Annotated in this window: 228 protein-coding genes, 4 tRNA genes, 2 pseudogenes and 1 riboswitch (1 of these 235 only partly in view); of the genes and pseudogenes, 158 read left to right on the top strand and 76 right to left on the bottom strand. The window is 72.0% G+C overall.

Annotation, left to right across the window (positions count from 1 at the left end; genetic code table 11):
- A protein-coding gene (locus tag ACGFT1_RS15370; protein WP_373909453.1) for a molybdopterin oxidoreductase family protein crosses the window boundary here: on the bottom strand, nucleotides 1-1237 show its 5' end (the start). It extends 1286 nt beyond the left edge of the window; only the first 1237 of its 2523 coding nucleotides appear in the window; the start codon lies at nucleotides 1235-1237; its stop codon lies off the left edge, out of view.
- 119 nt (nucleotides 1238-1356) lie between these two features.
- On the bottom strand, nucleotides 1357-2037 hold the full coding sequence (locus ACGFT1_RS15365; protein WP_373909452.1) for a vancomycin high temperature exclusion protein: 681 nt from the start codon (nucleotides 2035-2037) through the stop codon (nucleotides 1357-1359).
- A gap of 151 nt (nucleotides 2038-2188) precedes the next feature.
- Between ACGFT1_RS15365 and ACGFT1_RS15360 the strand changes: the two genes are divergently transcribed.
- From ACGFT1_RS15360 to ACGFT1_RS15340, 5 genes are all read left to right on the top strand, one after another.
- Nucleotides 2189-3061, top strand: coding sequence for a sirohydrochlorin chelatase (locus ACGFT1_RS15360; RefSeq protein WP_373909451.1), 873 nt, complete (start codon nucleotides 2189-2191; stop codon nucleotides 3059-3061).
- Between the two features lie 54 nt (nucleotides 3062-3115).
- Nucleotides 3116-4450, top strand: coding sequence for a deoxyguanosinetriphosphate triphosphohydrolase (locus ACGFT1_RS15355; RefSeq protein ID WP_373909450.1), 1335 nt, complete (start codon nucleotides 3116-3118; stop codon nucleotides 4448-4450).
- A 103-nt stretch (nucleotides 4451-4553) separates the two neighbouring features.
- The gene (locus tag ACGFT1_RS15350) at nucleotides 4554-5819 is read left to right on the top strand and encodes an NAD(P)/FAD-dependent oxidoreductase (protein ID WP_373909449.1); all 1266 of its coding nucleotides are present in this window, start codon (nucleotides 4554-4556) and stop codon (nucleotides 5817-5819) included.
- Between the two features lie 47 nt (nucleotides 5820-5866).
- The gene (dnaG, locus tag ACGFT1_RS15345) at nucleotides 5867-7774 is read left to right on the top strand and encodes a DNA primase (RefSeq protein ID WP_373909448.1); all 1908 of its coding nucleotides are present in this window, start codon (nucleotides 5867-5869) and stop codon (nucleotides 7772-7774) included.
- A gap of 228 nt (nucleotides 7775-8002) precedes the next feature.
- Nucleotides 8003-9202: an RNA polymerase sigma factor gene (locus ACGFT1_RS15340; RefSeq protein ID WP_373909710.1), complete on the top strand. Its 1200-nt coding sequence runs from the start codon at nucleotides 8003-8005 to the stop codon at nucleotides 9200-9202.
- Between the two features lie 40 nt (nucleotides 9203-9242).
- Here ACGFT1_RS15340 and ACGFT1_RS15335 read toward each other — a convergent pair whose 3' ends face one another.
- From ACGFT1_RS15335 to ACGFT1_RS15320, 4 genes are all read right to left on the bottom strand, one after another.
- Nucleotides 9243-11171, bottom strand: a complete 1929-nt coding sequence (locus tag ACGFT1_RS15335) for an ABC transporter ATP-binding protein (protein ID WP_373909447.1) — start codon at nucleotides 11169-11171, stop codon at nucleotides 9243-9245.
- Nucleotides 11171-12904: an ABC transporter ATP-binding protein gene (locus ACGFT1_RS15330; protein WP_373909446.1), complete on the bottom strand. Its 1734-nt coding sequence runs from the start codon at nucleotides 12902-12904 to the stop codon at nucleotides 11171-11173. The genes ACGFT1_RS15335 and ACGFT1_RS15330 overlap by 1 nt, the downstream gene beginning before the upstream one ends.
- 117 nt (nucleotides 12905-13021) lie before the next feature.
- On the bottom strand, nucleotides 13022-14473 hold the full coding sequence (locus ACGFT1_RS15325; protein ID WP_373909445.1) for an FGGY-family carbohydrate kinase: 1452 nt from the start codon (nucleotides 14471-14473) through the stop codon (nucleotides 13022-13024).
- A 74-nt stretch (nucleotides 14474-14547) separates the two neighbouring features.
- Entirely contained in the window at nucleotides 14548-14853 is a 306-nt protein-coding gene (locus ACGFT1_RS15320) for a YtxH domain-containing protein (RefSeq protein WP_373909444.1), read from the bottom strand.
- A 159-nt stretch (nucleotides 14854-15012) separates the two neighbouring features.
- Here ACGFT1_RS15320 and ACGFT1_RS15315 point away from each other — a divergent pair.
- From ACGFT1_RS15315 to ACGFT1_RS15290, 6 genes are all read left to right on the top strand, one after another.
- Nucleotides 15013-15085 (top strand) — tRNA-Asn (locus ACGFT1_RS15315).
- Between the two features lie 6 nt (nucleotides 15086-15091).
- Nucleotides 15092-15164: transfer RNA gene (locus ACGFT1_RS15310), tRNA-Asn, on the top strand.
- 176 nt (nucleotides 15165-15340) lie between these two features.
- Nucleotides 15341-15414, top strand: a tRNA-Ile gene (locus ACGFT1_RS15305).
- A 1325-nt stretch (nucleotides 15415-16739) separates the two neighbouring features.
- Entirely contained in the window at nucleotides 16740-17468 is a 729-nt protein-coding gene (locus tag ACGFT1_RS15300; protein WP_373909443.1) for a TetR family transcriptional regulator, read from the top strand.
- Between the two features lie 975 nt (nucleotides 17469-18443).
- Nucleotides 18444-19052 (top strand): hypothetical protein, encoded by a 609-nt coding sequence (locus ACGFT1_RS15295; protein ID WP_373909442.1) that lies wholly within the window; start codon nucleotides 18444-18446, stop codon nucleotides 19050-19052.
- 301 nt (nucleotides 19053-19353) lie between these two features.
- Nucleotides 19354-21210, top strand: a complete 1857-nt coding sequence (locus ACGFT1_RS15290; protein ID WP_373909441.1) for an acyl-CoA dehydrogenase — start codon at nucleotides 19354-19356, stop codon at nucleotides 21208-21210.
- A 137-nt stretch (nucleotides 21211-21347) separates the two neighbouring features.
- On the opposite strand, the gene ACGFT1_RS15285 is transcribed toward ACGFT1_RS15290, so the two are convergent.
- On the bottom strand, nucleotides 21348-21554 hold the full coding sequence (locus ACGFT1_RS15285) for a hypothetical protein (protein WP_373909440.1): 207 nt from the start codon (nucleotides 21552-21554) through the stop codon (nucleotides 21348-21350).
- An 86-nt stretch (nucleotides 21555-21640) separates the two neighbouring features.
- Nucleotides 21641-22111 carry a helix-turn-helix domain-containing protein gene (locus ACGFT1_RS15280; protein WP_373909439.1) on the bottom strand — a complete coding sequence of 157 codons (471 nt, stop codon included), beginning with the start codon at nucleotides 22109-22111 and terminating at the stop codon, nucleotides 21641-21643.
- Between the two features lie 142 nt (nucleotides 22112-22253).
- Here ACGFT1_RS15280 and ACGFT1_RS15275 point away from each other — a divergent pair, with 142 nt between their 5' ends.
- The 18 genes from ACGFT1_RS15275 to ACGFT1_RS15190 all read left to right on the top strand — a co-directional run bounded on the left by ACGFT1_RS15275 (nucleotide 22254) and on the right by ACGFT1_RS15190 (nucleotide 31201).
- Nucleotides 22254-22592, top strand: a complete 339-nt coding sequence (locus ACGFT1_RS15275; protein WP_373909438.1) for a multiprotein-bridging factor 1 family protein — start codon at nucleotides 22254-22256, stop codon at nucleotides 22590-22592.
- Between the two features lie 182 nt (nucleotides 22593-22774).
- Complete coding sequence (locus ACGFT1_RS15270) at nucleotides 22775-23773, top strand: YqaJ viral recombinase family protein (protein WP_373909437.1); 999 nt, start codon at nucleotides 22775-22777, stop codon at nucleotides 23771-23773.
- Nucleotides 23773-24711 (top strand): recombinase RecT, encoded by a 939-nt coding sequence (locus ACGFT1_RS15265; RefSeq protein ID WP_373909436.1) that lies wholly within the window; start codon nucleotides 23773-23775, stop codon nucleotides 24709-24711. The genes ACGFT1_RS15270 and ACGFT1_RS15265 overlap by 1 nt, the downstream gene beginning before the upstream one ends.
- 223 nt (nucleotides 24712-24934) lie before the next feature.
- Entirely contained in the window at nucleotides 24935-25660 is a 726-nt protein-coding gene (locus tag ACGFT1_RS15260) for a hypothetical protein (RefSeq protein ID WP_373909435.1), read from the top strand.
- A 109-nt stretch (nucleotides 25661-25769) separates the two neighbouring features.
- Nucleotides 25770-26213, top strand: coding sequence for a hypothetical protein (locus tag ACGFT1_RS15255; protein WP_373909434.1), 444 nt, complete (start codon nucleotides 25770-25772; stop codon nucleotides 26211-26213).
- Nucleotides 26210-26416 carry a hypothetical protein gene (locus ACGFT1_RS15250; protein ID WP_373909433.1) on the top strand — a complete coding sequence of 69 codons (207 nt, stop codon included), beginning with the start codon at nucleotides 26210-26212 and terminating at the stop codon, nucleotides 26414-26416. The genes ACGFT1_RS15255 and ACGFT1_RS15250 overlap by 4 nt, the downstream gene beginning before the upstream one ends.
- The gene (locus tag ACGFT1_RS15245) at nucleotides 26413-26643 is read left to right on the top strand and encodes a hypothetical protein (protein WP_373909432.1); all 231 of its coding nucleotides are present in this window, start codon (nucleotides 26413-26415) and stop codon (nucleotides 26641-26643) included. Before ACGFT1_RS15250 ends, ACGFT1_RS15245 begins: the two co-directional genes overlap by 4 nt.
- Nucleotides 26643-26990 (top strand): WhiB family transcriptional regulator, encoded by a 348-nt coding sequence (locus ACGFT1_RS15240; protein ID WP_373909431.1) that lies wholly within the window; start codon nucleotides 26643-26645, stop codon nucleotides 26988-26990. The genes ACGFT1_RS15245 and ACGFT1_RS15240 overlap by 1 nt, the downstream gene beginning before the upstream one ends.
- 249 nt (nucleotides 26991-27239) lie before the next feature.
- On the top strand, nucleotides 27240-27536 hold the full coding sequence (locus ACGFT1_RS15235) for a hypothetical protein (protein ID WP_373909430.1): 297 nt from the start codon (nucleotides 27240-27242) through the stop codon (nucleotides 27534-27536).
- A 128-nt stretch (nucleotides 27537-27664) separates the two neighbouring features.
- The gene (locus ACGFT1_RS15230) at nucleotides 27665-27793 is read left to right on the top strand and encodes a hypothetical protein (protein WP_373909429.1); all 129 of its coding nucleotides are present in this window, start codon (nucleotides 27665-27667) and stop codon (nucleotides 27791-27793) included.
- A 76-nt stretch (nucleotides 27794-27869) separates the two neighbouring features.
- Entirely contained in the window at nucleotides 27870-28184 is a 315-nt protein-coding gene (locus tag ACGFT1_RS15225; protein ID WP_373909428.1) for a helix-turn-helix domain-containing protein, read from the top strand.
- Nucleotides 28185-28313: 129 nt separating this feature from the next.
- Nucleotides 28314-28853 carry a hypothetical protein gene (locus ACGFT1_RS15220; RefSeq protein ID WP_373909427.1) on the top strand — a complete coding sequence of 180 codons (540 nt, stop codon included), beginning with the start codon at nucleotides 28314-28316 and terminating at the stop codon, nucleotides 28851-28853.
- Nucleotides 28850-28972 (top strand): hypothetical protein, encoded by a 123-nt coding sequence (locus ACGFT1_RS15215; RefSeq protein WP_373909426.1) that lies wholly within the window; start codon nucleotides 28850-28852, stop codon nucleotides 28970-28972. The genes ACGFT1_RS15220 and ACGFT1_RS15215 overlap by 4 nt, the downstream gene beginning before the upstream one ends.
- A gap of 54 nt (nucleotides 28973-29026) precedes the next feature.
- A complete protein-coding gene (locus tag ACGFT1_RS15210) occupies nucleotides 29027-30052 on the top strand; it encodes a hypothetical protein (protein ID WP_373909425.1) in 1026 nt (341 codons plus the stop codon).
- 21 nt (nucleotides 30053-30073) lie between these two features.
- A complete protein-coding gene (locus tag ACGFT1_RS15205) occupies nucleotides 30074-30349 on the top strand; it encodes a hypothetical protein (protein WP_373909424.1) in 276 nt (91 codons plus the stop codon).
- A complete protein-coding gene (locus ACGFT1_RS15200; RefSeq protein WP_373909423.1) occupies nucleotides 30346-30570 on the top strand; it encodes a hypothetical protein in 225 nt (74 codons plus the stop codon). Before ACGFT1_RS15205 ends, ACGFT1_RS15200 begins: the two co-directional genes overlap by 4 nt.
- Nucleotides 30570-30803: a hypothetical protein gene (locus ACGFT1_RS15195; RefSeq protein WP_373909422.1), complete on the top strand. Its 234-nt coding sequence runs from the start codon at nucleotides 30570-30572 to the stop codon at nucleotides 30801-30803. Before ACGFT1_RS15200 ends, ACGFT1_RS15195 begins: the two co-directional genes overlap by 1 nt.
- Nucleotides 30800-31201: a hypothetical protein gene (locus ACGFT1_RS15190; protein WP_373909421.1), complete on the top strand. Its 402-nt coding sequence runs from the start codon at nucleotides 30800-30802 to the stop codon at nucleotides 31199-31201. Before ACGFT1_RS15195 ends, ACGFT1_RS15190 begins: the two co-directional genes overlap by 4 nt.
- A 13-nt stretch (nucleotides 31202-31214) precedes the next feature.
- Here the strand turns inward: ACGFT1_RS15190 and ACGFT1_RS15185 are convergent, their stop codons facing one another.
- The 3 genes from ACGFT1_RS15185 to ACGFT1_RS15175 form a co-directional block, all read right to left on the bottom strand.
- Nucleotides 31215-31697 (bottom strand): hypothetical protein, encoded by a 483-nt coding sequence (locus tag ACGFT1_RS15185; RefSeq protein WP_373909420.1) that lies wholly within the window; start codon nucleotides 31695-31697, stop codon nucleotides 31215-31217.
- A 134-nt stretch (nucleotides 31698-31831) separates the two neighbouring features.
- Entirely contained in the window at nucleotides 31832-31999 is a 168-nt protein-coding gene (locus ACGFT1_RS15180) for a hypothetical protein (RefSeq protein WP_373909419.1), read from the bottom strand.
- A gap of 122 nt (nucleotides 32000-32121) precedes the next feature.
- Nucleotides 32122-32508, bottom strand: a complete 387-nt coding sequence (locus ACGFT1_RS15175; protein ID WP_373909418.1) for a helix-turn-helix domain-containing protein — start codon at nucleotides 32506-32508, stop codon at nucleotides 32122-32124.
- A 444-nt stretch (nucleotides 32509-32952) separates the two neighbouring features.
- Here ACGFT1_RS15175 and ACGFT1_RS15170 point away from each other — a divergent pair, with 444 nt between their 5' ends.
- The 6 genes from ACGFT1_RS15170 (at nucleotide 32953) to ACGFT1_RS15145 (ending at nucleotide 36598) form a co-directional block, all read left to right on the top strand.
- Entirely contained in the window at nucleotides 32953-33183 is a 231-nt protein-coding gene (locus tag ACGFT1_RS15170) for a hypothetical protein (RefSeq protein WP_373909417.1), read from the top strand.
- A 100-nt stretch (nucleotides 33184-33283) separates the two neighbouring features.
- Entirely contained in the window at nucleotides 33284-33790 is a 507-nt protein-coding gene (locus ACGFT1_RS15165) for a hypothetical protein (protein ID WP_373909416.1), read from the top strand.
- Nucleotides 33787-34674 (top strand): hypothetical protein, encoded by an 888-nt coding sequence (locus ACGFT1_RS15160; RefSeq protein ID WP_373909415.1) that lies wholly within the window; start codon nucleotides 33787-33789, stop codon nucleotides 34672-34674. Before ACGFT1_RS15165 ends, ACGFT1_RS15160 begins: the two co-directional genes overlap by 4 nt.
- Before the next feature lie 34 nt (nucleotides 34675-34708).
- Complete coding sequence (locus ACGFT1_RS15155) at nucleotides 34709-35128, top strand: hypothetical protein (protein ID WP_373909414.1); 420 nt, start codon at nucleotides 34709-34711, stop codon at nucleotides 35126-35128.
- A gap of 56 nt (nucleotides 35129-35184) precedes the next feature.
- On the top strand, nucleotides 35185-36222 hold the full coding sequence (locus ACGFT1_RS15150) for a hypothetical protein (protein WP_373909413.1): 1038 nt from the start codon (nucleotides 35185-35187) through the stop codon (nucleotides 36220-36222).
- 55 nt (nucleotides 36223-36277) lie between these two features.
- Nucleotides 36278-36598: a hypothetical protein gene (locus ACGFT1_RS15145; RefSeq protein WP_373909412.1), complete on the top strand. Its 321-nt coding sequence runs from the start codon at nucleotides 36278-36280 to the stop codon at nucleotides 36596-36598.
- Nucleotides 36599-36664: 66 nt separating this feature from the next.
- On the opposite strand, the gene ACGFT1_RS15140 is transcribed toward ACGFT1_RS15145, so the two are convergent.
- Nucleotides 36665-36895, bottom strand: a complete 231-nt coding sequence (locus ACGFT1_RS15140) for a hypothetical protein (RefSeq protein ID WP_373909411.1) — start codon at nucleotides 36893-36895, stop codon at nucleotides 36665-36667.
- A 53-nt stretch (nucleotides 36896-36948) separates the two neighbouring features.
- The gene (locus ACGFT1_RS15135) at nucleotides 36949-37287 is read right to left on the bottom strand and encodes a hypothetical protein (protein WP_373909410.1); all 339 of its coding nucleotides are present in this window, start codon (nucleotides 37285-37287) and stop codon (nucleotides 36949-36951) included.
- Between the two features lie 170 nt (nucleotides 37288-37457).
- On the opposite strand from ACGFT1_RS15135, the gene ACGFT1_RS15130 reads away from it, so the two are divergent.
- The 38 genes from ACGFT1_RS15130 to ACGFT1_RS14945 all read left to right on the top strand — a co-directional run bounded on the left by ACGFT1_RS15130 (nucleotide 37458) and on the right by ACGFT1_RS14945 (nucleotide 70079).
- A complete protein-coding gene (locus ACGFT1_RS15130; RefSeq protein WP_373909409.1) occupies nucleotides 37458-37667 on the top strand; it encodes a hypothetical protein in 210 nt (69 codons plus the stop codon).
- A gap of 71 nt (nucleotides 37668-37738) precedes the next feature.
- Nucleotides 37739-38431 carry a hypothetical protein gene (locus ACGFT1_RS15125; protein ID WP_373909408.1) on the top strand — a complete coding sequence of 231 codons (693 nt, stop codon included), beginning with the start codon at nucleotides 37739-37741 and terminating at the stop codon, nucleotides 38429-38431.
- Between the two features lie 29 nt (nucleotides 38432-38460).
- Complete coding sequence (locus ACGFT1_RS15120; RefSeq protein ID WP_373909407.1) at nucleotides 38461-38802, top strand: hypothetical protein; 342 nt, start codon at nucleotides 38461-38463, stop codon at nucleotides 38800-38802.
- Between the two features lie 139 nt (nucleotides 38803-38941).
- Nucleotides 38942-39286: a hypothetical protein gene (locus ACGFT1_RS15115; RefSeq protein ID WP_373909406.1), complete on the top strand. Its 345-nt coding sequence runs from the start codon at nucleotides 38942-38944 to the stop codon at nucleotides 39284-39286.
- Nucleotides 39287-39305: 19 nt separating this feature from the next.
- Nucleotides 39306-39830: a hypothetical protein gene (locus ACGFT1_RS15110; protein WP_373909405.1), complete on the top strand. Its 525-nt coding sequence runs from the start codon at nucleotides 39306-39308 to the stop codon at nucleotides 39828-39830.
- 68 nt (nucleotides 39831-39898) lie between these two features.
- On the top strand, nucleotides 39899-40954 hold the full coding sequence (locus tag ACGFT1_RS15105) for an N-6 DNA methylase (protein ID WP_373909404.1): 1056 nt from the start codon (nucleotides 39899-39901) through the stop codon (nucleotides 40952-40954).
- A gap of 123 nt (nucleotides 40955-41077) precedes the next feature.
- Nucleotides 41078-42613: a hypothetical protein gene (locus ACGFT1_RS15100; protein ID WP_373909403.1), complete on the top strand. Its 1536-nt coding sequence runs from the start codon at nucleotides 41078-41080 to the stop codon at nucleotides 42611-42613.
- A 28-nt stretch (nucleotides 42614-42641) separates the two neighbouring features.
- Nucleotides 42642-42833 (top strand): hypothetical protein, encoded by a 192-nt coding sequence (locus ACGFT1_RS15095; protein ID WP_373909402.1) that lies wholly within the window; start codon nucleotides 42642-42644, stop codon nucleotides 42831-42833.
- Nucleotides 42834-42961: 128 nt separating this feature from the next.
- Complete coding sequence (locus ACGFT1_RS15090) at nucleotides 42962-43570, top strand: hypothetical protein (RefSeq protein WP_373909401.1); 609 nt, start codon at nucleotides 42962-42964, stop codon at nucleotides 43568-43570.
- 135 nt (nucleotides 43571-43705) lie between these two features.
- Entirely contained in the window at nucleotides 43706-44389 is a 684-nt protein-coding gene (locus tag ACGFT1_RS15085; RefSeq protein WP_373909400.1) for a hypothetical protein, read from the top strand.
- A gap of 269 nt (nucleotides 44390-44658) precedes the next feature.
- Nucleotides 44659-45870: a ParB/RepB/Spo0J family partition protein gene (locus tag ACGFT1_RS15080; RefSeq protein WP_373909399.1), complete on the top strand. Its 1212-nt coding sequence runs from the start codon at nucleotides 44659-44661 to the stop codon at nucleotides 45868-45870.
- Between the two features lie 70 nt (nucleotides 45871-45940).
- A complete protein-coding gene (locus ACGFT1_RS15075) occupies nucleotides 45941-46231 on the top strand; it encodes a hypothetical protein (protein ID WP_373909398.1) in 291 nt (96 codons plus the stop codon).
- A gap of 50 nt (nucleotides 46232-46281) precedes the next feature.
- On the top strand, nucleotides 46282-47109 hold the full coding sequence (locus ACGFT1_RS15070; RefSeq protein ID WP_373909397.1) for a class I SAM-dependent methyltransferase: 828 nt from the start codon (nucleotides 46282-46284) through the stop codon (nucleotides 47107-47109).
- 109 nt (nucleotides 47110-47218) lie between these two features.
- Nucleotides 47219-47638 (top strand): hypothetical protein, encoded by a 420-nt coding sequence (locus tag ACGFT1_RS15065; protein WP_373909396.1) that lies wholly within the window; start codon nucleotides 47219-47221, stop codon nucleotides 47636-47638.
- Nucleotides 47639-47710: 72 nt separating this feature from the next.
- Nucleotides 47711-48409 (top strand): hypothetical protein, encoded by a 699-nt coding sequence (locus ACGFT1_RS15060; RefSeq protein WP_373909395.1) that lies wholly within the window; start codon nucleotides 47711-47713, stop codon nucleotides 48407-48409.
- A gap of 29 nt (nucleotides 48410-48438) precedes the next feature.
- Nucleotides 48439-49317, top strand: coding sequence for a hypothetical protein (locus tag ACGFT1_RS15055; protein ID WP_373909394.1), 879 nt, complete (start codon nucleotides 48439-48441; stop codon nucleotides 49315-49317).
- A gap of 145 nt (nucleotides 49318-49462) precedes the next feature.
- The gene (locus ACGFT1_RS15050; RefSeq protein ID WP_373909393.1) at nucleotides 49463-51184 is read left to right on the top strand and encodes a DNA cytosine methyltransferase; all 1722 of its coding nucleotides are present in this window, start codon (nucleotides 49463-49465) and stop codon (nucleotides 51182-51184) included.
- Nucleotides 51185-51305: 121 nt separating this feature from the next.
- A complete protein-coding gene (locus tag ACGFT1_RS15045; RefSeq protein WP_373909392.1) occupies nucleotides 51306-52025 on the top strand; it encodes a hypothetical protein in 720 nt (239 codons plus the stop codon).
- A gap of 183 nt (nucleotides 52026-52208) precedes the next feature.
- The gene (locus tag ACGFT1_RS15040) at nucleotides 52209-53120 is read left to right on the top strand and encodes a magnesium chelatase domain-containing protein (RefSeq protein ID WP_373909391.1); all 912 of its coding nucleotides are present in this window, start codon (nucleotides 52209-52211) and stop codon (nucleotides 53118-53120) included.
- An 80-nt stretch (nucleotides 53121-53200) separates the two neighbouring features.
- Nucleotides 53201-54130 carry a hypothetical protein gene (locus ACGFT1_RS15035; protein ID WP_373909390.1) on the top strand — a complete coding sequence of 310 codons (930 nt, stop codon included), beginning with the start codon at nucleotides 53201-53203 and terminating at the stop codon, nucleotides 54128-54130.
- Nucleotides 54131-54195: 65 nt separating this feature from the next.
- Nucleotides 54196-54921 carry a hypothetical protein gene (locus ACGFT1_RS15030; RefSeq protein ID WP_373909389.1) on the top strand — a complete coding sequence of 242 codons (726 nt, stop codon included), beginning with the start codon at nucleotides 54196-54198 and terminating at the stop codon, nucleotides 54919-54921.
- Between the two features lie 152 nt (nucleotides 54922-55073).
- Nucleotides 55074-56015: a phosphoadenosine phosphosulfate reductase family protein gene (locus ACGFT1_RS15025; protein ID WP_373909388.1), complete on the top strand. Its 942-nt coding sequence runs from the start codon at nucleotides 55074-55076 to the stop codon at nucleotides 56013-56015.
- Between the two features lie 184 nt (nucleotides 56016-56199).
- Complete coding sequence (locus tag ACGFT1_RS15020) at nucleotides 56200-56505, top strand: hypothetical protein (protein ID WP_373909387.1); 306 nt, start codon at nucleotides 56200-56202, stop codon at nucleotides 56503-56505.
- Between the two features lie 262 nt (nucleotides 56506-56767).
- Nucleotides 56768-58111 carry a hypothetical protein gene (locus ACGFT1_RS15015; RefSeq protein ID WP_373909386.1) on the top strand — a complete coding sequence of 448 codons (1344 nt, stop codon included), beginning with the start codon at nucleotides 56768-56770 and terminating at the stop codon, nucleotides 58109-58111.
- Nucleotides 58108-59046, top strand: a complete 939-nt coding sequence (locus tag ACGFT1_RS15010; RefSeq protein WP_373909385.1) for a ParB N-terminal domain-containing protein — start codon at nucleotides 58108-58110, stop codon at nucleotides 59044-59046. The genes ACGFT1_RS15015 and ACGFT1_RS15010 overlap by 4 nt, the downstream gene beginning before the upstream one ends.
- A complete protein-coding gene (locus tag ACGFT1_RS15005) occupies nucleotides 59043-59639 on the top strand; it encodes a hypothetical protein (RefSeq protein WP_373909384.1) in 597 nt (198 codons plus the stop codon). The genes ACGFT1_RS15010 and ACGFT1_RS15005 overlap by 4 nt, the downstream gene beginning before the upstream one ends.
- Before the next feature lie 3 nt (nucleotides 59640-59642).
- Nucleotides 59643-61202 carry a terminase large subunit domain-containing protein gene (locus tag ACGFT1_RS15000; RefSeq protein WP_373909383.1) on the top strand — a complete coding sequence of 520 codons (1560 nt, stop codon included), beginning with the start codon at nucleotides 59643-59645 and terminating at the stop codon, nucleotides 61200-61202.
- A 20-nt stretch (nucleotides 61203-61222) separates the two neighbouring features.
- On the top strand, nucleotides 61223-61516 hold the full coding sequence (locus ACGFT1_RS14995; RefSeq protein WP_373909382.1) for a hypothetical protein: 294 nt from the start codon (nucleotides 61223-61225) through the stop codon (nucleotides 61514-61516).
- Nucleotides 61517-61562: 46 nt separating this feature from the next.
- On the top strand, nucleotides 61563-61907 hold the full coding sequence (locus ACGFT1_RS14990) for a hypothetical protein (protein ID WP_373909381.1): 345 nt from the start codon (nucleotides 61563-61565) through the stop codon (nucleotides 61905-61907).
- Between the two features lie 43 nt (nucleotides 61908-61950).
- Entirely contained in the window at nucleotides 61951-62211 is a 261-nt protein-coding gene (locus tag ACGFT1_RS14985) for a hypothetical protein (protein ID WP_373909380.1), read from the top strand.
- A 979-nt stretch (nucleotides 62212-63190) separates the two neighbouring features.
- A complete protein-coding gene (locus tag ACGFT1_RS14980; protein ID WP_373909379.1) occupies nucleotides 63191-63742 on the top strand; it encodes a hypothetical protein in 552 nt (183 codons plus the stop codon).
- A 99-nt stretch (nucleotides 63743-63841) separates the two neighbouring features.
- Nucleotides 63842-64174, top strand: a complete 333-nt coding sequence (locus tag ACGFT1_RS14975; protein WP_373909378.1) for a DUF1360 domain-containing protein — start codon at nucleotides 63842-63844, stop codon at nucleotides 64172-64174.
- A gap of 3 nt (nucleotides 64175-64177) precedes the next feature.
- Nucleotides 64178-65992 carry a hypothetical protein gene (locus tag ACGFT1_RS14970; RefSeq protein ID WP_373909377.1) on the top strand — a complete coding sequence of 605 codons (1815 nt, stop codon included), beginning with the start codon at nucleotides 64178-64180 and terminating at the stop codon, nucleotides 65990-65992.
- On the top strand, nucleotides 65989-66198 hold the full coding sequence (locus ACGFT1_RS14965) for a hypothetical protein (protein ID WP_373909376.1): 210 nt from the start codon (nucleotides 65989-65991) through the stop codon (nucleotides 66196-66198). Before ACGFT1_RS14970 ends, ACGFT1_RS14965 begins: the two co-directional genes overlap by 4 nt.
- The gene (locus tag ACGFT1_RS14960; RefSeq protein WP_373909375.1) at nucleotides 66191-67300 is read left to right on the top strand and encodes a phage minor head protein; all 1110 of its coding nucleotides are present in this window, start codon (nucleotides 66191-66193) and stop codon (nucleotides 67298-67300) included. The genes ACGFT1_RS14965 and ACGFT1_RS14960 overlap by 8 nt, the downstream gene beginning before the upstream one ends.
- Before the next feature lie 96 nt (nucleotides 67301-67396).
- Nucleotides 67397-69586: a hypothetical protein gene (locus ACGFT1_RS14955; RefSeq protein ID WP_373909374.1), complete on the top strand. Its 2190-nt coding sequence runs from the start codon at nucleotides 67397-67399 to the stop codon at nucleotides 69584-69586.
- A gap of 5 nt (nucleotides 69587-69591) precedes the next feature.
- On the top strand, nucleotides 69592-69759 hold the full coding sequence (locus ACGFT1_RS14950) for a hypothetical protein (RefSeq protein ID WP_373909373.1): 168 nt from the start codon (nucleotides 69592-69594) through the stop codon (nucleotides 69757-69759).
- A gap of 29 nt (nucleotides 69760-69788) precedes the next feature.
- Entirely contained in the window at nucleotides 69789-70079 is a 291-nt protein-coding gene (locus ACGFT1_RS14945) for a hypothetical protein (protein WP_373909372.1), read from the top strand.
- Nucleotides 70080-70149: 70 nt separating this feature from the next.
- Here the strand turns inward: ACGFT1_RS14945 and ACGFT1_RS14940 are convergent, their stop codons facing one another.
- Entirely contained in the window at nucleotides 70150-70572 is a 423-nt protein-coding gene (locus tag ACGFT1_RS14940) for a hypothetical protein (protein WP_373909371.1), read from the bottom strand.
- A gap of 316 nt (nucleotides 70573-70888) precedes the next feature.
- Between ACGFT1_RS14940 and ACGFT1_RS14935 the strand changes: the two genes are divergently transcribed.
- The 19 genes from ACGFT1_RS14935 (at nucleotide 70889) to ACGFT1_RS14845 (ending at nucleotide 89295) form a co-directional block, all read left to right on the top strand.
- Nucleotides 70889-72571 carry a major capsid protein gene (locus tag ACGFT1_RS14935; protein ID WP_373909370.1) on the top strand — a complete coding sequence of 561 codons (1683 nt, stop codon included), beginning with the start codon at nucleotides 70889-70891 and terminating at the stop codon, nucleotides 72569-72571.
- Nucleotides 72572-72641: 70 nt separating this feature from the next.
- On the top strand, nucleotides 72642-73475 hold the full coding sequence (locus ACGFT1_RS14930; RefSeq protein WP_373909369.1) for a cupin: 834 nt from the start codon (nucleotides 72642-72644) through the stop codon (nucleotides 73473-73475).
- The gene (locus tag ACGFT1_RS14925; RefSeq protein ID WP_373909368.1) at nucleotides 73466-73996 is read left to right on the top strand and encodes a hypothetical protein; all 531 of its coding nucleotides are present in this window, start codon (nucleotides 73466-73468) and stop codon (nucleotides 73994-73996) included. Before ACGFT1_RS14930 ends, ACGFT1_RS14925 begins: the two co-directional genes overlap by 10 nt.
- A 437-nt stretch (nucleotides 73997-74433) precedes the next feature.
- Complete coding sequence (locus ACGFT1_RS14920; protein WP_373909367.1) at nucleotides 74434-75108, top strand: hypothetical protein; 675 nt, start codon at nucleotides 74434-74436, stop codon at nucleotides 75106-75108.
- A gap of 90 nt (nucleotides 75109-75198) precedes the next feature.
- Nucleotides 75199-76008 (top strand): hypothetical protein, encoded by an 810-nt coding sequence (locus tag ACGFT1_RS14915; protein WP_373909366.1) that lies wholly within the window; start codon nucleotides 75199-75201, stop codon nucleotides 76006-76008.
- 7 nt (nucleotides 76009-76015) lie between these two features.
- Nucleotides 76016-76612, top strand: a complete 597-nt coding sequence (locus ACGFT1_RS14910; RefSeq protein ID WP_373909365.1) for a hypothetical protein — start codon at nucleotides 76016-76018, stop codon at nucleotides 76610-76612.
- Nucleotides 76612-76992, top strand: coding sequence for a hypothetical protein (locus ACGFT1_RS14905; RefSeq protein ID WP_373909364.1), 381 nt, complete (start codon nucleotides 76612-76614; stop codon nucleotides 76990-76992). The genes ACGFT1_RS14910 and ACGFT1_RS14905 overlap by 1 nt, the downstream gene beginning before the upstream one ends.
- An 887-nt stretch (nucleotides 76993-77879) precedes the next feature.
- Nucleotides 77880-78422, top strand: coding sequence for a hypothetical protein (locus tag ACGFT1_RS14900; protein WP_373909363.1), 543 nt, complete (start codon nucleotides 77880-77882; stop codon nucleotides 78420-78422).
- An 8-nt stretch (nucleotides 78423-78430) separates the two neighbouring features.
- Nucleotides 78431-78640, top strand: coding sequence for a hypothetical protein (locus ACGFT1_RS14895; RefSeq protein ID WP_373909362.1), 210 nt, complete (start codon nucleotides 78431-78433; stop codon nucleotides 78638-78640).
- 91 nt (nucleotides 78641-78731) lie between these two features.
- Entirely contained in the window at nucleotides 78732-82688 is a 3957-nt protein-coding gene (locus ACGFT1_RS14890) for a hypothetical protein (protein ID WP_373909361.1), read from the top strand.
- 13 nt (nucleotides 82689-82701) lie between these two features.
- Nucleotides 82702-84042, top strand: coding sequence for a hypothetical protein (locus ACGFT1_RS14885; protein WP_373909360.1), 1341 nt, complete (start codon nucleotides 82702-82704; stop codon nucleotides 84040-84042).
- Between the two features lie 131 nt (nucleotides 84043-84173).
- Complete coding sequence (locus ACGFT1_RS14880) at nucleotides 84174-85073, top strand: hypothetical protein (protein WP_373909359.1); 900 nt, start codon at nucleotides 84174-84176, stop codon at nucleotides 85071-85073.
- Between the two features lie 227 nt (nucleotides 85074-85300).
- Complete coding sequence (locus tag ACGFT1_RS14875) at nucleotides 85301-85561, top strand: hypothetical protein (RefSeq protein ID WP_373909358.1); 261 nt, start codon at nucleotides 85301-85303, stop codon at nucleotides 85559-85561.
- 72 nt (nucleotides 85562-85633) lie between these two features.
- Nucleotides 85634-86350, top strand: a complete 717-nt coding sequence (locus tag ACGFT1_RS14870) for a hypothetical protein (RefSeq protein ID WP_373909357.1) — start codon at nucleotides 85634-85636, stop codon at nucleotides 86348-86350.
- Between the two features lie 78 nt (nucleotides 86351-86428).
- The gene (locus ACGFT1_RS14865; RefSeq protein WP_373909356.1) at nucleotides 86429-87202 is read left to right on the top strand and encodes a hypothetical protein; all 774 of its coding nucleotides are present in this window, start codon (nucleotides 86429-86431) and stop codon (nucleotides 87200-87202) included.
- Nucleotides 87203-87215: 13 nt separating this feature from the next.
- Entirely contained in the window at nucleotides 87216-87503 is a 288-nt protein-coding gene (locus tag ACGFT1_RS14860) for a hypothetical protein (RefSeq protein ID WP_373909355.1), read from the top strand.
- A 288-nt stretch (nucleotides 87504-87791) separates the two neighbouring features.
- Nucleotides 87792-88682: an N-acetylmuramoyl-L-alanine amidase gene (locus tag ACGFT1_RS14855; protein ID WP_373909354.1), complete on the top strand. Its 891-nt coding sequence runs from the start codon at nucleotides 87792-87794 to the stop codon at nucleotides 88680-88682.
- On the top strand, nucleotides 88682-88975 hold the full coding sequence (locus ACGFT1_RS14850; protein ID WP_373909353.1) for a hypothetical protein: 294 nt from the start codon (nucleotides 88682-88684) through the stop codon (nucleotides 88973-88975). Before ACGFT1_RS14855 ends, ACGFT1_RS14850 begins: the two co-directional genes overlap by 1 nt.
- On the top strand, nucleotides 88972-89295 hold the full coding sequence (locus tag ACGFT1_RS14845; RefSeq protein ID WP_373909352.1) for a hypothetical protein: 324 nt from the start codon (nucleotides 88972-88974) through the stop codon (nucleotides 89293-89295). Before ACGFT1_RS14850 ends, ACGFT1_RS14845 begins: the two co-directional genes overlap by 4 nt.
- 96 nt (nucleotides 89296-89391) lie before the next feature.
- On the opposite strand, the gene ACGFT1_RS14840 is transcribed toward ACGFT1_RS14845, so the two are convergent.
- On the bottom strand, nucleotides 89392-89565 hold the full coding sequence (locus tag ACGFT1_RS14840) for a hypothetical protein (protein WP_373909351.1): 174 nt from the start codon (nucleotides 89563-89565) through the stop codon (nucleotides 89392-89394).
- A gap of 162 nt (nucleotides 89566-89727) precedes the next feature.
- On the opposite strand from ACGFT1_RS14840, the gene ACGFT1_RS14835 reads away from it, so the two are divergent.
- The 10 genes from ACGFT1_RS14835 to ACGFT1_RS14790 all read left to right on the top strand — a co-directional run bounded on the left by ACGFT1_RS14835 (nucleotide 89728) and on the right by ACGFT1_RS14790 (nucleotide 96138).
- Nucleotides 89728-90966, top strand: a complete 1239-nt coding sequence (locus ACGFT1_RS14835) for a helix-turn-helix domain-containing protein (protein WP_373909350.1) — start codon at nucleotides 89728-89730, stop codon at nucleotides 90964-90966.
- Nucleotides 90967-91109: 143 nt separating this feature from the next.
- Nucleotides 91110-91508, top strand: a complete 399-nt coding sequence (locus ACGFT1_RS14830) for a hypothetical protein (protein ID WP_373909349.1) — start codon at nucleotides 91110-91112, stop codon at nucleotides 91506-91508.
- On the top strand, nucleotides 91508-92041 hold the full coding sequence (locus ACGFT1_RS14825; RefSeq protein ID WP_373909348.1) for a hypothetical protein: 534 nt from the start codon (nucleotides 91508-91510) through the stop codon (nucleotides 92039-92041). The genes ACGFT1_RS14830 and ACGFT1_RS14825 overlap by 1 nt, the downstream gene beginning before the upstream one ends.
- Nucleotides 92038-92439, top strand: a complete 402-nt coding sequence (locus ACGFT1_RS14820; protein WP_373909347.1) for a DUF6415 family natural product biosynthesis protein — start codon at nucleotides 92038-92040, stop codon at nucleotides 92437-92439. The genes ACGFT1_RS14825 and ACGFT1_RS14820 overlap by 4 nt, the downstream gene beginning before the upstream one ends.
- The gene (locus tag ACGFT1_RS14815) at nucleotides 92436-93134 is read left to right on the top strand and encodes a hypothetical protein (protein ID WP_373909346.1); all 699 of its coding nucleotides are present in this window, start codon (nucleotides 92436-92438) and stop codon (nucleotides 93132-93134) included. The genes ACGFT1_RS14820 and ACGFT1_RS14815 overlap by 4 nt, the downstream gene beginning before the upstream one ends.
- Nucleotides 93124-93684 (top strand): hypothetical protein, encoded by a 561-nt coding sequence (locus tag ACGFT1_RS14810; protein WP_373909345.1) that lies wholly within the window; start codon nucleotides 93124-93126, stop codon nucleotides 93682-93684. The genes ACGFT1_RS14815 and ACGFT1_RS14810 overlap by 11 nt, the downstream gene beginning before the upstream one ends.
- A 370-nt stretch (nucleotides 93685-94054) precedes the next feature.
- Nucleotides 94055-94468: a DUF6302 family protein gene (locus ACGFT1_RS14805; protein ID WP_373909344.1), complete on the top strand. Its 414-nt coding sequence runs from the start codon at nucleotides 94055-94057 to the stop codon at nucleotides 94466-94468.
- Nucleotides 94458-94637, top strand: a complete 180-nt coding sequence (locus ACGFT1_RS14800; protein ID WP_373909343.1) for a hypothetical protein — start codon at nucleotides 94458-94460, stop codon at nucleotides 94635-94637. The genes ACGFT1_RS14805 and ACGFT1_RS14800 overlap by 11 nt, the downstream gene beginning before the upstream one ends.
- Nucleotides 94634-94858 carry a hypothetical protein gene (locus ACGFT1_RS14795; protein WP_373909342.1) on the top strand — a complete coding sequence of 75 codons (225 nt, stop codon included), beginning with the start codon at nucleotides 94634-94636 and terminating at the stop codon, nucleotides 94856-94858. The genes ACGFT1_RS14800 and ACGFT1_RS14795 overlap by 4 nt, the downstream gene beginning before the upstream one ends.
- A 176-nt stretch (nucleotides 94859-95034) precedes the next feature.
- Nucleotides 95035-96138: an NAD-dependent epimerase/dehydratase family protein gene (locus tag ACGFT1_RS14790; RefSeq protein ID WP_373909341.1), complete on the top strand. Its 1104-nt coding sequence runs from the start codon at nucleotides 95035-95037 to the stop codon at nucleotides 96136-96138.
- Here the strand turns inward: ACGFT1_RS14790 and ACGFT1_RS14785 are convergent, their stop codons facing one another.
- A complete protein-coding gene (locus ACGFT1_RS14785) occupies nucleotides 96139-97014 on the bottom strand; it encodes a glycosyltransferase family 2 protein (protein ID WP_373909340.1) in 876 nt (291 codons plus the stop codon).
- Nucleotides 97015-97099: 85 nt separating this feature from the next.
- Here ACGFT1_RS14785 and ACGFT1_RS14780 point away from each other — a divergent pair, with 85 nt between their 5' ends.
- From ACGFT1_RS14780 to tgmC, 4 genes are all read left to right on the top strand, one after another.
- Complete coding sequence (locus ACGFT1_RS14780) at nucleotides 97100-97834, top strand: transferase (protein WP_373909339.1); 735 nt, start codon at nucleotides 97100-97102, stop codon at nucleotides 97832-97834.
- Between the two features lie 193 nt (nucleotides 97835-98027).
- On the top strand, nucleotides 98028-98324 hold the full coding sequence (tgmA, locus tag ACGFT1_RS14775) for a putative ATP-grasp-modified RiPP (RefSeq protein WP_373909338.1): 297 nt from the start codon (nucleotides 98028-98030) through the stop codon (nucleotides 98322-98324).
- Nucleotides 98321-99268, top strand: a complete 948-nt coding sequence (tgmB, locus tag ACGFT1_RS14770; RefSeq protein WP_373909337.1) for an ATP-grasp ribosomal peptide maturase — start codon at nucleotides 98321-98323, stop codon at nucleotides 99266-99268. Before tgmA ends, tgmB begins: the two co-directional genes overlap by 4 nt.
- Nucleotides 99265-100383 (top strand): ATP-grasp peptide maturase system methyltransferase, encoded by a 1119-nt coding sequence (gene tgmC / locus ACGFT1_RS14765; protein ID WP_373909336.1) that lies wholly within the window; start codon nucleotides 99265-99267, stop codon nucleotides 100381-100383. Before tgmB ends, tgmC begins: the two co-directional genes overlap by 4 nt.
- A gap of 61 nt (nucleotides 100384-100444) precedes the next feature.
- Here the strand turns inward: tgmC and ACGFT1_RS14760 are convergent, their stop codons facing one another.
- Entirely contained in the window at nucleotides 100445-100702 is a 258-nt protein-coding gene (locus ACGFT1_RS14760) for a helix-turn-helix transcriptional regulator (RefSeq protein WP_373909335.1), read from the bottom strand.
- Here ACGFT1_RS14760 and xerC point away from each other — a divergent pair.
- On the top strand, nucleotides 100702-102531 hold the full coding sequence (xerC, locus tag ACGFT1_RS14755) for a tyrosine recombinase XerC (RefSeq protein ID WP_373909334.1): 1830 nt from the start codon (nucleotides 100702-100704) through the stop codon (nucleotides 102529-102531). The genes ACGFT1_RS14760 and xerC overlap by 1 nt on opposite strands.
- 1098 nt (nucleotides 102532-103629) lie before the next feature.
- On the opposite strand, the pseudogene ACGFT1_RS14750 reads toward xerC, so the two are convergent.
- Nucleotides 103630-103914 (bottom strand): annotated as a pseudogene (locus ACGFT1_RS14750) (PIN domain-containing protein); the annotation flags it as partial.
- Nucleotides 103915-104059: 145 nt separating this feature from the next.
- Between ACGFT1_RS14750 and ACGFT1_RS14745 the strand changes: the two are divergent.
- The 4 genes from ACGFT1_RS14745 (at nucleotide 104060) to ACGFT1_RS14730 (ending at nucleotide 108429) form a co-directional block, all read left to right on the top strand.
- Nucleotides 104060-105364 carry a M20 family metallopeptidase gene (locus tag ACGFT1_RS14745; RefSeq protein WP_373909333.1) on the top strand — a complete coding sequence of 435 codons (1305 nt, stop codon included), beginning with the start codon at nucleotides 104060-104062 and terminating at the stop codon, nucleotides 105362-105364.
- Between the two features lie 74 nt (nucleotides 105365-105438).
- Nucleotides 105439-106782 carry a serine/threonine-protein kinase gene (locus ACGFT1_RS14740; RefSeq protein ID WP_373909332.1) on the top strand — a complete coding sequence of 448 codons (1344 nt, stop codon included), beginning with the start codon at nucleotides 105439-105441 and terminating at the stop codon, nucleotides 106780-106782.
- Nucleotides 106783-107110: 328 nt separating this feature from the next.
- Nucleotides 107111-107470: an STAS domain-containing protein gene (locus tag ACGFT1_RS14735; protein ID WP_373909331.1), complete on the top strand. Its 360-nt coding sequence runs from the start codon at nucleotides 107111-107113 to the stop codon at nucleotides 107468-107470.
- Nucleotides 107467-108429, top strand: a complete 963-nt coding sequence (locus ACGFT1_RS14730) for an anti-sigma factor RsbA family regulatory protein (protein ID WP_373909330.1) — start codon at nucleotides 107467-107469, stop codon at nucleotides 108427-108429. The genes ACGFT1_RS14735 and ACGFT1_RS14730 overlap by 4 nt, the downstream gene beginning before the upstream one ends.
- Before the next feature lie 39 nt (nucleotides 108430-108468).
- Here ACGFT1_RS14730 and ACGFT1_RS14725 read toward each other — a convergent pair whose 3' ends face one another.
- From ACGFT1_RS14725 to ACGFT1_RS14690, 8 genes and pseudogenes are all read right to left on the bottom strand, one after another.
- Entirely contained in the window at nucleotides 108469-109506 is a 1038-nt protein-coding gene (locus ACGFT1_RS14725; RefSeq protein WP_373909329.1) for a rod shape-determining protein, read from the bottom strand.
- 168 nt (nucleotides 109507-109674) lie between these two features.
- On the bottom strand, nucleotides 109675-113574 hold the full coding sequence (locus ACGFT1_RS14720; RefSeq protein ID WP_373909328.1) for an SAV_2336 N-terminal domain-related protein: 3900 nt from the start codon (nucleotides 113572-113574) through the stop codon (nucleotides 109675-109677).
- A gap of 59 nt (nucleotides 113575-113633) precedes the next feature.
- Entirely contained in the window at nucleotides 113634-114722 is a 1089-nt protein-coding gene (locus ACGFT1_RS14715; protein WP_373909327.1) for an AAA family ATPase, read from the bottom strand.
- A 45-nt stretch (nucleotides 114723-114767) separates the two neighbouring features.
- A complete protein-coding gene (locus ACGFT1_RS14710; protein ID WP_373909709.1) occupies nucleotides 114768-116570 on the bottom strand; it encodes a trypsin-like peptidase domain-containing protein in 1803 nt (600 codons plus the stop codon).
- Nucleotides 116570-116974 carry a CU044_2847 family protein gene (locus tag ACGFT1_RS14705; RefSeq protein WP_373909708.1) on the bottom strand — a complete coding sequence of 135 codons (405 nt, stop codon included), beginning with the start codon at nucleotides 116972-116974 and terminating at the stop codon, nucleotides 116570-116572. Before ACGFT1_RS14705 ends, ACGFT1_RS14710 begins: the two co-directional genes overlap by 1 nt.
- Nucleotides 116975-117282: 308 nt before the next feature.
- Nucleotides 117283-118695, bottom strand: coding sequence for a carboxyl transferase domain-containing protein (locus ACGFT1_RS14700; RefSeq protein WP_373909326.1), 1413 nt, complete (start codon nucleotides 118693-118695; stop codon nucleotides 117283-117285).
- Nucleotides 118688-120133 (bottom strand): acyl-CoA synthetase, encoded by a 1446-nt coding sequence (locus ACGFT1_RS14695; protein ID WP_373909325.1) that lies wholly within the window; start codon nucleotides 120131-120133, stop codon nucleotides 118688-118690. The genes ACGFT1_RS14700 and ACGFT1_RS14695 overlap by 8 nt, the downstream gene beginning before the upstream one ends.
- Before the next feature lie 88 nt (nucleotides 120134-120221).
- Nucleotides 120222-121299, bottom strand: a pseudogene (locus ACGFT1_RS14690) (MerR family transcriptional regulator).
- Nucleotides 121300-121437: 138 nt separating this feature from the next.
- Between ACGFT1_RS14690 and ACGFT1_RS14685 the strand changes: the two are divergent.
- Complete coding sequence (locus ACGFT1_RS14685) at nucleotides 121438-122313, top strand: RimK family alpha-L-glutamate ligase (RefSeq protein WP_373909324.1); 876 nt, start codon at nucleotides 121438-121440, stop codon at nucleotides 122311-122313.
- A gap of 9 nt (nucleotides 122314-122322) precedes the next feature.
- On the opposite strand, the gene ACGFT1_RS14680 is transcribed toward ACGFT1_RS14685, so the two are convergent.
- Entirely contained in the window at nucleotides 122323-122880 is a 558-nt protein-coding gene (locus ACGFT1_RS14680) for a hypothetical protein (RefSeq protein ID WP_373909323.1), read from the bottom strand.
- Nucleotides 122881-123037: 157 nt separating this feature from the next.
- Here ACGFT1_RS14680 and ACGFT1_RS14675 point away from each other — a divergent pair, with 157 nt between their 5' ends.
- Nucleotides 123038-123811: an IclR family transcriptional regulator gene (locus ACGFT1_RS14675; RefSeq protein ID WP_373909322.1), complete on the top strand. Its 774-nt coding sequence runs from the start codon at nucleotides 123038-123040 to the stop codon at nucleotides 123809-123811.
- Nucleotides 123808-124653, top strand: coding sequence for an SMP-30/gluconolactonase/LRE family protein (locus tag ACGFT1_RS14670; protein WP_373909321.1), 846 nt, complete (start codon nucleotides 123808-123810; stop codon nucleotides 124651-124653). The genes ACGFT1_RS14675 and ACGFT1_RS14670 overlap by 4 nt, the downstream gene beginning before the upstream one ends.
- Before the next feature lie 22 nt (nucleotides 124654-124675).
- Here ACGFT1_RS14670 and ACGFT1_RS14665 read toward each other — a convergent pair whose 3' ends face one another.
- The 3 genes from ACGFT1_RS14665 to ACGFT1_RS14655 all read right to left on the bottom strand — a co-directional run bounded on the left by ACGFT1_RS14665 (nucleotide 124676) and on the right by ACGFT1_RS14655 (nucleotide 129633).
- Complete coding sequence (locus ACGFT1_RS14665) at nucleotides 124676-125905, bottom strand: MAB_1171c family putative transporter (RefSeq protein WP_373909320.1); 1230 nt, start codon at nucleotides 125903-125905, stop codon at nucleotides 124676-124678.
- Nucleotides 125902-126561: a toxin-antitoxin system, toxin component family protein gene (locus ACGFT1_RS14660; protein WP_373909319.1), complete on the bottom strand. Its 660-nt coding sequence runs from the start codon at nucleotides 126559-126561 to the stop codon at nucleotides 125902-125904. The genes ACGFT1_RS14665 and ACGFT1_RS14660 overlap by 4 nt, the downstream gene beginning before the upstream one ends.
- Before the next feature lie 117 nt (nucleotides 126562-126678).
- Nucleotides 126679-129633, bottom strand: a complete 2955-nt coding sequence (locus ACGFT1_RS14655) for a beta-galactosidase (protein WP_373909318.1) — start codon at nucleotides 129631-129633, stop codon at nucleotides 126679-126681.
- A gap of 75 nt (nucleotides 129634-129708) precedes the next feature.
- Between ACGFT1_RS14655 and ACGFT1_RS14650 the strand changes: the two genes are divergently transcribed.
- The 3 genes from ACGFT1_RS14650 (at nucleotide 129709) to ACGFT1_RS14640 (ending at nucleotide 131276) form a co-directional block, all read left to right on the top strand.
- On the top strand, nucleotides 129709-130167 hold the full coding sequence (locus ACGFT1_RS14650) for an Rrf2 family transcriptional regulator (RefSeq protein WP_373909317.1): 459 nt from the start codon (nucleotides 129709-129711) through the stop codon (nucleotides 130165-130167).
- Nucleotides 130168-130237: 70 nt separating this feature from the next.
- Complete coding sequence (locus ACGFT1_RS14645; protein ID WP_373909316.1) at nucleotides 130238-130441, top strand: hypothetical protein; 204 nt, start codon at nucleotides 130238-130240, stop codon at nucleotides 130439-130441.
- Between the two features lie 184 nt (nucleotides 130442-130625).
- Nucleotides 130626-131276 (top strand): DUF4360 domain-containing protein, encoded by a 651-nt coding sequence (locus ACGFT1_RS14640; RefSeq protein WP_373909315.1) that lies wholly within the window; start codon nucleotides 130626-130628, stop codon nucleotides 131274-131276.
- A 165-nt stretch (nucleotides 131277-131441) separates the two neighbouring features.
- On the opposite strand, the gene ACGFT1_RS14635 is transcribed toward ACGFT1_RS14640, so the two are convergent.
- From ACGFT1_RS14635 to ACGFT1_RS14600, 8 genes are all read right to left on the bottom strand, one after another.
- Nucleotides 131442-133208 carry an aminotransferase class I/II-fold pyridoxal phosphate-dependent enzyme gene (locus ACGFT1_RS14635; protein WP_373909314.1) on the bottom strand — a complete coding sequence of 589 codons (1767 nt, stop codon included), beginning with the start codon at nucleotides 133206-133208 and terminating at the stop codon, nucleotides 131442-131444.
- 102 nt (nucleotides 133209-133310) lie between these two features.
- The gene (locus ACGFT1_RS14630) at nucleotides 133311-134465 is read right to left on the bottom strand and encodes an aldose epimerase family protein (protein WP_373909313.1); all 1155 of its coding nucleotides are present in this window, start codon (nucleotides 134463-134465) and stop codon (nucleotides 133311-133313) included.
- A gap of 25 nt (nucleotides 134466-134490) precedes the next feature.
- A complete protein-coding gene (gene mmsB, locus ACGFT1_RS14625) occupies nucleotides 134491-135735 on the bottom strand; it encodes a multiple monosaccharide ABC transporter permease (RefSeq protein ID WP_373909312.1) in 1245 nt (414 codons plus the stop codon).
- Nucleotides 135732-137282: a multiple monosaccharide ABC transporter ATP-binding protein gene (gene mmsA, locus ACGFT1_RS14620; RefSeq protein WP_373909311.1), complete on the bottom strand. Its 1551-nt coding sequence runs from the start codon at nucleotides 137280-137282 to the stop codon at nucleotides 135732-135734. Before mmsA ends, mmsB begins: the two co-directional genes overlap by 4 nt.
- Nucleotides 137283-137326: 44 nt before the next feature.
- Nucleotides 137327-138436, bottom strand: coding sequence for a multiple monosaccharide ABC transporter substrate-binding protein (chvE, locus tag ACGFT1_RS14615; protein WP_373909310.1), 1110 nt, complete (start codon nucleotides 138434-138436; stop codon nucleotides 137327-137329).
- Between the two features lie 5 nt (nucleotides 138437-138441).
- Complete coding sequence (locus ACGFT1_RS14610; protein WP_373909309.1) at nucleotides 138442-139443, bottom strand: hypothetical protein; 1002 nt, start codon at nucleotides 139441-139443, stop codon at nucleotides 138442-138444.
- A 131-nt stretch (nucleotides 139444-139574) separates the two neighbouring features.
- Entirely contained in the window at nucleotides 139575-140579 is a 1005-nt protein-coding gene (locus tag ACGFT1_RS14605; protein WP_373909308.1) for a zinc-binding dehydrogenase, read from the bottom strand.
- The gene (locus ACGFT1_RS14600; protein WP_373909307.1) at nucleotides 140576-141733 is read right to left on the bottom strand and encodes a mandelate racemase/muconate lactonizing enzyme family protein; all 1158 of its coding nucleotides are present in this window, start codon (nucleotides 141731-141733) and stop codon (nucleotides 140576-140578) included. Before ACGFT1_RS14600 ends, ACGFT1_RS14605 begins: the two co-directional genes overlap by 4 nt.
- A gap of 200 nt (nucleotides 141734-141933) precedes the next feature.
- Here ACGFT1_RS14600 and ACGFT1_RS14595 point away from each other — a divergent pair, with 200 nt between their 5' ends.
- The gene (locus ACGFT1_RS14595; protein ID WP_373909306.1) at nucleotides 141934-142974 is read left to right on the top strand and encodes a hypothetical protein; all 1041 of its coding nucleotides are present in this window, start codon (nucleotides 141934-141936) and stop codon (nucleotides 142972-142974) included.
- A gap of 161 nt (nucleotides 142975-143135) precedes the next feature.
- Here ACGFT1_RS14595 and ACGFT1_RS14590 read toward each other — a convergent pair whose 3' ends face one another.
- Together ACGFT1_RS14590 and ACGFT1_RS14585 are read right to left on the bottom strand one after the other, a co-directional pair.
- The gene (locus tag ACGFT1_RS14590) at nucleotides 143136-143555 is read right to left on the bottom strand and encodes an organic hydroperoxide resistance protein (RefSeq protein ID WP_373909305.1); all 420 of its coding nucleotides are present in this window, start codon (nucleotides 143553-143555) and stop codon (nucleotides 143136-143138) included.
- 133 nt (nucleotides 143556-143688) lie between these two features.
- A complete protein-coding gene (locus ACGFT1_RS14585; protein ID WP_373909304.1) occupies nucleotides 143689-144723 on the bottom strand; it encodes an NADP-dependent oxidoreductase in 1035 nt (344 codons plus the stop codon).
- A gap of 88 nt (nucleotides 144724-144811) precedes the next feature.
- On the opposite strand from ACGFT1_RS14585, the gene ACGFT1_RS14580 reads away from it, so the two are divergent.
- Both ACGFT1_RS14580 and ACGFT1_RS14575 read left to right on the top strand, forming a co-directional pair.
- The gene (locus ACGFT1_RS14580; RefSeq protein WP_362222731.1) at nucleotides 144812-145249 is read left to right on the top strand and encodes a MarR family transcriptional regulator; all 438 of its coding nucleotides are present in this window, start codon (nucleotides 144812-144814) and stop codon (nucleotides 145247-145249) included.
- Between the two features lie 37 nt (nucleotides 145250-145286).
- The gene (locus ACGFT1_RS14575) at nucleotides 145287-146093 is read left to right on the top strand and encodes an EI24 domain-containing protein (protein ID WP_373909303.1); all 807 of its coding nucleotides are present in this window, start codon (nucleotides 145287-145289) and stop codon (nucleotides 146091-146093) included.
- A 10-nt stretch (nucleotides 146094-146103) separates the two neighbouring features.
- Here the strand turns inward: ACGFT1_RS14575 and ACGFT1_RS14570 are convergent, their stop codons facing one another.
- Nucleotides 146104-147369 carry a pyroglutamyl peptidase gene (locus ACGFT1_RS14570; RefSeq protein WP_373909302.1) on the bottom strand — a complete coding sequence of 422 codons (1266 nt, stop codon included), beginning with the start codon at nucleotides 147367-147369 and terminating at the stop codon, nucleotides 146104-146106.
- Between the two features lie 336 nt (nucleotides 147370-147705).
- Entirely contained in the window at nucleotides 147706-148287 is a 582-nt protein-coding gene (locus ACGFT1_RS14565) for a TetR/AcrR family transcriptional regulator (RefSeq protein ID WP_373909301.1), read from the bottom strand.
- Between the two features lie 100 nt (nucleotides 148288-148387).
- Here ACGFT1_RS14565 and ACGFT1_RS14560 point away from each other — a divergent pair, with 100 nt between their 5' ends.
- Complete coding sequence (locus ACGFT1_RS14560) at nucleotides 148388-150829, top strand: glycoside hydrolase family 3 C-terminal domain-containing protein (RefSeq protein ID WP_373909300.1); 2442 nt, start codon at nucleotides 148388-148390, stop codon at nucleotides 150827-150829.
- Nucleotides 150830-150910: 81 nt separating this feature from the next.
- Here the strand turns inward: ACGFT1_RS14560 and ACGFT1_RS14555 are convergent, their stop codons facing one another.
- Both ACGFT1_RS14555 and ACGFT1_RS14550 read right to left on the bottom strand, forming a co-directional pair.
- Entirely contained in the window at nucleotides 150911-151903 is a 993-nt protein-coding gene (locus ACGFT1_RS14555) for an aldose epimerase family protein (protein ID WP_373909299.1), read from the bottom strand.
- 14 nt (nucleotides 151904-151917) lie between these two features.
- The gene (locus ACGFT1_RS14550; protein ID WP_373909298.1) at nucleotides 151918-152799 is read right to left on the bottom strand and encodes an SGNH/GDSL hydrolase family protein; all 882 of its coding nucleotides are present in this window, start codon (nucleotides 152797-152799) and stop codon (nucleotides 151918-151920) included.
- Between the two features lie 252 nt (nucleotides 152800-153051).
- On the opposite strand from ACGFT1_RS14550, the gene ACGFT1_RS14545 reads away from it, so the two are divergent.
- On the top strand, nucleotides 153052-153546 hold the full coding sequence (locus ACGFT1_RS14545) for a DUF3145 domain-containing protein (RefSeq protein WP_373909297.1): 495 nt from the start codon (nucleotides 153052-153054) through the stop codon (nucleotides 153544-153546).
- Between the two features lie 67 nt (nucleotides 153547-153613).
- Here ACGFT1_RS14545 and fabF read toward each other — a convergent pair whose 3' ends face one another.
- The 5 genes from fabF to ACGFT1_RS14520 all read right to left on the bottom strand — a co-directional run bounded on the left by fabF (nucleotide 153614) and on the right by ACGFT1_RS14520 (nucleotide 158555).
- Complete coding sequence (fabF, locus tag ACGFT1_RS14540) at nucleotides 153614-154876, bottom strand: beta-ketoacyl-ACP synthase II (RefSeq protein WP_373909296.1); 1263 nt, start codon at nucleotides 154874-154876, stop codon at nucleotides 153614-153616.
- Between the two features lie 85 nt (nucleotides 154877-154961).
- Nucleotides 154962-155210: an acyl carrier protein gene (locus ACGFT1_RS14535; RefSeq protein ID WP_356816124.1), complete on the bottom strand. Its 249-nt coding sequence runs from the start codon at nucleotides 155208-155210 to the stop codon at nucleotides 154962-154964.
- Nucleotides 155211-155291: 81 nt separating this feature from the next.
- On the bottom strand, nucleotides 155292-156323 hold the full coding sequence (locus ACGFT1_RS14530) for a ketoacyl-ACP synthase III (protein WP_373909295.1): 1032 nt from the start codon (nucleotides 156321-156323) through the stop codon (nucleotides 155292-155294).
- A 10-nt stretch (nucleotides 156324-156333) separates the two neighbouring features.
- Nucleotides 156334-157260, bottom strand: coding sequence for an ACP S-malonyltransferase (locus ACGFT1_RS14525; RefSeq protein WP_373909294.1), 927 nt, complete (start codon nucleotides 157258-157260; stop codon nucleotides 156334-156336).
- An 89-nt stretch (nucleotides 157261-157349) separates the two neighbouring features.
- The gene (locus ACGFT1_RS14520; protein WP_373909293.1) at nucleotides 157350-158555 is read right to left on the bottom strand and encodes a PucR family transcriptional regulator; all 1206 of its coding nucleotides are present in this window, start codon (nucleotides 158553-158555) and stop codon (nucleotides 157350-157352) included.
- Between the two features lie 74 nt (nucleotides 158556-158629).
- On the opposite strand from ACGFT1_RS14520, the gene ACGFT1_RS14515 reads away from it, so the two are divergent.
- Nucleotides 158630-159283 carry a pirin family protein gene (locus ACGFT1_RS14515; protein ID WP_373909707.1) on the top strand — a complete coding sequence of 218 codons (654 nt, stop codon included), beginning with the start codon at nucleotides 158630-158632 and terminating at the stop codon, nucleotides 159281-159283.
- Nucleotides 159284-159292: 9 nt separating this feature from the next.
- Here the strand turns inward: ACGFT1_RS14515 and ACGFT1_RS14510 are convergent, their stop codons facing one another.
- Together ACGFT1_RS14510 and ACGFT1_RS14505 are read right to left on the bottom strand one after the other, a co-directional pair.
- A complete protein-coding gene (locus tag ACGFT1_RS14510) occupies nucleotides 159293-160123 on the bottom strand; it encodes a serine hydrolase domain-containing protein (RefSeq protein WP_373909292.1) in 831 nt (276 codons plus the stop codon).
- Nucleotides 160124-160142: 19 nt separating this feature from the next.
- Nucleotides 160143-160628 carry a GNAT family N-acetyltransferase gene (locus tag ACGFT1_RS14505; RefSeq protein ID WP_373909291.1) on the bottom strand — a complete coding sequence of 162 codons (486 nt, stop codon included), beginning with the start codon at nucleotides 160626-160628 and terminating at the stop codon, nucleotides 160143-160145.
- A 97-nt stretch (nucleotides 160629-160725) separates the two neighbouring features.
- Here ACGFT1_RS14505 and ACGFT1_RS14500 point away from each other — a divergent pair, with 97 nt between their 5' ends.
- Both ACGFT1_RS14500 and ACGFT1_RS14495 read left to right on the top strand, forming a co-directional pair.
- Nucleotides 160726-161190: a MerR family transcriptional regulator gene (locus tag ACGFT1_RS14500; RefSeq protein WP_373909290.1), complete on the top strand. Its 465-nt coding sequence runs from the start codon at nucleotides 160726-160728 to the stop codon at nucleotides 161188-161190.
- Nucleotides 161187-162203, top strand: coding sequence for an aldo/keto reductase (locus ACGFT1_RS14495; protein WP_373909289.1), 1017 nt, complete (start codon nucleotides 161187-161189; stop codon nucleotides 162201-162203). Before ACGFT1_RS14500 ends, ACGFT1_RS14495 begins: the two co-directional genes overlap by 4 nt.
- A 255-nt stretch (nucleotides 162204-162458) precedes the next feature.
- Here the strand turns inward: ACGFT1_RS14495 and ACGFT1_RS14490 are convergent, their stop codons facing one another.
- The 3 genes from ACGFT1_RS14490 to ACGFT1_RS14480 all read right to left on the bottom strand — a co-directional run bounded on the left by ACGFT1_RS14490 (nucleotide 162459) and on the right by ACGFT1_RS14480 (nucleotide 165353).
- A complete protein-coding gene (locus ACGFT1_RS14490) occupies nucleotides 162459-163307 on the bottom strand; it encodes a DUF4429 domain-containing protein (protein WP_373909288.1) in 849 nt (282 codons plus the stop codon).
- Nucleotides 163308-163373: 66 nt separating this feature from the next.
- The gene (locus ACGFT1_RS14485; protein ID WP_373909287.1) at nucleotides 163374-164591 is read right to left on the bottom strand and encodes an alpha/beta hydrolase; all 1218 of its coding nucleotides are present in this window, start codon (nucleotides 164589-164591) and stop codon (nucleotides 163374-163376) included.
- 135 nt (nucleotides 164592-164726) lie between these two features.
- Complete coding sequence (locus tag ACGFT1_RS14480) at nucleotides 164727-165353, bottom strand: TetR family transcriptional regulator (RefSeq protein ID WP_373909286.1); 627 nt, start codon at nucleotides 165351-165353, stop codon at nucleotides 164727-164729.
- A 242-nt stretch (nucleotides 165354-165595) separates the two neighbouring features.
- On the opposite strand from ACGFT1_RS14480, the gene ACGFT1_RS14475 reads away from it, so the two are divergent.
- Nucleotides 165596-167083, top strand: coding sequence for an MFS transporter (locus tag ACGFT1_RS14475; RefSeq protein ID WP_373909706.1), 1488 nt, complete (start codon nucleotides 165596-165598; stop codon nucleotides 167081-167083).
- 236 nt (nucleotides 167084-167319) lie between these two features.
- Nucleotides 167320-167628 (top strand): small hydrophobic protein, encoded by a 309-nt coding sequence (locus tag ACGFT1_RS14470; protein WP_373909285.1) that lies wholly within the window; start codon nucleotides 167320-167322, stop codon nucleotides 167626-167628.
- Nucleotides 167629-167786: 158 nt separating this feature from the next.
- Here the strand turns inward: ACGFT1_RS14470 and ACGFT1_RS14465 are convergent, their stop codons facing one another.
- Both ACGFT1_RS14465 and aceE read right to left on the bottom strand, forming a co-directional pair.
- A complete protein-coding gene (locus tag ACGFT1_RS14465) occupies nucleotides 167787-168527 on the bottom strand; it encodes a potassium channel family protein (RefSeq protein WP_373909284.1) in 741 nt (246 codons plus the stop codon).
- A 78-nt stretch (nucleotides 168528-168605) separates the two neighbouring features.
- Nucleotides 168606-171353 (bottom strand): pyruvate dehydrogenase (acetyl-transferring), homodimeric type, encoded by a 2748-nt coding sequence (gene aceE / locus ACGFT1_RS14460; protein ID WP_373909283.1) that lies wholly within the window; start codon nucleotides 171351-171353, stop codon nucleotides 168606-168608.
- Between the two features lie 381 nt (nucleotides 171354-171734).
- On the opposite strand from aceE, the gene ACGFT1_RS14455 reads away from it, so the two are divergent.
- From ACGFT1_RS14455 to ACGFT1_RS14430, 6 genes are all read left to right on the top strand, one after another.
- Nucleotides 171735-172172: a DUF3052 domain-containing protein gene (locus tag ACGFT1_RS14455; protein ID WP_205614247.1), complete on the top strand. Its 438-nt coding sequence runs from the start codon at nucleotides 171735-171737 to the stop codon at nucleotides 172170-172172.
- A 132-nt stretch (nucleotides 172173-172304) separates the two neighbouring features.
- Entirely contained in the window at nucleotides 172305-172763 is a 459-nt protein-coding gene (locus ACGFT1_RS14450) for a peroxiredoxin (protein ID WP_373909282.1), read from the top strand.
- Nucleotides 172764-172902: 139 nt separating this feature from the next.
- On the top strand, nucleotides 172903-173478 hold the full coding sequence (locus ACGFT1_RS14445; RefSeq protein WP_356816107.1) for a TerD family protein: 576 nt from the start codon (nucleotides 172903-172905) through the stop codon (nucleotides 173476-173478).
- A 97-nt stretch (nucleotides 173479-173575) separates the two neighbouring features.
- Nucleotides 173576-174154 (top strand): TerD family protein, encoded by a 579-nt coding sequence (locus ACGFT1_RS14440; protein WP_373909281.1) that lies wholly within the window; start codon nucleotides 173576-173578, stop codon nucleotides 174152-174154.
- 52 nt (nucleotides 174155-174206) lie between these two features.
- Complete coding sequence (locus tag ACGFT1_RS14435) at nucleotides 174207-175346, top strand: DUF475 domain-containing protein (RefSeq protein ID WP_373909280.1); 1140 nt, start codon at nucleotides 174207-174209, stop codon at nucleotides 175344-175346.
- A gap of 96 nt (nucleotides 175347-175442) precedes the next feature.
- Nucleotides 175443-176177: a Tellurium resistance gene (locus ACGFT1_RS14430; protein ID WP_373909279.1), complete on the top strand. Its 735-nt coding sequence runs from the start codon at nucleotides 175443-175445 to the stop codon at nucleotides 176175-176177.
- A gap of 32 nt (nucleotides 176178-176209) precedes the next feature.
- Here ACGFT1_RS14430 and ACGFT1_RS14425 read toward each other — a convergent pair whose 3' ends face one another.
- Entirely contained in the window at nucleotides 176210-176971 is a 762-nt protein-coding gene (locus tag ACGFT1_RS14425; protein WP_373909278.1) for a TerD family protein, read from the bottom strand.
- Nucleotides 176972-177148: 177 nt separating this feature from the next.
- Between ACGFT1_RS14425 and ACGFT1_RS14420 the strand changes: the two genes are divergently transcribed.
- The 3 genes from ACGFT1_RS14420 to ACGFT1_RS14410 are packed head-to-tail and all read left to right on the top strand — an operon-like array spanning nucleotide 177149 to nucleotide 181671.
- On the top strand, nucleotides 177149-178324 hold the full coding sequence (locus ACGFT1_RS14420; protein WP_373909277.1) for an HpcH/HpaI aldolase/citrate lyase family protein: 1176 nt from the start codon (nucleotides 177149-177151) through the stop codon (nucleotides 178322-178324).
- A gap of 27 nt (nucleotides 178325-178351) precedes the next feature.
- Complete coding sequence (locus ACGFT1_RS14415) at nucleotides 178352-180805, top strand: phosphoribosyltransferase (protein ID WP_373909276.1); 2454 nt, start codon at nucleotides 178352-178354, stop codon at nucleotides 180803-180805.
- Nucleotides 180805-181671: an HAD family hydrolase gene (locus tag ACGFT1_RS14410; RefSeq protein ID WP_373909275.1), complete on the top strand. Its 867-nt coding sequence runs from the start codon at nucleotides 180805-180807 to the stop codon at nucleotides 181669-181671. Before ACGFT1_RS14415 ends, ACGFT1_RS14410 begins: the two co-directional genes overlap by 1 nt.
- A gap of 126 nt (nucleotides 181672-181797) precedes the next feature.
- Here the strand turns inward: ACGFT1_RS14410 and ACGFT1_RS14405 are convergent, their stop codons facing one another.
- Nucleotides 181798-182028, bottom strand: coding sequence for a zinc ribbon domain-containing protein (locus tag ACGFT1_RS14405; RefSeq protein WP_373909274.1), 231 nt, complete (start codon nucleotides 182026-182028; stop codon nucleotides 181798-181800).
- A gap of 210 nt (nucleotides 182029-182238) precedes the next feature.
- Here ACGFT1_RS14405 and ACGFT1_RS14400 point away from each other — a divergent pair, with 210 nt between their 5' ends.
- The 3 genes from ACGFT1_RS14400 (at nucleotide 182239) to ACGFT1_RS14390 (ending at nucleotide 187141) form a co-directional block, all read left to right on the top strand.
- Nucleotides 182239-184515, top strand: a complete 2277-nt coding sequence (locus ACGFT1_RS14400; RefSeq protein WP_373909705.1) for a transglycosylase domain-containing protein — start codon at nucleotides 182239-182241, stop codon at nucleotides 184513-184515.
- A gap of 38 nt (nucleotides 184516-184553) precedes the next feature.
- Complete coding sequence (locus ACGFT1_RS14395) at nucleotides 184554-185849, top strand: hypothetical protein (protein ID WP_373909273.1); 1296 nt, start codon at nucleotides 184554-184556, stop codon at nucleotides 185847-185849.
- Nucleotides 185850-186037: 188 nt separating this feature from the next.
- Entirely contained in the window at nucleotides 186038-187141 is a 1104-nt protein-coding gene (locus tag ACGFT1_RS14390) for an amidase domain-containing protein (RefSeq protein ID WP_373909272.1), read from the top strand.
- On the opposite strand, the gene ACGFT1_RS14385 is transcribed toward ACGFT1_RS14390, so the two are convergent.
- The 3 genes from ACGFT1_RS14385 to ACGFT1_RS14375 all read right to left on the bottom strand — a co-directional run bounded on the left by ACGFT1_RS14385 (nucleotide 187129) and on the right by ACGFT1_RS14375 (nucleotide 189664).
- Nucleotides 187129-187701, bottom strand: a complete 573-nt coding sequence (locus ACGFT1_RS14385; protein ID WP_373909271.1) for a DUF4383 domain-containing protein — start codon at nucleotides 187699-187701, stop codon at nucleotides 187129-187131. The genes ACGFT1_RS14390 and ACGFT1_RS14385 overlap by 13 nt on opposite strands.
- 86 nt (nucleotides 187702-187787) lie before the next feature.
- Entirely contained in the window at nucleotides 187788-189194 is a 1407-nt protein-coding gene (locus tag ACGFT1_RS14380; RefSeq protein WP_373909270.1) for a hypothetical protein, read from the bottom strand.
- A 74-nt stretch (nucleotides 189195-189268) separates the two neighbouring features.
- The gene (locus ACGFT1_RS14375) at nucleotides 189269-189664 is read right to left on the bottom strand and encodes a DUF4097 family beta strand repeat-containing protein (RefSeq protein WP_373909704.1); all 396 of its coding nucleotides are present in this window, start codon (nucleotides 189662-189664) and stop codon (nucleotides 189269-189271) included.
- A 321-nt stretch (nucleotides 189665-189985) separates the two neighbouring features.
- Here ACGFT1_RS14375 and ACGFT1_RS14370 point away from each other — a divergent pair.
- Nucleotides 189986-190057: transfer RNA gene (locus tag ACGFT1_RS14370), tRNA-Val, on the top strand.
- A 60-nt stretch (nucleotides 190058-190117) separates the two neighbouring features.
- Here the strand turns inward: ACGFT1_RS14370 and ACGFT1_RS14365 are convergent.
- Both ACGFT1_RS14365 and ACGFT1_RS14360 read right to left on the bottom strand, forming a co-directional pair.
- Nucleotides 190118-190462 carry a hypothetical protein gene (locus ACGFT1_RS14365; RefSeq protein ID WP_373909269.1) on the bottom strand — a complete coding sequence of 115 codons (345 nt, stop codon included), beginning with the start codon at nucleotides 190460-190462 and terminating at the stop codon, nucleotides 190118-190120.
- Nucleotides 190463-190546: 84 nt separating this feature from the next.
- Nucleotides 190547-191446 carry a ketopantoate reductase family protein gene (locus ACGFT1_RS14360; RefSeq protein ID WP_373909268.1) on the bottom strand — a complete coding sequence of 300 codons (900 nt, stop codon included), beginning with the start codon at nucleotides 191444-191446 and terminating at the stop codon, nucleotides 190547-190549.
- A gap of 90 nt (nucleotides 191447-191536) precedes the next feature.
- Here ACGFT1_RS14360 and ACGFT1_RS14355 point away from each other — a divergent pair, with 90 nt between their 5' ends.
- The 3 genes from ACGFT1_RS14355 (at nucleotide 191537) to ACGFT1_RS14345 (ending at nucleotide 193217) form a co-directional block, all read left to right on the top strand.
- On the top strand, nucleotides 191537-191788 hold the full coding sequence (locus ACGFT1_RS14355) for a DUF2277 domain-containing protein (protein WP_373909267.1): 252 nt from the start codon (nucleotides 191537-191539) through the stop codon (nucleotides 191786-191788).
- Between the two features lie 273 nt (nucleotides 191789-192061).
- Nucleotides 192062-192514: a DoxX family protein gene (locus ACGFT1_RS14350; RefSeq protein ID WP_373909266.1), complete on the top strand. Its 453-nt coding sequence runs from the start codon at nucleotides 192062-192064 to the stop codon at nucleotides 192512-192514.
- Nucleotides 192515-192602: 88 nt separating this feature from the next.
- Nucleotides 192603-193217 (top strand): DedA family protein, encoded by a 615-nt coding sequence (locus ACGFT1_RS14345; protein ID WP_373909703.1) that lies wholly within the window; start codon nucleotides 192603-192605, stop codon nucleotides 193215-193217.
- An 81-nt stretch (nucleotides 193218-193298) separates the two neighbouring features.
- On the opposite strand, the gene ACGFT1_RS14340 is transcribed toward ACGFT1_RS14345, so the two are convergent.
- The gene (locus ACGFT1_RS14340) at nucleotides 193299-193943 is read right to left on the bottom strand and encodes an HNH endonuclease family protein (protein WP_373909265.1); all 645 of its coding nucleotides are present in this window, start codon (nucleotides 193941-193943) and stop codon (nucleotides 193299-193301) included.
- A gap of 386 nt (nucleotides 193944-194329) precedes the next feature.
- Here ACGFT1_RS14340 and ACGFT1_RS14335 point away from each other — a divergent pair, with 386 nt between their 5' ends.
- The gene (locus tag ACGFT1_RS14335) at nucleotides 194330-194911 is read left to right on the top strand and encodes a TMEM165/GDT1 family protein (protein WP_373909264.1); all 582 of its coding nucleotides are present in this window, start codon (nucleotides 194330-194332) and stop codon (nucleotides 194909-194911) included.
- Nucleotides 194912-195081: 170 nt separating this feature from the next.
- Complete coding sequence (locus ACGFT1_RS14330; protein ID WP_373909263.1) at nucleotides 195082-195747, top strand: HAD-IA family hydrolase; 666 nt, start codon at nucleotides 195082-195084, stop codon at nucleotides 195745-195747.
- Between the two features lie 147 nt (nucleotides 195748-195894).
- On the opposite strand, the gene ACGFT1_RS14325 is transcribed toward ACGFT1_RS14330, so the two are convergent.
- Nucleotides 195895-196968 carry a peptidoglycan-binding protein gene (locus ACGFT1_RS14325; protein ID WP_373909262.1) on the bottom strand — a complete coding sequence of 358 codons (1074 nt, stop codon included), beginning with the start codon at nucleotides 196966-196968 and terminating at the stop codon, nucleotides 195895-195897.
- Between the two features lie 128 nt (nucleotides 196969-197096).
- Here ACGFT1_RS14325 and ACGFT1_RS14320 point away from each other — a divergent pair, with 128 nt between their 5' ends.
- Nucleotides 197097-199142: a DHA2 family efflux MFS transporter permease subunit gene (locus tag ACGFT1_RS14320; protein ID WP_373909261.1), complete on the top strand. Its 2046-nt coding sequence runs from the start codon at nucleotides 197097-197099 to the stop codon at nucleotides 199140-199142.
- Here the strand turns inward: ACGFT1_RS14320 and ACGFT1_RS14315 are convergent.
- Nucleotides 199120-199644 (bottom strand): GNAT family N-acetyltransferase, encoded by a 525-nt coding sequence (locus ACGFT1_RS14315; protein WP_373909260.1) that lies wholly within the window; start codon nucleotides 199642-199644, stop codon nucleotides 199120-199122. The genes ACGFT1_RS14320 and ACGFT1_RS14315 overlap by 23 nt on opposite strands.
- 139 nt (nucleotides 199645-199783) lie before the next feature.
- Between ACGFT1_RS14315 and ACGFT1_RS14310 the strand changes: the two genes are divergently transcribed.
- The 3 genes from ACGFT1_RS14310 to ACGFT1_RS14300 all read left to right on the top strand — a co-directional run bounded on the left by ACGFT1_RS14310 (nucleotide 199784) and on the right by ACGFT1_RS14300 (nucleotide 201872).
- Nucleotides 199784-200452, top strand: a complete 669-nt coding sequence (locus ACGFT1_RS14310) for a hypothetical protein (RefSeq protein ID WP_373909259.1) — start codon at nucleotides 199784-199786, stop codon at nucleotides 200450-200452.
- Between the two features lie 5 nt (nucleotides 200453-200457).
- Nucleotides 200458-201216 carry a hypothetical protein gene (locus ACGFT1_RS14305; protein ID WP_373909258.1) on the top strand — a complete coding sequence of 253 codons (759 nt, stop codon included), beginning with the start codon at nucleotides 200458-200460 and terminating at the stop codon, nucleotides 201214-201216.
- 263 nt (nucleotides 201217-201479) lie between these two features.
- Complete coding sequence (locus ACGFT1_RS14300) at nucleotides 201480-201872, top strand: hypothetical protein (protein ID WP_373909702.1); 393 nt, start codon at nucleotides 201480-201482, stop codon at nucleotides 201870-201872.
- Nucleotides 201873-201902: 30 nt separating this feature from the next.
- On the opposite strand, the gene ACGFT1_RS14295 is transcribed toward ACGFT1_RS14300, so the two are convergent.
- Nucleotides 201903-202574, bottom strand: a complete 672-nt coding sequence (locus ACGFT1_RS14295; RefSeq protein WP_373909257.1) for an O-methyltransferase — start codon at nucleotides 202572-202574, stop codon at nucleotides 201903-201905.
- A gap of 231 nt (nucleotides 202575-202805) precedes the next feature.
- Nucleotides 202806-204188, bottom strand: coding sequence for a glycine betaine/L-proline transporter ProP (proP, locus tag ACGFT1_RS14290; protein ID WP_373909256.1), 1383 nt, complete (start codon nucleotides 204186-204188; stop codon nucleotides 202806-202808).
- A gap of 405 nt (nucleotides 204189-204593) precedes the next feature.
- Here proP and ACGFT1_RS14285 point away from each other — a divergent pair, with 405 nt between their 5' ends.
- The gene (locus ACGFT1_RS14285) at nucleotides 204594-206648 is read left to right on the top strand and encodes a bifunctional glycosyltransferase 87/phosphatase PAP2 family protein (RefSeq protein ID WP_373909255.1); all 2055 of its coding nucleotides are present in this window, start codon (nucleotides 204594-204596) and stop codon (nucleotides 206646-206648) included.
- Between the two features lie 97 nt (nucleotides 206649-206745).
- The gene (locus ACGFT1_RS14280; RefSeq protein WP_373909254.1) at nucleotides 206746-206874 is read left to right on the top strand and encodes a hypothetical protein; all 129 of its coding nucleotides are present in this window, start codon (nucleotides 206746-206748) and stop codon (nucleotides 206872-206874) included.
- Between the two features lie 7 nt (nucleotides 206875-206881).
- Here ACGFT1_RS14280 and ACGFT1_RS14275 read toward each other — a convergent pair whose 3' ends face one another.
- The 7 genes from ACGFT1_RS14275 to ACGFT1_RS14245 all read right to left on the bottom strand — a co-directional run bounded on the left by ACGFT1_RS14275 (nucleotide 206882) and on the right by ACGFT1_RS14245 (nucleotide 215088).
- Entirely contained in the window at nucleotides 206882-207295 is a 414-nt protein-coding gene (locus ACGFT1_RS14275) for a transglycosylase SLT domain-containing protein (protein WP_373909253.1), read from the bottom strand.
- A gap of 258 nt (nucleotides 207296-207553) precedes the next feature.
- A complete protein-coding gene (locus ACGFT1_RS14270; RefSeq protein ID WP_373909252.1) occupies nucleotides 207554-208486 on the bottom strand; it encodes an ECF transporter S component in 933 nt (310 codons plus the stop codon).
- On the bottom strand, nucleotides 208483-210342 hold the full coding sequence (locus tag ACGFT1_RS14265) for an ABC transporter ATP-binding protein (protein ID WP_373909251.1): 1860 nt from the start codon (nucleotides 210340-210342) through the stop codon (nucleotides 208483-208485). Before ACGFT1_RS14265 ends, ACGFT1_RS14270 begins: the two co-directional genes overlap by 4 nt.
- Complete coding sequence (locus ACGFT1_RS14260; protein WP_373909250.1) at nucleotides 210339-211568, bottom strand: CbiQ family ECF transporter T component; 1230 nt, start codon at nucleotides 211566-211568, stop codon at nucleotides 210339-210341. The genes ACGFT1_RS14265 and ACGFT1_RS14260 overlap by 4 nt, the downstream gene beginning before the upstream one ends.
- Nucleotides 211555-212235, bottom strand: coding sequence for an SCO2322 family protein (locus ACGFT1_RS14255; protein WP_373909249.1), 681 nt, complete (start codon nucleotides 212233-212235; stop codon nucleotides 211555-211557). The genes ACGFT1_RS14260 and ACGFT1_RS14255 overlap by 14 nt, the downstream gene beginning before the upstream one ends.
- On the bottom strand, nucleotides 212232-213449 hold the full coding sequence (locus tag ACGFT1_RS14250; RefSeq protein WP_373909248.1) for a prenyltransferase/squalene oxidase repeat-containing protein: 1218 nt from the start codon (nucleotides 213447-213449) through the stop codon (nucleotides 212232-212234). Before ACGFT1_RS14250 ends, ACGFT1_RS14255 begins: the two co-directional genes overlap by 4 nt.
- 592 nt (nucleotides 213450-214041) lie before the next feature.
- Nucleotides 214042-215088: a hypothetical protein gene (locus ACGFT1_RS14245; protein WP_373909247.1), complete on the bottom strand. Its 1047-nt coding sequence runs from the start codon at nucleotides 215086-215088 to the stop codon at nucleotides 214042-214044.
- A gap of 252 nt (nucleotides 215089-215340) precedes the next feature.
- Here ACGFT1_RS14245 and ACGFT1_RS14240 point away from each other — a divergent pair, with 252 nt between their 5' ends.
- From ACGFT1_RS14240 to ACGFT1_RS14225, 4 genes are all read left to right on the top strand, one after another.
- Nucleotides 215341-215934: an XRE family transcriptional regulator gene (locus ACGFT1_RS14240; protein ID WP_373909246.1), complete on the top strand. Its 594-nt coding sequence runs from the start codon at nucleotides 215341-215343 to the stop codon at nucleotides 215932-215934.
- Nucleotides 215927-216565, top strand: a complete 639-nt coding sequence (locus ACGFT1_RS14235) for a hypothetical protein (RefSeq protein WP_373909245.1) — start codon at nucleotides 215927-215929, stop codon at nucleotides 216563-216565. The genes ACGFT1_RS14240 and ACGFT1_RS14235 overlap by 8 nt, the downstream gene beginning before the upstream one ends.
- A complete protein-coding gene (locus tag ACGFT1_RS14230; protein ID WP_373909244.1) occupies nucleotides 216565-217806 on the top strand; it encodes an MAB_1171c family putative transporter in 1242 nt (413 codons plus the stop codon). The genes ACGFT1_RS14235 and ACGFT1_RS14230 overlap by 1 nt, the downstream gene beginning before the upstream one ends.
- 211 nt (nucleotides 217807-218017) lie before the next feature.
- Entirely contained in the window at nucleotides 218018-218881 is an 864-nt protein-coding gene (locus tag ACGFT1_RS14225) for a tol-pal system YbgF family protein (RefSeq protein WP_373909243.1), read from the top strand.
- Between the two features lie 36 nt (nucleotides 218882-218917).
- Nucleotides 218918-219026, bottom strand: a riboswitch (TPP riboswitch).
- Between the two features lie 149 nt (nucleotides 219027-219175).
- On the opposite strand, the gene ACGFT1_RS14220 is transcribed toward ACGFT1_RS14225, so the two are convergent.
- Complete coding sequence (locus ACGFT1_RS14220) at nucleotides 219176-219826, bottom strand: TetR family transcriptional regulator (RefSeq protein ID WP_373909242.1); 651 nt, start codon at nucleotides 219824-219826, stop codon at nucleotides 219176-219178.
- A gap of 217 nt (nucleotides 219827-220043) precedes the next feature.
- Here ACGFT1_RS14220 and ACGFT1_RS14215 point away from each other — a divergent pair, with 217 nt between their 5' ends.
- The 3 genes from ACGFT1_RS14215 to ACGFT1_RS14205 are packed head-to-tail and all read left to right on the top strand — an operon-like array spanning nucleotide 220044 to nucleotide 223287.
- The gene (locus ACGFT1_RS14215; protein WP_373909241.1) at nucleotides 220044-221462 is read left to right on the top strand and encodes a glycosyltransferase family 4 protein; all 1419 of its coding nucleotides are present in this window, start codon (nucleotides 220044-220046) and stop codon (nucleotides 221460-221462) included.
- Nucleotides 221456-222220, top strand: a complete 765-nt coding sequence (locus tag ACGFT1_RS14210; RefSeq protein WP_373909240.1) for a class I SAM-dependent methyltransferase — start codon at nucleotides 221456-221458, stop codon at nucleotides 222218-222220. The genes ACGFT1_RS14215 and ACGFT1_RS14210 overlap by 7 nt, the downstream gene beginning before the upstream one ends.
- A complete protein-coding gene (locus tag ACGFT1_RS14205) occupies nucleotides 222217-223287 on the top strand; it encodes a prenyltransferase/squalene oxidase repeat-containing protein (RefSeq protein ID WP_373909239.1) in 1071 nt (356 codons plus the stop codon). The genes ACGFT1_RS14210 and ACGFT1_RS14205 overlap by 4 nt, the downstream gene beginning before the upstream one ends.
- Nucleotides 223288-223419: the final 132 nt, after the last annotated feature.

Here is a 223419-nt window from a genome sequence, read left to right as displayed (position 1 = left end):
CGACGTGGGCCGCGCGGGGGGCGGACACCACCGGGTTGGAGCCCATCAGCAGCAGCGTCCGCACGTCCGTGCCGAGGGCGTCGAGGAGTTCGTACGCGCTGCGCCCCGGGCCGGGAAGCGTGTCCGGGTCCACGCCCCACACCCCGGCCACGTGCCGCCGGGCCTCCGGGTCGTCGAGCTTGCGGTAGCCGGGCAACTGGTCGGCTTTCTGGCCGTGTTCGCGTCCGCCCTGCCCGTTGCCCTGCCCGGTCAGACACCCGTACCCGGACAGCGGGCGCCCCGCCCGCCCGGTGGCCAGGCACAGGTTGATCCACGCGCCCACCGTGTCCGTGCCCTTGGACTGCTGCTCCGGCCCGCGCGCGGTGAGCACCATCGCCGCCTGCGGTGCGCAGAACATGCGGACCGCCTCGCGGAGCTGCGGCACGGGCACGCCGGTGATCCGCTCCACGTACTCCGGCCAGTGCGCCATCGCCGCCGCCCGGGCCTGAGCCCAGCCGGTGGTCCGCTCCCGGATGTACTCCTCGTCCGTCCGCCCCTCCGAGACCACCAGGTGCAGCAGGCCGAGCGCGAGGGCGAGATCGGTGCCGGGGCGCGGCGCGAGGTGCAGGTCGGCCTGTTCGGCGGTCTTCGTCCGGCGCGGGTCCACGACGATCAGCGTGCCGCCGTTCTCCCGGAGTTCCGTGAAGAAGCGCAGCGCCGGCGGCATGGTCTCGGCGAGATTGGATCCGACCAGGATCACACAGCCCGTCCGCGGGATGTCCTCCAGCGGGAAGGGCAGCCCCCGGTCGAGACCGAACGCCTTCGTGCCCGCCGCGGCGGCCGACGACATGCAGAACCGGCCGTTGTAGTCGATCTGCGAGGTGCCCAGCACCACCCGGGCGAACTTGCCGAGCGCGTACGCCTTCTCGTTGGTCAGCCCGCCCCCGCCGAACACCCCGAGCGCGTCCGCGCCGTACCGCTCCCGGGCCGCCCCGAGCCGTTCGGCGATCCGGTCCAGTGCCCGGGGCCAGCCGGCCTCCACCAGCCGGCCGCCCTCCCGGATCAGCGGTACGGTCAGCCGTACCGCCGGTGACAGCACCTGCGCCGCCGTGCGGCCCTTGCCGCACAGCGCGCCCCGGTTGACGGGGAAGTCCGGGCGCTCGGTGACCTCGACGCCCCCCTGGGGCAGGGGCGTGAGCGTCATCCCGCACTGAAGGGCGCAGTACGGGCAGTGGGTGGGCGCCGAGGTGTTCTCCATGCCGCCCAGCGTGCGTCCGGCGTGTTACGCCCCCGGGCCGGTTCCCGTTACGCGCCCGGCACGGCGACCTCCCCGCGCCGGTCCGGGGACCGTGAGGCCGTGAGGCCGTGAGGACACCGTCACCGGCCGGCGGCCAGCGCCCGCGCCACCCCCGGCTCCCTCGGCCCGAGGAATCGCGGGTCCGGCCGGAACACCGCGTCCAGTGCCGCCTTGCCCGCCGCGAACACCTCCCGCGTGCCGCCGTAGTACCAGGTCGCGTCGTGCTTCGCGTCGACCCCGACGCCGTACGACGCCACGCCCGCGGCCTCGCACAGCGCGACCGCCCGCCGGATGTGGAAGCCCTGGCTGATCAGCACCGCCCGGTCCACCCCGAAGATCTTCCTGGCCCGGACGCAGGAGTCCCAGGTGTCGAAGCCGGCGTAGTCGCTGACGATGCGCGCGTCCGGCACCCCGTGCCGGGTCAGATAGGTGCGCATGGCGTCCGGCTCGTCGTAGTCCTTCCGGCTGTTGTCCCCGGTGACGAGGACGACCTCGATCCGCCCCGCGCGGTACAGCCCGGCCGCCGCGTCCAGCCGGTGCGCGAGGTACGGCGACGGTTCCCCGTGCTTCCACAGGCCCGCCCCGAACACCATCGCCACCTCGGTGTGCGGCACGTCGGCCGTGGTGCGCAGCCGGTCCGCCGTGGACACGTGCAGCCAGGTCACCGGCAGCAGCGCCAGCACGCACCCGGCCATCACGGCCTGCACCAGCCGCCGCTGCCCCGTACGCGTGCGCGGCAGTCGCGGTCGACGGATCCTCATGCGCCCCCCAGAGATCGCTTCCGGTCGGGAGGACGCCACCGGTGCCCGTCCGGTTCACCTCACACCCCGCGTCCGTCCGCGGTGAAACGGCGGAAAACACTCGTGACGGGCCGGCAACGGCGACGCAACCTCCGAGCGACAGGATCCCTCCATGACGGCGTCAAACCCACGCAGCGGCGAGCCCCGCGCCCCCCTCGGCCCCACGGCGGACCCGGGGACCGGCGGCAGCACCGGCCGGCCCACCGGCCGGCTCCGGCTCGTCCCCCCGCTCCGGTACCGCCGCCCGGCCCCGCCCGCGCTGGTCCTGGTCGCCCACGGCAGCCGCGACCCCCGGGCGCTGACCACGGTACGGGCCCTGGCCGAGCGGGTCCGCGCCCTGCGCCCCGGCCTCGCGGTCCACCTGGGCCACCTCGAACTGAACGCGCCCCTGCTGCCCGAGACCCTCGCCGCCCTGGGCGACACCCCCGCGGGCCCCGTCGTCCTCGTACCGCTGCTCCTGGGCCGCGGTTACCACGTCCGGCAGGACATCCCCGCGATGGCCGCCGCCGCACCGGTACGCGCCCGGGTGGCGGCCCCGCTCGGCCCGCATCCGCTGCTCGCCCGGACCCTGCACGACCGGCTCACGGAGGCCGGCTGGCCGGCGGCCATGGACGGCGCCGCCCGCCGCACCAGCGCGGTGATCCTCGCGGCGGCCGGTTCCCGCGACCCCGACTCGGCCGCCGACACCCGCGGCACCGCCCGCCTGCTCGCGGACCGCCTCGGCGTGCCCGTGCTCCCCGCGTACGCCTCCGCGGCCGCACCGACCGTCCCGGCCGCCCTGCGCGCCCTGGCGGCGCGCGGCCGGCACCGGGTGGCGGTCGCGTCGTACTTCACGGCCCCGGGCCGCTTCGCCACCCAGTGCGCGGACCGGGCCCCGTGGCTCGCCTCGGCCCCCCTGGGCGCGCACGAGGCGATGGCCCGCCTGGTCCTGCACCGGTACGACCAGGCACACGCGAGCCGGGAGCCGGAACTGGCCTCCGCCTGAACGCACGGCAGGCGGCAGCCCGCTTTTGTCGGTGCCGGCCCGTACTGTCGAACCATGGAAGGCACCGCAGGCACCGCAGGCATCGCACGCACCGCAGGCTCGGACACGAATACAGGCACCGGTACCGCACTCGCGTCGGCATACGACCCGGCGTCCGCCGACCGCTGGGCCCCCGAGCCGGACAAGCGCCCCGGCCGCACCGCCTTCCAGCGCGACCGCGCCCGTGTCCTGCACTCCGCCGCCCTGCGCCGCCTGGCGGGCAAGACCCAGGTGGTCACCCCGGGGACGCGGAGCCTGGTCTGGGACGCCAGCCCCCGTACCCGTCTCACCCACTCCCTGGAGTGCGCCCAGGTCGGCCGCGAGCTGGGCGCGGCCCTCGGCTGCGACCCCGACCTGGTCGAGGCGGCCTGCCTCTCCCACGACCTGGGCCACCCGCCCTTCGGCCACAACGGCGAGTACGCGCTGAACGAGTTCGCCGACGACTGCGGCGGCTTCGAGGGCAACGCCCAGTCCCTGCGGCTGCTCACCCGCATCGAGCCCAAGCGTTTCACCCCGGAGGGCTCCGTCGGCCTCAACCTCACCCGCGCCACCCTCGACGCCGCCACCAAGTACCCCTGGCCGCGCGGCGCCCACCCCACCGACCCGGGGTCGGGGAAGTTCGGCGTGTACGAGGACGACCGCCCGGTGTTCGACTGGGTCAGAGCGCACGCCCCCGGCACCCGCACCTGCTTCGAGGCGCAGGTGATGGACTGGTCGGACGACGTGGCCTACTCGGTGCACGACGTGGAGGACGGCCTGCACGCCGGCCACATCGACCCCGGGTGCCTGCGCGCCGAACCGGAACGGCAGGCGGTGTTCGAGGTCGCCGTCGGCCGGTACGTCCCCGCGGACACCGACCCCGCGGAACTCGCCGCGGCCCTGGACCGCCTCCTGGAGCAGGAGTGGTGGCCGCACGGCTACGACGGCACGGCGGTGGCGCAGGCCCGCCTGAAGGACGCCACCAGCCAGCTCATCGGCCGGTTCTGCCTGGCCGCCGAGGGCGCCACCCGGGCCGCGTACGGCACCGGCCGGCTCACCCGCTACGGCGCCGAACTCGTCGTCCCCCGCGCCGCCCGCATGGAGTGCGCGGTGCTCAAGGCGGTCGCCGACCGGTACGTCATACAGCGGGCCGAGCAGGAACGGCTGCGCGCCGACCAGCGGGTGATCGTCGCGGAGCTGGCCGAGGCGCTCACCGCGCGCGCCCCGGAAGACCTGGACCCGCAGTTCCGGTCCCTGTTCGACGCGGCGGCCGACGACCACGCGCGCAAGCGGGTGATCGTCGACCAGGTCGCCTCCCTCACCGACGCCTCCGCCCTCTCGCTGCACGCGAGACTGACGGGACGGCTGTGAAGAAGAGTGACCCTCCGTGGCCTGAACGGGTCACACCCTCTTCCCGCATCACGCTGCGTGCGGGACGCTCGCAGATGGCGGCACCCATAAGAGGAGGCATCACGTGGTCGACGCGGATCAGACATTCGTCATCGTGGGAGGCGGTCTCGCCGGTGCGAAGGCGGCCGAGACGCTCCGGGCGGAGGGCTTCACCGGCCGGGTGATACTGATCTGCGACGAACGCGACCACCCCTACGAGCGCCCGCCGCTGTCCAAGGGCTACCTCCTCGGCAAGGAGGAACGCGACAGCGTCTTCGTGCACGAGCCCGCCTGGTACGCGCGCAACGACATCGAGCTGCACCTCGGGCAGACCGTCGACCGCGTCGACCGTACGGCGAAGACGGTCCGCTTCGGCGACGACGGCACCCTCGTCCGCTACGACAAGCTGCTCCTGGCCACCGGCGCCGAACCACGCCGCCTCGACATCCCGGGCACCGACCTCACGGGCGTCCACCACCTGCGCCGGCTGTCCCACGCCGAACGGCTCAAGCGCGTCCTGGCCGCGCTCGGCCGGGACAACGGGCACCTCGTGATCGCCGGCGCCGGCTGGATCGGCCTGGAGGTCGCGGCGGCGGCCCGCGAGTACGGCGCGGAGGTCACGGTGGTCGAACCCGCGCAGACCCCGCTGCACGGCGTCCTCGGCCCCGAGCTGGGCAACGTCTTCGCGGAGCTGCACCGCGAGCACGGCGTCCGCTTCCGCTTCGGCGTCCGGCTCACGGAGATCGTCGGACAGGACGGCATGGTCCTCGCCGCCCGCACGGACGACGGCGAGGAGCACCCCGCGCACGACGTCCTCGCCGCGATCGGTGCCGCCCCCCGCACCGCCCTCGCGGAGGCCGCGGGCCTGGAGACCGCCGACCCGGCGCGGGGCGGCGGCATCGTCGTCGACGAGCGGCTGCGCACCAGCGACCCCGACATCTACGCCGCCGGAGACGTGGCGTCCTTCCCGCTCGCCCTGTTCGGCACCCGGCTGCGGGTCGAGCACTGGGCGAACGCCCTGAACGGCGGTCCGGCCGCCGCCCGCTCGATGCTCGGCAGGGACGTCACCTACGACCGCGTGCCGTACTTCTTCAGCGACCAGTACGACCTGGGCATGGAGTACAGCGGGTGGGCGCCGCCGGGCTCGTACGACGAGGTGGTCATCCGCGGCGACGCCGGGAAACGGGAGTTCATCGCGTTCTGGGTGCGTCAGGGCCGCGTACTGGCCGGGATGAACGTGAACGTGTGGGATGTCACAGAGCACATCCAGCGGCTCGTCCGTTCCCGGGCCCCGGTGAACATCGAGGCACTCTCGGACCCGCACGTACCGCTCGAAGGCCTCGCCCCCTGACCGCCGCGCGCACCGGCGCCGCCGCGCCACCCCCGTAGAATTCACGCGTGGCAGGACGGATCAACGACGAGGACGTGAAGGCGGTTCGGGACGCGGTCCCGATCGACGCCGTGGTCTCCGAGTACCTCCAGCTGCGCAGCGCGGGCGGCGGCAACCTCAAGGGCCTGTGCCCGTTCCACGACGAGAAGTCGCCGTCCTTCCAGGTCAGCCCCAGCAAGGGACTCTTCCACTGCTTCGGCTGCCAGGAGGGCGGCGACACCATCACCTTCGTGATGAAGGTGGACCACCTCTCCTTCTCGGAGGCGGTCGAGCGCCTCGCCGCCCAGGCCGGCATCACCCTGCGGTACGAGGAGGGCGGCTACAACCCGGCCCACCAGCGCGGTGAGCGCATCCGGCTGGTGGAGGCGCACAAGATCGCCGCGCAGTGGTACGCGGAGCAGCTCGCCACCAGCCCCGAGGCCGAGACCGGCCGGGTCTTCCTCGCCGAACGCGGCTTCGACCAGGCCGCCGCCGTCCACTTCGGGGTCGGCTACAGCCCCCAGGGCTGGGACCACCTCACCCGCTACCTGCGCGGCAAGGGCTTCACCGACAAGGAACTGCTCCTGTCCGGCCTGTCCCAGGAGGGCCGCCGGGGCCCCATCGACCGGTTCCGGGGCCGGCTGATGTGGCCGATCCGGGACATCGGCGGCGAGGTCGTCGGCTTCGGCGCCCGCAAGCTGTACGAGGCGGACAACGGCCCGAAGTACCTCAACACCCCCGACACGGCGATCTACCGGAAGAGCCAGGTGCTGTACGGCATCGACCTGGCCAAGAAGGAGATCGCGAAGGCGAGCCGGGCGGTTGTGGTCGAGGGTTACACCGACGTCATGGCCTGCCACCTCGCCGGGGTGACGACGGCCATCGCGACCTGCGGCACGGCCTTCGGCAGCGACCACATCAAGATCCTGCGCCGGCTGCTGATGGACAACGGCAGTGCCCGCGTCATCTTCACCTTCGACGGCGACGCGGCCGGCCAGAAGGCCGCCCTGCGCGCCTTCGAGGACGACCAGAAGTTCGCCGCCGAGACGTACATCGCCATCGCGCCCGACGGCATGGACCCCTGTGATCTGCGCCTCGCCAAGGGCGACGAGGCCGTCGCCGACCTGGTCCAGCCCCGCACCCCGCTCTTCGAGTTCGCGCTCCGCCAGATCCTCAGCCGCTACGACCTCGACACCCCCGCCGGCCGCGCCGCCGCCCTGGACGAGGCCGCCCCGATCGTCGCCCGGATCAAGAACACCGGCGCCCAGCACGAGGTCGCCGTCGAACTGGCAGGCATGCTCGGCATCCTCGACACCCAGTTCGTGGTCCGCCGGGTCGGCCAGCTGGCCCGCTGGGCCCGTGACCGCGGCGGCAAGGGCGACCCGCGGCAGGGTCCGTCCCGCCAGGCCGGTCCCCAGTGGGCCGAGGCCCCCCGTCCCGCCGGCGGTCCGGCGCTGACCCTGCGCAACCCCGTGCACGCCGCCGAACGCGAGCTGCTCAAACTCGCTTTGCAGCGTCCGGAACTGGTCTCCCCGGCCTTCGACGCCTACGGCATGGACGAGTTCACCGCTCCGCCGTACGCCGCCGTACGCCGGGCGGTCGCGGAGGCGGGCGGCGCCGAGTACGGCGTGTCCGACCCGCAGGAGTACGTCGTCCGGGTGCGGGAGGCCGCCCCCGACGACACCGTCCGCGCCATGGTCACCGAGCTGGCCGTCGAGCCGATCCTGCGCCGCACGGTGGACGAGACGTACGCCGGCACGGTCCTGGTGCAGATCCGCCGCCGGGCCGTGGAGCGCCGTATCCGCGACATCCAGTCCCAGCTGACCCGCCTCGCCGCCGGCGGCGACCCGGCCCGGCTGGCCGCCGTCCAGAACGAGGTCTGGGTCCTCCAGCAGTACGACCAGGCCCTGCGCGAACGCGGCGCGGCAGCGCTCTAGGCACGCCGGTCCCCGGACTCCCCGATCCCGCCAGGTCAGCGCCGGGGTCGGGGCCGACGGTGCGGGCACGGTCAGCGGGCGGTCACGGACCGGATGCAAAAAGTCACCGCACGCCCCTCGTGGCGGCGTTGTGTCGTACTCCACACTGGGGGCCGGTGCCCGAGTCCTCGGAGCGCAGGCCGTCGACTCTCCGCTCCGAAGCACCGCTGCCGCTCACCTTCAGCAGCGATCATCCTGGAGGTCGCCCCCGTGCAGACCCGGACCCTCGCCCAGACCGACACCAGCACCAGCACCAGCACCAGCACCACCGCGGACGAACCGGACGCGGAGACCGACGTCCTCCGGGCCGTGCCCCCGCAGAGCCGCGCCGCCCGGCACCCGCGGGCCCCGGCCGCCGGGGCGCTCGAGGAGGACCCCGGGGAACCGGCCGGACCGGCCGAGCCGGCTCGGGCCGAGGAGGCCGAGGAGGCCGCCGAACCCGCCGAGGTCCCGGCCGCCGTCCGGGCCGAGTCCGGCGGACCCTCGGCCGACCTGTTCCGCCAGTACCTGCGTGAGATCGGCCGCATCCCCCTGCTCACCGCCGCCGAGGAGGTCGAGCTGGCCCGCCGGGTCGAGGCCGGCCTGTTCGCCGAGGAGAAGCTGAGCAGCACACCCGACCTGGACAGCCGGCTGGCGCACGACCTGGACCGGCTGGTGGTCATGGGCCGGATGGCCAAGCGCCGGCTCATCGAGGCCAACCTGCGTCTGGTGGTGTCCGTCGCCAAGCGGTACGTCGGCCGCGGCCTGACCATGCTCGACCTCGTCCAGGAGGGCAACCTCGGGCTGATCCGGGCCGTGGAGAAGTTCGACTACGCGCGCGGCTACAAGTTCTCCACCTACGCCACCTGGTGGATCCGCCAGGCCATGTCCCGGGCCCTGGCCGACCAGGCCCGCACCATCCGCGTCCCGGTACACGTCGTGGAGCTGATCAACCGGGTCGTCCGCGTCCAGCGGCGGCTGCTCCAGGAACGCGGCTGCGAGCCGACGGCGGACGAGGTCGCCGCCCAGCTGGACCTGCCGCCCGAGCGGATCGGCGAGGTGCTGCGGCTCGCCCAGGAGCCGGTGTCGCTGCACGCCCCGGTCGGTGAGGAGGACGACGTCGCCCTCGGTGACCTCATCGAGGACGGTGACGCGGCCAGCCCCGTGGAGTCGGCCGCGTTCCTGCTGCTGCGCCAGCACCTGGACGTCGTGCTGTCCACGCTGGGGGAGCGGGAGCGGAAGGTGGTCCAGCTCCGCTACGGCCTGGCCGACGGCCGCCCCCGCACCCTGGAGGAGATCGGCCGCATCTTCGGGGTGACCCGGGAGCGGATACGGCAGATCGAGTCCAAGACCCTGAACAAACTCCGCGACCACGCCTTCGCGGACCAGCTCAGGGGCTACCTGGACTGACGGGGGGCCGCCGGGCGGCGGCCCCCCGCCGCGACACGGCCTAGTCCACCTCGGCGACGGCCTGCGCGAACTGGGCCTGGTACAGGCGGGCGTAGGCGCCCCCGGCGGCCAGCAGCTCCGCGTGCGCGCCCTGTTCCACGATGGACCCGTTCTCCATGACGAGGATGACGTCGGCGTCCCGGATCGTCGACAGCCGGTGCGCGATCACGAACGACGTGCGCCCGGCCGCGAGTTTGGCCATCGCCTTCTGGATCAGCACCTCCGTGCGCGTGTCGACGGAACTGGTCGCCTCGTCCAGCACCAGGATCACCGGGTCGGACAGGAACGCCCGCGCGATCGTGATCAGCTGCTTCTCGCCGGCGCTGACGCCCGTGCCCTCGTCGTCGATGACGGTGTCGTACCCGTCGGGCAGCGTGCGGACGAACCGGTCGGCGTGCGCCGCCCGCGCCGCCTCCTCGATCTCCCCGCGCGTGACCTCCCGTGAGGCGCCGTACGCGATGTTCTCCGCGATGGTGCCGCCGAACAGCCAGGTGTCCTGGAGCACCATGCCGATCCCGGACCGGAGGTCGTCGCGTGACATCTTCCGGATGTCGACCCCGTCGAGCGTGATCCGACCGCCGGAGACGTCGTAGAACCGCATCAGCAGGTTGACCAGCGTGGTCTTGCCCGCGCCGGTCGGGCCGACGATCGCCACCGTGTGCCCGGGCTCCACCGTGAGGGTCAGGTCCTCGATCAGCGGCTTCTCCGGGTCGTACCGGAACGACACGTGCTCCAGCCGCACCCGGCCGCGCAGTTCCGCGGGCCGCTCGCCCGGCAGCGGGTCCGCCTCCTGCTCCTGCGCGTCCAGGAGTTCGAAGACCCGCTCCGCCGAGGCCACACCGGACTGCACCAGGTTCGCCATCGACGCGACCTGCGTCAGCGGCATCGAGAACTGCCGCGAGTACTGGATGAAGGCCTGCACGTCACCGATGGACAGGGCGCCGGACGCGACCCGCAGCCCGCCGACTACCGCCACCAGCACGTAGTTGAGGTTCGACACGAACATCATCAGCGGCTGCATGACACCGCTGTTGAACTGCGCCCTGAACGCGGCCTCGTACAGCGCCTCGTTCTGCTCGGCGAACTGCTGCGCCGACTCCTCCTGCCGTCCGAAGACCTTCACCAGGGCGTGCCCGGTGTACATCTCCTCGACGTGCGCGTTCAGCTTGCCGGTGGACCGCCACTGCTGCACGAAGTGCGGCTGCGACCGCTTGCCGACCCGGGTCGCGACCACGAACGACAGGGGTACGGTGACGAGCGCGACCAGCGCCAGGATCCAGGAGACCCAGAACATCATCGCGAGCACGCCGATGATGGTCAGCACCGAGTTGATCAGCTGGCCCATCGACTGCTGGAGCGTCTGCCCGATGTTGTCGATGTCGTTGGTCGCCCGGGACAGCACCTCACCGCGCTGGCGCTTGTCGAAGTACGACAGCGGCAGCCGCGACAGCTTCTTCTGCACGTCCTCCCGCAGCCGGTACATCGTGCGGTTCACGGCCCGGTTCACCAGCCGGGTCGCGACCGCCATCAGCAGGCCGGCGACCAGGAACGTGCCGAGCGCGATCAGCAGGACACGGCCGACGGCGTCGAAGTCGATGCCCTGGCCGGGCGTGAAGTCGGTGCCCTGGAGCATGTCCGCGATCCGGCCCTGGCCGTGCTCGCGCATCCGCGCCAGGACCTGCTCCTTCGTGGCGCCGGCCGGCATCTGCCGGCCGATGATGCCGGAGAACACCAGGTCGGTGGCGCGGCCGAGGATCTTCGGCCCGACCACGCTCAGGCCCACACTGACCACCACGCAGAGCAGCAGGACGTAGATGGTGGCGCGTTCCGGTCTGAACTGGGTGACGAGCCGTTTGCCCGACCCCTTGAAGTCCATCGAGCGCTGGTCGGGGCCGCCCCCGGCCATCATGCGTCCCATGGGCCCGGCCATCAGGCGGCCTCCGCTTCCGTCAGCTGGGAGAGCACGATCTCCCGGTAGGTCTCGTTGGACGCCATCAGTTCGGCGTGCCGGCCGGAGCCGACCACGCGGCCCTCGTCGAGCACGATGATCCGGTCGGCGTCCCGGATGGTCGCCACCCGCTGGGCGACGATGACGACGGTCGCCTCGGCTGTCTCCCGGGCGAGCGCGGCACGCAGGGCCGCGTCCGTCGCGTAGTCGAGAGCGGAGAAGGAGTCGTCGAACAGGTAGATCCCCGGACGCCGCACCAGGGTGCGGGCGATGGCCAGGCGCTGGCGCTGGCCGCCGGAGACGTTGGTGCCGCCCTGCGCGATCGGCGCGTCGAGGCCGCCCTCCAGCTTCCGAACGAAGTTCCCGGCCTGCGCCACCTCCAGCGCGTGCCACAGCTCCTCGTCGGTGGCGTCCGGGTTGCCGTAGCGCAGGTTGGTGGCGACCGTACCCGCGAACAGGTAGGGCTTCTGCGGGACGAACCCCACGGTCCGTGCGAGCAGCGCCGGATCGATGGTCCGGACGTCGACGCCGTTCACCAGCACCTCGCCCTCGGTGGCGTCGAACAGCCGGGGGACGAGGCCGAGCAGCGTCGACTTGCCGCTGCCGGTCGAGCCGATCACGGCGGTCGTCTCGCCGGGCCGGGCCACCAGGCTGACGGCCTTGAGCACCGGCTCCTCGGCCCCCGGATAGCGGAAACCCGCGTCCCGGAGTTCCAGGTGTCCGTGCCGGCGCAGCTCCCGGACCGGGGCGGCGGGCGGTACGACGCTGGAGTCGGTCCCGAGGACCTCCTCGATGCGCTCGGCGCACACCTCGGCGCGCGGCACCATCATGAACATGAAGGTCGCCATCATCACGGACATGACGATCTGCATCAGATAGGCGAGGAACGCGGTCAGGTCACCGATCGCCATCCCGCCGCTGTCGATCCGGTGGGCGCCGAACCAGACCACCGCGAGGGACGACAGGTTCACCACCGTCATGACGATCGGGAACATCAGGGCGAGCATCCGGCCGGTGGCCAGCTGCATCCCCGTCAGCTCGGTGTTCGCCGCACCGAACCGGTCCTGCTCGTACTCGTCGCGGACGAAGGCGCGGATCACCCGGTTGCCGGTGATCTGCTCGCGCAGCACCCGGTTCACCGTGTCCAGGCGGACCTGCATGGACCGGAACAGCGGACGCAGCCGGCGCACGATGAGCGTCACGCAGACGCCGAGCACGGGGACGACCGCGGCCAGTACCCCGGACAGCGGTACGTCCAGGCCGAGCGCCAGCACGATTCCGCCCACGCACATGATGGGCGCCGACACCATCAGGGTGAACGTCATCAGGGCCAGCATCTGGACCTGCTGCACGTCGTTCGTCGTACGGGTGATGAGCGAGGGTGCCCCGAAGTGACCGACCTCACGCGCGGAGAAGGACTGGACCCGGTCGAAGACGGCACCGCGCACGTCCCGGCCGAGGGCGGAGGCGGTCCGGGCGCCGTAGTACACGGCACCGATGTTGCACACCACTTGGGCCAGCGAGATGCCGATCATCAGGGCGCCGAAGGACAGGATGTACCCGGTGTCCCCCTTCACGACGCCGTTGTCGATGATGTCGGCGTTGAGGGTGGGCAGGTAGAGGGTGGCGCAGGTCTGGAGGAACTGGAGCAGCACCAGGAAGGCGATGGGTTTCTTGTAGGGCCTGAGATAGGTCCGCAGAAGTCGTATGAGCACGCTACGTCTCTCGGAGTCGGCGACAGGGGCTGGACGGTTGCCCCTGGCCCCTATCGTCGGGCACTCCGCCCGTGTTACCCCAACCGATTAACCCGACCGGTCCGGTGCGCGCGGGCGTCAGGGACCGAACGCCCCCGGATGGGTCTGCTCCCGCACCGCCGTGAACTGCTGCCGCACCGCCTGTCCCACGGCCAGTTCCTCGCCGGGTTCCAGCACCTGGGCCGCCGCGCCCTGCCAGGCCGGCGGGTTCCGCGGGTCGAGGGTTCCCCGCGACACCCCGAGCGCCCAGGCCGCCTGCCGGGCCGCGCCGATCGCCGCGTAGTCCGCGGGCTGCGGAACGACGACCTGCGCGCCGAACAGCGAGGGGGCCGAGGCCTGCACGGCGGGCAGCTCGGCGGCCGGGCCGAGCAGGAAGATCCGCCGCACCGCCACACCGCGCCCACGCAGCACGTCCAGCGCGTCGGCGAGCCCGCACAGCATGCCCTCGAACGCCGCCCGCGCCAGGTGCTCCGGCTTCATCGACTCCCGCCGCAGCCCCGAGAGGGTCCCCGCGGTGTGCGGCAGGTTCGGCGTCCGCTCGCCCTCCAGATAGGGCAGCAGCACCAAGCCGTGCGCCCCCGGCGTGGACTTCACCGCCAGGTCGGACAGGCTCTCCAGGTCCGCCAGCCCCAGCAGTTCGGCGGTGCCGCGCAGCGTGCGTACGGCGTTCAGGGTGGTGACGACCGGCAGGTGCATGCCGGTGGCGTCGGCGAGGGAGGTGATCATCCCGGACTGGTCGGCGAGCGCCTCCGGATGCACGGCCATCACGGACCCCGACGCCCCGAGCGACACGACGGCGTCCCCGAGCCCGATGCCGAGCCCGAACGCGGCGGCCATGGTCTCCCCGGTCCCGGCGGAGATCAGCAGCCCCTCCGGGGTCGTACCGGCCGCGTCCGAGGGGCCGATCACGTCCGGCAGCGCCGTCTGGTGACCGAGGGCCAATTCGACCAGCTCGGGCCGGTAGGCGCCGGTGGCCGCCGACCAGTACCCGGTGCCGGAGGCCCCGCCGCGGTCGGTGGTGCGGCGCACCGGCCGTCCGAGCAGCTGCCAGACGAGCCAGTCGTGGGCCTGGAGCAGGACAGCCGCGCGCCGCGCGTTCTCGGGTTCGTTCTTCGCCAGCCAGCGCAGCTTGGTGACCGGCTGGGCGGCATGCGGCACGCTTCCGACGGCCTGCGCCCAGGCCTCCCGGCCGCCGAGCGCGTCCACGAGGTCCGCCGCCGCGACCTGCGCCCGCTTGTCGCCGCCGACCAGCGCCGGGCGGACGGTGTTGCCCTGGGCGTCCAGCGGGATCAGCGCGTTCTGCTGCGAGGAGACGCCGATGGCCTGCACGCCCTCCAGCAGACCGCCGCCCGCGGCCTCGCCCAGGGAGAGCAGCCAGGCCTGCGGATCGACGTCAGCGGGCCGCCCCCCGTCCGGTGCCTCGACCGGATGGGGGGCGTACCCCTGCCTCAGCACGGCGCCCGTGTCCGTGTCGCAGACCACGATGCGCGTGAAATCGGGCGAGCTGTCCAAGCCGGCGACTATCCCCATGCCTACGAATTTTGCCGCATCGGCGGGGCTGGTCCGGCCGAGGGGCGGCGGCGCGCGGCGCCGCGCGACGAACCTCAGGTGGTGCTGGTGCCCCAGTCGTCCTCGCCCGTGCCGTTCACACCGCGCTCGCGCAGCGACCGCACCCGCTGGGCGACGGACTCCGGAACGCGGTCGCCGACCTTGTCGCTGACCGTGTGGAACGCCTTGCCGGCGTAGACGCGGCCCTGCTGGGCGGCCGTCTCGGCGGTGTTGCGCACGGCAGGGTTCTGCGTGATCTGCCGTGCGGACTTCTTCAACTGCTCGTAGCGCTCGCGTCCGGCCCTCGTGCCGAGTACGTAACCGAGGGACAGTCCGGCGAGGAACGTGAGCCGGTAGCGCATGGCTGCCACCCTTCCCGTGCGTAGTGTGCTGGTGCGGCGCCGACTCCTGGGGGAGCCGATGGACGGAGCACCCCCCTGCTTGCGCTAATGTATGTGTCGCAGCGAGCGTCCGCCCCCTGGCGAATACCCAAGGCGGCACGATCGATGCAATCGAGGCGATCCTCCGTAGCTCAATTGGCAGAGCAGCCGGCTGTTAACCGGCAGGTTACTGGTTCGAGTCCAGTCGGGGGAGCTTCGGTCCTCCGTAGCTCAATTGGCAGAGCAGCCGGCTGTTAACCGGCAGGTTACTGGTTCGAGTCCAGTCGGGGGAGCGCTGAACGAGGACCCCCGCAGGGGTCCTTTTTCATGTCCGCGGGAACCGCCGGGGCTGGCGTCGCCGTCCTCGGGATCATGAGCAGCGCGGAAGCCGACCATCCGAAGCAGGAGATCGTATGAGCGGCTATGCTGCGGCAGACGGCGCGCACACATGTACGCGACACGCCGCTATGGGGCGGTAGCTCAGCCGGTTAGAGCAGCGGACTCATAATCCGTCGGCCGTGGGTTCGAGTCCCACCCGCCCCACCTCAGCGCTTCGCCGCAGTAACGTTCTCACCTGCGGTGGAGCCGCAACGGTCGCCACGCAGGAACATCATCCAGTCGCGTGAAGATCATTCGCTCGCCCGCTGCTCGCCCGAAGTGCCAGGGGCAAGAGATGGACCCGCGCGATGCTTGCCCGACCGACGGACCGGGAGACACTCGCTGCGGGTCTGACGGCACTGCGCGACCAGCCCTACTAGGTAGGGCTGTTCGCTTAGCGCCCCTACTGCACGACGCTCAGGTGGCGCTGCGGCACGTTGGAGGTGTCTGCGGTCACCTCGGCCGGCTCGGGCGTGGCCTGCTCGGCGGTCGTCTCGACAGTCGGCGCTGTGGCGGCCGGAGGGGGCTCCGTGCGCGTTTCGGTGGCTTCCGGTCCCTCTGTGCTGTTCGACTGTACCGACGGGGCGAGCGGGCTCAGGCTGGCTGCTGGCGTGTTGCGGTCGGGCCTGGGGACCGCCTTCCGTTCATACGGCTGTTCCGGCGCCTGAATTCCCGCTTGTGCCCTGACTGTGCCGGACGGCATCGGAGTGCTCGCGCCCGCGGTCGGCTCGCTCCTACTGCCCTCGATCGTCTCCGAGGCTTGAGGTGGTGGCTCCCGAGTGGCGTACGGGGTTAAGTACACCGTGGCTCCGGGGCCGGCGGCGAAGGCATCGCGGTGAGCGCTCACGGCTCTGCGAACACTGGCGATGGTGAGGGCGAGCCCACAGCCCTTCACCGGTGATAGGTGTCCCCGCTGTCTACTGGACGGGCGGTTCGGGGTCGTATCGGCGGCCTGTGCCGGGCCGGCCGCCCAAGCAGTGATCTCGGCCTGAAGTTGCGCGATCAGTGCCCGATTTCTGCGGTGGCCCTGGAACAGCAGGATGACCGCGAGGAGCGCAGCCCCCAATACTCCTGCCAGGACACAATCGATCACGCGAGCCCCCTCAGTGCTGATGTGAACAAGTGTTCCCATCGGTAGTCAAGGCACCTCCCCCACAGCGGCCTTTCGGTCGGTTGCCCCACCCGCCCGCGGCGGGCGTCGGCGGACCGGAATGCGTTCACAGGAGCGCCATTGACACCCCTGATGCTGCACGCCTGACGGCCGTTCCGGCTGCACACCGAAGCAAAAACCTACCGGTTGCCTGGTCGGATTTGTGGGGCCATGATTCACTCATCGCACCGGGAATGCAACAAGGTTGAAGCAACACGTGGGATCGGGCGTTCGAGCGGCGCGGCCCATGACGTAGTCGGCCCTGGTCGGGTCTGTCGCGCTGGTTGCTAGATCAGTGCAGGCCCGCTGATGCGGCGCCACCACTTGGAGGAACTGGACAGTGCCAGAACCACAGCAAGATCGCTCCCGTACGACGCGAGAGGCGCTGGTGTACGGGGCGGCTCTCAAATTCGCAGAAATGGGATACTCTGCATCAATTAATGACATCACGGAAGAATCTGGCGTAAAAAAGGGTGCGATCTACCACCATTTCCGGACTAAAGATGACATTGGCTGGGAAGTTGTCAGGCTAGGGGCGGTCAGTGACGAGCCCGGCAGTGAGCCGCATCTCGTGCTGCCTACGCCCACCTTCAGCTGGGTTCAGGTGGTGGTGGACCAGGCGGCCCGTCTGGCGGCGATCACCCAGGATGTTCCTTATGTCAGGGCGGCTCATCGACTGGCTACCGAGCCGGGCACGCCCTTCTATCAGCACATCTGGCGTCACTTCCAGCCCGCGATCATTCAGGTCCTACAGCAGGCGTACGAGGAGGGAGAGCTGCTTCCGGGGATTGATGCCGAGGCGATGGGTAAGGACTGGATCGCGGCTTTCACCGGCTACGACCTGATGCGGCGACTCGATCCTGAGAATCTCCCGAAGGACATCTATGAGTTGAACCGGAACACGGTGGACCGGTGCGTGCGTCCTAAGGTCCTACGCGAGCTGGACCTCACCATCGAGCGAGGCAAGAAGCTCGCCGAGTTGCATCCTCTGTATATCAAGACGAAGGCTGATGAGAGGGGTGCGGCAGCCAGGGCTCGGGCCCGAAGCGCAGTGGCCGCCGGGGCGTAGCTTGCGGGTGTGCCAGACCCCGCGATGGACCGGACGACTCCCTTCCTGTGCCTACGCATCCCACGCCGCAGCCCTTGAACCGGGTGCCGCCGGGCTCCTGTCAGGCTGTGGCAACGGCGTGGTGGGCGGAAGGGCGAACGGGCCTCTCGAGCGCGGCACCCGCGCCCCTCAGGCCGGCGGCTTGGTGTGCGAGGCGCTCCGCTAGCACGGTCATCGGACAAAGCCTCTGGCTCCCCCGGAGCTACAAGTCGCTCAGCCACTGGCACGGCACTGTGTCGTGGCACGAACTCACTGTCCTCCACGCGGGGCCTTGGCTCGGGTTGGCCATCCGGCGAAGCGGGTCGCGGTGTCGAGCCGGACATCCAGGGACTGTCGGTGCAGCGGTCATGGTGCATGGCTGCGCGAGGTGAACGGGGGTCTTCAAAACCGACCAGGTGTATGGTTTCATTTTGCCCATGGCGCTACAACGGGGACTAACCACGATGTCGGAACGTGCGACCTTCGAGAGCCCGTGCAGGAGTCCTCTCGCGTTCACTGGCAGAGGTGAGTGGCGTGGCGACGGATGCTCAGGACCGGCCGCTCCGCACCCTTCTTCGTCTGCACCGTGGACGACGCGCCCTAGACGAGTTCCCCGGCCTACCGAAAAGGTCGGCCACGTTCGCTGACCCCCTCGGGATCAGCGAACAGCACGTACGCATCGCACATCTCGACGTCTTCGGCGTGCGGCCCCCTTGACGGCGGCGGCGCCATTCGGCCGCTGGCGGCAGCTCGGCGACAGTCATGCGGATGTGGCGCTTGTCGTAGCCCAGCACATTGTGGTGGCCGGCTCGGGAATCGATTGCCAGGCCCTGCCCTTCAGGCGCGGGCAACGGGGTGCAGTTCAGCCTCTGCCGTTCGTGCCAGACGCTCACCATGCAGCTCTCAACCCCTGCGGTGTGAGTTCAGCATGACGCCTACACAGTGCGGGAGATTTCCATGCGTGTAGTGGTACCTCAAGATCCCTTTTGGGCTGAACTGTTCGCAACCGTCGACAGATGCGTTCTGCATGAGCTGAGCTGGCCCAACGATCTTTCGCCCGCTGAAGAACCACTGGTCAGGCGCGCTTATGACGCGTACGAGCGGATCCTGTACCAGCTGCCGCCGACCGTACAACAGCTTGTGCTCTCCCACTCAACTGAACGGGCGACGGCGATGCCGGGCCGGCAGGTAACCCCAACCCAGCGCCTCTATCGGGCGGATGGCCGACCGCTCACACCCATGTACGTCATCGACGTCGCCGAGAGCGACCTCGTCGCGCTGGTCGCCTTCCAGTGGCATCTACGGTCCGACGAGCTGTGTGACCTAAAAACCCGGGTCCCCCAACACCTCGCCGACGTGTATCACAGGACCGTTGGGGTCCTCACGCTGATTCCCCCGTCTGGCCTGCCTGAAGCACTCGCCCCTGCGAGAGGCAGCGGCGACGCCGCAATCGTTTTTTCGATGGATACTGAGGCCGCCTACGAGACGCATCGAGACCGGATCATCGAGGTCGTAAGCGGGCGGAACCCGGATGCCGTGGCCTGTCATCGCATGCTCTACGCGTGACCCCTCCAGCCGCGCAGCGGTGCCCGGAGCATGCCCAGGCGGCGTCGAAGGCGAAGGCGCGTATGTGGGTAAGCCGCGGGTGGTCGGCCGGCGCGATGGCCGCTCCTCGTCCCGCCTTCGCCTCGGTTCCGTCCTCCCATGGCGTCGTTCTCAGGGAGCGCTCTGGTCAGCACCTCTGAATCGAGGACGGGCGCACGCGTCTGAAGCTTGAAGCGTGGGTAGGTACCCGCAGTTCCAGGCGACGGAATCGTGGGAATGATCACGCTGAACCGTGCGAGCGGCATGTAATAGCGTCCGCTGCATGACCTCGCGGACGCGCCCTGAGCAGGACCATCATGTTGCGGCAGACCTTACCCGAGCACTTTTCGAAGGTCAGTTCGACGAGATTCACAGGCCCTGGCGTGACTTCTTCAGCACCAGCACCTTCCACCATCGCGAGCTGCCGCGCGAAGAACGCCTGGTGCTCAGCTACGAACGCCTGCGCCTCCTCAACAAGCACGTCCTGGACAGCCCCCACAGCCCCGAGGCCATCGCTCAGGATCCGACACGGCTCACGGCCCTGCATGAGTGGGTAGGGCCCGTCGACCCAGGACTAGGCACGATCCTGACCATCCACTACAACCTGTTCCTGGGCAGCCTGACGAACTTCGAGGATGCGAACAGTTACGACCTGCGCCCATTCGTGGCCATGGAGCGCACCGGCGTCTTCCTCTGCACGGAAGTCGACTACGGGAACAATGCCCCGCAGTTGGAGACCACTTGCGTCTGGGATAGCGGCAGTGGCGAGTTCGTCCTGCACACGCCGCGACCCGGAGCGGGCAAGTTCATGCCCAATACCAGCTCGACCGGCGGCCCGAAGACGGCCCTGGTCGCGGCTCGCTTGCTCGTCGACGACCGGGACGAGGGCGTCCACCTCTTCCTGGTCCCACTTCACGATGAGACGACCGGAGAACCTCTCGCCGGCGTCTCCATCGAACGCCTGCCTCAAACAGCAAGCGCTCCCCTTGACCACTGCGTGACGACCTTCACCCACGTCCGTCTGCCGTACGAGGCGATGGTGCAGTCCGAGCACGGCCGACTGACGCCTGACGGCGTATACACCAGCAACGTCGGAGGGGCCCTCAAGCGGTTCCTCAGCTCAGTAACGCGGGTTACCGACGGCAAGTTGTGTATGCAAGCCTCCGCCCTGGGGACCACCCGCCACGCCCTGACCATCGCAGTCAGGTACGCCCACACCCGGCACACCTCCAGCGGAACCAGGGGCGGCAGTGTTCCGCTGTGGCATCACCGAAGCCACCACGCGCCCCTACTCGAAGCCCTGGCCACCACCTACGCCGCTACATTCCTTCACCGTTCCGCAGTCCGTTCGTGGGAGCAGGCCACCACGACGACGGAACGCGCCGACGCCGAACGACTTGCGGCCATCACCAAGGGGTGGATCACCTGGCGCGGCCGCGAGGTTATGGACGAGGCCCGTCACAGCTGCGGGGCCCGCGGTCTTTTCGAGGCCAATGGCATCGCATCCCAACGTGCGGCCATCGAAGGTGCCATAACCGCAGAAGGCGATAACAGGGTCATATGGGTCAAAGCTGGTATGGAACTGGTGATGGGTCACTTCGAGCGCGCAGAGTTTGAGGGCTCGGGCTTCGGCGACCTGGACAACCCCGAGTACCTTCAGCGCCTACTCGGACACGTCGCTGGAATATGGTTCGAGCGTGCTGGTGAACGGCTCCGCCCGTCTAAGGAGCGTGAGGAAGGGGCGGACGCAGGTGGGGGCATCGGACCACCCCGCTCGCATCGTCGCAGTCCCCGCCCGGGCGGAATTCTGAAGCGGACTGTCCTGCCCGCCACCGAGCTGGTCGACGCCCACGCTAGTTTCCTGGCGGCCCAGGAGCTGTTGTCGGCTGCCCGACAGGCCCAGCATCCTGAGGCCAGGCGCCTTCTCCATCTGCTCCACCGGTTGTTCGCGCTGCGTCGCCTCTTTGCCCACAGGGGGGACCTCCAAGCGCACGGGCACCTGAGGGCTGACCAAGTCCTGTCGTGGCACGACGCGATCGAGGACGTGATCGACGACCTTGAGCCCCACGGCCTGCTCCTCGCTAACGCACAGGCCGTTTCGGAGGCCCTTCTCCTCAGCCATCCGATCATGGCTGGTTGACCTCGCCCCATGCCCGGACCCGACCCTCGGCCGCGGGCCTCGCTTGCACTCACCGCTGCCGGGAGTCCGTTCGCCGAGGAAGGGCGCTCCGCGGTCGCCGTGGATGACGGGTGCGGCCCGACGGTAATGAACCGCTGTCAAATCGGTTCGTCGCCTGGGTTGTCGTCCTCCGAAGGGGGTTCGACGGGCTGCTGTGCTGCCTGCTGAAGAGCCAGGATCTTCGCGGCCGTGACCTCGGCGCGCAGCCGGGTTATCTGCTCCTCATGGCTCCGGTGACCCCGGTAGATAAGGACGATCCCCAGTATGGCGACGCCGAGGGCAGCTGTCAGTAGTGCGTCTGTCACTCGTACCCCCGTGCGCGTGGACTCGAATGTGACACGCCGTACGTAGCCTGACGCAGGGGTCAGAGGTCTACGAATCTGTTACAGCGTCAGCCTGCGCGTCGACGCCGGGACTGGCGACGTGTCACCTCCTCGGCGGGAGCGGCGGGCGCGGCCTGTGTGGCCAGTCCCACGCGCCGCAGAACTTCCTCCTGTGCCTCGGGTGGCAGGCCGGCGAGCAGCGTGGCGATCGCGTCGACCTGCGCACTCGAAGCGGGCCCCGCTACCGGGTTCGCCCCTCCTGCCTCGGCGAGCAGCTCTGCTGCACCGGCGCGGCCAGCCTCTCGTAGCTCGTCCGGCGTGACGCCAACTGCTTGGGCCATGTCGGCGAGGGTGTCGTCCGGCGCCGTGACGGGCGCGCGGACGCCGCCGATGGTCTGGTGGCCGTTAACGATCGCGCGCCACCAGGTGTCACTGACCCCGGCTCTTCGAGCGGCCTCGCGCCCGGACATGCGGGTCCGGCGGAGTGCCTCCTTGAGCAGCAGCGCCTCGGGGGGCGGCGTTGGGTTCTGCGCATCCATAGCGCGCAGGTTCGCACAAGTACGCACCACTGCGCCACTGAGACGCACACAGTGCCTGCAAAGTGGCCCACAGTGAGTGTGACTGACGTCACAACTGCGCAGTACTGCGCACACTACGCGACACTACGCATAGACTGTGTGCATGAACCACACTCCTATGCGACGCCGTAAAGGCGCGCCTTTCCATCACAGTCCGGAGGCGGTGACGAGCGCGCGCGAGAACGCAGGGCTCACGCAGAAGTCCCTGGCGGAGACGTGCGGGTTCAGCGTCCAGCTCCTCTGCGACATCGAGGCCGGCCGACGTAACGCGACCCCCGAGAAGCTCCGCGCCATGGCTCGCGTCCTGGGCTGCCGGGTCGCTTCCCTGCAACCGCGCCAGGGCGTGACCCGCCTCGACGACGAACCGCCGGCGGCCGTCAACGGGCAGAAGTCCCGCCTCGCCAATGAGCCGGTTTCGGTCACCGGACGGCAGGCGTCGTGAACGCCCCCCCAAACGACAAAGCCGTCGGGCTGCTGTCACAGCCCGACGGCCACAAACGGACCCACGTAGGAGAAGGAACGTTGTCGCAACAGGCTACCCAACCGTGGAGCCCGCCTACAGCCACCGCGGCTGACCTGGCGTACGGGGCACCGACCGCGCGGCTGATCCTCCCGGCCGGCGAGATGGACGACCCCGAGTACAAGCAGCGGTGGGACGAGGTCCGCCGGAGCGGCATCGGCGGGTCCGAAGTCGCGAAGATCCTCGGCCTCAACAAGTACGCGGGCCCGCGTCACGTGTACGAGGAGAAGCACGGCCGGCCCGTCCCGATGGACGCGCAGCTCAGTGGGTACGCCGAGGTCGGTCAGGAGATCGAGCACTTCATCGCGTACATGTTCACGAAGCGCACCAGCATCCCGGCTGTGCCGACGCCCGGAACGCTCGCGAACGTCGACCGCCCGTGGATGCGGTCGAATGTCGACCGGTACGCCCTCGACCCTGAGACCGGCACGGTCGACGCCCCGGTGGAGCTGAAGAACCGCAGCGCCTACCAGCTGGACGACTGGGAGGACGGCGTGCCCGACGCGCCCGCGCTCCAGGTCCACTGGAATATGGCCGTCGGCGGCTGGTCGTACGGCTGGGCCGTCGCCCTCGTCGGCGGGAACACCCTGCGGTATCACCGCATCGAGCGGGACGAGGAACTGGTCGCGACCCTGATCGACGTCTGCGGCGCCTGGTTCCAGCGACACGTCATCGAGGGCTACCCGCCGCCGGCCGACGGCTTGGAAGCCACGAAGGAACTCCTCGGCCAGCTGTGGCGGGTCAAGCCGACCGATGTCGTCGAGGTGTCCCGGGCGAAGGCGGAGAGGCTTCGCAAGCGGCGCGCGTCGCTGATCGCCCAGATCGAAGAGCTGGACGAGCAGAGGACGGCCGTCGAGAACGAGATGCGCCTGATCTGCGGCGGCAACGCGAGCGTCGCGGAGGTCGAAGGCAAGAAGGCCTGGTCGTACGTCGCCAACGGAACTTTCTCCCCGAAGCGCTTCGAGCAGCACTATCCGGTGCTCGCCTCCATGTCCCGGACGACGAAAGAGGTCCTGGATGTGGAGCTGATCAAGGAGAAGTACCCGACCGAGTACGCCGAATGCTGCGCCCGGGTGCTGCGCGTGCCCAAGAAGGAGCTGTGATGGCCCTGTCCACCCTGAAGGACCGTGTCCAGGCGCGGGCGGCGGCCGTCGCCAGCGGCGAGGAATTCCAGCACAACCGTGCCGATGAGGAGACGCCCGCCGGCCACGGTCACGACGTCGAGCAGTTCCGCGCCGCCATCCAGGCCGCGCTGCCGAAGCACGTCAGCATCGACCTGTTCATCGCGGCGCTGCGTCCTGTCCTGCCGAAGCTGCGGCAGTGCACGCCGGCGAGCGTTCGGCAGAGCGTCATCACGGCCGCCCGGTTCGGACTCGTCCCGGACGGCCAGCAGGCGGTCATCACCGCCGACGACCGGATCGCGACCTTCCTCGCTACCTACGAGGGCTGGGTCGAGCTGATGTGGCGGTCCGGCATGGTGAGTTCGGTCATCGCCGAGATCGTGTACGAGGGCGATGAATACGAGTTCGTGCCGACCGCCCCGGTCGGTCAGGACTTCGTGCACAAGCCGGACGTGCTGGCGAGGGGCAAGGGCCGGAAGCCGCTGTTCGCGTACTGCTTCGCCTGGTTGCCCGGCGGCGCTCGGTCAAAGGTCGCGATCGTCACCGTGGCGGAAGCGGAGGAGATCCGCGACGAGTTCTCCAAGGCCTACCGGCGGGCGGAAGAAAGCGGCGAGAAGAACTCGCTGTGGCACCGGTTCTTCGACCGGATGTTGCTGAAGACAGCGATCCGGCGGTCGGTGCGGTTGATCCCGAAGTCGGCTGAGTTGCGGGCCCTGATCGCGGTCGAGCAGGCCGCCGAAGATGGCAGGCCGCAGATCCTGGCGACCATCGACCCGGAGACGGCCGCTCTGGAGGCGCGGGGCCGCCGGGCGCGTCGGGCGGCGGAAGGGTCGCCGGACGTCCCGACGTTGCGGCTGCCGGTGAAGACGAGGGGCCGGACCAAGCCGCGCTCGCGTCGCCGCGACAGGAACAAGAGGTAGCCGTGTCGGCCGCTTGGCGCCGGGCTCGCGCATGGTTCGCGGGCCCGGCCCCCGCCCCGGCTCCCTCCCTTCTGGCGCTGCCCGCCCTGTGGGCCGAAGGCCGCGCTGACATAGCTGACTTCGCTACCTGCCCGCGCGAGCAGCGCTGGCGTCCGCACGCAATGCGCGCGGACGGCTCCCGGCAGTGCTTCCGCTGCGGACACGAGACCCCAGGACAGAACTCATGACCCAGACCTACGACGAGCCGTTCGGGCCGCTGTACGAGCGTCCGGTGTCGGCTCCTTGCCCCCACTGCCCCTGCTGCGCAGCCCAGCTGTGCGAGAGGGGCCGGACCAGCGTGGTGCAGTGCCACGGCCAGCGATTGGCGGACCCCACCATGGCGGCCGTCGTCGCCTCCTGCCCCTGCTCGGCGGAGACGACGCGAGGAACGCACGCGTGGCGCCGCGCGCAGATCCGCGCGGTGAAGCAGGCGACCGAGCAGCCGCTGCCGATGGAAGCGGAGTACGTGCTGCGGGCCCTCGCCGGCGGCGAGAGCTTCCTGGACCCCACCGATGAGCTGCGCGGGCTGCGCGCCCGGCGGTACGCGGACGGTGAAGAGGACGCGTGGCGGATCACGCTCCTGGGCCGCCGGTATCTGCTCGCGCTCGAAGAACCGCGCTACAGCAGCGCGGTCTACGTCAACTCGGTCGACGTGAAGACACGGACGGCGCAGGTCGTCGTCCTCGGCTGGCACATGGAGCGCGAAGTCACCGTTCTCGCTGACTACCTCGCGCAGGCCACGGACCTAAGGCTGACCGACCTGTCGGGCCGCTACCTGGACGCGAAGGTCAACCTCGGTGCGGTCCACCCCGACGACCTTGTGCTCACCCGCCTCCAGGTGCCCCAGCCGATCACTGACACCTACGGCACCGTGCGCCCGCTGTGGATCGGGAAGGACGGTCCCCGGTGAGCGGCGAGCAGCGGCAGGCCACCGCGAGTGGCGGCGACGGGGACCGCTGCCCCACGTGCTCGATGCCCGCCACCAGGTGGAAGGCCCGGAAGAAGCCGGAGGTGAAGCGATGACGACGGTCGTCGAGATCAGCGACGAGCAGATACTGCGTGCGCTGCTCGCCGGGGATGACGTGTCGGACCGGTCCGTCGCCCAGCGGTTCGGGATCAGTGATCGGCGAGTCAGCGCGGTGCGTAAGCGGGTGGGGTTGCCCGCGTACACGCGTGGCCGGCGCCCGACGTACCGCTCGTGGATGGAGGCGTTCACGAAGCAGTCGGAACCCGTGGCGGGCGGCCACCGGCGGTGGACCGGTACACGGGAGAAGTGCGGGACGCCCGTGGTCCGGTACCGGACGCGGATCGAGACCGCGTACCGGGTCGCTTTCCGGCTGCACAACCAGCGTGAGCCGGTAGGGAACCTGACCCGGTCGTGTGAGATTCCGGGCTGCGTCGCCGGAGAACACCAGCGGGACCGGATCATGCGCGAGGCGCTGAGGGCCGGTGACGCGACGTGAGTCTTTCGGGGTTTGCCACCTGGGACCGGGGTGTCGACGTGGTCGCCGTCGAGCGGGTCTTGGAAGGGTCGCTGCCGTACACGGTGCTGGAGCCGGAAGAGCTGCGGTACGCGGCGCGGCACTCGTCCGCGCCGGCGCGCCGCGTCGCGAAGCTGCTCGGCGTCACGGAGAAGACCGTCAGCAACTGGCGGGCCGAGGGATGACGGCGGCCCTCAACGTCCTGATCTGGATCGCCGAGCACCTCGGTTGGTGGTGGCTACTGTTCCTCACCCCTGGCATGGCCGCGTGGGCGTGGGCGGCCCTGCGGCCGACGGGCAGGCACCGTCGGCCGTGGTCCGGACCGTCGGCTGAAGCGACGGCGCCCAACGTCGACCGCGACACGCTCGCGCTGCCGCGGCTGACCTGCCCCAGCGGGGAGGCCACCGACTGATGCATCGTCCGAGCCGCTACACGCCCTACACCTTCATGCGCGCCGCGCACTGGTCCGACCAGGCTGCCTGCCGGGATCAGGACCTGACCATCTTCTACCCGGAGGACTTCCCCGCTGGCCTGGTGCTGATGGTCACCAGGGAGGCGAAGTCAGTGTGTGCTCGGTGCCCAGTCATCGAGGAGTGTCTGAAGGCAGCGATGGCGCGCTCCGAGCCCAACGGTGTCTGGGGCGGCTTGGACAAGGACGAACGCCGGATCCTGCGGCGGCGTGAGCAACGGCGCCACCGCCGGGCCGCCCGCAAGCAGGGAGGCGGCGATGACGCGGAAGCGGCGGCCGGGACCGGCTGACAACCTGCCCGCGAGCGGGGTCCTGGATTGGTCCGACTCGAAACGCCACTGGGCCCAGCGACCCCGGCCGTGCCGGTTCTGCAAAGGGCCGACCTGCCTCCGCGACGAGGAAGGCCGCCCGTCCCACAAGACCTGTGCGGAGACGCACCGGGCCCGCAAGCAGGCGCACGCCGAGCAGGAGTATGCCGCGCGGGCCCACCTCGGAGACCAGCGCGCACTGGACGCGCACAGCACATTTGGAGCGGACTGATGAAGAAGATGATCGGCGTGCTGGCAGCCCTGGCGATCACCGGCGCCCTGTCAGCGGCCGGGTGCGAGCCCCCGGACGACGACTGCGACGCCCGGGGCTCCGGGATCGAGCTGACCGCCGCGCACACAGGAAAAGGCGGCGGATCCAGCAGCAGCGGCCGGTTCGGCAACCACCGCAGCACCGGCCGCAGACCAATGCTGACCAAGCCGCGCGGCAACTCGCCCACCCGCAAGACGCCCAGCGGGCACAGCACCAGCCGCCACGGCCACGACTGGTTCAACTGCGACGACGACTGACCGTCGCACGCCCTGACCACTCTCCCGCGGGCCGAGTGCGGCGCCCCCACGCCACGGCCCGCCCCGGGGCCCGCCTCGCCCCCACGGGCGGGCCCCGGCCCCCTCCCACGCACGTGAAAGGCGGTGCCGTGAAGGCGTTCCGGAAGTTCATAGTCGGCCTGTCCTTCGGTCTCGCGACCTGGGGCATGACCGCTTTCGTCCCGGTCATCGGCCCGTGGTCGCCCGTGCTGGGCCTGGCCGTCGCCCTCGTCCTGTGAACCTGACCCCTCGCCCGCGCCGGGGCCGCCACTGGGGGCCCGCCCACCGATCCACCAATGCAGAAAGGTTCCGCCCGTGTCCGTGGACATCGCTGCCCTGTACGAAGAGGGCCTGGGTATCCGCAGCGTGGCCCAGAAGATCGGCTGTAACTACTCGGCTGCTCGACGGCAGCTGTTGGCCAACGGGGTGACGCTCCGCCCGAGCGGTGGCCGTCCGCTGGAGGTCGATACGGTCGCCGAGTACCTCGCCGGCCTGTACAAAAGCCAGCTGAGTCTCCGCGCCATCCAGGCCCGCACCGGCTACGGCTACGACTTCATACGGAGGCGCGTGCTCGCCGCCGGTGTCGAGCTGCGCGACTCGCAGGGACGGCCCCGGAAGGTGGTCGTCTGATGGAGATAGAGCCGGAAGAGTTGGGCAACCTGACGATGCTGGCCCTGGCTCTGGTCATCGTCGCCGTCGGCACCGCAGCTTTCAGGGGGGCCGCCGGTGCGCGATGACGAGATCAGTGACGTCCGGTACATGGACGCGACAGTCCTGCGGGTCACCCCCCTGCGCGAGGCCGTTGTCCCCGCCCACCCGTGGGCGATGACGTACCAGCTCGATGCGTCGATCCTGTTCGGCGTCTGCATCGAACCGCGATCGTCGTTCGGCCCGCTGGTGAGGGCCGCGAGCCATGGCCTGACCTGCGCCCTGCTCGCTGAGCGGGAGCACCCGCAACGCCACGACGTGCAAGCCGTCGCTCAAGGTCTCTGGCAGCGGCGTCACATCGGTGCCGCAGTTGAGGTGTGGGGCGAAGCCGAGCCCGGGTCGTGGTGGTACGCCCTGGTCCCGTGGTGGTTGCACGAATGGGACACCGCGGTGTGGCCGCTGGGAGGGCTGGAGGACCGCCAGGCCTACGCCGTCGGCGAGTGTTGTCCGGTGGATGCGTACGACTGGCCGGCCCCAGCTCCGCTGCGGTACCCGCACTCCGTGGAGCCGACCACCCAGCTCGTGTACGCCAGGACGCCGATCGAGCCCCCAGCAGCCGGTCTGCCGCTTTTCACCGGGCAGGTGACGTGATCCTCGTCGGCTTGTACCTGTTCACCGTCGCGACCTGGACGGCCGGCGTCCTCGGGCATGCGGCAGTCCTGGGCTCCGTCGCGCGCAGCGTGCGGGGGCGGCTGCGCGACCGCCTCTGACCCAGTTCCCCGCCCCCGCCGACACTTCCAGCACTACCTTCTGAAAGAGGCACCGTGGACGCCACCGAGCACAAACAGTCGGTGCGCAATGCGTGGATCAATCGCCTCCGCGACGAGGCGCTGCGGATGCGCCGTGTGGAGGTATCGAAGTGTGTGCAGATCGGCATTCTGATCGGCACGTACGCCGATGCTGACGGCACGAACGCCTTCCCCAGCGGCAAGACACTGGCGGCCATAGCCGGGTGCACCGAGGAGACGGTCACACGGTGCGTGAAGGTGTTGATGGCGGTGGGGCTGCTTCGCAGGAAGCGGCGCCCGAACCAGTCGTCGATGTACCTGCTGCTGCTACCGATGGGCAAACGGGTCCCGTGGGAGGAACACCTCCACCTCTACACGGACACCCGGCAGGCCCGGCGGAAGAAGGAGTTGAAGGAGAAGGGGATAGCGGAGGCGTTGGCCGGCCGGGAGTCCGGTGCGGGCGAGCCCCGGAACCCGTTCCGGGACGGGGTTCCGGACACCGTTCCCGCCGGGGGTTCCGGACAGTCCGGAACCCGTTCCGGAACGGGGGGCGACACCGTTCCGGAACGCGGTCCGGAACCCGTTCCCGCCGGGGGGGACCAGTACAGCCCTACCAGAGGTAGGGACCCGGAACCTGACCAGACTCGGCTTGGCTTTCCACCTCAGCCACAGCCGCGCGCGGGCAAGGTCCTCGAGGACGTCGGTCGATCGGCGGGGGAGGACGACCCGGCGATCGGCGACTGCGAGGTGTGCGGGACGCCGCTGGTGCGTCCCGGGAAGCGCTGCTCCGTCCACCGGGAGCCCCAGGGCCGCCGCAGACCTCGTGAAGGGCGGGCCAAGCCCGTACAGGGCCCGCTGCTGTTGCCGGTTCCCCGTACCCCCGACGAGCCGCACGGGGCCGCCTCGCCGCCCCTACAGCCGACCAGACCAGACCCCTTGGCGCCGCTGCGGACCTGCGCATGCGATCGCGACTTCCGTCACCGCTCCCCGACCGCCCGCTGCCCCGACTGCCTGTACGCCGAGCAGGCCGAGGCGGCACGCCGGCGCCTGTTCGGCGCCTGACCCACCCGAAGGAGAAGCCCTGTGGAACCCGACACGCCACGCCCGTCCATACCGCTCCTCGAAGCCGTCGTGGCCGCATACGACGCCGCGGTCTCCCACGCCACCAGTTGCGGCACGTGCTGGCCCGGCATGCTGTACGCGGACATGTGCCCCGACGGTCAGCGCGCAGCGATCGCCGGACTCGACGCCGTGAAGCAGTGCCGAACGGTGGCCGGACACCTCGTCGTGCGCCGTTACCTCGGCTGCGGGGAGCGGCTGGAGCGCACCCTGCGGCGCGAGCACAGGACCAGCCTGTGAACACCCGCTACCGCAATGCCCGAGCCCTCGCCACCGCTGCGTTCTGCCTCGGCTTCGCCGGCTTTGCCGTCGCCGCCTGGTCCGCCATCACGGTCGGCTTCGGCCGAGGCGACTACCTTCCTCCCTTCGCGTACCTGCTGTGCGGTGCAGCCGCCCTGGCCTGGGCGTCGAGGCGGGAACGTGCTGCCGGGCACCGCGCCGACACCAACGGAGACACCTGATGCGCATCACCCTCCTGACCGGCGAGCAGGCCCGCGCCGTCGGCGCCGCCCTGGAGCGCCTCTGCACGTGGTGGCGCCGCTTCCGCGAGTCCCTGGTCGCCCTCGCCAAGAGGATCGCCGAGACCGCCCGCCACACCGTGCGACTCGCCACCCAGATACGCGCCGTCCAGGCCCGCACCGACCGGCCGGCCTGGGCCAGTCCGTACGGCCCCGCACCGAAGGGACACCGATGACCGACCGCATCCACCTGGACGACCTCAACAGCGCCCAGCTCGACGCCCTGTACGACGAGCTGGACCGGCTGCGCGCCCTCGCCACCCGCCTCGGCCTCACCGGCCCTGAGACAGCCCCTCCGGCCCGACGCTGGCAGGTCGAGGCCCGGGTCAGAGGCCGCTACGGCCCGCTCGTCCGGGACATCACCGACAGGGACCGCGCCGTCGACGCGTACCGCCGGCGCCGCAAGCAGCATCCCGACAGCGGCGTCCGTCTCGTCCAGCGGGTCACGACAAGCACCGTCGACGACCCTGACGCCACTCCGCCGGAAGCGACCGGAGCGACGGAAGCGACCGACCGGTGCATGTGGTGCGGGACTGGCCATCCCGGGAAGGTCGCTGGCTCGGGGGGACGCTGAGTCGGCCCTTCCGTCAGGCGCCCACCTTGGCCGGCGGCCCGAAGTCCTCGTGGCGCTTGTCGCCCGCGCTCAGCACGTACAGGAACGTGGCTGCGCCGTCGTGGTAGGTGATGGTCGCTCCGTACCGGACGGCGCCCGGAGCGTCCCGGTCCCGGTACAGCGTTACGGTCCTGACCTCCTCCGGTGCTGCACCCACGACGAGCCCGGCCAGGTACCGCTCGAACGTCTCCAGGTCGAGAGTCCCCGTCTCGGCAGGGTCCGGGACGGGAAGTGCCTCATGCGGTTCTCCCGTGACGGGCTGCTCGGCGTGATCATGTCTGGCGCCGTCGGCGAGGCGTCCGACGATCTGCACGTTCACCGCGGCACCCCGGCCGGTCGCTGCGATGGCACCGTGCGGCGACCGGTCGAAGCCAGCCTCGGCGTACGTGCGGGCGGTCAGACGGCCGTCAGCGTTGATGGCGTCGACGAGTAGACGCTCGAAGCGGTCGGAGCGCATGGTGGTGGGCCTTTCCAAGATCGAGACGGCCCGGCCTGCCTTCCTCGGTCGGGGCCGGAAAACAGAACCCCCGACCGAACTGCACCGGTCGGGGGTTCTGCTGCGTGGACGCGCTCGCCAACAGTACCGGCTGCTCAGTCGATGAACGAGCCGTCGCGCCGCCGCTCGTGCCTGCTCAAGACGTGCTTGCACTGCGGGCAGTGCCGGGCCGATGCGCGCTTGACGAGCAGCGACATGCCCGCCGTGCTGATGTGCAGCAGCCCGACCATCCAGTCCTGCAACCACTTCAAAATCCCGAGCATCGTGCACGTCTTGCAGTCCCGACAGCCGAACGCCATGTCTCCCGCCCCTGCCTCTCTTGTCCCGGCGGCCGGCCCCGTGCTGACCGCCGACTGGTGAACGACCAGCGCACGAGTCGGTCGCGCTACGACGTCTCGTCGCCGCTCGTCGACTCACCAGCCCCGGACGCTCCAGCGGTCCCGCCTGGTTCCGCCGCGGTCGCCGGCTTCGCCCGCCGCCCGGTCCGGGGCCGGTTCTTCCCCGATCCCGAGTAACCGCGGACGATGTCCTGCACGGTGCCGATCGAGACGCCGAGGGTATCGGCGATCTCCTGGAAGGTGACCTTCTCCGCGCGTTTTTCGAGGACCCATGCCCGCCGCGTCGCCTTCAGCGTCGGCCCGCTCTGGGACTGCACCTTCAGTACCTCGGTGATCGCCCGCGCCTGCCGGGCCGGATCGTCCATCTGCTCGATGGCTCGCAGTGCGTCGGCCACCCGCCGAGCCTCCTCCGTGCCGTCCTGTTCCTCGGCCAATCCCGCTCCTTCCACGGGGAGCCGCTTGCGCCGACTTTATGGGGTCCCATAAAGTCGCAGCAAGTGGCACCGGTGGTGCTGCTGTCCAAATGAGACGGCGCCGGGCGGAGTTGTGAGAGGCCCGCCCGGCGCCGGTCCGAGCCCCCTGAGCGACCAGGAGGACGAACATGCGCGATGGTATCCGCGCGTCGAGCGCACACGAAGGCGGACCTGGGGAGACCCGCGGCGCCGGACCCGTTGCGGGGGTGTCCCGGTGAGCCCCCGTCGGATCGACACCCGGACACCGAACCGGACCGTGACCGAACCGGCCACCGTGCGGGCCTGCCAGCGGGACCGAGGGAGCGAGCAGGACGAGGCCGCTCGCGCGGACGCGCGGGTCGGCCAGCTGGAGACAGCACGGTTCCACGCGAAGGAGTCCGCCGAGTCCGGCGGGAGGTGCCGCTGATGGGCGCCTTCAGCAGGGTCCGTGAAGCGCTCACCGGCGGCCCCCGCTACACGCCCGCAGCTGCCCCGTACGCGTCGACCCGCGAGCAGCAGAAGACGGCCCGGCGGAACGCTCGGGAGGCCGGACAGGCAGCCGGCCGCCGCGCGAGGCACAAGGCGCAGGTCGTGAAGAAGGGCGACGCCGCCGGTATCCCGTTCGACAAGAAGCGGGGCGGTCGGCGCCGCACCTGAGGCTGGGCCGCGCTTCGCGGCTTCCATGCCCCCCAGGAGAGTGGCCGCCAGCCCCTGGCGGCCACTGCGCCCCCGCCCGACCCAGCACGAAGGATCACACATGACCACACCACCCCCCATCGGTAAGACGGCATCGATCAAGGTCGACGCCCAGATGTATGACGACCTGGCGACGATGCTCGCCACCGGTATGAACGTGTCGGACGCCGTACGATCCGCGCTGCTCATCGTCGCCGGGACCTACCGGAAGGTGTGGGACGCCGGGGCCGTGCCGAACGCCACCCGTCCCACGATTGAGCGGTTCTGGATCACACGGTGTGACCCAGGTCAGTGGCCTGTACGCGGTACCGCGCAGACGACGGTTCCCACCGCCTACCGGGTCCGCCCGACGCCCGATCCCACCGGTACGACGCCCCGTCCGACGGTGGCTCACACGCGTGCGACGACCAGTCCGACAACGCGTCCGACCGACATCCCCTCGTCCTACCCGGTCCCTCCCGCCGGTGTGACCGGGCCCGCCCGCCGTCACACACCGGTACGACCGGGCCGGCCCGCAGACGCCCACTACCGCGGCTCCGATGAGACCCCCACGAGGCAGCAGGCATGAGCGACCTGGACCAGCGCGAGACGGCGTTACGCGCGGCGTTGCGTCGTCTCGGCGTCCGCCCGGCCGGCCACGCGCCCGAGGCCGACGACGGCCAGGGCGTCGACGCGGTGACCCCCGCTCCGTCGACCGTTCCGCCCCGGCCCGACTACGCCCCGACCGTCGGCAAGCCCGGACCGCCCCGCGGTGGCGCCCCCCGCCTGCCGGACTGGCGTGACCCCAACAAGCCCGCGCTGGACGCCGGGGACGACGCACCCGAACCGGCGGCGGCCGTCGCCACAGCGGACAGCGATGACGGCCCGGCCGGACCGCCCGGCACCGAGGACGAGCCCACCGAGGAGTCCGCCCGGCGCCGCCCGAGCCCGCCCAGGGCCGGGAAGGAGCCTCGCGCCGGCCACACCGGAGACCCCACTGAGCAGGGTGAAGACGACGGAGAGGACACCGGAGAGGATGACCAGGCCGCGGGGGAGGGGCCTCAGCAGGGGCGAATCGGGAGGTGGCTGCGCTCGCGCGGAGAGACCACCCGGCCGTCCTTCGCCACCCCCGCCCCGCAGTATCACGAGCCCGAGAAGAAGTCCCTTGCTGAACTCGTCCGCGAGCTGCCGCCGCACAAGAAGTGGTTGCTCTTCGCCGGCAGCGGCTTCGCGGCCGGCTGGTACTTCGGCATCCCGCAGGCCGCCCGGGACGCCACCGCCAGCATCGCTCGGCACCCGGGCCGGCTCCAGGACAACCCGGACGCCTACTTCTGGGGCTTCGTCGCGCTCGTCGTTGTCTCGCTCGACCGAGTGACTCGCCGGTCCTGGATCGGAATCGCCTGGACCACCCGCGCCCTGACCGTCTCCCTCGTCGTCGGCGCGTGGCTGCACGGCAATCCCCTGCCGCACTGACCCCGCCCACCCGCACCAAAAAGGAAGCCGAACCGTGAAGTCCGTCGTCCCTGCGATCGGGATCGTCTCCTTCGCACTCGTGCTCACCGCCGTACTGATCCTCGGCACCAAGGAGAAGAACCCGAACGCCAAGGCGAAGCCGCTCGGCTGGTGGTGGACGCTCATCCTGAGCATGGTCGCCGGGTCCGCCTACACGGCCGCCGGCTGGCCTTTCAACGTGGTGCCCCAACTGGTCATGGGAGACGGTGTCGGCCTGGTGCGCGCCACGCTGCCCGGGGCCTCGCTGCCGGGCCTCGTGCTGCTCCTGCTCGTCTTCCTGGCGTGGTTCGGGTTCACCCGTCGGCAGGTTGCCGTTGTCGGCATCATCCTGGTCCACATCATGGCGGGCGCGGGCGGCGGATTCGGCGTGCTCGCTCAGCGGATCCACGCCATAGCGCTGCACTTCGCGTCATGAGCACGGTCCCGACGCGAACGCCCGACCCGCGTGATCATGAGCCTGAGGCGGGGGAGATGGGGGACACGGTCCGCGCGCTCGTGATGCCGGACCTGCGCCCGTACGCCGACGTGAAGGCAGCTGTCACCCTCGCGCGCCGCGGCCTCACCGCAACCCGGAGACCGGCGGCCGCCGCCGGCCGTCGCATGCTGCGCGCGCTGCGCCGGCCCGTCCGCCGCACCCTGGCCGTGCTCGGCGCCGCCGTCCGGCTCATCCTGTCCGGGAGCCGGACCCTGCTTCACCTGCTCGTCGGCTGGCTCACCGGCACCTACGGGGCGAACGGCTCGGTCCTCGCCCGGTCCGGGGGAGCGGCGGTGGTGCTGCTCGGCATCGCTCACACCATCGCCGAGTACCGCACCCCGGCCGTGATCGGCGTGGCCTGGCTGTGGTGCCAAGGAGCCATCATGGCCACCCGGGGCTGGGGCGACCGGGTGCTCGGCAAGGCCTCCGGCGAGGCGACCAACGCCGCTCGCGAGGCCCTCCCGGCCGGGCCCCGGAAGAAGCTGCTCGGCTGGCTCCGCAAGACGCCCCCACCGGGCCCCGCCGAGACCCCGGCCGAGACCCCCGTGGAGACCCCCGTCGAGCCCCCGCTCACCGCCCTGATCCGGGAGCTGATCGGCAACGACAACGGGGTGCACCTGAGCGTCCTCCGCCCCGCCATGAAGGAGCGCCTCCCCGGCCTCGCCGAGGCCGACGACAAGCAGCTCAGGCAGGTGCTGATCACCGCCGGTTGGGACCCCTCTCGCACCTTCCGCGCAGGGGGCGTCGCCGGCCGCGCCGGTATCCACCGTGACCAGCTGCCCCCGCTCCCTCTCCCCGGCAGCGGCCAGGGCGCGGCACCCGCCAGCTCTCCGCCCCTGAAGAGTGGCTCTGACCTGCGGAAATCTCCGGTCGTGGAGAGTGTGGAGAGCCGCGCGGAGAGCGGCCGGAAGGCACCCCGGAAGCTGCCCGACGGGTGGACTGAGGAGGACGAGGCGCGCGGTTACCGGTGGGTGCAGCGCCCCGACGGCGGCGAGTCGTCCTGGGTGATCGAGCGCCGCGAGGGTGTCGGCTGACCGACCGGCACAGGGAACCGAACAGTCCGCATGAGGTGTGAAAGGCAAAGGAATCATGGGCCAGCCGAGGGGCGCGTCCTCCATCATGAGCGGTGACGAGACCCGAGCGAGGAGGGCGCCCGTGGGCGGGCCGTACGCGTACCGCTGTCCGCAGTGCCGGACGACGTCAGATCCGGTGGAGACGAGAGCGAAAGCGCAAGCCGAGGGCCACGAGCACCGGCATGAGTTCCATGGCGGTCACCACCCGGATGGTGAGGAGATCATCCGGGCCGAGTACGGGCAGCCGCGGTGGAGCGACATGCAGCCCTGGGAGAGGGTGGCGTCGGTCGCGATAGTCCTGGCACTGCTGGTCGGCTTGTGGGTCAAGACCGGCTGACCCGGGCACGAGGAAGGGCCGCACCCGTGGGGATGCGGCCCTTCCTGTCGTCTGCGGCCAGCCGGCTCAGGTGGTCCCGCCGTAGAAGGCATCCAGCTGGACGTTCAGCTCGGCGAGATCAGGGTGTTCTGCCACATCCCGGGCCTCGGCCGCCGTGACGGTCTCGTACACCTTACGGAAGGCCGCTCCCGCCTCGATGGCGGACGCCCTGGCGGCGTGCGTCTGTGCGGCGAGGCGATGCTTCGCTGCGGCCGTACGGTGCAGCTGGGCCCGCAGCTTGTCGGGTTCCTCGTGCATGTGCCCCCTTTCGTCTGGCCTCCAGTGTGGCAGCGGAGGGGGCGGTTGGTGGTCTACTTCGAGTCAGAGGCGGGGGCCTGGTCGCCGTCCTCCCCCGATGACGCGGACGTCTGCCGCTTGGCCTTGTTGGGCTGCCGGGGCGGGACCTGGTGCGCCTTCCCGATGATGCGCAGCGTCGGTTCCGTCCACGGCACGCTCGGGTGCGCGGCTACGGCCGCGAAGGGAAGGTCGGTGTCGGCCTTCAGTTCGTCGGCGAGCGCCTTCTGGGCTGCATGGCGCGTCGTCTCTTCCAGGTCGACGGCCGCCTCCCACGCCTTGATCGCGTCGAGGGTGCTCTGGCTGGGCTTGTATTCGGGCAGCGGCTGCTTGCCGAAGAAGGGCTTGGGTGACATACACACAGTCTTTCACGAGTCGGCTATATGAAACCGGCTGAGCGTGACGGCACGAAGCGATCCTTTTGGGTTTATTTACCTAATTCACTTATGAAACCTGGCTAGTGCAAGCCGACTTGGGCAGAATGTAAGTAGCACCACAAACCGCCCACGACAGGAAGGAAGGACCCGTGAACGACCTGAGCATCAAGCCCGGCGACCTCGTGAAGGGCGTCGCCTCCGGCAGCACCCTCGGAAGCGTCATCCAGATCCGCGTCGACCGCGAGCCCTGGTCCGGCGGCATCAGCAGCGACGGCCGCGAGCGGACCGTCCTGTGCGACCGCCGCGGTGTGCACGTGGTTGACACCCACACCATGCGCGTCCTCGACCGGGCCCAGTAGTCACTCACCCCCGCCGGCGCCGCCCGCCCACCCCGCGGGCGGCGCCCGCCACGAAGGAAAGGGAAGCGATCGTGAGCAGCAGCTACGCCGAGCGCGCTGCCCGGGAGAACCGGCAGGCCGCGGCCGCCCTCCAGCTCGGTCAGATCATTGAAGCCGTCGACACCGCCCGGACCGCCGCCGAAGAAGCCAGGCCGAAGGAGTGGCACTTCGCGAGCAGTGCGGATGCCCTGGCGGCCGTCGATCAGGACCAGGTGGCCGACCGTGACGTGCTCGTCATCGAGTCCGAGCGGGTCGTCGGGTTCGTCGTCGTCGCCATGCCGGTCGCGATCACCGAGCAGCACGGCGCCCTCCGCCGGTACGCCGCCCTGGGGCGGCCGGCTCGCGAGTACTGCGACGGCGCCTACACCGCCAGCGTCGATGTCGCCGAGCAGGCCGCCATGGAGCAGGGGTGCGCGCTCGCCGATCCGGCCGCCGCCCAGGCGGCCCGGATCGCCGCCGGCAGGCCCGTAGCCATCGAGGTCCCGCGTCTGCTCGCCGCGGTTGGTGACGTCCTGCACCAATTCGGGGCCCGCCTGCGGATCGTCGACACGGGGACTCGCGTGGCCGCCGGCGACCAGGCCGAGTGGTGGGCGCTCGTGGAGGGCGCAACCGAGGAGGACAGCCTGCGCACCTACCGCGGCCGGTGGGCCTTCGCGGTGCCCGTCGCGACCGCCGCGTGGGACGTGGTGACCGTCGAGCGGGTCATCCCGGCTACGGGCGCCTGACCATCACCGACGACACAAGGAGAGTGGCCGTGACGCAGAACTTCGAGACGTTCAAGGGTGAGATCGAGCGTGCGTTGTCCGCGTGCGGGGTGGACCCGTACGAGGCGTGCGACGTGAACGCCGCCGCCACCTACCTCGCCGAGGACCAGCACACGAACGCGCCGGACGACTTCTGGACGGTGGTCCGCCGCTACCGGCGCACGCCGGGCCGGGAGGCCGCCATCGCGCGCGCGGTGCTCATCGACGACCTGGAGCTGGCGCTGACGGGGGGTTGCCCGCACTGCGGGCTGGAGGCCGACTGGATGTGCGCGGCCTGCGGGCTCTGCAACTGCGACCGGCACGACCGGTGCAAGCGACCCGGCGGGCAGTAGGCGAGGGAGCCGCAGGCCGCTGACCTGCGGTTTTCTTTGTCGTTCTTTTATTGAATTGACTTGTCAAAACTGGCTAGGGCAAGTCGATTCAGAAAGAATGAAGACAGTTCAAACCACCACACACCACAGGAGTACGGACATGCGCGGCACCAAGGTCACCACCGGACACGGCAGGTGCCTGAAGTGCCGCCGCCCGCTCCGCAAGCCGTCCCCCGACGGCTACGGCCCGAAGTGCCGCCTCAAGGTCCGCCGCAACGCGCGCACCGACACGGCCAGCCCGAAGTGGCAGGTCGCGAAGGCACTCGAACTCCTGGAGCTGGGCGCCGTCGTCCCGCTCCGCCAGAACCGGATCTTCCTGATCGTCGCCGACGACGGCATGGAGATCTATCGAACCGCAGCCACCGGCCAGTGCAACTGCCCGGCCGGCCTGCGCTCCATCCGCTGCTACCACGCCGTGGCCGCCCAGTACGTGGCCGCCGCCTGACCGCGAAGGAGAACCGCTCATGTCCGCCTACCAGCACACCGCCCGCCGCCTCACGCACCTGGCCGCCCTCGTGCGCACCCGGGCCTACCACCCGCAGCGCTACATGGTCGAGACGCTCGCGAGCGCCATCGACTTCACGGCCGACATCATCAGGGACCACCCGCTCGCATCCCCCGAGACCCCGGAGGTTTCCCCGGCGGCAGAGGCCGCCCTGCGGGAAGTGACGGACCTGCTCGCCCAGTACGACTTCATGATCCCGGCGTGCATCATCGACTACGCGACGGCCCCGCTGACCGGCGTCATGCCGACGATGCAGCCGCTCCAGGCGATCAATGAGCGGTTCGCCCAGCGCGATGCCGACTTGCGTGCCCGGCGGACCGCCATCGTCGAACACGGTCACCTCAACTCGCGCGACGACGAGGTCCTGGAAGCGGCCCTGGACGGGCTGATGATCCTGCACCGCAAGCACGCACGCCTGGCCGGCGCCGTCGCCGCCGACAACGCGCGCCCCTGCAACCGCAGCAAGGCCGCCGCCCGCAACTGACCCCCACCCTCCCCGCGCCCGGCACCCGGTGGTGCCGGGCGCCGTTCATGCCCACACGGAGGCAAGCCATGGAGCAACTCGACCTCTTCGCCGACCTCGGCGAACCCGAAGCGCCGACCCCCGAGAAGACGATCACCCTGCCCAAGCCCACCGCCGGCCAGTACGCCACCCCGGCGGCCAGGCGGCCCCAGCCGCAGCAGCCGGCCCTGATCCCCGAGGCCCCGAGGAAACCGACGCCGGAGTTCGCCATCCGGCCCACCGACGGCCTCACCTTCGGGGAGTCGGTGTCCACCACCTGGCACCGGGCCCACGGCGGCAACCGCATGGAGATCCCCCTCGGCATCGTCGCGACCCTGGCCCTGTGGCCGCAGAAGGGCCTCCCGCGGACCCTGGCGGGGTTCTTCAAGGGCCTGGACGCCCAGCAGGTCCTCGCCTGCGTCCGGGAGGTCGCCGCCTACTGGTGGATGCGGCGGCCCGACCTGATCGACACCGCCTCGGTCCTGTTCAGCTGGGCGGACGAGGAGGACCGGTTCACCAAGAACGAGCTAGCGGCGATCCTGGCCACGTGGCGGGCGGCGCTGGACCATCACGTCCTCGACCACACGGGGCACCTGGACCCGGCGTGGAACACAGAGGTCGACCTGATGTCCTGGACGGTGACCGCCCTGCGGCACAACGCGGCACGGCAGGGCCTGGGCGAGTACCACACGCCCCCGGAGGTCTGCGACCTCATGGCCGCCCAGATCATCGGCCGGGACCCCGAGGCGGTCAGCGATGGCATGTCGTTCCTGGATTGCTGCGCCGGCACCGGCGGCATGATGCGGTCCGCCGTCCAGCTCATCCGGGGGTGGGGCAAGGACCCGGCGCGCATGACCTGGTTCGCTCAAGAGATCGACCCTCTCGCCGCCGCCGGCTGCGCCGTCAACTTCATCGTGTGGGGGATGGGCCCCAGGGCCCTCGTGGCGTGCGGCGACACGCTCGCCGAGGGTGATCTGTGGAACCGGGCCGTGGAGCATCGTCGGATCATGGTCGAACGCCGGGACGACGTCGCGGCCAGCATGGCGATCGTGCGCGCGGTGCACCAGGTCGAGCAACTCGTCTCCGGGCGCAGCGAAGCCGCCTGACCTGCGGCTTTCTTGCCCGTTCTTTTGCCTAATCGGCTTGCCAAAAATGGCTAGGGCAAGCCGATTAGGAAAGAATGAGCGTAGTTCAACCCCCACCCAACCCGCGCGAAAGGAAGATCCCGAATGGCCGCCGCACCTCACTCCGCCGCGATCGCACGCGTCCTGCGCTCCCTCGGCCTCACCCAGGGCAAGGGCTGCGACTTCCGCGTCACCGGCGATTACCGCAACGGTGAGCGCATCGGCACGTTCGTCGCCGTCCTCACCCGCCACGCGGACGAGGTGATCGCCGAGCACGCTGACGAGATCGAGCGCCTGTCCGAAGAGGCCGGCTGGCCGTTCCGCGTGTCCGTCCGGTACCACAAGGACCGCCCGATGGCGACCGTCGCGAACTACGGCGGCCGGGTCCGCAAGGAGCCCCCCGCGCGCGCCGAGACCGTCGAGGCCGCACCCGTGGTCGACGCCGAGTCCGAGGTCGTCGAGCCCGCGCGCGAGAAGCAGGGCGAGCGACCGGCGATCGTGCCCGCCACCCTCGCGTGGCTGTGGGCCGACGACCACAGCGCCTCGATCTGCTCGCCCCTGCGTGACATGATCCGCAGCAAGGAGTGCGACAAGTACGGGCGGCCGACGAAGGCCGCGTTCGAGCGGATCGCGGCCGAGCTGAACGCGCTCCCCGCCGAGCCGGCCGCGCTCGCACAGCTGTGGGCCGACGACCATCAGGCCCCGGCCTGCTCGCCCCTGCGCGACATGATCCGAGGCGACGAGTGCGACGACGGCCAGCCCGAACCGGCAGCGTTCGAGCGCATCGCGGCCGAAGTCCGCGCCCTGGCCCTCTCGGTCGTCGAGCCCGAGATCGACGGGCCGCGCGCACTGCCCCCGGCCAAGCCCGTGGCCGACGAGGTACCCGCCCCGAACCCGTTCGACCGGGCGACGGAACGGCTGCTCCACCGGGAGCAGGCGAAGGCCCTCGGCTGGTCCACCGGCCAGGCCGAGCTGGTCGCCGCCGCGGCCGCCGGCCAGCTGTACCGGGACTTCGGAGCCGTGCTGCGTGTGGTGCCCGTACCCGGGCACCCCGGCTGGGTGACGTCCATGCACCGGCTCGGCCCGCTCGTGGAGGCCGGGTTCCTCGCCATCGGCGAGCCCGACGCCACCGGCCGCCGTGCCGTGCGCGTCACGGTCGACGGCCGCCAGGCCCTCACGGTGTGGAAGTGGTGGCGGCCGCAGCCGCAGGAGAAGACCCACAACGAGGAGGTTGAGCGGCTGCGGCCCCTGCTGGGCGGGGAGCAGGCCCGCCGGCTTACCGAGCGCGCCCGCGAGGAGGAACGGCAGCGGCGGCAGGGCAAGACCGAGTTCTGGAAGGCCATGCAGGCACTGCACGCCTGGGAGGTCCGCGAGGACCTGATGTGGGCGGCGTGGGCGAAGGTGCACGGCATCCGCTTCAAGTTCACGCGGCGCACGGCCGGGTGGGTGCCGACTGCCGAGGAGATCGCCCAGCACGGCCTGGACGACGAGGTGGTGGCCCTCCTGCGGGAGGACGCCAAGAACCCGCAGCCGAAGCCCGAGCTGCCCAGCGGCAAGGACCCCGAGCGCGAGGAGCTGCCACCCCTGGAGCCCGACGACCAGACGCCCGAGCAGCTCGGCCTGTTCGGCGTGGCCGGCTGACCGACGAGAAGCGGGAGGGAGCGCAGGAGTGGCGACGAAGGCGATGGACGAGATGGTGCGCGCACTACGGGCGCAGGGAGCCAAGGTGACCCGGAAGGGGCAGAAGTGGCGGGTCACCGCGCCCGGCAAGCCCCTGGTGTTTCTGCCCGTGGCGGATCCCAAGCGGCAGGGCGTGGAAAACAAGCGGGCCGACCTGCGGGCGAAGGGCTACCAGGTGTAGAACGTGGGGCTGCGACCTTTGACACTTCTTTACCTAATCGGCTTGTTAAAACTGGCTAGGGTGAGTCATTTCGGACAGAATGAAAGTAGTTCAAAACATACCAACCTGCCTGGAAAGGACGGACCGCCATGAGCGCCCTGCCCGCCTACATCACCACCGCCCTGCGCTTCGCGCCCGACGACACCCTCTGCAAGGGCGACCGGTGGCAGAGCGGATGTGCCGCCGCCGACGGCGAAGCCGCCTTCGCCGTCCACACGTACGAGGGGCGGCACTACTGCGCGTACCACTCGCCGTTCGACAATGCGTACGTGCCCTGCGAGAGCTGCGGTGAGAAGCCCGCGCCGAACCGGGCCGAGACCGAGCCGGTGTGCGCCGACTGTCAGAGCGCGGCCCCCGGCGGCGAGGAGCCGGTCCCCGCCCAGGAGCCCGCCGACCACGTCTGCGACGAGGCCGAGGAGCGGGCGCTGTACGCCCGCTACGTGGACGACGGCCTGGCTGACACCGACGGCTACTTCGCCCCGATCGGCTTCGAGGCCTGGCAGGCGCACCGCCACCGGGCGATCGGCTACGTCGAACCCGCCGCGGAGGACTGCACGACGACCGTCTGCAACGCCCCGCAGGCCGAGCGAGTCAAGTACTGGAACGCCGGAACCCGGTGGAAGGTGATCCACACCTCGGTCTGCCGCGGCTGCTACGAGGTCCGCAACGCCGCCCGTCGGGCCGTGAAAGCGGCCTGACCTCCCGGTCTCTGAGCTGCGGTTTCTTAGAAGTCTTTTTGCCTAATCGGCTTGTCAAAACTGGCTAGGGCAAGTCGATTCGGGCAGAATGAAAGTAGTTCAAAACACACCACCTGCATTGAAAGGGAGCAAGCCGTGACCGTCAGCCTCGCCCAGGTCTTTGAGTCCCTCGCCCTGTCCGCCACGGAGCGCGAAGAGGCGGCCCGTACCCGGCTGGCCGCCTGCCTGACGGACCTTGCCAAGGGCGTCGACACCAGCCTGGTGCGGACCGCCATGGAGACCGCCGCGGAGGCCCTGCCGTACAAGCAGGTCCTGAAGGACGCCGAGACGGCCGGCATCCACGAGGCCCTGGCCAACATGCGGAAGGGCCTGACCCGCCAGCTGCTGACCCGCGCGCTCGGCTCCAGCACCTGCCAGATCCGCAACGAGGCCGCCCGCATGGACGCGGAGGCCGCCCAGCGCTTCCTGGCGAACACGGACGGCCTGCTGGACCACTTCCCGCAGGAGGCTGTCAAGGAAGTCGCCCCGGAGGCGGAGGCCGCCCCGGAGTCGGCTGAGACGGCCACCCCGATCGAGACCCCGAAGGTGACCCCGGCGCAGAAGCGCACCCTGGAGGCCATCCGGGACAACGGCGTGAAACTCCAGGAGCTGAAGGTCGGCCAGGCGCTCGTCCAGGTCGAGCGCGGCGAGAAGCCCCGCCGAGACATGGTCGAGTTCGTCATCGAGCGGACCTGGGCCGAGGCGGACACCAGTCGCTCCCTGTACGCCGGCCAGCCGGTTCGCCTGACCGCCATGGGCGAGGCGATCCTCTCCGCCTGACCGGCAGGCCCCGCGGCCCGGCAACCGCCGGGCCGCCCCACCGCGAGCGCGGCCGCGCGGCGAACGAGGCGAGGGCCGCGATGGTCCGCGTGGCAACGTGCGCGGGCTGCTGGCAGGTGCCCGCCGGCAACAACGTCTACGGCTGCTGACCTGCGGTTTTCTTAGGAGTTCTTTTACTTAATTGGCTTGTTAAAATTGGCTAGGGCAAGCCGACTAGGAAAGAATGAAGATCAGTTCACCCCACCACCTAAGGCGAAAGGACGCGCGCCATGACCACCACCGAGACCCCCACCACCGAGCAGGCCCCGGCGAAGGCCCCTAAGAAGGCGCCCGCACGGAAGGGGCCGGCCGCACGGAAGGCCCCGGCGACGAAGGTGGCGCCCAAGAAGACGGCCCCCCAGCCGGCCGGCGACGAGAAGCGCACGCAGCTCCGCACGATCCCGACGGCGAAGATCGACCGTGACCCGGGCCAGCCGCGCGAGCACTTCGACCAGGCATCCCTCCAGGAGCTGGCCAAGTCGATGGCGAAGCTGGGCCAGCTCCAGCCGATCAACGTGCGGTACCACGAGGACACCAAGCGGTTCACGCTGATCTTGGGTGAGCGCCGGTGGCGGGCCGCCCAGATCGCCGGCCTCACCCACATGAAGGCCGTCGTCATGCACGGCATCGGCGGGAGCCGCGAGACGTTCGCGATGGCCGTCGCCGAGAACGTCGGCCGCGCGGACATGACCCCGGTCGAGGAGGCGAACGCCTTCCACAAACTGGTCGAGCAGGAGTACACGGTCGACGAGGTCGCCGAGCTGGTCGGCAAGAGCGCCGCGTACGTCCAGTGGCGAATCGACCTGCTGCGCCTGTGCCCGGAGGCGCGGGAGGCCCTGGTGAAGGGTCAACTCCCCGTCGGCCTCGCCTGGTACGTCGGCAAGCTCGCCGAACGCAACCAGGTGCGGTTCCTCGCGAGGTGGGTGCGTGGCGAGTTCAAGAGCGCCCGCGACGCCGAGAGTTTCGCGCAGACCCTGCACATCGAGGAGAAGCGCCGCGAGGAGCAGGGATCGTTCTTCGTCCTCTCCGACGAGGCCGCAGCTGCCCGCAGAGACAACGAGCAGGGCGCCCTCCCGGGCTCCCTCGACCTGCCCGATGAGGAGCGGGAACGGATCATCGCCGACCGCACCAAGCTCGTCGGGAAGATCGAGAAGCTGGGTGGGGCGGGAGAGATCCTTTCGCTGCTCGCGGCGACCGAGCCCGACGAACTGGCCCTGCTGCTCGCCGGGACGCCCGGCGGAATCGGTGGGCACCGCCTGCGCATCAAGCACCTCCAGGACATCGCGACCAAGGCGATGGCGACCCTCCGCACGGCGGAGATGGTCGCCGAGGTCCGCGCCAATGGCCTGGTCGTCAACCCGGACGCGGCGGTCGACACCCCGACCGACGCCGCGGTGAACGCCGAAGCGGCGGCCGCCGACGACGCCGGCTCCGCCGCCTGACCCTCACCTCGCTCAGGGCGCACCGCCCACAGCGGTGCGCCCTGTCACCACCTCCAAGGAGGACAGATCCATGAAGCACCCCGCCCAGCAGCCCGCGCCGAACGTCACGCCGCACGACATCGCGAAGGCCGCCCTCAGCCCCCTGGGCGACCAGTGGGGCGCCGAGTCGGACCCCAGCGCCACCAGCGGTCACCTGCACGGCTGGGACGGCACCCCCTTCACCATCGCCATCAGGCCCACCGGCGAGGTGACCATCCGGAACGACGAGACCGGCGACACCGGCCAGCTGCCGGTCACGACGGCCGACGGCCTCGAAGCGCTCGGCCGCGCGGTGGCCGAGATCATCGGCCACCTCTACTGATCTAAGCCCCGTTCAGGCAGCCAGACCCCTTCACCCCCTGGAGGACTCAGATGGAGATCCCAAGAGGCGTCTACGACGTCCTCACCGACGAGCGCACGGTCATCGCCGACAACCGGGTGCGGATCCCGTTCCCCCTCGACCGTGCCCGGTACGAGCAGGTGGACAAGATCCTGAAGGAGATCGGCGGCCGGTGGGACGGCCGGAAGGCGGCGCGGTGCCACGTCTTCCCGTTCCCCGTCGAGGCGTACATGCGAGAGTGCCTCGCCACCCGCGAGTTCCCCAGCCGGTCCGAGCAGGGCTGGTACCCGACCCCGCCGCGGGTGGTCGACGAGATGCTGGCCCACGCGGGCATCCGCCCGGGGATGAGCGTCCTTGAGCCCTCAGCCGGCACCGGGGCGATCGTCCGCCCGGCAGCCGAGCACGGTGGGGTCGTTGACTGCGTGGAGATCGACGAGCGGCGGGTTCACGTCCTCCGCGAGCAGGGCGTCGCCCGGCGCGTGCTGCATGCCGACTTCCTCGACCTGGACCCGCTCGACTGCCCGCACGGCTACCACCAGGTGCTGATGAACCCGCCGTTCTCGGCGGCTGTGCAGCACGTGAAGCACGCGATGGGTTTCCTCCACGAAGAGGGCACGCTGATCGCGGTCCTGCCCGCGTCGGTGCTGTGGCACAGCGACCGCGCCACGGTCGAGTTCCGCGAGTTGATCGCCCTCGCCGAGGGCACGATCGCTCCGCTGCCCGAGGAGTCGTTCGCGCCGTCCGGGACGAGCGTGCACACGGCTCTGCTGGTGGTCGACGCCACCCCTGACGGACCGCTGCCCACCCACGACTGGCACCAGCGGCAGCCCCGTCAGCTCGCCCTGTTCGCCGACGCCTGACCTGCACTCTCATTTAGGTTTCTTTGTCGAATCAACTTGTCAAAGCTGGATAGGACTAGCTGACTCGGGAAAGATGTAAGTAGCACCACCACCACCCGAAAGGACTGGAATGGAACTTGCCACCTGTACCTACCAGGAGTTCGCGCCCCCCATGGGCGCACCGATCCGCACCACCGCGGGCCACCCGCGGTTCCCGCTCGGCTACGAGCTGGCCGGCCACGCCCGGCTCATCACGCCGACCCGGGAGCTGCTCGCGCAGAACCTGCCCGAGGACGCGTACGAGTTCAGCTACCGCCGCATCCTGAACGGGCACGGCATCCAGCGCATCTACGCCGAGCTGGCCGGCCTCGCCGCCCGCCTCGGCGGCGCCCGCCTCGTCCTGCTGTGCTTCGACCGCTTGGACCAGTTGCGCCCGGGAGACGCCTGGTGCCACCGACTCCACTTCGCGAAGTGGTGGCTGGAGCAGACCGGCGAGGAGGTCCCCGAACTCGGGGCCCGCCCGGCGGTCCCACCGCCCTCCCTGTTCTGACCAACCCTCTCCCACGTGACGGGCGGGACGCCCGACGTCCCGCCCGTCACCCACGCCCGGAAGGAACGAATCGTGCAGAACCCGACCGCCCCCGAGGGCATGGTCGCCACATGCGTCCGCCTCGACGGCCTGGCCACCTATCCCGCGTTCGTCGCCGCCCACGACAGGCATGAAACGCGCGTCACTCCGTACTTCGACTTCGCCACCGTCTGCCAGCTCGCGGACGACACCCAAGCGGCCGCTGCTCACCGCGCCCCCCGCAGCGGCGAGACCATCCACGTCCTGGAGGCCGCACCCGGCACGAACGGCGAACACGTCGTCGTCCACGTCGACTGGGCCACCGCCAGTGACGACCGCCCGGCCGAGCTCGTCAAGCTCGTCGCCCCCAGCGAGCACGGCCTGTACCCGGTTGGCCAGGACGCCTGGCACTGGACGCTCGCGAGATGGATGTGTTCGTGCGACACCGATAACGCCTGGCAGGCGCCCACTTGTAGGGGGTGCGGCACACCCCGGGAGAAGGCCATCGCGCTGGTGGAGGCTGGCCACCAGGTCGGCGACATCCTGCGCCGGCTCGCCCCCGAGGCCACGTCGGCGCTCGCCGACATCGCCGGGGACGCTCGGATTATCGCGGTGTTCGCCGCGGGCAAGAAGCTGAATCTCGGCGACGGCGGCCCGTTCGACACCGAGACGCTCGGCGAGGCCGACGCGGTACTGAAGGCCGTCCTCAGCGGCACCCCCGGCCTCCACCGACTGCGCTTCCCGACTCACTGACCTCCGTTCACGAGAGATAAGGACGCCACATGAGCAGTCAGACCCCTTCCCGCCCCGCCTACCGGCTCCCCGACACCAGCGTCCTCAGCGTCGTGGTCCGCGAGGCCCTGGACGACGCTACGGCGAGCCGCGAGCGACTCGGCCGGGTGATGGCCGTCGTCACCGCCGCGGCGGTGCGCGACATCCTGACCGGCCACCGGCCCGACGCTCCCTTCGACGCGAGCGCCATCGAACTGGTCGAAGGCGAGGACAGCGCACTCTTCCCGAGCGGCCGGTACTGGACGATCGCCGGCCGTGAGCGCACCTTCACCGACGCCGTCGGCCGCATCAGGGCGGCGAACACCCAACGCCGCATGACCGAGTGGACGGCCTACCTGAACGACACCACGCGGGACGTCTGGCACCCGCTGTGCCGCGAGCTGGACGACCGCGACGGGCGGCCGGCCTTCGCCCTCGACCTCCATCGCACGGCGGCCCTCACCCTCGGCGCCCACCGCCCCGCAGCCAGCGGGAAGGGCGTGATGGTCGAGACGATGGTGTCCGCCAACGGGCAGGACCACTACCCGGCGCTCGTGGACCCGACCGACCAGCGGGACGGCTTCGTGAGGCCCTGGTTCGACCTGGATACCGTCCGGCGGATCGCCGCCGACTCCCAGGACGAAGTTGCGCGGTACGGGCACGGGTCCATCGACACGGTGCACGTCCTGGACGGCACGGTGGACCGCACAGAGCACGCGGTCGTCCTCGTCGTCTGCTGGATGCGCCTCGGCGGCGAGCAGCGGGAGAAGGCGACCGAGATCCTCCAGCCGAACGTGGACGGCCGGTACGCCGTCGGTGGCCACGAGTGGTGCTGGTACGCGGTCGACCGCCTCCTGAACCCGCTGATCCCGTTCCGCCCCGAGAGTTAACTGACCGGGCTCCTTTTTGCCCGCTTTCACTCAGTCGGCTTTTGAAAGCCGGGTAGGTCAAAGTGTTCGCCCGCCGACCCCAACCCGCCAGCCGGCGCCGCCCCGACCGGGGCGGCGCCCCTCCATGCCAGCAAGGAGAAGCGACGTGTCCACCGCGTCCAAGAAGAAGTTCCGCATAGCAGCACATCGACCGGCCAAGAGGCGCCGCCGATTCCGCCACGACGGACTCACCGCGTGCGATTTGTTCAGCGGCTTCGGCGGTCTGACCAAGGGCATCGAGGATGCCGGGTTCGACACGATCATGGCCGCGAACCACAACGAGTACAAGGTCCAGATCCACGAGACGAACCACCCGCACGCCGAGCACTGGATCGCCGACCTCGTCGACCCCGAGGCGAGCGACTACCACTCGGCGCGGGACCTGCCCGCGGCTGACCTTCTCGCCGCCGGCGTCTCCTGCGTGAACCACTCGCAGGCGAACACGGTGAAGGCGTATGAGCAGGGCCTCGCCTTGTTCGAGCTGGAGGACCCCGAGTTCGAGGCCCGGGTCACGAGATCCGAGCGGGACCGGGCGACCGCGAACTGCGTCCTGCACTACGCCGCCCAGCATCACCCTCGGCTGATCCTCGTCGAGTGCACCACCGGGCTCACCTCGTGGGGGCCGGCGATCCCCGGCCGCCCCAAGATCGGCGACGGCAGCACCTATCGGTGGTGGCTCGCCCAGTTTGACAAGCTCGGCTACCGGCACCGGGTGCTGTACCTGAACTCGCAGTTCTTCGGCGTCCCCCAGTCCCGGGACCGGCTGTATGTCGTGTTCTGGGACAGGTCGCTGCCCGAGCCGGATCTCGACCACCGGCCGGTGTCGCGGTGCCACCACTGCGACAAGGACGTCGAAGCGGTGTGGTCGTGGAAGACGGGGGTCCCGCCGTCCGGGTCGGTCTGCTACGGCAAGCAGTACACCTACTGCTGCCCGAGCTGCCGCCGCGAGGTTGTCCCGCCGATGACGCCTTCGCTGGTCGCCCTCGACCTGACCGACCTGGGCACCAAGATCGGCGACCGGGAGTACCCGCTCGCCGAGACGACGATGGCTCGGGCCGAACGCTGCCGCCAGCGGTTCGCCCAGTTCCCCGCCGCGCTCCTCCCGGCGAAGGCCGTGCACGGAACCGAACGCCACCCGTGGCAGCCGCTGTCGACGCAGACCAGTCAGCAGGAGACCGCCATCCTGGCGTCGGGCGCGATCATCGCCGCACACCGGCACAACGGCGACGGGCAGCACATCCTGCGGCCGATGGACACGGTCACCGCCACGCACGAGAAGGCGGTGTTCCTCGCGGTCGACAACTTCCAGGGCGGTCCGCGAGGCACCGGCACGCCGCTGCCGACGCAGGTCGGTTCGGAAACCCTCGCGCTGGTGTCCGGGATCATCCCGTTCCGGAAGAACACGACGCCCACGCTGCACAGCGAGGCGATGCCGACGGTCACCTCGGACCAGATTCCGGGGCTGCTCGCGGCGGCCGGCTGGTTCAAGCAGAACGGTCCGCGAGGGGACGAGACGGCGCCGCACCCGCTGACCGACCCGCTCGGCACGCTCACCGCCCGGGACACGACCGGGCTGCTGGTGGCCGAGTGGCAGGCGTCGCTGGCGGATCTGCCGCTGGAGGAGTGCTACTTCCGGATGATGAAGGCGAACGAGGTCGGCCGGGGCTGCGGCTTCGACGTGGACTTCGCCGGCCGCAAGGGGAGCTTCAAGGTCTGGGGCTCGGCCCGTAATCAGGTGGACGGGTACGGGAACGCGGTAAGCCCTCAGGTCGGGGCATGGATCGCAGCCCGACTGCGAGCCATTCTGCACGAGGGCGGGGTGTCCTGACCTGCGGCTTCTTGGGAGTCTCTTTACCTATTCGATTTATAAAAACTGGCTAGGTAGAGCTGATTCGGGCAGAATGAAAGTAGTTCAAAACACCCCAACTCCAATGAAGAGAGGGCACAGCATGACCAACGCGCTCACCGTCCGCTGCCAGACCTGCGGCGGCACCTGGGTCGCCACCGATGAATGGGGCGGCACGGTCGCCTACTGCACCGGCTGCGCGAAGACCGGCGGCCCCGCCAAGGCCCGCCCCGGCCGGCCGTGCCGGGTCGGCGTCATCGACGGCGACCACCTGACCGAGGACGGCAACCGGTACAGCCTGAAGTACCTGCTGGTGAACGTGGACCCGGGCAGCATCCTGGAGGACGTCATCACCCCGGACTACATCGTCGGGAACGCCCTCTACCGGACCGGCATCGTCGCCGACGCCGACGGCCAGGGCTGGGGCGTCGCCTGGCCGGCCGTGCGGGAGGCCGCTGGTCGACGCACGGCGACCGAGTCCACCGCCACCGCCGACCGCGTCCCCACGGTCACCGAGCCCGTCGACGGCCCGCCTGTGCCCCCCGAGCGAGAGTTCATCATCGCCGGCCAGGATCGGGGCACCGGGTTCACCCTGTGGGGCATCGTCCCGGCCCCGACCGACCCGGCCCGACGAGCTGCGGTGCTCGAAGAACTCGGCGTCGACGCGGCCGACGCCTTCGGCTCCGTGAACACCGAGTACGGCGCCACCCCGCGCGAGGCCCTCGGCCGCTTCCTCGCCGACATGCGCAAGCAGTCCGGCCTGGACGACTACGGCCTGACCGCCGACAGCCGGACCGACTGCCTGGACGAGCCCGCCGGCTAGACCGCCACGAGCGGCCGGGGGGCAGGCAGCGCCCCCCGGCCGCCCCCTGAGTCGGCGACACGACGGGCCACCACCCGGCACGTGCCGCCCGCTGAGGGAACAGCCCTCTCCGCCCAGGACCGCCACGCGCGAGTCCTGTGCGCCCCGACCGACACCGCACACCGCACCACGAGAGGACCCCAGGTGACCAAGCCCTTTGCCACTGACCTCGACACGGCCACCCACGCCAAGGTGTTCGAGGACGCCTACCGCGCCGTGAGCAGCGCCCGTCGCACCATGTACGAGAGGGCCGTCGCCTACGTCGCGCACCTCATCCGCCAGGAGCTGCCCGAGGCAGCCGCCCTCACCATCGACGCCAGCGCCGCAGAGCTGCACGAGGTCCTGGACGCCGACGGCCGCCCCCTGTGGCACGCCCCGAGCAGCGCGGGTCACGGCCTGCGCGACAGCACCACCGACGACGTCAACGGCGTCCTCAGCGACGTGATGCCCTTCGGCAGCCTGGCCGGCGCCGCCCGCTGGAAGGCGGCCCCCCAGGGCCTGCCGTACCGGACGGTCCGCCTGCCTGAGCCGGAAGCGCCCGGCGTGCGCACAGCGGCCTGCTTCTTCCCCACCCCGGACGGCATGGCCGAGGCCCGCGCCACCTTCACCCCGGGAGAGGCGATGTTCTGGGTCGGCAGCCCGGACCCGACGTACGACCGGGAAACCCGCGACCGGATCTACGCGGCCCTCACCAACAGCGGCATCCAGCGGCCGTCCGGCGCCCTCAGCGTCGACGCCCGCCGGTGGGCAGCGACCGCCCGCAGCTCCGCCGCGGACCTCGCCCTGGCCTGCTCCGCCCTCGCCGCCGCCGGCACCATCGCCCCGGCCACGCTGAACGGGGTGGCCCTGATCGGTGAACTGGGGCTCGACGGCGCGGTCCGGCCCGTGCCCGACGTCGCCGCCCTCGTCCGCACCGCCCAGGCAGCCGGATACCGCAAGGTCATCGTGGCCGCCGCCGACTTCGACGAGGTGAGCCGGAACACCGACGTTACCCCCGTCGGCGCCACCACCCTGCGCGCGGTCCTCGACTTCCTCGAGGAGATGGCCCAGCCGTGACCCGCGCGCGAGGGGCCGGGGAGCAGGCAGCGCCCCCCGGCCCCTCGCCCACCCCACCAGCATTCACCGGAAGGAACCTCATGAACGACAGCACCCCCGACCTCACCTGCACCCCATACGGCCCGAGCCACTTCCCCCAGGACGAGCCGTTCGCCCGCCGCGGCTACCTGTTCGTCGTGCCCAGCAGCTTCCCGCAGGACATCCCGCCCCGCGCCGACCTCACCGACTGGGAGATGGCGGTCTACCGCACCACCGAACACAGGGACGAATGGGAGGTCCGCGACGTCGCCAGCGAGCGCCGCGTCTGGGGCGCCGGCCGCAGCTGGCGCGACGCCATCGACCACGCCTTCCTGGAGATCGCCCGCAAGCGCCGCGCCCACGCCACCGCCGACCGCCGGGCCGCCGCCATCTTCAAGGCCGCCTTCAACGCAGCCTTCGAGGACGACGACTGGCTGACGATCGGAGTCGACAACGGGCACGGCGCCGAGGTCCACGTCACCGGCCAGTTCTTCGACGGGGAGATCCGCTTCGAGCCGGTGGACGTCGACATGCTCCTGACCTTCCTCACCCGGGTCCTCCTCACCGACGAGCCCCGCTACGCCCCGTACGGGGTGGTCTCCGTTAAGACCCCCCACGAGGACGGCGAGCCGTACGCGATGGCCTGGCACCTGGGGGACATGCGCCCGCTCTCCCGGGACCAGGCCGTGAGCTGGCTGGGCAGCGACGTCACCTACACCGATGACGCCCGCCCCCTGAACCCGGACCGGATCACGAACACCGACGCCACGGCGCTCACCGACGAGGTGAAGACACTGCTGGCCGACCGGCTCGCCGACGACGGACGGCACGGCTCGCCCGGTAAGCACGCCGGCCAGTGCGCCCAGTGCCTGCGGCCCCTGACCTGGGACCGCACCGGCAAGCGCCTGAATGACGAGTGGGGCGAGTACCTCTGCCGCGGCGCCCGCCTCGCCAACAACCGGTCCTCGACCCACGTCCTGGCGAAGAACTGACCGCCCCAGGGCCGGGGAGCAGGCAACGCTTCCCGGCCCGCCCACCAGCACAAGAGAGGCAACCGATGAACGACTTCCCACCCGGTCGCCACCGGCGCGCCCAGGCGGCAGACGCCGCCGCGGCGGACCCCGACCACTCGTACGCGGTCCAGATCACCGGCATCGTCATCCTCGTCATCGCACCGAACGCGATCGGCGTTCTGGCCGACGTCCACGACAACGCCGATGGCGTCCCGGACCGCTACACGGTCCTGGACACCGACGGCGGCGAGCCCTACGACATCCCCCACGACGCCACAGTCACCCTGAGCACCACGAAGATCGGCGTGCTTCACCACCGGTGCGACCACGACCGTGCGGGCCTCTCCACGTTCGAGACCGAGACCCAAGCGCGGACCTACGTCCGACACGCCCTGACGCGGTACTGGATGTGCAACCAAGTCGCCCAACAAGACACCGCCGCGGTGGCCGGCGACCGGCCGCACGGCACGCGGGAGAAGACGCCGGGTCCCGCCAGTCCGCAGTGCACGTCCTCGGCCGCACTGGCGAGGCAGCCGACCGGGAAGGACCTGGCGAGGCACCCCGTGGAAGACCCCGACCACGACTGCGGCAGCTGCTCCGGCGACCACCGGCCGGTCGTCCCGCCCATGGCCGGGATCGCCCCCTACTGCGCGTGCGGCTGGACCCCGTTCAACGACATCAGCATCCACGACCACCTGAAGGACATGAGTGCTTGGCCGCCCGCCCCGATCGTCCACTCGCCGCGCGGCTACTTCGGCGCACGCCCGTAGCGACGAGGGCCGGGGAGCAGGCAGCGCCCCCCGGCCCTCACTGCGCATCTAAGCACCTCACCCCCTGGGCCTTCCACCACTCCAAGCGGAACCCTCAGGCCCCCCTTGGTACACACCTCCGCCCCACCGCCCGCCTCCGAGGAGGACTCCGGATGCCTACCGCGCAGTTGGCGCTCGACCTGCCTGGCCTCGGGCCGGACACCCCCGACCTCGCCTCCTACACCTGGATCGTCGCGAACATCTCGGGCGGCAAGGACTCGATCGCGATGCTGCACCAACTCGAGCAGCACGCCCGCGCGGCCGGCGTCCTCGACTGCATCGTGTGTGTGCACGCCGACCTGGGCTCCGCAGAGTGGGAGGGCACCAAGGAGCTTGCCGCCGAGCACGCCGCGGCGTACGGGCTGCGGTTCGAGGTCGTCGCCCGCAACGGCGGTGACCTTATCGAGCGGATCGAGGAACGCGGCATGTTCCCCGACGCGGACAACCGTTGGTGCACGTCGGACTTCAAACGCGGCCCGGTCCGAACCCTGATGACCCGCCTGGTCCAGGAGGCGCGCGATGCGGGGCACACTGGCCGGGTCCGCATACTCAACGTGATGGGCATACGGGCCGAGGAGTCCCCGGCCCGCCGCAAGCTTCGCGCCTTCGCCCATGAAGGTGCCTGGACGTGCCCGTGCGACGCGTGCGTCCCCAGACGCGCGAAGGCCGAGAAGTACAAAGCGCGCAAGCAGCCCGTCCCGAAGGGCGTCGGCCCCGGCTGGGGCGCCTCGAACACCCTCCGCCACGTCGACGTGTGGTACCCGGTGCACAGCTGGTCGACGCTCGATGTGTGGGCGGCCGTCGAAGCGTCCGGGCTACGCAAGCACGCCGCCTACCTGGCCGGCATGCCAAGGCTGAGCTGCCAGTTCTGTGTCCTGGCGTCACGGTCGGCGCTCGTCCTGTCGGCCCAGCTCAATCCCGAGCCCGCCGCCCGCCTCGCCCGCATCGAGAAGAAGATCGGGCACCGCTTCCGCAAGGACCTGCCCATGGCCGAGATCATCGCGGAGGCCAAACGGTCCCCGCGGGTTGAAGCAGTCGCCTGCTGGCAAGGCTGAGAACCGTACCGCGGTCCAACCCAGCCTGTTCGACGGCCACACGGGTGTCTAAGCGGATCAACCCCCGGCACCTTCCCCCACCCCAAGGCCGGGCAACGCGGTGGCCACAGGCGGAACCACGGCCCCTACCGGCCCGGATCTCGATAGCCTCACACCACAGGATGCGCAGAAGGAGCACACCACCATGAGCGGATGGCCCCCGCAGGGCATGGACCGCGCCCGACGCCTCGCCGGCGGGTACGGACGGGGTGAGGGATACGTCGGCCTGGTCGAGAACAGCCCCGACACGGGCACGGCCGCCTGCGTCGTCTGCGGCGGGCACGCCGTCCTGTACTTCGTCGAGACCGCCGAGGAGACAGTGCGATACGCGTGCCTCGACCACGCCGGGACCGTTGCCTACGACGTAGCCGTGGCGTCCACGGCGGCGCCTGGCGTCCCCGAGTCTGAGCGTGGTCCTGACGACCGCCGCTGGCGCACCCCGGGCGGTTAATTTCTTGATCCGCGACCGCCCTGTGCGTAACGTCCGGGTCGGCCGGTCGTTCTGAGCAGCGGCACAACCGCCCCCGCGCTGGTGCGTGTAAGCAGCACGGCCCGACTTCCAGTCGGGCGGTCCAGGTGCAAGCCCTGGCCGGCGCTCCATGAAGGCCCCACCCAAGCCCCCGGGTGGGGTCCTTCGCATTCCGCCCCACCGCTGACAATGGGCCAAACCCGCAGGTTGCGCGCCCTGCGCAGTCGGACTTCAGGAGCGGCCCATGTTCCACGGCTCGATACCCGCGCCCCTCCGCTCGATCATCTACGAGCACGCCGGCACCTGGCCGGGCGAGGACATCTACGTCGGCTGCTCGGGCAACTTCACCATCGAGAGGGTGCTGCACGCCCGCTTCGGTGACGCCCGCCGAGTCCACGGCAACGACATCACCGCCTACAGCTGCGCCCTCGGCTGGTACCTCGCCGGCGACCCGCTCGACTACACGCTGAAGCCCGAGTACGAGGACACTCTCGGCTGGCTCCACCCGTATCTGGAAGACCGCTCCGACCTCATGGCCACGCTGATGCTCGGCACCCGGTTCCTCCAGTACGTCGGCAAGGAAGGCGCCTACTACCGGCGGATGATGGACGCCACCCACGACCAGTGGGAGCGGATGCACGACAAGACCGCCACGAAGCTCCGCGGCCTGGAGACCCGGCTCGGCTCCTTCTTCGCCGGCGACGTCCGCGACTACCTCGACACCGAAGTACCCCAGGACGCCCCAGTCGTCATGTTCCCGCCGTTCTACGCGGCCGACTACCAGGCCCAGTTCGCGCCGATCGACGCCGCGTTCAACTGGCCCGAGCCACCCTTCGACGAGCTGACCGAAGACGGCAAGGAACGCATCATCGAGCAGGTCCAGGACCGGCCCAACTGGGTCCTTGGCCTGCACATCGAACGCCCCGAGCTGCGGGACAAGCTGGCCGGCGTCGTCCAGACCGCGAACCGCGGCCTGCCGATCTACGTGTACGCCGCCGCCGGCCCCCGCCGAATCGTCCGGCCCCGCCAGCCCGTCGAGCCGATCCCCATGCCGAAGATCGGCCAGGGCGAGGAACTCGGCGACCGGATGACCCTGCACGTCCTCACAGGCGGCCAGTTCGCCGGCATCCGCTCCCAGTTCATGTCGAAGACCATCAAGCCCGGCAGTCCGCTGATCGCCTGCGGTGTCGCCGTCGACGGAAAGCTGATCGGGGCGTTCGCCTACCTGCCGCCGAAGTTCGACCCGAACACCGCCTACCTGATGTCGGACTTCCCGGTGTCCTGGACCCGGTACCGGCGCCTGGCGAAGCTCATCGTCATGGCCGCCTCCACGCAGGAGGCGCAGGTCCTCATCCAGCGCAGCCTCTCCAAGCGGATCGACGGCTGGGCCACCACCGCGTTCACAGACCGGCCCAACAGCGCGAAGTACGGACGCGGCATCCCCGGCGTGAAGCTGCAAAAGCGCACCGAGCCCGGCGCGGACGGCATCCACCGCTACCAGCTCCAGTACGGCGGCCCCCTGGGCACCTACGACCTGCAAGAAGCCCTGACCCTGTGGAAGCGCAAGCACGGCAAGGACATGCGATGACGACCGACACCACCACCCCCCTGTTCCGGCCCAAGCTCGTCCGCCGCAACCCGCGCGCCCTCACCCGCCTGGAAGTGAACGCCCGCTACATGCGGAAGGAAGAGTTCGACCGGCTGGTGGAGAACATCCGCCGCGACGGCTGCCTCACCTCCACCCCGCTGATCTACTCCGGCGGCGAGTACGCCGAGGGCACCGAACTCGTCCTGTCCGGCAACCACCGCACCATGGCGGCCGTAGAGGCCGGCCTCGACGAGATCGACTGCATGCTCATCGAGGAGAAGCTGACCCGGCAGCAGCTCGTCGCGCTCCAGCTCTCCCACAACGCCATCGCCGGCCAAGACGACCCAGCCACCCTCAAGCAGCTGTACGAAGAGCTGGATGACGTCGACTGGCGGGCCTACTCCGGCCTGGACGACGAACAGCTCTCCCTCCTCGCCGAAGTCAGCCCCGAAGGCCTCTCCGAAGCGAACCTGGACTTCGCCACCGTGAGCCTGGTGTTCCTGCCCGTCGAGCTGGAAGCCGCCCGCGAGGCCTTCGAGCAGGCACGCCTCGGCCAGAACGAGTCCTGGCTCGCCGCACGCGCCGACTATCAGCAAACCCTCGACACGCTCGCCTCCACGCACGCCGCCCACAAGGTCGGCAACGTCGCCACCGCCCTCCACGCCATCCTCGCCATCGTCGAGCGCCACCTGGACGAGCTACAGGAGGGCTACACCTCCCCGAGCGGCGAGCACCTCCACACCGGGCACGTCGGCCTGGAGACCGTCCTCGGAACCCGCACCCTCCCCGCCCCCGCCGCGGTCACCCTCAACAAGGCCATCGCCGCCGCAGAAGGCAGAGGGGAGATAGAGCAGGGACAGGGCTGGCGCCTGCTGGACCGCCTTGCCGGCGAGTACCTGTCAGGCCCGAACCACACCCCCAGTGACCCGGCATGAGCACCCGCCCACCCATCACCCTCAGCCCCGACCTCGACCCCTGGGAACGTCAGCCCACCGAGACCCCCCACAAACACGGGCAGTTCGTCACCTACCGCGACATCGGCCGGACCCGCACCCTGACCGAAGCCGCGCAGAGGCTGACACGCGCGTACGGGCACGTGAGGAACCTCGCCGCCCAGTACCGGTGGCGCGAGCGGGTCGAGGCCTACGACCGGCACCTGGACCGCCAGTACGAGGCGATGTGGCTGGAGGAACGCCGCAAGGCCGCCGAGACCGACGCGAAGATCCTGGGCGCGGCCATCGGCAAGCTCGCCCAGCGCCTCGGCTCACTGCGCGCCGACGAGCTGTCCGCCGGCGACTTCATCCGGCTGATGGACGTCGCCATGCGGCACCGCCGGGTCCTGTTCGGCGACCCCACGGAGACCATCGCCGTCACCAGCGAGGGCACCAACGCGCTGGCGCACCAGTTCGCCGAGTTCGCGCAGATGCCGCCCGAGCAGCGGCGGGCCCGCCTGAGCGAGCTGGCGGCGTCGGTGAACCAGCGGATCAAGGCCGTCGACGGCTCGGACGACGAGGACGAGGAGGAGTAGCCCGTGACTACGGCCGTGGACGAGCTGGAGCACCTGGACGACGCGGAGGTCTACCGGCAGCTGGAGGCGGCGCGCCGGGCCATGAGCCGGGACCTGCTGAGGGACCCGGTGACGCTCGCCCGCGGCCTCGACCGCCGGTTCCGGATGCGCCCGCACCTGAAGCTCATCGGCCAAGCGCTGGCGGAGGTCGCGGCCGGCGAGTACGACCGGCTGCTGATCCTGACCCCGCCGCAGGTCGGGAAGTCGACCTGCGTCGCTGAGTGGTTCCCTTTCTGGTGGCTGTGCATGTTCCCCGTGGACAAGGTCGCGGTCACCTCGTACGGCGACGACCTGGCGCTGCGGCGCGGCAAGAGGATCCGCGGCTACGTCGAGGAGTTCGGCGACGAGTGGGATCTGCGGATGAAGCCCGGCTCCGGTGCGATGCAGGACTGGGAGGTCACCGCGGGCGGCGGCTGCCGGTCGGTGTCCGTGGGTAAGGGCCTCACCGGTTTCGACGTGAACTTGCTGATCATTGACGACCCGCACAAGGACCGTGCCGATGCCGAGTCCGAGGCCGCGCGCCGCGCGCTGCACGACTGGTACAGCTCGGCGGCCCTGTCCCGCCTCCAGCCGGACCGCAGCGCGGTGGTGGCGATCCAAACCCGATGGCATCCCGATGATTTCGCCGGCCGCCGCATCCACGAGGAGGGCCGCGTCGAGGACGGCGGCCGGTGGAAGGTCATCCACCTCCCCGCGGTCGCCAACCCGAAGTTCGGGCCCGACCCGCTCGGCCGGGAGGCGGGGGAGCCGCTGCCACATCCGAAGATTCCCACCCGTGCCGTGGAACGGCTGAAGGCGTGGTGGGCGCAGAAGAAGGCGACGTCGATCGTCCGGGACTGGCACGCCCTGTACCAGGGCGACCCGCAGCCCGGTGAAGGAGCGCTCGTGTCCGAGGAACTGCTGCGCCTGCTCCGCGACACCGGCACACCGGTGGAGCCGCAGAAGATCGCCGTGTCCATCGACCCGTCCGGTGGCGGCCGCGACGTCGCCGGCGTCATCGGCGGGTTCCTCGGCGACGACGGCCGGGTGTGGATCACCGACGACGTGTCCGCGCCGATGTCGTCCGCAGAGTGGTCCATGGCGGCCTGCCGGCTCGCGCACCGCACGAACGCGTCGATCATCTACGTGGAGTGGAACTTCGGCCGGGACATGTGCGTCCTCGCCATCCAGACGTCGTGGGAGAAGCTCCAGCGGGAGGGCGAAATCCCGAAGAACGTCCTCATGCCGGCGATCCACCCGGTGCGCGCCCGGCAGGGGAAACTGCTGCGGGCGGAGCCGATCGCCCAGCAGATGGTGCAGGACAAAGTCCGGCTGCGTGGGGTGTTCACCGATCTCGAGCGCGAATGGGCGACCTGGCAGCCCACCGACCCCGACAGCCCCGGCCGGATCGACGCCTCCTGCGTCCTCGTGTACGGCCTCATACCGGAAGCGAACGCGGGCGCCATCGCCCACGCACCACGCCCGCAGGCCCCCCAGGGCGGCGGGAGCCGGCCGGTGTCGCCGTACTCGCGGCGCATCGGCTGAGCGCTGGGCAGACTGTGCGCATGCCGAGCCAACTGGTCGACTACCAAGGCGCTGCCGAGGGCTGCCCCATCTGCAACGACGCCGACATGCCATTCGCCAGCGACGAGGCCGCTCTCGCCCACTACGTTAGGCACAGCCCTGCCGAGCTTGCCTTCGCACTGCTGGAGCACAAGGCCGTCATTCAGCACGCCCTGGTCCGCGTCGACGATCCCGGGGGCATCCGGACAGGGCGGCACCTGGAGGAGATCATCGGTGAGGTTGAGGACACGGCCCGCCTCTCCCAGGACCGCATGTACGGGCGTGGCACCGGCTGACCGGGACCCCCGGGCCGGTGCGATCCATGTGAGGCAGGATCGGAGCATGGACAGCATCCCGGACGCGCAGCCGGCCCGCCCCTGGCGCCCCGAGGACGGGCCCCAGCCCGCGGTGTGGACGTGGCCCCGCACAGACCGGCCCGCGCTCTGGGTGATGTCTGCCGGCCAGTGGCGGCACGCATCCGTCGTCGCCCGGCAGGACTGGCCGGACGGCACGATCCGCTACCAGGTGCAGGTCGACCTCGTCGGAGACACGACGGCGCGCATCCTGACGTACCAGTGGCCACAGCCCGGCCTGCGCGTCGCGCGCCGTAGCAGCGTCCAGCCGACCAGGGGAGTGGACGAGAGTCGGCAGGGGAGCATGCCGCGCCGCGGCCCTGCGCCCGGCTGAACGGCGGCCCCCGCAGTCCGCCCGGGCGGGCACACTGATGTGTGTGAAGCTGCCCCGTATCGAGTGCCAGACCTGCCGCCGGCACATCGCGGCCGGACCGGTCGCCGGACGGCTCGGCAAGGGCCGCATCTGGCGGCATGACCCGCCAGGGCGCGGAACCGACCTGGTGTCCTGCACCGGGTCCCTCGCCATCGTGGATCTGCCACAGCCCGCCGAGCAGCTCCAGCTCGACGAGCCCGACACCGACGCCACCGCCGGCCCCGACCGGGACCCGCACGGCCTGGACACCTTGCCGCTGTTCTGACCCTGGGCTGCCGCCCGGCCGGCTGCCAGCCGGTGCAGTTATCGGCGGACGTTGATGATGATGCGGATGCCTGCGCCACCGAGGCAGGCGCCCGCCAAGGTGCTCCCTAACTCGGTCGAGTACTTGAGGCCGATGTAGACGCCGCAGATGACGCTCACGGCGCACAGAACGAGCTGAGCCCACGCCAGGGCCTGGGAAGGCCGGGCAGGCCTCTCCGGCTCCGGTGGCCCCGCAGGCTGCGGTGTCGTCGAGGGAGGTACCTGCGGTGGCATACCGTCGGTGATGGTCATGGGTCTGCCTCTCGTTTCTGAACGGGTGTGGCCGGTCCGTGTCATGAAAGGGAAATGCTCGGAAAAGGCTCGTGAGGGTGCCGCCGGGCACTTCCCTTCATCGTTCCGCTTCACGGGACGCTTCGACTTTAAGCCACCGGAAGCCGTGATAGGGCAGAGAAAAGTCACCTGACCTGCGGAAACGCGCTTTTTGGGCACTGGTATCTGCGCCTGGTGCGCAGCAATCTGCGATTTAATCGCAGCTTTCTTGGAGTCGTTGCAGGTGGGCGAGTGTCGGTGGTCTTCCTGGGATTTCTGCCGATTCCCTCAGGGTGCAGGTGACGTTCTTTGCTGAGTCTTTAGCCGCATGGTCCCGCCGGGGGCGCCGCCGGCCGCCGACCCGGACCGGAACGGCATCGATGCCGTGCCGCCGTTCTGGCCGCCCATCGTCACGACGCTATGCGGCATCCGCGTGCGGACGAGGATCAAGCAGGTGACCGGATGCGATCAACCGCACTTGGGAGTAGCCGGTGGAGTATGCGAGGCCCGCAGCTGATCCGAGGAAGGGGCAGCCGATGGGACGCAGCAGAAGCCGCAGAGCCCGGAACACGGCAGCGGTCAGGGCGGCGCAGCAGAGAGCACGGAATCGACCGCCCAGGCCCTGGTACAGGCGCCTCTCGGGCTGGAAAGACGTTGGCGTAGCGGTAGGCGTGGTCGCTGCCGTCCTGACCGTGCTTTTCACCGGCGTGTCGACCTTCTTCCAGGCCTGCGTGGCCTCTGACCAGCTTCACCAGTCGAAAGAGGACGCTCGACGGGAGGAGCGCGCCCAAGCCTCACGCATCACGTTCTGGGTCGACCAAGGGTCGGACCACATGGAGCGCGTGCATCTGAAGAACGGCTCTGTGGATCCCGTGAGCAATCTCGTGCTGGTGGTGTACGTCTACACCGCGGCGTACATACGCGCCACTCCGGACGGAGAATATGACGCGTTCCTCCCGGGACTCGCTCCCTGCTCCGAGCTTGTGATCGACAATGACTCGTTTGCGCTTCCTGGGGGCAAGCCCGTACTGCTGCTTACGCATCCCGTGGTGAAGGGGGTGGAGTTCGTCGACAGTTCCGGTAAGACGTGGCTGCGCACCGGAGAAGCACTGACTTCTTCGTACAGCCCTATCGATAAATGGCTGAGCGAGATTTTTAGTCACTATGGGCCACTGCGTCTCAGGCGACAGCCAGCCGTGAAGCCAGTCTCCCCGTGCAGCTGAGGGGGGTGCCGCCAAGCAGGGCACTGCGCGCCCTGTGCGCAGTAGTGCGCAGTACGATGGCCGCCGTTCTTGACCTGGGGATCTCCACGGAGGCGGCCTGTGATCTCTCTGCCCGTACTCGCGCTACTCGGCTTCGCCGCCTACCGGGCGACTCAGCTCGGCGTCCACGACAGCATCCTGAACGCCGCCCGGCAGCGCCTGGGCGGCTGGCACGCCAACAAGGTCGTGTCCCGGCCGCGCAGCTTCGTCGTGCAGCTCGTCTCATGCATCTACTGCCTCGGCTTCTGGCTGTCCGGTGTGACCCTGCTCGCCTACCTGCTGGGGACCCACAGCTGGGGTGACGCGCCCTGGCTGGTGCACGGCATCGAGTGGTTCGCCGTCGCCGGAGTGCAGGCCCTCGCCAACCGGGTCGACGACACCCTGGACTCGTGAGCGATGCCCCGGCAGCTCACCGCGGCAGCCCAGCGGTACACCGTCAAGACCGCCACCGTCGGCGCCAGCAACCGGAAGAAGCCCGACGACAAATGGCAGGTCGAGGCATGGGAGCAGTTCCGTGAGGTCCCCGAAGTCCGGTTCTCCGGCGAGTGGGTCGGCAACGCCATGTCCGGCGCCACGCTGTTCGCCGGCCGCCGCATGGACGACGGGGCGATCGAGCGGGCCCCTGACGACCATCCGGCGATGCAGATCGTCAAGGAGATCGCCGGCGGACCCGACGGGCAGAGCGCCCTCCTCGGCGACTTCGGACCCCAGCTCGTGGTGGCGGGGGAGGGCTGGGTCGTCGTACGGCCGAAGACCGAAGAAGACGACGACAACGAGGACGGCACCGGCGACGTCGACGGTGACGGCGTCGAGTACTCGTGGCACGTCCTGTCGAAGCTGGAGATCCGAGAGGAGAACGGCGGGAAGCTGATCGCGGAGATCGACGGCGAGGACGTCGAGATCCCCGCCCTGGACGACAAGAGCCCGGACACCCCGGACGCGCCCATCGCGATCCGAGTGTGGAAGCCCTTCCCGGGCAGGCACATCGAAGCGGACTCCCCGGTGCGGGCCTCCCTGCACCTGCTGGAGCAGCTCCAGCTGCTGAACGCCGCGATCTCGGCGATAGCCCGGTCGCGGATCACCGGCCGCGGTGTCCTCCTCGTCCCCAAGGGCACGCGCTTCCCGACCCAGCCCGGGCAGGCCGGCGACGCCGAGGACGACCTGATAGAGATTTTCCTTGAGGTCGCCGCCACGGCGATCCGGGAACCGGACAGTGCCGCGGCGACGGTGCCGATCGTGTTGGAGGTGCCTGCCGAGTCGATCAGTGACATCAGGTGGATCCAGTTCGAGTCGACATTCGACGAGCTGGCCATCCAGCTCCGCGAGGAGACGATCCGCCGCTTCGCCAACGGCCTGGAAGTCCCCGCCGAGATCCTGTTGGGCCTGGGCGACGTCAACCACTGGGGTGCGTGGGCGCTCACCTCGGAAGCGATCCGCCTCGGTGTCGAACCCCGCCTGCGGATCGTGTGCCACGCCCTGACCACGCAGTGGCTGCGCCCCATGCTCAAGGCGCAGAACGTCGAGGACGCCGCCGACTGGCTCGTCTGGTACGACACCAGCCAGCTCCGCGTGCAGACCAACCGCGCCCAGACCGCCCTGGAAGCCTTCCAGGCTGGCCTCATCAGTGCCGCGGCCGCCCGCCGCGAGACCGGCTTCGACGAGGCCGACGCCCCCGACGCCGAAGAGCAGCAGGCCCCCCAGCAGACGCCCGCCGACGAGGGCGACAGCACGCCCGGCGAGGACACCACCAGCCCGCACGAGGAGACACAGAGCGACGTGAACAACCTGCCCGTGGGAGAGAAGACCAGCATCCCCGACACCCTGCCCGCTTCCGCCGCCCCGCGGCTCCCTGACGGACTCGTGGCCGCCGCCGACGCACTGATCTGGGCCGCGCTCGCGGTGGCCGGGGACCGGCTGCGGAACAAGCCCGCCTGCCCCCGATCCGAGCGTGCCCGCGCGCGGCAGATCCGGGCCGGCGAACTCCACACCGTGTACCCGGTCGACGCCGACATGATCGACGCCTGGCACCTTCTCGACGGCGCCTGGGTCCGCGTCCCCGAGGTCGCCGACCGCTACGGCATCGACGGCGCCTGCCTGGTCACCGCCCTCGACGAGTACGCGCGGGCCCTGATCGCCGCCCGCCAGTCCCACCGCTTCGAGGAAACCGAAGCCGTCCTGAGGTTCTCCCGCTGTCACGGGCTGGCCGCATGAACGCCCCCCACCGGCCGCACACGCTCGTGACGCCCGTCGACGTGGCCAACGTGCGCACCGAGCAGTGGTGCGGCTCCTGCAAGGCGTACAGCGGCTTCCTGCTCGACGTGATCGCGCTGTTCCCGGCGGCGGTCACCGTGATCGGCACCGTGACCGGCTGCGTGATCTGCGACGACCCCGACGACCCCGAGGTGCAGCGTGGCTGATGTCGAGAAGCTGCTCCAGGCCGCCGAGGCAGAGGTGGCCGCCGAAGTCCGCGCCGTCCTGGACGAGGTGGCGGCCGACATCGGCCGCGAACTGGCGGACGCGACGGAGATCGTCGCCGCCCGGTTCTCCCTCGCTCAGATCGGCCGCATGTGGAGGGCCCGCGTGCCTCGGCTGATGCGCCGGCTCCTCGGCATCGCCGAGCAGGCAGCCGAGCAGGCCGCCGCCGACACCGGCAGTGAGCTGCCCGACGGCTGGCAGGACCTGCCCGGGCAGCACGACCAGGGCGACCAGCTCCCGCGCTCTCTGGGCTCGTACGTGACGGACACGGAGCACCTGCTGCGGGCCATCGGCGACCAGCTCACCGCAGCCGCGGTCGCCGAGCTTGCGGCCGGCTTGGACGCCGGCGAGGACATCACCCAGCTCCGCGCCCGGCTGCGTGAGGTGCTCTCCCGGCAGGGCGCGCAGCTCGGCGAGATGCGGGAGGAGCGCGTCGCCCGTACGGAGTCCACCCGTGCTTGGAACTCGGCGACGCTGGCGGCCGCGCAGGACCTGACGACGCCCGGCCGGCCCCTGGTGAAGCAGTGGGTCACCCGGCACGACAGGCGGGTCCGGCACGCCCACAACGCCGTCGACGGGGCGCTGCGCCTCCTCGATGAGGCGTTCACGGTCGGCGGACACCCGATGCAGTACCCCGGGGACCCGCTCGCCCCAGCTGCGCTGACCGTGAACTGCCGGTGCGTTCTTCGATTGGCGCCGGAACTACGCGCAGCAGCCACAGGATCGGAAGCCAGTCCGCGCCCCGGCGTCTTCGGATCGAAGGCAGAGGGCGTCACCGCAGCGGCGGCCACCCACACGGGCGCGATGATCGCCCTTGTCCCGTCCGAGGAAGACCAGCAGCGGATGGCGCTGGCCGACGGCGAACTCGCCGACGAGCTGCACTGCACGCTGATCTTCCTCGGCGCCGCCGACGGCTGGAGCACCGACCAGCGGGAGCAGCTCGTCGCGATGGTGCGGGAGTACGCGCCCCGCCTGCCCATCGCCGCCCGTGCGTTCGGCGTCGCCCACTGGAACCCGCACGGCGACGACCCCGTATGGGTGTGAAGCCTCGGCGACAACCAGGAGGACGCCGACCCGCAGGCCCCCAACCTGCAAGAGGCATACCGGGCCGCCTGGTACGCGGTAGGCGATGCCTACGACGTGGGCGGCCTCCCCGACCAGCACACCCCGTGGCACGCCCACATGACCGCCGTGTACGACGCAGCCCCGGAGCGGTTCCACGACCTCGTGGAGCAGGTCGGCCCCGTGACGTTCGACCGGCTGCGGATCGCGTTCGCCGGCGAGCACGTCGACATCCCGCTCGCCCCGCAAGAGGAGGACACCATGCAGGACACCCCTGTCGAGGCGGAGGAGCCACTGCCGCCGCCGGTACGCACCTGGTCCACCCCGGACGGCACCGCGCTGGCCTACCTCGGCCAGGCCACCGGGGACGGCCGTGTCTTCGCGCAGGACGCCCTCTACTGGGACGGCGACGGGCCGTGGCCGCTGTCGTACTGCGAACGGATGGGACAGGCCCACGACGGCTCGGAACTCGCCGGTGCGATCCAGGCCATGGCCGTGGACGGTGACCGGCTCACCGGCTCGGGAGTGCTGTACCTGACCACGGAGGCCGGGTGGGAAGCGGCGAGCCTCCTCGATCAGCAGGCACCCCTCGGTGTAAGCGTCGACCTGGACGACGTCAGCGTGCAGGTCCTCGACACCACCGCCCAGCCCGACGAGCCGTCGGACGCCGAGCAGGACATGCCGCTGCTGCTGGAGGCGTCGTTCTCGGCGATGAACCTGCTCCAGTGCGCGGACGGGGCGTGGCTGATCAGTGGGGCCAGCCGTCTTGAGTGGACCGCGGCCGGCGTCGAGATGACGTACGCCTCACGGTCGGTGACCCTGTTCACCAGTCCGGGCGGCCGGATATCCCGCGCCACGGCACAGCAGGTGTTCGGTGGACAGCTGTCGGCCGCGGCCGGCGACCCCGACAACGGCGACGGCGTGGTGGTCCACGAAGAGGAGGCCGGCGCCTACCTGCTTCGGATCACCCGCGCGCGGGTGCGTGGCGCCACCCTCGTGGCGATGCCGGCGTTCGACCAGGCGCGGATCGTCCTGGACACGGCGACCGAGCAGATGGCAGCCGGGCCCGTCATCCTCGCCGCGGGTGGTGACGACCACGAGCGTGTCGTCACCTACGTGCGCAGCAGCCCTGTGCCCGTGACCGCGCGCGAGGTCGCCGACGCCCTGTCCCTCGACAGCCCCGTGGTCCGTTCCTACCTGAACCGGGCTCTGGAGGCCGGCCACGTCACACGGATCGCGCACGGCCGGTACGTGGGTACCTCCAGCCACCCGGAAGGCGAGATCGCCGCCAGCGCTCAAGCGGTGGCCCGGCTGTACGATCTGACCGAGCGGCACGGCGTCGACGCGGTGAACACGCTGCTGGAGCAGCCCGGCATGCTGGACGCCCTGTACGGCCCGGGCGGCGGAGACATCGTCGCCTCTGCGATGCGGGTCATGGAGGCCCGGGAGCCGTTCCCCGCCGTCTGGTTCCGTGAGCCCACAGCGGAGGAGCTGCCCCCGGACAGCGGCGGCGTCCACGTCGTCGACGGCCGCGCCTACGGCTGGGTCGCGCAGGCCGGCGTACCGCACGAAGTCCACGGCCGGAAGGTCACCATCGAGAAGCTCGCCGCGCGCGGCATCGACACGAGCTACTTCCTGCGGACCAAGCTCACCCTGGACGACGGCTCCCAGGTGGCGGTCGGCCCGATGACGATGAACGTCGGCCACCACCGCGACGGCGCCGAGTGCGAGACGAGCGTCTGTCAGTTCGACGACTCCCGCACCGTCGGCGCCGTGGTCACCGTCGGGATCAACGAGGGCGGCATGTGGTTCTCCGGTGCCGCTGGCGAGTGGCTGTCCGCCTGGGACGGCCTCATCTTCAAAGCGTGCGTGCCGAGCTACCACATGACCCAGGGCAGCGACGGCACCTGGCAGCTCAAGGCCGTGCTGTCCGTGCCGACGCCCGGGCATCCGGCCCGCCTCGCCGCATCCGGCGCCGACCAGGTCGCGGCCGTCATCGACCGGTCGAACATCGCGATCACCGCGGCGGCTGCCGTCCTCGGGGAGCCGCTGGCCCCGCCCGAGGTGGAACCGGAGCACGCGCGGCCCGCCGGCACCCCGACCCCGGAGGCGTGGGCGGCGCTCCTGGACGTCCCGGAAGCCCTGGACAGCCTCGCAGCCGCCCTGGAGCGCCGCCGGGAGCAGCGTGCCGCCGCCCGCGCCGAACTCGACCAGCTCGCCGCCGAACTCGACGGGCCCGTCACCGCCGACCTGACCGAAGGGAACTGACCGCCATGGGTTGCAACTGCGGATCGAAGAACGCCGGCAACAAGGCGCAGTACGAGGTCGTGGAGAACGGCCGTCGCGTGTTCGGACCCACCCCGTACAAGGTGACCGCGGAATCCGTGGCCGCGCGGACGCCGGGCCGCACCGTTCGCGAGGTCCCGAAGGCAGGTGCCTGATGGGCTGCGGCTGCGGCAAGAACCGCACGGTGGTGACCGCGTCCGGCGCGACTGTCCCGGCACCGCTGTACAAGGTGATCCTGCACGGCGGTGAAGGCGCGGTCGTCTTCCAGACGCACGACCTGGCCAAGGCCCGCACGGTCAACGGCAACTACCCGGGCAGCGTCATCGACCCGGACCCGGACCCGGATCCGGACCCGGACCCGGACCCGAACGCTGGCCAGCCGGCTGAGGAGCTGGCCGTCGAGACCATCGCGACGCCGGGCGCCGCTCAGGCGCACGAAGAGGCCAAGGAAAGTCGAGACGAAGATCAGGGTTGAACCACCGCGAACAACACAGTGCCCGCCCCCGACGCGGGGGCGGGCACTGACCTTGCCGCAGAGGTGATGGTCAGCAGCTACCGAGCCATGCGGCCGGCGACCACCACTCGGATTCTTGACCAAGGACGTTGTCCTGGAGCATCTCGGCGACGTACCAGTGGCCCCCGCGGAGACACTTCGCAGAGATACTCCGGCCCTTGAACTTGCTCCAGTATGTGCCGCTCTGGGCTACCTGACGGTACTTGCCGTTGGTGTATCGGAACAGACGGAACGACGTCCACCCAGCGAACGAGCAGGTGTTCCAGCCGTACGTGTAGGCGCGGCCGCCACCGGACCACGGCTGGTCGACGTCGGCGGAGCACTTCTTCTTCGCTGCTACTGATGCGGGCGCCGTCGTGCTTGCCGACGCGGGTGTTGCGCTGATGCCGATGCCACTGACGACGGTGAGGGCCGTAGCGACCAGCGCGGCCGCCCCCTTAGTGCGTAAATCCATGGTTCCCCCATGACTGCTTGATCTCAGGTCTCGACCTGGTGGCAGCAAGCATGCGCCGAGGTCTTCGACCTGTGGCCGCGTACAAGGATTCCGGAGCAGGACGAACCCTGCAATGACTATCAGTCAGATTCTTCAGGCGTTTTCCTGCACTGCGACCCGTGCGCCCCGCGAAGCGCTCGCAGTAACGCTGGCCCCAGTGGAAGCCTGGTCGCTGGACCAGGTATGGAGGCCCCGGCCTGGCCGTGTGGGCAGCTAATATGCCTCTTCAGTCGATGGTTGAGGGCCTGACTCCTGCGAAGCACTACAGGAGTCCCATATGCAGCCCGAGCCGTACAAGCTCCCGGACGACATCACCGCCCTCGGCAACGAGGACCTGGAGCGGCACCTCGCCGCCGCGCGGGAGGCGTTCCAGGCGAAGCGCGAAGACCCGAACCTCGACATCGTGGACATGCCCGCCGTGCGGGAGCTGGCCGCCGGCATCAAGGCGATGCAGGCCGAGCAGGACTCCCGCGTCGAGCAGGCGAAGACCGCGCTGGCCGAACTCGACACCCTGGCCGCCGAGGTCGGCCTGCCGGTCGAGACGCCGGCCGTCGAGCCGGCCACCGCCGATGGGCTGGAGACCCTCGCGGTCGAGCCCGCCACGGTCGAGCCCCCGGCCGCCGAGGCAGAGTCGCCCGTCGAGGGCGGTGAGGAGGTGGCGGCCGCCGCCGCGGCGGTGCCCGCCCGCCGCGCGCCGCTGCTGTCTACGGTGCGCCTGCACCAGCCGAAGCAGCTCGTGCCTCGCAACGGCGCCTCTGGGCTGACGATCACCGCATCCGCCGAGGTGCCCGGGTCGCCGCTCGGCGCGACCCTCGACATGGAGGGGCTGACGGAGTCCGTCACCCGCGCCGCCGGCCTCGTCAAGGGCGGCGGGCAGGCCATCGCGGCGAGCTACCAGCTTCCCTTCGCGCAGGACCTGGTCGTCAATGACGCAGGCAGCCTGGAAGAGGGCACCATGAAGGTGCTGAAGGCGTCGGATCAGCGGCGGCTGAAGGGCGGCGACCTCGTCGCCTCGGGCGGCTGGTGCGCGCCCAGCGAGACGATCTACGACTTCGTCGAGTACTCCTGCCCGGACAACCTGTGGGACCTGCCGGAGATCAGCCTGTCCCGTGGTGGTATCCGCTACTACATGACGCCCGAGCTGGACGTCAACGCGATGTCGTGGGAGTGGACCGAGGCGGACGACATCAGCGCCGTCGACGGCGACCCGACGAAGCCGTGCTTCAAGATCCCCTGTCAGGACCCGGTCGAGGTCCGCTGCACCGTGTACGGGGTGTGCGTGCAGGCCGGCATCCTGTCGCAGCGGTTCTTCCCGGAGCTGAACACCTTCTACATCCGGCGCGCCATGGTCGCCTACGAGATGCGGCTGAAGGCCGCGATGTACGCGCAGGCCCGCGCGAAGGCCACCCCGGTCACCACCGCGCCCTCGTTCGCCAGCTTCACCGCCGTGTATGGCGCGCTGGCCCTCCAGGTCGCCGACATGGTGGAGCGCTGGCACCTGTGCGACACCATCAACCTCGAAGTGGCGATGCCGTGGTGGGCGCGGAACATGTTCCTCGCCGACATCGCCCGCCGCTCCGGGTCGCAGATTTGTGACCTGCCCGCCCGCTGTATCGAGGACAAGTTCGCCGAGATCGGCGTCCGCGTGAACTGGGTGAAGAACATCCCGCCCGCCGTTCCGGCACAGATCGGCGGGACCAAGCCGGCGACGGACTGGCCGGACACCATCGAGGTCCTGCTGTACCCGGCGGGCGCGTTCCAGATGGGCCGTGGCCCGGAGGTCAACCTCGGTGTGGTGCACGACAGCACGCTGATGCGCACCAACGACATGACCGCGCTGTTCTTCGAGTCGTGCAACGCGCTGATCTACCGCGGCCCGGAGTCCCGGCGGGTGACGATCCCGGTGTGCGCCGACGGCTCCGTGGGCCCGCGCATCACCCCCGCCTGCCCGACTGCCTGACCCTTCCTCGCGCAGCCCTGGCCTACTGCCCGGCCCGGGCTGCGCCCCGAGATGAGAGGACGCGAGGCAGATGGCAGGGCTCTCCAAGACCGTGGCAGCGATCCGCGGCAACCCCAGTCCTTACGGCCTGCTCGGCGCGTGTGTGGAGGTCGTCGACGTCACCGACCTGCACGAGCTGAACGGGACGCAGATGGTGCCGTTCTCGTGCACGGAGGCGCACACCTGGCAGCGGGACTGCCCGCCCCCCACCGTGCCGAACCCGGTGTCGAAGATATTCGACCGGCCGGGGGTGTGCGAGTTCGACGCGGTGACGGTGTACGCGGGCGCCACCTGCTCCACGTTCGGCATGACGCAGGACGAGGCCATAGCCCATGTGACGGAGACGATCCGCTTGGGCGAGCAGCGCGCCCTGGAGGAGTGGTTCATGGTGAACGCGCTGTGCACCATGGCCGCGTCCAACGACCTCACCCCGGCGGGCGGTGCGCTCCCCGCCGCGCAGGGGGTTGCGGCGCTGGAGGGCTGGCTGGCCGAGCACTACGGCGGCGAGGGCGTTCTCCACGTCCCCGCCGGCGCGGCCGCGCTCCTCGGCTGCTGCAACATCGTCACCCGCACCCGTGCCACCCAGTGCCCGGAGACGCTCATGGGCAACGGCGTCGTCTTCGGCGCCGGCTACGCCACGAACGTGGGCGGCTCGACGTGCGCGCAGGCCCCGGCCGGTGAGGCGTGGGTGTACGTCACCGGGCCCGTCAGGGTGCGGCGCGGCCCGCTCGACATCCTGCCGCCCAGCGAGGCGCAGTCCATCGACACCCGCCTGAACGACCGCTACGTGCTGGCCGAGCGGACGTCCGTCATCGAGACGGCGTGCTGCGAGGCGGCGGCAGTGAGGATTGCGACGTGCTGCTGACGATCAAGGTAAAGCCGGCGCCCGAGCTGCGGCCGGCATTCGCGAACTGGGCGATCGTCCAGTCACCGCGGGTGGACACCTGCTCGCACGTCGATTTCTGCGTGCCCCACGACCTATTCACCCTCGTCCCCGAGGAGTTGTTGATCGGCGCGATCGTGGACGGGCACCGGTACCGGTCACCGCTGGAGGACGAATGGCAGGCCGCGACCGTGCTGGAGCGGGTGGGCGCGGCAGGTGAGCTACTGCACCGGCTGCCCCCGAAGGTGTACCCGCCCGGCGCGACACCCCTGGAGCCCGCCGAGCCCGCCCAGGCCGAACCCGAGCCCGCCCAGGAGCCCGTGGAGAAGGCCCAGTCGGCGCCTGAGGTGCCCCACGTGGCGGCGTCCGAGTCCGCCTCAGCGGCGCCCGAGCTCGTCCAGGAGCCCGCGAAGGCGTCCCCGGCCCCGGAGGTCAAGGCGTCGGCCCGGCGGACTCCTGCGGTGGCCGCGGGCCGCCGCAAGACCAGCCCGAAGAACCGGTAGCTGCCTGGTCCTCATCGAGTACAGCTACGTCAAGGATGGCACGATCGACTCCGTGCGCCTGGTCGCCGCGACCCCCTGCGCCGCCTGCTCCCCGACCGGCACCATCACCACGTGCTCAGCCGGCGTCGAGCAGCCCGCGCAGCTCTGTGACACCGCCCACCGCCGCTACCCGGACATGGTCTGTCGACCAGGACGGCATGCAGGGCCCCGACGGATCCGATCCGCTCGGACCTCGGCGGCCACGCAGACGACGGTGACCGTGCTTCAGGCGTCGGGTGTGCGCTGCTCGGTATCGGTGTGCCCGCGGTTGGCGCCCCAGCGGCGGGCATCACCGTTCACGCCATGGCGATGGCCCCTTACCTCGAACTGTCGATCGCTAGACTGTTGTCGCCGCATGGTTGAGGGCCTGGCTCCTGCGAGTAGAGGAGCTGCGGCCCATGTCCTGCCCCCTGATCGCGAACGCGGATGTGATGCGCGTGACGCGACTCGACCAGTGCGGTCACCCCGTTCCGGGCCCCAACGGGTTCGTTTTCGACTGCTTCAGCAGCCTGGCGATGAACAACAACTCGGACGACGGGGACGATATCGAGTACAAGGCGGCAAATGGCCGCGTGTGTGGGTACCGCAAGGGCTGCCCGACGTTCCGTGGATTTGACCTGGAATTGAATGTTTTCAGCGTCTCCCCGGAGCTGATCGAGATCCTCACCGGCAACCCGGTCTATATGAGCTGGGACGGCAAGCCGATCGGCTTCGACACCTGCTCCATCAAGTGCAGCTCGGGGTTCGCGCTCGAACTGTGGGCCGAGGTCCTCGGTAACGAGTGTGAGGACGGTTCGCAGGGGCAGTGGATCTACTTCCTGCTGCCGTGGGTCGCGAACGGCCTGCTCGGCGACCTGGAAATCGGGTCGGAGGCGGTGACCCTCCAGATCACTGGCTCGACGCGCGCGGGCGGTGCGTGGGATGTCGGCCCGTACAAGGTGCAGCCGACCGACGCCACGGGCACTCCGGGCCCGCTGCTCACCCCGCTGGGCGACCAGTGCCACCGGCGCACGTTCATCACGGCGACCCCGCCGCCGGTGCCGTCGTGTGACTACGCACTCGTCCCGGCCTGACCTGGTGGAGATCGTCCTCGGCCGCTGGACAGCCGCGCCGGCCATGTGCCGCGCGGCTGTCCGGCGCTGCCACGCCCCGCGGAGGCCCTGATGCCGCTTCACCCCACCCCGTGTGAGCCGTGGCCGTTCTCTCCGGGTTGCTGCTCGCTGCCAGAGGACACCCCGCAGGAGAAGATCGACAAATGGCGGCGCGTCGCAACGAACCTGCTCTGGGCTCTGTCCGGCCGGCGTTGGGGGCCGCTGTGCCCGATCACCGTCCGGCCGTGCCGCCGGTCGTGTCTCGACGAGTACGCGGGCACGGTGAGGTGGGGCGGCACCGGCCTGTACGTGCCGTACCTGGGCCGGGATGGGCTGTGGCGGAACGCGTCGACGTGCGGGTGCAAGTCCGACTGCTCGTGCACCGAGTTGTGCGAGGTGCGGCTCGACGGGCCCGTGCACGACATCGTGTCCGTGACCATCGGCGGTGAGGCCCTCGACCCGGCCGCGTACCGGGTGGACAACGGGGACCTCCTCGTCCGCACCGACGGCCGCTGGCCCGACTGCCAGGACATGAGCGCGCCCTGCGGCGAGACCGGGTCGTTCTGCGTGACGTACCGGGTGGGCCTGCCGCTGGACGAGGCGGCCATCGCCGCGTTCTCCGCGCTGGTGTGCCACCTGGTGAAGGGCTGCGGCGGCAGCTCTTGCGGCTGCTCCCTCCAGCGCAACCGCAACGTGTCCCGGGTGTCCCGGCAGGGCGTCGACCTGGAGTTCCAGGACACGACGGCCATGTACGCGGACATGCGGACCGGGCTGCCCGAGGTCGATGCGTGGCTGGTCGCGGTGAACCCCTACCGGCAGCCGTCCGTGTCGCGCGTCTGGTCGGTGGACTACCGCCGGCCTCGCATCACCACCAACCCGTGAGGCTGTGATGGCGTTCAGTCCGCTGGCGATCGACGAGGTCGCCGAGACCGTACTGGCGTGCGTGTGCGCCGCGCTCGACGACGTCGCCCAAGAGGTCGACGGCCACCCCGGTTGCCCGGACTGCCGCAGGTGCGTGGTGCCCGGCATTGCGGCGTGGGACGGCTGCGAGGACCCGTGCACCGGCAGCACGGGCGGGCAGCTGTCGGTGAATGTGACGCGGGTGTACCCGTCGTCGACGACGAGCTTCCCGCAGCAGGACCAGAGCGTTCGGGACGCCCGGAACTGCGCGCCGCCGCCGGTCACCGCGGTGGAGCTGGTCATCACGGTGCTGCGGTGCGCGCCGATCCCCAGCGAGGCGGGCTGCCCGCCGTCGTGCGAGGAGCTGCGGGAGTCGGCGCGCGTGCTGCACGTGGACGCGCTGACGGTTTACAACGCGCTGCTGTGCTGCCTGCCGCACACCGCCCCGTCCGGCCGGCGCGGCCGCCGGTTCGTCCTCGGCCAGCAGCGCACGGTGGGCCCGCAGGGCGGTTGCGTCGGCATCGAGCAGACGGTGACGGTGGCGTTGCCGCCGTGCCTGCCCTGTGACCCCGTGGAAGGCCCGTGATGAGTGCTGAGGTGAGGATCGAGCCCGGGCGGATCGCCCGGTTCCTGCGGCTGCGGAACGGGCGGGTGGAGCGCAAGCTGCGCGAGCGCACCGAGCGGATCGCGAGGATCGCCGCGCAGGAGGCGCCCGGGTCGATGGGCCGTTACATCGACTGGGAGATCCAGCAGGGGCCCCGCGGGCTTGAAGGCGTCATCCACTCCCGGCACCACGCGACGCTCTTCGTCCTGCACGGCTCGAGGCCCCACCTCATCCGCCCTCGCCGGCGCGGCGGGGTACTCCGCTTCGAGGTCGGCGGCGAGGTCGTCTACACGCGGCTGGTCAGACATCCTGGCAGCAGGCCGAACAACTTCTTGGGTCGTGCCCTCCGAATGGGTCGATGATCAGGCGTTGACCGCCAACTCGCTATTCGGCGCCACCTGTGTGCGGGGGTAGGGGGAGCAGATCCGCTTACCGATCTCTCACCCTCACGTCTTCCTCAGAACCGTGGCGCAAGATCATCTGCGGGTCATACGGTCGACTTCGGCGCGCCACCGACGTACGACCCGACCCACCTCGACACCGGGTCGATGCACCGGTACCCGTGGCTGCACTTCTACCAGCACGCCGACGGCACCGAGTACGAGACCGACGGCATGTAGGTCGCACGCATGTGCTTGGGAGCCTGCGGGTTCCCCAGGCTCTGACTCCAGGGGAAATGTGATGAAAAGGACCGTTCTTGCTGTAGCGGGGCTGTGGTTCATCATCGGGGCAGGGTTGGCGTCCGCACGGCACTGGCCCGCTCACCTGGTCGCGCTGCTAGGGCTGGTCATGATTGTCTCGGCCGCTGCGGGACGTGAGGTGTGGGCACGACGGGGGCTGTGGGGCGCCGTCTTCATCTCCGCAATTCTTGGGCTGACGTGGTGCATCGCTGAGCTGGCACGTGCCAGCGGGCAGCATCTGAGCGTGGAGAACCCGGGAGCGGTGGGAGCGTATGTCCTGGGGCTGGGTGTCCCCGCCGCCGTGGTGCTGTGGGTGCTGCGTCGCTCTGGCCAGCCCCGCTGAAGCCCTTCCGGCCTGCGTAGTACCGGGAACCTCAGCGTCGCCGCCCTCTCCGGAAGTTCCGACGCCGCTTGCCATCAGGTCTTCTCGCAGCGCGCGTAAGCACGACCACTCGATTCAAGGGAACGGCCCCGCACGCTGGTGCGGGGCCGTTCTGCTGTGCGACTACCCTCATGGGTGCTGACTGGTTGAGGGCCGGGCGACGGAGCGGGAGACAAGGACATGACCCGTGCGGAAGACGATCGCGCTCAACACTGAACCCCACGTCATTGCGGTAGGCCCCCACGAGCTGGAGTTCCTCCCCGAGGTGTACGGCGCCGAGTTCATCGACGCCTACGAGGAACTCCAGGAGGCGCAGGCGGCGAAGGGCGTCGACCTGGAGGACCTGGAGGCCGCCGACCCGGCGTCGCTGCGGAAGACGATCCGCGCGGTGCGGGTGTTCCTGGCCCGGCAGATGCTCCCCGACTCGGCGGAGCGATTCCTGCGCCTGGATGTCATCGTGGACGGCAACGTGCTGGAGTCGTTCCAGGACGCCGACGAGGCTGCGGCGTTCGCCGCCGAGCACCCGGGCGCGCAGGTGCAGGACGCGCTGCGGCTGCCGGTCCGCGTGGTCGCGGAGATGCTGGAAGTCGTCGTCGAGCTGTACGGCGCGGGCGGTGGGAACCGCCCTACTGGGTCGTCTTCCGCCTCGTCGAGCAGGCCGCGGCCTGGTGGGACGCGTGGGACGGGTCCCTCGCCCTCCAGGGCGTCAACCCGCACGAGTGGCCGCTGAAGCGGCTGTTGAACGCTGTCGAGGCCCAGTTGGACGCGGGCGCGAAGGACGACAGCGAGCGGGCGCGGAGGCGGGCGGAGCTGTGGGCGCCACCGAAGAACGCCCGGGCCCGCGCGGGTGCGGCCAGCCGGCCTCGGCCTGCGGCGATGCAGGCCAGCGATGCGCAGGCGCTGATGGCTGCACTGGCTGGTGAGGACGCACGGCTGATGGGCCGCTAGCGGATAATCGGAGGATCGGCCGCCCCGGGCCTGTCGGGGCGGCCACGCTGACTGGTTCAGGGCCGGGCAACAACGCGGAAGCGGGGTTGCCTTGGCCGGCGAGGATGAGGACTTCGGGTCCGCTCACATCACGATCGACCTCGATGACACTCGGGTCGTCGCCGATGCGCGGCAGCTCGGGCAGCGGATCCAGGACGCGCTGAACCGGGCGACGAACGGCATCGCCCGGAGCATCCGGAACAACATCCAGAACAGCCTGCGCTCGCTGTCGGTGTCGATCCGGGTCGACCCGGACCTGTCCCGGTTCGATGCGCAGCTGCTGAACGGGCTCGCCGGGATCGACGGGATCAATATCCCGGTCGCGCCGGACGTCAGCTTTTTCATGGAGCGGCTGCGGGCCGCTCTCGCCGACGAAGAGGTGTCGATCCGGGTCGTTCCTGACCTGAGCGACCTCGACAACCGAATACGCGGCCACCGCGGGCCTGACGTCCGGGTGAACGCGGACGTCGACACGGACCGGTTCACGCGGTCGCTGGCCGGTCTGAGCCGGATCGCGCTCGGCATCGGCGGCGCCCTCGCCTCGGGCCTGAAGCTCGGGGCGATGGGCATCGCGGCGGCCGGCGCCGCCCAGGGCGTCGCGGCGCTAGTCGGGGCGCTCGCCCCCGCGGTCGGGATCGTCGCGGCGGCCCCGGCCGCGTTCCTGGGCCTGAAGGCGGCCATCGGGACGCTGAAGGTGGCGCTCCTCGGAGTCGGTGACGCGTTCACCGCGGCCCTGACCGGCTCCTCGAAGGAGTTCGAGGCGTCGCTGAAGGAACTGGCCCCGGCAGCGAGGTCGGCAGCCCAGGAGGTGCGGCAGCTCAAACCGGTGCTGGACTCCCTGAAGTCGAGCGTCCAGCAGGCGTTTTTCAAACCGCTCAAGGGTGACATCACCGCGGCGGCGACCGCGCTGAAGGGGCCGCTGAAGAGCGGGATGACGGTCGTGTCCGGCGAGTTCGGACGGCTGGCGTCGTCGGTGCTCGGGTTCGCGAAGTCGACGGCGGCGGTCAGGGTCGTCCGCGGCGTTTTCGCCGGGCTGAAGACCGAGATAGCCGGGGTCAAGTCCGACAGCGTCGAGCGGCTGCTGACGTCGATCGCGAAGTTCACGACGTCGACGCTGCCCGGGTTCAAGGGGTTGGGCGGCGCGGTCGACGGCGTCGCCAACAAGATCGCCGGGTTCCTCGAGCGCGCCACGGCGGCGGGCGACGGGCTGCGGTGGATCCAGAACGCGCTGACGGTGTTCCGGCAGCTCGGCGGGATTGTCCAGAACGTCGGCTCCATCCTGGGCAGCGTCTTCAAGGCCGCCGGCGATGTCGGCGGCGGGCTGCTGGCGAACATCCAGCAAGTCACCGGGCAGATCGCGGCGTTCCTGAAGAGCGCCGCCGGTCAGTCGGCGGCCGGGAACATCTTCGCGACCGTCGCGACCATCGCGCGGCAGCTGGGGCCGATCCTCGCGGCGCTGGTGACGCAGATCGGGCAGATTGCGCCCGCTCTCGCCCCGGTCTTCGCGACCCTGGGTCCGGCGATCACCGGCCTGATCACCGCGCTGGGGCCGGCGCTCGCGGCGATCGCGCCGAGCCTTCAGGGCGTGGCGAAGTCCCTCGCTGCCGCCTTCGAGGTCATCGGTCCGAGCCTCGGCCCGGTCGGTGAGGCAGTCGGCCAGGTGATCACCGCGCTGGCGCCGCTGCTGCCGCTCGTCGGCCGGGTCGTGGCCGTCCTGGCGACGGCGCTTGCCCCCGTGCTGTCGGCGCTCGCGCAGGCGTTCGAGCCGATCATCGAGGAGATCGTCGCCGCGCTCATGCCGGTGCTGCCGCCCCTGGCGGACGCCTTCGTGCAGCTCGTCACCGCGCTGACGCCACTCGCGGCCGGCATCGGGCAGGCGATCGCTCAGGTCTTCGCGGTCCTCGCACCGGTCCTCGCGCAGGTCGCGCAGGTCGTCGCGCAGGTCGCGGTCGCGTTGGTGCCGCTGGTCACCGCGCTGACGGACGCGCTGCTGCCCGTCCTGCCGCCGCTGGTCGAAGCGTTCTCGGCGGTCCTCCAGGCGATCGTCCCGATTTTGCCGCCGATCGCGAACCTCGTCGTCGCCTTGGCCCCGCTGCTGGTGACGATCACGAACCTGCTGGCCCCCGTCCTTCAGGTCGCTGCGGCGTTCGTGTCGTGGACGGCGATCAACGTCGTCGTGCCGATCATCCAGGGGGTCGCGGGTGTCCTGACCGGCCTGGCCGCCGCGCTGACGTCGGTCGTCACGTTCGTCACGAATTTGCCGTCGCTGATCACGTCCGGGCTGTCGACGCTGGGCTCCCTGATCGCCGCGGCGTTCACCGCGGTGGTCGCGTTCTTCCAGCAGCTCCCCGGCATGATCATGGCTGCCTTGCAGGCGCTGCCGGGGCTGCTGGCCTCGTTCTTCCACGCGACGCTGCAAGGTCTCGGGACGGTCATCGGCACGGCCATCGGCCTGGTCATCCTGCTGTTCACCCGCGTGCCGGGGATGATCGTGAACGCCCTGTCGTCGTTGGGCTCGCGGCTGGCTGGGCTGTTCACCTCGGCGTGGTCCTCCGCGCGAAGCGCGGTGTCGTCGGGTGTGTCGTCGGTTGTCTCGTTCTTCTCCCAGCTGCCGGGCCGGGCCGTTTCCGCGATCTCGTCGCTGCCGGGCCGGGCGGCATCGGTACTGCGGTCGGCCGGCTCGCAGATGCTCGGCGCCGCCCGTTCCAGTGGCGGGCAGGTCACGTCGTTCTTCTCGGGGCTGCCGGGCAGGATCCGGGGCGCCCTGGCCGGCGCCGGGTCGGCGCTCATCGGTGTGGGGCGGGACCTGGTCCGAGGCCTGATCAACGGCGTCAGGGCCATGGCTGGGCAGGTCGCGTCGGCGGCGAAGGAAGTGGTGTCCTCTGCGATCAGCGCCGCGAAGAACGTCCTCAAGATCGGTTCGCCGTCGAAGGTGTTCATCCAGATCGGTCGGGACACCGGCAAGGGCTTCGTCATCGGTCTCACCGGCACGGTGGACCAGATCCGGGCGACCACGCAGAAGATCGCCCAGGAGATCACCCAGGCGTTCAAGGGCAAGAAGACCACGCTGGACGACCGGCTGCTGAAGCTGATCGGGGACGGCAACAAGAAGCTGGTGTCGTTGGCGAACCAGAGGGACGCCATCGCGAAGAAGATCGCCGAGGCGAAGAAGTTCGCGTCGGACACCGCGGCGTCGGCGCTCCAGTCGTTCAGCCTTCAGAACCTCACCCAGGGCGGGGTCTCCAAGTTCAACATCCTGGAGGGCCTCGACACTGCTTTGGCCCAGGTCAAGCGGTTCACGAAGCAGATCGATGACCTGAAGAAGCGCGGCCTGCGGAAGGACCTGCTGGGGCAGGTCATCGCGCTGGGACCGCAGCAGGGCGCCCAGCTCGCCTCGTTCCTGTCGTCGCAGTCGACCGGCGCGCTCAAGCAGATCAACAGCGCTCAGAAGAAGCTGGCGGACGCCACGAACGCCTTGGGCAAGCACGCGGCCGATGAGCTGTTCGACTCCGGCAAGCAGGCCAGCAAGGGCTTCTTGGCGGGCCTGAAGGCGCAGCAGAAGGACATCGAGGCCCTCATGGTCTCGATCGCGAAGTCGATGCAGAAGGCCATCCGGCAGGCCCTCGGTATCAAGTCGCCGTCGACGGTGTTCGCGAAGATCGGTGACCTGACCGGCCTGGGTCTTCAGGAGGGTTTCCTCGGCCGCCTCGGTGACCTGGTGTCCTCGGCGCGGTCGTCGGCCCGCAGCCTCAGCCGCGCGGTCAGTGAGCCGCTCGCCGACCTGGCCGGCACGGTGTCCGGGCCGGTGGTTCAGCCGACGCTCGGCGCTTTCGCCGGCACCGGCCTGGCCGCGGCCGCGTCCGGGCCGCGCGGTTTCGCCGGTCCGGGCGCCGCGCGCGCCCCGTTCGGGACGTCGATGACGGCGAACATCACCGTCCAGGCGGCCAACGACCCGGAGGAGACAGCGCGCGTGGTTCTGCGGCGTCTCGCGATGGCGAACCTGACGTGAGAGAGGTGTTCTCGTGCTCCCTGATTTCGTGAGTGTGGGCGGTGTGGAGGTGGTCAACCACGCCCGGCTCCGCGCCTACCTGAATTCGGTCGGCTCGCCGCTGACCAGCGGGGCCGAGATATGCAGCTGCGAGACGCTCACCGCGGCCGTGCTCGACCCGGACGGGCAGCCGTACACCACGCCGGACGATCCGCTGACCCCGGCCGAGTGGTACGACCCGGACGCCCCGGAGAGCGTCGAGTTCGCCGGTGTGCTGCTGCTCAGCGTGGACGGCGTCGACGACTTCCCCGTGGAGCGGTCGGTGAGCACGGCGGTCACCGGGGGCGGCTCGGTCGGTCCGGCGCGGGTGCAGCCACGGCAGATGACGTTCACGGCGATCCTGCTCGGGGCGACGTGCTGCGGCGTGGAGTACGGGTTGCAGTTCCTCAAGGCGGCGTTGCAGGGCTGCACGGGGTCGCAGTGCGGCGGGGACTGCGTCGAGATGTACGCGTGCTGTCCCGGGAGGGAGATGACCCGGGAGGAGTTCAACGCCGCGCACCGGCGGACGTTCCGTCGGGGAGCGTTGACGTCGGGCCCGAAGGTGACCGGCCGGAACGGAGATGGAGCGTGCGCGGGCGGCACCTGCTCCATGGGTGCCGACATCATCCAGGTCGAATGGACGATGACGGCGGCGGCCCCGTTCGCGTACACGGACGCGGTGGAGCTCCTGGACGTGCTCCTGCCCACTGACACCGACGGCCGGTGCATCCAGTGGTGCATCCACAGCAACCGGCTTCCGCCGTGGGTGCCGCAGTGCACCGACTGCCGTCTCAAGCCGTGCCAGGACAGCCAGGACGGGTGCGGTGACCCGGGCTGCGCCACCGCGGCGCCGCCGGTGCCGACGGCGCCCGTGACGTGCTTCTGCGAGGCGCTCGCCGTCAACTCCGCCGCGTACGCCATCGACTTGTCCGGCCGGCCCAGCTGGATGGATGACGTGCCGCTCATTAGCGTGTACGCGGGCAGCAGCGACCTGCGGCGGCTGACCGTCAGCTTGTTCCAGAAGACGAGCGCGGACGAGGGCCTGACGTGCGAGGAGATCGCCGAGAAGAAGCGGTGCGAGCCTTACGCGCAGTGGACGGTCTCGTACCTGGCGGCCGGGTCGGAGATCGTCCTCGACGGTCAGACGAGCCGGGCCGCGGTCTACTGCGGCGGTGACTGCTCGTCGGCGACCACGGTCGCCGGCCGAGAGGGCGCCCCGGCGTCGTGGCCCGCCCTGGACTGCGCCGAGTACTGCCTACTGGTGGAGACGGACGCCTTCGAGCCGCCCGCAGCGGACGCGCGCCTGTCGTTCGCCGTGTCGGGCCGAGCCCTGTGATGGCCGGCCTCGGATGCGACGCAACGTACTCGGCGTTCATCACGGACCGCGGCGGGGCGATCCTCACGCAGGCCCAGACGGTCACGAAGGTGGAGTGGTCCCGCGTCCTGAGCGACGCCTCCACTGCCAGCGTGGTGATTGAACCCGACGTGGACTGCTGCGGCGTCCTCGGTGACATGCGTGCCATGCGGCACTGGCTACACGTCTACCGCAACGACCGCTACGTGTGGGGTGGCCAGATCCTCCAGCCGACGTGGGGGGTGGGCACAGTGCAGGTCCCGGCGGCCGACATCGTGTCCGTGCTGAACCGGCGGGTGCCGCACGAGACCAGGACGTTCACGAACACCGATCTGACGGACATCGCCGAGTGGCTCATCGAGGATGCCATGGCCCCGGACGACCCGGGGCACAGCGTGCACGTGCTCGCGGAGTCGGGCATCCTCGGTTCCCGCGAGTACAGGGATTCCATCGGGCAGAGCGGCGACCATCTGCGGGACCTCGCGGACACCGGCCTCGACTTCACCGCGTTCGGGGAGACGCTGCTGCTGATGCCGGACGACTGGAGTGCCAGCGTCGGCACGGTCACCGATGCGGATCTACCCGATGGGCTCAACGTCGCCGAGGACGGCTCGGCGCTCGTGACCAAGTGGAACGTGTACGGCGACGACGAGTCGGGGATCGTGGGGACAGCCGGCGGGGTGCACCCGTACTACGGGTTGGTCGAGCGGTCGGTTCAGGACACCAGCATCAGAGATCAGGCGTCGGCGGATGCGTCGGCGCAGGCGCGGCTCAATGCTTCACTTCTGGTCCCTGTCTACATCGACAGCCGAGAGGTCACGCTGTCTCCGGAGGCGGGCGTGGACATCGCGCGTCTGGTGCCGGGATGGTGCGTGGACGTCACGACTACAGCGACGTGCCGGAACATCTCCCAGCGCATGAAGATCACCGGCTTGAGCGTGTCGGCGGACGGTACAGGTGAGCAGGTGAAGGTCCAGTTCGGGCCCGTGAGTACCTCGGAGGTGGAGGACTGATGGCGTATCGACCGGCGACGAGGCTGATCCCGGACAATCCACTCGCGGGAGTGCTGCGTGAGGCCCAGCGGGCGGGGAAGCAGGCGGGGCCGCGCGGTCGGCAGGGCGAGCAGGGGCCGCGCGGCCCCGAGGGCCTGCCGGGGCCTCCCGGGCCGCCGGGGATGGACTCCACCGTGCCAGGGCCGCCCGGACCACCCGGGTCTCCCGGAGCCCCGCCAGCCGCAAGCGTGGTCACCACCACGACCGACGGGCGTGCGACGTGGGTCTACACCCGGCCGTTTACGACGCCGCCGGTTATCAGTGCGCTTGCCGTCGACCCCGACCCGAATGACGCGCGCGGCCTGTTCGCGGTGCTGGAGACCGTAACCGCCACGCAGGCCATGGTGCGGGTGTGGCAGTCGACTGGAGTGGTCACCGGCGGTCAAACAGCGACACCGGCCGGCGCCGGGGTCAAAGTGCACGTGATGGCGGTGGGCACTCTCTCCTGATCAGGCTCGTAGACTCGTTCCGTCGACTGGTTCAGGGCCGGACTCCACCAACCTGAAAGGGTGTGAGTCCGGTTGCGCGCGTGTGCTGACGGCTCGTACTTCAAGATCAACGCGAATGGTGAGCTGACCATGGTCCCCGGCTCCGCTGGGCTCCGGGCGACCCTGACGTACACCCAACCTGGAAGTTACGTCTTCAAGAAGGCGGACTATCCGTGGCTCGCCCGCGTCCATGTCCGTGTCCAGGGCGCCGGCGGCGGTACGGCCGGCGCGAACGCTGCGACTGACCAGTGCATTGTGCGGCCCGGCGCTGCTGGTGGCGGTTACTCCGAGGCGCTCCTCGAGGCGGCCAGCCTCGGTGCGTCGGAGACGATCGTCGTCGGCGCGGGGGGCGTGCCCGGTACGGCGACGACGTCGGGCGGCACCGGCGGCAGTTCGTCGTTCGGCGGCTTCCTCCTGGCCAACGGTGGCGACGGCGGGCACGCTCTCCAGACGTCCGGTACGGCGCTCGACGTCTCGTCGGGTGCGAATGGCCCGCTCTCCGGCAAGGGCGACTGGAAGCAGGGCGGCGGCCCCGGCGGGCCAGCGATCCGGCTGAACGGCACGAACGGGGTCGGCGGCGCGGGCGGCGCATCCGTCATGGGGCACGGCGGGCAGTCTCGCGCGTACGAGACGGACGGCTCCAGCAGCCGTGGCGCCGGTGCCGGCGCGGGCGGCGCGGTGTCGTACGGCGGTGCCGTCGACGGCGCCCCGGGCGGCGACGGCCTCGTAATCATCGAGCTGTACGGCTGAGAGGACGGACTCGTGGCGAGGTGCCAGTGCGGAGGCGGCGACTGTTCGTGCGTCGTCCGCGGGGGAGAGAACGCGACGGTGACCGGCTCGGGCAGCACGCTCAACCCGTACACGGTCAGCGCCGAGACGAACTGCGAAGAGGTGAGGAGCTGCATCGCGGCAGGGCCGGGCGTCGCCTACGACCCGGCGACCGGCGTGATATCTGCCGACCTGGCCAAAGATGCCGGGAACAACCTGGTGCTGCGCCCGGACGGCGGCCTGTACGTGCCGACGGGCTCGGCCACGGTGAGCACCGGCTGTGGCTTGCGCGGCGACGGCTCGGGAAGCTCCCCCGTCGCGGTGAACACCAAGACGTGGCCGTTCTCCTGCGCCGTCGAGGATCGGGGCGGTGGGGTGTACTGCGGCAGCGACAGCAGGCTCTACAGTGACCCGCCGGTACGACAGAAGTACCAGGAGGCCAGCGTTGACGTCACACCGACATCGCCGCGCACGGTGGCCTCTGCGGAGACGACCGTGCAGACGGCCAGCCTGGTGCTGAGCAACCCGGACCCGTGCCGCCCCGCCAACGCCATCGTGTTCCGGCAGGCCGACGTCGACTTCACCCTTCCTGCCGACGGTGGCCAGGCGGCCATGGGCATTAACGGCGATGACCTGAACTACATGAAGAACACCGGCAGCACCTCGATGACGGCATGGCATGGGCAGCACAACGTGCTGCACAACGTCACTGTCCCGGCGGGCGGCACGGTGACTCTCACCCTGGACGTGACGCTCGCGCGTGGTGGGGGCGGCGCGACGTGGACTCGACTCCAGGCAGTCATCAGGGCGTGGCTGTTCTCGAACCCAACCTAGAAGGGGGCTTGCAGTGGACAAGACGAGGTACTACCGGCTCCCGAACGGTGACCTTGCCACGGTGACGGTGAGCGCGGGCATCACCTACGACTACCCGGAAGGCGCCGTCCCTCTGAGCGAGGAGGAATACACGCCGCTTCTCGCCGAAGCCGCGACACGTCAAGCCGAGCAGGTAGCCACGCTGGAGGCCGCGGATGCAGTGCGCGGGCAGACGGTCTACAGCGCGCTCGTCTCTTCGGGCATATCGCCGGACGTCGCTCAAATCCTGTCGGGATACACGCCTCCAGGCCGGCCGGGGTGATCGAGGTCCCGCCCGTGGAGGCGGGACCCCTAGAATTGGCACGCCGCATGGTTGAGGGCCTGGCTCGACTCAACACCCCTCGGAGGGGTTCATGGCGAGCTGCACGTGCGGCGGTGTCACCTGCAACTGCGCGGTGGGGGCGCAGGGGTTCGGCGTACCGAGGACGCAGTCGGGTTACACCCCGCAGTGGGGTGGTGAGGGCTGATGTCCTGGTGCCCGTTCGCAACGAAACTTGAGCTTCAGCCGGAGAGTGACGCGCAGCCGGCGATCACGCCGACCCAGTTCATCGTGCACAGCATCGTGGCGCCCTGGACGCCAGAGCGGACGTACGAGTACTGGCGCGACTCCACGAATTTGGAGTCGCACTTCGGGCTTGGCTACGACGGCAGCATCGCCCAGTACATCGGGACGCAGACCCGCGCCGACGCCAACGCGGCGGCCAACCGCCGGGCCGACGGCACGGGCGCCGTCTCGCTGGAGTCGGCGTCCAACCTCGACGCCTCGGACCCGTGGACGGACCAGCAGGTCGAGACGCTGATCCGGGTCGGCGTCTGGGTCCACCAGGAGCACGGCATCCCGCTGCGCCTGTGCCGGTCGGCCGACGACCCCGGCTACGGCTATCACCGCATGTTCGCGGCGTGGAACCCCAACGGCCACACCTGCCCCGGCGACGCCCGCGTCCGCCAGTTCCGTGAGGTCGTCTTCCCAGGGATCGTCGCGCGCGCCAACGGCCAGACCCAGCCCCCGAAGGAGGACACCGACATGCCCGCATACGTGAACCTCGGCATCGCCAAGCCGTACCGCCTCGACCCGGGGAAGTGGGACACGGTCGAGTTCACGACGGAGTGGGCCGACGAGGCAGGCGGCCACGCCCCGGGCGGCAGCACCTTCGTGCGCGGCGCAGCACGGTTCACCGGCAGTCTGAGCCTGGCGGTGAGCGGCCTGCCGGCCGGCCACGTCGTCCAGGCCCGCATGTCCGAGTACCTCGGCGACCAGCACGCCCTCGACCACCCGATCGACGAGATGGTGGGCACTCCCGGCGGCACGTACGGGATCGTGCCGCTGGTGAAGCGGCTCGGGAAGGACCGTGGTATGCGGGTGCGCCTGCTGAACCAGTCGGACACGGCGGTCACCATCACCAGCGCCGTGCTCACCGCGCTCATCTTCAAGGAGTCCTGATGCTTCTGCCTTCCCTGCTCCGCACCGGTGTTCCGCTGATCGCCGGCTGGATCATCGTGGCCCTGACCGGGCTGGGCTTCAGCCTGGACTCGAACACGGCGCAGGCCGCCGTGACGCTCGCCGTCGCCGGCGCGTACTACCTGCTGTTCCGGCTCGTGGAGCGGACCGTCGAGAAGATAGGCGGGCCGGCCTGGCTGAAGGGCGCAGCGGGCGCCCTGCTGGGCTGGGCGACCCCGCCCCGGTACCGGTCGACGGACAATGTCGGCGAGCTGTTGCGCCAGAGCCGCCCATGACCGCACAGCCCTCGCCCGAGCCCGGCGTCTACATCTCTGCGGTTCAGATGTACCAGGAGGTGCAGCACGTGTCCCGGCTGGTCTCCCGCGTCGACGGCAAGCTGGACGGCATCCTCGCCGACAGCCGGGACATCAAGGGCGATGTGTCGGATCATGAAGCCCGGCTCCGCGCGCTGGAGTTGGGCGAGACGCCGCGGCAGCAGCGGGACGAAGCCCGTCTCGCCTCGCTGGAGACCGGGCGGTGGCCCCTGCCGGCGATCGGTGCGCTCACCGGCCTTGCCGGTGTGGCGACCGGCGTCGCCGCCCTGATGCTCCGCTGACGGCCCCGAAGCCGGCCCCCGGCCCTTCCCCGCTCCGAGGGTCCGGGGGCCTTGCCATGCTGGGGCGCTGACCGGCGACGCGCGGGGCGGCGTGCTTCAGGCGGCCGGCTCGACGTCGCCGCGCGTGAGCGCTTCCCACTCCGCGAGCAGCTCGTGGTAGGTCTGCGTCCGCCAGCTGCTGGCGGGCTGTCGCATCAGGTGCCGTATGCGCTGGTTGATGTCGTCGAGGGCAGCGCGCGGCGGACCGTCGAGTCGGGGGCGGGTGGACATGCCGTCACCGTAAGGGCAGGGGGCGACAACGCTCGTAAGTGGGGCAGATGTTGCGGCCGGTACACGAAAGCCCCTCACGTCATGAAGACGTAAGAGGCTTCGCCGGTCCCGCCCGGCCCGTCCGGAGTACCGTGCCTAGTGGACGCTAGGAATGGAGCCAGTATGCCCCAGTGGAGCGACTACAGCACCGGCGAGCGCATCAAGATCCTGCGCGGCCGTGAAATTCGGCAGGCCGACCTCGCCGAATTGACAGGTCTCTCGATCGTCACCATTCAGAAAGCCGAGCAGGACAAGGCGCTTTCGTTGCCGACGCTGCTCGCGATCGCCGACGCGCTGAGCGTCGATACCTCGGTCATCCTCGGCCAGCAGGCGCCGCGGCGCGCGCTCGCCCAGGGCGACCGGAACATGATCCGCGAACTGTCGCGGGCGGTGCACGACACGGCCGCTGGCATCATCCCGGCCGACGTGGAGCCCGCGACGTTCGACGACCTCGAAGCCACCACGGCCCGCTGCTGGAAGTTGTACTGGGCGGGCCGGTACGCCGAGGCCGGCGCCGTCGCGGCCCCGTTCATCACCGCGGCGGCGGCGCGGCTGCACGACCAGCCCGACGGCGAACAGGCGCCGGCGTGGGGCGCGTTGTCGGACGCGTACCGCATCGCGGGGTACGTCGCGAACTTGATGGGTGCGCGCGACCTGGCGTACGCGGCGATCGGGCACTCGCAGACGGCGGCCGAGCGCGCGGCCGACGACATGCGCGTCGCGCTGGTCCGCTCGGGCCGGTCGTGGGTGTACCTGCGCGACGCGCGACTGCCCGAGGCCCTCAGCCTCGCCGAGCGGGCAGCGGCCGAGATCGAACCGCGGTTCTCCCGGGCGACCCCGGAGCAGCTCACGGCGTACGGCTCGCACGTCAACTTCGCGGCCGTGGTGGCGTCGAGGATGGGTGACAAGGACAGGGCCGCTGACTTCCTGTCGCAGTCGCACGCCACGGGCGCGCGGATGGGCCGGGAAGTACGCGCGCACGGAACCCTGTTCGGGCCGGTCAGCGCGGCGACGCAGGCCGTCGGGATCAACGTGGCCTTGGGGCAGACGTCGAAGGCTCTCGCGCTCATTGACTCGATCCACGACGTCTCGCCGCTAACGGAGGCCGCGCGGAACCGGTACTCCATGGATAAGGCCATGGCTCACGCGGACGCGAAGCAGTGGGGCCGGGCGCTGGACACGCTGGAGGCGACGTTGCGGAGCGCGCCGGATTGGTCCCGGCATCAGACGCTGCCGGGTGTCATCGTGCAGAAAGTCGGCAAGGCGTCGACGTCTCAGCTGCGGCGCGTTTCCGAGCTGATCGGGGTATCGCCGACGTGGTCGGGGGGATTCCTTCCGGCCACGGCGAAAACGGCCCTATAAAGGGTGACTGGTATGCAGCGGACGACTTTTGGGTGTTGAGTCGTCAGCCGTAGTACTGGGCGGACGACTTCGGGAATTTCCAGTTTCCGGAGTCGTCCGCCCGCTTTCTGTACTTCAACCGTGCGTAGCGAGACCGTTACGGCATGACGAGGACACTCGGCGAGACCATCAGGCGCCGCAACATCGCGGACGCCGCCGGCGGATTCCCCACCCGCGCCGCTGTCGTGCTCTACGCATGCATCCAGCCCGGCCAGCAGCAGCGCGACACCGTGCACGCGCTGCGCCAGTACGCCGAAGCGCGCGACTGGGTGATCGTGGGCACGGTCATAGACCACACGACGACGGCGACGCCCCTGGAGCACCGGCCCAACTGGCCGCAGGCGAAAGCCCTGATCATGAGCGGCCAGGCACGCGGCATCGTCACGACGTCCCGCCGCGCATGCGCGGAGACGACTGGTGCGCCTGTGCTGTCCCAGTGGCTCGACACCCATCACGCGTTCCTGGCCGAAACGACCCCTGTCACGGAAGGCGCGGTGCAGTGATGGGCGGATCGCCACAGCACGGCTCCGACGACGCCCGGCGGAGGGCCGCCGAGCGGTGGCTGCTGCGCGCGGCGCCGTCCGAGGAGACCGCGCTCAAGGAGTGGGACAGCGGTGTCGCGGTGCTCGTCGCCGGACATTCCTGGGACGCCGTCCGGGTGCCGTACCGGCTGCTCGATCCGACGTTCGACTACGACACCGAGCCCGAGGCGCTGCGCGTGTGCGTGACCCGGCTGCGTCTGGTCGGCCCGGCGTTCTGTGACCCGTACCGCCCGTACACGTACTTCCTGGTACCGCCCGGCAGCGATGCGCATTGGCCGCGCGAGGAGTTTGTGGCGGACGAGGTGGAGTGCCTGGGCGGCACCGAGCCGTACGTGCGTCACGTCGGCGTGCCGCGCGTCGACCGTGTGAAGCGGCCGGGCCTGTTCTGGCTGACGCCGCCGGACACGGTCGCCTTCCGGTACGTCGACCCCACGCACCTGCTGTTCGTGCTGCGCACCCACCGGCACGCGACCGCCTCGCAGGCCGTGCGATGACCGCGCCGGTCCTCGCCCCGCCGTGTGGGCCCGTCGACGAGCGCACCCTGCGTAGCCTCTTGAAGGCCGTGCAGGCGTGGACACCGTTCGACGGCGGGACCCTGCTCGATGACGCGGGCGAGGTCCTGGACGACATCGTGCCCGCCGGGGACCGGGTGGAGGAGCTGGCCGTACGGCTCCGCGGGCACCTGATGCGGCTCGTCACCATCGCGCTCGCGGCCCGGGCCGGCGACGACGGCCAGACGGCCGGGCTGATCCAGCGAGCACGCGCGATGCGGACCGAAGAGGTTCCCGGCGACCACTGGCGGGCCGTCGGGCACCTGCGCCGCATGGCGTGGACCGCGACCGAGTTACTGGAACGTCTGGGCGCCCTGGGGTGCCTGAAGGAGTACGCGTGATCACGTTCCCCCGACCTTCGGTGGACAGCAGGAGTGAGTGGGGCATCGTCCCGTTCGTCACCCACCGCAAGGGTGAGCATCCCGCACCGGCGGCGGATCTCCACGTGCTGACCAACCGGAACGGCGGTGTCGTCCGTCTGATGTACCGGGACGAGGACCCCAGGGACCGGCCGGTGCGTGATGTGCTGTGGGCACGCTGCTCGTTCAGCCACGACGACACCGGTATGCCGACCGGTGAGCCGATGTGGAAGTACCTGCATCCCTACCGGCAGATGATCACCATGCTCTCGGGCCGTTGCCAGATCTGCACGCGACCGGCGCGGACTCCGCTCGGGTGGATCTTCCTGGCCGGGCCGAAGGACCAGGACCCGGACGCGCCGCTCATCGTCACTGCCCAGCCCCCGGTGTGCCGCCGGCACGTCCGGATGGCGGCGGCCCTGTGCCGCCACATGGAGGGCAACCCGATGGTGTTTCTGGCCGGCAGCGCCCCGCTGTACGGCGTACTCGGCAGCGTCTACGGCTGGGGCCCGAACCGCGAGTTCACCGTCATCGAGGCCCCGGACGGCGCGGTGCGGTTCAACGATCCGCGGATCCCGACGATGCTGGCCTCGCAGCTGGTGCGCCGGCTGTCGTCGTTCCGGGTGCTCGACGTCGACGGACTGCTCGCCGCGCTGGAGGCCACCGATGCCCACTGACCAGGCCGTCACGGTCGACACGGAGTCGGCCCGCGCGGCGTACCGCGCCGTGCTGGAGGGGTACGCCGCCAGGCCCGGCACGGACCTCGACGACAGGTGCGAGCAGCTGACCGGCCACCTGCGGGCGCTCGCCGGGGATCTGCTCGGGCTCGCGCCCCGCATGCGGGGCGCCTACCGGGACATCGCCGTGCGCCTGATGGCGATGACCCACCGGCTGCTCGACGACTCCCCGGGAGCCGGCGACGACGCGCTCGTCTGGTACGTGTACGACGCCGCGTCCCTCGTCCGGTCCATGCTGACGCTGCGCGAGAGCCCCGGGCCGCTCGGCGATCCCGCCGACGCGGACGGCGTCGAGCGCGCCGTCCACGGCAAGGTCTGTGCCGCCTGTATGGAACCGATCCACCCCGGCGAAGGCGTCGAAGAGCTGCACCTCGCGACGTTGTCCGCCGGCTCCGAGCCCGCGTACCGGCACACCGACAGCTGCCCCGTCGTCGCCGCACGACGACGCGAGGCGTTGCAGGTGGTTCCCCAGGACCCCCCGGCGCTGTGACCGTGTCACGGCACCGGGGGTGCGGGCCCGGCTCGTCTGCTCCCCCCGTGGCGGATGGGCCGGGCCCGCTGAACCGGCCGACGCACGTCGTCGGCCGCCCCGTGGACTCGCGGCCGACCTGACCGGCTGAGAGCCCCCTTCAGAGGGTGACGGCGAATCGCCTCTGAAGGGGTGGCCCCCGCCGCGTCCGCGTGTACGGACGCGGCGGGGGCGTAAGACTTCCGCCGGCGTCAGACCTGCGCCGGGCGATCCCCGGCGGGGGAGGGCATCGAGTGTCCGGCGGAACGCCCGTGGCCGCAGTCGCCCGCAACAACCAACGGCCGCGTCGGCTGCGGCCACGGGCACCCCTATGCGCACGAGGAGAGAGAGCGTGGAGCAACACTCCATGGCGGTCGAAGTGCGGCCACCCGACCAGCGGGACGAGTGGCAAACGTCCTGGTACCGCGAGCGGCTGGCCGAGCGGAAGATACTCGAAGTCGCGGTCGTGGTCGTCGTCGGCGGCGCCGCGTTCCTGGCGGTGCCGTGCGGAGGAGGCCGCCGCGGCGGCTACGTATGCGCCGATGACACGGACGTGGTGTGGCGCCTGCGCGACGTGCTCGACCGGATCGACGGCTTCCCCGACGTGCGCGTGCGCTGGTCGACCGAGCCGGACGTCTGCCACGCCGTTGTGTGGGGAGATCCGTCGCCCGGCTTCGCCGACGACCGCAGGCGCGGCCGATTCTACGGATACAGCGACGAGGCGATCGCAGCGTTCGTGCAGGAGACGGCCGCCCGTGAACGGTGAGCGGCCGAGCGGAGACACCGATCCGCCGCGGCCCCTGGGCCAGCGCGCCGTGTGCGCCTTTCACCAGGCGTTCGGCCGGACGATCGACCTCTCCGACGACGGCCAGTGCTGGCGGTGCGTCGGGGCCCCGAAAGACATCATCGACAGTGGAGAGGACCGCGAGGAATGAGCAGCGACAGCGACCCGCAGAACACCTGGACTGCTCCGCCCGACCAGTACACGAGCATCACGATCAGTGCTCTTGGCATCCGCGTTCGAGCCGACGGCCGGACCGGGCTGGAGGCTTGGCAGGTCATCCGCCGCCGACAGCCGCTGCTCGCCTGGGCGGCCGCAGGGTACGTCGTGCTGCTCATCGTCGGCGTGGCCGGTCTCCTGGTGACCGTCCAGTAGAGCAGGGCCGCCCCGCGCCCGGCGGGCCAACTGCCCGCCTCCTGCCCCTGCATGGCAAGCCACCGCTCTGGGCCGGAGTCGGGCGCGCAGGCCTGCTGACAAGACCCGACGGACTCGCGCGCCGACCGCAGCTGCGTGCGTTCGAGTCGCACCCATCACCACAGACGGAGGACACAGTGCACGACACCCAGTTGAAGGACCTCGCCGGCCGGACCGTGCTGGTCACCGGCGGGGCCGGGCTGATCGGCAGCCGGATCACCAGCTACCTGCGCGAGGTCGGCGCCCGGCCGCTTGCCCTGTGCACGCTGGACGCCTACCCGCGAAACACCTACAGGGACCTGTTCGGCGTCGATCCGTCCGACCCGGACGTCATCGTCGGGGACGTCCAGAACCCGGCTGCGGTCAAGAGGGCGGTGGCCGAAGCCGACTACGTGATCCACGCCGCGGCTCTCGCCGACGTAGCCGCCTGCACCCGCAGGCCCATGGCGGCGATCCACAACAACGTCACCGGCACTCAGGTGGTGCTCGACGCGGTCGCGGCCTGCGAGCGGATCCGCCGCGTGGTGTTCGTCTCCTCGGCCAGCGTCTACGGCAACGGCAACCCCGACGACTGGGCGCGCCCCTGCGACGAATACCGGTCGATGAGGGCGTTACTGGAAGCCATCTACGGGCGGGTGCCGGCTCAGTTCCATGAGCACGCCCCGCTGCGGCCGATGTCCGTGTACGCCAACAGCAAGGCGTGGGGCGAGACGCAAGCTGCGCTCACGCTCGGCGCGGTAGGCACCTCGTACACGATCGTGCGGTACTTCTCCGTCTACGGTGAGCCGCAGGTGGTCAAGCAGAACAGCCACTCCTGGGTGGTGGCCTGGTTCGCCACCCGCGCCGCGCTGGGGCTGCCCCTGCACCTCAACGGAGGCGGCCACCAGGTCCGGGACCTGGTCCACGTCGATGACATCGCCGCCGCCACCGTGCGGGCTCTGCTCGCGCCCCGCGCCCACAACGAGACGATCAACATCGGCACCGGCACGCCGACCAGCATCCGCAAGGTGGCCGAGCTGGTCGCCGCCCGGTACCCGGGCTCCCAGCTGGTCGAGACGCCGATGCCGCCCGGTGACCCGCTCGGCGGGTACGCGGCCACTCACCGCATGGAATCGGTCCTCGGCTGGCGGCCGACGATCACCGTCGAGCAGGGGGTGGCCCGCTACGTGGCTTGGCTGAACCGGACCCCCGCAGCGATCCCAGGGTGGCTGCGCTCGGAGTCCGAAGCCGCGTCCGCCTGATCAGATGACCGGCGGCCGGCCCAGCCGGGTCATCCGCCACACCGTCGACCAGCGCATCGGCCGGCGGGGTGGGCACGGAGTACGCACCCCTTCGGCGAATCCGCCGAACCAGGCCCGCAGTCCCGCCGCCGACCGGGTGCGGACCACGGTCGCCACGGTCCAGACCCCCAGATACACCGGGACGAGGAGGGCGGGAAGGTGCCTCTTGGCGAGCCACACCCGGTTACGGGCCACCATGCGGTGGAAGACCGCGTGCCGGGTCGGCGACGTCCACGGATGCTGAAGCACCAGCTCCGGCGCATAGAGCACCTTCCAGCCCGCGTCCAGCGCCCGCCACGCAAGATCGGTCTCCTCGTGCGCGTAGAAGAAGGGCTCCGGCCACCCGCCGATCTGGTCCAGCATCCGCATGGACAGCCCGTGGCCGCCGCCCAGGAACGTCGTGACCAGCCCGCCCCGCATCGGATCGGAAGCACGCAGACGAGGGATGTGACGGCGCTGGGTCCGGCCTCGTTCATCAGCGATGCGGAAACTGACGATGCCCAACCGCTCATCCGCCGTGTACAGCTCCGCGAGCCGGGCGAAGACGTCCGGGCTGATCAACAGGCCGTCATCGTCCAGGTCCACCACCACATCGACGTCCCCGAACTCCCGCAGCCGGGCCAGGGCGGCGTTCCGACCGCCGGACACCCCCAGGTTTTCCGGCAGTTCGACGCCGGTCACCCCCTCCGGCAGGGCAGGCAGCGGCGAGCCGTTACCGACGACCACCACCCGCGCGGCGGCCGTGTCCTGCCTGGCGACCGACGCAAGCAGGTCGGCAAGTTCGGTGGGCCGCGTGCCCATGGTCAAGATGGCGACGCCTAAGCGCGGGTGACGCACGGATGAACTCCACGTTCCTCGGTTCCGGTGCCGCGATGCTAGCGGCCCAGGAGCCGGCCACCGACCACCTACCGGAAGGCCCCTCATGCCCACCCTCCGCCTCGGCGACTTCGTCACCGCACCGACCAGCGGCATGCTGGCCGGCACCCCCTACGAGCAGATGGAACAGACGGATCTGGCCGACTTCCTCGAGCGCTGGGAGAGCTGGCACACCCAAGCCCTGGCCCTGCTGCCGCACCGCATCCACCCCACCGCCCAGATCCACCCGACCGCGATCATCGGCGACGACGTGATCATCGGCCCCGGAGTGCGCGTGTGGGAGTTCTCCACCGTCCGAGCCGGAGCCGTACTGTGCGCCGGAGTCCGTATCGGCTTCAACTGCGAGGTGACCCGCACATTCCTCGGCGAGCGGACCATCCTCGGCCACCGGATCGGCGTCAACCGAACCGTGGTCGGCGCAGACGCCCACCTGTCCGCCAACGTGACCGTCGCGGCCATCAGCCTGTGGAGCCCCCACATGAGCCGGCCCGAACGGGAGATCGTGCTCCGCGCGCCCGGCGGCCTGTACCGGTGCGGCACCCCGCAGTTCGGCGCGCTGATCGGCGACCGGGTGCAGACCGGAAACAACATCAGCCTCGGCCCCGGCGTGGCCGTCGGCCGTGACTGCCGGATCGCCAGCGGCGTCACCCTCGCCGCACGCACCATCCCCGACCACAGCGCCGTCACCGCCCCGCATACCGCCGAGGTCCACGTCCGGCAGCGTCCCGCCCAACGCCCGAAGAGCCCGTCCGCCTGCGACACCACCTCGGCCTGCGGGTAGCCCGAGACAGTGTCGGTTCCTCGATCGCTTCGCCCTCCGGGATGCCGGCGGCTACGGGAGCATCCGGTTCGAGTCCGGACGAGGAAACTGCCAGCGGCGCGGACATCGTTGGCGCCAAGCTGGTTCGCAAGTCAAGGCACCAAGCCCGCCGCCCCTGCGGGCTCCTCCCATCACCGCGACCTTGAGGAGAGCTATGTACGTGCACTCCGACCGACTGCCCACGAGCGCGCCGGTCCCGCAGGGAACCACTACACCCCGGCCGTGGGGCGTCAGCCGCATGCAGCCGTACCCGACCATGGCGCCCGAGTACGCGGGCGTCCGCCTGGACCCGGCCACCCAGACGGCCGTCTTCTTCGACGGCAACGGACACGTGATGGAGATGCCCGGCCACGGGACCAGCACCGGAACGAGTCCCTCGACCGGCACCAGCCCCGACGGACAGGGCCAGGGCAACACGGACTCCGACACCGGCAGCGACAACGACCAGTGACTGACACACGTCCGGTGTTGGTCGTCACCAGCCTGCACGACCCCACCGCCGACGTGGTGATCCGCGAACTGCACGACCGGGGCGTCCCGGTCGTGCGGTTCGACTCGGGGGACTTCCCCGCATCACTGTCGGTGGACGCCGAGATCACCGAGCACGGGATCGAGGGCTGCCTGAGCACGCCGTCCCGGACCGCCGATCTCGCGCGCGTCCGCGCCCTCTACTACCGCCGGCCGACCGGCTTCGCGTTCCCGCACCTCGACGAGCAGGACGCACGGTTCGCTGTCACCCAGGCCCGGTACGGACTCGGCGGCGTCTTGGCGTCCCTGCCGGGCTGCCGCTACGTCAACCACCCGCACCGCATCGGCGACGCCGAGTTCAAGCCGTCCGGGCTTGCTGCCGCCGTCGACGCCGGCCTGCGGGTACCGCCCACCCTGATCACGTCCAGCCCCGACGCCGTCCGCGAGTTCGTGAAGAGGCACGGCTCCGTGATCTACAAGCCGTTCTACAACCCCATCTACCGCGTCGACGGCGTGTCGAACGTCGTCGAGATCGCGGAAGTGTTGCAGGAGGACATCGGGGACGGCGTCGCCGGCACAGCGCACCTGTTCCAGAAACGCGTACGGAAGGTGGCCGATGTGCGGGTGACCGTGATCGGCGGGGACGTCTTCTGCGTCCGCATCGACTCCGACCTGCTGGACTGGCGTACCGACTACAGCCGGCTGACCTACACGCCCGTGCAGCCACCGGCCGAGATCGAACCGGCGCTGTACCGGTACCTGGAGCGCTTCGGGCTCGCCTTCGGGGCCTTCGACTTCTGCGTCACCGAAGACAGCCAGTGGTGGTTCCTGGAGTGCAACCCATCCGGCCAGTGGTACTGGCTGGAGACCGAAACGGGTCTGCCGATGTGCGCCGCGCTCGCGGATCTGTTGGAGAGGAAGACGTGACCGACCAAGCAGAACTGCACCGGCAACTGATCGACACGATGACGACGAACGGCAGCCTTCGAAGCCCGGAGTGGAGGCGCGCCGCCGAGGCCGTCCCTCGTCACGAGTTCCTCCGTGGCGGGTACTTCCGGGCGGTGCCAGGGTCGGCGCCCACGGCGTGGGAGGCAGTCCACGAGAACGACGCCGGCTGGCTCGCTGGCTGTTACGCCGATGAGTCGCTCGTCACCCAGATCGCGGACACGATCGTGCCGGCCGACATCCGCGGGCAGATCATGCGGCAGCCGAGCAGCTCCAGCACCCTGCCCTCACTGGTGCTGCGCATGCTGGAAGACCTACAAGTCGGGCCCGATTCCCAGGTGCTGGAGATCGGCACCGGCACCGGGTATTCGACAGCGGTGCTGTGCGCGCGGCTCGGCGAGGACGCTGTCACCTCCGTCGAGTACGACGAGCAGGTGGCGGCCTGCGCCCGGGAGGCCCTCGGGCGTCTCGGGGTGTACCCCACGCTGGTCGTCGGTGACGGCTTGCTCGGGCACGGCGAACATCAGCCGTACGACCGGATCATCGCGACGTGCGGCGTGCGGAGGATTCCCGGCGCGTGGGTCGAGCAGGCCCGGCCGGGCGGCTTGATCCTGGCGACCGTCGGTGGCTGGCTCGGCGCGTCCGAACTCGCGCGGCTGACGGTGGGGGAGGACGGCACGGCGTCCGGGCCACTGCTGGGGGACGAGGTCAGCTTCATGCTGGCCCGCCCCCACATGCCGCCTCCGCTCGGCCTGCTTCCCGATCTCAGCGACGGCACCGAGCGGGAGACAGCCGTCGGCGCTGACGCGCTGGCCGACTGGGTGATCCGCTTCCTCGTGCAGGACGTTGCCCCGCGGGCACAGCGGCTCACGCTTCACCGCGACGGGGCGCCAGAGGAAGTACTGATCGACACCGAGCTGGGCGCCTGGGCCGCGCTCCGCCAAGACGCCGGCCGATGGATCGTCCGTCAAGGGGGACTGGCGGCGCTGTGGGATGCCGTCGAGGACAAGATTGCCCGTTGGCGTGCTGACGGGGCGCCCGACAGGGAGAAGCTCACCGTGCACGTAGGCCCTCAAGGGCAGTCCGTCCGCTGGTAATCGAGCCGGCACCGGCCCCGGACACGGTTCGCGACGGTCCGGGCGCCGGTGGCCAGCCGCGTCAGGCGGCGTCGCTGTCGCCGGCAGCGGGCGCGGCGACATTGAGAACGCGGCGCAGGTCGGCAGTCACGACGCGGAAGTTCCTGGTTCCTAGCCGGACGATCTTGCAGGGGAAGTTGTCCTCGCGCGCGAGTTTGTACGCGAACGTCTTGCTGATGTTCAGAGCGCGGGCCGCCGTGTCGATGTCGATGGCGGGGGGCAGGCCCAGCAGTTCGGCCGTCGTCAGGGGCTGGGCGCCAGCGGCGTCAGGTTCTGTCATTGCCTTCTCCCGTTCCGATCCCTCCGCGCACTGCGCAAACTGCGCGGCCTACTGCGCACACTACGACACGCCTTGATACGGCACAACACGGGAAGTACCTTGAGCGCAATCGACGACCGCGCGGCAGGGCCCTGGCCATGCCGTTCGTCGGTGTGGACGCGAACGGTTCGGGGTGGCGGTCGCTCGGGCCGGTGGGGAGGACCATGATGGCCGTACGACGGGCCGGTGGTATCACGCGGCGCTGTGAGTGCCGCGGCGAGGGGGGCCGCCGGATCGGCGCCGACTGTCCGCTGTTGGCGAAGAAGAACCACGGCAGCTACCAGCTCAGGCAGGAGCTGCCGCTTGCGGCCGACGGCGCGCGCCGTACGTTCCGCCGCACCGGCTATGCCACGGTCGGCGCTGCCCAGTCCGATCTCGACAAGGTGCGCGCAATCCTCGACCTGGTCGGTGACGACGAGCACTACGGCCACCAGGTGAGCGACCTGCTCGCCAAGGTGCAGGCTGAGCGTGACGACATACCCGACGCCGCGGATGTGAAGCGGCGCCTGGCCGGCGGCGTCGCACTGCACAGCGATATGACGGTCGGCGAGTGGCTTGATGCCTGGCTGACGGCGAAGAAGACGGCGCGGCGGACGACGAGCGGATACGCCTCGCACATCCGTGTGCACCTGAGGCCGGGCCTGGGCCGGTACCGGCTGGACCGGATGACCATCGGGCACGTCCAGGCGTTCTTCGACGGGATCGATGAGCAGAACGAGGTGATCCGCGCGGAGAACCGCGCCCGCAGGGAACAGGAGGCGCGCTGTAGGTGGGGCAAGCCGGGGGCGCCGCCGGCTGAGGTGTCGGCCCGGCTTGCGGCCGAGCGAGTGAAGTTGACGTCCATGCCGCCATACCGGAAGGAGACGGGGCCGGCGACGAAGCAGCGGATCCGGGCGACGCTGCGGGCCGCGCTCAACGCGGCCATCAGGAAGCAGCTCATCACCTTCAACGCGGCGGAGTGGATCGAGCTGGAGAGCGGGAAACGGCCGAAGGCGAAGCTGTGGACCGCGCGGCATGTTGAGCAGTGGCGGCGCACGGGTGAGAAACCGAGCCCGGTCATGGTGTGGACGCCCGAGCAGCTCGGTGTCTTCCTCGACGAAGCCGAGACGTCGCGCTTGTACGCCTTCTACCACCTGATCGCGTTCCGAGGACTGCGCCGTGGCGAGGGCGTCGGTCAGGACTGGGTGCATGTCGACCTGGATGCGGGCGTGATCGTGCCGGCACGAAACCTCGTCGTGGACAACTGGGAGGTGTTCGAGACGGTGCCGAAGACGGAGGAATCCGCGACGGCCATCGCCCTCGACAGCGGGTCCGTGGCCGTATTGCGTGAGCATCGGCAGCGGCAGCTCGCCGAGCGAGACGACTGGAACCGGCGCGCGGCCGAGGACCGCGCGGCGGGGAGGGACACGGTGGACTGGGTGGACACGGGGAAGGTGTTCACCGACCTCGACGGGACTTGGCTGCACCCAGAGCAGGTCAGTGAGGAGTTCCGCCGGATCGTGGCGCGGGCCGAACTGCCGCCCATCAATCTGCGGGACTTGCGGCACGTCGCGGCGACCCTCGTCCACGCGGGCGGAGGCGACATCTTCGCGGTGCAGAAGACGCTGCGGCACACCTCCGGGCAGCTCGCCATGGAGACGTACACAGAGCTGCTGGAGGAGGTTGACCGGGGTATCGCGGAGAGAGCGGCGGGCCTGGTCCCGCGGCGACGCTCCGCCGCGGCCGGGCCTGCCGTCGAGGACCAGGGCGTAGTCGACGAGCCCGATGGCGATGCCGGCGAGGCGGCGTAGCGCGCTCACGCGAAACCCCCGCGACCGGAGTCAACGGGGGTTCGCGCGCCGCGAGCTATGCTCTTGGCTGTGGCCTCTTAGGAGGCTCGACCGGTGTCCTCATCTGGAGCCCGCTTGCTGGCCGCGGGGGGCTACAGATGGGGGCCCCACAACGGCGTCACCCAGATGATCAGCACGTAGGCGAGCAGGTGCCCGCCGGCGGTGACTGCCAGGTCCATGAGGGCCTTCCGCATGATCGCCTTCTCCTTCCCGTGAGTAGGTACAGGGCCTGCCGGTGAGGTGCTTGGCCTCCCTCTCCCTTAGGTGTGTGGGTCCTCCGCCGACGTGCCTCCACTCTCGGGCCATGGGGCGATGCCCCACTACTGCCTTTAAATCTCAATTTGGTCACAGACGGATGCCGATTCTGCCAAAATTGGACGGTGGCGTAGCGGTCTGCGGCCGCGCCGTTCCGCAGGGGCGTCTGCCCGGCGCCGTGGCACAGGCGGACCATCCGTCGGACGGGTAACGTCCTTGAGGCTAATGTCCTGACATTAAAGGGTTGATCCGCCCGACCTCGGCCGTCTTTCGCAGCGAGGGCCAGCCGGCCCCCGCCCCCGCTGCCCTCGCGCCGCGTACTCGCCAAGATCGGCTTCGCCCAGACCTGCCCGACCGGTTGTCCAACATCCATGGCAAACAGCCCAGATCCGGTGTCAGAGGACAGCGAAGGCGCATCGTGAAGGGGCTCGTCGCCGCAGGTGGAGAGCCCCTTCTGCTCGCCCGGTGCTCGCCCGAAGGCCAAGCAAGTCGGCGTCACAGGGCGAAACATGAAACAACAAGCGCGGTACGCTCCAAGCTGTGAGACCGCTACTGACCTGCACTGGAAGGAACTGCGCGACGCAAGACGCAAAACGGCGTCATAAGCTATGGAGGATCGACAGCGGTCTCATAATCCGTCGGCCGTGGGTTCGAGTCCCACCCGCCCCACCAGACGCAGGTCTGAAAGGCGTTCTGCCCTGCGCGAGCGTCTCACCGAACTCGCTGAGCCAGGCAGACAGTTCCGGCAGATCGAGGCCCGGGTCGCTGACGGTGCGGGCCGTCGCCGCCACGGCCCGAGGCCGATCAGTTCTTCAGATCGATCATCCGCACCGGCTGCCCGGTCGTGCGGGCGATCGTCTCGAAGTCGCGATCGTAGTGGAGCAGGGTCAGCCCGGCCTCTTCCGCAGCGGCGGCGATGAGCAGGTCGACGGGCCCCGCACCGCGGTGCTCGCCCTTGGCGGTGAGCATCTCCTGGACGACGCGTGCGCGCCGGTGGATGCCCTCGGGCATGGGGCACCAGGTGTAGTGGACCTCCAGCGCGCGCTTCACGTGCTCCCGGTCCGCCGCCGAGCGGGCCGAGTAGAGGAGGTATCTGCGGCCCCCGTGGCCCGGAGGCCGCCGGGACGGTGCGGTGGGGCCGGGGCGTCTCTACGGTGAACGGGTACCGCCTCTTCGTGAGGCCCTCTTCGCGGGCCGCGCCGGCAGGGCCGGACCCGAAAAGGAGAACGGTCACATGCCACCTCCGCCACTGACCCCGCCCCGCAGGCCCGATGCCCCCGCCCCTTCCGGCCCGGACCTGCCCGGCCCGGACCTGCCCGGCCCGGACCTGCCCGGCCTGCTCGGCGCGGCGCGCCGGGCGGCCGGCGACGCGGTCGCCCTGCGCCGCGCCCTGCACCGCACCCCGGAGACCGGCCTGCACCTGCCCGCCACCCAGCGTCTGGTCCTCGGCGCGCTCGACGGCCTCGGTCTGGAGATCCGCACCGGCCGCGCCCTGTCCTCCGTGACCGCGACCCTGACCGGGGCCGCCGACGGCCCGACGGTCCTGCTGCGCTCCGACATGGACGCGCTGCCGGTCACCGAGGACACCGGGCTGCCTTTCGCCTCGCGGACCCCCGGGCTGATGCACGCGTGCGGGCACGACGCCCACATGGCGATGCTGGTGGGTGCCGCACGGCTGCTGGCCGGGCGGCGTGACGCGCTCGCCGGGCACGTGGTGTTCATGTTCCAGCCCGGCGAGGAGGGCGACCACGGAGCCCGCCACATGATCGGGGAAGGGGTGCTGGAAGCGTCCGGCGGCCGGGCCGACGCGGCCTTCGCGCTGCACGTACAGCCCACCCTCCCCGCCGGATCGGTGCGGCTGCGCCCCGGACCGCAGATGGCGGCCTCCGACCGGTTCCGGGTCCTCGTCCGCGGGCGCGGCGGCCACGCCTCGGCGCCGCACACCACGTGCGACCCGGTGCCCGTGGCCTGCGAGATCGTGCTCGCCCTCCAGACGGCGGTCAGCCGCGGCCTCGCCGCCGACGACAGCGCCGTACTCAGCGTGACCCGGCTGGAGGCGGGCACCGCCCCCGGTGTCATCCCGGACACCGCGGAGCTGGGCGGCACCGTGCGCACCCTGTCGGGACGGACCCGGCGGCGGCTGCACGAGGCGATCGCCCGGGTCGCCCACGGGGTGGCCGCCGCACACGGAGCGAGCGCGGAGGCCACCGTCACCCCCGGCTATCCGGTCACCGTCAACGACGCCTCCTTCACCGAGTTCGTCCTGCGCACCGCCGGGGAGGCGCTCGGCACCGGGGCGGTGGGTGTGCTGCCGGCCGCGCAGCTGACGGCGGAGGACTTCTCCTACGTCCTCCAAGAGGTCCCCGGCGCCCTCGCCTTCCTCGGCGCCTGCCCGCCGGACCTGGCCCCGGACGAGTCCCCGTCCCTGCACTCGTCCCGCATGCGCATCGACGAGGACGTCCTCGCCACGGGCATCGCCTGCGAGGCCGCCGTGGCCCTCGCCCTCCTCACCGGCCGCGGAGCCCGGCCGGCCCGGTGACCGCGCCCGCCACCGGTACGGCGAAGCCGAGCGCGCCGTACGGAACGGTCCTGTCCGGCGGCCATACTTGCCGCATGGAACGCATCGGGGGATACCTCGTCGAGCGCCGGCTCGGCGAGGGCGGCATGGGCACGGTCTATCTCGCGCGGACGCGCGGCGGACGGCCCGTCGCGCTGAAGGTCGCCAAGGCCGAACTCGCCGCCGACCCGGTCTTCCGCGAGCGGTTCCGCAGCGAGGTCGAGGCCGCCCGGGCCGTGGGCGGCTTCCACACGGCACCGGTGGTGGACGCCGACGTCACCGGCGACCCGATCTGGCTCGCCACCGCCTACATACCCGGGCCCACCCTCGCGGCCCGGCTCGCCGCCGAGGGCGCCATGGACGAGCCGCGGCTGCGCGCCCTGGGGGCCGCCCTCGCCGAGGCCCTGGAGTCCATCCACTCCTGCGGCCTGGTGCACCGCGACCTGAAGCCGGGCAACATCATCATGGCCGACGACGGGCCGCGCGTCCTGGACTTCGGCATCGCCCGGGCCGTGGAGTCCACCCGCCTCACCGCCACCGGCACCGCCTTCGGCACCCCCGGCTTCCTCGCGCCCGAGCAGGCCCTGGGGCACGACGTGACCGGCGCCGCCGACGTGTTCGCCCTCGGAGCCGTGCTGGTGGCGGCGGCGGGCGGCACCGCCTGGGGCGAGGGCACCCCGATGGGGCTGATGTACCGCTCGGTGCACGAGCCGCCGGACCTGTCCGCCGTACCGGCCGCCCTGGCGGACGTGGTCGCCGCCTGCCTGGCCAAGGAGCCCGCGGACCGGCCCACGCCCAGCGCGCTGCTGGACCGGCTGACCGGCTCCGCCCCGCAGCCGGCCCGCCCGCCCGCCGCGCCGCCGTACCCGCCGGCGAGGCCCGCCGCGCCCCCGTCGGCGCCCGCCACGCCCCCGCACCTGTCCGCCGCGCCCCCGTCGGCGCCCGCCACGCCCCCGCACCTGTCCGCCGCGCCCCCGCCGGTGTTCCTCCCGGCGGCCCAGGGGTTCGGTGCGCCCCCACCGCCCGCGACACCGCCGTACCAGCAGCCCGTGCAGCCCGCCACACCCCCGCACCTGCCCGCCGGCGCGCCGCCGGCCCCCTACGGCTTCGGGCCGCCGGTCCCGTACGGCAGCCCGGAGGCCGTGCTCGCCGACACGCAGGCCGGCGTGGTCGTCAACGCCACCGGGGTGCTCCTGGAACTCGCGGGCGTCACCGCGGACTTCCCGTGGAGCGAGATCGCGCACGTCGAACGCAGCTGGCGCGGCAACCGGCTCACCGTCACCGTGCGGCTGTGGGACGGCGGTGTGTACTCCTGCGAGCTGAACGCCCGCCGCAAGGCCCGGCTGAACACCTGGCTGGCCCAGCTCGACCCGGTCCTCGCCCGGTATCTGACCCGCTAGCCGGCCCCGGCAACGACCCTGAGACGGGCACGACTTGACCCGTTCAGGCTTGAACGGGGCATGTCCTGGGCACGGACCTCCTACCGGCGTCCAGCCGGGGGGTGGCCGGCAGGAGGAGGGCGTCATGGACCGTCGGATCCGGGTACGTGTCAGCCGGCGGCCCGCCGCGCCACGCGGGCAGGAGATCGACCGCAGGACGCCCTCGGGACGCATCCTGCCGTACTGACCCGGCCGGCCCCGGCGGCCCGGGTGTCCGGCCTCCCACCCGACCGGGGCGGGAGGAAGGCGCATACTGGGCAGTCGTGTACCTGTGCAGCTGGGAGTCGACGTGAGCGGAACCGAGCCGGGCAGGCCCCCTCGGGCCGTTGTCGTGCCGGTGCCGCGACTCGACGTGTACCCGTTGAGCGGACGGATCGGGCTGCGGGCGGCGGGCGAGGTCAGCCTGCCCACGCACGGCATCTGGGAACGCGCGCTGGAGCGGGCCGTTCGCGAGGGCGATGACGTGTACCACTTGGAGCTTTCCGCCCTGACCTTCGTCGACGTCGCGGGCGCCGGCGTCCTGGCGGACGCGGCCCTGCGCCGGGGCGAGCGGCGGCGGCTGGTGCTGGACCGGCCCCCGGCCGCCCTGCCGCGGATACTGGACCTGCTGTGGCCCGGACTCCGGGGGATCGAGGTGTCGGCGTCATGACCGAAGTCGTCGAGGCCACCGAGGCCGCCGACCCGTTCGTCCACCCCGCCCTGTTCTACGGCGACACGCGGGAGTACCTGACCGGCACCGTCCCCTTCGTCCGGGCGGCGCTGGCGGCCGGGGAGCCCGTCGCGGTGGCGGTGCCCGGGGAGAACCTGCGCCTCATCCAGGACGAGCTGGGCGCCGACGGCGGCACCGTACGGTTCCTGGACATGCGGGAGGCCGGACGCAACCCCGGCCGGATCATCCCCGGCGTACTGCGGGCCTTCGCCGACGCCCAGCCGCCCGGCCGGCGGGTCCACATCATCGGCGAGCCGGTCTGGGCGGGCCGCAGCGCGGCCGAGTACCCGGCCTGCGTCCAGCACGAGGCGCTGATCAACGCGGCGTTCCAGGGCCGCGAGATCACCATCCTGTGCCCCTACGACACCTCCAGCCTGGACGAGCGGGCGCTCGCCGACGCGCACGCCACCCACCCGGTCGTCATCCCGGCCGGCTCCGGGGGCGAGCGGACGACCGGCGCGGCGTACGACCCCGACGGGGTGGTCGCCCGCTACAACGAGCCGCTGCCGCCGGTGCCCGACGGCCCGGACCTGCTCTCCGTCGGCTTCGACGAGGGCCTGCTCTCCGCCGTCCGGCACTCGGCCACCGGCCACGGCGAACGCCTCGGCCTTTCCGGCACGGCGCTGGAGAACCTGGCGCTGATCACCGCCGAGCTGACCACCAACAGCGTGGTCCACGGCGGCGGCACGGGCGTGCTCGCGGTGTGGCCCGACAGCGGGTACGTGCTGTGCCAGGTCCGTGACGGGGGCCGCCTCGCCGATCCGCTGGCCGGCCGCCGGCCCGCCGCCCGCGACCAGCGCGGTGGACGCGGTCTGCTGCTGGTCAACCTGGTGGCGGACCTGGTGCGGGTCCACACCGGGCCCGCGGGGACGACCGTCCGGGCCTACCTGGGCCGCTGAGCCCGCCGCCGTCCGCGGTCGGCTCGGCGCTCACCGGCCTCAGGTGGCCAGGGGGTTCAGCACCAGCGGCTCGATCCGGCCCTCCAGCATGTCGCCCAGGCCCTGCGCCGCGCAGATGTCGGGCCGTTCGGCGATGTGCACCGGCATCCCCGTGGCCTGCCGCAGCATCTGGTCGAAGCCGGGCAGCCGCGCGGAGCCGCCGACCATCGTGATCCCGCGGTCGGCGAGATCGGCCACCAGGTCGGGCGGGCAGTCGCGCAGCACCTTGCCGATGCCGTCCAGGACGGCCGTCAGCGGGGTCTGGATCGCGCCCCGCACGGCGGCGGTGTCCACCCGCACACTGCGCGGCAGGCCCGTCACCACGTCCCGGCCGTGGATCTCGGCGGACGCCGGCCCCTGCGAGGTGAGACCGTTGCCGGACAGGGTGAACTGGAGGGGCCGTACCGACTGGCTGGGCAGTATCAGCTCGTGCTCGTGCCGCAGGTGCTGCACGATGGCGTGGTCCACGGCCTCGCCGCCCACCGGGACCCGCTCGGCGGCCACGATGGACCCCATGGACAGCACCGCGACCTGGGTGGCCGCCGCCCCGCACACCATGATCATGGTGGCCTCGGGTCGCTCCACCGGCAGTCCGCACCCCACCGCGGCCGCGATGAGCGTGTCCACCAGCTCCACCCGCCTGGCCCCCAGCCCGACCAGCGTCTCGATCGTCGCCCGCCGGGCCAGCGGATCGGCGTCGTGCGGGGTGCAGGCCGCCGCGCGCAGCCGGGGCTTGCGGCGCAGCGCCCGGCGCATCTTGTCGCCGAGCAGGTGCCGCAGCATCCGCTGGGCCATCTCGATGTCGACCACGGTGCCGCCGGAGATGGGCCGGACGACCTTGATGTAGCTCGGGGTCCGTCCCGTCATCTGTTCCGCGAACTCGCCGACCGCGATGAGCGCGCCGGTCCGCGTGTTCACGGCCGCGGCCGACGGCTGGTCGACGACCAGGCCGGTGCCCTTGACGTACACGCGGGTACGCGCCGCACCCAGGTCGACGGCGAAGTGACAGCGGCGCAACTGCTCCAGGCTGACGGTCACGGCAGCTCCTCCCGGGTGCGCGGGCCTCGGTGTCCCGCCTGGTCGGCGGGCTCACTGGAATCCTGCGCGGCGCAGGGGGAGGGCGCCCTTTCTGGGCGGCCGGGCGGGGCGCCGCTGAACGGGGGTACTTCCCGGCCGTCCCGGAGTGTCGGCCGGACAACACGCCCGTCACAGGGAACGGGCGGCCTCCAGCAGCGGTTCCAGGGACGACACGGTGACCTCGCTGCCCTCCTCCCGCAGCCGCCGGCGCCCTGCCGAGGTGGGGGCGTAGCCGATGAAGCGGAGGCCGAGCTGCTGGGCGGCGGTGAGTTCGGCGACCGAGGAGCTGATCAGGACGCCGCCGCGGGCCGGTGTGCCGCGGGCGCGCAGGGCACGCAGCAGGCAGTCGGGGTGCGGGGTCAGCAGGCCGAGGTCGGCGCGGCGGCCGTGGACGCCGGCGAGGGGCAGCCGGCAGGGCTCCAGATAGCGCTGGACGGCCGGGGTGCTGACGTCCGTGACCACGCTGACACGCCGGCCGGAGCGGTGCAGGGCGCGCACGAGTGCGAGGGAGCGGTGCGTCGTGGGGGCGTCGGGGACGGCGCGCAGTTCGAGGTCGTCCAGGCGGGCCCGCAGCAGGGGGCCGAGGCGGTCGTGGGCGAAGGCGCGCAGCAGGTCCAGCGGATGCGTGAACGCCTCCCGGCCGGCGGGGCCGGCGAGGGGGAGCGGCCGGCCGGTCAGCGCGTCCTGCGGGTCGCGGTGGTCGGCCACGACGGACAGCAGGTCGAGGACGGCCTCCCGGGCCCGCTGCGCCGGGAACAGCCGGGCGAGGGGTCCGTCGAAGCCGACCAGCACCGTCTGGGCGTCCGCCAGGAGCGCCGACAGCCGGCGGCGCGACGGGACCGGCGGCTCCGCCTCCGGTGCGGGCGCCCACTCGGGGACCAGCTGCATGGTGTACGACACCGCCAGCCCCGGCACCGGCCAGGCGTCGATCCCCGCGTTCACCGCGCGCTGGGCCGCGCCCGCGCGGCGCAGCGGATGGTGGCGCGTGAGCGGGGCCGCCGCCGCGGTCAGATGCGCCAGCAGGAGCCCCGGGACACCGGTGGTCTCGGCGCGGACGAAGGCGACCGGGTCCTCGACACGCCAGGACAGCTTGACCGCGGCCTTGAAGGCGCCCTTCCCGGAACTCGGCAGGGACACCAGGTGGCGGGCCTCGTGCGGGGTGAGGTCGACCGAGTAGTACGTCTCCGGGCGGGGCGCGCGGGTGCCGTACGGCTGGATCGGGTCGAGCAGCGTCAGCGGGCCGTCCGGCCGCGTGTGCACGATCGCCGTGCGGCCCGGGGTGGGGACGCCCAGCTCGTGCAGATCCGGCGTGATGAACGGGCCCCGCACCAGGTCGCGTTCACCGGACTCGGGGGACCTCGGCCCCAGCAGGCAGTACCAGGCGGCCGGCGGGCTGTCCGGGGCGCTGTCGCGGAAGAGCGGCCGGAACGGCGGGGAGCGCCGGGCGGCGGAACTGGCGGCGAAGTCGTCGTACAACGCGGGCGGCACGGTGACCACGACGTCCGCGGCGGCCTCCGGCGGCCGGACCGGCAACTCCCCGAACGTCACGCCCAGCCGGGGCGGTCCGGTCAGCCGGGACAGCGCCTGGGGGAGTTCGCGCAGGACGGCGACGAGGGCGGGCAGCAGATAGGCGCCCGGCTCGGTCCGCACCAGGTAGCCGTCCGGACGGACGTCCACCGCGTACTGGCGGGGGCCGAGGGAACCTCGGGCCAGGACCTCGTGCACGGCGGCTTCGAGTGTGATGCGGACCTCGGGCCGGCCGGTGAGGTCGTCGGCCGAGAACCGGATCCCGCAGGGGGCGGTGGGAACCCCGGCCCCGGACCCGGCGCGGAGGCCGTCCTCCCGGTGCGGGGGCAGGCGGCGCAGGCGGTCCGCGCCGCGCAGCTGTGTCTGCGGACGGTCGGAGAGAAGCTCGGTCACCGCCGTGTCCAGCTCCGCTCCGATCGGCTCCGGAAGGGACGGGGGCGCCGGCTGGAATGCGCGCTGCTGCCCGGCGACCGGGCCGTGACGCATGGCCCGCACGATGTGCCCCAGCGCGCGCAGGTCGTCGGCGCGGCTCCCGCCGCCGAAGGACCTGACGTCCAGGCAGGTCAGGACGGGCCCGTGCGGGGTGAGGACGACATCCGACGCCGTCAGCCGCCCGTGCGGGCGTCCCTGCGTGTGCAGCGCGTTCACGGCCGCCGCGAGCGGGGGCAGGAGGGCGGTGAGTTCCGCGGCGGGCAGCCCGTACGGGGCGCTCCCGAGCCGCCGGCTCAGTGTGCGGCCGGTGACGGACTCACGGACCAGGTAGGGGATGCCGTCCGCGATGCCGTGGTCCGTGACCGCCGCGATGCCCGGATGGCGGATGCCGCCGAGCCGCCCGGCGAGGTCCGCGAAGTCGGCGCGGAGCTCCTGCGGAAGGCGCCCGTACTGCCGTACCAGGACCGTCCTGTCGTCCCGCCGGGTGTCCTGGGCGAGCCAGTCGGTGTCCTCGGCGTCCCCGGCGTTCCCGGCGTCCTCGGGGCCCGTCCGCCGCAGCAGCCGGTAGCGCCCCGCGAACAACGGCGTGGGCGCTCCCGAGAGCCGGCGCACGCTGTCCGCGCTGACCGTGGCGAACGGGTCGCCCTCCGCCGCCGTGCCCGCGCCCCGCGCCGCGGGCACCGACGCCCGGAACTCGCCCGGTGCCCGGCCCGCCCGGCGGTCGATGAACTCGCCGACGCGTTCCAGGAGTCCGGCGGTGCTGTTGCGGGCGGTGCGCGGCAGGCCGAGCAGCAGCAGCTCCCGCACCCCGTCCCGGAAGGCGTAGGAGCCCGGTGGGCCGCCCGGGACGGTGGTGAGCATGCCGCTGAGGACGATCTCGGCCAGGTGCTGCGGGCGGGGATCGGGTTCGACGGCGGCCTGGACCAGGCGCATGACCGGCAGGTCGGGGCGCCCCACCGCGAGATGGCCGGCCAGCCGGAACGCCTCGGGGGAGGCGGTCGCCCGGAACCGCAGCACCAGTTCCTCGGCGGACAGCGCGCCCACGTCCGTACGGTCCTCGGCGTCCGCCGGGAGCGGCCGGCCCAGGGCGGCGACCGCGCCGGGCACCTCCCCGCCGCCCGGCACCGTGAGCAGCGCCGCCCAGTGCGCCAGCCAGCGCGGTTCCGGCTCCAGCACGGGCAGGGCCACGGCGCCGCGGGCCGTACCGGACTCGGGCCCGTCCTGCTCGTACGGGGTGAACGTGAGCGCCGCCGTGGGGGCCAGGGGGTGCGGGGCCGACAGGCGTCCGGGTGCGGCGGGCAGCGCCGTGTCCCGCCAGAGGTGCTCCGGGAGCGGCTGGACGACGGCGAGGGGTGTCCGGCGTGCCCAGCGGTGCAGGGTGGCGTACCAGCGGGTGCCGGCGGCGCCCTCCCGCCACTGCGGGCCCATGCAGTCGCTGATCAGCAGGGTGACGGTGCGTCCGTCGCCGGGGGCGTGCGCGTCCGTGCCGCGCACGGTGCCGTCGGCGGCGGCCCGGTACAGGGCGACCGTGCGGAAGGTGCCCGACTGGGCCAGCGCCGTGCGCAGTTCGCGGATCAGGGGCCGCCAGACCGGCATCGTGGGCCCGGCGTCGTACACCAGGTTCAGGCGCAGCCAGCGCTCCTGGGCGGGGCGCAGCACGGGCAGCCACCACTCGGGGGCCGCGCCCAGGCGGGCGATGCGGTCGGCGGTCGCCCGCTCGTCCAGCTCGAAGCCCACGGGCGCGTCGATGCGGCGCCCCAGCGGGCGCAGTGCGCGCTGGAGGGCGAGGGGGTGGCGCAGCATCGGGGGCGCCGGGGCCAGGAGCGTGGTGTGGGGCCGGCCCGCCGGGCCGGGGACGGGACGGCGGGAGGGCAGGCGCAGGGGGACGCGGGAGGGCGGCCCGGGGGCCGCGGCCGGTGCGGGCGCCGGTTCCCGGTCCGGCGCGGGGGAGGGCCGGGGCACCGGCCGGTCCGTGGGCGGCGGTGTCCGGTCCGGGACCGCCGGGTCGCCGGCGGGGTCCCTGACCGGCGAGTGCCCGGTGGCCTCGGCGCCGGCGGTGGCGGGGCTCATGTGCCCGGCCAGCCACAGCAGTTCGGCCAGTTCGAGCGGGGTCCGGGGAGCCGGCGCGGTCAGAAGACATCGGACTGCGCCGCCTGCCCGAGGTACGGCATCAGCTGTTCGGCCAGCCGGTCGAGTGACTCGGTGTCCAGGTCGGCGGAGCGGGCCAGGTAGATGGCGTTGAGGAGCTGGTCGGTGGCCAGGTCGCCGACGCCCGACCGGGACAGGAAGCGGTCGATCAGGGTGCGGGCGTACGCGTCCGGTTCGCCCAGGTGGGCGCGGACGATCTCGGCGAGGTGCCGGTCGTCCGGCTGCCGCAGGTGCAGCGTGACACAGCGGCGCAGGAAGGCGGGCGGGAACTCGCGCTCGCCGTTGCTGGTGAGGACGACGAACGGGAAGGCCCGGCAGCGGACCCGGCCGTGTGCCACCGGCACCCGCTCCTCGGCGCCGTCGGCCAGCACCTCGGCGACGCCGCCGGGTGCGAGGCGGGCGGCGCGCACCAGCTCGGGGATCTCGTACTGGCCCTCCTCCAGCACGTTCAGCAGGTCGTTGGGCAGGTCGAGGTCGCTCTTGTCGATCTCGTCGATGAGCAGGGCGCGGGGGCGGTCGTAGGGCAGCAGGGCGGTGCCGAGGGGGCCCAGGCGCAGATGGTCCTCGATGCCCGACCCGCCGCCCGCTCGCCTCACCTCCTCCGCCCGTCCGTCCCGGTCCGCCCGGCCGTCCGTACCGGGCCGGTCCGTCCGGCCGGTGGGGGCGACCGCCTGCCGGGCCGCGTACAGCCGCGACAGCGGGTCGTACTGGTACAGACCGTCGTGCAGCGTGCTGCGGCTGGTGATGTTCCAGCGCAGGACCGGACCGAGCCGCAGCTCACGGGCGACCGCGTACACGAGCGAGGACTTGCCGGTGCCCGGCGGGCCGGTGACCAGCAGCGGGCGGCGCAGGTACAGGGCCGCGTTGACCAGCTGGACCGTCTGCTCCGTGGCCTGGTACGTCTCGGCGCGGTGCATGCGGTCGGGGGAGACGGCGGCGGCGTCGGCGGCGGCGTCGGGCGCCCGGAGCGCCGGCCCGCCGTCGAAGGCCCGCCACGGCGGCGGCGGTGGCAGTTTCGCGATGCCGTCGTGCGGCTCGTTCGTACCGGTGTAGACGGGCCACAGGGGCATGGGCTCTTCTTCTCCGTGGGGGGGCGCTGTCGGTGGTGTGGTCGGTCAGGCGACGGGGGAGTGCAGGCTCGCGGTGGTCCCGGGGAAGCAGCGCGGGTCGTCCCAGAGCAGCTGGAGGTCTCTCGCCCAGTGCAGGTCCGGCTCGTCTGCGGCGTCCGCGGCCAGCCGCAGGGACAGGATGTGGCGGGGGAGTTCGGCGGGTGGGACCTCGGCGACCGACACGGCCAGCTGGTCGAGGAACGCGCTCCCCGGGCAGGGCGGTTCCGCCTGCCCCGGGCAGTGCGGGCCCGTGTGCGTGGCGCGGGGGCAGCCGCTCCGGGACCACAGCAGGACGGGGACGGGCACATTGAGTCCCACCTCGAAGTGCCCGCGTACCGCCGTGGGCGGGCAGGCGTAACCCGCCAGTCCGGCGTCGCCGTCCCACAGCCGTTTGCGCAGGCTCGGCGGGCGCTCCGCGGTGCCGCACTCCACCCGGTGCACCTCGACCCCCTGGCCGGCGGAGTCCAGCTTCTGCCACTTCTTGCGCAGCTGGTGGCGCAGCCGGCCGCTGTGGTGGCGTGCGCGGTCGGTCACCACGAGGGGATAGGCGCACCCGAGGGGCGTGCTGTCCTCCGCGCCGCACTCCCACTGCGCCACCGCCTCGTTGAGCCACTCGCGCGGCAGGACGAACGTCACCAGCTCGTCGGCGTCCGGGGCGAGCTGGGCGACGGCCTCGTCGATGCGGCGCTGGACGTAGGCCCGCACACCGGTCCGCGGCAGCCGGCCCGCGCCCACCGGCCGGCGCTGTCCGTCGCGGTACGCGGACACCTCCACGGTGACCTGGTCGGGGCCGGCTCCGCTGGGCTCGATCTCGACGACGACCGGGGCCCAGGCCGACGGCACCGCGGCCGCGGCGGGGACCGCCGTCGAAGGGGCCGGAGGAGCCGGAGGGGACGGAGGAGCCGAAGAGGACGGGGCAGCCGGAGGAGCCGGAGGAGCCGGAGCCGTGTCCAGCAGTTCCGCCAGACGGGTGGCGAACCGGTTCACCGCCTCCGGATCCGGTACCTCCCACTGCACATACGCGGCGGCCGCCCACAGGGAGGGGAAGCCGCCCGGGGGCAGGGGCGGCCCGAAACCGCCCACCGCGTCGACGTACAGCCGGTTGGGATCGCAGCCGCGGCCGGCGCCCGAGCCGTCCGCGCGGCCGGTGCCCGTGGCCCGCCGCAGCAGGGCGTACAACCGCCGGCGGGTGTCGTCCCGGTGGCCGGGGGTGGGCACCAGCTCGCCCAGTTCGGGCCAGTACCGGGCCATCACGTCCAGCGGCAGCATCCGGCCCTTGCGCACCGCCGGCGCGTCCAGGGCCGCGGTGACCATACCGGCGACCCGCCCGTCCGGCAGGGTCGCCGCCGCCCCGCTGAATCCGGCCACGAGCGGCTGCCCGTGCCCGTGCCATGCCACCAGTTCCAGCCACTCCCCGGCGATCAACTGCCCGGAGACGGCCTGGTACTCGGCGAGGGTGCCCTCGTCGTAGCCCTCGGGGAAGCCGTACGCGATCAGCTTGGGGTACGGCTCCGTGTACGCGGCGTCGGGTGGTGCGAAGCCGGCCGGCGCGAGCGGGACGTCCCGCTCCAGTTCGAGTACGGCCACGTCACCGGGGTCGATGACGTCACCCGCCCAGCCGCCGTGGGCGACGACCGACGCGGACAGCTCGCCCAGCTCCCGGGCGTTCGGGAAGGAGACGGTCACCGCCGCCGTGCCGCTGTCCCCGACCACGTGGGCACACGTGAGGACGCGGCGGCCGGTGATCAGGAAGCCGGCCCCCACCTCGTGGCCGCAGACGATCCGGGCGTGCCAGGCAGCACTGCTGATCACCGGTCGGCGGCCTCCGGGACCGGCGCGGCCTGGCCCGGCACGCTCCGCTCCGGCGCGGGCTCCGCGGGCGCCGTCCGCTCCGGCTGCCGTCCGGGGGACCAGCTGAGCTTGACCACCAGGTGGCCCTCCGTGGTCCCCTTCGCGATGACGGCACCGGCCTCCGCGGACAGCCGCACACCGAACTCGATCTCCACCGCGTCGGGGCGCAGGCTCCCGTCCCGGAAGACCCGCAGCGCCGCCGAGGCCGCCGCCCGTACGCCCTCCAGGGCGCCTTCGAAGGTCCGCGCCGCCTGCGCCGGCCCGTCGCCGCGCGAGACGAGGCGGGCACCGGACCGGGTGATCACGTCCTCCACCATCACCCGCGCGCCGTCCTCGGTCGTGAACTCCATCAGCCCGTCCATGGCGCCGCTCGCTCCCCCGTCGTACCTGACCGCTGAAACTCCCATGTTACGGACGGTGCTTCGGGTGTCACACCGTTGACGGCGCGCGGCGGGGCATCGGCCGAGGTTGGCGAGAACCCGCCTTCGCGCCGGCCCGCCGGCTCCGGCCGGCCTTCCTCCGGCACCCCTGACGGGCCGGGACCCCTCCTGGCACGGCACCGTGGCGGTGCCGCGCACCGCGTCCACCGTCTCCCTGCGAACCTCGGCGCACGACGACCGGGGCGGCTCGCCGGCCCTGGGGGTCGTCCGGGCGGTGGCGGTACGCCGGGCTACGGACGGGGCCGGCCCCCGCGTCCGGCCTCGCCCGGGTGCTCCCGACGCCCCTCGTGCGTGACGATGCCCCGGACCACCCCCAGCTCCACCAGGTCCTGCGGGCGCAGCCGCAGCTGTCCCGCGGTCGCCTCCACCTCCTCGGGCCCGCGTTTGAGGATCGCCGCGGCGAGTTCCGGGGCGATCACCGAGAAGTAACTGTCGGGCGTGGCCCAGGTGTTGCCGGGCGCCGCCAGTGCCAGGGCCCCGCCGGAGCCGCCCTCGCCGATGACGAGAGCGGTGACCGGCACGCGGGCGGCGGCCACCGCGCCGAACACCTCGGCGATCGCCGGGCCGGCGCCCTGCCACTCCGCCTCCGCGTCGTTGGCGGCGCCCGGGGTGTCCACCAGGGTCAGGACCGGGACCCCCAGCCGGTCCGCCAGCCGGATCAGCCGGGCGGCGGTGCGGTACCCGGCGGGGCGGGTCGCCGCCCCGGTCTGCGCCGCGTACGCGACGGTACGGCCGTCCCGCTCGCCGAACCCGCACAGCATGCCGTCGGTGTCCGCGCCGCCGCACCGGTCGCCGCTGATGCCGGCCCGGTGGGTGAAGTAGGCGTCCAGGTAGGCCCCGCAGCGCGGCCGGCGCGGCGAACGGGCCCGCCGGACGGCCTCCCAGCCGGTGCCGGGCAGCCCGGCGGCGCCGAGAGCGGCCGGCACGTCCGCGGCCACGACCGGCCCGCCGTCCTCGGGTGTTCCGCGCGTCAGCAGCCGCAGCCACCGGCCCAGCACCGCGCGCACCTCGGCCGGCTCCACCACCGCGTCCGCCGAACCCGCCGCCACCTGCGCCTCTGCCGTGTAGGCCGCCGGGTCGGCGTCCGGGGGGCGGACGCGGGAGCCGGCGAAGCCGACCTGGGCGCCGGACAGGGCCAGGACGACGTCCGCGCCCGCGCCCAGCGTGGCCCAGCCGCCGCCGGTCGTCGGATCCCGCAGGACGGCGATCTGGGGCAGGCCGGCCGCCCTGGTGAGCGCGGACTGACGGGCGACCCGCTGGAGCTGGGTCAGCGCGAGCATGCCCTCCTGCATCCGGCTGCCGCCGGTCGCGACGAGCGGCACGATGGGCAGCCGGTGCGCGCGGGCGTACCTGTACGCCGCCTCCAGCCGGTCCCCGGTGCGTTCGCCGAGCGAGCCGCCCAGGAAGCCGAACTCGAAGGCGATCAGCACGGCCGGGGTGCCCGCGACGCTCGCGGTGCCGCAGACGGCCGACTCCCGCTCACCGGTGCGCTCGGCGGCGCGGGCGCGCGAGGCGTCGTAGCCCCGCCAGCCGAGCGGACCGTCCGGCCGGGAGTCCTGCGGCGGCGCGGGAAGGTCACGGAAGCTGCCGGCGTCCGTGACCAGCGTCAGCACCTCCCGCGCCGAGAGCCGCCGGTCAGGCACCGGTCAGCGCCCGCTTCAAGATCTTCCCCATGTCGTTGCGGGGCAGCGCCTCCAGGTAGCGGACGACCCGGGGACGCTTGTGCGGGGCCAGCCGCCGGGCCACGTGGTCCGCCAGCTCCTCGGCGCCGGGCGGGGCGCCCGGCTCCGCGGGCACGATCCAGGCCACGATCCGCTCGCCCAGGTCGGCGTCGGGTTCCCCGGTGACCGCCGCCTCCCGCACCCCCGGATGCTCCAGCAGCGCGTTCTCGATCTCACCCGCCCCGATCTTGTAACCGCCGCTCTTGATCAGGTCGGTGGCCTTGCGCCCCACGATGCGGACGTAGCCGTCGGGCTCGCGCACGGCCATGTCGCCGGTGCGGAACCAGCCGTCGGCGGTGTACGCGGCGGCGGTGGCGTCGGGCCGGTTCAGGTACTCGGTGAACAGGTGGGGCCCGCGCACCTGGATCTCGCCGACGCTCTCCCCGTCGCAGGCGGTGATCTGCGAGCCGTCCTCCTCCACCAGCCGCAGCTCCACGCCCGGCAGCGGCACCCCGACCGTGCCCGCCCTCGCCTCCCCGTCGGCGCGGACACTGGTGTTCATCAGCGTCTCGGTCATGCCGTACCGCTCGATCACCCGGCGCCCGGTGGCGGCGGCGATCCGCTCGTGGTCGTGCACGGGCAGCGCCGCCGACCCCGAGACGAGCAGCCGGGCCCGCCCGAGCGCCTCCGCCAGCTCGGGGTCGCCCGGCAGGGCCTCGGCGATGCGGTGGTACATCGTCGGCACCCCGAACACCATCGTCGCGCCGTCGTTCAGCTCCCGGGCCACGCCCTCGGGGGAGAACCGCCCCAGGTGCCGCACCGCGCCGCCGCGCCGCAGCGGCCCCAGGACGCCCAGCACCAGCCCGTGCACATGGAACAGCGGCAGCGCGTGCACCAGCACGTCGTCCGCGGTCCACCGCCAGGCGTCGGCGAGCGCGTCCAGCGTGGTGGCCAGGGCCCGGCGGGGCAGCACCGCGCCCTTGGGCGGGCCGGTGGTGCCGGAGGTGTAGACGACCAGCGCCGGATCACCGTCCCCGGCCTCCTGCCCGGGGACGGTCCCGGCGGCCGAGGCGTCGACGTCGAGCCGGGGCAACGCGGCCAGGACGGCGGGCAGTCGGGCGCCGGGCGCGGCGAGGACCAGCGACGGCGCGCTGTCGGACACGATGTGCGCCAGCTCCTTCTCGCCCGACCTGGGGTTCAGCGGCACCGCGGCCACCCCGGCCAGCAGCGCGCCGGTGACGGCGACGGCCGTCTCCAGCTCGGGGGTGGCCCACACGGCGACCCGTCCGGTGCCCCGCAGCCGGCCGGCGAGCGCGCCGGCGGCGCCCGCGAGCCCGCCGTACGTCAGGGTCCGCGGGCCGAACCGCAGGGCGGCCCGCCCGCCCGGACCGTCCGTCAGAGCGGGGAAGAGAGAGGACACCTGGCGCACTCCTTCACAGTCGGCACTGTCGACCGCCGGGGACGACAGCACCCTTCCTACACCAGACACCCCCGGCCCACGACCGCCCTCAGACCGGTGAGGTGTCCACCACATCGGCGAACACACAGCTGACGTTGTCGTCGACCGCCGGCCGCATCGGCCGCGGCGATCAGCCGGTGGACCGCCGTTTCCGGGCCGGGGGCGGCGGCCGGCAGCTCCCGGACCCGCTCGTCGGGCACGACCCCCGTCAGGCCGTCGGAGCAGAGCGGATACCGGTCGCCGGTCCGGGCGTCGTGCGGCCGCAGGTCCGGTGCCGGGGACAAGCCGCCACCCAGGGCCTTGAGCAGGAGGGAGCGCTGCGGACGGCTGCCGGCCTCCTCCGGGGTCATCCGGCCCTCGTCGACCAGCGACTGCACCACACTGTGGTCGTGGGTGATGCGGAGCAGCTCCCCGTCCCGCAGCAGATACGCCCGCGAGTCCCCGATGTGCACGAGCGCCGGCTTCGACCCCGTCCACAGCAGCGCGGTCAGCGTGGTGTTCTCGCCGTCGCCCTCCGCCAGGTCCCGTACGGCCTCGCCCGCCCCGCGCACGGCGTCCTCCAGCAGGTTCAGCACACCGCCCGCGGCCGGTTCCCCGCCGCCGTCCGCCAGGTGTTTCAGCGCGGCCACGGCGGCGCTGCTCGCGGGCGCCCCCGCCGGCCCGAACCCGTCGGCGACGGCGAGCAGTCCGGGGCCCGCGTACACGGAGTCCTGGTTGGCCGGGCGGACGTGCCCGCGGTCGGAGTGGGCGCTGTAGCGCAGTTCCAGCATGGTGGTGGGTTCCCTTTCCGGTTCGCCGGTCAGCTGGTCGACGAGGAACGCGGCGAGGTCCCGCCGTACGGCCGTCTCCGCCTCGACCCGCGCCCAGTACGCCCGGATCTCCCGGGCCGCGTCCGCCGGGTCCAGGACGCACGCCGCCCGGATCCCGGCGAGCGGCATGCCCAGCCGGCGGAGCCAGGCCACCAGCCGGGCCCGCTCCAGCTGTGCCGTGGCGTAGTACCGGTAGCCGGTGTCCGGGTCGACCCGGGCGGGCCGCAGCAGCCGCAGCTCGTCGTAGAGCCGCAGGGCCTTGGGCGAGAGCCGGCTGGCCTTCGCGAAGGCACCGATCGTCAGCAGTTCCGTGTGCATCCCGTACCTCTCGTCGTCCGCCACCGATGCTGGGGCTTCCCCGAGGGGGAAGGTCGAACGAGATGCCGCGGTCGCGGGGTGCTTGTTAGCCTCGCAGCGCGCCCGCCCATCGAACCGCCGTACGACAGGGAGCCCGCCGTGCCCCGCATCGCCCTGGCCACCTACGACCCTGGAGCCGTGCCGAGCAGGGACGCCGACCTGCCGCTGCTGGTGCGGGCGCTGAGCGACGCCGGGGCGCGGGCGGACGCCCCGTACTGGGACGACCCGGCGGTGGACTGGGCCGGCTACGACCTCGTCGTCATCCGCTCCACCTGGGACTACAGCTGGCGGGCCGCGGAGTTCACCGCGTGGGTGGAGCGGGCCGGCGCGCTCACCCGGCTGGCCAACCCGCCGTCCGTGGTGCGCTGGAACACCGACAAGCGCTACCTCGGCGAGCTGGCGGCGGCCGGCGTGCCCACCGTGCCCACCCGCTACGCGGCGCCGGGCGAACCGGCCTGCCTGCCCGCCGGCCACGACTTCGTCGTCAAGCCGACGTCGGGAGCGGGCGCCCGGTTCGCCGCCCGGTACACGCCCTCCGAGCACGGCACGGCGCTGCGGCAGCTCGCGCGGATGCACGCGGAGGGCCTCACGGCGATGGTGCAGCCCTATATGCCGGGCATCGACGTCAACGGCGAGCGGGCGCTCCAGTTCTTCGGCGGCCGGCTGCTGCATGCCAGCCGCAAGGGGGCCGTGCTGTCCCCCGGCACCCCGTACGACGCCGACAAGGTCGCCCATCCCGGCCTGGAGCCCTGGCGGCCCACGGACGCCGAACTCGCCGTCGCCGAACGGGCGCTGGCGGCCGTGCCCGGCGGCTCCGCGCTGCTGTACGCGCGCGTGGACCTGGTGGACGGTGAGGACGGCGCACCCCGCCTGATGGAACTGGAGCTGGTGGAACCCAACCTCTTCCTGTGGCTCCACCCGGGCTCGCTGGAGCACGTGACGGCGGCGGTCCTGACGGCGGCCGGCCCCGGTTAGCCGCGCGGCTCAGGTGACGACCGCCGTGCGCTGGAGCAGGCCCCAGGTGAACTCGGCGACCACCTCGTGCCGGGTGCCGGCCCGGTCGGGGGCGGTGAACGCCAGCCCCCAGCGGGTCGGGGCCGTGCCCTCCAGCGGACGGGCGGGGGCGAACGCGCGGGCCGCCTCGTCCACCGTGCACGACCAGGGCGTCAGGTCCTCCAGGGCGCGCAGGTCGGGGGCGAGGGCGTCCGGCGCCCGCACCAGCCACTCGTTCCAGACCCCGCCGCCGGGCCCGACGAGGACCTCGAAGAGCAGGCCGGGCCAGAGCGGGAGGGCCCACTGCCAGGCCTCGCAGTCGACGTCACCGAGACGGCGCGCGAGCACGCGCGCGGGTGCGCCGAGGACGGAGCGGTAGCGCGCGGCGGCACCCCGGGACCGCGGCGAGCGGGCCATGGCCTGCCAGCGCTTGTTCGTCTCCCGCATCTGAGCGGGCGAGGCGCCCAGTTCGCGGCGGGCCTCCTCGACGAGGCCCGGATTGTGGTCGGTCATCCGGCGCAGCAGCACCAGCTGTAAGTCGAGTCGCATGGCATCCATGGTGCCCGGCGCGTTCCGCCCGCTCCCGGCCATTGCCCGCACCCCCTTCCCTGACTAGCCTGTGTTCGTCATGCCGATCGTCTGTTGATATCTCGAACACCAGGGATGTCGCCCGCAGGCGCCTAGACCCAAAGGGAGGGGGCCGGACGTGGGACGCCTCGTGCCTGCCGTGACCCGGGCTCTCGACATTCTGGAGCTGTTCCTCGACGGGGACGGGACACTCTCCGCCCCCGACATCGTGCGCCGGCTCCAGCTGCCGCGCACCACCGTGCACGAGCTGGTCACCACGCTCGCCGCACGCTCGTACATCGTGCCGCTGCCCGGGCAGCCCGGACGGTACCGGCTCGGCGTACGCCCGTACCAGCTCGGCAGCCGCTACGCCGAACAGCTCGACCTCGCCGCCGAGGGCCAGCAGGTGGCCCGCTCCGTCGCCGAGACCTGCGACGAGACCGTCCACGTCGCCATCCTGGAGGGCACCGACGTCATCTACATCGCCAAGGTCGACTCCACGCACGCGGTCCGCATGGTCTCCGCCGCCGGCCGGCGCCTGCCCGCCCACTGCACCTCTGTGGGCAAGATGCTGCTGGCCTCCCTGCCGGAGCCGGAGCTGGCCGCGCGGATCCCCGACGACGCCGAGCTGGCCGCGATGACCCCGAACAGCATCACCGGGCCGGCCGCCCTGCGCGAGGCCCTGGCGGAGATCCGGCGGCGCGGGCTCGCGGTGGAGAACCGCGAGTCCAACCCGGACGTCTCCTGCGTGGCCGCGCCGGTCCGCGACCGCACCGGTCAGGTCGTGGCCGCCCTGTCGATCTCCGTACCCATGATCCGCTGGAGCGAGGAGCGCCGGGCCGAGCTGGAGCAGCTCGCCGTGAAGGGCGCGGCGGAGCTGTCGGAGCGCCTGGGCCACCGGAGCGCGGCATGACGGCGTACGAGGTGGCGGTGCGGGCCGAAGCGGTGCTCGGCGAGGGCCCGACCTGGGACCCGGCGACGGGCCGGCTGATCTGGCTCGACATCCTGGGCATGCGGGTGCACACGTACGACCCGGCGACCGGCCGGCGCACGGTCCGTGCGACGGAACAGCACGTCGGCGCGGTCAAACCCCGGGCGGGCGGCGGCCTGGTGCTGAACCTGCGGGACGGCGTGGGCCTGCTGGACCCCGACGGCACCTTCCGCTGGCTGCACCACGAGCCGGTCGCGGGCCGCCGCGCGAACGACGCCGCGGTGGCACCCGACGGCTCGCTGTGGGCGGGCACGATGCGCTACGACGAGGCGACGGGCGGCGGCACCCTGTCCCGGCTGACCGGGGACGGGTCGGTGCGCACGGTCCTCGCCGACGTCACCGTGAGCAACGGCACCGGCTGGAGTCCCGACGGCAGCCTCATGTACTACGTCGACACCCCGACCCGCCGCGTGGACGTCTTCGACCACGACGCGGACGGTGTGCGCGACCGCCGCCCGCTCGTGGAGATCGAAGAGGGCGCGGGCTTCCCTGACGGCCTCACGGTCGACGCGGACGGGTGTGTGTGGGTGGCGCTGTGGGACGGCGGCGCGGTGCGCCGGTACACGCCCGACGGTGTGCTCGACCGGGTGATCCGGGTGCCCGCGCCGCGCACGACGGCCTGCGTGTTCGGCGGTCCCGCGCTGACCGACCTGTACATCACGACGGCACGTACGGGCCTGCCGGCACCGCATCCGCTGTCCGGTTCGCTGCTGGTGGTCCCGGGAGCGGGCCAGGGTCTGCCGCAGCCGGCGTTCGCGGGCTGAGGGCGCCGGCGGGGCCCGGCGGTCACTCGGGTGCGGTGACGCTCCGGGCCGGGGCGGTCGCCCGGGCCCGGACCGCCTCGATGTCGCCGGGACGGCCGAGGGCGCGGGAGACGGCCCCGATCTCCCGGAGCAGGCCGGCGGGGTCGGGCCCGGCGGCCGGTCCGGGCGGCTCAGCCGTACGGGCCCCGGCGCCGACGGCGTCCAGGATGCTCACCGCGGCGGCCAGCGCGCGGGCCCGCTCCGGGGGATGACCCAGCCCGAGGGCGGCGTCGTAGGACCGTCCGCCCAGGTCGGTGTCGAGGTGCCGGGCCAGCGGCAGCAGCACGTCCCGGATGAACGTCTCCCGCCGGGTGAGCCGGAGTTCGGGGGTGGCGCGCAGCACGAACGGGACGCCGTCGCCGCTCGCGGCGCGCATCAGCCGGTACAGGGGCCGCAGTTCGCGGTGGGCGAGCCGGATCCGCCAGCGGTCGCGCAGGTACTGCCCGGCGTGCGGCAGGATGAAGCCGGCCGCGATGACGATGGCGGACAGCGCGGCGACCGGCGGGGCCAGGCCGGTGCTGAGCCAGTCCAGGTCGCGGCCGCACCAGCGGGCGGCGACGGCGGTCAGCTTGGCCGCGTCGAAGATCAGGTTGAGGGCGTAGCCGGCGCCCAGCAGTTTCAGTCCCCACCGCAGCCAGGCGTCCAGGTCCTCGGCGCGCGCCCAGTTCCGGATGAGGCGTGACGTGATCAGGCAGGCGGCGGAGTGCGCGAGGAGGTAGAGCAGGATCTCCTCGCGCATGAACGGCGTGGTGGCGTAGTAGGTGTCGAGGTCCCGCAGCCGTTCCTCGGGGGCGTCGGCGAGCAGGAACAGCGTCCACAGGGCGGCGATCACCCCGGAGTACACCGTGACCACCCAGCGCGTCGCGCGGCGGGTGGCGGCCGAGCGGTCGGACAGGCCGTTGCGCCAGGTGATGATGAGCAGCAGGCAGGAGCCGCAGAACGCGGTGATCAGCGAGTAGCACCAGGGCGCCGAGATGTTGGGCACGCCGGTCAGCCGGTTCACCCCGGCGATGGTGGAGGGCGCGCAGAACACGAACACCGCGCAGGCGAGCAGCAGCAGTCCGCCGGCGGCGCGCAGCAGCGGGTCCCGCCATAACCGGATGATCGAGGGAAGTTTGATCACCAGGGCGGTGGTGAGCACGGCGGTGGGGATCCAGAAGGAGATGTAGAACTCGCCGAGGAGTCCCGAGGGATCCAGCGCCAGCAGGGTCACCGCGTGGCTCCACCTGTTCCCGCCGCGCGGCCCGCCTCCGGGGCGTGCCCCTCGCGCTCACCCGCCCGTTCCCGTCCGCGGTAGCCGAGGGAACGCTGGACGGGGTCGAGGGGGAGGTGGTCGCGGGTGCGGGTGAGACGGTCCCGGAACAGGGCGGCCAGCCGGTGCCCGAACTCGTCGGCCTCGGCCTCGTCGGCCTCCCGGGAGCCGTTGCGGGCGGCCACCGTGAGGGCCGTCTCCCGCCAGCCGGGGGTGCCGGCGAGGGCGCGGGCGGCGACCCCGGTCAGGTGCTGGTGGCGGTGTCCGGCGTGCAGGTGCCACAGTTCGTGGCCGAGGATGACCAGTTGCTGCACGGCTTCGGCGCGCTCCTCCACGATGACCAGGTCGAAGTCGGTGAACTCCACCCACAGTCCGGTGACTTCGATCTCGTCCGGGAACCGTTCGAAGCGCACCTCCACCGGCCGTCCGCCGCGCAGCGCGCCCATCTCCTCGCACAGCGCCAGGCACAGCTCGCGTACGCCGCCGGGCTGCCGGGGCCGGGCGCGGACGGCGGTGGCCAGGTCCCGGGCCAGGGAGCGCATCGCGGAGCGCGGACGGGGGCGCCGCAGGCGGGCGGCCAGGCGTGCGGCTCCTTCTCGCGCGCCGCCGAAGCTCATCGCTCTCCCTCCCCGTCCGCGGTGTCCGGCCGGTCCGAGCGTACGCGTCCGGGCGTGTCCGCGTCATGCGATCCGGCGACCGCCGTCCCGCACGGAACGATCTGTTCCGGAGTGTGGTCACACGGGCGTGACCGGCACTGGGCCCATCGCTGTGCCCAGCAGGGTCAGGCGCACCGACCCCGGCCCCGACAGCGTGGTGAACTCCGAGAGGACCGCCAGCGCGAGGGTGTTGGTGCCCCGGGTGCGCAGGATGCCGTTGGGCAGGACGAAGGTGTGCTGCGGGCCCACGTTGTTGATGTACTGGCCCAGGTTCCAGCCGTTGAGGAAGATCTGCGCGCGGTAGGCGCGGTACGGGTCGTCCTCCAGGGTCAGCCCCACCGAGGCGTCGACGTCGGCAGGCACCGACAGCCGGAAGGCGGTCCGGTACCAGGTGACGCCCTGCCGTCGCACGGCGCGCGGGAAGGTGACCTCCTCCCAGTCCCGGTCCTGGAAGCCCGGCAGGTGCCAGCCCTCCCGCTCCCCGTACAGCCCGCCGTTGTTCATCGGCCCGCGCACCGGGTCGGGAGCGCCCTCGCCCTGGATGCGCCAGCGCACCTTCGGGGACGCGCCCTTGAACGTGACGGCCGTCAGCCCGCGTGCCGCCTTGTGCGTGTCGAGGGACTTGCCGTCCTGGTCGTGCTGCATGCGCCGGACGAGGACGGACAGCACGTGCCGGCCGGGGGAGCGCAGCCGCGCGCGCACCGGGAAGACCGCCGTGTCCGTCCAGGTGCCCTTGCGGATCGTCGTCTCCTTGTCGGGGACGGGCATGCGGTGGGTGCCGAGCGGCTCGCCGTCCAGCCAGGCCATCAGCAGGCCCTGGGTGCCGCTGCTGTAGGCGAGCGAGACCTCCTCGACGCCGGTGGTGCCGGTGAGGGTGCCCCGGTACCAGACGTCCCCGTAGTGGAAGCCGTAGTCGTCGGCGAACAGCACCGGCTGCCCCGCCGGGACGGCCGTGGTGCTGTACGACGACGTCCTGTCCGCGGCCCGCCACTTCGAGTCGTCGAAGCCGGGGCCCGCCTCCGGGTTCTCCGTGCGCATCCGCCAGCCTCCCAGCTCGGGCAGCCGGACCTCGGGGACGGCCGGCAGCACACCGGTCGTCTTCACGCTGCCGGAGAGGGTGGTCCGGGTGGCCTGCCGGCGCCCGTTCCACACCAGGGTGTCGATCCCGCGCGGACCCCACACCTCCAGGCCGGCCGCCTCGCCGACGTCACCGGTCAGGTGGACCTCGGAGCCGCGCACCTCGGCGTGGCGCAGCAGGGCCGGCCCGTACACGAGCAGGGTTCCGGACGGGGTGTCGTACGGGAAGAGGCGGACGGCCGTGGCGTCGTCGGCGAAGAGCAGCAGCAGCGGGGTGTCGGTCTCGCCCTTGCGCACCAGCACCCGGATCAGGCCGCCCCGGCCCAGCGGGGCGCTCACGTGGAGCCGGTCCCGGTCGTAGACCCAGGCGGCCTCCGGGTCCAGCCGCTGCACGTACGGCTCGGCCGGGCACCGCAGCACCAGCTCGGCCATCTCACCGCGCCGGCCCGCGAACACGGCGATGTCCTGGCGACCCGCCGTCAGGCACAGCATGGGCGCGGCGGTGGCGTACTCCAGGGTCCGCGCGCCCAGCGGCAGCCCGGTGGTGAGCAGCTTGGCGTCCTTGCCGGGCACGGTGATCCGCAGCCGGCCGGCGTCGGTCGGCAGGTCGGTGGTGACCTCGCCGGTGCCGTCGTTGCGGGCGACGTACACGTGGGTGCCGGTGTCCTGGTTGGTGAGGTGGTAGACCTTCAGGCCCTCGGCCCTCACATCGCCCGCCCGGTCCAGCCTGGCGAAGGCGGGCACGCGTTGCAGCAGGTGCCCGAGCTGGTGCAGCGGGGCGATCTTCTCGGTGACGTTGCGGGCCTCGTCGATGGCGGCGCCGTAGTCGTACGACGTGTAGACGACGGGTGCGGGCAGCCAGCCCCACGACGTGCCGCCGAACGTCATGTACACGTTGTGGAGGGTGAGCCCGTTGGCGAGGTTGGTCAGGTAGAAGCGGCGCTCGTAGGCCGCGTCCCGGGTGCGGCGGGACTCGGCGTACCCCTTGCCGTCGAACCAGGCCCCGCCCCACGGGTCGAACCAGCCGCCCCCGAACTCGGGCACGAACCCGGGCGTGGACGGCGACGCCGTGGCCCCGCCCTTCGGGCCGCCGGGCCCGAAGCGCCCCCAGTCCGGCGGGGTCTGGGCGGGCGAGGGGTACCCGTCGAACCCGTACAGCCAACCGCCCCGCTCCCCGCCGGTGTCGAACGACCCGGGCACCCAGTACCCGTTGCGCCCCTTGTCGTTGTGGAACAGCGGCACGTCGATCCCGTCGGCCCGCACCTTCCGGTACAGGTGGGCCATGTAGTTCCGGCCGGCGGCCTCGCTCACATGGGCGTCGTACTCGTTCTCGATCTGGTACAGCAGGACCGTCCCCATGCCCCGCGTGAACAGGTGCTCGCGCACGATCCGGTTCACCCGGGTCAGCCACTCGTCGACGTGGCGGAGATAGGCCGGGTCGTCGGTGCGGGCCGTGCCCTTCGCCGCCGTCAGCCAGCCGGGGAAGCCGCCGCCGTCGACCTCGGCGTTGATGTACGGGCCCGGCCGCAGGATGACGTACAGCCCGGTCTCGGCGGCCATGCGCAGGAACAGGCCGAGGTCCCGGACGCCGGTGAAGTCGTACCGGCCCGGCGCGGGGGAGTGGTAGTTCCACGCCACGTAGATGCTCACGGCGTTGAAGCCGTGGGCCCGCATCTTCTGGAGCACGTCCCGCCACAGGGACGGGCTGGGCAGCCGGAAGGGATGCATCTCCCCGGACCACACCACCAGCCGCCGCCCGTCCACGAGCAGCGAGTGGCGGTCGTAGCCGATGGTGTGCCGGGCACCGTCCGCGCCCGGCGGGGCCGGCGCCGGGCCGGTCGGCACACCGGCACCCGCGTACGCCGAGGGCGCCCCCGGGCCGCCGCTGCCGCCCATGGCGAGGCCGAGCGCGGCGGAGCCGGTCAGGGCACTGAAGGTACGTCTGCTGAGCGCCAAGGTGGATCCTCCCGGGCGATCTTACGGGGCGCGGGTGCGGCCATTCTGCACGGGAGGACGCCCCACAATGGACGCATGAGGATCTCGGCGCGGGCGGATTACGCGGTACGGGCGGTGCTGGAGCTGGCCGTACGACAGGGTGACGGCCCGGTGAAGGCGGAGCGGATCGCCGCCGTACAGGAGATCCCGCACAAGTTCCTGGAGGGCATCCTCGGCGACCTGCGGCGGGCCGGGATCGTGGACAGCCGGCGCGGCGGGGGCGGCGGCTACCGGCTCGCCGGGGACCCGGCGGCGATCACCGTGGCGGACGTCATCCGCGCGGTCGACGGCCCGATCGTGTCGGTACGCGGCGAACGCCCGACCGGCCTCGCCTACACGGGTACGGCCCAGCCGCTGCTGCCCCTGTGGATCGCCCTGCGCGCCAGCGTCCGCCGCGTCCTGGAGGGCGTCACCCTCGCCGACCTCGCCGCGGACACCCTGCCGGAACCCGTCCGGGCGCTCGCGGCGGAACCGGCCGCCTGGGAGAACCCCTAGCGGCTCTGCCACTCGTCCAGCCGGGGGACGGGCGGGTTTCCCCTCACGGGTGTCCGTCGTTGGACCCGGCATGATCAGAAAACTCGCCTGTGCCTCCGTCCTCGCCGTCGCCCTCGTGGCGTCCGCTCCCGCCGCCGAGGCGGCCGTGAAACCCGTTCCGTCCGCCGGGACCCCCGGCGTGCCTCTCCTCAGGGGCCTCCTCGGCGCCCTGGAGGCGGGCGACCCGGCGGCCTCCCCGCAGCCCCTGGTGCCCCTGGGCGTCCTGGGCGGGTGAGCGGTGGGCCGGGCACCGTGAAAACCCCGGTGTGAATGGCCGGAGTTCACCCTGCCGGGCCCGGGTGGGGCTCCCTACGATGCCCACGCCTCCCTCCCCACTTCACAGGTGGCGCACAGATCCTTCACCTGTGGGCGGACACCTGAGGGAGGCGCACCCCCCACCCGACAACCCGGGAGAAACCATGACCGGCGGACTCCTCCTGAGCGGCGCCGTGGCCGCTCTGCTCACCACCGCGCTGCCCACCCGGAGCCCCTCCTCCGTGTTCGACGACCCGCCCCCGGACAAGATCGTCATCGACGTGGCGACGGTGAACGGCTCCGGCTGCCCCGCCGGTACGGCCGCCGTGGCGGTCTCACCGGACAACACGGCCTTCACCGTCACCTACAGCGCCTACCTGGCCCAGGCCGGGGGCAACTCCGACCCCACGGCCTTCCGCAAGAACTGCCAGCTCAACCTGGTGGTACACGTCCCGCAGGGCTTCACCTACGCGATAGCCAGCGCGGACTACCGCGGCTTCGCCTCGCTCCAGCGGGGCGCCACGGCCACGCAGAAGGCGTCGTACTACTTCCAGGGCTCCTCCGCCACCGTGCCCCGGACCCACCCGTTCGGCGGCCCCTACAACGACGACTGGCAGGCCACCGACTCCACCGACTGGGCCCAGCTGGTCTGGGCACCCTGCGGGGTGCTGCGCAACTTCAACATCAACACCGAGCTGCGGGTGAACGCCGGTACCGCGGCCCCCGACAAGGTCAGCTTCATGACGATGGACTCGACCGACGGGGACATCAGCACGGTGTACCACATGGCCTGGAAGAACTGCCCGAAGTCCTGACCTGGGAGTCACCGGAGACCCTTCGGAGCCCCCGGAGCCCGCGCCCCTCACGGAGAGGGACCGCGGGCTCCCGCGGGTGCGCCCGGACGGCGCGGTACGGGCGGCCGGGGGGCGCGGTGCGGGTGGGCGGTGCGGCCGGGAGGGTTCCGCCGGCCGGGGCGTCCGCTAACCGGCCGCCTGTCCCGTGCCCGCCGCGTTCGGCCAGCTCTGCGCGTTGGGCCAGCCCGTCGCGGGCGCGGGCGTCAGACCCGCCGCCGGAGCCGGGGCCGTCCTCCCGCGGACCTGCGCCGCGGTGAGCCCGCCGCGGGCCGGGACGCCGGGCGGAGTGGGCGCGGGGGCGGCGAACGCCGCGGGGGCCAGGGGCGCGGGCGCGGGCGCGGGGGGCGGGGTGGGCAGCGGGACCGGCGCGGGAAAGGCGGGCGGTGCGGGCGCGGGTGCCGGTGCCGGTGTCGGCAGGGGGGCCGGCATCTGCACGTACGCCGGTTGGGGAGCCGGGGTGAACACCGGCTGAGGGGTGGGAGTGAACACCGGCTGGGGGGACGGGGGGTACGTCGGCTGGGAGAAGGGAGCGGGGGGCGGCTGGGGGAGGGAGGCCGCCGCCGGGAGCGGTGTTCCCGTGCCGGCCGGCGGTACGGCGGCGGGGAGCGGCATGCCCGTGCCGGTGGCCGGGGCGGGGACGGAGGGGGCGGACGGGGCGACGGCACGGGCGGCCAGCCCCGGCAGACCCGCCCCGTTGGTCTCGCTGACCAGCCGGTCGACCGCCGCCGTACCCGAGCTGTAGCTGGTCCCGGCGCCCGGCCCGGGTACGGCGGCTTCCCTCCTGGACCCGTAGAGCACCTGTTCCAGGCCGGACACCAGGCGACGCACGTCGACCTGGGGGCGCACCACGAGCCGCAGGAAGCGGCTGGAGGATCCGATCTTGTTGCCGCATTCGCGGACCAGGATCCGGTGCTCGGTGAGCATCCGGTCCCGGACCACCGTGCCCTCGGCGCCGACGGGAAGGCGCACGAAGAGGAAGTTGCCCTGGGAGGGGTAGACCGTGAGCCCGGGGAGCGCGGAGAGCCGGCCGGCCATGTCCAGCCGGTCGCGGCGGACCTGGTCCAGGCTCTGCGCGTACTCGGGCCCGTGCTCCCGCAGCATGAACACCACGTGTTCGGCGAGGGAGTTGAGGTTCCACTTCGGCAGCATCGAGCGGATCCGGCCCGCGAGCGCCGGGTTCGCGACGAGGTAGCCGAAGCGCACGCCGTGCAGGCCGAAGTTCTTGCCGAGGCTGCGCAGCACGACGACGTTGGGGCGGAGCACGGCCTCCTGGACGACGCTCGGTTCGGCCTCCGCGTCGGCGAACTCCAGGAAGGACTCGTCCACGACCACCAGGTCGAGGTCCGCCATGGCGTCCATGAACTCCACGACCTGCCGGCGGTGCAGATAGCCGCCGTCGGGGTTGTTCGGGTTGCAGACCACCGCGACCCGGGTGCCCCGGGCGCGGATGAACTCGGCGTACCGGCCGAGGTCCAGGGCGAAGCCGTTCGCCTCCTGGAGCGGGAACATGTCGACCCGCTTGCCCGTCTCCATCGGCTGGTCGGTCCAGCGGCCGAAGGCGGGCACCGGGACCGCCAGGGACTCGCGGACGAGGAGGTGGTCGATCCAGGTGATCAGTTCCGTGGAGCCGTTGCCCATCGCCACGCACTGCGGGGGCAGCTGGAGCAGGCCGCACAGTTCCGCGGTGATGGTGTCGGCGCTGCTCGGGTAGTACGTGATGATCTCGCGCAGCCGGGCCCCCATCTCCTCGAACATGGCGGGGGTGGGGAAGTACGGGTTGCACGGGATGCAGAAGTCCACCGGGCCCGACCCGTCGCTCTCCCGCGTCAGCGCCGCCATCGAAGGGCTGTGCGCGGCGGCGTCGCGGAACAACGAGGTGACGTTGTCAGGCAAGGGAACCTCCGTCCGGGGGCGGCCCGTGCGGGGGAGCACGGGCCGCCCACTGGTACGCAGGAGGCCTCAGTGGCGTTCAACTCGGCGGCTGTGTGAGCCGCTTCACGCCCCGAACGTGTGGACCGTCGTCGTCCGGTAGGTCTGCCCGGGCCGGAGCACCGTCGAGGGGAAGTGCGGGTGGTTCGGCGAGTCCGGGAAGTGCTGGGTCTCCAGGCAGAGGGCGTCGCCCTGGCGGTAGGTGCGGCCACCGGTGCCGGTCAGGGTGCCGTCCAGGAAGTTGCCGGAGTAGAACTGGAGGCCCGGCTGGTCGGTGGCGATCCGCAGGGTGCGGCCGGAGCGCGGGTCGCGGAGCGTGGCGACGTGCTCGGGCCGGGCGGTGATGCCCTTGTCCAGGACCCAGTTGTGGTCGTACCCCTTGGCCTTCACCTGCTGCTCGTGGCCCGCCCGCAGGTCCCGGCCGACCGGCTTGCCCCGGCGGAAGTCGAAGGGGGTGCCCGCGACCCCGGCCAGCTCGCCGGTGGGGATCAGCCCGGAGTCGGTGGGGGTGTAGCGGGAGGCGGCGATCGTCAGTTCGTGGTCCTCGATCGTGCCGCTGCCCTCGCCGGCCAGGTTCCAGTACACGTGGCTGGTCAGGTTGACGATGGTGGCCCGGTCGGTGGTGGCCTCGTAGTCGATGCGCCAGTCGCCGTGCCGGGTGAGGGTGTACGTCACCTTCGTCCGGAGGGTGCCCGGATAGCCCATCTCGCCGTCGACGCTGGTGTAGTGCAGGTGCAGGCCGACGTCGGAGCCCTCGGTGAACGGCTCCACGTGCCACACGTGCTTGTCGAAGCCCTTGGCGCCGCCGTGCAGGTGGTTGACGCCGTCGTTGACGGACAGCTGGTGGCTGGTGCCGTCCAGCGTGAACCGGCCCTTGCCGATGCGGTTGCCGTAGCGGCCGATCAGGGCGCCGAAGTACGGGCTCTTCGCCTCGTAGTCGGCGATGTCGCCGAAGCCGGCGACGACGTCGGCGTGCCGGCCGTGCCGGTCCGGTATCTCCAGCGACTGGACGATGCCGCCGTACGACAGCACCTTCAGCCGGGTGCCGCCGTTCTCCAGCGACCAGCGGTGGACCTTCGTGCCGTCGGTGAGCGTGCCGAAGGGCTCCCGCACCGGCTTCCGGCCCGCGGTGGCGGCCCGGGCGCTGCCCGTGCCGAGGGTGGTGGCGGCGAGGCCCGCCGCGGCGGTGCCTGCGATGACCGTGCGTCTGTTCAGTTCCATGGATGCGGCTCCCTTGTCTGGGCGCTTACGAACCGGACTTGCGCTTGTTCCACACGTCGAACCCGACCGCCACCAGCAGGGCCAGGCCCTTGATGACCTGCTGCCAGTCGGTGCCGACGCTGAGGAGGTTCATGCCGTTGTTGAGCACGCCGAGGACGAGACCGCCGATGATGGCGCCGAGGACGGTGCCGACACCGCCGCTCATGGAGGCGCCACCGATGAACGACGAGGCGATGGCCTCGAGTTCGAAGTTGAGGCCCGCCTTCGGCGAGGCCGCGTTCAGGCGGGAGGCGACCACCAGACCCGCCAGGGCCGCGAGCACGCCCATGTTCAGGAAGACGTAGAAGGTGACCTTCTTGTCCTTCACGCCGGACAGCTTGGCCGCCGGCAGGTTGCCGCCGATGGCGTAGATGTGGCGGCCGAAGACGGCGTTGCGCATGACGTAGCCGTAGCCGACCACCAGCACGCCGAGGATGATCAGCACGATCGGGGCGCCCTTGTAGCTGGCGAGCAGCATGGTGACGACGAGGATCGCGGCGGTGATGGCGACGAGCTTGAGCAGGAAGATGTTGCCCGGCAGGACGTCGAGGGAGAACTCCTGCTGGCGCCGCCGGTCGCGGATCTCCCGCAGGACCGTGAAGACGATCAGGGCGATGCCCAGCAGCAGGGTGAGGTTGTGGTAGTTCGTGTCCGGACCGGTCTCCGGCAGGAAGCCGTTGCCCATCTTCTGGAGCCCGTCCGGGAACGGGCCGAGGGTCTGGCCCTCCAGGAAGATCTCCGTCAGGCCGCGGAAGATCAGCATCCCGGCGAGGGTGACGATGAACGAGGGTATGCCGAAGTAGGCGATCATGAAGCCCTGCACCGCGCCGGCCACCGCGCCCACCAGCAGGCACAGCACCAGGGCGACGGGCCAGGACACACCGTGCTCGACCGTCAGGACGGCCGCGAACGCGCCGGTGAACGCCGTCAGTGAGCCGACCGACAGATCGATGTGGCCCGCGATGATCACCAGCATCATGCCGATCGCGAGGATCAGGATGTGGCTGTTCTGGAGCACCAGGTTGGAGACGTTGCGCGGCAGCAGCAGATCGCCGCCGGTCCACACCGAGAACAGGATCACGATCAGGCCGAGCGCGATCAGCATGCCGTACTGCCGCATGTTGTTGCGCAGGCCGTCCAGGATCAGGTGCAGCAGGCCGCCGGAGGCCTGGCCGCCGCTCTTCCCGGGCGGCGCCGGTGCCGGGGTCTTGGCGGTCACGTCCGTGCTCATCGGGTTACCTCTTTGTCCTTCGTCATCTGGCGCATCAGCGATTCCTGGGATGCCTCGGCCCGTGAGAACTCGCCGGTCAGCCGCCCCGCGGCCATCGTGTAGATGCGGTCGCACATGCCGAGCAGCTCCGGCAGCTCGGAGGAGATGAAGACGACCGCCCGGCCCTCGGCCGCCAGCCGGTCGATGACCGTGTAGATCTCGAACTTGGCGCCGACGTCGATGCCGCGCGTCGGCTCGTCCAGGATCAGCACGTCGGGACCCGTGAAGATCCACTTGCTGAGGACGACCTTCTGCTGGTTGCCGCCCGAGAGTTTGCCCACCGGCTCGAAGACGGTCGGCGCCTTGATGTTCATCGAGGTGCGGAACCGTTCGGCGACCTGCCGCTCCTCGTGCTCGTCCACCACACCGCGCCGGGCGACCTTGCGCAGGGAGGTCAGCGAGATGTTGCGGTTGATGGTGTCGATGAGGTTGAGGCCGTAGTGCTTGCGGTCCTCGGTGACGTAGGCGATGCCGTGCCCGATGGCCTCGGGGACGGTCCGGGTACGGATCTCCGTGCCGTCCTTGAGGACCGTGCCGCCCGCGTACCGGCCGTAGGAGCGCCCGAAGACGCTCATGGCGAGCTCGGTGCGGCCGGCGCCCATGAGACCCGCGATGCCGACGATCTCCCCGCGCCGCACCTGGAGCGACACCTGGTCGACCACCTTGCGCTGCTGGTCGATCGGGTGGTGCACGGTCCAGTCGCGGATCTCCAGCGCCGGGGCGGCGCCCTCCTGCGCCTCGTGCGGGGTGCGCTCGGGGAAGCGGTGGTCGAGGTCGCGGCCGACCATGCCGCTGATGATCCGGTCCTCGGTCGTCAGCGCCGACTTCACGTCGAGCGTCTCGATGGAGTGCCCGTCGCGGATGATCGTCACCGAGTCGGCGACCTTGCGGATCTCGTTCAGCTTGTGGGAGATGATGATCGAGGTGATGCCCTGCGTCTTCAACTCCAGGATCAGATCGAGGAGTTTTCCGCTGTCCTCGTCGTTCAGGGCGGCCGTCGGCTCGTCCAGGATGAGCAGCTTCACCTTCTTGGACAGCGCCTTGGCGATCTCCACGAGCTGCTGCTTGCCCACGCCGATGTCGGCCACGCGGGTCTCCGGATGGTCGCTCAGACCGACCCGGCGCAGCAGTTCGGTGGCGTGCCGCAGGGTGTCGTTCCAGTTGATGAAGCCGCGCGTGGCGTGCTCGTTGCCGAGGAAGATGTTCTCCGCGATGGAGAGGTACGGCACCAGCGCCAGCTCCTGGTGGATGATGACGATGCCGTGCTGCTCGCTGGCCCGGATGTCCTTGAAGCGGCAGGGCTCGCCCTCGAAGAGGACGTCGCCCTCGTAACTGCCGTACGGGTGGACGCCGGAGAGCACCTTCATCAGGGTGGACTTCCCGGCGCCGTTCTCACCGCAGATGGCGTGGACCTCGCCCTGACGCACCGTCAGTGTGACGTCCGAGAGCGCTGTGACACCGGGGAAGGTCTTGACGATCGAGCGCATTTCCAGGACGGGTCCCGCCATGGTCGTGCCTTTCAGTCAGTGGTGGGATCGGGCGGCCGGCGGGACTACTTCAGCTGCGAAGCCGTGTAGTAGCCGCCCTTGACGAGCACGTCCTCGTAGTTGGTCTTGTCGACACTGACCGGCTGGAGCAGGTAGGCGGGGACGACCTTGCTGCCGTTGTCATAGGACTTGACGTCGTTGACCTGCGGCTTCTTGCCCTTCAGGACGTCGTCGACCATCGTGGAGGCCACCTCGGCGAGCTTGCGGAGGTCCTTGTAGACGGTCTGCGTCTGCTGCCCGCCGATGATCGACTTCACGGAGGCGAGTTCGGCGTCCTGGCCGGTGATCACCGGCAGCGGCTTGCTCCCGGAGCCGTAGCCGTCCGACTTCAGCGCGGACAGGATGCCGATGGAGATGCCGTCGTAGGGCGAGAGGACCGCGTCGACCCGCTCGCTCTTGTACGACGACGTGAGGATGTCGTCCATCCGCCGCTGGGCGGTGGCGCCGTCCCAGCGCAGGGTGGTGACCTTGTTGAGCGCGGTCTGGCCGGAGCGGACGACGAGCTGCTTCTTGTCCATGTACGGCTTCAGGACGCTCATCGCGCCGTTGAAGAAGTACCGGGTGTTGTTGTCGTCGTTGGAGCCGGCGAACAGCTCGATGTTGAACGGGCCCTTCTTGCCGCTGTCCAGGCCGAGCTTGTGCGCGATGTACGAGCCCTGGAGCCTGCCGACCTTCTCGTTGTCGAAGGAGGCGTAGTAGTCGACGTTCTTGGTGCCGAGGATCAGCCGGTCGTAGGAGATGACGGGGATGTGCGCGTCCGCGGCCTGCTGGAGCACGCTGTCCAGGGACTTGTTGTCGATGGCCGCGACGATCAGGCCCTTGACGCCCTGCGTGATCAGGTTCTCTATCTGCGAGACCTGCTGCTCGGGGTCGTCCTCGCCGTAGACCAGCTTGGTCTTGTAGCCCTTGGCCTGGAGGTCCTTCACGACGTTCTTGCCGTCGGAGATCCAGCGCTCGGAGGACTTGGTCGGCATCGCGATGCCGATGGTCGCGCCCTTGGTGTCGCCGGGCTTCTCCTTGCTGCCGCCCTCGCCGCTCTGCCCGCAGGCGGTCAGGGTCAGGGCGAGTGAGGCGGCCGCGGCTGTCGCGGCGATTGCGGCTCTGCGGTTGCGCATGGGGATCAGTCCTTGTCGATCTCGTCGTTGAGGGGAGCGGATGCTTCGGCGGGGAAGCGGTGGAGCGGTCCGGGCAGCCGGGAGCCGAGCGGCGCCATGCCGTCGTCCGCGCCGTGCCGGGCGAGCAGGTCCAGGGCGAGCCGGCCGCGCCGCACCCGCTCCCGGGCGGTGTTCAGGGCCAGGTCCCTGAGGTGGGTGCCCCACGGGTAGATGCCGGGCGCCTTGGACAGGCCGAACTTCAGGTAGAGCGGTGCGCCGCGCCGGATCAGCTCGGCGACCTCGTACATCCGGATGTAGCCGCCGAGGTCGTCGGGGGCCTCGATGTACATGTCCATGGGGGCCCCGGACACCCGGCGGATCTCGGTGAGGTGGTCCAGCGTCAGGTCGCTGGGCACGTTGACGGAGTCGGCGCCGAGCCGCTCGTACACGGCGTACGAGGCCGGGTTGACGGGGCCGATGAGCGCCGACACCTTCAGCGTGGTGTCGGCCGGGATGATCCCCGCCTCGCGGGCCCGGTGCAGGGTCCACAGCACACCCTCGTCGGCCACGAGCAGGCATTGGACGCCCAGTTCGGTCGCGCGGACGGCGTCCTCGACGCAGCCGGCCACGGCGTCGTGGCCCCGGGCGCGCAGTCCGGCCCCCCGCGAGTCGGACCGCACCGAGCCGCCGATGTCCCAGGTGCCGCGCGGGCCGGTGAACAGGCAGAGTTCGATGCCGCGTTCGGCGGTGGCGTCCACCATCTCGGTGATCTCGGCGTCGGTGAGCATCCACACGCCGCTGCCCTGGCTGATCCGGTGGATCGGCACGTCGAGGCGCGAGGCCTCCTTCAGGATGACCGCCAGCGCTTCGGGACCCTCGCACGAGGGAATCTCGGTGCGCCAGCGGCCACCGCCCGGGAAGGTGCGGGCGGAGGCGTCGGCGGGGTCGAGGGCGGGCGCCCCCAGGCCGAGTGCGGCGAGCACCTGCTCGCCGGGCCTGCGGACTGCCGGGGCGGAAGCGTCGGTCACAAGCTGTCCTTCGTGTTCGATATATCGGACAAGGTTCGCGGCTCTGGGTGCGGCGAGGCGCTGGTGGTACGCCGGCCGGGGCGCCGTCAGGTCACACCCCGGCCGGCGTACGACTGTTCGGGCGGCAGGCCCTAGGGGCGGAGCAGCACCTTGCCCACCGCCGGGTCGCCGGCCCCGGCCAGCTCGATCGCCCGCGAGAACTCGGCCAGCGGCAGCTCGTGCGTGACCAGCGGCAGCGGGTCCAGCAGCCCGGCGCCGAACACCCGCACGGTGTGGGCCCAGGCGTCCGGCGGCGCCCCGAAGACCGTCCGCACCTCCAGCTGCCGTACGACGAGATCGGTCGGGTCCAGCCCGTCCGCGCCCGGCGCCGGGATCCCGGTGAGGACCAGGCGACCGCCGCGCCGCAGCAGGGCGGCGGCGGTGCGCGCGGCGGACGCGGACCCGGCGGTCTCGATCACCACGTCGAAACCGGCGGGCAGTTCCTCGTCCTTCAGCCGGAAGCCGGTGGCCCCGAACCGCCGGGCCAGCGCCTCCCGGTCGTTGCGGGTGCCCACGACGAGCAGCTCCGCGGGCGAGACGGCCCGCAGGAACTGCACCGCGAACATGCCCAGCGTGCCCGTGCCCACCACCGCGACCCGCTCACCCGGCCGGGCGTCCGCCTTCAGCGCGGCGGCGGCGACACAGGCGGCCGGCTCCAGCAGCGCCGCGGCCGTCAGGTCGGCGTCGTCCGGCAGGACGTGCAGCAGCCGGGCCGGCAGCGTCAGCGTGGCCGCCATGGCGCCGGGCCGGGTGAACCCGGTCTCCTCGTACCCGGCCGTGCACAGCGTGGTCTCGCCCGCGTGACAGCGCTCGCACACCTGGCAGTTGCGGAAGCCCTCGCCGACGACCTTGCGGCCGGCGAGCGTGCCGGGCACCCCGGGCCCCACCGCGGTGACCGTCCCCGACCACTCGTGTCCGGGGGTGAGCGGGTAACGCACGTATCCCTCGGGCCGGTTGCCCTGGTACACCTCGCGGTCGCTGCCGCAGATCCCGACCGCGTGCACGGCCACCAGCGCCTCACCGGGGCCCGGGTCGCGGGGCGTGTGCGCCTCCAGCCGGTGGGCACCGGGCGCCTCGACCAGGATCTGGAAACTCACTGCGTGCCCTTCGGCTTGCGCTGCTCCCAGCCCTCGGCCCACAGGTCGAACCGGGCCTGCTGCTGCGGGAACTCGGCCGCCGCGTCGACGTCCAGCTCCACGCCGAGACCGGGCGCGTCGGACAGGTGGAAGTACCCGTCCACGACCTCGGGCGCCCCCTTGACCACCTTCTTGATCTCCGCGTCGGCGAAGTCGTTGAAGTGCTCCAGGATCTTGAAGTTCGGGGAGGTGAAACCGACCTGGAGGGAGGCGGCGGTGAGCACGGAACCGCCCACGTTGTGCGGGGCGACCAGCATGTAGTGGGTCTCGGCGGTCGCGGCCAGTTTCCGGGTCTCCCAGATGCCGCCGATGTGGCCGACGTCGGGCTGGAGGATGTCCACCGCCTGGCTGTCGAACAGCTCGCGGAACTCGATCCGGTCGTGGATGCGTTCACCGGTGGCGACCGGGATGTCGACCTTGGCCGCGACCTTCTCCAGCGCCTTGAGGTTCTCCGGCGGCACCGGCTCCTCCAGCCAGGCCGGCTTGAACGGCGCCATCTCCTTGGCCAGCCGGACGGCGGTGGCGGGGGAGAAGCGGCCGTGCATCTCCAGCATCAGCTCCGCCTCCGGGCCGATGGCGTCCCGTACGGCCTCGATGAGCGAGACGGCGTACAGGGTCTCCCGGTGGTCCAGTTCGAAGTGCCCGGTGCCGAACGGGTCGATCTTCAGCGCCCGGTAGCCGCGCTCCATGACACCCTGCGCGGCCTTGTGGTAGGCCTCCGGGGTCCGCTCGGTGGTGTACCACCCGTTGGCGTACGCCTTGACCCTGTCGGTCACCTTCCCGCCGAGCAGCTGCCACACCGGCACGCCCAGCGCCTTGCCCTTGATGTCCCAGCAGGCCATCTCCACGACCGCGATGCCCGACATGACGATCTCGCCGGCGCGGCCGTAGTCGCCGTACTTCATCCGGCGCACCAGGTCCTCGACCGCGAACGGGTCCGATCCGAGGATGTGGTTGGCCTCGGCCTCCCGCAGGTAGCCGATCAGCGCGTCGGTGTGACCGAGCATCCGGGTCTCGCCGACGCCCGTGACCCCCTCGTCGGTGTGCACCTGGACGTAGGTCAGGTTCCGCCACGGTGTACCGACCACGTGCGTGCTGATTCCGGTGATGCGCACGACAGTTGCCCCTCAGCTGTTCGAGATTTCGTCACACGTTCGAAATGCTGGCGTGACAGTAAGGACGGTCCGGCAGGGGTGTCAATGGGTCGAACAGGTAACGGTTTCGGCACGACGACCGGAAACTCTTTCGGTCCCGCACGAAACCTTCACAGCCGCACCTGGAAGCCGGGTCGTGCGGACTCTAGTCTTCCGGCGTCATGAACTTCTGTCACCCGTGCCAACGGCACCTCAACGGCGCCCTGGCCTGCCCCGGGTGCGGAACACCGGCCGCGTACGCGCAGACGCCGCCGACGGCGTACGGGGCATACGCGTACACGCCCGCGCAAGCCCCGAACCGGCCGGCGCAAGCCGATGTCGCCGGGGGTGTCGCGGCTGGCGGTGGGTACGCGTACGGCGAGCCGGAGTCCGCGGGCCGGCCCGCCGAAGCCGCCGACGGGTATGCGTACGGCGAGCCGGAGTCCACGGACCGGCCCGCCGAAGCCGCCGACGGGTACGCGTACGGCGAGCCGGAGTCCACGGGCCGGCCCGCCCAAGCCGCCGACGGGTATGCGTACGGCGAGCCGGAGTCCGCGGGCCGGCCCGCCGAAGCCGCCGACGGGTACGCGTACGGCGAGCCGGATCCCGCGGAGGACCCCGTCGAAGCCGTCGAGGGTGTCGCGGTCGCCGAGGACGCGGTCGCGTCCGGCGGCCGGCGGGCGCGCGGCCGCGCCGAGGACAGCCGGCGGGACCGCAAGGCCGCCGCACACCGCCGCAGGCGCCGCCGTACGGCTCTGGTCGCCGCCGGGTTCGTCCTCGCGGCGGGCGGACTCAGCCTCGCCGAACTGGGCACGGACATGCCCTTCTCGCCGTTCGCCGGGGACACGCCGTCCCCGGCCGGTGACGCGGCGGCGGACCGCGGCGCGTCACCGGCGGCACCGGCCCGCACGGCGGCCCCGCTGGACGCCGTCTCCGCCGCGGCCCCGGGCGCGCGCGGCTCCGCGTCCGCCGACGCGTCGGCCTCCGCGTCGGCCTCGGAGTCCCCGCGGGACGACCATTCCGCTTCCCCGTCCGCTCAGCACACGGACGAGTCCGGACAGCCGACGACGACACCTTCCGGTACGGCCCCCGCGGGAGACCCCGCGCCCCCGGCCGCCACCCAGCCCACCGTCACCCCGACGGCCACCCCCACGACCACGGCCCCCACCCCGGCCCCGACCCCCACCAGAACCTGCGACCGTTTCCTCTGGTGGTGCACCTGACCCCCACGCCCCGATGGCCCCCCCGGGCCCAGCGGCCGGCCCAGCCCCCAAGGGGCGCGGGGAACCGCGCGACCGGCCCACCAGGACCCGCCGGCAGCGCACCGCACCCCGCGCACGACGCCCCGCTCCCGCGAAGGCACAGCAGGGACGCCGCAGGGCCGTCAGAGCAGCGCCACGCTGATGTTCCCGCGCGTCGCCTTCGAATAGGGGCACACCTGGTGGGCCTTCTCGACCAGCGCCCGCGCCGTCGCCTCGTCGACGCCGGGAATGCTCGCCGAGATCTCCACGATGATCCCGAACCCGTCCTCGTTCCTGCCGATTCCGACCTTCGCGGTGACGGTGGCCCCGGACACGTCGGCGCCCTCCTGCCGCGCGACGACACCGAGCGCCCCCTGGAAGCAGGCGCTGTACCCCGCGGCGAACAGCTGTTCCGGGTTGGTGCCGGCGCCGTTGCCGCCCATCTCCTCGGGCGGGTTCACGACGACGTCGAGCGCGCCGTCGTCGGTGGCGACCCGCCCGTCGCGGCCGTTCTCGGCGGTGGCGACGGCGGTGTACAGGACGTCGGACTGCGTGATGGGCATGCGGTTGTCTTCCTCTTCGGTCCGCCGCGACTCGCGCCCACGATCGCCGACGGATTTCGGAAAGAATTTACCGCATGCCGAAAACGACGGGAAGGCCGCCCGGGGAGCGGGCGGCCACCACGGAAGGGTGCCGTCAGAGCTTGACGACCATCTTCCCGATGTTGTCGCCCCGCAGGACCCCGAGGAACGCCTCCAGGTTGTTCTCGATGCCCTCGACGACGGTCTCGCGGTACTTCAGCGCGCCCGAGGCGACCCACGGGCCGACCTCCTGGACGAACTGGGGCTGGAGGTCGTAGTGGTCGCCGACCAGGAAGCCCTCGATGCGGCCGCGGGTCTGGATCAGGCGGGCGAGGTTCTTCGGGCCGGGGGCGGGCTCGGTGTTGTTGTAGACCGAGATCATGCCGCAGACGGCGATCCGGCCGCCCTGGTTCAGCGAGCCGATGGCGGCCTCGAGGTGGTCGCCGCCGACATTGTCGAAGTAGACGTCGACGCCGTCGGGCGCGGCCTGCCGCAGCTGCTCGGCGACCGGGCCGTCCTTGTAGTTGAAGGCGGCGTCGAAGCCGTACTCCTCCACCAGGAGCTGGACCTTCTCGTCGGACCCGGCGGAGCCGATGACCCGGGAGGCGCCCTTGAGCTTGGCGATCTGTCCGACCTGGCTGCCGACGGCACCCGCCGCTCCGGAGACGAAGACGGCGTCGCCCTCCTTGAAGGAGGCGGTGCGCAGCAGGCCGGCGTAGGCGGTCAGTCCGGTCATGCCGAGGACGCCGAGGTACGCCGAGAGCGGCACGTCCGGGACGCCCGCGTCCACCTTGACGGCGGGCACGGTCGCCGGACCCACCTTGACGGCGTTGCGCGCGTCCACGACCGCGTACTCGCGCCAGCCGAAGAAGTGCAGGACGTGGTCGCCGGCGGAGATGCCCTCGGCGCGGGACTCGATCACCTCGCCGACCGCACCGCCCTGCATGACCTTGTTCAGTTCGAACGGGGCGGTGTACGACTTCGCGGCACTCATTCGGCCGCGCATGTACGGGTCGACGGAGAGGTACTTGTTCCGCACCAGCACCTGGCCCTCGCCCGGGGCCGGGACCGGTGCCTCTACGAGGGCGAAGTCCTCGGGCTTGGGCCAGCCGACGGGACGGCTGAGCAGGTGCCACTCGCGGTTGATCATGACAGCGCCTTTCCTTTTACTTCAGTACCTGAAACAACCATGCTCATGGATATTTCATGATGTCAAGTAACCGGGTATCCTGGTGGGTATGTCCACCCCATCGAAGCCCCCCCGCCCCGACGCGCTCACCCTGGAGGTCGTCGAGCTGATCGGGGACGTCGTGGCCCGCTTCTACGCGGACTACGAGAAGGCGGCGGGCGAACACGCGCTGACCGGCCCGCAGGCCCGCCTCCTCAGCCTGCTCTCGCTGGAGCCGCTGCCCATGCGCAAGCTGGCGCAGAAGCTGAAGTGCGAGCCGTCGAACGTGACGGGGATCGTGGACCGACTGGAGGCCCGCGGGCTGGCGGAGCGCCGCCCCGATCCGGCCGACCGCCGGGTGAAGGTGGCCGCCGCCACCGAGGAGGGCCGGCGCGTGGCCCGGGACCTCCGCGAGGGCCTGCACTTCGCCCGCGAACCGCTGGCCGGCCTGTCCGAGGAGCAGCGCCGCTCCCTGCGGGACCTGCTCCGCCGCATGCTCGACGACTGAGGATCCGCCCCGGCGGCGAGCCAGTAAAGTCCATGTCATGCGCGATCTCGGGGTGGGTTTCGGTTATCTGCTGAAGGGCCAGCGGTGGGTGGCCCGGCACGGGCGGCAGTACGGGTTCGGGCTGCTGCCCGGACTGATCACGCTCGTGCTGTACGCCGCCGCGCTGGTCGCGCTCGCCGTGTGGGGCGAGGACGCGGTCACCTGGGCGACCCCGTTCGCGGACGACTGGTCCAGCCCCTGGCAGGGGCTGTTCCGCGGCCTGCTGACCGCCGTCCTGTTCGCCCTCGGCCTGCTGCTGGCCGTGCTGACGTTCACGGCCGTCACCCTGCTGGTCGGCCAGCCTTTCTACGAGAGCCTGTCGGAGAAGGCCGACGCCGACGTCTCGCCCGACGGCACCGCGCCCCGCTCGGACCTCCCGCTCTGGCGCGAGCTGTGCGTCTCCGCCCGTGACAGCCTGCGCATCCTGCTCCGCGCCGCCCTGTGGGGCGTGCTGCTCTTCGGCCTCGGGTTCCTGCCGTTCGTCGGGCAGACCGCCGTCCCCGTGCTCGGCTTCTTCGTCACCGGCTTCTTCCTCACCGAGGAACTCACCGCCGTGGCGCTCCAGCGCCGGGGCGTCGGCCTGCGTACCCGCCTCACCCTGCTCCGTTCCCGCAAGACCCTGGTCTGGGGCTTCGGCACCCCCCTGGGCCTGGCCTTCCTGGTGCCGTTCGCCGCGGTGTTCCTGATGCCGGGCGCGGTGGCCGGCGCCACCTTCCTCGCCCGCGACCTGCTGGGCGAGGAGAGCGCCGCCGGCGAGTCCGCGGCCGCCGGCGGGCTGCCGGACACGGAGGACGTCTCCCGGTGACCCGGGTGCGTCAGCCGTGCGCCGCCCGCGCCGCGGCGCCGACCGCGACCGTCACGATGGACCGCACCTGAGCGATGATGTCCAGCCGGTTGCGTACGAACTCGGGGTCGGTCACCGCTCCCGTCGCCGGATCGGTGTTGCCGGTGCCGAACGTCAGGACGGGCGTGTGCACATGCCCGCCGGGCAGGGTGTCGTGCAGCCCGAGCCGGTCCCGCAGCAGGGTGGCCCGGTAGGCGATCTCGTTGGAGAGGTAGTCGCCGCCGCCCCCGGCGCGGGCGGTGGAGCCGGGGCTCGGCCCGTCCGGCCGTACGACGGGGTCCGTGCCTCCCGCCGGGATCTCGGTCACCTCGGTGTGGTCGTAGACGGGGAAGCGTCCCGTCCGGGCGGCCACGACGGCGGCGTACGGCAGGGTCGTGCTCGTCCACTGCGGCTGCGAGGCCGGGTCGGCGACCGGGACGGTCTCCGTCCGCGAGACGTTGTCGTTGTCCGGGAAGCCGCCCCGCCAGGCGCCGTTGGTGCGTTCGATGTCGAACCTGCCGACGCGGCCCTGACTCACGGTCGTGAACAGGTCCACCTCGGGCAGGTACGGCCGCAGGGCACGCTCCACGGTGCCCTCGGCGAAGTCCTGCCAGCGCACCGGGAAGACGGCGGTCTCGACGCGCGCCGGCCCCCGGTCCGTCTCGATCACCGTGCCGTCCAGCGCGAGCGCGCTCGCCCCCGACGGGTTGGAGATGCGGATGTCCCGGTCGAGGGTGAAGGGGTCGAAACCGGTGAGCAGCACCCGCCGCAGCCGGCTCGTCGCGGGGTAGTGGATGCCGGTCTGCCCGCGCGAGGTCCGCTCCAACTCAGTCAGCAAGGAGTCGCGTTGCCCGTCCGTCAGCCCGAACCCCGGCTTCCAGAGGCGCAGTTCCCGGGTCATCCCCAGCCGCGCCCAGTACAGCGGCCGGTCGTCGTCCCGGCTCAGGTCACCCCCCGCCGGCCCCCGCCCCTGCGCCCGGGCCACGGCCCGCCGCCACAGCGCGGTCCCCTCCCGTACGACGAGGCGGCGGGCCCGCGCGTAGGAGTGCGCCCGCTCCAGCCCGTGGCGGAACCCGGGCGCCACGCCGTCGAACCCGGAGCGCCGCAGGATCTCCCGCGGTACGGCCTGGCCGAGCCGCTGTTCCTCGACGGTGGGGGAAGGCGCCGCCGGACCGGCGCAGGCCGCGGTGGCGGGGGCGGACAGGCCGGCCAGCAGGGCCAGCCCGACGACACCGAGGCGAAGACATATGCGGGTCAAGGGAGTTCGGGTCCTTCCGTCGCTGTGGGGCGCGTGATGCGGTGGACGGCGGCAGTATGACCCGGGGGGAGTCGCCCGCGCCATGCCACCGGCCGGGGCCGGGTACGGGCGGCGACGGACGGGGGAGGAGCAACCGCCATGCCCACCGGACCACTTCGCGTCCCCACCCCGGACGGCCGCTCGGACGCCTTCGCCGCTACCCCGGCGGCGGCGGACCGCGGCCGGCGGTGCTGCCGTACCCGGACGCCTTCGGCCGGCGGGACCGCCTGCCCCCCTCATCGGCCGCACCCTGATCACCGGCTGAGGCGCGACGCACGCCGGGAGGACCCGGTCCGCTCAGGCCGCCGGCTCGCCCAGCAGGCGCAGGAAGTCGCGGAACGCGCCCGGCATGTCGACCGACTCCGGGTCCAGCAGCCACTGGTACTGGAGGCCGTCCATGACGGCGACGAGCAGGGGCGCGGTGCGCTCCGGGGTGAGTCCGTTGGGCAGCCGGTCGCCGTACTCGGTGCGCAGGGCCGCGGCCGTGCTCTCCCGGACGCGGGCGTAGCGCTCGGTGAAGTAGGCGCGCGCAGGATGGCCCTCGGTGACGCTCTCGCCGAGCAGCGCCGAGAAGGTCTGGATGATCGCCGGGCGCATCGCGTTGTACTCGACCAGCGCGGCCAGCAGCTCCGTCCGCCACGGGGTGCCCGGCACCGCGTCCCACCGGTCCCGCTCCCGGAGCACGGCCACCAGCAGGGCGTCCTTGGTGGGGAAGTGGTGCAGCAGGCCCTGCTGGGTCAGCCCCACCCGCTCGGCCACCGCGGCCAGGCTCGCTCCCCGGTAACCGCGCTCGGCGATCACCTCGAGGGCCGCGCCGACGATCTCCGCGCGCCGCTCCTCGCTCCGCACCCTCGCGCTCATGACGTCACCGTACGACATCCCCCCGACCCGAATATAACGGCCGGATGACAAAACCTACCGCGCCACAGGAGGCGGTGCAGGATGGAGGCACCTGCACGGACCCGACGAGGAGGAACCGATGGCGGGAGCCCAGCCCACCCCGGCCGACCAGGCCCGCGAGGCGGTCGTGGAGGCCGCCCTGCGCACCCTCGACCTCGACACCAAGGCACGCCTCCTGGCCGGACAGGACATGTGGAGCCTGCCCGCGCTGCCCGGGATCGGCCTGCGGTCCCTGGTCATGTCCGACGGCCCGATCGGCGTCCGGGGCGTGCGCTGGAGTGCCGACGACCCCTCCGTCGCCCTGCCCTCACCGACCGCCCTCGCCGCCACCTGGGACCCGGAACTCGCCCGCCGCGCCGGTGTGCTGCTCGCCCAGGAGGCCCGCCGCAAAGGCGTCCACGTCCTGCTCGCCCCCACCGTCAACCTGCACCGCTCCCCGCTCGGCGGACGCCACTTCGAGTGCTACAGCGAGGACCCGTACCTGACCGGCGTCATCGGCGCCGGCTACGTCCGCGGCGTCCAGTCCGGCGGCGTCGGCACCACCGTCAAGCACTTCGTCGCCAACGACGCCGAGACCGACCGCCTCACCGTGAACAACCTGGTCCCCGAGCGCGCCCTGCGCGAGCTGTACCTGGCCCCCTTCGAGGCGATCGTGCGCGACGCCCGCCCGTGGGGCGTCATGACCGCCTACAACACGGTCAACGGCACGACGATGACCGAACACCACCACCTCGTCAACGAGATCCTGCGCGGCGAGTGGGGCTTCGACGGCGTCAACGTCTCCGACTGGACCGCCGCCCGGGACACCACCGGCGCCATCGAGGGGGGTCTGGACGTGGCCATGCCCGGACCGGGGACCGTCTACGGCGAGGCCCTCGCCCGGGCCGTGCGCGACGGCAGGGTCGGCGAGGCCAGGGTCGACGCGGCCGTCCGCCGGGTACTGCGGCTCGCCGCCCGCGCCGGCATCCTGGACGGCGCCGAACCCGTGGTCACCGCCCCGCCCGCACCGGTCGACGGCGAGGCCCTGGCCCGCGAGATCGCCCGCCGCTCCTTCGTCCTGCTGCGCAACGAGCGCCAGGTCCTGCCCCTGAAGCCCCACGGCACCGTCGCCCTGATCGGCGCCGCCGCCCGCGACGCCCGCATCCTGGGCGGCGGTTCCGCCACCGTCTTCCCGGCCCGGGTCGTCTCCCCGCTCGACGGCCTCAGCGCCGCACTCGCCGACGGCACCCTCCGCTACGCCGTCGGCGCCGACCCCGCCACCGAACTCCCCGTCGCCGGTGCCGGCTTCACCCTGCGGGCCGTCTGCCGCGACGCCGCCGGCGAGGTCATCGGCACCCGCTCCGCCCCCGGCGGCCTGATCCAGTGGATGGGCACCGACCTCCCCGAGGGTGTCACCCACGAGGCCCTCCACACCGTCGAGCTGACCGGCACCTTCACCCCGCGCGAGTCCGGCACGCACACCTTCGGCATCAAGGGCACCGGCGACTTCACCCTCACCGTCGGCGGGACGACGTACTACGACGACGACCAGCGCCCCGGCGACGGCGACCCCTTCGAGGCGTTCTTCGGTGCCCCCGTGCCCCGCGCCCGGGCCGGCCTCACCGCGGGCGAGCCGGTCGACGTCTCCCTCACCCATGTCGTCCGGCTCCCCGAGAACCTCCCCATGAAGGTCGTCGCGTTCGCGCTCGCCCACCGCGGCCCCCGGCGCGACGCCGACGAGCTGATCGCCGAGGCCGTCGAGACCGCCCGGAACGCCGACACGGCCGTCGTCATGGTCGCCACCACCGACCGCGTGGAGTCCGAGGGCTTCGACCGGCGTGACCTGCGGCTCCCCGGCCGCCAGGACGACCTGGTCCGCGCGGTCGCCGCCGCCAACCCGAACACGGTCGTCGTCGTCAACGCGGGCTCCCCGGTGGAACTGCCCTGGCGGCACGAGGCCGCCGCCGTCCTGCTCGGCTGGTTCCCCGGCCAGGAGGGCGGCGCCGCCCTCGCCGACGTCCTCACCGGCGTCCACGAACCCGGCGGCCGGCTGCCCACCACCTGGGGCTCCCTCGCCGACGCCCCGGTCACCCAGGTCGTCCCGACCGACGGCGAACTCCGCTACGAGGAGGGCGTGTTCATCGGCTACGCCGCCTGGGAGAAGGCCGGCCGCGCGCCGTCGTACCCCTTCGGCCACGGCCTCGGCTACACCGACTGGGCCTACGAGTCCCTGGACGTCGAGGGCACCACCGTCCGCGTCCGCCTCCGCAACACCGGCGAGCGGGCCGGCCGCGAGGTGGTCCAGATCTACGTGGCCCCGGTCGGCCCCGGCCCCGACCGCCCCGCACGCCGGCTGGCCGGTTTCGCCTCCGCCGAGGCCGGCCCCGGCGAGAGTACGGAGGTCACCGTCGAACTCCCGCGCCGCGCCTTCGAGGTCTGGGACGAGACGGCGAAGGCGTGGGCATGTGTGAAGGGTTCGTACGAGATCGCCGCCGGACGCTCGATCGCCGACCGCGGGCTCACCGCACCGATTAACGTCTGATCCAGGACAAGTCCCCCACCGCGCGGGACACCCCCCGAGAACGGCCCCGGTCCGGGACCTGACCCCTGGACCGGGGCGACATCAGTCGCCGGCCCCGTCCCGCCCCCGTGCCCCGAACCCGTACACCGTCTCGGAGCGGAAGGGGGTGCCCGGTCGCAGGACCGTGGCCGGGAAGTGCGGGTGGTTGGGGGAGTCCGGGAAGTGCTGGGTCTCCAGGGCGATCGCGGCGCCCGGGGTGAACGGGTCCGACAGGTGGTCGGCGGTGTAGAGCTGGACGCCCGGCTCGGTCGTCGCCACCGTCAGGACGCGGCCGGACGCGGGATCGTACAGCTCGGCCACCTCCTCGGCCGCCTCGGTCACCCCCTTGTCCAGCACGAAGTTGTGGTCGTAGCCGGTGCCCACCGCCCGGGCCGTGCGGAAGTCGAGGCGGGAACCGGTCACCTCCGCCAGGGCGCCCGTGGGGATCAGGTCCGCGTCCACCGGTGTGTAGCGGGACGCGGCCAGCCGCAGTTCGTGGCCGCCCGCCCGGCCGGAGCCGCTCAGGTTCCAGTACGTGTGGTTGGTCAGGCTGATGACCGTCGGCGCGTCGGTGACCGCCTCGTAGGCGATGCGCAGCGCGCCCGCGTCCGTCAGCGTGTACGTCACCGTGACCTCCAGCCGCCCCGGGAAGCCCTCCTCGCCGTGCGGGCTCACCCGGCCGAGGCGCACCCCGTGCCCGACCGGGGTCACGTCCCACAGCCGCTTGTCGAAGCCCCGCGTCCCGCCGTGCAGCGAGTTGGCGCCCTCGTTGCGCGTCAGGGCGTACGTCCGGCCGTCCAGCGGGAACCGGCCGCCCGCGATCCGGTTGGCGTACCGGCCGATCACGGCACCCAGATACGGCTCCGGATGCTCCAGATATCCGTCGAGGGACGGGAACCCCAGCACCACGTCCGCCATCCGTCCGGCCCCGTCGGGGACCTCCACCGACTGCACGATCGCGCCGTACGACAGCACCCGGACCCGGACGCCGGCGCGCTCCAGCGTCCAGCGGTGCACCGGGCTGCCGTCGGGAAGTGTGCCGAAAAGTTCGTTCATGTGGGAACCCTAGGTCACGGCTGCGTCGCCGTGATCCTCCGGTAGGCGATCTCCGCCAGCCGCGCCTGGCCGTCCGTGCTGGGATGGAACCAGTCCCACTGACTGAGCTGATCCGAGCCGAAGCGGTAGTCGTAGACCGCGTTCCCGTCGAACCGGCAGCGGCGGTCCCTGGCGCAGACCTCCTTCAGCACCGCGTTGTACGCCACCACCCGCTGCTGCACGCTGTCCCGCCGCACCATCGCCGACGCGGTCAGATCGTCCGCGTCGGCCAGCATCGACGGGCAGATGCCCAGCTTCCACACCTGCTTGCCCAGCGCGTTCGTCCGGCCCTCGGACCACAGCCGCTTCAGGTTCGGCACGCTGGCCACGTACACCTGGGTCCTCGGCAGCGCCGTCCGCAGGGTGCGCATCGCCTTCTCGAAGTCCGCGCGGAAGTCGGCCACCGGCGTCATCGCCGACGCCGACGACCGGCAGGCGTCATTCGCACCGGCCATGACCGTCACCAGCTGCGGGCCGCGCCGGGCCGCCTGCTCCATCTGCCCGGGCAGGTCCGCCATACGGGCGCCCGTCACCGCGTAGTTCCAGCTTCGCTCCGCCGCCCCCGGCACGCCCAGCAGCCGCACCGCCAGGCTGTCCACCCGGGCGTCGCCGCCCGTCGCCCATGACACCTCCGGGCAGTCCGACAGCACCGCGCACGCGTCGAAACCGCGCGTGATGGAGTCACCCACCGCGGCGATCGACTGCGGGCTGCGGTCCCACACCGGGGGCCGGGACGCGTGCGCCTTCGTGCCCTCCGGCGCGGCCGGGCCCCCGCCGCCGTCACATCCGGCGGCGCCCAGCATGACGGCCGCCACGGCGGCGAGCACGGCCCGCGCACGGCGGCTTCGCTTTCGCATCCCTGGTGTTCCCCTCGCTCGACGGTCGGCCTCCTCCCCTGACAACGTGCCGGGGTTCCCGGCCGGCTCCCGGGAACGGCACACCCCCGCACAAGCGTCCCCCTGGGTGAATGGCGGCGTTTTCCTGGCAGCGGGACCGACGGTACGTCACACTCTGCGCCCCGCCGCAAGGTAGCCTCGCCATCAACGCGGCCGTCGTGCCACAGCCGCCCAGCCAATCCGCAAGATGTCCCGCTCTGCCCGGAGGTTCCGGTGACGACACGTGGAGTTCTGTACGTGCACTCCGCGCCGCGCGCGCTGTGCCCGCACGTCGAGTGGGCCGTCGCCGGGGTGCTCGGCACGCGCGTCGGCCTCGACTGGATCCGGCAGCCCGCCGCCCCCGGCACCTGGCGCTCGGAGTTCTCCTGGCAGGGCGAGGCCGGTACCGCCTCCAAGCTCGCCTCCGCGCTGCGCGGCTGGCGCCTGCTGCGCTTCGAGGTCACCGCCGAGCCCTGCCCCACCGCCGAGGGCGAGCGCTACAGCTGCACCCCCGACCTGGGCATCTTCCACGCCGTCACCGGCATCCACGGCGACATCCTCATCCCCGAGGACCGGCTCCGCGCGGCCCTGCAGCGCAGCCAGCGCGGCGAGACGGACCTGGAGGGCGAGCTGTCCCGGCTGCTGGGCAAGCCGTGGGACGACGAACTGGAGCCGTTCCGCTACGCGGGAGAGGGCGCGCCGGTGCGCTGGCTGCACCAGGTGGTGTGAGTCCGGCGGCCGGAGGACATGGGGAAGGGCCCTCACCACCGGTGAGGGCCCTTCCCCATGTGTCCGCTCAGACGGTCCTGAACGCCAGCACCACGTTGTGCCCGCCGAACCCGAACGAGTCGTTCAGCGCGGCGATCCGGCCCTCGGGCAGCGCCCGCGCCGCACCGGTCACCACGTCCGCGTTGACCTCGGGGTCGAGGTTGTCCACGTTGATGGTCGGCGGAGCCGTACGGTTCACCAGCGCCAGGATCGACGCGACGGTCTCGACACCGCCGGCGCCACCCAGCAGGTGACCGGTCATCGACTTGGTCGCGGAGATCGCCATGTGGTCGACGTCGTCGCCGAACACCTTCCGCAGCGCCTTGATCTCGGCGACGTCGCCCTGCGGGGTCGACGTGGCGTGCGCGTTGACGTGCACGATCTCGGCCGGCTTCAGATCCGTGCTGTCCATCAGGTTGTGCAGCGCGTGCGCGATGCCGTTGCCGGACGGCTCCGGCTGCGTGATGTGGTGGGCGTCGGCGGAGATGCCCTGGCCGACGGCCTCGGCGTAGATCCGGGCGCCGCGGGCCTTCGCGTGCTCCTCGGACTCCAGGACGATCACACCGGCGCCCTCGCCGAGCACGAAGCCGTCACGGCCCGCGTCGTACGGCCGGGACGCGCCCTTGGGGTCGTCGTTGTTCTTGGACATCGCCATCATGTTGCCGAACGCGGCGATGGGAAGCGGGTGGATGGCGGCCTCGGTGCCACCGGCCACGACCACGTCCGCACGCCCGGTGCGGATCATCTCGATCGCGTACCCGATGGCCTCCGCGCCCGAGGCGCAGGCCGAGACCGGGGTGTGCACGCCGGCGCGGGCACCCAGCTCGATCCCGACGTTGGCCGCCGGGGAGTTGGGCATCAGCATGGGCACGGTGTGCGGGGAGACACGGCGGACGCCCTTCTCCCGGAGTACGTCGTACTGGTCCAGAAGGGTCGTCACACCGCCGATGCCGGAGGCGATGACCGCGCCGAGGCGGTCGGGGTTCACGGACGGGTCCTCACCCGCCCTCGCGGTGAAACCGGCGTCCTTCCAGGCCTCCTGAGCGGCGATCAGCGCGAACTGTGCGGACCGGTCCAGCTTGCGGGCCTGCGGGCGGGGGAGGATCTCGCCCGGCTCGACGGCGACCCGCGCGGCGATCCTGACGGGCAGCTGAGCCGCCCACTCCTCCTCCAGGAGGCGGACACCGGACGTGCCGGCGAGGAGGGCCTCCCAGGTCGAGGCTGCGTCGCCACCCAGCGGTGTGGTTGCGCCGATACCGGTGACGACCACGGTGCGATTGGTCGGGATCACGGGAATTCTTTCTCCAACGGATACGGGATTCGACGGCGCCACCGCCGGGTGGCGGGGCCTAGCGGCCTGTTACCTGCGCGGTGGCTCAGGCCTGGTGCTTGAGGATGTAGTCGGTGGCGTCGCCGACGGTCCTGAGGTTCTTGACGTCCTCGTCCGGGATCTTCACGTCGAAGCGCTCCTCGGCGGCGACGACGACCTCGACCATGGACAGCGAGTCGACGTCCAGGTCGTCGGTGAAGGACTTGTCCCTCTGCACGTCCTCGGTGGGGATCCCGGCGATCTCGTTCACGATCTCGGCGAGACCGGTCACGATCTCTTCCTGAGTGGCGGCCATGTCAGGCGCTCCTTCTTCGATGTTCCAGACGGTTTGTGGCAGTTGTCCCCGTTCCGGACCGCATGGTCCGGCACGGAGTGCCTAGGGGAGGGTAACGACCGTGGCGGCGTAGACGAGACCCGCCCCGAATCCGATGACGAGCGCGGTGTCGCCGCTCTTCGCCTCCCCGGTCGCCAGGAGCCGCTCCATCGCGAGCGGGATCGAGGCGGCCGAGGTGTTGCCGGTGGTGCGGATGTCACGGGCGACCGTGACGTGCTCCGGCAGTTTCAGCGTCTTCACCATCGAGTCGATGATCCGCACGTTGGCCTGGTGCGGGATGAAGACGTCCAGTTCGTCCGAGGTGATCCCGGCCGCGTCCAGCGCCTGCTGGGCGACCTTCGCCATCTCGAACACGGCCCAGCGGAACACCGCCTGGCCCTCCTGCGTGATCGCAGGGAACTTGATGTTGCCGTCGCTGTCGAGCGGCAGCGCGGAGAGGTCGCCGAGCCGGAACCGGTCCCACGACACGGTCTGCCGGATCGTCTCGGCCTTGTCGCCCTCGGAGCCCCACACGGTCGGGCCGATCGCCGGCTCGTCGGAGGGGCCGACGACGACCGCGCCGGCACCGTCGCCGAAGAGGAACGCGGTCGCCCGGTCCTCCAGGTCGGTCAGGTCGCTCAGCCGCTCCACACCGATGACCAGGACGTGGTCGGCGGAACCTTCCACCACCATGCCCTTGGCGAGTGTCAGGCCGTAGCCGAAGCCCGCGCAGCCGGCCGAGATGTCGAAGGCCGCGGCCTTGTTCGTGCCCAGCCGGTCGGCGATCTCGGTGGCGACGGCCGGGGTCTGGCTGAAGTGCGAGACGGTGGAGACGACCACCGCGCCGATCCGCTCGGCGTCGATGCCCGCGTCCGCGATCGCCTTGCCGGAGGCCTCGACGGCCATCGTGGCCACGGTCTCGTCGGGGCCGGCCCAGTGCCGGGTCTCGATACCGGAGCGCGAACGGATCCACTCGTCGGACGAGTCGATCTTCTCGAGGATCACCTCGTTGGGCACGACCCGGGTCGGACGGTAACCGCCGACACCGAGGATGCGCGCGTACGGGGCGCCCTTACTGGGCTTGATCTTCGCCATGTACGGCTCCTTAGACGCCGGCGTGCTCTGCGAGCAGAGCACGGGCCGCGTCGAGATCGTCGGGGGTCTTCAGGGCCAGCGTCGCCACGCCGGGCAGTGCGCGTTTGGCCAGGCCGGTCAGCGTGCCGCCCGGGCACACCTCGATCAGCGCGGTGACGCCGAGTTCCTTGAAGGTCTCCATGCACAGGTCCCAGCGCACGGGGTTGGCGACCTGACCGACCAGCCGCTCCAGGACCTCGGCACCGGTGGCGACGGTCCGCCCGTCCTTGTTGGAGACGTAGGCGACCCGGGGGTCGGCGGGCGTGAGGTCCGCCGCGGCCTTGGCCAGCGTCTCGACCGCGGGAGCCATGTGACGGGTGTGGAAGGCGCCGGCGACCTTCAGCGGGACGACCTTGCGGACGCCCTCGGGCTTGTCCTCGGCCAGCGCGGCGAGCTGCTCCAGCGTGCCGGCGGCGACGATCTGGCCCGCGCCGTTGATGTTCGCCGGGGTCAGGCCCAGCTTCTCCAGGTGCGCGAGGGTGACCTCCGGGTCACCGCCCAGCAGCGCCGCCATGCCGGTCTCCGTGACCGTGGCGGCGTCGGCCATCGCCAGACCCCGCGTACGGACGAGACCGAGGGCGGCCGTGTCGTCCAGGACGCCGGTGAAGACGGCGGCGGTGATCTCGCCGACGCTGTGACCCGCGACCGCGCCGGGCGCGATCTCGGACATGTCACCCAGTGCCGCGGCGGACAGGATGCCGGCGGCCACCAGGAGCGGCTGGGCCACCGCGGTGTCGCGGATGGCGTCGGCGTCGGCCTGGGTGCCGTAGTGGGCCAGGTCCAGTCCGAGGGCGTCCGACCACGCGGCGACGCGGTCCGCGGCACCGGGGAGGTCGAGCCAGGGGGTCAGGAAGCCGGGCGTCTGGGCGCCCTGGCCGGGAGCGACGAGTACGAGCACTCTCACACTCTCTCTTGGGGACGGTCGCGGCCGCCCGTGAGGACAGGGACGAAGAACATGGAGGGCTTTTGTGGAGCCCCCACAAAAACCTATGTCTGAGTATCACCGTCGGCCAGACGCCCCAGGATGAGCGCGATCCGCAGTGTGAAGGCGGATCGTACATCCGAGGGGGACCAGCCGGTGACGTCTGTCACACGTCGGAGCCGGTAGCGCACGGTGTTCGGGTGAACAAAGAGCATTCTCGCCGCGCCTTCCAGGCTGCTCGCCTGCTCCAGGTAGACACTCAGGGTTTCCAGGAGAGCCGAGCCCGCCTCTTCCAGCGGTCTGTAGATCTCCTCCACCAGTTGCTCACGGGCGCTGGGATCGCCCGCCATGGCGCGCTCCGGCAGCAGATCGTCCGCGAGCACCGGCCGCGGCGCGTCCGGCCAGGCGGAACAGGCCTTCAGGCCCGCGGCGGCGGCCTGCGCGGACCGGGTGGCGGCCAGCAGGTCGGGTACGACGGGTCCGGCGACCACCGGCCCCGCCGCGTACGGCCCGATCAGGGACTTCGCGACGGCGAGCGGGTTGGGGCTGCCGCCGGCGACGACGACGAGCCGGTCCCCGAGCACCCCGGTGAGCACCTGGAGCTTGGCGTGCCGGGCGGCCCGCCGGATCGCCTCGACGGTCAGCTCGCTGTCCCCGTCCGGGGCGGTCCCGAGCACCACGCACACATGCTCCGGGGAGTTCCAGCCCAGCGCGGCGGCCCGGCTGACGGCCCCCTCGTCGGCCTCCCCGCTCAGCACGGCGTTCACCACCAGCGACTCCAGGCGCGCGTCCCAGGCACCCCGTGCCTCGGCGGCCTGGGCGTACACCTGGGCGGTGGCGAAGGCGATCTCACGGGCGTACACCAGCAGCGCCTCGCGGAGCACCCGTTCGTCGCCGGGCGCCGCCACCTCGTCGATGGCGCTCTCCATCACCTCGATCGTGGTGCGCACCATCTCCACGGTCTGCCGCAGCGTGATGGCCCGGGTCAGCTCGCGCGGCGCGGTCCCGAAGACGTCCGTGGAGATCGCCTGCGGCGCGTCCGGGCGCCGGAACCACTCGGTGAAGGCCGCGATGCCCGCCTGGGCGACGAGCCCGATCCAGGAACGGTTCTCCGGGGGCATGGCCCGGTACCACGGCAGGGTCTCGTCCATCCGCGCGATGGCCTGCGCGGCGAGACTCCCGGAGGACCTCTCCAGTCGTCTCAGGGTCGCGACGTGCGCGTGGACGGCGTGTACGGCGGGGTCGCCGCGGTGGGTTTCGGGTTCGGGCACGGGGACAAGACTGCCTTATCGGGACGGGCCCCTGCGTCGCCGGGTCCGGGGCGGGGTCTACGGTGGGGCCCGTGATGGACGTCCGGCGCGCCGGTGAGCGCTACCGCGGAGGGGACCCGGGGAACGGGACCGACTCCCGCCACGCCTTCTCCTTCGGCCCCCACTACGACCCGGACAACCTCCGCTTCGGCGCGCTGATCGCCTGCAACGAGGAACGGCTCGCTGCCGGCGCCGGTTTCGGCGAACACCCGCACAGCCACACCGAGATCGTCACCTGGGTGATCGAGGGCGAACTGACCCACCGCGACTCCACGGGCCACCGGACGACCGTCCGCCCCGGCGACGTCCAGCACCTCAGCGCGGCGACGGGCGTGCGGCACACCGAGCGCAACGACGGCGCCGTCCCGCTGGTCTTCCTCCAGATGTGGCTGGCCCCCCGGGAGGCGGGCGGCGAGCCCGCGTACCGGACCGTCACGGGCATCGCCGACTCCACGCCGTACGCGGTCCCGGCCGCGGGCGCGATGCTGCACGTACGGCGCCTGGCACCGGGGGAGCGGACCGCGGTGCCGGACGCGGCGTTCGTGTACGTGCACGTGGTGCGCGGTGCCGTGCGGCTGGACGGCGAGGAGCTGGGGGCGGGCGACGCGGCCCGCGTCACGGACGCGGCGGACCTGGAGGCGGCGGCGGTCACGGCGGCGGAGCTGCTGCTGTGGGAGATGGCGCCGTGACCACGGCCGTCACCCGGCCCGGCCGCGCAGTTCCGTCAGCACCGCGTCCGTGAACGCCGGCCACGCCTCGGCCGCCCAGGGGCCGAAGGCGCGGTCGGTCAGGGCCACGCAGGCCACTCGCGCGTCGGGGTCGATCCACAGGAACGTTCCGGACTGGCCGAAGTGCCCGAACGTACGCGGCGAGGACGAACCGCCCGTCCAGTGCGGGGACTTGCCGTCACGGATCTCGAAGCCCAGGCCCCAGTCGTTGGGGTTCTGGTGGCCGTAACCGGGCAGGACGCCCTTGCGCCCGGGGTACTGCACGCTCATCGCCTCCGCGACCGTCCGCGGGTCCAGCAGGCGCGGTGCCTGCACCTCGGCCGCGAACCGCAGCAGGTCCGACACCGTCGACACGCCGTCCTTGGCCGGCGAGCCCTCCAGCGACGTCGACGTCATCCCCAGCGGCGCCAGCACGGCCTGCCGCAGGTACTCGGCGAACGGGATGCCCGTCACCCGGGCGATGTGGTCACCCAGCTGCTCGAACCCGGCGTTGGAGTACAGCCGCCGCTCCCCGGCCGGGGCGGTGACCCGGTGCTCGTCGAAGGCCAGGCCGGAGGTGTGGGCGAGCAGATGGCGGACCGTCGACCCGGGCGGACCGGCCGGCTCGTCCAGCTCGACCGCCCCCTCCTCGTACGCCACGAGCGCCGCGTAGGCCGCCAGCGGCTTGGTGACGGAGGCCAGTGGGAAGCGGTGCCCGACGGGGCCGTGCGTCCCGAGGACGGTCCCGTCGGCGCGTACGACACCCGCCGCGGCGGTGGGAACGGGCCAGTTCTCGATCAGTGCAAGGCTCTGCGACGACATGCGCCCGAGCCTATGCGGCTCACAGCGGCAGCCGCATCGACGGGTCGGGGTCACGGGTGAAGCCGAGGGAGGCGTACAGCGGCTCGGCCTGCGGCGAGGCGTTGAGCAGCACGTGCCCGGCACCCCGCGCCCGGAACCAGGCCAGCAGCTCGGTCATGCACGCGCGCGCGTATCCCCGGCGCCGGGCGTCCGGGTCGGTCGCCACACTGAAGACGTACCCGACCCGCCCCCGCGGATTGCCCGCCCTGCCGATGCGGTACTCCACGGTGCCCGCCACCAGCCCGGCCAGCGCCCCCGGCCGCCCGGCGCGGTCCACGACGAACGCCGCGAAGTCCCCGTCCTCCTCGCCGAGCCGCTCCCGCAGCGTCGGCAGCGACTCCGCGTGCCAGTCGGCCGCTCCCGCCGGCCCCGCACTCCCGTCCCCCCACAGGGAGTCGATCATCAGCTGGCGCAGCCGCAGCACTTCGGCGGCGTCATCGGGCCGGGCTCGGCGTACGGAACTCATGCCCCGCACGCTAACCGGCCGGTCTTGATCACGTCGCGCGGATTTCTCACCGGTCGCGCTTGCCTGGAGTGCACTCGAAGGCCATAGCGTGGGGGCCATGACGGTGATGCAGACCACGATGGCGGCCACCGGGCACGCCACCCCCGCCGACATCTGCTCCGCCCCGCCCCGGCGCCATCCGCTGCCGGACGGCCAGGACCACTACACGATCAGCGAGGTCGTCGCCCGCACCGGTCTGACCGCGCACACCCTGCGCTGGTACGAGCGGATCGGGCTGATGCCGCACGTCGACCGCTCGCACACCGGCCAGCGCCGCTACAGCAACCGCGATCTGGACTGGCTGGACTTCGTGACCAAGCTGCGGCTGACCGGCATGCCGGTGGCGGACATGGTCCGGTACGCGGAACTGGTGCGCGAGGGCGAGAGCACGTACGCGGCGCGCCGGGGGCTGCTGGAGGCCACCCGCCGGGACGTGCTCGGCCGGATCGCGGAACTGCGGGACACACTCGCCGTACTCGACCGCAAGATCAGTTTCTACGCCGCGGAGGGGACCGACCGATGACCGACGCCCAGATCGCCACGGTACGGCTCGGCGCGCGGGGGCCGGTGACCGGCGTCCAAGGGCTCGGCTGCATGGGCATCAGCGCCGCGTACGGGCCCACCGACACCGATCGGGCCCGCTCGACGCTGGAGCGGGCCCTCGAACTCGGCGTCACCCTCTACGACACCGCCGACTTCTACGGCTCCGGCGAGAACGAACGGTTCCTCGCCCCGTTCTTCGCGGCCCACCGGGACGAGGTGGTCGTCGCCACCAAGTTCGCCCTCTCCTGGCATCCGGACGATCCGACGAGGCGGATCATCCGCAACGACCCGCCCTACATCCGCCGGGCCGTCGAGGCCAGCCTTGGGCGGCTGGGCGTCGACGTGATCGACCTCTACTACATGCACCGCCGCGACGTGGACGTCCCCATCGAGGAGACCGTCGGCACGATGGCGGACCTGGTCCGGGAGGGCAAGGTCAAGCACCTCGGGCTCAGCGAGGTGACCGCCGACGAGCTGCGCGCCGCGCACGCCGTGCACCCGGTCGCGGCCGTGCAGTCGGAGTGGTCCCTGTTCAGCCGGGACATCGAGGCCCGGATCGTACCGGCCGCACGGGACCTGGGCGTCGCCCTCGTGCCGTACTCCCCGCTGGGCCGCGGCTTCCTCACCGGTGCCTTCGCCGACGCCGCGCGGGACCTCAGCGCCGGCGACTTCCGCCGCCACATGCCCCGCTACAGCGGGGACAACGCGGCCGCCAACGCGGCGCTGCTGGCGCCGGTCCGCGCGATCGCCGAGGCCCACGGGGCCACCCTGGGCCAGATCGCCCTGGCCTGGATCCAGCAGCGGGCGGCGGTCGACGACCTGACGGTGGTCCCCATCCCGGGCACCCGCAGTCCGGACAGGGTGGCGGAGAACACCGCGGCGACACGGATCACCCTGACCGACGCGGAACTGGCCCGGCTGGAGCCGCTCGCGGCCGAGGTGGCGGGCGACCGCTACACGGACATGGCCTTCACCTCCGCGGGCAGGGAGTAGCGGCCGTCCGAGGGTGGATGTCCGGTGGTGGCCGGCCGAGGCGGGGCGGAGGTCCGGTGGTGGCCGTCCGCCGCCCGGTGCCGTCCGAGGCGGACGTCCTGCCGGAGGCGGACGGACCTCGCCCGGCAGGCGGACCGGGAGGCGGGACAGCGGCCGGACGCGCGGACGCGCGGGCTCCGGAGCGGACCGTGCCCGGCGGACGGGGCCCGGCCGCGCTGGGGCCGGCCCCGGCCCGCCGGACCGCGCCGGTGGACGCTACAGCTCGGCGAGCAGTTCGGCCTTCTTGGCGGCGAACTCCTCGTCGGTGATCAGCCCCGCCCGGTGCAGCTCCCCGAGGTGCCGGATCCGCTCGGCGATGCCGGCGGGATCGCGTGGTGACACGGCCGGCGCCGCCGGGGCCGCCCCGCGGGAGCGCACCGCCGCGAGGACCGCCGCGGCGAACGGCAGCGACTCGTGCACCGGCCCGTAGCCCAGCCCGAACACCACCGACGCCGGGTCCTGGTCCGGCTGCGCGGACCGGCCGGCGCCCTGGTCACGGGGCAGCAGCCGCAGGTGTCCCTCGAAGACCTCCGGCGACCGCCACTCCACCCCGCTCAGGCCGGCCACCGCGAAGCTCTGGTCGCCGGCCTTCCACTTCGCCGAGGACGCCCCCGTCCACGACCAGCGGAACTGCACGGACGTCCCGTCGAAGGAGGCCTTCCCGTCGTACGCCTTGAACTGGAGCGGTGCCTCGGGCGCCGCCACCAGGTACCGGTCGGCGGGTCCGGACCCGGTCAGCAGGCCCCTCAGCTCGTCGGCGTAGTACTCCGCGAGGGTCTCCCGCTCCGCCGGCAGCACCAGCCGGTAGGGGTCGGAGCCCTCCTTCAGCTGGCCGTCGGCCGCCTCCATCAGCGGATCGGCGCCGGGGCGCGGCCGCAGCCGCAGGACGACCGTGCCGCGCCGGCCCGGGGTGAGGGTCACCCCCTCGACCGCGGCCAGCGGAATCCGGCGCTCGCCGAGCGCCTGGAACAGCTTCGGTGTCCGTATCCCCCGTTCGTAACGGATGAGCACGGAGTCGGACTCGAACTCCCAGACGGCATGAAAACCCGCCAGTACGTCACCCATGCGGCTCATCGTATGCGGCACGTGCTCCTCCGTCGCCACCCGCGCAGACCGCAATTCCTGCTGTCTCTACGCGCGTCCGGCCGTCGTCGTGCCGGACAGACCGGACCGGCACACGTCGTTCTCCTGTGCGCACGTCACCCCGTCGTACGCGCCCACGCCGATGTCGGCGAGGTTGCGCAGGCTGTCCGTGCCCGGCTGGAAGTAACCGCTGTGGCCCTGCGCGTCCCGCGCCGACAGCACCCGCGCGCCGAACCCCGCGGACACCGGGTCGGCGCCGTGACCGAGGCCGCCCACTTCCAGGTACGGCACGTCCTGCACCCAGTCGGTGGCGTCCCGCATGGCCCACACCCGGGCCGTCGTGCCCAGGCGGCCGGCCGCGGTGACCCGCATGCCGGGGCTCGCGGCCACGGCTATGTCGGCCACCCGGCCGGGCATGCCGTGCGCGGCGACCCCGCAGACGACGGAGCCGTAGCTGTGGCAGAACATCGACACCGGGGCCCGGCCGGGCAGCGCGCGCAGCAGCGCGTTCAGCCGCACGGCGCCCTCCTCGGCGCGCAGGCCGGTGGCCGCGTCCACGCCGAGCCCGTCGGGGGCGGTGTAGTCGGCCCAGGCGATCACCGCCGTACCGGTCGCGGGGCTCGCCTCGCGCTCGGCCGCGTACAGAGCCTTGGCCATGCCGACCGGTGCGCTGTACCTGCGGTACGTCCGCTGGAAGGTGAGCAGGTCGGTGTCGACGCCGGGGACGACGACCGAGACCCGCCGCGCCCTGTCGAGGTCGCCGAACACCTCGGCGACCCGGCCCGAGCCCTCGGGGTCGAAGGCCAGGATGTGCCGGCCGGGGCTCAGCAGGGACGTGTAGCGCTGCATTCGGTGGCCCGCGTCCTGCTGGCCGGCCGAGCTGAGCCGGCTGTCGTGCATCCGCTTCCGCTCCACCCCGCGGGCCTGCTTCAGCGCGACGCGGTTGGCGCGGTAGCGCAGCGGGACGGGTGCGCCGTTCATGTTGCCGACCGCCAGCGGGTAGCGGTGGGCGAGACGGTCGCGCTCGTGCGGGGTGAGCGAGGCGAAGAAGCGGCGGAGGGGCGCCGGGCCGGACCCGGGGTCCGGCAGGTGGCGGCCGTGGATGCTGCCGTGCTCCCACTGGGAGAGCGAGGCCTGGAGTGCCGTCGACTCCCGGTGGCTGCGCATGGCGGTCCAGCCGGTGGTCGCGAGCATCACGAACACCACGGCCAGCGCCGGCAGGGCGCGCCAGACCTTGAATTTCGGGGAGGTGTCGAAGGAAGTCACTGGGAGGACACACTAGGAGAACGAGAGGGTCTCGCGGTAACGGAGTGACAGGGATCACGTGCCCGGACACGTTTCAGCGGGCACCGGGCGCCACGCCGCCGTTCCGTCGGGGCCCGCCATGGTCCGCCGGCGCTCTCAGCCGGCGCGCCAGTTGCCCGTGAGCGCCGAACCCAGCTGGTCGAGGTACGACGCGGTGAGCGTGCGGATCGACTCCAGGCCGAAGTCCTCGCTGGTGCACCATTGCCGTTCGGAGACCCGTATCACCCCGCCGAACACGGCCACCGCCAGCCGTGGCCGGGGGTCGGCGTCCACGTCGACGCCCTCCCGCTCGGCCAGCACCCGCGCGATGGTCTCCTCCGTCGCCGCCGACCGGCGCAGATGGGCGGCGAGCAGCGCGGGCGTGGAATCGATCGTGCGGTACATGCGCAGGTACAGCTCGACCGGGACGGCCGACGCGACGGTCTCGCGGATCGCGTCCCAGCCCTCCAGGAACGCCTGCCGCAGCGCCTGCATCGGCGCCTCCTGCGGCGGCCGGGCCCGGACGGCGGCCACGAAGGCCGCCTCCGTCGTCTGCTGGACCGCGAAGGCCACGTCCTCCTTGCCCGCGAAGTAGCGGAAGAAGGTGCGCTGCGAGACGTCGACGGCCTCGGCGATCTCGTCGACGGTGGTCTGCTCGTACCCCTGCGTGGTGAACAGTTCGAGAGCGGCCCGCAGCAGCGCCTCCCGGGTACGCCGCTTCTTGCGTTCGCGCAGCGTCTCCATGGGCCTCTCTTCCGTGAACGTCCGGCCTGTTCAGCCTATCCGGCGGCGCCATGTCAGTAACCGGCTTGTGATTCCGTTTGTCAACTGTCAGTCGCTGTCACTAATCTCGGGGTATGACTAGTCAGACCGCCATCGACTCGACGGGACCGGGGGACAAGTCGCCCGCTCCGCCGGGACCGCCCCCGGCCCCGGGCCTGCGTGGCCACCCGTGGCTCACCCTCATCACCGTTGCCGTAGGGGTCATGATGGTGGCCCTGGACGGCACCATCGTGGCCATCGCCAACCCGGCCATCCGCGACGATCTGCACGCGTCCTTCGCCGACGTGCAGTGGATCACCAACTCCTACTTCCTCGCCCTCGCGGTCACCCTGATCACCGCGGGCAAGCTCGGTGACCGCTTCGGCCACCGGCAGACCTTCCTCATCGGGGTCAGCGGCTTCGCCCTCGCCTCCGGTGCCATCGGGCTCTCCGGCAGCATCGCCGCGGTCGTCACCTTCCGCGTCTTCCAGGGGCTCTTCGGCGCGCTGCTGATGCCGGCCGCGCTCGGCGTGCTGCGAGCCACCTTCCCGGCCGAGAAGCTCAACATGGCCATCGGCGTGTGGGGCATGGTGATCGGCGCCTCCACGGCGGGCGGTCCCATCCTCGGCGGCGTCCTCGTCGAGCACGTCAACTGGCAGTCGGTGTTCTTCATCAACGTGCCGGTCGGCGCCCTCGCCCTGCTCCTCGGCACCATGATCCTTCTCGACCACCGGGCGGAAAACGCGCCGCGCTCCTTCGACCTGCTTGGCATCGCCCTGCTGTCCGGCGCGATGTTCTGCCTGGTCTGGGCGCTCATCAAGGCACCGGCGTGGGGCTGGGGAGCGGGCCGGACCTGGCTGTTCCTCGGCGCCTCGGTGCTGCTGTTCGTCCTCTTCGCCCTCTGGGAGACGCGGGTGGCGGAACCGCTGATCCCGCTGCGCCTGTTCCGTTCCGTGCCGTTCTCGGCGGGCGCGGTGCTGATGGTGATGATGGCCATCGCGTTCATGGGCGGCCTGTTCTTCGTGACGTTCTACCTCCAGAACGTCCACGGGATGAGCCCCGTCGACGCCGGCCTGCACCTGCTGCCGCTCACCTGCATGATGATCGTCGGCTCCCCGCTGGCCGGCGCCGCGATCACCCGGCTCGGCCCGCGCGTCCCGCTGGCCGGCGGCATGGCCGTCACCGCGGTCGCCCTGTACGGCATGTCCACGCTGGAGGTCGACACCGGCAGCGCGCTGATGTCCCTGTGGTTCGCCCTGCTCGGCCTCGGTCTGGCGCCGGTCATGGTCGGTGCCACCGAGGTCATCGTCGGCAACGCCCCCATGGAGCTGTCCGGCGTGGCCGGCGGTCTCCAGCAGGCGGCCATGCAGATCGGCAGCAGCCTCGGTACGGCGGTGCTCGGTGCCGTCATGGCCTCCAAGGTCGACAGCGACCTGCCGGGCAACTGGGCCGACGCCGGCCTGCCGAAGCTGACGCCCGGTCAGCTCGGCCAGGCCTCGGAGGCGGTGCAGGTCGGCGTTGCCCCGGTGACGAAGAGCATGCCGGAGCCGGTCGCAGCGAAGATCACGGCCGTCGCCCACGACACCTTCATCTCCGGCATGAGCCGCGCCTCCCTGGTCGCGGCCGGCGTGGCGGCGGTCGCCGTTCTGGTCGCGCTGCTCACCAAGCGGGGCGACAACGCGGAGGCGGGCGCGGGCGTGGGGCACATCTGAGACCCGCTCACCGCTCCACCCTTCGGCGGAGTTCCCCTATCAGGGTGACCCCGCTCAACATCCCTCGCGCGAGGCGCGCGCCGCAGGTCACGGTGGGTCAAGTCCTCCGCAGGGCCTGGGGACGGCCGGGCCGCGGCGCGCGCTGCCGGAGGGGGGCGACGCACGCAGGTCTGCCGGGACGGAACCGGGGTACCCGCACACCGAAGCCGAACTGTCCAGAAAACCTCAGGGAGTTGATGATGGCGGGCTTCGGGCAAGGAACGCGCGGGTACCCCCGGTCCCGCGGCCGGACGTGGCAGCGGACCGGGCCGGACCGTGCGACGCTCGGGATCATAGGCACCATCTGCGCGGTGGCCGGCTTCTTCGCGCTGGGCATCGTCCTCGGCCCCGTCGCGATGTTCTGCGGCTGGCAGTCGATGGGCCGCGCCTGGTCCAACGACCGCAACGTACCGGCTCTGGTGGCCCTGATCCTGGGCGCGATCGACACCCTGCTCGCCATCATCGCCCTGGCGGGCGCGGCGGCCTGGGGCCACGGCCTGCTGTGACGGACGAAGCGTCACCGCGGGTGCCCGCGGCCCGCGACGCCTTGACGTAGGGGTGCGGCCGCGGGTTCGTCGTGGCTGACCGCGCCGTTCCCGCGCCCCGCGGGGCGCGGGAACGGCGCGGGCCGGTCGAGCGCGGTACCGGCTCGCCCGGGGTCGGGTCAGCGGTGTTGGCGCTGTTCCGCGGTCAGCCGGGCCACCTCGGCCCGCAGGAGCCGTACCTCCTCGGTCAGGGAATTGATCGCCTCCGTCTGCCGCCGTTCCTCCACGTCGTCCTTCTCGAACCGCGAGATGAACCACGCGGCGATGTTCGCGGTGACGACACCGAGCAGCGCGATGCCGGACAGCATCAGCCCGACGGCGATCATCCGCCCGAGCCCGGTGGTCGGCGCGTGGTCCCCGTACCCGACGGTCGTCATCGTCGTGAAGGACCACCACACGGCGTCGCCCAGCGTCAGGATGTTCCCGTGCGGCGATTCGCGCTCCACGGACAGCACCGCCAGCGAGCCGAACATCAGCAGCCCGATCACGGCCCCGACGACGTACGTGGTGAGCTGGATCTGCGGCGCCATCCGCGCCCTTCGGCCCACCAGCAGCAGTGTGGACACCAGGCGCAGCAGCCGCAGGGGCTGGAGCATCGGCAGGACCACCGCGCACAGGTCGGGCCAGTGGCGCCGTACGAACTGCCTGCGGTGCGGGGCGAGCGCCAGCCGTATCAGGTAGTCGACGGCGAAAGCGCCCCACACCACCCACTCGACCACCGTGCACGCGACGGTCAGCGAGCGTCCGGCGGACGCGTCCACGATCGGCACCGCGTAAGCGACGGCGAACGCCAGTGCGAACGCCAGCAGCGGCCGTTGGGTGTGCCGCTCCCACCGGGCCTGCGCCGACAGTTGTTCCATGCACGCATGGTAAAGAAGACGTAAGGGCGGTGGAGCGTCCGGCTCCACCGCCCTCGGGTCGTTTCCGGGCCGCTCAGGTCACGCGTCGCCGCCCGCCGCGCCCGGGTCCGCCGCCGAGACGTCCAGCAGCTGGTACCGGTCGATGGCCTGCTTCAGCACGGACCGGTCCACCTTCCCCTCGCGCGCCAGCTCCGTCAGCACCGCCACCACGATCGACTGGGCGTCGATGTGGAAGAAGCGGCGCGCCGCCCCCCGCGTGTCGGCGAAGCCGAAGCCGTCCGCGCCGAGGGACTGGTAGGTGCCCGGCACCCACCGGGCGATCTGGTCCGGAACCGACCGCATCCAGTCGGACACGGCCACGAACGGGCCCTCCGCACCGCCGAGCTTCCGCGTCACGTACGGCACCCGCTGCTCCTCCTCGGGGTGCAGCAGGTTGTGCCGCTCGCACTCCACGGCCTCGCGGCGCAGTTCGTTCCAGGAGGTCGCCGACCACACGTCGGCCTTGACGTCCCACTCCTCGGCGAGGAGCCGCTGCGCCTCAAGCGCCCACGGCACCGCGACACCGGAGGCCATGATCTGCGCCGGGATCGAGCCGCCGGTGCCCTCGCCGATCCGGTGGACGCCCTTCACGATGCCCTCCACGTCCACGTCCGCGGGCTCGGCCGGGTGCTGGATGGGCTCGTTGTAGACGGTCAGGTAGTAGAAGACGTCCTCGCCGTGCGGGTGCTCGGGCGAGCTGCCGTACATCCGGCGCAGGCCGTCCTGCACGATGTGCGCGATCTCGTAGGCGTACGCCGGGTCGTAGGCCACGCACGCCGGGTTGGTCGAGGCGAGCAGCTGGGAGTGGCCGTCCGCGTGCTGGAGACCCTCACCCGTCAGGGTCGTACGGCCGGCGGTGGCACCCAGCACGAAGCCGCGTGCCAGCTGGTCGGCCATCTGCCAGAACTGGTCACCCGTGCGCTGGAACCCGAACATCGAGTAGAAGACGTAGACGGGGATCAGCGGCTCGCCGTGCGTGGCGTACGCCGAGCCGGCCGCGATCAGCGAGGCCGTGCAGCCCGCCTCGGAGATGCCGTCGTGCAGCATCTGGCCGGTCGGCGACTCCTTGTAGGCCAGGAGCAGCTCGCGGTCCACCGCCTCGTACTGCTGGCCGAGCGGGTTGTAGATCTTCGCACTCGGGAAGAAGGAGTCCATGCCGAACGTGCGGTACTCGTCCGGCGCGATCAGCACGAACCGCTTGCCGATCTCCTTGTCCCGCATGAGGTCCTTGAGGAGGCGCACGAAGGCCATCGTCGTCGCGATGGACTGCTGGCCCGTGCCCTTCTTCACGGTCGCGTACGTCTTGTCGTCCGGCAGCGACAGCGGCTGGGAGCGGACGACGCGGGTGGGGACGTAACCGCCGAGCGACCGGCGGCGGTCGTGCATGTACTGGATCTCCTCCGTGTCCCGGCCCGGGTGGTAGTACGGCGGCAGGCCGGACTCCAGCTCCTTGTCGGAGATCGGCAGGTGCAGGCGGTCCCGGAAGCGCTTGAGGTCGTCGACCGTCAGCTTCTTCATCTGGTGGGTGGCGTTGCGGCCCTCGAAGTTCGGGCCCAGCGTCCAGCCCTTGACCGTCTTGGCGAGGATGACCGTCGGCTGGCCCCGGTGCTCCTTGGCCGCCTTGAACGCCGCGTAGATCTTGCGGTGGTCGTGGCCGCCGCGGCCCAGGTGCAGGATCTGGTCGTCGGTCATGTTCTCGACCATCGCCCGCAGCCGGTGGTCGTCGCCGAAGAAGTGGTCGCGGATGTAGGCGCCGGACTCGGTGGCGTACGTCTGGAACTGGCCGTCCGGGGTGCGGTTCATCTTGTTGACGAGGATGCCGTCCCGGTCCTGCGCGAGCAGCGGGTCCCAGGTGCGGTCCCAGATCAGCTTGATGACGTTCCAGCCGGCGCCCCGGAAGACCGACTCCAGCTCCTGGATGATCTTGCCGTTGCCGCGCACCGGGCCGTCGAGGCGCTGGAGGTTGCAGTTGACGACGAAGGTCAGGTTGTCCAGACCCTCGCGCGCGGCGATGGTCAGCTGGCCGAGGGACTCCGGCTCGTCCATCTCGCCGTCGCCGAGGAACGCCCACACGTGCGAGCGGGAGGTGTCCGCGATACCGCGCGCCTCCATGTAGCGGTTCATCCGCGCCTGGTAGATCGCGCCGAGCGGGCCGAGACCCATGGAGACCGTCGGGAACTCCCAGAAGTCCGGCATCGAGCGCGGGTGGGGGTAGCTGGACAGGCCGACCGGGTGCTTCGACTTCTCCTGGCGGAAGCCGTCCAGCTGGTCCTCGGTGAGCCGGTCGAGCAGGTAGGCGCGGGCGTAGATGCCGGGGGAGGCGTGGCCCTGGAAGAAGACCTGGTCGCCGCCGTCGCCCTCGTCCTTGCCGCGGAAGAAGTGGTTGAAGCCGACGTCGTACAGGGAGGCGGAGGAGGCGAACGTGGCGATGTGGCCGCCGACGCCGATGCCGGGGCGCTGGGCGCGGGACACCATGACGGCCGCGTTCCAGCGGGTCGCGTTCAGGACCCGGCGCTCGATCTCCTCGTTGCCGGGGAAGAACGGCTCGCTCTTGGTGGGGATGGTGTTGACGTAGTCCGTGCTGCGCATCTCGGGCACGGCCACGCGCTTCTCACGCGCCCGTTCGATCAGGCGGAGCATGAGGTAGCGGGCCCGCTCCCGGCCGCGCTCGTCGACGGCGGCGTCCAGGGAGTCGAGCCACTCCTGGGTCTCTTCGGGATCGAAGTCAGGAACCTGACTCGGAAGGCCGCCAATGATGATCGGATTACGATCGGATCCGGAAGCCACGCTGTTCCTTACCTGTGAGAGGGCCAGTTTCTGCGCCTGCCTACGCCGTCCCCATCGTGTACCTCGGGAAGGCGTACGTCATCCGCACCGGTCAAAACGCAACGATACGCCCGGGGTGTGACGCGCTTGGCAAAGTCGTTCGAGTGACGTGTCTGTGGATGATTCCGAACGGCACAAACGGGGCACATCGGTGTGAGGTGGGTTACCCGGAAACGGGATACGGTGCCAGAAGTTGCGGCGACCCGGCCGGGATCGTCACCGTTTCGGCGGTCCCGAGGGCCGGGTACTTGCGCGATCCGCCCCGCCCGTGTGGACTACGGCCAATGCTTCGCGCACGCGCGTGGCTGAGATATCCCCCAAAACATGATCAGGAGGCACCCCGTGAGCGCGACCGCGGACCACGCGGAGGAGCGGACGAACCCTGCCGGCAGGCTGGGTTTCCAGCCCGGGCAGGTGGTCCAGGAGATCGGCTACGACGACGACGTCGATCAGGAGCTCCGCGAGGCCATCGAGGAAGCCATCGAGGGCGACCTCATGGACGAGGACTACGACGACGTGGCCGACGCCGTCGTGCTGTGGTTCCGTGATGACGACGGCGACCTGACGGATGCGCTGGTGGATGCCACCACGTACATCGAAGAGGGCGGCATCATCCTGCTCCTCACGCCGAAGACCGGCCGTTCGGGGTACGTGGAGCCGAGCGACATCCAGGACGCCGCCACGACGGCCGGCCTGACCGCGGCCAAGAGCGTCAGTGTCGGCAAGGACTGGAGCGGCAGCCGTCTGGCGACACCCAAGGCGGCCAAGTCCAAGAAGTGACCGCTTCGTCACCGCCACCGGACGGGCCGGCGACGCCCGGCCCGTCCGCACCCCCCGGGGATCGCTGCGTAGGGTGGAGCACGGCGTTTGCTGTGCCCTCCCCCCGACAGCCCACCGAAGGGATGCACGACGATGGCGATCCAGGTCGGAGACAAGGCCCCCGACTTCGAGCTGAAGGACAACCACGGCCGGACCGTGCGGCTCTCGGAGTTCCACGGCGACAAGAACGTGGTCCTCCTCTTCTATCCGTTCGCCTTCACCGGCGTGTGCACCGGCGAGCTGTGCGAGCTGCGCGACAACCTGCCGACGTTCTCGGACCGCGACACCCAGTTGCTCGCCGTCTCCAACGACTCCATCCACACCCTGCGCGTCTTCGCCGAGCAGGAGGGCTTCGAGTACCCCCTGCTGAGCGACTTCTGGCCGCACGGTGAGGTCTCGCGCGCGTACGGCGTCCTCGACGAGGACAAGGGCTGCGCCGTTAGGGGCACCTTCATCATCGACAAGGAGGGCATCGTCCGGTGGACCGTGGTCAACGGTCTGCCCGACGCCCGTGACCTGGGCGAATACGTCAAGGCGCTCGACGCCCTCTGAGCCGTCCGGCGGCTCGGAACCGCTGATCTCCCATGCTCATGATCTGCGCGGGGCGGGAACCCGTCACTAGGATCGGCACGTTGATCCCATATCCGAAGCACGACGGGGCCCCCGCCCCCGAACACCACATGGAGGACCCGTGGGAGTCAGCCTCAGCAAGGGCGGCAACGTATCCCTGACGAAGGAGGCCCCGGGCCTGACCGCCGTCATCGTCGGTCTGGGCTGGGACGTGCGCACCACCACCGGCACGGACTTCGACCTCGACGCCAGTGCGCTGCTGCTGAACAACTCCGGCAAGGTCGCGAGCGACCAGCACTTCGTCTTCTTCAACAACCTCAAGAGCCCGGACGGGTCCGTCGAGCACACCGGTGACAACCTCACCGGTGAGGGCGAGGGCGACGACGAGCAGGTCAAGGTGGACCTGGCCGGCGTCCCGGCCGACATCGAGAGGATCGTCTTCCCGGTGTCGATCTACGAAGCCGAGAACCGCCAGCAGTCCTTCGGCCAGGTCCGCAACGCCTTCATCCGCGTCGTGAACCAGGCCAACCAGCAGGAGATCGCGCGCTACGACCTGAGCGAGGACGCCTCCACCGAGACCGCCATGGTCTTCGGCGAGCTCTACCGCAACGGCGCGGAGTGGAAGTTCCGCGCCGTCGGCCAGGGTTACGCCTCGGGTCTGCGCGGCATCGCCCAGGACTTCGGCGTCAACGTCTGACACCGATCCGCTCCCGCTCCGGCGCCGCACCGTTCCACGGGCGGCGCCGGACGCGCAGCACCACCAGGCAGGCACCACCCAGGGGAGGACCAGCATCATGGGCGTCACGCTCGCCAAGGGAGGCAACGTCTCCCTCTCCAAGGCCGCACCGAACCTCACCAACGTCATGATCGGGCTCGGCTGGGACGCGCGGTCCACCACCGGCGCCCCCTTCGACCTGGACGCCAGCGCGCTGCTGTGCGACGGCGCCAACCGGGTGCTGGGCGACGAGTACTTCGTGTTCTACAACCAGCTCACGAGCCCCGAGGGCTCCGTGGAGCACACCGGGGACAACCTCACCGGCGAGGGGGAGGGCGACGACGAGTCGGTCCTGGTGGACCTCGGCCAGGTGCCGGCCCGCTGCGAGAAGATCATCTTCCCCGTCTCCATCCATATGGCGGACGAGCGCGGCCAGACCTTCGGCCAGGTCTCCAACGCCTTCATCCGGGTCGTCAACCAGGCCGACGGCCAGGAGCTGGCCCGCTACGACCTCAGCGAGGACGCCTCCACCGAGACGGCCATGATTTTCGGCGAGCTGTACAGGTACCAGGGCGAGTGGAAGTTCCGTGCCGTCGGTCAGGGGTACGCGTCGGGACTCCGGGGCATCGCTCTAGACTTCGGAGTCAACGTTTCGTAAAGCCGCGTACGGCGCGGGGGAGAACCTCCCCCAACAGATGATGGGGTAGCCAGTGCTTCTGAAAACCTTCGGCTGGTCGTTCGCGATCACCGCGCTCGGCCTGGTCGCCGCGGTGTTCTACGGGGGGTGGACGGCCTTCGGCATCGTGGCGATCCTCGCCGTCCTGGAAATCTCGCTCTCTTTCGACAACGCGGTGGTCAACGCCGGGATCTTGAAGAAGATGAGCGCGTTCTGGCAGAAGATCTTCCTCACGGTCGGCGTCCTCATCGCGGTCTTCGGCATGCGGCTGGTGTTCCCCGTCGTCATCGTGGCGGTCACCGCCAAGATGGGCCCGCTCAAGGCCGTCGACCTCGCGCTCAACGACAAGGACCGCTACCAGCAGCTGGTCACCGACGCGCACCCGGCGATCGCCGCCTTCGGTGGCATGTTCCTGCTGATGATCTTCCTCGACTTCATCTTCGAGGACCGGGACATCCAGTGGCTGCGCTGGATCGAGCGGCCCCTTGCCAAGCTCGGCAAGGTCGACATGCTGGCGGTCTGCATCTCCCTCGTCGTCCTGCTCATCACCTCCTTCACCTTCGCCACCCACGCCCACCAGCACGGCGGCGCCCACGTCGACAAGGCCCAGACGGTCCTGATCGCCGGCATCGCGGGTCTGATCACCTACATGGTCGTCGGCGGTCTCTCCGGCTTCTTCGAGGACAGGCTGGAGGAAGAGGAGGAGCGTGAGCACGAGGAGGAGGAACAGGCCGCCCGCTCCGGCAAGGAGCGCTCCGCGGTCGTCCTGGCCGGCCAGGCCGCGTTCTTCATGTTCCTCTACCTCGAGGTCCTGGACGCGTCCTTCTCCTTCGACGGCGTGATCGGCGCCTTCGCCATCACCAACGACATCGTCCTGATGGCCCTCGGCCTCGGTATCGGCGCGATGTACGTCCGGTCGCTGACGGTGTACCTGGTCCGCCAGGGCACCCTCGACGACTACGTCTACCTGGAGCACGGCGCCCACTACGCGATCGGCGCCCTGGCCATCATCCTCATGGTCACCATCCGGTACGAGATCAACGAGGTCATCACCGGCCTCGTCGGCGTCGTCCTGATCGCCTGGTCGTTCTGGTCCTCCGTCCGCCGCAACCGCGCGCTGGCCGCGGCCGGTGCGGGCAGCGGCGACAAGGCGGAGGTCCCGTCCGGGGTGTGACGGCCCCGCGGGTGAGGAACGCTCTCAGCGGGGCGGCCGGAGTGGCGGCCGCCCCCGACGGCGTCTGGACGAGCACGCGAGCACCTGGGGGCGGGAATGGGTTTCTTCGACGGACTGCTGGGCGGGCGCGCCGCCGACTTCGACTCGGGCAACGCGACCAACGCCATCCAGCTCACCGGACGGCATCAGGCGGTGTCCCTCACCAAACAGGACGCGGCCACCGGGCACCTGCGCGTCAACCTCACCTGGCGGATGCGCACCTCCGACTTCGACGGGGGCCGCCGCCCCAGCCTGCTGCGGCACCCCTTCCGGGCACTGAAGCCGCCGGAGATCCTCGGCCACGGGCAGAGCATGGTCGACGTCGACCTCGACCTCGGCTGCCTGTACGAGCTGGCCGACGGCACCAAGGGGGTCGTCCAGCCCCTCGGCGGCTATCTCGGCGACGTCAACGCGCCGCCGTACATCAAGCTCAGCGGCGACGACCGGTTCGGCTCGGGGTCCGGCGAGACGATGTACGTCAACCTCGACCACCGGGACGAGCTCAAGCGGCTGCTGGTCTTCGTCTACATCTACGACCGGACGCCCGCCTTCGACCGCACCCACGCGATCGTCACCCTCTACCCGAGCAACGGCCCCCGCATCGAGATAGGCCTGGACGAACGCCACCCCCAGGCCCGCTCCTGCGCCGTGGTCATGATCGAGAACGTCAAGGGGGAACTCGTCGTCCGCCGGGAGGTCAAGTTCGTCTACGGCTTCCAGGGCGAACTGGACCGCCTGTACGGCTGGGGGCTCCAGTGGGGCCGGGGCTACAAGACCAAGGTCGACCGGTAGTCACGCCGGGGACCGACCCGTAGGCGCCGCCCCTACCGCCCGATGAACTGCGGCCCCTGCGGCGGCAGCCGGAAGTACGGGTCCGGCCCCACGGTGGCCGGCACGGGCACCGGCACCGGCTGCGGGTGCGTCTGCGGCGCCGGCTGCGGGTAGCCGTAGGCCGCCTGCGGCGGCACCGCGGACGCCGGCAGCTCCGGGGGCAGCGGCCGGGACCCCGGCCCGGCGGGAGCCGGCTCCTCCTCGGTCCCCTCCGACTCGTCCACCGAGATCCCGAAGTCGGTGGCCAGCCCCCTGAGCCCGTTGGAGTACCCCTCGCCCAGGGCGCGGAACTTCCAGCCCTCCCCGCGCCGGTACAGCTCCCCGCAGATCAGCGCCGTCTCGGCACCGGTCTCCGGCTTGATGTCGAACCGGGCCAGCGGCTCCCCGTCGGCGGCCCCCGCGTCGTACAGCAGGATGCACAGCGCCGGCACCCGGTCGAAGGGGACACCGTCGGCGGAGGCGACCAGCAGGATCCGGCCGATGCCCGGTTCGACACCGGGCAGGTCTGTCTGGATCGTGTCGGTCAGTCCCTCGGCGATCCGCTTCTTGCCCAGTCGCCACACCACCCCTGACGGGTGCCGGGGCTGGTTGTAGAAGACGAAGTCCTCGTCGGAGCGCACACGGCCGTCGGGGCCCAGCAGCAGCGCCGAGGCGTCCACGTCCGGGACTTCCCGCCCCGGCGTCCAGCGCAGCACCGCGCGGACCGTGGTGGCCTCCAGCGGGACGTTCGACCCCTTCAGCATCGCGTGCGTCATGCGGTCATCCTGCCCTCTCGGTCCTGCTCACGACAATGCGGGGGGCCGTGGCGCCGACATGGGCGGGTTACCGGAAATTCATGCCCACCGGGAACTCCGGACACGGATCCCTACGTACTATTACCGGCCACCCTTTACCGAATCCACAGACTCGGCTCGCACCCCAGAGGGAGTCCTATGCGTCATTTCGGGCACATCGCCCCGGAGGTGCGGCAGCGCCTCTTCCACCGGGAGCCGTGCGCGTTCACCGCCGACTCCCCGGCCCGGCTGCTCTCCGCCGCCCTGGGCGCCACGCTGTACAGCCCGGCCACCCGGCCCCGGCTGGCCGACGACATCGTCAGACAGGCCGGGAACGGCGTGGTCTCGATGGTGCTGTGCCTGGAGGACTCGATCGGCGACGCGGACGTCCCGGCGGGCGAGGAGAACCTCGTCCGCCAGTTCACCGCCCTCGCCGGCCACGCCGCCCGGCCCGGCGTGGAGCTTCCCCTGCTGTTCATCCGGGTGCGCACCCCCGAGCAGATACCCGACCTGGTACGGCGTCTCGGCCCGGCCGTGCACCTGCTGTCCGGTTTCGTGCTGCCCAAGTTCACCGGGGAACGCGGCATCCCCTTCCTGGAGGCCCTGACCGACGCCGAGGCCGCCGCCGGCCGGCGGCTCTTCGCCATGCCGGTCCTGGAGTCCCCCGAACTGCTCTACCTAGAGTCCCGCGTGGACGCCCTGGAGGGCATATTCCGCGCGGTCGACAAGTACCGCGAGCGGGTCCTGGCCCTCCGCCTCGGCGTGACCGACTTCTGCTCCTCCTACGGCCTGCGCCGCGCCCCCGACATGACGGCCTACGACGTCCGGATCGTCGCGTCCGTGATCGCCGACGTCGTGAACATGCTCGGCCGTGCCGACGGCACCGGCTTCACCGTCACCGGCCCGGTCTGGGAGTACTTCCGCGTCTCCGAGCGCATGTTCAAGCCGCAGCTCCGGCAGAGCCCCTTCCTGGAGATGCAGGCCGTCGCGCTGCGCGAGCAGCTCATCGAACACGCCATGGACGGCCTGCTCCGCGAGATCTCCCTCGACCAGGCCAACGGCCTCCTCGGCAAGACCTGCATCCACCCCTCCCACGTCCTGCCCGTCCACGCGCTCTCCGTGGTCAGCCACGAGGAGTTCAGCGACGCCCAGGACATCCTGCGGCCGGAACGGGGCGGCGGGGGTGTCCTCAGGTCGGCGTACACGAACAAGATGAACGAGGTGAAGCCGCACCGCGCCTGGGCCGAGCGGACCCTGCTGCGCGCCGAGGTGTTCGGCGTCGCCAACGAGGACGTCGGCTTCGTGGAGCTGCTCGCCGCCGGCATACCCGGCTGACCCTGCCCACCTCTTTCCAAGGAACGCATGAACAACGCAGTGAACGACGGGGTCTGGTCCGGCAGCTGGGTCGCCGAGCGACTCGGGGTCGGACTCACGGGCGACGACGGGCTGCCGGCCCTCCTCGGGCTCGCCCTGCGCCGCAACCCCAAGCGGGCCCACCTGCTGGTCTCCAACGTGCTCGGCAAGCACGTCCCCCAGACGCCGTCCGTGGTGCACGGCCACGGGTTCCGGCTGGGCCGCCGGGTCGCGGAGCTGCTCGGGGCGGAGACGGCCACCGCCGTCGTCCTCGGCTACGCGGAGACCGCGACCGGGCTGGGCCACGCGGTGGCCGACGGCCTCGGGACGGCGCCGTACCTGCACTCCACCCGCCGGCCGGTGGCGGGCGTCGCCCGGGCCGGCGGCTTCGAGGAGTCGCACTCCCACGCCACGTCCCATCTGCTGCTCCCCGAGGACCCCGGGCTGCTGTCCGGCGACGGGCCGCTGGTCCTGGTGGACGACGAGTTCTCCACCGGTAACACGGTCCTGAACACCATTCGCGACCTGCACGAACGGTATGCGCGACGGCGCTATGTCGTCGTCGCGCTGGTGGACATGCGCGCGCCCGAGGACACCGCCCGGATGGAACGGTTCGCCGGTGAGATCGGGGCGCGGGTGGATCTCGTCGCCGCCGCGTCCGGGACCGTGCGGCTGCCGGAGGGGGTGCTGGAGAAGGGGCGGGAGCTGGTAGCGCGGTACACGTCCGCCGCCGACCTCTCCCCGTACGCCGGGCCGGACACGGCCCGGCCGGGGCGGGCGGCCCGGGTCGACCTGTGCTGGCCCCCCGGCCTCCCCGACGGCGGCCGGCACGGCTTCACGCCCGCCCACCGCGCCCGCCTCGACGCCGCGCTGCCCGCCATGGCCGCCCGCACCGCCGCGGCCCTGCCCGCCGGCGCCCGCCGCGTCCTCGTCCTCGGGTCCGAGGAGCTGATGTACGCCCCGCTGCGGCTCGCCCGCGAGCTGGAACGCCTCCTGCCGGCAGACGTACGGTTCTCCACCACCACGCGCTCGCCCGTGCTCGCGGTCGACGACCCCGGCTACGCCATCCGCACCCGCCTGGTCTTCCCCGCCCACGACGACCCGGCCGACGGCCCCGGCGAGCGCTACGCCTACAACGTCGCCGGCGCCGGCTTCGACGCCGTCGTCGCCGTGGTCGACTCGGTCGGCGACACTCCCGCCCTGCACGCGTCCGACGGCCTCCTCGCCCGCCTCGCCGAGCACGTCCCGCACGTCCTGCTCGCGGTCGTCCCCTCGTACGTCCCGCACGCACCCGAAAGGCCGGCCATGCTGCCCGAGCCCCTCCGCGGCCCCGCTTTCTCCTCGTACGCGCCGGAGGAGGTCGGCTGGCTGCTCCAGGACCTCTCCGACGTCACCCTGGAGGCGCCGACCGAGGAGCGCGAGGAGGCCATCCAGAGCGGCGGGGCGCACTACGCCGAGTCGCTGCCGGTGGAGTACCAGCCCAGCGAGCAGTACCAGCAGCTGTTCCACGCCGCCCTGGACGCCTCGGCCGCACGGATCGCCCGGGCGGCCGGCGCGGTGACGGAGCTGGTCCTGGCGGAGCGCTCACCCCGCCCGGTGCTGGTCTCCCTCGCCCGCGCGGGCACCCCGGTCGGCATCCTCATGCGCCGCTGGGCGCGGTTCCGGCACGGTCTCGACGTGCCGCACTACGCCGTCTCCATCGTCCGGGGCCGGGGCATCGACGCCAACGCGCTGCGCTGGCTCGCCGCCCATCACGACCCCCGGGACGTCGTGTTCGTGGACGGCTGGACCGGCAAGGGCGCCATCACCCGCGAACTGGCCCGGGCGGTGGAGGAGTTCGAGGCGAAGGAAGGCATCACGGGCTTCGACCCGGAGATCGCCGTCCTCGCCGACCCCGGCTCCTGCGTCCGCACCTACGGCACCCGCGAGGACTTCCTCATCCCCTCCGCCTGCCTCAACTCCACGGTGTCCGGCCTCATCTCCCGCACCGTCCTGCGCGCGGACCTCGTCGGCCCGGACGACTTCCACGGCGCCAAGTTCTACCGCGAACTCGCCGGCTCGGACGTCTCCGGGGCCTTCCTCGACGCCGTCTCCGCCCGCTTCCCGGAGGTCGCCGGCTCCGTCGGCGCGGCGGCCGGGGAGCTGATGGCCGAGGACCGTTCGCCCACCTGGGCGGGCTGGCGGGCCGTGGAGCGCATCAGCGAGGAGTACGGCATCCACGACGTGAACCTCGTCAAGCCCGGCGTCGGCGAGACCACCCGGGTGCTGCTGCGCCGGGTGCCGTGGAAGATCCTCGCGCGCGCCGGTGCCGGCGCCGACCTGGACCACGTGCGGCTGCTCGCCGGGCAGCGCGGGGTGCCGGTAGAGGAGGTCGACGGCCTGCCGTACACCTGCGTCGGGCTGATCCACCCCCAGTACACGCGCGGTGCGACGGGCGCCGACGGCCGGGCGGTGACCGCGTGATGCCGGTGCTGGTGGCGAGCGACCTCGACCGTACGCTGATCTACTCCGCCGCGGCCCTCGCGCTGACCATGCCGGACGCACGCGCCCCCCGGCTGCTGTGCGTGGAGGTGCATGAGGCACGGCCGCTGTCCTACCTGACGGAGACCGCGGCCCGGCTGCTGACCGACCTCGGCGACGCGGCCGTCTTCGTGCCGACGACGACCCGGACGCGCAAGCAGTACCAGCGCATCAACCTGCCCGGGCCCCCGCCGAAGTACGCGATCTGCGCCAACGGCGGGCACCTCCTGGTCGACGGGGTCACCGACGCCGGCTGGCACGCGGCCGTACAGGCGCGGCTCGCCGACGAGTGCGCGCCGCTGGAGGAGATCCGCGAGCACCTGCTGAGGTCCGCCGACCCGGTCTGGGTGCGCAGGCAGCGGATCGCGGAGGACCTGTTCGCCTACCTCGTGGTCGAGCGCGAGCTGCTGCCCGAGGAGTGGGTGAAGGAGCTGGCGGTGTGGGCGGAGGACCGGGGCTGGACGGTCTCGCTCCAGGGCCGCAAGATCTACGCCGTGCCGAAGCCGCTCACCAAGAGCGCGGCCGTTCGCGAGGTCGCCCGTCGCACCGGCGCGCAGCTGACACTGGCGGCGGGGGACTCGCTGCTCGACGCCGACCTGCTGCTGGCCGCCGACCGCGGCTGGCGCCCCGGCCACGGCGAGCTGGCCGACACCGCGTGGAACGCGCCGCACATCAGCGCGCTGCCGGAGCGGGGGGTGCTGGCGGGGGAGCGGATCCTGCGGGAGTTCCTGGAGACGGTGGGAGCGGCACGGGCGGCGCGGGCGGCGCGGGCTGGACTCGGGTCAACGACCGTTGGCCCACAGCCGTAGGCCCCCCTGGAGTCGGCCCACAGCCGTAGGCCTACGTGTGTTGACCTACGCGTGTCGGCCTACCGGTGTCGGCCTACGGCTGTAGGCAGCACGGTGGGCCAACACTTGTTGGCAACCGCTCCCGGTTCAGCCGCAGCACCCTCCGCCGCAGCACCCACCGCCCCCGCCTCCGGCGGCCCGGGGTGCCGGGGCCGGGGCGGGGGTGCGGGAGACGCCGGCCACGGCCACCGTCGACAGGAGTTTGACCGTGTCGGCGTGGCCCTCGGGGCAGCTCGCGGGGGTGGCGGACTCCGCCATCGGGCGGTTCAGTTCGAACGTGCTGCCGCAGGTCCGGCAGCGGTACTCGTAGCGAGGCATGGGCCCAGGTTAGCCGTCAAGGGCCGCTGGGGGGCGTCTCAATGTTCCATGAGTGTTGCTTACTATCCGGCATATGTGCGGGGCATTCGAAAACGTTACTGATAATTTGTGAATGCCGTTGCGAGGATGCTCAGCTCACCCGCGCGAGCGAGACCTAGTGCGGAGGGAGACGCAGGCGTGACCGACGCGTCGCAGGGGGAGGGCGGCTCCATGGGGGATGGTCGGGGCGAGAAGCCGTGGGAGGCCGACGAGACCCTGCATCTGAGAGTGGACGCCCTCAGGGCCGACGAGACTATGCAGTTGCGGGTCCCGCCGCCGCCCGAGCCGTCCGCCCCGGCCGGCGGCCGGGCGGAGCGGCGGCGCGGCGCGCGCGCCGCCGAGGGCACCCCGGCGGATGCTTCCGGCCGTTCTTCCGGTGGCCGTTCCTCCGGCCTGTCCTCCCGCCTCCCCTCCGGCCTTCCCTCCGGCCTCTCCGCCGCCCGCGAGCGCGCCGTCACCGCCCTCGCTCCGCTGCTCGCCCGGCTGGCGCCGTACGCGCGCCGCCTGGCCCCGTACGCGCGCCGTCTGAAGCCGGTCTACCCGCGCCGCGGCCGGACCGGCTGGCGGCGCTGGATACCCTCCTGGCGCCAGTCGCTCGGCGCCGTCCTGACCTCGTTCGGCCTGCTCGGCGCGTTCCTCGTGACCGCCTACGCGATGACGGACATACCGAGCAATCTCAACTCGTACGCGACACAGCAGGACAACGTGTACTTCTGGTCCGACGGTACGCCGATGGCCCGGACGGGCTGGGTGCAGCGGCAGGCGATGCCCCTGCGGGACATACCCCCGGACGTCCGCTGGGCGGTGCTCGCGGCGGAGAACGAGAGCTTCTACTCGGACCCGGGCATATCCGCCAAGGGCATCACCCGGGCGCTGTTCCGCACGCTGGGCGAGGGGGACACCGAGGGCGGCTCCACCATCACCCAGCAGTACGTCAAAAACGTTTATCTCACACAGAACCAGACGGTAAGCCGCAAATTCACCGAGGCGATGATCTCCCTCAAGCTCGACAACGCGATGAGCAAGGACCAGATCCTCGAGGGCTATCTCAACACCAGCTGGTTCGGCCGCGGCACCTACGGCATCCAGCGGGCGGCGCAGGCGTACTACGGCAAGGACGTCGGCAAGCTCAACGCCTCCCAGGCGGCCATGCTCGCCTCGCTGCTCAAGGGCGCCGGCCTGTACGACCCGACGCTGAGCAAGGCCAACCACGCGCGGGCGGTGGAGCGCTGGTCCTGGATCCTCGACCGCATGGTCAAGATCGGCAAGCTGTCGCCGGAGGAACGGGCCGGGTACACGAAGTTCCCCGAGCCGCTGAAGAGCAATCCGCTGTACGACACCGGTGAGCAGAGCGACTACCTGGTGGAGCTGGCGACGCAGTACGCCAAGAAGGCCGCGCACCTCACGGACAAGCAGTTCGACCTGGGCGGCTACCAGATCTACACGACATTCGACCGCAAGCGGGAGAAGGCGCTGACCGACGCCGTCACCAAGGCCCGCAAGCAGGCGAAGCGGGACGACCCGAAGGTGGCGTCGGACGCGCACTACGGCGCCTCCTCGGTGGCCGCGGACGGGCGCATCCTGGCCGTCTACGGCGGCCCGGACCACCGTAAGCAGGGCTACAACGACTCCAACGCGACCACCGTCCCGGCCGGCACCGCGTTCACGCCGTTCGTCTACGCCGCCGGACTCGAACACGGCGTCCGCACGTCACGCGACGGGCCGGCCACGCCCGTCACCCCGGATTCCGTGTACGACGGCGACGACGGCGTGCCCGTCACCACCCCGGAGGGGCCCTACTGGGACCGCAGCGGCAAGAAGGTCGCCGCGCACAACGACGGCGGGAGGTCGTACGGGCGGATCACGCTGCGCGAGGCGATGGCCCGGTCGGTGAACACCCCGTTCATGCAGCTCGGCATGGACGCCGGCCTGGCCACCGTGCGCCGGACCGCCGAGGAGTCCGGGCTGCTGCCCTCCAGCATCGGCCCCCAGGTGCCCGGCCTGTCGCTGGGCAACTCCACGCCGAGTGCGATCCGCATGGCCAGCGGTTATGCCACGTTCGCGGCCGGCGGCACCCACACCGAGCCGTACTCGGTGCGCCGCGTCACCCGGAACGGCGCCCCGGTCGCGCTGACCGTCCCGCACGCCAGGCGGGCGGTCGGCGGCAAGGTGGCCCAGGAGGTCACCGAGGCGCTCACCGACTCCTTCCGCACCGCCCATCCGGAGGCGGCGGCCGGCCGCACCGGGGTGTCGGGGAAGGCCGGCACCACCGAGAAGGACACCGCCGCCTGGTACGTCGGCACGGCCGACTCCGTGTCCACCGCGGCCGTCGTCTACCGGATCGACCTGGCCACGTCCTTGGAACCGCTGCCGCTCCAGGGACTGGCCGGCACCTCCGACAACAGCGTCCCGTACGCCCTCTGGTCTGCCGCGACGGGCCTCGGCTGAGACCTGCCCACTTTCCCCTTCCCCAGAATGAGCCGCGCATGCCCCGGAAGATGTCGTCGTCAGGCCGCCGTCGCGCACCCCGTCGCCGCGGTGCGCCCCTCCCCACCCGGCCCCAGGTGCTGACCGCCCTGGCGGCGCTCCTCGTCGTGGCGTCGCTGGTGGCCGGTTTCCTGGTGCTGTCCCGCTCGGACAGCACCACGCCGACCGCCTCCGCGGACCGGAAGCCCGCGGCTGCCCCGAAGGGCACGCCGAGCCCGAGCTGGGACGGCAGGACCAAAATCCTCGGCGACGGCTCGACCTCGTACACAGGCCCGCAGAAGGGGCAGTTGAAGCCGGTGCCGCTCAAGCCGGGGGAGAAGCCGCCGCAGTTCGTGGTGTTCTCCTGGGACGGCGCGCTGGAGGGCAGCGACCACCTGTTCTCGCACTACCGGGAGCTGGCCGAGCAGTACGACGCCCACATGACGTTCTTCCTCACCGGCATCTACCTGCTGCCCAAGACCAAGAAGTCGCTCTACCACGGCCCCATGCACTCGCCCGGCGACGCCGCGATCGACTACGCCACCGACGACCACATCCGCACCACGCTGGAGCAGCTGGGCGAGGCGTACAAGGACGGTGACGAGATCGGCACGCACTTCAACGGCCACTTCTGCGAGGCCAAGGGCGGCGGTGACTGGAGCGTGCAGGAGTGGAAGAGCGAGATCGACCAGTTCTTCTCGTTCGTCGAGCACTGGAAGACCAACACCGGCTTCAAGGACATACCCGCGCTGCCGTTCGACTTCAAGCAGGAGGTCACCGGCGGCCGGGCACCCTGCCTGGAGGGCCAGAAGAACCTGCTGAAGGCCATCAAGAGCTACGGCTGGCGCTACGACGCCAGTTCGCCGGGCGACTTCCAGATCTGGCCGTCGAAGAAGAGCGGCGTCTGGGACTTCCCGCTCCAGATGCTGCCGTACGAGAGCGGCAAGTACCAGGGCCTGTCGATGGACTTCAACTTCCTCTACAACCAGTCCGGGGGCGAGACCAAGGGCGACCCGGCCAAGTACCCCGAGTGGGAGCAGCAGACCGTCGACTCCTACATGGCCGGCTTCAACCGCGTGTACTACGGCAGCCGGGCACCGCTGTTCATCGGCAACCACTTCGAGGACTGGAACGGCGGCATCTACATGCGGTCCATCGACCAGGTGGTCAAGAACGTCTGCACCAAGAAGGGCGTGAAGTGCGTGTCCTTCAAGGAGCTGTCCGACTGGCTCGACGTACAGAAGCCGCAGACGCTGGCCGCCCTGCGCAGCCTCGACCCCGCCCAGTCGCCGGACTGGTCCGCGGTCGTCAAGTGACCGGCGCGTGACGTTGGTTCCACTTGTGCAACCCCCTTCACAACCGCCGCACACGCCGTGCGAAGATGCCCCCCTCCCGGTAGGTGTACCGGCGTAGAGGGGAAACATCATTGAAATCAAGAAGACTTAGCCGTAAGCGGAGCCGCACGGCCATAGTCACCGCGGCCGCCGCCTCGGTGGTGGCCGGTGTGGCCCTGGTACCCAACTGGAGCGCGGGTGCGGCGGTGACCGACGATCCGACCGTGGACGCGGCCACCAAGGCGACCTTCCAGCGGCTGGCCGACGCGGTCTTCACCGACCGCACGCAGGCGCTCGTGGAGGGTGCCGGCAAGGCCGGCACCCGGCACACGTCCGGCTTCTCGGGATCGGTGCGCCTGTCCGGCGGGCAGACCCGCGAGCAGACGTCCGCGCTGGACGAGCTGCGTGACCGCCGCAGCCGGCTGGCCCGGCTGGGCGAGACGTACGGCGGGGGGAACACCAAGGTCACGCTGGACGCGACCCGGGTCACGGGCCGGCACGCGAAGGTCGACGTCACCGAGAACACGACGCTGTCCTACGACAAGGCCACGACCAAGGGCCCGAAGTCCACCGGCTTCCAGGCGCACCACGAGCTGACCTTCACGGCCGACCGGCACGGGACCTGGCAGCTGACCGGCATCCGTGACACGGACGACGGCTATCTCGCGGTGAACCAGGTCGCCAAGCCGGCCGTCGCCAAGGTGAAGACCGCCGGTGAGGACGACGGTCCGCCCAGCGCGGCCCGCTCGGCCACCAGCTGGCCCGCGCCGGCCAACGCGAAGAACTTCTCCGCGTCCGGCTACGACTACCAGGCCATGGCGGCGTACGCGGCCAAGTACTGGAACACGTACAACCCGGCCTACCCGGACTTCAACGGGCAGGGGGCGGGCGGCGACTGCACCAACTTCGTCAGCCAGTCCCTGAAGGCGGGCGGCTGGAAGCACGTCCCCGGCTACACGAACGACTTCCACAAGTGGTTCGGCAACTCCGACATCCAGTCGGACTCCTTCGTCGGGGTCAACGAGTTCTCCTGGTTCGCGCTGTCGTCCAAGCGGGTCACCAGCCTGGCCAACGTCTATCAGCTGGACGTCGGTGACGTGCTCCAGATGGACTTCAACCGGGACGGGTCGAAGGACCACTCCATGATCGTCACGTACCGGGACCGCCGGGGCGTGCCGTACGTGAGCTATCACTCGACCAACACCTACAACAGGTCGGTGGCCAGCCTCGTCGCCTCGTACCCGAGCGCGGCGTTCTACGCCTACCGCACCTGACCCCGCCGGGGGTCCTGCCGCTCCGGCCCGTCCCGCTGTTCCTGCGGGGAGGGGTCGGGGTGGCGGGCCCGCCAGTACGGGTTGTCGTACGGCAGGGCGTGTCCGACCCGGCCGTACATGCCGAAGGTCATCAGCAGCAGGCCCACGATGAAGCTGAAGAACACGTTCTGGATCTTGAAGGCCAGGAAGTTGCTGCGGGTGTCCAGCAGCCCGAGGAAGAGGAAGCCGTTCAGCAGGAACAGCACGCCGAGGACCATGTTCAGGGTCGAGGCGACGTTCCCGCCGATCACCATGCCGGCCAGCAGGATCGCGCCGATGCAGATCGACAGCACACTGAGCGAGCCGTTGGCGTTCAGCCCGACGACCCTGGCACCGCCGGTGTTGAAGTAGCCGATGTGGTTGATCAAACCGAGGACGCCGAAGACGACCAGGAACGCGCCGATCAGGCCCGCGCCCAACCGGTAGACCCGGTTGAGGCGGTGATCGACGGGCAGGTGGTCGTCCAGCCGCATCCGCGGGCGCTCGTCGGCTTTCCTCGTGTGCACAGCGTGTGCGGCCATGTCCGGCTCCCTCGGCGCTAGCGGAGGCCATCCGTCCACTTCAATATCCGCCCGCCCCGCCCCCCTCGGCAACACGGCGCGGCAGTTCAGTGCCCGGTCCCGCGCTCCTCGCGGATCCGCGACACCACCCGGGCCGCCGCCTGCCGCACCGCGTCCGTCTCGGTCAGGAAGTGCCAGTAGTCCGGGTGCCGCCCCTCCAGCGTGCCGATCGCCCGCTCCAGGCGGGCCACCGCGTCGTCCAGCGGGCGGGCGTCCCGCGGATCGGGAGCCGTCCGGCCCGTCATGGCCAGCCGCTGGGCGTCCCGTAGGGCGAACCGGGTCCGCTCGATCTCCTGATGCGGATCCTTCTGCACAGCGTTCAGCCTGGTCAGCCGGTCCCCGGCGGCCGAGACGGCGTCGTCCGTGGTGTTCAGCAGGGCCCGCACGGTCGACAGCAGCGAGGTGGCGTCCGGCCACCGCTGGGCGTCCCGCGCCGCCTGCGCCTCGTGGAGCTTCAGCTCGGCCTGCCGCACGTTCTCAGCGGCCTGTTCGGGCACGTGCTGGAGATCCTGCCAGCAGGCGGCGGCGAACCGCCGCCGCAGTTCGCTCAGCACCGGCTGCACCTGCCCGGCACGCGTGGTCAGCGCCTGCGCCCTGGTGCGCAGACTGACCAGCCGGTGGTCGATCTCGGCGGCCTTCTCCGGCAGCCGTTCCGCCTCCGCCCGGATCGCCCCGGCCTCCCGCTGCACCCGCTCGGCGCGCTCCAGCGTCGGCGCCACACCGTGCTGCCCGGCACCCTGGTTCAGCCGGGTCAGCTCGGGCGACAGGGCCGCCAGCCGCGCGGCCAGTTCGTCGGCGCGCAGCCCGCGCTGCCGTACGGCGTCCAGGGCGTTGCTCGCGGCCAGCAGCGACTGCCGGGCCCGCTCCACGGCCGGTGCCAGCCGGGCCAGCGCGGTCTCCGCGCTCCCCAGCAGCGGTCCCAGCGAGGCACCGAACCGCTCCAGGTCCTGGCGGACCCGCACCAGTTCGTCCCGGGCCGCGGTCAGCTCGGCCCGCGCCCGGGCGGCCGCGGCGGCCTCCAGGCCGTCGTGGTCCAGGTCATGGGCGTCGACCGCCTGGATGTACTGTCCGCTGGCCTCGTCGATCCGGCGCCCGAGCACCTCGAAGTCGGACACGGCGCGCCGGGCGGCGGGGGAGTCGTCCACCGCCGTGATGGTCTCGATCGAGATCCGCAGATCCCGCTGGGCGGTGTCGAGTTCGTAGAACGCGGCCGCCGCGGCGTCCTTGGCGGCCTGCGCGTCGGCCCGCTGGCTCTCCGCCCGCCCGCCGAACCAGCGGCGGGTGCCGCCGCCGGCGAACGCGGCGGGCAGCGCGAGCGCGGCCAGCACGGGCAGGCCCATCAGGGTGAGGGTGTCCCGCAGGGCGCCCCGCCGCGGAGCGGACCCGCGGGGGACCCGTGCGGGGGGCGGCGGCGGGTACGGCCGCGTCGCTGGCGTGCCCGGTGTCGCCGTCACATCCCTCTCCCGTGCTGTGGTCCGCGCTGGGTGGTGACATTCTCCCACCCGTCGAAGACGAACACACGGGCCGGTCAGTTCGCCGTACGCACCGCGACTTCGCCGACCTGTGCGTGCGCCGGCACCCGGTGCGGGCTGCTGTCGTCGCGGGGCGCGGACACGGTCCCGTCGTCGGTGCCGGCCGCCACCCGGTACGCGCCCTCGGGCACGGTGACGGTGACCGAGCCGTCGTCGCTGTGGACGTCCACGAGGTCGGGCGCGCGGGACAGCCGGACGTCCACCGGGCCGTCCTGCGTGGCGGCCCTCACCCGGCGCGAGGAGACCTCCGCGCGCACGGAGCCGTCGTCGGCCCGCAGGTCCAGCGGCCCGCTGGAGCCGGTGACGTGCACGGCGCCGTAGCCGACGCGGACGCTGAGCGGGTCCCGGAATCCGGAGGCCCGCACGGCCCCGTCCTCGCTCACGACGTGCACGTCGTCGGCGGCTGGGGCGCCGCAGGCGCTCACCCCCGCGAGGGGCGCCCCGGTGAGGACGGCGCCGGTGGTACGGGCAAGGACGGAACGGGCCGTCGGATCTTCCCCCTGGGCCGGTCCGCCGGACCGGGGGCCGGAGCACGTCGGTCTCCGGCGACTCCGGGCGGCGGGCACCCGCGTGACGCTCCGGCGGACACCCGGACCCGGGGTGGGGCAACCCTCCTGTCGCGCGGCCTCCTGTCGCGCGGCCCCCGACCCGGGCAGCGGGGCGAACGGATTGCGGCGCGGCCCACCGGGCAATGTAGGCTGTCGGCCTGTCCCGGGTGCGTAGCTCAGGGGTAGAGCGCCTGCCTTACAAGCAGGATGTCGGCGGTTCGAAACCGTCCGCGCCCACCGGCCGGCCCCCCGGAGAAGTCTCCGGGGGGCCGTCGTGCTTCAGCGGCGCCCCGCCCGCTACCTCCCGCCCTCCGCGGTCTCCTCGTGGACGTGCTTCAGCCGGGTGCGCGCCTCGACGCGGTCCGCCGCCGCGACCTCCGTCCAGAACCGGTGGGTGCTGACGAAGACCGCGAGTTCGTGTTCGCGGCGCCGCAGCTTCTCCACCTCGGCCTGCTCGTCGTCCGTCCAGCCGGGGGACGCGGGCCGCTCGACCTTGCGCCAGCCGTTGTCGTCGCTGAAGCCGTCCATCGGCTCCACCGACCAGGGAAGCCGCCTGAGCAGGGCCGACAGCTCGGCCCGGACCTGATGCAGCTCCTCCTGGCCGGCGAGGAGGTCACTGGGGAAGTCATAGGTCGTAGCCACGCCGTAATGCTACGCCTGTTCGAATTTATGGGGCGAGTCCGTGCGGCGGAAACGGAGGCCGTTCATCCGAACGGGTGACCGATGTCAGTGCCCGGCGGCCCGCACCTCCCGCACCAGCCGCGCCGTCACCGGCACCGGCACGCCGTGCCGTCCGGCCGCGCGGAGCAGCGCCCCGCCGACGGCGTCCAGTTCGAGCGGCCGGCCCGCCTCGGCGTCGCGCTGCATGGACGACCGGGCGCCCGGCGGGAAGGCGTCGTACCGGGCCATGGCCCCGGCCGGATCGGCCGGCCCGCCACAGGCCCGGCTGACCGCGGCGGTCTCGGCGACCAGCGCCTCCAGCTCTTCCCGGTGATGGGTGCGGACCTCGCCGAGCGGGCGGCCGTACCGGGTGGTGAGCAGCGCGAACGGGGCGAGGAAGGTCATCTTGGCCCACAGGGCCGCCGTCTCGTCCCCGGCCACGCGGACGGTCGTACCGGCTGCGCGCAGATGCGCGGCGAGGGCGTCGAGACGGCCACGGGGTACGGCGTCCCCGGCCAGGTCCAGCTCCGTGAACGGGCTGCCGTGTTCGATCACGCCCGGGGCGATCCGGGTGGACTCCACCCGGATCACGGCGGGGGCGACCCGGTCGGGACGGTAGCGGGCGCGGAGGACCGCCGGGTGCTCGACGCCGTTCAGCAGCGGTACGACGAGCGCGTCACCGAGGGCGGCGGGCGGGACGCGGGTGAGCGCCGCGTCGAGCGCGGTGTGCTTGACGGCGATCAGGCAGGCGTCCACCGGTCCGCGCAGCTCGGTGTCCGCCTCGACGGAGGCGGTGAACTCGCCGAACTGCGGGCTGCGGACCGTGATGCCGGTACGGCGCAGGGCGTCGGCCGTGTCGTCGCGGGCCACGCACACGACGCGGTGGCCGGCGCGGGAGAGGAGGGCGGCGAGCAGGCCGCCGGTGCCGCCGGGGCCGAGTACGGCCACGGTGAACGGGTGCGTCATGGAGTTGTCCTTCCGACGGTCGGCCCCGGGTCGGTGGCCGCCTTCGCGGTGATCATCGCAGGGGCGGCCGGGGCGCGCCAGACTGAGGGCATGTGCCGGAGCATCAAGACGCTGCGTCCGCCCGCGCTGCCGGGCGAGGCCACGGACGAGGACATGCGCGCCGCCGCGTTGCAGTACGTGCGGAAGGTGTCCGGCTTCCGGGCACCCGCCGCGCACAACCGCGAGGTGTTCGACCGGGCGGTGGACGCCGTGGCCCGGGCGACGGCGGAGCTGCTCGACGGGCTGGAGGTCCGGGGCGCGGGCGCCGCGCGGGCGGAAGCGGTCCGGGCGGCGCGGGGGTAGCCCGCCGGACCAGGGCCCGGCGGAACGGCGGACCGGGCGCCGGCGGACCGACGCCGATGTTCCGTCGAGGCGCGCCGTCCCGCCGCCTCGTCATGCCCTCATGCCCTCATGCCCCATCTCTCGAGCCGGTGCGCGGGCGCGGTCTCAGCGCGTATGTTGAACTTGCAAGCATTGATTAGGTACCCCTAACCTGGACTCTCGTTCGGTTCCGCCGCCCCACGGCCGGCCCATGTCCTTGGCCGGTCCGACCGCACCGAAGAGGAGATATCCCCCATGTCCGCACGCCTCAATTCCGCTCAGCCGTACGTCATCGGGCTCTTCCGCATAGTCATCGGCCTGCTCTTCGCCGCGCACGGCGCCGCCTCCCTGTTCGGCGTCCTCGGCGGTGCCGCCGGCACGGGCGGCACGCTCGATGCCGGCGCCTGGCCCGGCTGGTACGCGGCCGTGATCCAGCTGGTCGCCGGCGGCCTGGTGCTGCTGGGCCTCGGCACCCGCGGGGCCGCGCTGATCGCCTCCGGCTCGATGGCGTACGCCTACTTCGACGTCCACCAGCAGGCCGCCCTGTGGCCCCTCCAGAACGGCGGCGAGCCGTCGGTGCTGTTCTGCTGGGCGTTCTTCCTGCTGGTCTTCACCGGTTCCGGCGCCTTCGGTCTCGACCGGCTCCTCGCCCGGCGCACGGCGGCGGCCGGCGAGCCCGCCGCCGAACAGGCCCCCCTGACGGCCTGATCCGCCCCTGCGGAAACCCCCGCGACCCTCCTGTCACTCCCTCGGCGTACGCTGTATGGCTGTCAACGGGGGAGTGTCGGGAGTCGTGGTGTTCGAAAGCGTGGGGTCGCTGGCGGCCGGTCCGTGGATCTATGCCGTGGTGGCCCTGTCGGTGCTGTTCGACGTGTTCCTGCCGGTCCTGCCGAGCGGGGTACTCGTCATCACGGCCGGCACGGCGGCGGCCGCGGGGTCGGGGGCGGCGGCGGGCGGGGTTCCGCACGAGGTGCCGGACATCCTGGCTCTGATCGTCTCCGCGGCGACCGCCTCGGTCCTCGGCGACCTGGTGGCCTACCGGCTGGCGTGGCGGGGCGGCGCCCGCCTGGACCGCGCGATAGCCCGCTCCCGGCGGCTGACCACCGCGCAGGAACGTCTCGGCGACGCGCTCGCCCGGGGCGGTGGCGCGCTGGTCGTCCTCGCCCGCTTCGCGCCCGCCGGCCGCTCGGTCGTCTCCCTCTGCGCGGGCGCCGCCCACCGCCGCGCCCGCGACTTCCTGCCCTGGTCGGCCCTGGCCGGCCTGTCCTGGGCCGGGTACAGCGTCGCCCTGGGCTACTACGGCGCCCAGTGGCTGGGCGCGACCTGGCTGGCCACGGGTGTCTCGGTGGCCGCGCTGTTCGGGGCGGGCGCGGCGGCGGGCTTCCTGATGCGCCGCCGGCCGGCCGCCTGACGCGGCGCGCCCGGTGCCCGCGGGGGCGCGGGCACCGCACGACCGTCTGCGGCGGACCCGCGGTCACCGGGCGCGCGGGGTTCAGCAGCCGGCGAGGTAGTTCGTCAGCGCGCTCTTCTCGGCTGTGTCGACCGAGAGGTCGTAGTAGTACTTGACCTGCACCCAGGCGCGGACGTAGGTGCAGACGTACGCGGTCCGGGACGGCACCCAGGTGGCCGGGTCCTGGTCGCCCTTGGCCTGGTTGACGTTGTCGGTGACGGCGATCAGCTGCGGCCGGGTCAGGTCGTTGGCGAAGCCCTGCCGCTGGGCGGTGGTCCACTTGCTCGCCCCGGAGTCCCAGGCCTCGGCCAGCGGGACGAGGTGGTCGATGTCCAGGTCCGAGGCGGCGGTCCAGGTGGCGCCGTCGTAGGGGGAGTACCAGCTGCCGCTGGTGGCGGCGCAGGCGGAGTCGGTGACGACGTTGGTGCCGTCCCGCTTGAGGACCGTCTCGCGGGTGTTGCAGGTGCCGCTGATGGTGATCCAGAGCGGGAAGAGGTCGCGGCTGTAGCCGGTGCGGTTCTCGGTGGCCACGGTGAGCTGGGCCAGGTAGCCGCGGGCGGTGGCGGCGCTGACCGGCGTGGGGAGGGCGGCCGAGGCGCTCGGGGAGTTGACCAGGGCGGCGGAGGCCGTCAAGCCGGTGAGGGCCGCGAGTATGCTCAGCCGTCGACGCGCGTAGAGTTTGGGCATGGGGTAACTCCCTTGTGGGGTGCGGGCGTTGGGGTGCGGGCGAGGAAATGCTCGCGGGACCGTCTTGCCGGGGGGTGAGCGCTCGGTAAGAAGCTAATGACGTGTGCATGACACGACAAGGTTCACGGCGGAACCTTCACATCCCGTACGATGGGTGGCGCAGAAGGGGAGTAGCTCTTCGCCGGACCGTCGACATACTGCTCAGCGAGCCTGAGCCGGCGCCCGGAGGCGGACCACCGATTCTCATCGAGGTCCGCCAGCGAGACCTTCGGCAAGCAGTGCACGCCCGCGCCTCCCGGCGCGGGCGCCGTGTGCGCTGCCGTGCCGAGGTGTCAGCGCAAGACGTACCGCACTCTCGGCGGGGCAGCCCGATCGATTGAGGGACCTTGATCAGCATCACCGTGACGGCGCTCGTCTTCGGCGTCGTCTTCCTCGCCGAACTGCCGGACAAGACCGCGCTCGCCGGCCTCGTCCTCGGCACCCGCTACCGCGCCTCGTACGTCTTCGCGGGCGTCGCCGCCGCCTTCCTGCTGCACGTCGTGCTCGCCGTCGCGGCCGGCAGCGTGCTGACCCTGCTGCCGCAGCAGATCGTGCACGCCGTCACCGGTGTCCTCTTCCTCGGCGGGGCCGCGGTGCTGCTGCTGAAGAAGGGCGAGGACGAGGAGGAGATCAGGAAGCCCGCCGACCAGTCCTTCTGGAAGGTCGCCGGCACCGGCTTCATGCTCATCCTGGTCGCCGAGTTCGGCGATCTCACCCAGATCATGACCGCCAACCTCGCGGCCCGCTACGACGACCCGCTCTCCGTCGGTCTCGGTGCCGTGCTGGGCCTGTGGGCCGTCGCCGGACTGGGCGTCGTCGGCGGAAAGGCCCTGATGAAGCGCGTACCGCTGCGGCTGATCACGCGGATAGCGGCGGTGCTGATGCTGGCGCTCGGCGTGTGGAGCCTGTACGAGGCCGTGGCCGGCTGAGCTGAACGGCGGATGAACGTCCGCCGGGGGTGGTGGCGGGATGCCGTCGCGTTTTGTACCGTAGAGGAACAAAGTGGTTCCCGCCCGTTCTCCCTGACCGGCGGGCGGGGCCGCCTTGTCCCTCCCGCCGTCCCCCGACACGGGCCCTTTTTGCGTTCCTGGAGCTGCCGATGCCGGCCACCGCCACGCCCACCGTCCTCACCGCGCGGGCCCTCCTGCTCGACATGGACGGCACCCTCGTCGACTCCCACGCCGTCGTCGAACGCATCTGGCGGCGCTGGGCCGAGCGGCACGGGCTGGACGGCGACGAGGTGATGAAGGTCGTGCACGGCCGGCAGGGACACGCCTCCATGGCCGTCCTGCTCCCCGACCGGCCCAGGAAGCAGAACCTCGCCGACAACGCCCGCATGCTCGCCGAGGAGACCGCCGACACCGACGGCGTCACCGAGGTGCCCGGCGCGAGCACCTTCCTCGCCGCCCTGCGCGGGGTCCCCCACGCCCTGGTGACCTCCGCCGACGTCGCCCTCTCCACCGCCCGTATGCACGCCGCCGGGCTGCCGCTGCCCGCCGTCCGCGTCACCGCCGAATCCGTCAGCGCGAGCAAGCCCGACCCCGAGGGGTTCCTCAAGGGCGCCGCCGAACTGGGCGTCGACCCCGCCGACTGCGTCGTCTTCGAGGACTCCGGCGCGGGTATCGCGGCGGGACGCGCCGCGGGGATGCGGGTGGTGGGGGTGGGTGCGCGCGCCGCGGTCCACGGGCCCGACGCAGTCGTCCGCGACCTTACGCAGGTGGCGGTGGAGGTGTCGGGCGACACGGTGCGGCTGCGCCTGGGCTGAGCGGCGGCGGGGTGGTTCGGTCGGTGGCCGGATGCGGGCCGGTGCGGGCTGGTCGCGCCGTTCCCCGCGCCCGTGGGGTGGGTGTCGCCGAGCGCGGGACCGGTGCGGCCCCGAGCGGGGCTCCTGCCCCGGGGGTGAAGTCGTCGGCTATGGCTGTGAGGTCTCCGATTCCAGGCTTGCTCGGGTCGCCGGGCCGTACTCGCCCAGGGTGTCGCCCCTGATGCCCCGGGCCAGCTGGTAGTCGCGTACGGCGTCCTCCACCGGGCGGGTGAAGACGCCGTCGATCCGGTCGCCGTAGAGGTTCAGCCGGCGCAGCCGCTGCTGGAGGTCCGTGACCTGCGGTCCGGTGTCGCCGCGCCGCAGCACCGGTGCCGCGGCGAGCGTGGTGTGCGGGGTGCCGGAGACCGTCCCGGACGGGGTGGGGGAGGCGGAGCCGGACGCGCTGCCCGACGGCGTCGGGGACGGGGACGGGGACGCCGAGCCCTGGGACGGGCTCGGGTCGGCCGATGCCGACGGGGAACGGGGCGGGGGCGGGGCCGGGGAGCGGGGCGCGGCCGGGGGTGCCGACGCCGGGGCGGGACCCGGCGCGACGGCGTCCGGGATGCTCTGCCTGACCTCCGGGGCCGCCCGGTCCCGCGAGGGCTCATGGTAGGAGGACAGCGCGAAAGCGGCCGCCGCGACGAGCGCGATCCCCGCGCCCCCGGCCGCCAGCAGCACGGTACGGCGGGAGCGGCGCGGTGACCGGGGGCGCGGGGCGGACCCGGCGGCCTGGTGGTCGGGCAGCGTCGGCGTTCCGCTCTCCGCGGCTGGGTGGTCCGGCAGGTCGGACACGGCGGTCCACGTCGGCGGGTCCGGCAGCGCGGGTGTGCCGGGCGCCGCCGTCAGGTGCGGGGGTCCGGGCGAGTCCGGTGCCTCGGCGAGTGCTTCCGTCGCCGCCGGTGGCCTGATCGGCGCTCGCGGCGTCTCCCCCGGCGCGTCCGGCGTCTCCTCCGGCGCGTCCGGCGTCCGCGCGGGCACCGCGGGCGTGCTCCCCGGCGCGTCCCGCATGCTCACGTACGGGCGTATCCGCAGTGGGTCGAAGTCCTCCGCCGCTGCCGCCTCGGCCGTGCGCGTCTCGTGCAGCGCCTCCGCGGCCCGGGCGGTGCAGTCGCAGGACGGCGTGTGGTCCGGCTCCCTCGGCGCCCCGCACTCCGGGCACCCGGTGTCCTCTTTCCCCGTCACCCGTTCGGCCCTCCCCTAGGGAACTTCCGAGATTATGCGGACTTCTCCTCGTCCGCAGGACTCAACAGGCCATAAGCGGTGACACCGATCACGATGGGAGAGGCGCATCCGAGCCCCGGGAGGTCTCCATGGCCCTGGACACGCACGGCACGGCCAAGGACGTGCACGGCGGCGAACACGTACCGGGCAGCGTGCTGGTGCCGATCGGCGCCCTGCTGCTCGGCCTGCTGCTGGCCGCGCTCGACCAGACCATCGTGTCGACCGCGCTGCCGACGATCGTCAGTGAACTCGGCGGCCTGGAGCACCTGTCCTGGGTCGTCACCGCCTATCTGCTGGCGTCGACGGCCGCGACCCCGCTGTGGGGCAAGCTCGGCGACCAGTACGGGCGCAAGCGGCTCTTCCAGACGGCCATCGTGATCTTCCTGATCGGCTCGGCGCTGTGCGGGGCCGCGCAGGACATGCCCCAGCTGATCGCCTTCCGGGCGCTCCAGGGACTGGGCGGCGGCGGACTGCTGGTGCTGTCCATGGCGATCGTCGGCGACATCGTGCCCCCGCGGGAGCGCGGTCGCTACCAGGGCCTGTTCGGTTCCGTCTTCGGCGCGACCAGTGTGCTCGGACCGCTGCTCGGCGGCCTGTTCACCGAGCACCTGAGCTGGCGCTGGGTATTCTACGTCAACCTGCCCGTCGGCGTCGTCGCGCTCGCCGTGATCGCCGTCGCCCTGCGCGTCCCGCACCGGGCCGCCCGCCACGTCATCGACTACCTGGGTACGTTCCTGATCGCGGCCGTCGCCACCTGCCTGGTCCTGGTCGCCTCGCTCGGCGGCACCACCTGGGCCTGGGGCTCGGCGCGGATCATCGGGCTGGCGGTGCTGGGCGTCCTGCTGGCCGCGGCGTTCGTCGCCGTGGAGCGCCGGGCCGCCGAACCGGTCCTGCCGCTCGGCCTGTTCCGCGTCCGCACCTTCACCCTGTCCGCCGTGATCAGCTTCATCGTCGGTTTCGCCATGTTCGGCGCGATGACCTACCTGCCGACGTTCCTCCAGGTCGTGCGCGGCGTCTCGCCGACCCTGTCCGGCGTGCACATGCTGCCGATGGTGATCGGCCTGCTGCTGTCGTCCACGGTCTCCGGGCAGATCGTCAGCCGCACCGGCCGCTGGAAGGTGTTCCCGGTCACCGGCACCGCCGTCACCACCATCGGCCTGCTCCTGCTGCACCGGCTCGACGAACGCAGCGCGACCGCCCAGATGAGCGCCAGCCTGTTCGTCTTCGGCCTCGGTCTGGGCCTGGTCATGCAGGTCCTCGTGCTCATCGTGCAGAACGCCGTCTCCTACGAGGATCTGGGCGTCGCCACCTCCGGCGTCACCTTCTTCCGCTCCATCGGCGCCGCCTTCGGCGTGGCCATCTTCGGCACGATCTTCGCCGGCCGCCTCGGCGACAAGCTCGCCGACGCCTTCCGGGGACTGCGCCTGCCGCCCGGCGCGACCCCCGACGCGCTCAAGGCCGACCCACGCGGCATCGCCGCCCTGCCGTCCGCGCTGCGCCCGGCGGCCCTGCACGCGTACGCGTCCGCCATCACCGACGTCTTCCTGTACGCCGCGCCCGTCGCCGCCCTCGGTTTCGTGCTGGCCTGGTTCCTGAAGGAGGACCGGCTGCGCGGTTCGGTCACCGCACCGGACATCTCCGAGACCATCCCGCCCAACCCGGTCGAGCGTTCCTCCTACGACGAGGTGTGCCGGGCCCTGTCCGTGCTCGGCACCCGCGAGGGCCGTCGGGAGATCTACCGGGACATCACCGAACGGGCCGGGTACGACCTGCTGCCCGCCGCCAGCTGGCTGCTGCTGCGCGTGCGCCGGTACGGCTCCGTGGAGCCGGCCGTGCTCGCCGAGCGCAGCCCCGTCCCGCTCGCGGCGGTCATGGCCGCCGCCCGCCAGGTGGAGGAGCGCCGGCTCGCCGAGCGCCGGGGCCTGGAGCTGGTGCTGACCGGCACGGGCCGCGAGGCCGCCGAACGGCTCACCGGGGCCCGCGAGGAGACCCTGGGCGAGTTGCTCGGCGACTGGTGGCAGCCGGGCCGTTCCACCGACCTCGCGCAGCTGGTCCGGGAGCTGACCGGCGAACTGTGCGGCGCCGAACGGGAACGCCCGCACAACGGTACGGTCACGAAGGCCGGGGCCCGCTGAGGGGCTCGGCCGGGACCAGCTCCTTGCGGAACCAGTGCTCGGCGTACGGCTCGTCGTTGTGCGGGCCGGTCTCGGTGTAGCCGAGCCGGGCGTACAGGGCGCGGGCCTCGACCAGGTCGCCGCGGGTGTCGAGGACGATCCGCCGGGCGCCGAGGGCGCGGGCCGCCTCCTCGGCGGCGGCGACGAGCAGCGCGGCCCCACCCCGGCCGCGCGCCCCCTCCCGCACGAAGACCCGGGTCAGTTCGGCCGTGTCCGCGTCCAGCAGCCGTACGCCCGCCGACCCGGCCGGTGTGCCCGCGTACCTCCCGACGAGCAGCCGGCCCGTGGGCGCGGCGAGTTCGGCGCCCGGGTGGGCCGCGATCTCCCGCTCCAGCTCGTCCGGGTCGGTGCGGTGCCCCTCGTGCAACAGGTACCAGCGGTCGCTGACCTCCGTGTAGTACGCCCGCCACAGGGCGGCGGCGGCCGGGGAGTCGTACGGTTCCGGAGCGATCGTCCATGTCATGCCGGCCATTGTCGGCAGGGGTCCCTCACCCTCGGCAACCGGATATGCGCGACGGCGCGCGGAGGCCGTTTGTGGCCCGGGTTCCGGGTCACACGAAGGATGAACCGGCCAGCGGGGCCGGTCCGATCGGAAGGCAACCATGTCCACAGGCCTGATCATCGCGTTGGCCGTGATCGTGGCGGTCGTGGTCGTCGGGGCGCTGGCCCTGATCGCGCGCGGCCGCGCACGGCACGGCGGGCCCGACCTCAAGCGGCGCTTCGGCCCCGAGTACGAGCGGACCGTGGCCCTGCACGACGGGGACCGCAAGGCGGCCGAACGGGAGCTGACCGGGCGCCTCGAACGCCACGGCGCGCTGCGGGAACTGCCGCTGGACCCCGCCGAGCGGCAGCACTGGGCGGAGCGCTGGACGGCCGTCCAGGAGCGTTTCGTCGACTCCCCGCGCGAGGCGGTGGCCGACGCCGACCGGCTGCTCGCCGAACTCGCCGCGGTGCGCGGCTACCCCTCCGGTGAGCGGTACGAGCAGCAGCTCGAAGCGCTGTCCGTGCACCACGCGGAGAACGTCGACGGCTACCGCCGGGTGCACCGGGCCGCGCAGACCGGCACCGGCACGGCCGAGTCCGACGCCGGGACCGAGGAACTGCGGTCGGCGCTGCTGCGTGCCCGAGCCCTCTTCGACGACCTGACGAGCACGGAACCGGGCCGGCACCGCGCCTCCGCCGGCACGGACCACCCCGGGACGACCGGCACGCAGTCCCACGCCCGGTCCCACACCCCGGTGCTCCACCGGAGCCGACCCGAGGAGAGCTGAACAGCATGCCGGACAGGACGAGCGGTACGAGCGGTACGGACGACGACCGGCGTTTCACCCGCACCCCGGCGGACGCGGGGGTGCCGGCCGGCGAGCAGGCGCACCACGACGAGTGGGCCCCCGGGGACGCGGCACCGGGCCACCGCACACCGAGAGAGGCCCTGCCGCAGGAGCGGCTCCCCGGCGAACCCGCCCCGGACGAGCACGCGGGCGGCCGGCTTCCGGGCTCGGCCGGCTCCGGCCGGGAGGGGCTGACGGCCGACGGCAGCACCCCGCGGAGCACGGCACAGCCGGCACCGGGACCGGACACGGCAGGACTCGCCACGTCCGGGGCATCCGTGCCGGGGCACGGCACCGAGGGCCTGCGTCCCGGTACGGAGGACCTGGGCACGGAAACACCCGGCACCGGCCCCGGCACCGCCGGCACCGGCACGGACGGGACATCCGGCGCGCCGGCCGCGTCCGGCACCGGCGTGGACGCGCCCCTGCTCCCGCACGACGAGGCGGACCGGTGGGAACAGCGGTTGCGGGAGGTGGCCGCCGGGTTCGTGGACGAGCCGAAGGCGGCCGTCGAGGAGGCCGACCGGGCGCTGGAGGAGATCGCCGCACGGTTCACCGAGGCGGTGACGAAGCGCCGCCGCACCCTGCGCACCTCCTGGGAGGGCGGCGAGGACCGCGGCCCCGGGGCCGGCAGCGACACCGAGCAGCTGCGGCTCGCCCTGCGCGACTACCGGGAACTGGCCGGACGCCTGCTGCACGGCTGACTCCGGTCCTTCCCCCTGGCGGCAGCCCTGCGCTGCCGCCATTCGCATGCCGCCCGCTCGACGCCGTACGGCGCCCGGTCCGGCGGCGGCGGACCGGGCAACGGCCGGCATCCCCCGGACCCGACTGCGTTCGCCGCGGCGAGGGGTGGCTTTCGCTCGGTCATGAACCCATTGTGCCGGACGGGACCCCGCCGGGCGTTTTATCATGCGGCGGCGGTACGGCGATCCGCCCACCGCGTCAGGACGTTGCAGGGGGAACGCTCCTGCTCGAACTCACCATGGCCACCGTCTCCGGGGAGGACGCGGGCGCCACGGCCGGCATGGCGATGGCCGAAGCGCCCAGCGAGCCCGGTGCCGTGCTGCGGGTCGGCCGCGACGGGACCGTGTGCCGGCTGGGCACCCCCGAGGACTGGCTGTTCGTCTCCCGGGTGCACCTGGAGTTCCTGTGCGGCCCCGAGGGTGCCTGGCAGGTGACGTGGCTGCGCGGCTCACAGCCCGACCCGGCGTCCGAGGTCCGGGTCACCGTCGGGGAGTACGCCCAGCCCGTCGGCTACGGCGCGACCGTGGTGCTGCCGTACGGCGGGTCCGGCGAGGTCGTCATCCAGGACCGCACCGCACCGCGCAGTGTGAACGTGGGCTTCTACCACGAGCCGTGAGGCGGGTGCCGGCGCATCGCGTCCCGGCGGTCAGCCCAGCACGTGGGCCAGCGCGAAACCGTCGTAGCCCTTGCTGCCGACGGTCTGGATCGCCGTACCGCTCAGTCTCGGGTGCGTGGCGATCAGCTCGATCGCCGCGCGGGTGCCCACCACGTCCGGCTCGGTGCTGTCCGCGTCGGCCACCCGGCCGCCGCGCACCACGTTGTCCACGACGATCAGGCTGCCCGCGCGGGTGAGCCGCAGCGCCCACTCCACGTAGTGCCCGTTGTTGGCCTTGTCGGCGTCGATGAACACCAGGTCGAAGGGGGCCGGGTTCTCGTCGGCGAGCTTGGGCAGCGACTCCAGCGCCGGACCCACCCGCACCTGCGCGATCCGCTCCAGGCCCGCGCGGGCGATGTTCCGGCTCGCCACCTCGGCGTGCTTGGCGCTGTACTCCAGCGACACCAGCCTGCCGTCCTCGGGCAGGGCGCGGGCCAGCCAGATCGTGCTGTAGCCGCCGAGCGTGCCGATCTCCAGGATGTTGCGGGCGTTCTGGAGCCGGGCCAGCAGGTGCAGGAGCTTGCCCTGCGCGGCCGTCACGCCGATCTGCGGCAGCCCCGCGGCCTCACTCTCCCGCAGGGCCGCCCGCAGTGCCTCGTCGTCCGGTGAGAGCCGGCGGATGAAGTAGTCGTCGACGTCGTCCCACAGCTGCGACCCGCTCATAGCGCCTGGTGCCTTTCCCGAGTGTCGTTCCCGAGTCTTCCCCGGACTGCCTGCCCCTGCCCACCGGATGATCCAAGCACAGAACCCCGCACCCCCGAAGGGGCACGGGGCTCCGCGCGCCTCGGAGGGATGCGGGAACCCCGCACCCCCGAAGGGGCGCGGGGAACCGCGCGACGAGCCACGACGCGGCCGCACCCGGCGAGCGACCGCAACCCCCGCATGTGCGGACGGTTACCGCTCCTCCACCGCCGGCGCGGACCCCGGCAGCGGCCGGCCCGCGGACTCGGACATCCGCCACACCGCGAACCCGCCCACGACGGCCGCGGCCATCATGTAGTACGCCGGCATCATCATGTTCCCGGTCAGCCCGATCAGCGCGGTCACGACGAGCGGGGTCGTCCCGCCGAACAGGGACACGGACACGTTGAACCCGATCGACAGGGAGCCGTAGCGCACCCGGGTCGGGAACAGCGCGGGCAGCGCGGCCGGCATGGCGGCCGTGAAGCAGACCAGCAGCAGACCCAGCGCGCCCATGCCGAGCGCGACGGCGACCAGGCTGCCCTGGCGGATCAGCAGCAGCGCGGGGACGGACAGGAGCAGGAAGCCCGCACAGCCCGCCGCGATCACCGGCCGGCGGCCGACGCGGTCGGTCAGGGCGCCCGCGAACGGCTGGACGATCATCATCAGGGCCATCACGCCGAGCACGACCAGCAGGCCGTGCGTCTCGTCGTACTTCAGCTCACTGGTGAGGTAGCTCGGCATGTACGACAGCAGCATGTAGTCGGTGACGTTGAAGACCAGGACCAGGCCCATGCACAGCAGCAGCGCCTTCCACTGGCCCGCGACCATCTCGCGCAGCGGCACCTTCGGCCGGGCGGCCTCCGCCTTCTCGACCTCGGCGGCGAACGCCGGGGTCTCCTCCAGGCGCATCCGCAGGTACAGGCCGATGATGCCCATGGGGCCCGCGATCAGGAACGGGATCCGCCAGCCCCAGGAGGTGAGGTCGTCGGACGAGAGCAGCGCGGTCATCAGGGTGACCAGGCCCGCGCCGCCGATGTAGCCGGCGAGCGTGCCGAACTCCAGCCAGCTGCCGAGGAAGCCGCGCTTCTTGTCCGGGGCGTACTCGGCGATGAACGTGGTGGCACCCGCGTACTCGCCGCCGGTGGAGAAGCCCTGCACGAGCCGCGCGGCCAGCAGCAGGAGCGGCGCGCCGACGCCGATCGTGGCGTACGACGGGATCAGGCCGATCGCGAACGTGCCCGCGGCCATCATGATCATGGTGACGGCGAGGACCTTCTGCCGGCCGACGCGGTCGCCCAGCGGGCCGAAGACCATGCCGCCGAGCGGCCGGACCAGGAAGGCCGCCGCGAAGGCGCCGAAGGTCGACAGCAGCTGCGCGGTCGGGTTGCCGGACGGGAAGAACACCTTGCCCAGAGTGACCGCGATGTAGCTGTAGACACCGAAGTCGAACCATTCCATCGCGTTGCCGAGCGCCGCCGCCTTCACGGCGCGCTTGACGAGTGCGGGGTCGGTGACGGTGACATCACCGGTGTCGCGGGCCGTGGTGGCCCGTCGTGCCTTCAGGGGCGGGTTGACGGCTGTGACGGTCGCCAAGACGGAGCTCGCCTGCCTTTCGACGGGGACGGGGGACGGACCCGGACGGCGTCGCTGACGTACGACGGGCCGAAAAACGACCATAGAGGCATATCCGCCCCTTACGTACCGTGCGCGGATCGGTGCAGCATGCAGTTAAAGGCCGGATACGCAGGTACTCCTGCCCCCTGATCAGCCGCCATTCCGCCTGACCGGTGTGATCCTTGTCGCGCCCCCGGCATGCAACCGAGGGTCACCGGGACGGCCGTCCGGACTGCCGTCTTTTGGACAAAAGACGATCGACGTCAGGTGAAGGGGAGGTTTCCCGCGTCCCCCTGCACGGGGTCTGAAAGCCTCCTGGGAGGCATGGAGGGGGCCCGGCGCGCAGGACGCGCCCGGGACGACGGGGCGGGAGGCCGGCGAGGCGTGGCGAACGTGCGGCACAGCGGGCGATCGACGGATGCCTTCGCGGAAGCGGCGGCCGGAACGCGGCTGCGCGCCGCCCAGCTCGCCCTGTGGGTGATCGCCGCGATCCTCGCCGTACGGCAGATGACGGTCGTCCTGACCACCCCCAGCGGCGAACGGCTCACCGATCTGGAGACCTGGGTCGGCCCCGAGGGCGTCCTGCACGTGAAGGGCTCGATCTACGACTCCACGAGGTTCACCGGCACCCCCTTCGGCGGCCTGGTCCTCAAGCCCCTCACCCGGTCGGCGGAAGCCGCCCTCGGCTGGGGCTGGACCTTCGGCACCCTGCTGCTGGTCGTCACCCTCGGCGTGGTGGCCGCCCGCGCGCTGCCCCAGCCGGTCAGCCGGCGCACCTCGCTGCTGGCCGCCCCGGTCGCCATCAGCCTCCTCATGCTGTCGCTGCCGGTCCGCAGCGCGCTCTGGCTCGGCCAGACCAGCATCATCCCGGTGCTGCTCGTCCTGCTCGGCTGCTTCACCGTCCGCGGGCAGCGCGCGAGCGGCCTGTGCCTGGGCCTGGCCGCCGCCCTCCAGCCGACCGTGCTGCTCTTCGCCCCGCTGCTGTGGTTCACCGGCCGCCGCCGGGCCGCCCGCAGCACGGCCGGCACCTTCGCCGCGTGCACCGCGCTGGCCTGGGCGGCGCTGCCGCACGACTCCGCGACCTACTGGGTGCACCACATGGCCGGCGTGGGACTCGGCGGCAAGGCCGACGGCCTCGCCAACCAGTCCCTGCACGGCGCCCTGCTCCGCCTCGGCCTCACCGGCCCCCTGGAGATCGCCCTCTTCCTGCTGCTCGGTGCGGCCGTCGCCGGTCTCGCCCTGCGCCGCGCCGTCCGCTACGCCCACGACGGCCAGCTCCTGCTCGCCGTGGCGGTCACCGGCTGCGCCGCGGTGGCCGTGTCCCCCACCAGCTGGCAGCACCAACTGCTGTGGGTGCTGCTCGCGGTGGTCGGCCGGGTGGGCAGGCGGGCCTCCGACCGGTACGTCTGGCCGGTCGCGGTGATCCTCGTGACCACGCTCCCGGCGCAGATGATGCTGCCGGACATGCCGGTGCTGTACCCGCTGCGGGACGACCTCGTGCTGCTCGCGGCCCTGGCCGCCGCCACGGCCGTCCCTTTCCTGTCCCGCACCTCGCCGCACTACCAGGTCCCGGTCCCGACCGAGTACGCCCCGCGGCCCCCGGCCCGTTTCCGCCGCGTCGCACCGCTGCCGGCCCTCCGCCGGGTCCTCACCCGCCCCAACCTCCTCCTGGAGCTGCTCCTCATCCGGGTCACGTACGCGTCCTACCAGCAGGTACGGCTGGCCGCGACGGGCGGCACCAACGCCGGGGGCCGTGCCACCGCCGAGCACCACGGCCGCCTGGTCCTCGCCGCCGAGCGCTTCCTGCACATCGACATCGAGCACGCCGTCAACCACGCCGTCGTGAGGGTCGGCTGGCTGCGGGGCTTCTTCGACTCCTACTACGAGTCCTTCCACTTCATCGTCCCGCTCACCGTCCTCGGCGTCCTGTACTGGCGCCGCCCGGTCGACTACCGCTGGGCCCGCGCCTCCCTCGGCTTCGCCACCTTCTTGGCCCTCATCGGCTTCTGGCTCTTTCCCCTCGCTCCGCCCCGCCTGATGCCGGCCCTGGGCATCATCGACACCGTCCACGGCGTCCAGGACTTCTCCCAGCCGGACTACGGCACTCTGACCGCCCTCACCAACCAGTACGCCGCGATGCCGTCCCTCCACTTCGGCTGGTCCCTGTGGTGCGGGATCGTCATCGCGGTCATCGCGCCGAAGCGGTGGATGAAGGTTCTGGGCCTGCTCCACCCCCTCTTCACCATCTCGGCCATCGTTGCCACCGGCAACCACTGGGTCCTGGACGCGGTCGGCGGCGCGGTGGTGGTCGGCGCGGGGTTCGGACTGGACCGCCTCCTCCTGGGCGCACGCGCATCTGCCGTGGCCGCGGACCGGGCTGTGCACGAGTCCCCGGCGTCACACCCGGGTGCTGTCCGCACACCTGGGCGCCGTAGCTGAGTCTGCGCGGGCACGCCTGCGGCTGGGAACCCGACGTGCCGGTGCGGCTGTACGCGGGCAACCGCGACACGGACGTGCCCATCGGCAACGCCCGGACATGCGCGCGCACCCTCGCCGTCCGGGGGCGAGGGTGCGGGTGCTGGAGGTGGGGCCTGTCGACCACTTCGGGTCGGAGCGGGCGGCCCTGGCCGGGGTCGCCCGCTGGTTCAGCGGTGCGACCGCGTAGGGGTGGCTCAGTACCAGCCGTTGGCCTGCCAGAAGTTCCAGGCCTGGGCGGGGCTGCCGTAGCGGGAGTTCATGTAGTCCAGACCCCACTTGATCTGGGTGGCGGGGTTGGTCTTCCAGTCGGCGCCGGCGGAGGACATCTTCGAGGCCGGCAGGGCCTGGACCAGGCCGTAGGCGCCGGAGGAGCTGTTGGTGGCGCTGGGGTTCCAGCCGCTCTCGTGCTCGACGATCCTGCTGAAGGCGTTGAACTGCGCGGCGTCCGGGATCATCTTGTGCGCGATCGCCTGGGCGGAGGAGCCCGAGGAGGGAGCGGCCTGGGCGGGCGCCGCGGTCAGCGCCATGCCGGCGGTGGCGGCGGCCAGGGCGACGGTGGTGAGGGCCTTCTTCGGGGAAGCGACGCGACGGATGAAGGAGACGGACACGGAGAAACCTCTTCGGTGGGGGACGGTGGATCACCCGCATGGGAAGGACCACGCGCTGTGGCCGCATGCAGCGGCGCCGCGGCCCGGGTGGGCTCGTGGCGCCTGGCGACGTCCTCAAGAGAAACAGGCGGGAAACGAGTCCGCAATGACCCCTTTTACTAGTTGTGGCCGGATCCGCCCGTGTGGCCTGCTCTGTGGCGTGGGTCTCAAAGCGCAGGTCAGGAGGGGTGCATGGAAGGATGTATCGGACAAATGGGACTACGGCCCAGGGTCGTAGGTGACCTGCGTCATGTGGGGTGCTTCACCGTCCCGCTCACCGTGCGGACGCGGTGCCTCACCCACCGGGACCGCCGGTTGTGACGGCGGTCTCGCGCCGGGGGCGTCGAATGTGACCGCCGTCTCGAACGCCGCCCGCCGCGTGGCCCGGCGCAGGGCACGCAGCACCGCCGGGCCGAGGGCGAGCGTCAGCACCACCGTGCACACCGCCCGGCCCAGGTCCCAGCCGAGCGAGGTGGCCAGGCAGTACGCGACGAAGCGGGCCAGGTTGGCGGCGACCGGCGCGTCCGCGTCGAAGGAGATGCCCGAGACCGCCGCACCCATGAACGGCCAGCCGGCCAGGTTCATGACCGTGCCGTACGCGAAGGCCGCCAGGAAGCCGTAGGGGGCCAGCACCGCCAGTTCGGCGCGCCCGCGCAGGCGGACCGCCCCCGGGAGCAGGCCGGCGCCCATCGTGAACCAGCCCATCGCCAGCATCTGGAACGGCAGCCACGGCCCCACCCCGCCCGTGAGCAGGGCGGACGCGAACATCGTCACCGAGCCCAGCGCGAACCCGAAGCCCGGGCCGAGCACGCGCCCGCTCAGCACCATCAGGAAGAACATCGGCTCCAGCCCCGCCGTGCCCGCGCCGATCGGGCGCAGCGCCGCACCCGTCGCGGCCAGCACTCCCAGCATGGCCACGGCCTTCGGCCCGAGGTCCGACTCGGAGATCGTCGCCGCCACGACCGCCACCAGGAGCAGCAGCAGGCCGGCGAACAACCACGGCGCGTCCTGGGCGTGCGCGCTCAGCCCCGAGCCGGGCGGGGCCAGGAAGGGCCAGCCGAAGGCCACCACACCCACCGCGCCGGTCAGCGCGAGCGCGGCGACGGAGCGGGGGCCCAGGCGGACGGCACGGACCCGCGGGGCACGGCTCATGCCAGGGCCTCCCGCACCTCGGACACCGTCAGCCACCGCTGCGGGGCCAGGATCTTCGTCACCTGCGGGGCGAACGACGGCGACGACACCACGATCTCGGCCGTCGGACCGTCGGCGATCACCTCGCCCTCGGCGAGCAGCACCACCCGGTGGGCCAGCTCGGCGGCCAGCTCCACGTCGTGCGTGGCCAGTACGATCGCGTGCCCCTCGGCCGCCAGAGTGCGCAGGACGGCCACCAGACGGCCCTTCGCCGCGTAGTCCAGGCCGCGCGTCGGCTCGTCCAGCAGGATCAGGGAAGGCCGGGCGGTCAGCACGACGGCCAGGGCCAGCGCCAGGCACTGGCCCTCGGACAGGTCCCGGGGGTGCGTGCCGTCCGCGATGTCCGGCAGCAGCCCCGACACCAGCGCCCGGCAGGTGCCGGGTGCCGCGCCCGCGTCCCGGTCGGCCGCCGCGCACTCGGCGGCCACCGTGTCCGCGTACAGCAGGTCGCGCGGCTCCTGCGGGACGAGACCGGCCTTGCGGACGAGGTCCCGGGGCGAGGTGCGGTGCGGGACGGCGCCGCCGACGGTGACCGTGCCCGTACCGGGCGCCACGAGCCCGACGAGCGAGCCGAGCAGGGTGGACTTCCCGGCACCGTTGCGGCCCATGAGGGCGACCGTCTCACCCGGGGTCACGGTCAGGTCCACCCGCCGCAGCGCGTGGACACCGTCCCGGCGCACGGAGAGCGCACGGACCTCGGCGACAGGCGCGGCCGGCGGCACCGGCCCGGGGGAGGGGCGGCGGCGGAAGAAGGGACGGCGGGCGGGTCCGGCGGGTGCGGGGTGCCGGGACCGGGCGGGGACGCCGGTGGCGGCCGCGGTGGACCCGGCACCGGTGGTCCCGGCACCGGCCGTGCTGATGCCGGTGGTGCTGGTGCCGGTGCTGGTGCTGGTGCCGGTGGTCCCGGCACCGGCGGCGGCGGTGGACCTGGTCCCGGCACCGGTGGACCCGGTCTCGGCACCGGCGGCGGCGGTGGTGGTCTCGGTCGCCGGCCCCGTCGCGGCGGTCAGGCGGGCGCGCAGGCCGGCCGCGCGGCGGCGTGCGTCCCGGACGGTCAGGGGGAGCGGGGACCAGCCGGCCAGCCGCCCCAGGCCCACCACCGGCGGGAACACCGGGGACACGGCCATCACCTCGGCCGGGGGACCGACGACCGGAGCCGCACCGGGCGCCGGCAGCAGGACGGCCCGGTCGGCGTACTGGATCACCCGCTCCAGCCGGTGCTCGGCCATCAGCACCGTCGTCCCCAGGTCGTGCACCAGCCGCTGCACCACGGCCAGCACCTCCTCCGCGGCGGCCGGATCCAGCGCCGACGTAGGCTCGTCCAGGACCAGCACCCGCGGATGCGGGGTGAGGACCGAGCCGATCGCGACCCGCTGGCGCTGCCCGCCGGACAGTGCGGCGATGGGCCTGCCCCGCAGCCCGGCCAGGCCCAGCAGGTCGAGGGTTTCCTCCACCCGGCGCCGCATCACGGCCGGGGCGAGCCCCAACGACTCCATACCGTAGGCGAGTTCGTCCTCCACGGTGTCCGTCACGAAGTGCGCGAGCGGATCCTGGCCCACCGTGCCGACCACGTCGGCCAGATGACGCGGCCGGTGCGTACGGGTGTCCCGGCCGGCCACCGTGACACGCCCGCGCAGGGTGCCGCCGGTGAAGTGCGGCACCAGCCCGCTCACCGCGCCCAGCACCGTCGACTTGCCGACCCCGGACGGACCGGCGAGCAGCACCAGTTCACCCTCGGGCACCTCGAAGTCGACGCCGGCGACGGTGGGGCGGGCCGCACCGTCGTACGTCACGCTGACATCCTCGAAGCGGATCACGACGGCTCCCTGGGGACGACGAAGGCGGGCAGCAGGGCGAACAGGACGGCCGCGGCGGGCCAGACCGGAAGCCCGGGGGCGACCAGGGGCACGACCCCCGGGTGCAGCGGCCCCGGATCACGGACGGAGGCGAGCGTGAGCAGCGCGGCCACTACGGCGCCGGAGCCCGCGACCAGCCAGGCGCGCGCATCCCACGGGTCCGGGCGGTACCGGGTCCGCGGGGAGCGCCGGCCGCCCAGCCGCAGGCCCGCGAGCGCGGCGGCGGCCCCGGCGCACAGCACCGGGACACCGTACGTGCCCCCTTCGGCCGTCAGCAGCCCGTACGTTCCCGCGCACACGCCCAGCAGACCACCGAGGGTGAGCGCGGCCGTCGTACGGCGGACCCGGGCGGGAACCTCGGCGGTACGGCCGTAACCGCGCGCCTCCATCGCGGCGGCCAGCGCCACCGAACGCTCCAGCGCACCCTCCAGGACCGGCAGTCCCACCTGGAACAAACCACGCACACCCCGGTCCGGACGGCCGCGCAGGCGACGGGCGGCCCGCAGCCGCTGGACGTCGGCCACGAGGTGCGGCGCGAAGGTGAGCGCGACGACCACCGCCACGCCCGTCTCGTACAGCGCGCCGGGCAGGGACTTCAGGAGCCGGGCCGGGGATGCCAGCGCGTTCGCCGCGCCGACGCAGACCAGCAGGGTGGCGAGCTTCAGTCCGTCGTACGCGGCGAAGACCACCGCCTCCGCGGTGACCCGGCCCCCCAGCCGGATGCCCTGCGCCCAGTGCGGCAGCGGGACCTCGGGAAGGGTGAGAAGCGTGTGCGTGCCGGGGACGGGGGAGCCGAGCGCCACCGCGAAGAGGAGCCGGACGAGGACGACGGCGAGCCCGAGCCGCGCGAAGGCGGCGTACGAGCGGGACCAGGGCGCGGACGAGCGGTGCGTCGCCACGACGTAGCCGGAGGCGGCTATGAGAAGGGCGAGGAGCAGCGGATTGGTGGTACGGCCGGCAGCGGCCCCCAGCCCGAGAGCCCACCCCCACCAGGCCCCGGGATGCAGAACACCCCTACTGGGCCCCGACGCCGACCGCACCTCCCCGGGAACACGCCCCACCACGCCGCCCCCACCGGAGGCCGAGGCCGACCCCGACTCCTCAGGGGCGCGGGGAACCGCGCGACCGGCCACGACGCACCCGCACCCACGAGACGCCCCGCACCCTCCGGTCTCACCCGGAGTCATCGCGCCGCCGCTTGGTCCGCCACACCGCCGCCCCCGCCAGCACGGCGACCACCGCCACACCGGCCGGCAGCCCCAGCGAGGGCCCGCCGTCGGACGAATTCCCGCCGTCGGACGAGCTCCCCCCGTCGGACGACGACCCGCCCCCGGCGGAGGTCTGCTCCCCGCACCCCTTGCGCGGATACCCGCCGATCGCGCACAACAGGGCGTTGGCGTCGTAGCGCAGGGGCTTCGCCACGGCGGCCAGCGCATCCGCCGCCGTCGCGTCCGGCGACACCCGCGCGCAGGCCGTACGCGGCGGCGGCGGAGTCTCACCGGACGGCGCGTCCGACGCCGTACCGAAGTCCAGCACCAGTCCCACCCGCTTCGTACCGGACTTCGCGGGCGTCCCCGCGCACACCGCGGCGAAGTCCGCCGTACCGCGCGGCCGGCTCGCGTCCGCGGAGTCCGCGCTCACCGCGAACCGGAAGCCCTGCACGCTGCCGTCGCCGGGCCGGACGGACGCCGGGCCCTGCGTGGCGTACGCCCAGTGGCCCCCGGTGCGCTCCCAGAACGACCAGTAGCGGTAACCGGTGGCACCGGCCTGCCCGGCGGAGCCGAACAGGAGCGCCGCGGCGACGAGCACCGGCACGGTACGGCGGACGGCCACGGTACGGCGGACGAAGGTCACGGCTGCCGCTTCTTCCGGCTGCTCAGCAGGAACCCGATGCCGATGCCGGCGACGAGACCGACGCCGACGATCCACCAGACGCCGGTCTTCGAGTCCTTCTCGTCGGACGCCGACGGGTCCGCGGCGGAGTCCATGTGCGGGGCCGGCCCGAGCGCGTTGAGGGAGCGGACCAGGCTGGTGCCGCCGAAGTCGCCCGGCTGTTCCCCGACGGCGTGCGCGGCGAGGATGAGCTGCGCGTACGCGGCCGGGCCGCTCTGCGTCGCCCACTGGCCGGCGTTCTTCTCCAGCCAGGCGTACGCCGTGCGGGCGGCGCCGGTCCGGCCGTCCGCGGCGAGCGCGACGACGGCGTCCGCGGTGTTGCCGAAGTCGGGCCGGTCCTTGGCGCCGGGCAGCGTGGACCGCAGATGGCCGGTCTTCGCGACGGCCGCCGCGAGGTAGGCGCCGGCGTTGTCGGCCACCTGCGCCCGGCCGAGGTGGCCGGCCCCGGTGCAGGCGTCCTTCGCCGGGGCCTTGCCGGCCCGGACCACGAAGCCCTTGCCGAGGGCGCCCAGCAGGCCGGCCGCCGTCGCGTCCGCGTTGGCGAGCAGCTTGCCCTTCTTGTCCGTCTGGAAGGCGAGGGCGCCCCCGCCGTCCTGGTCGCAGGGGACGGACCAGGCGGGCAGCGGGTCGTAGGGGGAGCGGCCGGACTTGCGTACGTCCGCCGGGTCCGTGCCGGCGGCGGTCAGCGCGCCGATGACGACGGAGGTGGAATTGGTGTCGCTGGGGTCACCCGGGTAGTAGCCCCAGCCGCCGTCCTTGTTCTGCACGGACTTCAGCCAGTCGACGGCCTTGCCGGCCGCGGCGCCGCGTCCGCCGACCGCCGAGAGGGCCTGGACGGCGGCGGCGGTGCTGTTGGTGTCGAGCTTGACCTTGCCGTCGCAGGCCGTGCCGGGCGTGGCGCGGAACGCGGCGAACCCGCCGTTCGGGCACTGCTGTCCGGTGAGCCAGTCCACGGCCGTGGCGGCGGGGCGGTAGCCGACGGTGCGCTGGGCGATGAGCGTGAGGGACTGCCGCCACACGCCGTCCCACGTCGGGTCGCCCTTGCCGTACAGCCCGGACGGAACCGTCACCTCGGGGGACGGCGCGGACGGGGACGGGCCGGCGGCCGTGGCGGGCGCGGCGGCGGCCAGCACGCCTACGGCGGCGAGGGCCGCGGCACTGCGGCGGACGTTCATGGTCGGCGACTGCCTCTCCTGCGGGGAGCCGGCAGCGCGCGGGAGAACCCCCGGGCGGCTCGGCTCCGTAGAACTCGACGGTGCCGTGCGCGGCGGGCCGCCGGCGCACGGGAGCCGGTCAACGTCCCGTCCGGGGCGGTCCGGCGCACCGTCGGACGACGGTTCACGGACAGGGGTGTCCCCTGCCCGGGCCAAGTCGGGGGCGTGGGAAGGGCCTACGCCGGAATTGCACCGGCTTCCCCCCGTACGGGTGTGATGACGACCCCGCCACTGTACCGGCCGCCCCCCGCGGGCCGAGGGGTGGCCGTGGGCACACGGTCCCGGTGACCGGGGTCACGGGCGGGACGGCCGCGACGGCCGCGCCGAGACGGGGGCCGGGGCCGGGACGGCGGCGCGGGCTGTTGCAGAGGGCGGGCGGCGTCCGCGCGAGCGCGGTGCGGACGGACACCCCGCCGGGCCCGACGGACGGCAGACCCGACGGACAGCAGGCCCGGCAGACGGCGGACCCGGCAGACGGCAGAGACGGCATGCGCCGGGCCCGGTGGGCGCACCTGACGGTCCGTGAACCTACGGCAGCCCGGGGCTCGCCCGGCTACGCCGCGTACGTGTTCGCCGTCGGGGTCACCGTCGCGCTCAGGTGGCGGGCCATGCGGCGCAGTGCCTCCTCGCACTGCGCGGGGTCCTCGCCCGTGGCGACCCAGTGCGCGAGCCGGTCGGTGACGTCCGCGTGGGCGGCGGCCGTCACCAGGTCACCGGCCCGCCGGGTGAGGACCATGCGTTCGGCGGACGGCTCGTGCGCGGCGTCCGGGCCCAGGCGGAGGTCGGTCAGGCGGCCGGTGGTGGCCGGGTAGGCGAACTGGACGGCGGCGGCCTGCTGCCGGGTCGGGGTCAGTTCGGGGAGCCGGCCGGTGGCCAGCGCAGCGGCGGCCCGGGCGAGGCCGACGCCGGTGGCCTGTTCCACGAGCAGCGGGACCAGGTCGCCGGGCAGGTGCGGGGCGACGCCCGTGATGCGGGGGCCGCGGTCGGTCAGCCGCAGGGTGAGGTGCGCGACCGTGTGCGTGAGCCCGAGCGCGCGGACGGTCCGCTCGACGCACTGGCGCAGGAACCGGTTGTGCAGGAGCCCGTCGTGGGCGTGGACGCAGTGCCGCAGCGCGCGGCGGGCGGGCGCCGGGCCCGTCGTCGTACGGGTGAGCGCGACGATGCGGATCTCGTCGTCGAGGACGACGGTCTCCGCGGACACGAGCGGCCCCTCTGTGTCCTCGGGTCCGGCCGGCGCGACCCGGTGCCGCAGCAGCAGCGCCCGCAGCGCGGCGGGGTCGGCGCAGGCCGCGGCCGTCTCGTAGGGCAGGCCGGGCAGCCCCAGCCGGGCGGCGACGCGCGCGGCCGTCACCAGATGCTCCGCGGACCAGGTGAGCAGGCCGCCGACCGGGTGCCGGGCCGCGTACCGCAGCACCGCGTCGGCCGTCTGCGCCTCGCGGGCCGGGTCGGCCGCGAGGTGGCCGGCCAGATACGGGCGCGCCCAGGCCGGCGGGTCCGGGTCGACCAGGATCACCGGGTGGACCGCGGCGATCCGCGCCAGCACGAACTCGCCGCACGCGTCCCCGTGTCCGGCCCCCAGGAGGAGGACGGGCTGCGCCATGGGTGCCTGGTCCTTCCTCGACGGCGAAGGCGGACGAGAAACACCCCGGGTGCCGCTCCCCCATCGGCGGCACCCGGGGCGGGTCAGATCTTGCTCTCTGTGCAGTGATCCTCACCCACCGCACCCTCAACTGTCAACGATAGCTGCGTACTTCCGCAGGGAGTGTTGTCACGTCTGGTAGGTGCACGGGCTAGCCGGTAGCCTCGCGTCAGCTCAGCCGCCGAACGGACGACACGCCCAGGGGGGACCTCGGTGAGTGACGCCTACGCCTCGCTGGCCGAATTCCTCGACCGGCTCGGTGAGTTGACCGGCCGACCGGGCCGCCTGCCGGAGGTCCTCGACGTGGCCGGCCTCTCGTACCGCACCGGCATTCCCGCAGCCACCGTCGTCGAACTCCTCAGCGGCGGCCGGGTGTCCGAGCCGTGTCTGGCCCAACGAGTGCGCCAGCGACTCGACTTCATACGGGAGACCCGACGCAGGCCCGACGGCAAGCGGTACTCGCTGGACGAGCTGGCCCGGATCGCCGGGACCAGCCGGCAGTGGTTGAGCGAATGGCGCAAGAGCGGCATGCCGAGCCTCGAACACGCCGACCGGTTACGCCGGTTCTTCGGCCTGCCCGCGGGCTTCTTCACCGCGGACGGACCGGAGGCGCTGCACGAGGCGCTGCAACCGGTGCTCCAGAGCCTGGAGGCCGAGGCCGACCCGCTGCTGCGGCTGCGCGAGAGCGGACTGGTCCGGCTGGCCGCACGCGCGCCGCAGATGAACGCCCGGCAGCTCGCCACCCTGGCCGACCTGGCCGAGATGATCATCTCCTCGGAGCGGGCGAAGGACACCGGGCGTGCCTGAGCGACCCGCCCGCTCCCGGAAGTCCCCGGCGCCCGCGGCCCGCCCGCGGCCGGCGGACTCCCCGCCGTACGCGAAGTCCCCCAAGCGTTTCCTGGACCAGCTCGTGCGCGACACCGTCCGCGCCCTCACCCCGCCCACGGAACCGAAGGCGTTCCTGCACGCGCTGTGCGCCACGCTCAGCCCCCGCCTCGACCGCCCGGTGCGGCTGAGGTTCGTCGCCTTCCCGGCCACCCTGGACGTCTCCGGGGTCACCCTCGCCCGGGACGAGGAGTACCTCGTCCTGGTCGAGGAACGCGCGCCCGAACTGCACCAGTTCGTCATCGCCGGGCACGAGATCGGCCACGTCCGCTACGGCACGCTGGACGTGCACTACCCGGCCGGGCTGCCCGCCGCCGCACGCCGGCTGCTCTCCCGGGCCGAGGACGACATCCCCTGGGAGCAGGTGGTCGCCACGGCCACCCGCTCGCCCGCCGCGCCGGCGGCCGAGGCCGAGTGGGAGGCCGAGGAGTGCGGGCTGCGCCTCGCGGCCAAGTTCTCCAAGGTCGTCGGACCGGGCGCGGCGGGCCCGACGACCCAGGACACCCTGACCGGCCGGCTGTCCTCCTCACTGGGCAACATCGGCGGCCCCTGATGCGCTGGGACCTCGCCGGCTGTCTCGCCGCCTACGCCGTCCCGGCCGTCCTGCTCGGCGTGGCCTTCGTGATCAAAGTGCCGCTGCTGCGGCGCGCCTGGCAGGACCCGATCCTGCGGGCCACCGCCCTGCTGCTGGGGATCGGCGCGGTCGTCTTCGCCTCGCTGCCGCCGGCCGGCCTGCACGGCATCAACGAACTCACCGGCATCCCCAACTTCGCCGGTCTGTGGGTCTACTCGCTGCTGACCGTCTACTGCGGCGCCTGCCTGTGGCTCATCATCACCTGGCGCGAGCCGCCGTCCGCCGTCCGCCGCCGGCGCACCCGGCTGGTCTGGGTGACGTACGCCGTGATCATCGTCGGCCTGTGGACGACGTTCCTGCTCGGCGACCACCATGTGGAGCGGGTGCGGGACCTCGACACCTACTACGCCGGCACACCCTGGATGCGCGAGTTCGTGCTGCTCTACCTCGTCGCCCACCTGGTGTCGGCGCTGGTCGCGGCCGGGATGCTGTGGGCCTGGTTCCAGGAGGTGGAGGAGACCTGGCTGCGCCGGGCGGTGATCTTCCTCCAGGAGGCCTACGCCCTCGGGCTCCTCTTCGACCTGGCGAAACTCGCGGCGATCGGCGCCCGGTGGAGCGGCCGGGACTGGGACTGGCTGTCCACGTACGTCGCCCCGCCCTTCGCCATCGCCGAGGCCGGCCTGGTGGCCGTCGCCTTCATCGCCGGGCAGGCCGGGCCGCTGGTGGCGGAGCGCCGCCGGCTCGTGCGCACGTACCGGCGTCTGAAGCCGCTGTGGCAGATCATGCTGACCGTCAGCGCGCCGGCGGCCCCGGCGACCGGCCGGGTCAGCGGTGCCGCCCTGCGCCTCGAACTGCGTCGGGCCGCCATCAACGACGGCCTCCTGAAGCTGGCCCCGCACCTCAGCGGAGCCCGGCGCGTACGGACCCTGCGGGCGGCGATGGCGGCAGGCCACCCGGAGTGCGTGGCGCGGGGCATCGCGGCGGCGGTGGACATCCTCGTCGCCGCAGAGCTGCTGCACGCACCACGGGAGGGGGACCGCCCGCCGCCGACCGGACCGACCGCCCCCGCCTGCGGTTCCGGCACGTCAGGGCCCACCGCCCCCGCCTGCGGTCGCGGTGAACTGGAGTCCGTCGCCCACGCGCTGCGCTTCCACGCCACCGAGGTCGAGGTATTCCGCCGCCGGACGGCCGCCACAGAGGGCCTGACCACCCGCGCCTGACCCACCCGGCGCACCGGCCGTACCGCCCCACCACCGCCCGGCGAGCCCCGCGGGCCCGACCGGCCAGGGCGCCGGAACCGCCGGGGTGGCCGGAGGTTCTCCGGGCGCTGCGGGGTTGCCCGGGGGCGGTGTCACCCCGGGGGCGGAGGGCCGGAGGAGCGGGGTAGGCTCCTGCGTTTCGACGGGTACCGACCGGGGTGGGGAAGACAGCGTGCGCAAGTCCGAGGCCGAGCAGCTGATCGAGCGGGCGTACCAGGCGTGGGACGCCGAGGAGTGGCTGACCGCCGCCGGTCTGCTGGAGCGGGTGCTCGCCCACTTCCCCGACGAGGAGCCGAGCGGGGTGTGGTGGTACGACGCCGCCCTCTGCCACAAGTTCCTGCGCAACTGGGCGAAGGCGTACGAGCTGGGCCGGGAGGCCGCCGCCCGCGCCCCGCGCGGTGAGGGCGACCCGGCGTTCTGGAACCTGGGCATCGCGGCCACCATCCAGCGCGACTGGGTCACCGCGCGCCAGGCCTGGGAGGGGTTCGGCATCACGCTCCCGGAGGGTGAGGGCGCGATCGAGGCCCGTCTCGGACCGGCCTGCGTACGTCTGGACGCGGGCGGCGAGCGCGAGGTCGTGTGGATCGACCGGCTGTGCCCGACCCGGGGCCGGGTGATGAACGTACCGGTGACCGGTGGCCGCCGCTACGGCGAGGTCGTCGTGCACGACGGCGAGCCGACGGGCCGCCGGGTGGTCGACGGCCGCGAGTACCCGGTCTTCGACGAACTGCTGCTCTTCGAGCCCTCCGGCCTGCCGACGCTCACGGTGACGGTGCACGCGGCCGAGGCCGCCGACGTCGAGGCGCTGGTCGAACTGTTCGGCCGGCAGGACTACGGCGCCGATCCCGCGAGCAGCTTCGACCTGCTGTGCTCCTGCTGCAGCACGGGCACGCTCGAGCGGAAGCGGAACACCCACGCCGGCACCCAGCGGGTCTCCCTGGCCGCGCCGCCCGAGGAGGCCCGCCGCCTGCTGGAGGAGTGGGCCGGCCGGCAGGCGCCCGCCCGGAGCTGGAAGGGGCTGGAACCGGCCGGCTGAGCGGCACCCGGCACAGTCACTGCACCGGGCGCACGGAAGGACCTACGAGACGGGTTCCCTTCGCCGGTATGGTCCGGATCAGGTTCTGGGGGTCGCCGTCCGGCCCGGCTGCTGCCGTTCGGCCTCTCAGCCCCACCGTCGCTGTCGGCCCCGGCGGATGCCTGTGCGTCTCGCCGTAGTCGGCTACTCCGGTTGGACTCCCTCACTCGCCTCGTAGGCTGTTATCAGCATAGACCCGTCAACGGTCCCAGAACCTGTCATTTCGCACCATTCGCCAACAGTTCGGGTGGTGGGTCAGGCGGCGGGCTCCGTCAGGTCGATCAGGCGGCACACCGTCCCGAGGTCGGCCTCCACCTGGGCGACGGAGGCGCGGCCGGACAGCCAGGTGGTGAGCGCCGAGTGCCAGGTGTGCTCGATGACCCGGACCGCGGACAGCTGTCCGGGCGTGGGTGCCGCCAGCCCCGTCGCGTCCAGGATGATCGCGGTCGTCTGCCGGGAGACCTGCTCGACCTCGGCCGAGACGCCGCGGTCGGCGAAGATGAGGGCGCGGACCATCGCGTCCGCCAGGCCGGGCTCGCGCTGGAGGGCGCGGAAGGCCCGCATCAGGGTCTCGGTGACCCGCTCGGCGGCCGTGTCACCGGTGGGGGGGCTCTCGCGCAGGGTGCCGTGCAGGTGCTCCAGCTGGTCCTGCATGGTGGCCACGAGGAGATGCACCTTGGAGGGGAAGTAGCGGTACAGGGTGCCGAGGGCCACCTGGGAGACTTCGGCGACCTCACGCATCTGCACGCCGTCGAACCCGCCCCGGCCGGCCAGATGGGCGCTGGCGCGCAGGATGCCGCGCCGGCGGGCCTCCTGCCGTTCGGTCAGGGGTGCGGGTGCGGCTCCCCGCCCGGGCGGGGCGGGGAGCTCGGCGGACGGACGCGGGGTACGGGCTTCGGCGGGCATGGGTACCGTCCGTGACAGTCGGTGAGGTCGTCTGCGGGGCTCGTGATCAGCCAGCATGGCAGCGCCGCGCGCCGTGGCGCGAATCACCTGATCCACTGCTCACCGCGCTCCTACCTGCCGGTAGATTCAGAGCCTCCTGAACGATCAAGTCTGAAACATGTTCTAGATTATCTCCCGTCGCGGTGTCGCGGGCAGTGCAGGCAGAAGGGGGCACGGAGTGACCGCTGAGGCCCGGGAAGCGGGTGCCGGCCAGGAACCCGCTGCCGGTGGGGGTCCCTCCCGCCCGAGCGCGGCCGGGGGCGGGGAGGAGCGGCCGCTCCGCATCGCGCTCCTCACCTACAAGGGGAACCCGTTCTGCGGGGGACAGGGCGTCTACGTACGGCACCTCTCGCGCGAGCTGGCCCGCCTCGGCCACCGGGTCGAGGTCATCGGATCGCAGCCGTACCCCGTCCTGGACGAGGGCTACCCGAACCTCGCCCTCACCGAGCTGCCCAGCCTCGACCTCTACCGCCAGCCCGACCCCTTCCGCACCCCCGGACGGGGCGAGTACCGGGACTGGATCGACGCCCTGGAAGTGGCGACCATGTGGACCGGCGGTTTCCCCGAGCCGCTGACCTTCTCGCTGCGTGCCCGACGCCATCTGCGTGCCCGCCGCGGCGAGTTCGACGTCGTCCACGACAACCAGACCCTCGGCTACGGCCTGCTGGGCGACATCGGTGCCCCCCTGGTGACCACGATCCACCACCCCATCACCGTCGACCGGCAGTTGGAGCTGGACGCGGCCGGCACCCGGCAGCGCCGCTACTCGGTGCGCCGCTGGTACGCGTTCACCCGCATGCAGAAGCGGGTCGCCCGCCGCCTGCCCTCGGTCCTCACCGTCTCCGGCAGCTCCCGGCAGGAGATCGTGGACCACCTCGGCGTCCGTGACGACCGCGTCCACGTGGTCCACATCGGCGCCGACACCGACCTGTTCGCGCCGGACCCCGCCGTGCCCGAGGTCCCCGGACGCATCGTCACCACCTCCAGCGCCGACGTGCCCCTCAAGGGCCTGGTGTTCCTCGTGGAGGCGCTCGCCAAGCTGCGCACCGAGCACCCGGCGGCCCACCTCGTCGTCGTCGGCAAACGCCCGCAGGAGGGCCCGGTCGCCCAGGCGGTCGAGCGGTACGGCCTCCAGGGCGCCGTCGAGTTCGTCAAGGGCATCTCCGACGCCGAACTGGTCGACCTGATCCGCTCCGCCCAGGTCGCCTGCGTGCCCTCCCTGTACGAGGGTTTCTCGCTGCCCGCCGCCGAGGCCATGGCCACCGCCACCCCACTGGTCGCCACCACCGGCGGCGCGATCCCCGAGGTCGCCGGCCGGGACGGCGAGACCTGCCTGGCCGTACCGACCGGTGACGCGGACGCCCTCGCCGCCGGTCTCGGCCGGCTGCTCGGCGACCCGGCGTTGCGGGCCCGGCTCGGCGCGGCCGGCCGCGAGCGGGTGCTCGAACGCTTCACCTGGGCCCGGGCCGCCGAGGGCACCGTGGCCCGCTACCGCGAGGCCATCGCCCGCTCCGGCGGCCCCCGCCCCCGGCCGCAGGACCCCGGCCGCCCCGCGGCCACCCCCGGCGTCTACACCGAAAGCAGGGCCACGTGCTGACCGTCGACTTCTCCCGGTTCCCGATCGCCCCCGGCGACCGTGTCCTGGACCTCGGCTGCGGGGCCGGCCGGCACGCCTTCGAGTGCTACCGGCGCGGCGCCCGGGTCGTGGCGCTGGACCGGAGCGCCGAGGAGATCCGCGAGGTCGCCAAGTGGTTCGCGGCGATGCGGGAGGCCGGGGAGGCCCCCGAGGGCGCCACGGCCACCGCCATGGAGGGCGACGCCCTCGCCCTGCCCTTCCCCGACGACTCCTTCGACGTCGTCATCATCTCCGAGGTGATGGAGCACATCCCCGACGACAAGGGCGTGCTCGCCGAGATGGTCCGCGTGCTCCGCCCGGGCGGCCGCCTCGCGGTCACCGTGCCCCGCTACGGCCCCGAGAAGGTCTGCTGGACGCTGTCCGACGCCTACCACGAGGTGGAGGGCGGCCACATCCGCATCTACCGGGCCGACGAACTGGTCGCCAAGGTCCGCGAGTCCGGCCTGAAGCCGTACGGCAGCCACCACGCGCACGCGCTGCACTCGCCGTACTGGTGGCTGAAGTGCGCGTTCGGCGTGGACAACGACAAGGCGCTGCCGGTGCGGGCATACCACAAGCTGCTGGTCTGGGACATCATGAAGAAGCCGCTCGCCACCCGCCTCGCCGAGCAGGCCCTGAACCCGCTCATCGGCAAGAGCTTCGTCGTCTACGCCACCAAGCCGCACCTGCCGCGCCTGGCCGGCGCCGGTACCGAGACCTCCGAGGCGGCCGCCAAGTGACCACCCCCCGGACAGAACACCTCGTCCTGCCCGGGGTCCTCACCGCCGAGCAGGCCGCCGCGACCGTCCGCGGCATCCTCGCCGTGCAGCGGGAGGACGGTGCGCTCCCGTGGTTCCGCGGGCACCACCTGGACCCGTGGGACCACACCGAGGCCGCCATGGCCCTGGACGCGGCCGGCGAGCACGAGGCCGCCGAGCGGGCCTACGACTGGCTCGCCCGGCACCAGAACGAGGACGGCTCCTGGTACGCCGCCTACGCCGACGGCGCCCACGACGACGTCACCGACCGGGCCCGCGAGTCCAACTTCGTCGCCTACATAGCCGTCGGCGTCTGGCACCACTACCTGTCCACGGGCGACGACATGTTCCTGGACCGGATGTGGCCGACCGTCTACGCGGCCATGGAGTGGGTGCTGCGGCTCCAGCAGCCCGGCGGGGAGATCGGCTGGCGCCGCGAGGACGACGGCACGCCGGCGACGGACGCCCTGCTCACCGGCAGCTCCTCCGTCCACCACGCCCTGCGGTGCGCGCTCGCCATCGCCGAGGAACGTGAAGAGCCGCAACCCGACTGGGAGCTGGCCGTCGGCGCGCTGCGCCACGCGATAGGCCGGCACCCCGAGCGCTTCCTGGACAAGAACCGCTACTCGATGGACTGGTACTACCCGGTCCTCGGCGGCGCGCTGACGGGCGAGGCGGCCAAGGCGCGCATCGAGGAATCCTGGGACCGGTTCGTCGTCCCCGGCCTCGGCGTGCGCTGCGTGGTCCCCAACCCCTGGGTGACCGGCGGCGAGTCCAGCGAACTCGCCCTGGCCCTGTGGGCGGTGGGGGAGTCCGACCGCGCCCTGGAGATCCTCCAGTCGATCCAGCACCTGCGGGATCCGGACAGCGGCCTGTACTGGACGGGCTATGTCTTCGACGACGACGCCGTCTGGCCGCGCGAGCTGACCACCTGGACGGCGGGCTCCCTGCTGCTGGCCGTCGCCGCACTGGGCGGCCACGAAGCCACCTGCGCGGTCTTCGGCGGACAGTACCTGCCGGCCGGCCTGGCTCCCGACTGCTGCGACTGACCCGTACCGGCCGCGGCCCCCCCCCCCGGGGGGGGGGCGCGCGACGGGGCCCCACCCCTTCCGGGAGGGGCCCTTGGCCGTTCATCCGGCTACCACCGGTACACGCTGTACACCGGCATGCACGACTTCGTG

Origin of the sequence: Streptomyces sp. Y20, from assembly GCF_043195475.1 — a bacterium.
GTDB lineage: Bacteria > Actinomycetota > Actinomycetes > Streptomycetales > Streptomycetaceae > Streptomyces.
This window is presented reverse-complemented; position numbering and strand designations above follow the sequence as displayed.

Excerpts from the sequence above, each read along its gene's own strand:
- chvE (WP_373909310.1), bottom strand. The coding sequence starts at position 138,436 with ATGCGCAACCGCAGAGCCGCAATCGCCGCGACAGCCGCGGCCGCCTCA.
- ACGFT1_RS15090 (WP_373909401.1), top strand. The coding sequence starts at position 42,962 with ATGAGCGCCCTGCCCGCCTACATCACCACCGCCCTGCGCTTCGCGCCC.
- ACGFT1_RS14510 (WP_373909292.1), bottom strand. The coding sequence starts at position 160,123 with ATGTCGTCGCAGAGCCTTGCACTGATCGAGAACTGGCCCGTTCCCACC.
- ACGFT1_RS14840 (WP_373909351.1), bottom strand. The coding sequence starts at position 89,565 with ATGTCCACCCGCCCCCGACTCGACGGTCCGCCGCGCGCTGCCCTCGAC.
- ACGFT1_RS14230 (WP_373909244.1), top strand. The coding sequence starts at position 216,565 with ATGCGCTGGGACCTCGCCGGCTGTCTCGCCGCCTACGCCGTCCCGGCC.
- ACGFT1_RS15355 (WP_373909450.1), top strand. The coding sequence starts at position 3,116 with ATGGAAGGCACCGCAGGCACCGCAGGCATCGCACGCACCGCAGGCTCG.
- ACGFT1_RS14410 (WP_373909275.1), top strand. The coding sequence starts at position 180,805 with ATGCCGGTGCTGGTGGCGAGCGACCTCGACCGTACGCTGATCTACTCC.
- ACGFT1_RS14705 (WP_373909708.1), bottom strand. The coding sequence starts at position 116,974 with ATGGACGGGCTGATGGAGTTCACGACCGAGGACGGCGCGCGGGTGATG.
- ACGFT1_RS14530 (WP_373909295.1), bottom strand. The coding sequence starts at position 156,323 with ATGGCGAAGATCAAGCCCAGTAAGGGCGCCCCGTACGCGCGCATCCTC.
- mmsB (WP_373909312.1), bottom strand. The coding sequence starts at position 135,735 with ATGAGCACGGACGTGACCGCCAAGACCCCGGCACCGGCGCCGCCCGGG.
- ACGFT1_RS14850 (WP_373909353.1), top strand. The coding sequence starts at position 88,682 with ATGCTTCTGCCTTCCCTGCTCCGCACCGGTGTTCCGCTGATCGCCGGC.
- ACGFT1_RS15190 (WP_373909421.1), top strand. The coding sequence starts at position 30,800 with ATGACCGACCGCATCCACCTGGACGACCTCAACAGCGCCCAGCTCGAC.
- ACGFT1_RS14825 (WP_373909348.1), top strand. The coding sequence starts at position 91,508 with ATGGGCGGATCGCCACAGCACGGCTCCGACGACGCCCGGCGGAGGGCC.
- ACGFT1_RS14660 (WP_373909319.1), bottom strand. The coding sequence starts at position 126,561 with ATGAGCTTCGGCGGCGCGCGAGAAGGAGCCGCACGCCTGGCCGCCCGC.
- ACGFT1_RS15240 (WP_373909431.1), top strand. The coding sequence starts at position 26,643 with ATGCATCGTCCGAGCCGCTACACGCCCTACACCTTCATGCGCGCCGCG.
- ACGFT1_RS14835 (WP_373909350.1), top strand. The coding sequence starts at position 89,728 with ATGCCCCAGTGGAGCGACTACAGCACCGGCGAGCGCATCAAGATCCTG.
- ACGFT1_RS15015 (WP_373909386.1), top strand. The coding sequence starts at position 56,768 with ATGTTCCACGGCTCGATACCCGCGCCCCTCCGCTCGATCATCTACGAG.
- ACGFT1_RS15265 (WP_373909436.1), top strand. The coding sequence starts at position 23,773 with ATGGCCCTGTCCACCCTGAAGGACCGTGTCCAGGCGCGGGCGGCGGCC.
- ACGFT1_RS15180 (WP_373909419.1), bottom strand. The coding sequence starts at position 31,999 with ATGCTCGGGATTTTGAAGTGGTTGCAGGACTGGATGGTCGGGCTGCTG.
- ACGFT1_RS14650 (WP_373909317.1), top strand. The coding sequence starts at position 129,709 with ATGAGGATCTCGGCGCGGGCGGATTACGCGGTACGGGCGGTGCTGGAG.
- ACGFT1_RS15185 (WP_373909420.1), bottom strand. The coding sequence starts at position 31,697 with ATGCGCTCCGACCGCTTCGAGCGTCTACTCGTCGACGCCATCAACGCT.
- ACGFT1_RS15045 (WP_373909392.1), top strand. The coding sequence starts at position 51,306 with ATGACCAACGCGCTCACCGTCCGCTGCCAGACCTGCGGCGGCACCTGG.
- ACGFT1_RS15360 (WP_373909451.1), top strand. The coding sequence starts at position 2,189 with ATGACGGCGTCAAACCCACGCAGCGGCGAGCCCCGCGCCCCCCTCGGC.
- ACGFT1_RS14990 (WP_373909381.1), top strand. The coding sequence starts at position 61,563 with ATGGACAGCATCCCGGACGCGCAGCCGGCCCGCCCCTGGCGCCCCGAG.
- ACGFT1_RS14715 (WP_373909327.1), bottom strand. The coding sequence starts at position 114,722 with ATGCCCCTGTGGCCCGTCTACACCGGTACGAACGAGCCGCACGACGGC.
- ACGFT1_RS14355 (WP_373909267.1), top strand. The coding sequence starts at position 191,537 with ATGTGCCGGAGCATCAAGACGCTGCGTCCGCCCGCGCTGCCGGGCGAG.
- ACGFT1_RS15100 (WP_373909403.1), top strand. The coding sequence starts at position 41,078 with ATGGCCGCCGCACCTCACTCCGCCGCGATCGCACGCGTCCTGCGCTCC.
- ACGFT1_RS14740 (WP_373909332.1), top strand. The coding sequence starts at position 105,439 with ATGGAACGCATCGGGGGATACCTCGTCGAGCGCCGGCTCGGCGAGGGC.
- ACGFT1_RS14760 (WP_373909335.1), bottom strand. The coding sequence starts at position 100,702 with ATGACAGAACCTGACGCCGCTGGCGCCCAGCCCCTGACGACGGCCGAA.
- ACGFT1_RS14795 (WP_373909342.1), top strand. The coding sequence starts at position 94,634 with ATGAGCAGCGACAGCGACCCGCAGAACACCTGGACTGCTCCGCCCGAC.
- ACGFT1_RS14395 (WP_373909273.1), top strand. The coding sequence starts at position 184,554 with ATGCCCCGGAAGATGTCGTCGTCAGGCCGCCGTCGCGCACCCCGTCGC.
- ACGFT1_RS14505 (WP_373909291.1), bottom strand. The coding sequence starts at position 160,628 with ATGAGTTCCGTACGCCGAGCCCGGCCCGATGACGCCGCCGAAGTGCTG.
- ACGFT1_RS14500 (WP_373909290.1), top strand. The coding sequence starts at position 160,726 with ATGACGGTGATGCAGACCACGATGGCGGCCACCGGGCACGCCACCCCC.
- ACGFT1_RS14575 (WP_373909303.1), top strand. The coding sequence starts at position 145,287 with ATGCGCGATCTCGGGGTGGGTTTCGGTTATCTGCTGAAGGGCCAGCGG.
- ACGFT1_RS14630 (WP_373909313.1), bottom strand. The coding sequence starts at position 134,465 with ATGGAACTGAACAGACGCACGGTCATCGCAGGCACCGCCGCGGCGGGC.
- ACGFT1_RS15170 (WP_373909417.1), top strand. The coding sequence starts at position 32,953 with ATGGGCGCCTTCAGCAGGGTCCGTGAAGCGCTCACCGGCGGCCCCCGC.
- ACGFT1_RS14295 (WP_373909257.1), bottom strand. The coding sequence starts at position 202,574 with ATGAGCGGGTCGCAGCTGTGGGACGACGTCGACGACTACTTCATCCGC.
- ACGFT1_RS15055 (WP_373909394.1), top strand. The coding sequence starts at position 48,439 with ATGAGCAGTCAGACCCCTTCCCGCCCCGCCTACCGGCTCCCCGACACC.
- ACGFT1_RS14330 (WP_373909263.1), top strand. The coding sequence starts at position 195,082 with ATGCCGGCCACCGCCACGCCCACCGTCCTCACCGCGCGGGCCCTCCTG.
- tgmA (WP_373909338.1), top strand. The coding sequence starts at position 98,028 with ATGTACGTGCACTCCGACCGACTGCCCACGAGCGCGCCGGTCCCGCAG.
- ACGFT1_RS14590 (WP_373909305.1), bottom strand. The coding sequence starts at position 143,555 with ATGCCCATCACGCAGTCCGACGTCCTGTACACCGCCGTCGCCACCGCC.
- ACGFT1_RS15260 (WP_373909435.1), top strand. The coding sequence starts at position 24,935 with ATGACCCAGACCTACGACGAGCCGTTCGGGCCGCTGTACGAGCGTCCG.
- ACGFT1_RS14260 (WP_373909250.1), bottom strand. The coding sequence starts at position 211,568 with ATGACTCCGGGTGAGACCGGAGGGTGCGGGGCGTCTCGTGGGTGCGGG.
- ACGFT1_RS15105 (WP_373909404.1), top strand. The coding sequence starts at position 39,899 with ATGGAGCAACTCGACCTCTTCGCCGACCTCGGCGAACCCGAAGCGCCG.
- ACGFT1_RS14905 (WP_373909364.1), top strand. The coding sequence starts at position 76,612 with ATGAGTGCTGAGGTGAGGATCGAGCCCGGGCGGATCGCCCGGTTCCTG.
- ACGFT1_RS14405 (WP_373909274.1), bottom strand. The coding sequence starts at position 182,028 with ATGCCTCGCTACGAGTACCGCTGCCGGACCTGCGGCAGCACGTTCGAA.
- ACGFT1_RS15165 (WP_373909416.1), top strand. The coding sequence starts at position 33,284 with ATGACCACACCACCCCCCATCGGTAAGACGGCATCGATCAAGGTCGAC.
- ACGFT1_RS14730 (WP_373909330.1), top strand. The coding sequence starts at position 107,467 with ATGACCGAAGTCGTCGAGGCCACCGAGGCCGCCGACCCGTTCGTCCAC.
- ACGFT1_RS15220 (WP_373909427.1), top strand. The coding sequence starts at position 28,314 with ATGGACGCGACAGTCCTGCGGGTCACCCCCCTGCGCGAGGCCGTTGTC.
- ACGFT1_RS14245 (WP_373909247.1), bottom strand. The coding sequence starts at position 215,088 with ATGGCGCAGCCCGTCCTCCTCCTGGGGGCCGGACACGGGGACGCGTGC.
- ACGFT1_RS15255 (WP_373909434.1), top strand. The coding sequence starts at position 25,770 with ATGACGACGGTCGTCGAGATCAGCGACGAGCAGATACTGCGTGCGCTG.
- ACGFT1_RS14535 (WP_356816124.1), bottom strand. The coding sequence starts at position 155,210 with ATGGCCGCCACTCAGGAAGAGATCGTGACCGGTCTCGCCGAGATCGTG.
- ACGFT1_RS14950 (WP_373909373.1), top strand. The coding sequence starts at position 69,592 with ATGGGTTGCAACTGCGGATCGAAGAACGCCGGCAACAAGGCGCAGTAC.
- ACGFT1_RS14580 (WP_362222731.1), top strand. The coding sequence starts at position 144,812 with ATGTCCACCCCATCGAAGCCCCCCCGCCCCGACGCGCTCACCCTGGAG.
- ACGFT1_RS14745 (WP_373909333.1), top strand. The coding sequence starts at position 104,060 with ATGCCACCTCCGCCACTGACCCCGCCCCGCAGGCCCGATGCCCCCGCC.
- ACGFT1_RS14585 (WP_373909304.1), bottom strand. The coding sequence starts at position 144,723 with ATGATCAACCGCGAGTGGCACCTGCTCAGCCGTCCCGTCGGCTGGCCC.
- ACGFT1_RS14935 (WP_373909370.1), top strand. The coding sequence starts at position 70,889 with ATGCAGCCCGAGCCGTACAAGCTCCCGGACGACATCACCGCCCTCGGC.
- ACGFT1_RS14340 (WP_373909265.1), bottom strand. The coding sequence starts at position 193,943 with ATGCCCAAACTCTACGCGCGTCGACGGCTGAGCATACTCGCGGCCCTC.
- ACGFT1_RS14280 (WP_373909254.1), top strand. The coding sequence starts at position 206,746 with ATGCGCGCGCACCCTCGCCGTCCGGGGGCGAGGGTGCGGGTGCTGGAG.
- ACGFT1_RS15365 (WP_373909452.1), bottom strand. The coding sequence starts at position 2,037 with ATGAGGATCCGTCGACCGCGACTGCCGCGCACGCGTACGGGGCAGCGG.
- ACGFT1_RS15290 (WP_373909441.1), top strand. The coding sequence starts at position 19,354 with ATGACCTCGCGGACGCGCCCTGAGCAGGACCATCATGTTGCGGCAGAC.
- ACGFT1_RS14645 (WP_373909316.1), top strand. The coding sequence starts at position 130,238 with ATGATCAGAAAACTCGCCTGTGCCTCCGTCCTCGCCGTCGCCCTCGTG.
- ACGFT1_RS14440 (WP_373909281.1), top strand. The coding sequence starts at position 173,576 with ATGGGCGTCACGCTCGCCAAGGGAGGCAACGTCTCCCTCTCCAAGGCC.
- ACGFT1_RS14720 (WP_373909328.1), bottom strand. The coding sequence starts at position 113,574 with ATGAGCCCCGCCACCGCCGGCGCCGAGGCCACCGGGCACTCGCCGGTC.
- ACGFT1_RS14995 (WP_373909382.1), top strand. The coding sequence starts at position 61,223 with ATGCCGAGCCAACTGGTCGACTACCAAGGCGCTGCCGAGGGCTGCCCC.
- ACGFT1_RS15075 (WP_373909398.1), top strand. The coding sequence starts at position 45,941 with ATGAAGCACCCCGCCCAGCAGCCCGCGCCGAACGTCACGCCGCACGAC.
- mmsA (WP_373909311.1), bottom strand. The coding sequence starts at position 137,282 with ATGGCGGGACCCGTCCTGGAAATGCGCTCGATCGTCAAGACCTTCCCC.
- ACGFT1_RS14360 (WP_373909268.1), bottom strand. The coding sequence starts at position 191,446 with ATGACGCACCCGTTCACCGTGGCCGTACTCGGCCCCGGCGGCACCGGC.
- ACGFT1_RS14400 (WP_373909705.1), top strand. The coding sequence starts at position 182,239 with ATGGGGGATGGTCGGGGCGAGAAGCCGTGGGAGGCCGACGAGACCCTG.
- ACGFT1_RS14220 (WP_373909242.1), bottom strand. The coding sequence starts at position 219,826 with ATGCCCGCCGAAGCCCGTACCCCGCGTCCGTCCGCCGAGCTCCCCGCC.
- ACGFT1_RS15145 (WP_373909412.1), top strand. The coding sequence starts at position 36,278 with ATGGGCCAGCCGAGGGGCGCGTCCTCCATCATGAGCGGTGACGAGACC.
- ACGFT1_RS15335 (WP_373909447.1), bottom strand. The coding sequence starts at position 11,171 with ATGGCCGGGCCCATGGGACGCATGATGGCCGGGGGCGGCCCCGACCAG.
- ACGFT1_RS15235 (WP_373909430.1), top strand. The coding sequence starts at position 27,240 with ATGAAGAAGATGATCGGCGTGCTGGCAGCCCTGGCGATCACCGGCGCC.
- ACGFT1_RS15150 (WP_373909413.1), top strand. The coding sequence starts at position 35,185 with ATGGGGGACACGGTCCGCGCGCTCGTGATGCCGGACCTGCGCCCGTAC.
- ACGFT1_RS15025 (WP_373909388.1), top strand. The coding sequence starts at position 55,074 with ATGCCTACCGCGCAGTTGGCGCTCGACCTGCCTGGCCTCGGGCCGGAC.
- ACGFT1_RS14430 (WP_373909279.1), top strand. The coding sequence starts at position 175,443 with ATGGGTTTCTTCGACGGACTGCTGGGCGGGCGCGCCGCCGACTTCGAC.
- ACGFT1_RS15140 (WP_373909411.1), bottom strand. The coding sequence starts at position 36,895 with ATGCACGAGGAACCCGACAAGCTGCGGGCCCAGCTGCACCGTACGGCC.
- ACGFT1_RS14970 (WP_373909377.1), top strand. The coding sequence starts at position 64,178 with ATGCCCCGGCAGCTCACCGCGGCAGCCCAGCGGTACACCGTCAAGACC.
- ACGFT1_RS15270 (WP_373909437.1), top strand. The coding sequence starts at position 22,775 with ATGGACGACCCCGAGTACAAGCAGCGGTGGGACGAGGTCCGCCGGAGC.
- ACGFT1_RS14270 (WP_373909252.1), bottom strand. The coding sequence starts at position 208,486 with ATGAGCCGTGCCCCGCGGGTCCGTGCCGTCCGCCTGGGCCCCCGCTCC.
- ACGFT1_RS14310 (WP_373909259.1), top strand. The coding sequence starts at position 199,784 with ATGTCCACAGGCCTGATCATCGCGTTGGCCGTGATCGTGGCGGTCGTG.
- ACGFT1_RS14480 (WP_373909286.1), bottom strand. The coding sequence starts at position 165,353 with ATGGAGACGCTGCGCGAACGCAAGAAGCGGCGTACCCGGGAGGCGCTG.
- ACGFT1_RS15065 (WP_373909396.1), top strand. The coding sequence starts at position 47,219 with ATGGAACTTGCCACCTGTACCTACCAGGAGTTCGCGCCCCCCATGGGC.
- ACGFT1_RS15030 (WP_373909389.1), top strand. The coding sequence starts at position 54,196 with ATGAACGACTTCCCACCCGGTCGCCACCGGCGCGCCCAGGCGGCAGAC.
- ACGFT1_RS15295 (WP_373909442.1), top strand. The coding sequence starts at position 18,444 with ATGCGTGTAGTGGTACCTCAAGATCCCTTTTGGGCTGAACTGTTCGCA.
- ACGFT1_RS14565 (WP_373909301.1), bottom strand. The coding sequence starts at position 148,287 with ATGTCGTACGGTGACGTCATGAGCGCGAGGGTGCGGAGCGAGGAGCGG.
- ACGFT1_RS15280 (WP_373909439.1), bottom strand. The coding sequence starts at position 22,111 with ATGGATGCGCAGAACCCAACGCCGCCCCCCGAGGCGCTGCTGCTCAAG.
- ACGFT1_RS14315 (WP_373909260.1), bottom strand. The coding sequence starts at position 199,644 with ATGACATGGACGATCGCTCCGGAACCGTACGACTCCCCGGCCGCCGCC.
- ACGFT1_RS15325 (WP_373909445.1), bottom strand. The coding sequence starts at position 14,473 with ATGGGGATAGTCGCCGGCTTGGACAGCTCGCCCGATTTCACGCGCATC.
- ACGFT1_RS15275 (WP_373909438.1), top strand. The coding sequence starts at position 22,254 with ATGAACCACACTCCTATGCGACGCCGTAAAGGCGCGCCTTTCCATCAC.
- ACGFT1_RS14910 (WP_373909365.1), top strand. The coding sequence starts at position 76,016 with ATGGCGTTCAGTCCGCTGGCGATCGACGAGGTCGCCGAGACCGTACTG.
- ACGFT1_RS14920 (WP_373909367.1), top strand. The coding sequence starts at position 74,434 with ATGTCCTGCCCCCTGATCGCGAACGCGGATGTGATGCGCGTGACGCGA.
- ACGFT1_RS14495 (WP_373909289.1), top strand. The coding sequence starts at position 161,187 with ATGACCGACGCCCAGATCGCCACGGTACGGCTCGGCGCGCGGGGGCCG.
- ACGFT1_RS15160 (WP_373909415.1), top strand. The coding sequence starts at position 33,787 with ATGAGCGACCTGGACCAGCGCGAGACGGCGTTACGCGCGGCGTTGCGT.
- ACGFT1_RS15115 (WP_373909406.1), top strand. The coding sequence starts at position 38,942 with ATGCGCGGCACCAAGGTCACCACCGGACACGGCAGGTGCCTGAAGTGC.
- ACGFT1_RS14515 (WP_373909707.1), top strand. The coding sequence starts at position 158,630 with ATGGACGTCCGGCGCGCCGGTGAGCGCTACCGCGGAGGGGACCCGGGG.
- ACGFT1_RS15135 (WP_373909410.1), bottom strand. The coding sequence starts at position 37,287 with ATGTCACCCAAGCCCTTCTTCGGCAAGCAGCCGCTGCCCGAATACAAG.
- ACGFT1_RS15010 (WP_373909385.1), top strand. The coding sequence starts at position 58,108 with ATGACGACCGACACCACCACCCCCCTGTTCCGGCCCAAGCTCGTCCGC.
- ACGFT1_RS14465 (WP_373909284.1), bottom strand. The coding sequence starts at position 168,527 with ATGGAACAACTGTCGGCGCAGGCCCGGTGGGAGCGGCACACCCAACGG.
- ACGFT1_RS14350 (WP_373909266.1), top strand. The coding sequence starts at position 192,062 with ATGTCCGCACGCCTCAATTCCGCTCAGCCGTACGTCATCGGGCTCTTC.
- ACGFT1_RS15020 (WP_373909387.1), top strand. The coding sequence starts at position 56,200 with ATGAGCGGATGGCCCCCGCAGGGCATGGACCGCGCCCGACGCCTCGCC.
- ACGFT1_RS14820 (WP_373909347.1), top strand. The coding sequence starts at position 92,038 with ATGACCGCGCCGGTCCTCGCCCCGCCGTGTGGGCCCGTCGACGAGCGC.
- ACGFT1_RS14940 (WP_373909371.1), bottom strand. The coding sequence starts at position 70,572 with ATGGATTTACGCACTAAGGGGGCGGCCGCGCTGGTCGCTACGGCCCTC.
- ACGFT1_RS14450 (WP_373909282.1), top strand. The coding sequence starts at position 172,305 with ATGGCGATCCAGGTCGGAGACAAGGCCCCCGACTTCGAGCTGAAGGAC.
- ACGFT1_RS15110 (WP_373909405.1), top strand. The coding sequence starts at position 39,306 with ATGTCCGCCTACCAGCACACCGCCCGCCGCCTCACGCACCTGGCCGCC.
- ACGFT1_RS14670 (WP_373909321.1), top strand. The coding sequence starts at position 123,808 with ATGACGGCGTACGAGGTGGCGGTGCGGGCCGAAGCGGTGCTCGGCGAG.
- ACGFT1_RS14560 (WP_373909300.1), top strand. The coding sequence starts at position 148,388 with ATGGCGGGAGCCCAGCCCACCCCGGCCGACCAGGCCCGCGAGGCGGTC.
- ACGFT1_RS14320 (WP_373909261.1), top strand. The coding sequence starts at position 197,097 with ATGGCCCTGGACACGCACGGCACGGCCAAGGACGTGCACGGCGGCGAA.
- ACGFT1_RS14425 (WP_373909278.1), bottom strand. The coding sequence starts at position 176,971 with ATGACGCACGCGATGCTGAAGGGGTCGAACGTCCCGCTGGAGGCCACC.
- ACGFT1_RS14305 (WP_373909258.1), top strand. The coding sequence starts at position 200,458 with ATGCCGGACAGGACGAGCGGTACGAGCGGTACGGACGACGACCGGCGT.
- ACGFT1_RS15245 (WP_373909432.1), top strand. The coding sequence starts at position 26,413 with ATGACGGCGGCCCTCAACGTCCTGATCTGGATCGCCGAGCACCTCGGT.
- ACGFT1_RS14965 (WP_373909376.1), top strand. The coding sequence starts at position 65,989 with ATGAACGCCCCCCACCGGCCGCACACGCTCGTGACGCCCGTCGACGTG.
- ACGFT1_RS14475 (WP_373909706.1), top strand. The coding sequence starts at position 165,596 with ATGATGGTGGCCCTGGACGGCACCATCGTGGCCATCGCCAACCCGGCC.
- ACGFT1_RS14550 (WP_373909298.1), bottom strand. The coding sequence starts at position 152,799 with ATGCGAAAGCGAAGCCGCCGTGCGCGGGCCGTGCTCGCCGCCGTGGCG.
- ACGFT1_RS14640 (WP_373909315.1), top strand. The coding sequence starts at position 130,626 with ATGACCGGCGGACTCCTCCTGAGCGGCGCCGTGGCCGCTCTGCTCACC.
- ACGFT1_RS14555 (WP_373909299.1), bottom strand. The coding sequence starts at position 151,903 with ATGAACGAACTTTTCGGCACACTTCCCGACGGCAGCCCGGTGCACCGC.
- ACGFT1_RS14680 (WP_373909323.1), bottom strand. The coding sequence starts at position 122,880 with ATGCGACTCGACTTACAGCTGGTGCTGCTGCGCCGGATGACCGACCAC.
- ACGFT1_RS14470 (WP_373909285.1), top strand. The coding sequence starts at position 167,320 with ATGATGGCGGGCTTCGGGCAAGGAACGCGCGGGTACCCCCGGTCCCGC.
- ACGFT1_RS15195 (WP_373909422.1), top strand. The coding sequence starts at position 30,570 with ATGCGCATCACCCTCCTGACCGGCGAGCAGGCCCGCGCCGTCGGCGCC.
- ACGFT1_RS15080 (WP_373909399.1), top strand. The coding sequence starts at position 44,659 with ATGACCACCACCGAGACCCCCACCACCGAGCAGGCCCCGGCGAAGGCC.
- ACGFT1_RS15070 (WP_373909397.1), top strand. The coding sequence starts at position 46,282 with ATGGAGATCCCAAGAGGCGTCTACGACGTCCTCACCGACGAGCGCACG.
- ACGFT1_RS14415 (WP_373909276.1), top strand. The coding sequence starts at position 178,352 with ATGAACAACGCAGTGAACGACGGGGTCTGGTCCGGCAGCTGGGTCGCC.
- ACGFT1_RS14420 (WP_373909277.1), top strand. The coding sequence starts at position 177,149 with ATGCGTCATTTCGGGCACATCGCCCCGGAGGTGCGGCAGCGCCTCTTC.
- ACGFT1_RS15005 (WP_373909384.1), top strand. The coding sequence starts at position 59,043 with ATGAGCACCCGCCCACCCATCACCCTCAGCCCCGACCTCGACCCCTGG.
- ACGFT1_RS14385 (WP_373909271.1), bottom strand. The coding sequence starts at position 187,701 with ATGGCCGCACACGCTGTGCACACGAGGAAAGCCGACGAGCGCCCGCGG.
- ACGFT1_RS14930 (WP_373909369.1), top strand. The coding sequence starts at position 72,642 with ATGGCAGGGCTCTCCAAGACCGTGGCAGCGATCCGCGGCAACCCCAGT.
- ACGFT1_RS14915 (WP_373909366.1), top strand. The coding sequence starts at position 75,199 with ATGCCGCTTCACCCCACCCCGTGTGAGCCGTGGCCGTTCTCTCCGGGT.
- ACGFT1_RS14810 (WP_373909345.1), top strand. The coding sequence starts at position 93,124 with ATGCCCACTGACCAGGCCGTCACGGTCGACACGGAGTCGGCCCGCGCG.
- ACGFT1_RS14845 (WP_373909352.1), top strand. The coding sequence starts at position 88,972 with ATGACCGCACAGCCCTCGCCCGAGCCCGGCGTCTACATCTCTGCGGTT.
- ACGFT1_RS14490 (WP_373909288.1), bottom strand. The coding sequence starts at position 163,307 with ATGGGTGACGTACTGGCGGGTTTTCATGCCGTCTGGGAGTTCGAGTCC.
- ACGFT1_RS15035 (WP_373909390.1), top strand. The coding sequence starts at position 53,201 with ATGAACGACAGCACCCCCGACCTCACCTGCACCCCATACGGCCCGAGC.
- ACGFT1_RS14595 (WP_373909306.1), top strand. The coding sequence starts at position 141,934 with ATGAACTTCTGTCACCCGTGCCAACGGCACCTCAACGGCGCCCTGGCC.
- ACGFT1_RS15320 (WP_373909444.1), bottom strand. The coding sequence starts at position 14,853 with ATGCGCTACCGGCTCACGTTCCTCGCCGGACTGTCCCTCGGTTACGTA.
- ACGFT1_RS14830 (WP_373909349.1), top strand. The coding sequence starts at position 91,110 with ATGACGAGGACACTCGGCGAGACCATCAGGCGCCGCAACATCGCGGAC.
- ACGFT1_RS14250 (WP_373909248.1), bottom strand. The coding sequence starts at position 213,449 with ATGAACGTCCGCCGCAGTGCCGCGGCCCTCGCCGCCGTAGGCGTGCTG.
- ACGFT1_RS14780 (WP_373909339.1), top strand. The coding sequence starts at position 97,100 with ATGCCCACCCTCCGCCTCGGCGACTTCGTCACCGCACCGACCAGCGGC.